General features: G+C 49.4%; 214 protein-coding genes, 7 tRNA genes, 2 rRNA genes, 1 other RNA gene, 2 pseudogenes and 1 riboswitch. Of the genes and pseudogenes, 126 read left to right on the top strand and 100 right to left on the bottom strand.

Going from position 1 to position 230,686, the window contains the following annotated elements; all coding sequences use genetic code 11:
* Nucleotides 1-186 precede the first annotated feature (186 nt).
* Together SIB74_RS08075 and rrf are read left to right on the top strand one after the other, a co-directional pair.
* Nucleotides 187-3,063, top strand: a 23S ribosomal RNA gene (locus SIB74_RS08075).
* 107 nt (nucleotides 3,064-3,170) lie between these two features.
* Nucleotides 3,171-3,287: ribosomal RNA gene (gene rrf / locus SIB74_RS08070) — 5S ribosomal RNA — on the top strand.
* A 107-nt stretch (nucleotides 3,288-3,394) separates the two neighbouring features.
* On the opposite strand, the gene mtnC is transcribed toward rrf, so the two are convergent.
* The 4 genes from mtnC to SIB74_RS08050 are packed head-to-tail and all read right to left on the bottom strand — an operon-like array spanning nucleotide 3,395 to nucleotide 5,852.
* The gene (gene mtnC, locus SIB74_RS08065) at nucleotides 3,395-4,132 is read right to left on the bottom strand and encodes an acireductone synthase (protein WP_063395622.1); all 738 of its coding nucleotides are present in this window, start codon (nucleotides 4,130-4,132) and stop codon (nucleotides 3,395-3,397) included.
* Nucleotides 4,129-4,752: a methylthioribulose 1-phosphate dehydratase gene (gene mtnB / locus SIB74_RS08060; RefSeq protein ID WP_063395621.1), complete on the bottom strand. Its 624-nt coding sequence runs from the start codon at nucleotides 4,750-4,752 to the stop codon at nucleotides 4,129-4,131. Before mtnB ends, mtnC begins: the two co-directional genes overlap by 4 nt.
* A 12-nt stretch (nucleotides 4,753-4,764) precedes the next feature.
* Nucleotides 4,765-5,640 carry a DNA-formamidopyrimidine glycosylase gene (locus tag SIB74_RS08055; RefSeq protein WP_063395620.1) on the bottom strand — a complete coding sequence of 292 codons (876 nt, stop codon included), beginning with the start codon at nucleotides 5,638-5,640 and terminating at the stop codon, nucleotides 4,765-4,767.
* A 5-nt stretch (nucleotides 5,641-5,645) separates the two neighbouring features.
* Nucleotides 5,646-5,852 (bottom strand): photosystem I reaction center subunit IV, encoded by a 207-nt coding sequence (locus SIB74_RS08050; RefSeq protein WP_011129566.1) that lies wholly within the window; start codon nucleotides 5,850-5,852, stop codon nucleotides 5,646-5,648.
* A 130-nt stretch (nucleotides 5,853-5,982) separates the two neighbouring features.
* Here SIB74_RS08050 and SIB74_RS08045 point away from each other — a divergent pair, with 130 nt between their 5' ends.
* Together SIB74_RS08045 and SIB74_RS08040 are read left to right on the top strand one after the other, a co-directional pair.
* Entirely contained in the window at nucleotides 5,983-7,023 is a 1,041-nt protein-coding gene (locus SIB74_RS08045; protein ID WP_063395665.1) for a hypothetical protein, read from the top strand.
* A 62-nt stretch (nucleotides 7,024-7,085) separates the two neighbouring features.
* Nucleotides 7,086-8,579 carry a RecQ family ATP-dependent DNA helicase gene (locus SIB74_RS08040; RefSeq protein WP_063395619.1) on the top strand — a complete coding sequence of 498 codons (1,494 nt, stop codon included), beginning with the start codon at nucleotides 7,086-7,088 and terminating at the stop codon, nucleotides 8,577-8,579.
* Nucleotides 8,580-8,597: 18 nt separating this feature from the next.
* Here SIB74_RS08040 and SIB74_RS08035 read toward each other — a convergent pair whose 3' ends face one another.
* The 3 genes from SIB74_RS08035 to SIB74_RS08025 form a co-directional block, all read right to left on the bottom strand.
* Nucleotides 8,598-10,043: a LysM peptidoglycan-binding domain-containing protein gene (locus SIB74_RS08035; RefSeq protein ID WP_063395618.1), complete on the bottom strand. Its 1,446-nt coding sequence runs from the start codon at nucleotides 10,041-10,043 to the stop codon at nucleotides 8,598-8,600.
* A gap of 100 nt (nucleotides 10,044-10,143) precedes the next feature.
* Nucleotides 10,144-11,523, bottom strand: a complete 1,380-nt coding sequence (locus tag SIB74_RS08030; RefSeq protein ID WP_063395617.1) for an aldehyde dehydrogenase family protein — start codon at nucleotides 11,521-11,523, stop codon at nucleotides 10,144-10,146.
* Nucleotides 11,524-11,548: 25 nt separating this feature from the next.
* Nucleotides 11,549-11,689 (bottom strand): hypothetical protein, encoded by a 141-nt coding sequence (locus tag SIB74_RS08025; RefSeq protein WP_155724835.1) that lies wholly within the window; start codon nucleotides 11,687-11,689, stop codon nucleotides 11,549-11,551.
* A 40-nt stretch (nucleotides 11,690-11,729) separates the two neighbouring features.
* Here SIB74_RS08025 and SIB74_RS08020 point away from each other — a divergent pair, with 40 nt between their 5' ends.
* Nucleotides 11,730-13,181: a glycoside hydrolase family 13 protein gene (locus SIB74_RS08020; protein WP_074159124.1), complete on the top strand. Its 1,452-nt coding sequence runs from the start codon at nucleotides 11,730-11,732 to the stop codon at nucleotides 13,179-13,181.
* A gap of 18 nt (nucleotides 13,182-13,199) precedes the next feature.
* On the opposite strand, the gene SIB74_RS08015 is transcribed toward SIB74_RS08020, so the two are convergent.
* From SIB74_RS08015 to SIB74_RS08005, 3 genes are all read right to left on the bottom strand, one after another.
* Nucleotides 13,200-14,594, bottom strand: coding sequence for an alanine/glycine:cation symporter family protein (locus SIB74_RS08015; protein WP_082818462.1), 1,395 nt, complete (start codon nucleotides 14,592-14,594; stop codon nucleotides 13,200-13,202).
* 102 nt (nucleotides 14,595-14,696) lie between these two features.
* Nucleotides 14,697-15,011 (bottom strand): hypothetical protein, encoded by a 315-nt coding sequence (locus tag SIB74_RS08010; protein ID WP_063395616.1) that lies wholly within the window; start codon nucleotides 15,009-15,011, stop codon nucleotides 14,697-14,699.
* Nucleotides 14,974-15,159 (bottom strand): hypothetical protein, encoded by a 186-nt coding sequence (locus SIB74_RS08005; protein WP_156486099.1) that lies wholly within the window; start codon nucleotides 15,157-15,159, stop codon nucleotides 14,974-14,976. Before SIB74_RS08005 ends, SIB74_RS08010 begins: the two co-directional genes overlap by 38 nt.
* 956 nt (nucleotides 15,160-16,115) lie before the next feature.
* Here SIB74_RS08005 and SIB74_RS08000 point away from each other — a divergent pair.
* Together SIB74_RS08000 and SIB74_RS07995 are read left to right on the top strand one after the other, a co-directional pair.
* Nucleotides 16,116-16,295 (top strand): hypothetical protein, encoded by a 180-nt coding sequence (locus tag SIB74_RS08000; RefSeq protein ID WP_041374894.1) that lies wholly within the window; start codon nucleotides 16,116-16,118, stop codon nucleotides 16,293-16,295.
* A gap of 48 nt (nucleotides 16,296-16,343) precedes the next feature.
* Complete coding sequence (locus SIB74_RS07995) at nucleotides 16,344-16,613, top strand: DUF1651 domain-containing protein (protein WP_011129573.1); 270 nt, start codon at nucleotides 16,344-16,346, stop codon at nucleotides 16,611-16,613.
* Between the two features lie 169 nt (nucleotides 16,614-16,782).
* Here SIB74_RS07995 and SIB74_RS07990 read toward each other — a convergent pair.
* The 3 genes from SIB74_RS07990 to SIB74_RS07980 all read right to left on the bottom strand — a co-directional run bounded on the left by SIB74_RS07990 (nucleotide 16,783) and on the right by SIB74_RS07980 (nucleotide 17,031).
* Nucleotides 16,783-16,854, bottom strand: a tRNA-Thr gene (locus tag SIB74_RS07990).
* 10 nt (nucleotides 16,855-16,864) lie between these two features.
* Nucleotides 16,865-16,946, bottom strand: a tRNA-Tyr gene (locus SIB74_RS07985).
* Nucleotides 16,909-17,031 (bottom strand): hypothetical protein, encoded by a 123-nt coding sequence (locus SIB74_RS07980; protein WP_255327626.1) that lies wholly within the window; start codon nucleotides 17,029-17,031, stop codon nucleotides 16,909-16,911. The genes SIB74_RS07985 and SIB74_RS07980 overlap by 38 nt, the downstream gene beginning before the upstream one ends.
* Nucleotides 17,032-17,055: 24 nt before the next feature.
* Between SIB74_RS07980 and aroQ the strand changes: the two genes are divergently transcribed.
* Nucleotides 17,056-17,505, top strand: coding sequence for a type II 3-dehydroquinate dehydratase (aroQ, locus tag SIB74_RS07975; RefSeq protein ID WP_063395662.1), 450 nt, complete (start codon nucleotides 17,056-17,058; stop codon nucleotides 17,503-17,505).
* Nucleotides 17,502-18,116, top strand: a complete 615-nt coding sequence (locus SIB74_RS07970) for a tRNA-(ms[2]io[6]A)-hydroxylase (protein ID WP_063395615.1) — start codon at nucleotides 17,502-17,504, stop codon at nucleotides 18,114-18,116. Before aroQ ends, SIB74_RS07970 begins: the two co-directional genes overlap by 4 nt.
* A gap of 14 nt (nucleotides 18,117-18,130) precedes the next feature.
* Here SIB74_RS07970 and SIB74_RS07965 read toward each other — a convergent pair whose 3' ends face one another.
* Nucleotides 18,131-18,688: a 1,2-dihydroxy-3-keto-5-methylthiopentene dioxygenase gene (locus tag SIB74_RS07965; RefSeq protein ID WP_063395614.1), complete on the bottom strand. Its 558-nt coding sequence runs from the start codon at nucleotides 18,686-18,688 to the stop codon at nucleotides 18,131-18,133.
* 62 nt (nucleotides 18,689-18,750) lie between these two features.
* On the opposite strand from SIB74_RS07965, the gene cobI reads away from it, so the two are divergent.
* A complete protein-coding gene (gene cobI, locus SIB74_RS07960; protein ID WP_063395613.1) occupies nucleotides 18,751-19,515 on the top strand; it encodes a precorrin-2 C(20)-methyltransferase in 765 nt (254 codons plus the stop codon).
* The gene (locus SIB74_RS07955) at nucleotides 19,515-20,165 is read left to right on the top strand and encodes a DUF4079 domain-containing protein (protein ID WP_063395612.1); all 651 of its coding nucleotides are present in this window, start codon (nucleotides 19,515-19,517) and stop codon (nucleotides 20,163-20,165) included. Before cobI ends, SIB74_RS07955 begins: the two co-directional genes overlap by 1 nt.
* A 141-nt stretch (nucleotides 20,166-20,306) precedes the next feature.
* On the opposite strand, the gene dusB is transcribed toward SIB74_RS07955, so the two are convergent.
* Entirely contained in the window at nucleotides 20,307-21,296 is a 990-nt protein-coding gene (gene dusB, locus SIB74_RS07950) for a tRNA dihydrouridine synthase DusB (RefSeq protein WP_063395611.1), read from the bottom strand.
* A 302-nt stretch (nucleotides 21,297-21,598) separates the two neighbouring features.
* Here dusB and SIB74_RS07945 point away from each other — a divergent pair, with 302 nt between their 5' ends.
* A complete protein-coding gene (locus SIB74_RS07945) occupies nucleotides 21,599-22,003 on the top strand; it encodes a DUF1824 family protein (RefSeq protein WP_063395610.1) in 405 nt (134 codons plus the stop codon).
* 297 nt (nucleotides 22,004-22,300) lie between these two features.
* Here the strand turns inward: SIB74_RS07945 and SIB74_RS07940 are convergent, their stop codons facing one another.
* Complete coding sequence (locus tag SIB74_RS07940) at nucleotides 22,301-22,531, bottom strand: Nif11-like leader peptide family natural product precursor (RefSeq protein WP_063395609.1); 231 nt, start codon at nucleotides 22,529-22,531, stop codon at nucleotides 22,301-22,303.
* 360 nt (nucleotides 22,532-22,891) lie between these two features.
* Here SIB74_RS07940 and SIB74_RS07935 point away from each other — a divergent pair, with 360 nt between their 5' ends.
* The 8 genes from SIB74_RS07935 to proC all read left to right on the top strand — a co-directional run bounded on the left by SIB74_RS07935 (nucleotide 22,892) and on the right by proC (nucleotide 28,553).
* Nucleotides 22,892-23,107 (top strand): hypothetical protein, encoded by a 216-nt coding sequence (locus SIB74_RS07935; protein WP_063395607.1) that lies wholly within the window; start codon nucleotides 22,892-22,894, stop codon nucleotides 23,105-23,107.
* A 96-nt stretch (nucleotides 23,108-23,203) separates the two neighbouring features.
* Nucleotides 23,204-23,674 (top strand): DUF1823 family protein, encoded by a 471-nt coding sequence (locus SIB74_RS07930; protein ID WP_082818468.1) that lies wholly within the window; start codon nucleotides 23,204-23,206, stop codon nucleotides 23,672-23,674.
* An 80-nt stretch (nucleotides 23,675-23,754) separates the two neighbouring features.
* Nucleotides 23,755-25,122 (top strand): ribosome biogenesis GTPase Der, encoded by a 1,368-nt coding sequence (gene der, locus SIB74_RS07925; RefSeq protein WP_063395660.1) that lies wholly within the window; start codon nucleotides 23,755-23,757, stop codon nucleotides 25,120-25,122.
* A gap of 3 nt (nucleotides 25,123-25,125) precedes the next feature.
* Complete coding sequence (locus tag SIB74_RS07920) at nucleotides 25,126-26,040, top strand: energy-coupling factor transporter transmembrane component T family protein (RefSeq protein WP_063395606.1); 915 nt, start codon at nucleotides 25,126-25,128, stop codon at nucleotides 26,038-26,040.
* 17 nt (nucleotides 26,041-26,057) lie between these two features.
* Nucleotides 26,058-26,324, top strand: a complete 267-nt coding sequence (locus SIB74_RS07915) for a PipX family protein (protein ID WP_063395659.1) — start codon at nucleotides 26,058-26,060, stop codon at nucleotides 26,322-26,324.
* Between the two features lie 7 nt (nucleotides 26,325-26,331).
* Nucleotides 26,332-27,009: a YggS family pyridoxal phosphate-dependent enzyme gene (locus SIB74_RS07910; RefSeq protein ID WP_063395658.1), complete on the top strand. Its 678-nt coding sequence runs from the start codon at nucleotides 26,332-26,334 to the stop codon at nucleotides 27,007-27,009.
* 127 nt (nucleotides 27,010-27,136) lie between these two features.
* Nucleotides 27,137-27,721: a cell division protein SepF gene (locus SIB74_RS07905; RefSeq protein ID WP_063395605.1), complete on the top strand. Its 585-nt coding sequence runs from the start codon at nucleotides 27,137-27,139 to the stop codon at nucleotides 27,719-27,721.
* Nucleotides 27,711-28,553, top strand: coding sequence for a pyrroline-5-carboxylate reductase (proC, locus tag SIB74_RS07900; protein WP_063395604.1), 843 nt, complete (start codon nucleotides 27,711-27,713; stop codon nucleotides 28,551-28,553). Before SIB74_RS07905 ends, proC begins: the two co-directional genes overlap by 11 nt.
* Nucleotide 28,554: 1 nt before the next feature.
* Here the strand turns inward: proC and SIB74_RS07895 are convergent, their stop codons facing one another.
* Genes SIB74_RS07895 through hpf form a run of 5 tightly spaced genes read right to left on the bottom strand, consistent with a single transcriptional unit; the run spans nucleotide 28,555 to nucleotide 33,252 of the window.
* Entirely contained in the window at nucleotides 28,555-29,733 is a 1,179-nt protein-coding gene (locus tag SIB74_RS07895) for a glycosyltransferase family 4 protein (RefSeq protein WP_063395657.1), read from the bottom strand.
* A gap of 30 nt (nucleotides 29,734-29,763) precedes the next feature.
* Nucleotides 29,764-31,179, bottom strand: a complete 1,416-nt coding sequence (locus SIB74_RS07890) for an MFS transporter (protein WP_063395603.1) — start codon at nucleotides 31,177-31,179, stop codon at nucleotides 29,764-29,766.
* Nucleotides 31,166-31,969, bottom strand: a complete 804-nt coding sequence (gene recO, locus SIB74_RS07885; protein WP_063395602.1) for a DNA repair protein RecO — start codon at nucleotides 31,967-31,969, stop codon at nucleotides 31,166-31,168. Before recO ends, SIB74_RS07890 begins: the two co-directional genes overlap by 14 nt.
* Nucleotides 31,966-32,649 carry a deoxyribose-phosphate aldolase gene (gene deoC / locus SIB74_RS07880; RefSeq protein ID WP_063395601.1) on the bottom strand — a complete coding sequence of 228 codons (684 nt, stop codon included), beginning with the start codon at nucleotides 32,647-32,649 and terminating at the stop codon, nucleotides 31,966-31,968. The genes recO and deoC overlap by 4 nt, the downstream gene beginning before the upstream one ends.
* A gap of 15 nt (nucleotides 32,650-32,664) precedes the next feature.
* A complete protein-coding gene (gene hpf / locus SIB74_RS07875) occupies nucleotides 32,665-33,252 on the bottom strand; it encodes a ribosome hibernation-promoting factor, HPF/YfiA family (RefSeq protein ID WP_011826750.1) in 588 nt (195 codons plus the stop codon).
* A gap of 12 nt (nucleotides 33,253-33,264) precedes the next feature.
* On the opposite strand from hpf, the gene lipB reads away from it, so the two are divergent.
* From lipB to SIB74_RS07860, 3 genes are all read left to right on the top strand, one after another.
* Nucleotides 33,265-33,996, top strand: a complete 732-nt coding sequence (gene lipB, locus SIB74_RS07870) for a lipoyl(octanoyl) transferase LipB (protein WP_063395656.1) — start codon at nucleotides 33,265-33,267, stop codon at nucleotides 33,994-33,996.
* Between the two features lie 26 nt (nucleotides 33,997-34,022).
* Entirely contained in the window at nucleotides 34,023-36,017 is a 1,995-nt protein-coding gene (locus SIB74_RS07865) for an AMP-binding protein (RefSeq protein ID WP_063395600.1), read from the top strand.
* 69 nt (nucleotides 36,018-36,086) lie between these two features.
* Nucleotides 36,087-36,530 carry a YlqD family protein gene (locus SIB74_RS07860; RefSeq protein WP_011826747.1) on the top strand — a complete coding sequence of 148 codons (444 nt, stop codon included), beginning with the start codon at nucleotides 36,087-36,089 and terminating at the stop codon, nucleotides 36,528-36,530.
* A gap of 319 nt (nucleotides 36,531-36,849) precedes the next feature.
* On the opposite strand, the gene SIB74_RS07855 is transcribed toward SIB74_RS07860, so the two are convergent.
* Entirely contained in the window at nucleotides 36,850-37,083 is a 234-nt protein-coding gene (locus SIB74_RS07855) for a hypothetical protein (protein ID WP_063395599.1), read from the bottom strand.
* Between the two features lie 378 nt (nucleotides 37,084-37,461).
* Here SIB74_RS07855 and SIB74_RS07850 point away from each other — a divergent pair, with 378 nt between their 5' ends.
* Nucleotides 37,462-38,631: an ABC transporter substrate-binding protein gene (locus tag SIB74_RS07850; protein ID WP_197463272.1), complete on the top strand. Its 1,170-nt coding sequence runs from the start codon at nucleotides 37,462-37,464 to the stop codon at nucleotides 38,629-38,631.
* Nucleotides 38,632-38,644: 13 nt separating this feature from the next.
* On the opposite strand, the gene SIB74_RS07845 is transcribed toward SIB74_RS07850, so the two are convergent.
* Nucleotides 38,645-39,886 (bottom strand): hypothetical protein, encoded by a 1,242-nt coding sequence (locus tag SIB74_RS07845; protein ID WP_413681633.1) that lies wholly within the window; start codon nucleotides 39,884-39,886, stop codon nucleotides 38,645-38,647.
* Between the two features lie 539 nt (nucleotides 39,887-40,425).
* Nucleotides 40,426-40,785 carry a hypothetical protein gene (locus tag SIB74_RS07840; RefSeq protein WP_063395596.1) on the bottom strand — a complete coding sequence of 120 codons (360 nt, stop codon included), beginning with the start codon at nucleotides 40,783-40,785 and terminating at the stop codon, nucleotides 40,426-40,428.
* Nucleotides 40,786-41,002: 217 nt separating this feature from the next.
* Here SIB74_RS07840 and SIB74_RS07835 point away from each other — a divergent pair, with 217 nt between their 5' ends.
* On the top strand, nucleotides 41,003-42,322 hold the full coding sequence (locus SIB74_RS07835) for a dihydrolipoamide acetyltransferase family protein (protein WP_063395595.1): 1,320 nt from the start codon (nucleotides 41,003-41,005) through the stop codon (nucleotides 42,320-42,322).
* Between the two features lie 69 nt (nucleotides 42,323-42,391).
* On the opposite strand, the gene SIB74_RS07830 is transcribed toward SIB74_RS07835, so the two are convergent.
* Nucleotides 42,392-44,071: a hypothetical protein gene (locus tag SIB74_RS07830; protein ID WP_231906035.1), complete on the bottom strand. Its 1,680-nt coding sequence runs from the start codon at nucleotides 44,069-44,071 to the stop codon at nucleotides 42,392-42,394.
* Between the two features lie 121 nt (nucleotides 44,072-44,192).
* Here SIB74_RS07830 and SIB74_RS07825 point away from each other — a divergent pair, with 121 nt between their 5' ends.
* The 3 genes from SIB74_RS07825 (at nucleotide 44,193) to queA (ending at nucleotide 48,916) form a co-directional block, all read left to right on the top strand.
* Entirely contained in the window at nucleotides 44,193-44,435 is a 243-nt protein-coding gene (locus tag SIB74_RS07825) for a hypothetical protein (protein ID WP_231906034.1), read from the top strand.
* A 99-nt stretch (nucleotides 44,436-44,534) separates the two neighbouring features.
* Nucleotides 44,535-46,382, top strand: coding sequence for an APC family permease (locus tag SIB74_RS07820; RefSeq protein ID WP_063395593.1), 1,848 nt, complete (start codon nucleotides 44,535-44,537; stop codon nucleotides 46,380-46,382).
* 1,418 nt (nucleotides 46,383-47,800) lie between these two features.
* Nucleotides 47,801-48,916: a tRNA preQ1(34) S-adenosylmethionine ribosyltransferase-isomerase QueA gene (queA, locus tag SIB74_RS07815; protein ID WP_063395590.1), complete on the top strand. Its 1,116-nt coding sequence runs from the start codon at nucleotides 47,801-47,803 to the stop codon at nucleotides 48,914-48,916.
* 21 nt (nucleotides 48,917-48,937) lie between these two features.
* Here queA and cysK read toward each other — a convergent pair whose 3' ends face one another.
* From cysK to rpsD, 4 genes are all read right to left on the bottom strand, one after another.
* Nucleotides 48,938-49,924 (bottom strand): cysteine synthase A, encoded by a 987-nt coding sequence (gene cysK, locus SIB74_RS07810; RefSeq protein WP_063395589.1) that lies wholly within the window; start codon nucleotides 49,922-49,924, stop codon nucleotides 48,938-48,940.
* A 96-nt stretch (nucleotides 49,925-50,020) separates the two neighbouring features.
* Entirely contained in the window at nucleotides 50,021-51,490 is a 1,470-nt protein-coding gene (locus SIB74_RS07805) for a PLP-dependent transferase (RefSeq protein ID WP_063395588.1), read from the bottom strand.
* A complete protein-coding gene (locus tag SIB74_RS07800) occupies nucleotides 51,490-52,656 on the bottom strand; it encodes a trans-sulfuration enzyme family protein (RefSeq protein WP_063395587.1) in 1,167 nt (388 codons plus the stop codon). The genes SIB74_RS07805 and SIB74_RS07800 overlap by 1 nt, the downstream gene beginning before the upstream one ends.
* Before the next feature lie 92 nt (nucleotides 52,657-52,748).
* Nucleotides 52,749-53,357 carry a 30S ribosomal protein S4 gene (gene rpsD / locus SIB74_RS07795; RefSeq protein ID WP_011129606.1) on the bottom strand — a complete coding sequence of 203 codons (609 nt, stop codon included), beginning with the start codon at nucleotides 53,355-53,357 and terminating at the stop codon, nucleotides 52,749-52,751.
* 79 nt (nucleotides 53,358-53,436) lie between these two features.
* Between rpsD and yidD the strand changes: the two genes are divergently transcribed.
* Genes yidD through SIB74_RS07780 form a run of 3 tightly spaced genes read left to right on the top strand, consistent with a single transcriptional unit; the run spans nucleotide 53,437 to nucleotide 55,566 of the window.
* Nucleotides 53,437-53,703 (top strand): membrane protein insertion efficiency factor YidD, encoded by a 267-nt coding sequence (gene yidD / locus SIB74_RS07790; RefSeq protein ID WP_011129607.1) that lies wholly within the window; start codon nucleotides 53,437-53,439, stop codon nucleotides 53,701-53,703.
* Nucleotides 53,703-54,014, top strand: a complete 312-nt coding sequence (locus SIB74_RS07785; RefSeq protein WP_063395586.1) for a glutaredoxin family protein — start codon at nucleotides 53,703-53,705, stop codon at nucleotides 54,012-54,014. Before yidD ends, SIB74_RS07785 begins: the two co-directional genes overlap by 1 nt.
* Before the next feature lie 28 nt (nucleotides 54,015-54,042).
* Nucleotides 54,043-55,566: a UDP-N-acetylmuramoyl-L-alanyl-D-glutamate--2,6-diaminopimelate ligase gene (locus SIB74_RS07780; RefSeq protein ID WP_063395655.1), complete on the top strand. Its 1,524-nt coding sequence runs from the start codon at nucleotides 54,043-54,045 to the stop codon at nucleotides 55,564-55,566.
* A 217-nt stretch (nucleotides 55,567-55,783) separates the two neighbouring features.
* On the opposite strand, the gene SIB74_RS07775 is transcribed toward SIB74_RS07780, so the two are convergent.
* Together SIB74_RS07775 and SIB74_RS07770 are read right to left on the bottom strand one after the other, a co-directional pair.
* Nucleotides 55,784-56,347: a HupE/UreJ family protein gene (locus tag SIB74_RS07775; protein WP_082818467.1), complete on the bottom strand. Its 564-nt coding sequence runs from the start codon at nucleotides 56,345-56,347 to the stop codon at nucleotides 55,784-55,786.
* A 104-nt stretch (nucleotides 56,348-56,451) separates the two neighbouring features.
* Nucleotides 56,452-56,610: riboswitch (cobalamin riboswitch) on the bottom strand.
* Nucleotides 56,611-56,889: 279 nt separating this feature from the next.
* A complete protein-coding gene (locus SIB74_RS07770) occupies nucleotides 56,890-58,092 on the bottom strand; it encodes an aminotransferase class V-fold PLP-dependent enzyme (protein ID WP_063395585.1) in 1,203 nt (400 codons plus the stop codon).
* A gap of 425 nt (nucleotides 58,093-58,517) precedes the next feature.
* On the opposite strand from SIB74_RS07770, the gene SIB74_RS07765 reads away from it, so the two are divergent.
* Together SIB74_RS07765 and SIB74_RS07760 are read left to right on the top strand one after the other, a co-directional pair.
* Nucleotides 58,518-59,702 (top strand): fatty acid desaturase, encoded by a 1,185-nt coding sequence (locus SIB74_RS07765; RefSeq protein WP_231906033.1) that lies wholly within the window; start codon nucleotides 58,518-58,520, stop codon nucleotides 59,700-59,702.
* Nucleotides 59,703-59,969: 267 nt separating this feature from the next.
* A pseudogene (locus SIB74_RS07760) lies at nucleotides 59,970-60,065 on the top strand (hypothetical protein); the annotation flags it as partial.
* A gap of 28 nt (nucleotides 60,066-60,093) precedes the next feature.
* Here SIB74_RS07760 and SIB74_RS07755 read toward each other — a convergent pair.
* Together SIB74_RS07755 and SIB74_RS07750 are read right to left on the bottom strand one after the other, a co-directional pair.
* Nucleotides 60,094-60,498 (bottom strand): hypothetical protein, encoded by a 405-nt coding sequence (locus tag SIB74_RS07755; protein WP_063395584.1) that lies wholly within the window; start codon nucleotides 60,496-60,498, stop codon nucleotides 60,094-60,096.
* A 293-nt stretch (nucleotides 60,499-60,791) separates the two neighbouring features.
* Entirely contained in the window at nucleotides 60,792-61,025 is a 234-nt protein-coding gene (locus SIB74_RS07750; RefSeq protein WP_156486097.1) for a hypothetical protein, read from the bottom strand.
* 510 nt (nucleotides 61,026-61,535) lie between these two features.
* On the opposite strand from SIB74_RS07750, the gene SIB74_RS07745 reads away from it, so the two are divergent.
* Nucleotides 61,536-62,108 carry a LemA family protein gene (locus tag SIB74_RS07745; RefSeq protein ID WP_413681630.1) on the top strand — a complete coding sequence of 191 codons (573 nt, stop codon included), beginning with the start codon at nucleotides 61,536-61,538 and terminating at the stop codon, nucleotides 62,106-62,108.
* Nucleotides 62,108-63,097 carry a DUF3137 domain-containing protein gene (locus SIB74_RS07740; RefSeq protein ID WP_063395583.1) on the top strand — a complete coding sequence of 330 codons (990 nt, stop codon included), beginning with the start codon at nucleotides 62,108-62,110 and terminating at the stop codon, nucleotides 63,095-63,097. The genes SIB74_RS07745 and SIB74_RS07740 overlap by 1 nt, the downstream gene beginning before the upstream one ends.
* 52 nt (nucleotides 63,098-63,149) lie before the next feature.
* On the opposite strand, the gene SIB74_RS07735 is transcribed toward SIB74_RS07740, so the two are convergent.
* Complete coding sequence (locus SIB74_RS07735; RefSeq protein ID WP_011129633.1) at nucleotides 63,150-63,395, bottom strand: NifU family protein; 246 nt, start codon at nucleotides 63,393-63,395, stop codon at nucleotides 63,150-63,152.
* Nucleotides 63,396-63,471: 76 nt separating this feature from the next.
* On the opposite strand from SIB74_RS07735, the gene SIB74_RS07730 reads away from it, so the two are divergent.
* On the top strand, nucleotides 63,472-64,962 hold the full coding sequence (locus tag SIB74_RS07730) for a malate:quinone oxidoreductase (RefSeq protein WP_063395582.1): 1,491 nt from the start codon (nucleotides 63,472-63,474) through the stop codon (nucleotides 64,960-64,962).
* A 779-nt stretch (nucleotides 64,963-65,741) separates the two neighbouring features.
* Entirely contained in the window at nucleotides 65,742-67,556 is a 1,815-nt protein-coding gene (gene lepA / locus SIB74_RS07725) for a translation elongation factor 4 (protein WP_063395581.1), read from the top strand.
* Nucleotides 67,557-67,566: 10 nt separating this feature from the next.
* Here lepA and SIB74_RS07720 read toward each other — a convergent pair whose 3' ends face one another.
* The 6 genes from SIB74_RS07720 to SIB74_RS07695 all read right to left on the bottom strand — a co-directional run bounded on the left by SIB74_RS07720 (nucleotide 67,567) and on the right by SIB74_RS07695 (nucleotide 73,807).
* Entirely contained in the window at nucleotides 67,567-69,078 is a 1,512-nt protein-coding gene (locus tag SIB74_RS07720; RefSeq protein WP_231906031.1) for a hypothetical protein, read from the bottom strand.
* A gap of 174 nt (nucleotides 69,079-69,252) precedes the next feature.
* The gene (locus tag SIB74_RS07715; protein ID WP_063395579.1) at nucleotides 69,253-69,885 is read right to left on the bottom strand and encodes a Tfp pilus assembly protein FimT/FimU; all 633 of its coding nucleotides are present in this window, start codon (nucleotides 69,883-69,885) and stop codon (nucleotides 69,253-69,255) included.
* Complete coding sequence (locus tag SIB74_RS07710) at nucleotides 69,882-70,535, bottom strand: type II secretion system protein (RefSeq protein WP_156486096.1); 654 nt, start codon at nucleotides 70,533-70,535, stop codon at nucleotides 69,882-69,884. The genes SIB74_RS07715 and SIB74_RS07710 overlap by 4 nt, the downstream gene beginning before the upstream one ends.
* A gap of 98 nt (nucleotides 70,536-70,633) precedes the next feature.
* The gene (locus SIB74_RS07705) at nucleotides 70,634-72,385 is read right to left on the bottom strand and encodes a hypothetical protein (RefSeq protein ID WP_231906030.1); all 1,752 of its coding nucleotides are present in this window, start codon (nucleotides 72,383-72,385) and stop codon (nucleotides 70,634-70,636) included.
* Nucleotides 72,386-72,540: 155 nt separating this feature from the next.
* A complete protein-coding gene (locus tag SIB74_RS07700) occupies nucleotides 72,541-73,065 on the bottom strand; it encodes a type IV pilin protein (protein WP_063395576.1) in 525 nt (174 codons plus the stop codon).
* Between the two features lie 277 nt (nucleotides 73,066-73,342).
* Nucleotides 73,343-73,807 carry a pilin gene (locus tag SIB74_RS07695; RefSeq protein ID WP_063395575.1) on the bottom strand — a complete coding sequence of 155 codons (465 nt, stop codon included), beginning with the start codon at nucleotides 73,805-73,807 and terminating at the stop codon, nucleotides 73,343-73,345.
* A gap of 368 nt (nucleotides 73,808-74,175) precedes the next feature.
* Here SIB74_RS07695 and SIB74_RS07690 point away from each other — a divergent pair, with 368 nt between their 5' ends.
* The 7 genes from SIB74_RS07690 to SIB74_RS07660 all read left to right on the top strand — a co-directional run bounded on the left by SIB74_RS07690 (nucleotide 74,176) and on the right by SIB74_RS07660 (nucleotide 79,326).
* On the top strand, nucleotides 74,176-74,673 hold the full coding sequence (locus SIB74_RS07690; protein ID WP_231906029.1) for a hypothetical protein: 498 nt from the start codon (nucleotides 74,176-74,178) through the stop codon (nucleotides 74,671-74,673).
* Entirely contained in the window at nucleotides 74,670-75,098 is a 429-nt protein-coding gene (locus tag SIB74_RS07685) for a hypothetical protein (RefSeq protein WP_063395574.1), read from the top strand. Before SIB74_RS07690 ends, SIB74_RS07685 begins: the two co-directional genes overlap by 4 nt.
* Entirely contained in the window at nucleotides 75,095-75,637 is a 543-nt protein-coding gene (locus tag SIB74_RS07680) for a GspH/FimT family protein (RefSeq protein WP_063395573.1), read from the top strand. The genes SIB74_RS07685 and SIB74_RS07680 overlap by 4 nt, the downstream gene beginning before the upstream one ends.
* The gene (locus SIB74_RS07675) at nucleotides 75,567-76,229 is read left to right on the top strand and encodes a type II secretion system protein J (protein WP_231906028.1); all 663 of its coding nucleotides are present in this window, start codon (nucleotides 75,567-75,569) and stop codon (nucleotides 76,227-76,229) included. Before SIB74_RS07680 ends, SIB74_RS07675 begins: the two co-directional genes overlap by 71 nt.
* Before the next feature lie 402 nt (nucleotides 76,230-76,631).
* Nucleotides 76,632-78,131, top strand: a complete 1,500-nt coding sequence (locus SIB74_RS07670) for a sensor histidine kinase (protein ID WP_063395650.1) — start codon at nucleotides 76,632-76,634, stop codon at nucleotides 78,129-78,131.
* A gap of 91 nt (nucleotides 78,132-78,222) precedes the next feature.
* Nucleotides 78,223-79,038, top strand: a complete 816-nt coding sequence (locus SIB74_RS07665) for an ABC transporter permease (RefSeq protein ID WP_074159127.1) — start codon at nucleotides 78,223-78,225, stop codon at nucleotides 79,036-79,038.
* Nucleotides 79,039-79,101: 63 nt separating this feature from the next.
* Nucleotides 79,102-79,326, top strand: a complete 225-nt coding sequence (locus SIB74_RS07660) for a hypothetical protein (protein ID WP_063395571.1) — start codon at nucleotides 79,102-79,104, stop codon at nucleotides 79,324-79,326.
* Nucleotides 79,327-79,377: 51 nt separating this feature from the next.
* Here the strand turns inward: SIB74_RS07660 and trmH are convergent, their stop codons facing one another.
* Nucleotides 79,378-80,067 carry a tRNA (guanosine(18)-2'-O)-methyltransferase TrmH gene (gene trmH / locus SIB74_RS07655; RefSeq protein WP_063395570.1) on the bottom strand — a complete coding sequence of 230 codons (690 nt, stop codon included), beginning with the start codon at nucleotides 80,065-80,067 and terminating at the stop codon, nucleotides 79,378-79,380.
* On the opposite strand from trmH, the gene SIB74_RS07650 reads away from it, so the two are divergent.
* Both SIB74_RS07650 and SIB74_RS07645 read left to right on the top strand, forming a co-directional pair.
* Entirely contained in the window at nucleotides 80,066-80,467 is a 402-nt protein-coding gene (locus SIB74_RS07650) for an MGMT family protein (protein WP_063395569.1), read from the top strand. The two genes, trmH and SIB74_RS07650, sit on opposite strands and share 2 nt — an antisense overlap.
* The gene (locus tag SIB74_RS07645) at nucleotides 80,464-81,819 is read left to right on the top strand and encodes a 16S rRNA (cytosine(967)-C(5))-methyltransferase (RefSeq protein WP_156486095.1); all 1,356 of its coding nucleotides are present in this window, start codon (nucleotides 80,464-80,466) and stop codon (nucleotides 81,817-81,819) included. The genes SIB74_RS07650 and SIB74_RS07645 overlap by 4 nt, the downstream gene beginning before the upstream one ends.
* A 6-nt stretch (nucleotides 81,820-81,825) precedes the next feature.
* Here SIB74_RS07645 and SIB74_RS07640 read toward each other — a convergent pair whose 3' ends face one another.
* Genes SIB74_RS07640 through SIB74_RS07630 form a run of 3 tightly spaced genes read right to left on the bottom strand, consistent with a single transcriptional unit; the run spans nucleotide 81,826 to nucleotide 84,981 of the window.
* Nucleotides 81,826-83,802: a transglycosylase domain-containing protein gene (locus SIB74_RS07640; RefSeq protein ID WP_063395567.1), complete on the bottom strand. Its 1,977-nt coding sequence runs from the start codon at nucleotides 83,800-83,802 to the stop codon at nucleotides 81,826-81,828.
* Nucleotides 83,799-84,752 (bottom strand): chlorophyll synthase ChlG, encoded by a 954-nt coding sequence (chlG, locus tag SIB74_RS07635; protein ID WP_063395566.1) that lies wholly within the window; start codon nucleotides 84,750-84,752, stop codon nucleotides 83,799-83,801. The genes SIB74_RS07640 and chlG overlap by 4 nt, the downstream gene beginning before the upstream one ends.
* Before the next feature lie 10 nt (nucleotides 84,753-84,762).
* Nucleotides 84,763-84,981, bottom strand: coding sequence for a DUF2862 domain-containing protein (locus SIB74_RS07630; RefSeq protein ID WP_063395565.1), 219 nt, complete (start codon nucleotides 84,979-84,981; stop codon nucleotides 84,763-84,765).
* A 56-nt stretch (nucleotides 84,982-85,037) separates the two neighbouring features.
* Between SIB74_RS07630 and hisF the strand changes: the two genes are divergently transcribed.
* The 3 genes from hisF (at nucleotide 85,038) to SIB74_RS07615 (ending at nucleotide 87,085) form a co-directional block, all read left to right on the top strand.
* A complete protein-coding gene (hisF, locus tag SIB74_RS07625; protein ID WP_011826678.1) occupies nucleotides 85,038-85,808 on the top strand; it encodes an imidazole glycerol phosphate synthase subunit HisF in 771 nt (256 codons plus the stop codon).
* Nucleotides 85,809-85,954: 146 nt separating this feature from the next.
* Nucleotides 85,955-86,656 (top strand): bifunctional demethylmenaquinone methyltransferase/2-methoxy-6-polyprenyl-1,4-benzoquinol methylase UbiE, encoded by a 702-nt coding sequence (gene ubiE / locus SIB74_RS07620; RefSeq protein WP_063395564.1) that lies wholly within the window; start codon nucleotides 85,955-85,957, stop codon nucleotides 86,654-86,656.
* A gap of 78 nt (nucleotides 86,657-86,734) precedes the next feature.
* Nucleotides 86,735-87,085 (top strand): hypothetical protein, encoded by a 351-nt coding sequence (locus SIB74_RS07615; protein ID WP_063395648.1) that lies wholly within the window; start codon nucleotides 86,735-86,737, stop codon nucleotides 87,083-87,085.
* A 963-nt stretch (nucleotides 87,086-88,048) separates the two neighbouring features.
* Here SIB74_RS07615 and SIB74_RS07610 read toward each other — a convergent pair.
* Both SIB74_RS07610 and SIB74_RS07605 read right to left on the bottom strand, forming a co-directional pair.
* Nucleotides 88,049-88,489 carry a hypothetical protein gene (locus SIB74_RS07610; RefSeq protein ID WP_063395563.1) on the bottom strand — a complete coding sequence of 147 codons (441 nt, stop codon included), beginning with the start codon at nucleotides 88,487-88,489 and terminating at the stop codon, nucleotides 88,049-88,051.
* A 270-nt stretch (nucleotides 88,490-88,759) separates the two neighbouring features.
* Nucleotides 88,760-89,110, bottom strand: a complete 351-nt coding sequence (locus SIB74_RS07605) for a DUF1311 domain-containing protein (RefSeq protein WP_231906027.1) — start codon at nucleotides 89,108-89,110, stop codon at nucleotides 88,760-88,762.
* Between the two features lie 234 nt (nucleotides 89,111-89,344).
* Between SIB74_RS07605 and SIB74_RS07600 the strand changes: the two genes are divergently transcribed.
* Nucleotides 89,345-91,669 carry a class I SAM-dependent methyltransferase gene (locus SIB74_RS07600; protein ID WP_063395562.1) on the top strand — a complete coding sequence of 775 codons (2,325 nt, stop codon included), beginning with the start codon at nucleotides 89,345-89,347 and terminating at the stop codon, nucleotides 91,667-91,669.
* A gap of 126 nt (nucleotides 91,670-91,795) precedes the next feature.
* Nucleotides 91,796-92,056 (top strand): hypothetical protein, encoded by a 261-nt coding sequence (locus tag SIB74_RS07595; protein WP_156486094.1) that lies wholly within the window; start codon nucleotides 91,796-91,798, stop codon nucleotides 92,054-92,056.
* Nucleotides 92,057-92,437: 381 nt separating this feature from the next.
* On the opposite strand, the gene SIB74_RS07590 is transcribed toward SIB74_RS07595, so the two are convergent.
* The gene (locus SIB74_RS07590) at nucleotides 92,438-93,115 is read right to left on the bottom strand and encodes a TVP38/TMEM64 family protein (RefSeq protein WP_063395560.1); all 678 of its coding nucleotides are present in this window, start codon (nucleotides 93,113-93,115) and stop codon (nucleotides 92,438-92,440) included.
* Nucleotides 93,116-93,330: 215 nt separating this feature from the next.
* Between SIB74_RS07590 and SIB74_RS07585 the strand changes: the two genes are divergently transcribed.
* Nucleotides 93,331-93,471: a hypothetical protein gene (locus SIB74_RS07585; protein WP_413681626.1), complete on the top strand. Its 141-nt coding sequence runs from the start codon at nucleotides 93,331-93,333 to the stop codon at nucleotides 93,469-93,471.
* A 360-nt stretch (nucleotides 93,472-93,831) separates the two neighbouring features.
* On the opposite strand, the gene SIB74_RS07580 is transcribed toward SIB74_RS07585, so the two are convergent.
* Entirely contained in the window at nucleotides 93,832-94,473 is a 642-nt protein-coding gene (locus SIB74_RS07580; RefSeq protein WP_063395559.1) for a putative 2OG-Fe(II) oxygenase, read from the bottom strand.
* Between the two features lie 547 nt (nucleotides 94,474-95,020).
* On the opposite strand from SIB74_RS07580, the gene SIB74_RS07575 reads away from it, so the two are divergent.
* Complete coding sequence (locus SIB74_RS07575; protein WP_063395558.1) at nucleotides 95,021-96,673, top strand: hypothetical protein; 1,653 nt, start codon at nucleotides 95,021-95,023, stop codon at nucleotides 96,671-96,673.
* Nucleotides 96,674-96,905: 232 nt separating this feature from the next.
* On the opposite strand, the gene SIB74_RS07570 is transcribed toward SIB74_RS07575, so the two are convergent.
* Nucleotides 96,906-97,139, bottom strand: a complete 234-nt coding sequence (locus SIB74_RS07570) for an AlpA family phage regulatory protein (protein ID WP_063395557.1) — start codon at nucleotides 97,137-97,139, stop codon at nucleotides 96,906-96,908.
* Nucleotides 97,140-97,699: 560 nt separating this feature from the next.
* Between SIB74_RS07570 and glyQ the strand changes: the two genes are divergently transcribed.
* Both glyQ and SIB74_RS07560 read left to right on the top strand, forming a co-directional pair.
* On the top strand, nucleotides 97,700-98,581 hold the full coding sequence (gene glyQ, locus SIB74_RS07565) for a glycine--tRNA ligase subunit alpha (RefSeq protein ID WP_063395556.1): 882 nt from the start codon (nucleotides 97,700-97,702) through the stop codon (nucleotides 98,579-98,581).
* 188 nt (nucleotides 98,582-98,769) lie between these two features.
* Nucleotides 98,770-100,380 (top strand): iron uptake porin, encoded by a 1,611-nt coding sequence (locus tag SIB74_RS07560; RefSeq protein ID WP_063395646.1) that lies wholly within the window; start codon nucleotides 98,770-98,772, stop codon nucleotides 100,378-100,380.
* A gap of 656 nt (nucleotides 100,381-101,036) precedes the next feature.
* On the opposite strand, the gene SIB74_RS07555 is transcribed toward SIB74_RS07560, so the two are convergent.
* The 4 genes from SIB74_RS07555 to SIB74_RS07540 form a co-directional block, all read right to left on the bottom strand.
* Entirely contained in the window at nucleotides 101,037-102,377 is a 1,341-nt protein-coding gene (locus tag SIB74_RS07555) for a putative sugar O-methyltransferase (protein WP_063395554.1), read from the bottom strand.
* A gap of 8 nt (nucleotides 102,378-102,385) precedes the next feature.
* Nucleotides 102,386-103,201 (bottom strand): hypothetical protein, encoded by an 816-nt coding sequence (locus SIB74_RS07550; RefSeq protein WP_063395553.1) that lies wholly within the window; start codon nucleotides 103,199-103,201, stop codon nucleotides 102,386-102,388.
* A 705-nt stretch (nucleotides 103,202-103,906) separates the two neighbouring features.
* Nucleotides 103,907-104,155, bottom strand: a complete 249-nt coding sequence (locus SIB74_RS07545) for a hypothetical protein (protein WP_011826666.1) — start codon at nucleotides 104,153-104,155, stop codon at nucleotides 103,907-103,909.
* A gap of 93 nt (nucleotides 104,156-104,248) precedes the next feature.
* The gene (locus tag SIB74_RS07540) at nucleotides 104,249-104,914 is read right to left on the bottom strand and encodes a Fe2+-dependent dioxygenase (RefSeq protein WP_063395552.1); all 666 of its coding nucleotides are present in this window, start codon (nucleotides 104,912-104,914) and stop codon (nucleotides 104,249-104,251) included.
* 149 nt (nucleotides 104,915-105,063) lie between these two features.
* Between SIB74_RS07540 and SIB74_RS07535 the strand changes: the two genes are divergently transcribed.
* From SIB74_RS07535 to SIB74_RS07515, 5 genes are all read left to right on the top strand, one after another.
* Nucleotides 105,064-106,092 carry a Fe(3+) ABC transporter substrate-binding protein gene (locus SIB74_RS07535; protein ID WP_063395551.1) on the top strand — a complete coding sequence of 343 codons (1,029 nt, stop codon included), beginning with the start codon at nucleotides 105,064-105,066 and terminating at the stop codon, nucleotides 106,090-106,092.
* Between the two features lie 147 nt (nucleotides 106,093-106,239).
* Nucleotides 106,240-108,375: a ComEC/Rec2 family competence protein gene (locus SIB74_RS07530; RefSeq protein ID WP_063395645.1), complete on the top strand. Its 2,136-nt coding sequence runs from the start codon at nucleotides 106,240-106,242 to the stop codon at nucleotides 108,373-108,375.
* Nucleotides 108,376-108,402: 27 nt separating this feature from the next.
* Nucleotides 108,403-108,487, top strand: a tRNA-Ser gene (locus tag SIB74_RS07525).
* A gap of 577 nt (nucleotides 108,488-109,064) precedes the next feature.
* Entirely contained in the window at nucleotides 109,065-110,354 is a 1,290-nt protein-coding gene (locus SIB74_RS07520; RefSeq protein ID WP_156486090.1) for a hypothetical protein, read from the top strand.
* Between the two features lie 822 nt (nucleotides 110,355-111,176).
* Nucleotides 111,177-111,509 (top strand): galactose oxidase, encoded by a 333-nt coding sequence (locus tag SIB74_RS07515; RefSeq protein ID WP_231906024.1) that lies wholly within the window; start codon nucleotides 111,177-111,179, stop codon nucleotides 111,507-111,509.
* A gap of 131 nt (nucleotides 111,510-111,640) precedes the next feature.
* Here the strand turns inward: SIB74_RS07515 and SIB74_RS07510 are convergent, their stop codons facing one another.
* The gene (locus SIB74_RS07510; RefSeq protein ID WP_231906038.1) at nucleotides 111,641-111,703 is read right to left on the bottom strand and encodes an AlpA family phage regulatory protein; all 63 of its coding nucleotides are present in this window, start codon (nucleotides 111,701-111,703) and stop codon (nucleotides 111,641-111,643) included.
* Nucleotides 111,704-112,205: 502 nt separating this feature from the next.
* Here SIB74_RS07510 and SIB74_RS07505 point away from each other — a divergent pair.
* The 9 genes from SIB74_RS07505 to SIB74_RS07465 all read left to right on the top strand — a co-directional run bounded on the left by SIB74_RS07505 (nucleotide 112,206) and on the right by SIB74_RS07465 (nucleotide 120,595).
* Entirely contained in the window at nucleotides 112,206-112,841 is a 636-nt protein-coding gene (locus SIB74_RS07505) for a TVP38/TMEM64 family protein (protein WP_063395547.1), read from the top strand.
* Between the two features lie 265 nt (nucleotides 112,842-113,106).
* Nucleotides 113,107-113,421: a hypothetical protein gene (locus SIB74_RS07500; RefSeq protein ID WP_413681623.1), complete on the top strand. Its 315-nt coding sequence runs from the start codon at nucleotides 113,107-113,109 to the stop codon at nucleotides 113,419-113,421.
* Nucleotides 113,422-113,460: 39 nt separating this feature from the next.
* Nucleotides 113,461-113,613, top strand: coding sequence for a hypothetical protein (locus SIB74_RS07495; protein WP_369818012.1), 153 nt, complete (start codon nucleotides 113,461-113,463; stop codon nucleotides 113,611-113,613).
* 430 nt (nucleotides 113,614-114,043) lie between these two features.
* On the top strand, nucleotides 114,044-114,892 hold the full coding sequence (locus SIB74_RS07490; protein ID WP_063395528.1) for a DUF4912 domain-containing protein: 849 nt from the start codon (nucleotides 114,044-114,046) through the stop codon (nucleotides 114,890-114,892).
* A gap of 925 nt (nucleotides 114,893-115,817) precedes the next feature.
* Nucleotides 115,818-116,633 (top strand): hypothetical protein, encoded by an 816-nt coding sequence (locus SIB74_RS07485; RefSeq protein ID WP_063395546.1) that lies wholly within the window; start codon nucleotides 115,818-115,820, stop codon nucleotides 116,631-116,633.
* Nucleotides 116,634-117,510: 877 nt separating this feature from the next.
* Nucleotides 117,511-118,350: a phytanoyl-CoA dioxygenase family protein gene (locus tag SIB74_RS07480; protein ID WP_082818458.1), complete on the top strand. Its 840-nt coding sequence runs from the start codon at nucleotides 117,511-117,513 to the stop codon at nucleotides 118,348-118,350.
* Between the two features lie 29 nt (nucleotides 118,351-118,379).
* A complete protein-coding gene (locus tag SIB74_RS07475; protein ID WP_197463270.1) occupies nucleotides 118,380-119,441 on the top strand; it encodes a polysaccharide pyruvyl transferase family protein in 1,062 nt (353 codons plus the stop codon).
* A 23-nt stretch (nucleotides 119,442-119,464) separates the two neighbouring features.
* A complete protein-coding gene (locus SIB74_RS07470) occupies nucleotides 119,465-119,749 on the top strand; it encodes an acyl carrier protein (RefSeq protein ID WP_413681621.1) in 285 nt (94 codons plus the stop codon).
* A 6-nt stretch (nucleotides 119,750-119,755) separates the two neighbouring features.
* The gene (locus SIB74_RS07465) at nucleotides 119,756-120,595 is read left to right on the top strand and encodes a glycosyltransferase family 2 protein (protein ID WP_063395542.1); all 840 of its coding nucleotides are present in this window, start codon (nucleotides 119,756-119,758) and stop codon (nucleotides 120,593-120,595) included.
* Here the strand turns inward: SIB74_RS07465 and SIB74_RS07460 are convergent.
* Nucleotides 120,573-122,807: a polysaccharide pyruvyl transferase family protein gene (locus SIB74_RS07460; RefSeq protein ID WP_074159123.1), complete on the bottom strand. Its 2,235-nt coding sequence runs from the start codon at nucleotides 122,805-122,807 to the stop codon at nucleotides 120,573-120,575. The genes SIB74_RS07465 and SIB74_RS07460 overlap by 23 nt on opposite strands.
* Nucleotides 122,808-123,401: 594 nt before the next feature.
* Here SIB74_RS07460 and SIB74_RS07455 point away from each other — a divergent pair.
* Together SIB74_RS07455 and SIB74_RS07450 are read left to right on the top strand one after the other, a co-directional pair.
* A complete protein-coding gene (locus tag SIB74_RS07455; protein WP_063395540.1) occupies nucleotides 123,402-124,874 on the top strand; it encodes a radical SAM protein in 1,473 nt (490 codons plus the stop codon).
* Between the two features lie 252 nt (nucleotides 124,875-125,126).
* A complete protein-coding gene (locus tag SIB74_RS07450; RefSeq protein WP_063395539.1) occupies nucleotides 125,127-126,710 on the top strand; it encodes a Nif11-like leader peptide family natural product precursor in 1,584 nt (527 codons plus the stop codon).
* Between the two features lie 23 nt (nucleotides 126,711-126,733).
* Here the strand turns inward: SIB74_RS07450 and SIB74_RS07445 are convergent, their stop codons facing one another.
* The gene (locus tag SIB74_RS07445; protein WP_156486087.1) at nucleotides 126,734-128,491 is read right to left on the bottom strand and encodes a TolC family protein; all 1,758 of its coding nucleotides are present in this window, start codon (nucleotides 128,489-128,491) and stop codon (nucleotides 126,734-126,736) included.
* A 97-nt stretch (nucleotides 128,492-128,588) separates the two neighbouring features.
* Between SIB74_RS07445 and SIB74_RS07440 the strand changes: the two genes are divergently transcribed.
* From SIB74_RS07440 to SIB74_RS07425, 4 genes are all read left to right on the top strand, one after another.
* On the top strand, nucleotides 128,589-129,800 hold the full coding sequence (locus SIB74_RS07440; RefSeq protein ID WP_074159121.1) for an HlyD family secretion protein: 1,212 nt from the start codon (nucleotides 128,589-128,591) through the stop codon (nucleotides 129,798-129,800).
* Nucleotides 129,800-131,938: a cysteine peptidase family C39 domain-containing protein gene (locus SIB74_RS07435; protein ID WP_063395535.1), complete on the top strand. Its 2,139-nt coding sequence runs from the start codon at nucleotides 129,800-129,802 to the stop codon at nucleotides 131,936-131,938. The genes SIB74_RS07440 and SIB74_RS07435 overlap by 1 nt, the downstream gene beginning before the upstream one ends.
* The gene (locus SIB74_RS07430; protein WP_063395534.1) at nucleotides 131,935-133,977 is read left to right on the top strand and encodes an ATP-binding cassette domain-containing protein; all 2,043 of its coding nucleotides are present in this window, start codon (nucleotides 131,935-131,937) and stop codon (nucleotides 133,975-133,977) included. Before SIB74_RS07435 ends, SIB74_RS07430 begins: the two co-directional genes overlap by 4 nt.
* Before the next feature lie 192 nt (nucleotides 133,978-134,169).
* Nucleotides 134,170-134,430, top strand: coding sequence for a PqqD family protein (locus SIB74_RS07425; protein WP_074159120.1), 261 nt, complete (start codon nucleotides 134,170-134,172; stop codon nucleotides 134,428-134,430).
* A gap of 17 nt (nucleotides 134,431-134,447) precedes the next feature.
* On the opposite strand, the gene SIB74_RS07420 is transcribed toward SIB74_RS07425, so the two are convergent.
* From SIB74_RS07420 to SIB74_RS07400, 5 genes are all read right to left on the bottom strand, one after another.
* The gene (locus tag SIB74_RS07420; protein WP_156486086.1) at nucleotides 134,448-135,506 is read right to left on the bottom strand and encodes a hypothetical protein; all 1,059 of its coding nucleotides are present in this window, start codon (nucleotides 135,504-135,506) and stop codon (nucleotides 134,448-134,450) included.
* Nucleotides 135,507-135,513: 7 nt separating this feature from the next.
* Entirely contained in the window at nucleotides 135,514-136,248 is a 735-nt protein-coding gene (locus tag SIB74_RS07415) for a hypothetical protein (protein ID WP_063395532.1), read from the bottom strand.
* Nucleotides 136,249-136,365: 117 nt separating this feature from the next.
* The gene (locus tag SIB74_RS07410; RefSeq protein ID WP_197463269.1) at nucleotides 136,366-137,469 is read right to left on the bottom strand and encodes a radical SAM protein; all 1,104 of its coding nucleotides are present in this window, start codon (nucleotides 137,467-137,469) and stop codon (nucleotides 136,366-136,368) included.
* 45 nt (nucleotides 137,470-137,514) lie between these two features.
* Complete coding sequence (locus tag SIB74_RS07405) at nucleotides 137,515-139,158, bottom strand: hypothetical protein (RefSeq protein ID WP_063395530.1); 1,644 nt, start codon at nucleotides 139,156-139,158, stop codon at nucleotides 137,515-137,517.
* A gap of 63 nt (nucleotides 139,159-139,221) precedes the next feature.
* Nucleotides 139,222-142,026 (bottom strand): hypothetical protein, encoded by a 2,805-nt coding sequence (locus SIB74_RS07400; protein WP_413681618.1) that lies wholly within the window; start codon nucleotides 142,024-142,026, stop codon nucleotides 139,222-139,224.
* Nucleotides 142,027-142,717: 691 nt separating this feature from the next.
* On the opposite strand from SIB74_RS07400, the gene SIB74_RS07395 reads away from it, so the two are divergent.
* Entirely contained in the window at nucleotides 142,718-143,566 is an 849-nt protein-coding gene (locus SIB74_RS07395; RefSeq protein ID WP_063395528.1) for a DUF4912 domain-containing protein, read from the top strand.
* Between the two features lie 109 nt (nucleotides 143,567-143,675).
* Here the strand turns inward: SIB74_RS07395 and SIB74_RS07390 are convergent, their stop codons facing one another.
* Nucleotides 143,676-147,350, bottom strand: coding sequence for a hydantoinase B/oxoprolinase family protein (locus SIB74_RS07390; RefSeq protein WP_063395527.1), 3,675 nt, complete (start codon nucleotides 147,348-147,350; stop codon nucleotides 143,676-143,678).
* A 78-nt stretch (nucleotides 147,351-147,428) separates the two neighbouring features.
* Entirely contained in the window at nucleotides 147,429-147,671 is a 243-nt protein-coding gene (locus SIB74_RS07385) for a hypothetical protein (protein WP_011826631.1), read from the bottom strand.
* A 90-nt stretch (nucleotides 147,672-147,761) separates the two neighbouring features.
* Here SIB74_RS07385 and SIB74_RS07380 point away from each other — a divergent pair, with 90 nt between their 5' ends.
* A complete protein-coding gene (locus SIB74_RS07380; protein ID WP_063395526.1) occupies nucleotides 147,762-148,994 on the top strand; it encodes a glycosyltransferase in 1,233 nt (410 codons plus the stop codon).
* Nucleotides 148,995-149,024: 30 nt separating this feature from the next.
* Nucleotides 149,025-149,783 carry a sugar transferase gene (locus tag SIB74_RS07375; RefSeq protein ID WP_063395525.1) on the top strand — a complete coding sequence of 253 codons (759 nt, stop codon included), beginning with the start codon at nucleotides 149,025-149,027 and terminating at the stop codon, nucleotides 149,781-149,783.
* Nucleotides 149,784-149,793: 10 nt separating this feature from the next.
* Here the strand turns inward: SIB74_RS07375 and SIB74_RS07370 are convergent, their stop codons facing one another.
* The 7 genes from SIB74_RS07370 to SIB74_RS07340 form a co-directional block, all read right to left on the bottom strand.
* Complete coding sequence (locus SIB74_RS07370) at nucleotides 149,794-149,991, bottom strand: hypothetical protein (RefSeq protein ID WP_063395524.1); 198 nt, start codon at nucleotides 149,989-149,991, stop codon at nucleotides 149,794-149,796.
* A gap of 8 nt (nucleotides 149,992-149,999) precedes the next feature.
* Nucleotides 150,000-150,980: an adenosylcobinamide-phosphate synthase CbiB gene (cbiB, locus tag SIB74_RS07365; protein ID WP_063395523.1), complete on the bottom strand. Its 981-nt coding sequence runs from the start codon at nucleotides 150,978-150,980 to the stop codon at nucleotides 150,000-150,002.
* Between the two features lie 14 nt (nucleotides 150,981-150,994).
* Nucleotides 150,995-151,990 carry a ketol-acid reductoisomerase gene (gene ilvC / locus SIB74_RS07360; protein WP_063395522.1) on the bottom strand — a complete coding sequence of 332 codons (996 nt, stop codon included), beginning with the start codon at nucleotides 151,988-151,990 and terminating at the stop codon, nucleotides 150,995-150,997.
* 98 nt (nucleotides 151,991-152,088) lie between these two features.
* A complete protein-coding gene (locus SIB74_RS07355) occupies nucleotides 152,089-154,830 on the bottom strand; it encodes a DUF1254 domain-containing protein (protein ID WP_063395521.1) in 2,742 nt (913 codons plus the stop codon).
* Between the two features lie 48 nt (nucleotides 154,831-154,878).
* Nucleotides 154,879-155,481: an ATP-dependent Clp protease proteolytic subunit gene (locus SIB74_RS07350; RefSeq protein ID WP_011826624.1), complete on the bottom strand. Its 603-nt coding sequence runs from the start codon at nucleotides 155,479-155,481 to the stop codon at nucleotides 154,879-154,881.
* Nucleotides 155,482-155,572: 91 nt separating this feature from the next.
* Nucleotides 155,573-156,244 carry an ATP-dependent Clp protease proteolytic subunit gene (locus SIB74_RS07345; protein WP_063395644.1) on the bottom strand — a complete coding sequence of 224 codons (672 nt, stop codon included), beginning with the start codon at nucleotides 156,242-156,244 and terminating at the stop codon, nucleotides 155,573-155,575.
* A 30-nt stretch (nucleotides 156,245-156,274) separates the two neighbouring features.
* Nucleotides 156,275-157,444 carry a PIN/TRAM domain-containing protein gene (locus tag SIB74_RS07340; RefSeq protein ID WP_063395520.1) on the bottom strand — a complete coding sequence of 390 codons (1,170 nt, stop codon included), beginning with the start codon at nucleotides 157,442-157,444 and terminating at the stop codon, nucleotides 156,275-156,277.
* 49 nt (nucleotides 157,445-157,493) lie between these two features.
* Here SIB74_RS07340 and hemW point away from each other — a divergent pair.
* Nucleotides 157,494-158,606 (top strand): annotated as a pseudogene (gene hemW / locus SIB74_RS07335) (radical SAM family heme chaperone HemW); the annotation flags it as partial.
* 73 nt (nucleotides 158,607-158,679) lie between these two features.
* Here the strand turns inward: hemW and panB are convergent.
* Nucleotides 158,680-159,498, bottom strand: coding sequence for a 3-methyl-2-oxobutanoate hydroxymethyltransferase (gene panB / locus SIB74_RS07330; RefSeq protein WP_074159119.1), 819 nt, complete (start codon nucleotides 159,496-159,498; stop codon nucleotides 158,680-158,682).
* Nucleotides 159,499-159,541: 43 nt separating this feature from the next.
* Between panB and ffs the strand changes: the two genes are divergently transcribed.
* Nucleotides 159,542-159,638, top strand: an RNA gene (gene ffs, locus SIB74_RS07325) — signal recognition particle sRNA small type.
* A 14-nt stretch (nucleotides 159,639-159,652) separates the two neighbouring features.
* Here the strand turns inward: ffs and ftsZ are convergent.
* The 6 genes from ftsZ to SIB74_RS07295 form a co-directional block, all read right to left on the bottom strand.
* Complete coding sequence (gene ftsZ / locus SIB74_RS07320) at nucleotides 159,653-160,762, bottom strand: cell division protein FtsZ (protein ID WP_231906023.1); 1,110 nt, start codon at nucleotides 160,760-160,762, stop codon at nucleotides 159,653-159,655.
* Nucleotides 160,763-160,950: 188 nt separating this feature from the next.
* Nucleotides 160,951-161,760, bottom strand: coding sequence for a cell division protein FtsQ/DivIB (locus SIB74_RS07315; protein WP_063395517.1), 810 nt, complete (start codon nucleotides 161,758-161,760; stop codon nucleotides 160,951-160,953).
* Nucleotides 161,757-162,167, bottom strand: coding sequence for a hypothetical protein (locus SIB74_RS07310; RefSeq protein ID WP_063395643.1), 411 nt, complete (start codon nucleotides 162,165-162,167; stop codon nucleotides 161,757-161,759). Before SIB74_RS07310 ends, SIB74_RS07315 begins: the two co-directional genes overlap by 4 nt.
* A 48-nt stretch (nucleotides 162,168-162,215) precedes the next feature.
* The gene (locus SIB74_RS07305) at nucleotides 162,216-163,277 is read right to left on the bottom strand and encodes a D-alanine--D-alanine ligase family protein (protein ID WP_063395516.1); all 1,062 of its coding nucleotides are present in this window, start codon (nucleotides 163,275-163,277) and stop codon (nucleotides 162,216-162,218) included.
* Nucleotides 163,278-163,317: 40 nt separating this feature from the next.
* The gene (gene miaB / locus SIB74_RS07300; RefSeq protein WP_063395642.1) at nucleotides 163,318-164,760 is read right to left on the bottom strand and encodes a tRNA (N6-isopentenyl adenosine(37)-C2)-methylthiotransferase MiaB; all 1,443 of its coding nucleotides are present in this window, start codon (nucleotides 164,758-164,760) and stop codon (nucleotides 163,318-163,320) included.
* Nucleotides 164,761-165,063: 303 nt separating this feature from the next.
* A tRNA-His gene (locus SIB74_RS07295) sits at nucleotides 165,064-165,136 on the bottom strand.
* Between the two features lie 144 nt (nucleotides 165,137-165,280).
* Between SIB74_RS07295 and SIB74_RS07290 the strand changes: the two genes are divergently transcribed.
* The 3 genes from SIB74_RS07290 (at nucleotide 165,281) to SIB74_RS07280 (ending at nucleotide 168,695) form a co-directional block, all read left to right on the top strand.
* Nucleotides 165,281-165,610, top strand: coding sequence for a DUF4359 domain-containing protein (locus SIB74_RS07290; protein WP_413681616.1), 330 nt, complete (start codon nucleotides 165,281-165,283; stop codon nucleotides 165,608-165,610).
* On the top strand, nucleotides 165,607-166,860 hold the full coding sequence (locus SIB74_RS07285) for an amidohydrolase family protein (RefSeq protein WP_063395514.1): 1,254 nt from the start codon (nucleotides 165,607-165,609) through the stop codon (nucleotides 166,858-166,860). The genes SIB74_RS07290 and SIB74_RS07285 overlap by 4 nt, the downstream gene beginning before the upstream one ends.
* A gap of 494 nt (nucleotides 166,861-167,354) precedes the next feature.
* Complete coding sequence (locus tag SIB74_RS07280; protein WP_063395641.1) at nucleotides 167,355-168,695, top strand: FAD-binding oxidoreductase; 1,341 nt, start codon at nucleotides 167,355-167,357, stop codon at nucleotides 168,693-168,695.
* Between the two features lie 11 nt (nucleotides 168,696-168,706).
* Here the strand turns inward: SIB74_RS07280 and SIB74_RS07275 are convergent, their stop codons facing one another.
* From SIB74_RS07275 to murA, 5 genes are all read right to left on the bottom strand, one after another.
* Nucleotides 168,707-169,246 carry a pentapeptide repeat-containing protein gene (locus SIB74_RS07275; RefSeq protein ID WP_011826609.1) on the bottom strand — a complete coding sequence of 180 codons (540 nt, stop codon included), beginning with the start codon at nucleotides 169,244-169,246 and terminating at the stop codon, nucleotides 168,707-168,709.
* Nucleotides 169,247-169,266: 20 nt separating this feature from the next.
* Nucleotides 169,267-170,508 (bottom strand): bifunctional folylpolyglutamate synthase/dihydrofolate synthase, encoded by a 1,242-nt coding sequence (locus SIB74_RS07270; RefSeq protein WP_063395513.1) that lies wholly within the window; start codon nucleotides 170,506-170,508, stop codon nucleotides 169,267-169,269.
* Nucleotides 170,509-171,690, bottom strand: coding sequence for an aspartate aminotransferase family protein (locus SIB74_RS07265; protein ID WP_063395640.1), 1,182 nt, complete (start codon nucleotides 171,688-171,690; stop codon nucleotides 170,509-170,511).
* Nucleotides 171,691-171,698: 8 nt separating this feature from the next.
* Nucleotides 171,699-171,780 (bottom strand) — tRNA-Leu (locus tag SIB74_RS07260).
* A gap of 23 nt (nucleotides 171,781-171,803) precedes the next feature.
* Nucleotides 171,804-173,108: a UDP-N-acetylglucosamine 1-carboxyvinyltransferase gene (gene murA / locus SIB74_RS07255; RefSeq protein ID WP_063395512.1), complete on the bottom strand. Its 1,305-nt coding sequence runs from the start codon at nucleotides 173,106-173,108 to the stop codon at nucleotides 171,804-171,806.
* Nucleotides 173,109-173,266: 158 nt separating this feature from the next.
* On the opposite strand from murA, the gene SIB74_RS07250 reads away from it, so the two are divergent.
* The 5 genes from SIB74_RS07250 (at nucleotide 173,267) to trpC (ending at nucleotide 176,939) form a co-directional block, all read left to right on the top strand.
* Nucleotides 173,267-173,350 (top strand) — tRNA-Leu (locus SIB74_RS07250).
* A gap of 36 nt (nucleotides 173,351-173,386) precedes the next feature.
* Nucleotides 173,387-173,635 (top strand): hypothetical protein, encoded by a 249-nt coding sequence (locus SIB74_RS07245; protein WP_063395511.1) that lies wholly within the window; start codon nucleotides 173,387-173,389, stop codon nucleotides 173,633-173,635.
* A 31-nt stretch (nucleotides 173,636-173,666) separates the two neighbouring features.
* Nucleotides 173,667-174,494, top strand: coding sequence for a TrmH family RNA methyltransferase (locus SIB74_RS07240; RefSeq protein WP_063395510.1), 828 nt, complete (start codon nucleotides 173,667-173,669; stop codon nucleotides 174,492-174,494).
* 5 nt (nucleotides 174,495-174,499) lie between these two features.
* Complete coding sequence (gene lpdA, locus SIB74_RS07235) at nucleotides 174,500-175,969, top strand: dihydrolipoyl dehydrogenase (RefSeq protein ID WP_063395509.1); 1,470 nt, start codon at nucleotides 174,500-174,502, stop codon at nucleotides 175,967-175,969.
* 64 nt (nucleotides 175,970-176,033) lie between these two features.
* Entirely contained in the window at nucleotides 176,034-176,939 is a 906-nt protein-coding gene (gene trpC / locus SIB74_RS07230) for an indole-3-glycerol phosphate synthase TrpC (protein ID WP_063395639.1), read from the top strand.
* Here trpC and SIB74_RS07225 read toward each other — a convergent pair whose 3' ends face one another.
* Nucleotides 176,940-177,233, bottom strand: coding sequence for a hypothetical protein (locus SIB74_RS07225; protein WP_063395508.1), 294 nt, complete (start codon nucleotides 177,231-177,233; stop codon nucleotides 176,940-176,942). It abuts the gene before it with no gap.
* Between the two features lie 26 nt (nucleotides 177,234-177,259).
* On the opposite strand from SIB74_RS07225, the gene SIB74_RS07220 reads away from it, so the two are divergent.
* Together SIB74_RS07220 and SIB74_RS07215 are read left to right on the top strand one after the other, a co-directional pair.
* The gene (locus SIB74_RS07220; protein ID WP_231906022.1) at nucleotides 177,260-177,439 is read left to right on the top strand and encodes a hypothetical protein; all 180 of its coding nucleotides are present in this window, start codon (nucleotides 177,260-177,262) and stop codon (nucleotides 177,437-177,439) included.
* 150 nt (nucleotides 177,440-177,589) lie between these two features.
* Nucleotides 177,590-178,270: a hypothetical protein gene (locus SIB74_RS07215; RefSeq protein WP_063395507.1), complete on the top strand. Its 681-nt coding sequence runs from the start codon at nucleotides 177,590-177,592 to the stop codon at nucleotides 178,268-178,270.
* Between the two features lie 20 nt (nucleotides 178,271-178,290).
* Here SIB74_RS07215 and sodX read toward each other — a convergent pair whose 3' ends face one another.
* The 5 genes from sodX to SIB74_RS07190 all read right to left on the bottom strand — a co-directional run bounded on the left by sodX (nucleotide 178,291) and on the right by SIB74_RS07190 (nucleotide 181,338).
* The gene (sodX, locus tag SIB74_RS07210; RefSeq protein WP_074159118.1) at nucleotides 178,291-178,644 is read right to left on the bottom strand and encodes a nickel-type superoxide dismutase maturation protease; all 354 of its coding nucleotides are present in this window, start codon (nucleotides 178,642-178,644) and stop codon (nucleotides 178,291-178,293) included.
* Between the two features lie 13 nt (nucleotides 178,645-178,657).
* A complete protein-coding gene (sodN, locus tag SIB74_RS07205) occupies nucleotides 178,658-179,131 on the bottom strand; it encodes a superoxide dismutase, Ni (RefSeq protein ID WP_063395506.1) in 474 nt (157 codons plus the stop codon).
* Between the two features lie 89 nt (nucleotides 179,132-179,220).
* Nucleotides 179,221-179,853, bottom strand: a complete 633-nt coding sequence (locus SIB74_RS07200; protein ID WP_063395505.1) for an FKBP-type peptidyl-prolyl cis-trans isomerase — start codon at nucleotides 179,851-179,853, stop codon at nucleotides 179,221-179,223.
* A 590-nt stretch (nucleotides 179,854-180,443) separates the two neighbouring features.
* Entirely contained in the window at nucleotides 180,444-180,911 is a 468-nt protein-coding gene (locus SIB74_RS07195; protein ID WP_063395503.1) for a class I SAM-dependent methyltransferase, read from the bottom strand.
* 286 nt (nucleotides 180,912-181,197) lie between these two features.
* Nucleotides 181,198-181,338, bottom strand: a complete 141-nt coding sequence (locus SIB74_RS07190) for a hypothetical protein (RefSeq protein WP_413681613.1) — start codon at nucleotides 181,336-181,338, stop codon at nucleotides 181,198-181,200.
* A 65-nt stretch (nucleotides 181,339-181,403) separates the two neighbouring features.
* Here SIB74_RS07190 and SIB74_RS07185 point away from each other — a divergent pair, with 65 nt between their 5' ends.
* Entirely contained in the window at nucleotides 181,404-182,879 is a 1,476-nt protein-coding gene (locus SIB74_RS07185; protein ID WP_063395637.1) for an apolipoprotein N-acyltransferase, read from the top strand.
* A gap of 4 nt (nucleotides 182,880-182,883) precedes the next feature.
* On the opposite strand, the gene mnmA is transcribed toward SIB74_RS07185, so the two are convergent.
* Nucleotides 182,884-184,113 carry a tRNA 2-thiouridine(34) synthase MnmA gene (gene mnmA / locus SIB74_RS07180; RefSeq protein WP_231906037.1) on the bottom strand — a complete coding sequence of 410 codons (1,230 nt, stop codon included), beginning with the start codon at nucleotides 184,111-184,113 and terminating at the stop codon, nucleotides 182,884-182,886.
* Nucleotides 184,114-184,163: 50 nt separating this feature from the next.
* On the opposite strand from mnmA, the gene SIB74_RS07175 reads away from it, so the two are divergent.
* The gene (locus SIB74_RS07175; RefSeq protein ID WP_063395502.1) at nucleotides 184,164-185,765 is read left to right on the top strand and encodes a bifunctional ADP-dependent NAD(P)H-hydrate dehydratase/NAD(P)H-hydrate epimerase; all 1,602 of its coding nucleotides are present in this window, start codon (nucleotides 184,164-184,166) and stop codon (nucleotides 185,763-185,765) included.
* A 112-nt stretch (nucleotides 185,766-185,877) separates the two neighbouring features.
* The gene (locus SIB74_RS07170) at nucleotides 185,878-186,819 is read left to right on the top strand and encodes an RpoD/SigA family RNA polymerase sigma factor (protein ID WP_011826583.1); all 942 of its coding nucleotides are present in this window, start codon (nucleotides 185,878-185,880) and stop codon (nucleotides 186,817-186,819) included.
* A 61-nt stretch (nucleotides 186,820-186,880) separates the two neighbouring features.
* Here the strand turns inward: SIB74_RS07170 and pdhA are convergent, their stop codons facing one another.
* On the bottom strand, nucleotides 186,881-187,972 hold the full coding sequence (gene pdhA / locus SIB74_RS07165) for a pyruvate dehydrogenase (acetyl-transferring) E1 component subunit alpha (RefSeq protein ID WP_011826582.1): 1,092 nt from the start codon (nucleotides 187,970-187,972) through the stop codon (nucleotides 186,881-186,883).
* A gap of 83 nt (nucleotides 187,973-188,055) precedes the next feature.
* Between pdhA and SIB74_RS07160 the strand changes: the two genes are divergently transcribed.
* The 9 genes from SIB74_RS07160 (at nucleotide 188,056) to SIB74_RS07120 (ending at nucleotide 197,930) form a co-directional block, all read left to right on the top strand.
* Nucleotides 188,056-190,062 carry an ARC6/PARC6 family protein gene (locus SIB74_RS07160; protein WP_063395501.1) on the top strand — a complete coding sequence of 669 codons (2,007 nt, stop codon included), beginning with the start codon at nucleotides 188,056-188,058 and terminating at the stop codon, nucleotides 190,060-190,062.
* 69 nt (nucleotides 190,063-190,131) lie between these two features.
* On the top strand, nucleotides 190,132-191,616 hold the full coding sequence (gene ffh / locus SIB74_RS07155; RefSeq protein WP_011826579.1) for a signal recognition particle protein: 1,485 nt from the start codon (nucleotides 190,132-190,134) through the stop codon (nucleotides 191,614-191,616).
* Between the two features lie 81 nt (nucleotides 191,617-191,697).
* Nucleotides 191,698-192,066: a 30S ribosomal protein S16 gene (gene rpsP, locus SIB74_RS07150; RefSeq protein ID WP_011826578.1), complete on the top strand. Its 369-nt coding sequence runs from the start codon at nucleotides 191,698-191,700 to the stop codon at nucleotides 192,064-192,066.
* Between the two features lie 8 nt (nucleotides 192,067-192,074).
* Nucleotides 192,075-193,046: a PhoH family protein gene (locus SIB74_RS07145; RefSeq protein ID WP_063395500.1), complete on the top strand. Its 972-nt coding sequence runs from the start codon at nucleotides 192,075-192,077 to the stop codon at nucleotides 193,044-193,046.
* 76 nt (nucleotides 193,047-193,122) lie between these two features.
* Nucleotides 193,123-193,863: a Bax inhibitor-1 family protein gene (locus SIB74_RS07140; RefSeq protein ID WP_011826576.1), complete on the top strand. Its 741-nt coding sequence runs from the start codon at nucleotides 193,123-193,125 to the stop codon at nucleotides 193,861-193,863.
* 109 nt (nucleotides 193,864-193,972) lie between these two features.
* The gene (locus tag SIB74_RS07135) at nucleotides 193,973-195,415 is read left to right on the top strand and encodes a sugar porter family MFS transporter (protein ID WP_231906021.1); all 1,443 of its coding nucleotides are present in this window, start codon (nucleotides 193,973-193,975) and stop codon (nucleotides 195,413-195,415) included.
* A 65-nt stretch (nucleotides 195,416-195,480) separates the two neighbouring features.
* Nucleotides 195,481-196,836, top strand: coding sequence for a carbohydrate porin (locus tag SIB74_RS07130; protein WP_413681805.1), 1,356 nt, complete (start codon nucleotides 195,481-195,483; stop codon nucleotides 196,834-196,836).
* Between the two features lie 21 nt (nucleotides 196,837-196,857).
* Nucleotides 196,858-197,022 (top strand): hypothetical protein, encoded by a 165-nt coding sequence (locus SIB74_RS07125; RefSeq protein WP_156486085.1) that lies wholly within the window; start codon nucleotides 196,858-196,860, stop codon nucleotides 197,020-197,022.
* Between the two features lie 53 nt (nucleotides 197,023-197,075).
* A complete protein-coding gene (locus tag SIB74_RS07120) occupies nucleotides 197,076-197,930 on the top strand; it encodes a bile acid:sodium symporter (RefSeq protein WP_063395498.1) in 855 nt (284 codons plus the stop codon).
* A 145-nt stretch (nucleotides 197,931-198,075) separates the two neighbouring features.
* On the opposite strand, the gene SIB74_RS07115 is transcribed toward SIB74_RS07120, so the two are convergent.
* Entirely contained in the window at nucleotides 198,076-198,597 is a 522-nt protein-coding gene (locus tag SIB74_RS07115) for a hypothetical protein (RefSeq protein ID WP_011826571.1), read from the bottom strand.
* On the opposite strand from SIB74_RS07115, the gene era reads away from it, so the two are divergent.
* The 4 genes from era to larB all read left to right on the top strand — a co-directional run bounded on the left by era (nucleotide 198,568) and on the right by larB (nucleotide 202,162).
* Nucleotides 198,568-199,599, top strand: coding sequence for a GTPase Era (gene era / locus SIB74_RS07110; protein WP_011826570.1), 1,032 nt, complete (start codon nucleotides 198,568-198,570; stop codon nucleotides 199,597-199,599). The two genes, SIB74_RS07115 and era, sit on opposite strands and share 30 nt — an antisense overlap.
* 177 nt (nucleotides 199,600-199,776) lie before the next feature.
* Nucleotides 199,777-201,009 carry a tRNA (guanosine(37)-N1)-methyltransferase TrmD gene (gene trmD / locus SIB74_RS07105; protein ID WP_074159126.1) on the top strand — a complete coding sequence of 411 codons (1,233 nt, stop codon included), beginning with the start codon at nucleotides 199,777-199,779 and terminating at the stop codon, nucleotides 201,007-201,009.
* Nucleotides 201,006-201,440, top strand: coding sequence for a TIGR03792 family protein (locus tag SIB74_RS07100; RefSeq protein WP_011129736.1), 435 nt, complete (start codon nucleotides 201,006-201,008; stop codon nucleotides 201,438-201,440). Before trmD ends, SIB74_RS07100 begins: the two co-directional genes overlap by 4 nt.
* Nucleotides 201,437-202,162 carry a nickel pincer cofactor biosynthesis protein LarB gene (gene larB / locus SIB74_RS07095; RefSeq protein ID WP_063395497.1) on the top strand — a complete coding sequence of 242 codons (726 nt, stop codon included), beginning with the start codon at nucleotides 201,437-201,439 and terminating at the stop codon, nucleotides 202,160-202,162. The genes SIB74_RS07100 and larB overlap by 4 nt, the downstream gene beginning before the upstream one ends.
* Nucleotides 202,163-202,345: 183 nt before the next feature.
* Here larB and SIB74_RS07090 read toward each other — a convergent pair whose 3' ends face one another.
* The 5 genes from SIB74_RS07090 to SIB74_RS07070 all read right to left on the bottom strand — a co-directional run bounded on the left by SIB74_RS07090 (nucleotide 202,346) and on the right by SIB74_RS07070 (nucleotide 206,023).
* Nucleotides 202,346-202,513 (bottom strand): hypothetical protein, encoded by a 168-nt coding sequence (locus tag SIB74_RS07090; RefSeq protein ID WP_011129739.1) that lies wholly within the window; start codon nucleotides 202,511-202,513, stop codon nucleotides 202,346-202,348.
* A 128-nt stretch (nucleotides 202,514-202,641) separates the two neighbouring features.
* Entirely contained in the window at nucleotides 202,642-203,619 is a 978-nt protein-coding gene (locus SIB74_RS07085; protein ID WP_063395496.1) for a DUF1517 domain-containing protein, read from the bottom strand.
* 25 nt (nucleotides 203,620-203,644) lie between these two features.
* Nucleotides 203,645-203,857: a sulfur carrier protein ThiS gene (gene thiS / locus SIB74_RS07080; RefSeq protein ID WP_063395495.1), complete on the bottom strand. Its 213-nt coding sequence runs from the start codon at nucleotides 203,855-203,857 to the stop codon at nucleotides 203,645-203,647.
* Nucleotides 203,854-204,915 carry a thiamine phosphate synthase gene (locus tag SIB74_RS07075; protein WP_063395494.1) on the bottom strand — a complete coding sequence of 354 codons (1,062 nt, stop codon included), beginning with the start codon at nucleotides 204,913-204,915 and terminating at the stop codon, nucleotides 203,854-203,856. The genes thiS and SIB74_RS07075 overlap by 4 nt, the downstream gene beginning before the upstream one ends.
* A 175-nt stretch (nucleotides 204,916-205,090) precedes the next feature.
* The gene (locus tag SIB74_RS07070) at nucleotides 205,091-206,023 is read right to left on the bottom strand and encodes a bifunctional riboflavin kinase/FAD synthetase (protein ID WP_074159117.1); all 933 of its coding nucleotides are present in this window, start codon (nucleotides 206,021-206,023) and stop codon (nucleotides 205,091-205,093) included.
* A gap of 45 nt (nucleotides 206,024-206,068) precedes the next feature.
* On the opposite strand from SIB74_RS07070, the gene SIB74_RS07065 reads away from it, so the two are divergent.
* The 3 genes from SIB74_RS07065 (at nucleotide 206,069) to SIB74_RS07055 (ending at nucleotide 209,215) form a co-directional block, all read left to right on the top strand.
* Nucleotides 206,069-206,632 carry a DUF3611 family protein gene (locus SIB74_RS07065; protein WP_063395493.1) on the top strand — a complete coding sequence of 188 codons (564 nt, stop codon included), beginning with the start codon at nucleotides 206,069-206,071 and terminating at the stop codon, nucleotides 206,630-206,632.
* 74 nt (nucleotides 206,633-206,706) lie between these two features.
* On the top strand, nucleotides 206,707-208,869 hold the full coding sequence (locus SIB74_RS07060; protein WP_074159116.1) for a sulfatase-like hydrolase/transferase: 2,163 nt from the start codon (nucleotides 206,707-206,709) through the stop codon (nucleotides 208,867-208,869).
* 31 nt (nucleotides 208,870-208,900) lie between these two features.
* The gene (locus tag SIB74_RS07055) at nucleotides 208,901-209,215 is read left to right on the top strand and encodes a Nif11-like leader peptide family natural product precursor (protein WP_063395491.1); all 315 of its coding nucleotides are present in this window, start codon (nucleotides 208,901-208,903) and stop codon (nucleotides 209,213-209,215) included.
* 127 nt (nucleotides 209,216-209,342) lie between these two features.
* Here the strand turns inward: SIB74_RS07055 and surE are convergent, their stop codons facing one another.
* Nucleotides 209,343-210,152: a 5'/3'-nucleotidase SurE gene (gene surE / locus SIB74_RS07050; RefSeq protein WP_063395490.1), complete on the bottom strand. Its 810-nt coding sequence runs from the start codon at nucleotides 210,150-210,152 to the stop codon at nucleotides 209,343-209,345.
* 88 nt (nucleotides 210,153-210,240) lie between these two features.
* Here surE and pheS point away from each other — a divergent pair, with 88 nt between their 5' ends.
* The 3 genes from pheS (at nucleotide 210,241) to SIB74_RS07035 (ending at nucleotide 212,783) form a co-directional block, all read left to right on the top strand.
* Nucleotides 210,241-211,248, top strand: a complete 1,008-nt coding sequence (gene pheS, locus SIB74_RS07045; RefSeq protein WP_011826559.1) for a phenylalanine--tRNA ligase subunit alpha — start codon at nucleotides 210,241-210,243, stop codon at nucleotides 211,246-211,248.
* Between the two features lie 102 nt (nucleotides 211,249-211,350).
* Nucleotides 211,351-212,259, top strand: a complete 909-nt coding sequence (locus SIB74_RS07040) for an NAD(+) kinase (RefSeq protein WP_063395489.1) — start codon at nucleotides 211,351-211,353, stop codon at nucleotides 212,257-212,259.
* A complete protein-coding gene (locus tag SIB74_RS07035; RefSeq protein ID WP_231906017.1) occupies nucleotides 212,256-212,783 on the top strand; it encodes a DUF192 domain-containing protein in 528 nt (175 codons plus the stop codon). Before SIB74_RS07040 ends, SIB74_RS07035 begins: the two co-directional genes overlap by 4 nt.
* On the opposite strand, the gene SIB74_RS07030 is transcribed toward SIB74_RS07035, so the two are convergent.
* Nucleotides 212,780-214,075 (bottom strand): bifunctional cobalt-precorrin-7 (C(5))-methyltransferase/cobalt-precorrin-6B (C(15))-methyltransferase, encoded by a 1,296-nt coding sequence (locus SIB74_RS07030; protein WP_063395488.1) that lies wholly within the window; start codon nucleotides 214,073-214,075, stop codon nucleotides 212,780-212,782. The two genes, SIB74_RS07035 and SIB74_RS07030, sit on opposite strands and share 4 nt — an antisense overlap.
* 89 nt (nucleotides 214,076-214,164) lie before the next feature.
* Between SIB74_RS07030 and SIB74_RS07025 the strand changes: the two genes are divergently transcribed.
* The 6 genes from SIB74_RS07025 (at nucleotide 214,165) to ribD (ending at nucleotide 220,277) form a co-directional block, all read left to right on the top strand.
* Complete coding sequence (locus SIB74_RS07025) at nucleotides 214,165-214,437, top strand: hypothetical protein (protein ID WP_063395631.1); 273 nt, start codon at nucleotides 214,165-214,167, stop codon at nucleotides 214,435-214,437.
* Between the two features lie 190 nt (nucleotides 214,438-214,627).
* Complete coding sequence (locus SIB74_RS07020; protein WP_063395487.1) at nucleotides 214,628-215,242, top strand: hypothetical protein; 615 nt, start codon at nucleotides 214,628-214,630, stop codon at nucleotides 215,240-215,242.
* 102 nt (nucleotides 215,243-215,344) lie between these two features.
* Entirely contained in the window at nucleotides 215,345-215,932 is a 588-nt protein-coding gene (locus SIB74_RS07015; protein ID WP_063395486.1) for a calcium-binding protein, read from the top strand.
* Between the two features lie 103 nt (nucleotides 215,933-216,035).
* Nucleotides 216,036-218,549, top strand: coding sequence for a GH116 family glycosyl hydrolase (locus SIB74_RS07010; RefSeq protein ID WP_063395485.1), 2,514 nt, complete (start codon nucleotides 216,036-216,038; stop codon nucleotides 218,547-218,549).
* Between the two features lie 81 nt (nucleotides 218,550-218,630).
* Nucleotides 218,631-219,167 (top strand): DUF3122 domain-containing protein, encoded by a 537-nt coding sequence (locus tag SIB74_RS07005; protein ID WP_369818011.1) that lies wholly within the window; start codon nucleotides 218,631-218,633, stop codon nucleotides 219,165-219,167.
* A gap of 3 nt (nucleotides 219,168-219,170) precedes the next feature.
* Nucleotides 219,171-220,277, top strand: a complete 1,107-nt coding sequence (gene ribD, locus SIB74_RS07000; protein ID WP_063395629.1) for a bifunctional diaminohydroxyphosphoribosylaminopyrimidine deaminase/5-amino-6-(5-phosphoribosylamino)uracil reductase RibD — start codon at nucleotides 219,171-219,173, stop codon at nucleotides 220,275-220,277.
* A gap of 896 nt (nucleotides 220,278-221,173) precedes the next feature.
* Here ribD and SIB74_RS06995 read toward each other — a convergent pair.
* Nucleotides 221,174-221,968: a potassium channel family protein gene (locus SIB74_RS06995; RefSeq protein ID WP_063395628.1), complete on the bottom strand. Its 795-nt coding sequence runs from the start codon at nucleotides 221,966-221,968 to the stop codon at nucleotides 221,174-221,176.
* A gap of 93 nt (nucleotides 221,969-222,061) precedes the next feature.
* Here SIB74_RS06995 and SIB74_RS06990 point away from each other — a divergent pair, with 93 nt between their 5' ends.
* Nucleotides 222,062-222,229 carry a hypothetical protein gene (locus SIB74_RS06990; RefSeq protein ID WP_197463266.1) on the top strand — a complete coding sequence of 56 codons (168 nt, stop codon included), beginning with the start codon at nucleotides 222,062-222,064 and terminating at the stop codon, nucleotides 222,227-222,229.
* A 108-nt stretch (nucleotides 222,230-222,337) separates the two neighbouring features.
* A complete protein-coding gene (locus SIB74_RS06985; RefSeq protein ID WP_063395483.1) occupies nucleotides 222,338-224,200 on the top strand; it encodes a hypothetical protein in 1,863 nt (620 codons plus the stop codon).
* Nucleotides 224,201-224,419: 219 nt separating this feature from the next.
* On the opposite strand, the gene SIB74_RS06980 is transcribed toward SIB74_RS06985, so the two are convergent.
* Nucleotides 224,420-225,076, bottom strand: coding sequence for an SOS response-associated peptidase (locus SIB74_RS06980; protein WP_063395482.1), 657 nt, complete (start codon nucleotides 225,074-225,076; stop codon nucleotides 224,420-224,422).
* Nucleotides 225,077-225,375: 299 nt separating this feature from the next.
* Here SIB74_RS06980 and SIB74_RS06975 point away from each other — a divergent pair, with 299 nt between their 5' ends.
* The 6 genes from SIB74_RS06975 (at nucleotide 225,376) to SIB74_RS06950 (ending at nucleotide 230,270) form a co-directional block, all read left to right on the top strand.
* A complete protein-coding gene (locus tag SIB74_RS06975; protein ID WP_156486084.1) occupies nucleotides 225,376-225,639 on the top strand; it encodes a hypothetical protein in 264 nt (87 codons plus the stop codon).
* Between the two features lie 221 nt (nucleotides 225,640-225,860).
* Nucleotides 225,861-226,040 carry a hypothetical protein gene (locus tag SIB74_RS06970; protein ID WP_156486083.1) on the top strand — a complete coding sequence of 60 codons (180 nt, stop codon included), beginning with the start codon at nucleotides 225,861-225,863 and terminating at the stop codon, nucleotides 226,038-226,040.
* Nucleotides 226,041-226,488: 448 nt separating this feature from the next.
* Complete coding sequence (gene ftsH, locus SIB74_RS06965) at nucleotides 226,489-228,366, top strand: ATP-dependent zinc metalloprotease FtsH (protein WP_063395479.1); 1,878 nt, start codon at nucleotides 226,489-226,491, stop codon at nucleotides 228,364-228,366.
* Nucleotides 228,367-228,420: 54 nt separating this feature from the next.
* The gene (gene argF / locus SIB74_RS06960) at nucleotides 228,421-229,377 is read left to right on the top strand and encodes an ornithine carbamoyltransferase (protein WP_063395478.1); all 957 of its coding nucleotides are present in this window, start codon (nucleotides 228,421-228,423) and stop codon (nucleotides 229,375-229,377) included.
* Nucleotides 229,378-229,512: 135 nt separating this feature from the next.
* On the top strand, nucleotides 229,513-230,136 hold the full coding sequence (gene lexA / locus SIB74_RS06955) for a transcriptional repressor LexA (RefSeq protein ID WP_063395477.1): 624 nt from the start codon (nucleotides 229,513-229,515) through the stop codon (nucleotides 230,134-230,136).
* 61 nt (nucleotides 230,137-230,197) lie between these two features.
* Nucleotides 230,198-230,270, top strand: a tRNA-Ala gene (locus SIB74_RS06950).
* Nucleotides 230,271-230,686 lie beyond the last annotated feature (416 nt).

The following is a 230,686-nucleotide window of genomic DNA, read 5'->3' as shown; positions in this document are numbered from 1 at the left end:
TCTTGAGTCAAGAGCCGAGACTCTATAGCGTTCTTTCGATGTCATCGAGGCATCGAGAGTTTGATTGGTCATTCAAACCATCTTCAATGACAAACAATTCAGTTTAACTGGAGAAGTTTGAGATTGCAGCCAGGTGAATTGCTAAGAATACGTATTCAACTACGTGAAGCGTTATAGAGATTAATTGGTCAAGCTACAAAGGGCTCATGGTGGATACCTTGGCACACAGAGGCGATGAAGGACGTAGTTACCTGCGATAAGTCTCGGGGAGCTGGACACACGCTTTGATCCGGGAATTTCCGAATGGGGCAACCCCTAGTACGGCCAGCTGAATCCATAGGCTGGTGCGAGCCAACCCAGCGAACTGAAACATCTTAGTAGCTGGAGGAAAGGAAAGTAAAAACGACTCCCTAAGTAGCGGCGAGCGAACGGGGAAGAGCCTAAACCGATGGTTTCGACCATCGGGGTTGTGGGACAGCAATGTGTATCAGGGATGTTAGGAGAAGTGTTTGAATGGCACACCACAGAGGGTGAAAGTCCCGTAACCGAAAACTGAACTGAACTAGCTGTATCCCGAGTAGCACGGAGCACGTGAAATTCCGTGTGAATCCGCGAGGACCACCTCGTAAGGCTAAGTACTACTGTGTGACCGATAGCGCAACAGTACCGCGAGGGAAAGGTGAAAAGAACCCCGGGAGGGGAGTGAAATAGAACATGAAACCATGAGCCTACAAGCAATGGGAGCCCGACTAAATCGGGTGACCGTGTGCCTGTTGAAGAATGAGCCGGCGACTTATAGGCACTGGCAGGTTAAACCGGAAATGGTGGAGCCATAGCGAAAGCGAGTCTGAATAGGGCGATCGTCAGTGTTTATAGACCCGAACCCGGGTGATCTAACCATGGCCAGGATGAAGCTTGGGTGATACCAAGTGGAGGTCCGAACCGACTGATGTTGAAAAATCAGCGGATGAGCTGTGGTTAGGGGTGAAATGCCAATCGAACCCGGAGCTAGCTGGTTCTCCCCGAAATACGTTGAGGCGTAGCGTCTAGTGCTCCAGCAGGGGGGTAAAGCCACCATTTCGGTGCGGGCTGCGAGAGCGGTACCTAATCGAGATGAACTCTGAATACCCTGTGTGTAACTAGGCAGTCAGACTGTGGGGGATAAGCTCCATGGTCGAAAGGGAAACAGCCCAGACCGCCAGCTAAGGTCCCCAAATCAACACTAAGTGATAAAGGAGGTGGGATTGCCCAGACAACCAGGAGGTTTGCCTAGAAGCAGCCATCCTCAAAGGAGTGCGTAATAGCTCACTGGTCGAGCGATCCTGCGCCGAAAATGAACGGGGCTAAGTGTTGTACCGAAGCTGCGGATTTAACTTGTTAAATGGTAGGGGAGCGTTCTATGTGGGGCGAAGCGTTAGCGTAAGCGGGCGTGGACTGCATAGAAGTGAGAATGTCGGCTTGAGTAGCGAAAACATGGGTGAGAATCCCATGCCCCGAAACCCTAAGGGTTCCTCCGGCAGGCTCGTCCGCGGAGGGTTAGTCTGGACCTAAGGCGAGGCCGAAAGGCGTAGTCGATGGATAACAGGTCAACATTCCTGTACCGGTTATGTTTTGGGAAGGGGGACGGAGAAGGCTAGCCAAGCCAGATGTTGGTTACTGGTTTAAGCGTTCGAGGCGTTGAGGAGCGGAGAAAACGTTCTGAGCTAAGGCGTGAATACGAGCTGCTACGGCAGCGAAGTTGGTGATGTCATGCTTCCAAGAAAAGCCCTATACCCGTTAAGGCATAACTGCCAGTACCCGAAACCGACACAGGTAGGGTGGTAGAGAATACTGAGGGGCGCGAGATAACTCTCTCTAAGGAACTCGGCAAAATGGCCCCGTAACTTCGGGAGAAGGGGTGCCAGCGAGAGCTGGTCGCAGTGAAGAGGCCCAGGCGACTGTTTACCAAAAACACAGGTCTCCGCTAAGTCGCAAGACGATGTATGGGGGCTGACGCCTGCCCAGTGCCGGAAGGTTAAGGAAGCCGGTCAGCGTAAGCGAAGCTGGCGACTGAAGCCCCGGTGAACGGCGGCCGTAACTATAACGGTCCTAAGGTAGCGAAATTCCTTGTCGGGTAAGTTCCGACCCGCACGAAAGGCGTAACGATCTGGGCGCTGTCTCGGAGAGAGGCTCGGCGAAATAGAATTGTCTGTGAAGATGCGGACTACGTACACCCGGACAGAAAGACCCTATGAAGCTTTACTGTAGCTTGGTATTGTGCCCGGGCTCTGAATGCGCAGGATAGGTGGGAGACGTTGAAGTAGTGCTCGTGGGTGCTACTGAGTCAATGGTGAGATACCACTCTTTCAGAGCTAGGGTTCTAACGTTCACCCGTTATCCGGGGAGCGGACAGTATCAGGTGGGCAGTTTGACTGGGGCGGTCGCCTCCTAAAAGGTAACGGAGGCGCGCAAAGGTTCCCTCAGGCTGGTTGGAAATCAGTCGACGAGTGCAAAGGCAGAAGGGAGCTTGACTGTGAGACCTACAAGTCGAACAGGGACGAAAGTCGGCCTTAGTGATCCGACGGTTCTGAGTGGAAGGGCCGTCGCTCAACGGATAAAAGTTACTCTAGGGATAACAGGCTGATCTCCCCCAAGAGTTCACATCGACGGGGAGGTTTGGCACCTCGATGTCGGCTCATCGCAACCTGGGGCTGAAGTCGGTCCCAAGGGTTGGGCTGTTCGCCCATTAAAGCGGTACGCGAGCTGGGTTCAGAACGTCGTGAGACAGTTCGGTCCATATCCGGTGTACGCGCAGGAACATTGAGAGGATTTCTCCCTAGTACGAGAGGACCGGGAGGAACGCACCTCTGGTGTACCAGTTATCGTGCCAACGGTAAACGCTGGGTAGCCATGTGCGGAGTGGATAACCGCTGAAAGCATCTAAGTGGGAAGCCCACCTCAAGATGAGTGTTCCCATGGCATAAGCCAGTAAGGTCACGGGAAGAACACCCGTTGATAGGCTCTACGTGGAAGTCCAGTAATGGATGCAGCGGAGGAGTACTAATAGACCGAGGGCTTGACCATCCATTTGGTTCTTGCCCGAGAAACAAGTTTTATTCAATTCAGAGCATCATTCGCAAGGATGATGACCTATGCAGTTCTCAAGGTTCACTCCTTGGGAATGATTTTATCCTGGTGTTCATGGCGATGTGGAACCACTCCGATCCATCTCGAACTCGGTTGTGAAACGCATCAGCGGCGACGATATTTTGGGGGTAGCCCTCTGAGAAAATAGCTCAATGCCAGGTAAAACATTTCCTTATGTAGATCATCAATCTTGCGAAAGAGTTGTTGATTTACCAAGAAAAAGCCACCCGCAGGGGTGGCTTTTTTGATGTGCAAGTCAGTGTGATTTTTAAAGAAGATAATCAAATAGACACCAGAGGTCTTTGATTGCTTTGTGATCCTGTTGATCTTGCTCTGGATTGCCTTCCCTAAGACTGAATAAAACACTCATGCCTGCTTTTTCTGCGGCATTACATTCTTCGTGGCTATCACTGACAAAAAGCACCTTTTCTACGGGAATGTTCATTGCTATGGAGATATCGCTATAGCTTTTGCTCTCTTTTTTGTTGCCAGTACGAGTATCAAACCAGTGGCTAAATAGTGCTGTTTGATCTCCGTTGTCCGTGTGCTTGTAGAGGAGCTTTTGAGCTGATATGCTGCCTGATGAATATACGGCAAGTGCATAATCTTGTTGTTTTAGTTTGCTTAGCGCCTCGATCGTTTCTGGGTAGAGCGAAGAGCAGAGATCACCTCTCTCATAACCCTCTCGCCAGATTCTGCCTTGCAGATCTTTTAAAGCACTAGACTTGCGATCAATTGTTATTAGATGCTGAAGGTAGCCGCAGATGTTCTCGATTTCGCTGCTGTTCTCCCTTATTGCTTTGCTTAGGAGATCTTTGCTGCTCTGATCATTATCAGCTTTCCATTCATCCCAAGCTTCATCTATAAGAGATTGAATCTCATTGTTTTCTCTGTGTTCATTTAGGAATCCTTCTAGATGGCTATCAGCGTAAGGAAAGAGAGTATCGCTAACAAAACTTGTAGGGCATGTGGTGCCTTCAATATCCAGCAAGATGTGAGTGATCACGATTTTTGGCTGACTATAAGTTGTTCACGCCAGCAGAGCTCTAGTAGGAACTCCAAGATTTCTACGTGACGTTTTGCTTCGTTGAGGCTCCCCCCCCACGCATATAAACCGTGCCCTGCGACCAGTAGTCCATAGGGTGCATCATTGACCATTTCGCCTGCTGCTTGGCTTAATTTGGCTAGGTTTTGGTTGTTCAATAGGATTGGCAGAGTGATTGATGTGGAATGGCTATTAATCCCTTGCAGGCCTTTCAGCATTTCCCAGCCCTCAATTGTTAGTTTCCCAGTATTTTTATAGTGGTTGGATAGCCATGTTGCTGTAATCGAGTGTGTGTGCAGTACGGCCTTGGCGTTGGTCTGCTCGATGATTTTTAAATGCATATCTGTTTCAGCACTAGCTCTACCTTCTCCTTGAATCACGTTACCCGAGCTGTTGACTTCAATGAGTTCGTCTGCCTCGATATTTCTTTTCTCAATGCCGCTCGGTGCCATCAATAATCTCAATGGCGTTTTTTGTAGCACTATGCTGAAATTACCTCCAGTCCCATCACACCAACCGCGTTGATGGAAATCGCGAATGGTGTCGCTTAGAGCGTGCCGCTGTTGCTGTGAATCGAACAATTTACCCAGGATTCATCTTTGGCAATTGGGGCACCAGTGTGTGCCACGACCGCAGAGGCTTTCACGGCGGATGGGCGTGCTGCATATCCGGCAGGCCTGGCCTCCTCTGCGATACACCCAGGCTTGACCACCGTAGTTGCCGTTAATGCCTTCAAGATCTCTGAAGTCGCTGAAGGTTGTTCCTCCAGCACCGATGCTCACTCTGAGGACTTCCGTGAGGCAGTCGCATAAGCGTTCAAGTTCGACCTTCTTTAATTGACCTGATGGAGTGTGGGGACGGATTCTCGCGGCAAAAAGGCTTTCATCGGTATAGATGTTGCCTGCCCCTGCCACGATGGATTGATCCAAAAGTGCTGACTTGATTGGTCGTTTCGAACCCTTCAAGCGTTTGCTTAGGTAAGAGGAATTGAAGGCGCTGCTGAATGGCTCTGGCCCAAGTTTTTGCAGCCCTGTGATGATTGTTTCCGGGGCGTTGCCAGGTGGAACCCACCACATTTGTCCGAAGCTGCGGGTGTCAACGAAGCGCAGTTCCTCATCTTTTTTGTTCCAGATGCGTACGCGTGTATGCGGGCAGGGTGAACTGATGGCTTCATGCCATTGAAATTGCCCTGTCATGCGCAGGTGAACGCCCCACCATCCACCATCAGGATCTGGTTCTGAATCAGCTGATGGCTGGGCAACATCATGATGTAATGACGCCATCAAGTACTTGCCGCGTCTTAACCATGAGCCCACGTGCATGCCGCAGAGCATCTTGATGAATAGGGCAGAACCGCCAGGGCTTGCTATTGCTCGTTCTCGGCAAACCTCAACCTGGCCGATCTGAAAATCAATAAGACGGTCTGCCAATCCGCGGCGGACCGTCTCAACTTCAGGTAATTCCGGCAAGCGCCTTAGGCGCGATCGAGTTCTGATTCAGCAAAGCTGTTGGTGAGGTTGCCGTTATCGGTACCTTGCATGCCGAAGTAGTTCGTTTTCTCGAAGCGAACCAGTACCCCATATTTGCCGGTGGTGTCGACAGAGGCCACTGTGCCCACTTCATTGTGCCAGTAACTCTCCTCGCGCCTGATGCGAACTTTGTCGCCTTTTGAGATCGCCATCGCTGCGCAGGTATTGAATTCACCCACAAGAATATCGCCGTGAGTGTGTGAGTTGACTCATGCGTCACAGAATGTCGCCCCTTGGGGTGTAGGCCATGGCAGCATCCAGCCTTAAGTCAGGTGTGTTTTGGTGAGTTCGTCCGTTGCGCTTGATCCTCCTGCTATTGAGCTGGATCTGCCCGATCCGGAGCAGGACGACATCAGCACCATGGAGTTTCTTGCTCGACTTGAGCAAGCCTGGTCTTTGTGCGATCGCTTTGACTTGCAAACTGAGATTTGGCGGGGGCGAATCCTTAGGGCAGTACGGGATCGTGAGAAGCGTGGTGGTGAGGGGCGTGGTGCTGGCTTTTTGCAGTGGTTGCGGGAAAGGGAGATCAGTAAGACCCGTGCTTATGCCCTGATTCAGCTGGCTGATTCGGCTGAGAACTTGCTGGCAGAAGGAATGCTGGAGGAGAGCAGCGTGAATCAATTCTCTAAAAGGGCCTTCATGGAAACGACGCAGGCTGTTCCAGAAGTGCAGATGATGATTTCCGAGGCGGCCAATGAAGGTCAAGAGATCACTCGCAAGCAGGTTCGCCGACTGACGGATGAGTTCACGTCTGCCACAAGCCCCCTGTTGCCGGAGGAGATCCGCCAGCGCACGCAGGAGAACCTTTTGCCTCCCAAGGTTGTGGCTCCTCTGGTAAGGGAGCTGGCAAAACTGCCGGAGCTTCAGCAGGAAGACCTCAGGCGAGCTTTGCGGGAGGAGCCAGAACTGGATTGCATTAAGGATGTAACCAGCACAGCACGCTGGATCAGTAAGACCACAGAGGCCAGCGAGGCGGTGAGGGCTTTCCAGCAAGGTGAACTCAACCTGGAGAAGGCCATGCATGAGGCTCAGCGTCTCGATGCTTTGGGTTTGCTGGCTGATGCTGTCTCTCAGGCTCAGTCTTTAGAAGCCTCCGTTCTGAAGCTGCATACGGCCTGGCGACGATTGGGGGGGTTGCAGGAACGCCTTTGGGTGGAAAGTGGCAGCAGTACCCCTTATCTCCGTGATGTTTTGGGTGCTTTGCAGAGCCTTAGCGGGGCAACCTTGAGGGTGTCGCTTGGGGAGTTGGCGGGAGGGAAACGGGTTCGCTTGCAGCTGGTGGAGGAGGCTCCTGATCAGCTAGAGCCGCCGCCGCTGACTTGAGTTCGAGATCGTGCCATCAGGCTTGGCGCTCGTTATCTTGAGGGCGCTATTGGTGGTGTGAAGTGGATCCACTGATCGAGGCCCTGCACCATCACTATGGCTGGGATGGTTTCAGGTCTGGTCAACGTCCTGTGGTGGAAGCGATTCTTGCGGGTCAGGATGTGCTGGCGGTGCTGCCCACCGGTGGTGGTAAATCGCTTTGTTATCAGCTGCCAGCGCTGTTGCGTGATGGTCTGGTGGTGGTGATCTCTCCCTTGGTGGCTTTGATGGAGGATCAGGTCATGCAGCTGCAACGGCGGGGGATTGCCGCCGCTTGTTTGCATGCTGGCCTGGATCCGTCGCGCCGTCGCGATGCGCTGGTTCGCCTGCGAGAAGAGCGCTTGCGTTTGCTTTATCTGGCTCCCGAGCGCTTGCAGGGTGAGGCCACGCGGCAATTGATCGAGGACACAGCTGCGCAGGGAAAGTTGGTGGCACTAGCTGTTGATGAGGCCCATTGCATCAGTGCTTGGGGCCATGATTTCCGGCCTGATTACCGTCGCCTGGGGCAGGTGCGACGCCTCTGCCCAGGTGTGCCTGTGGTTGCTCTTAGTGCTACTGCGGCTCCAAGGGTGCGTGCCGACATCATCCGCCTGTTGGCTCTTCGCCGGCCGCAGGTGCACGTTTGCTCGGCCCGGCGAAATAATTTGCGCTACGCCATGCGGCGGCGTTCGAAAGATCCTTTGCCCGATGTGCTTGAGGCGTTAGGGAAATCAAGAGGGGCGAGTTTGATCTATGCCCGAACGCGTCGCTCCGTGGAGCAATGGGCAGAGCGGTTGCAGGCGGCGGATATTGCTGCTACTTCTTATCACGCCGGGCTTGACCCGGAGGTGCGCCAGCAGGCGCTGGCTGATTTCCTAGATCAAGACCAGCCTGTGCTGGTGGCCACGGTGGCCTTTGGCATGGGTGTAGATCGCAGCGATGTGGGATTGGTTCTGCATTTGAATCTGCCTGCCACGCCGGAGGGCTATTTGCAGGAGTCTGGCCGGGCCGGGCGTGATGGACTGCCGGCCGATTGCTTGGTGTTGTTTTCTCCTGGTGATCGCACCAGCCTTGGTTGGGCGATGCATGCTTCAGCTCGCCGTTGTGCTGATGAGAACGCTACGCAGGAGATTCAGATGCGGTTAGAGCTGGCGCAGCAACAGTTGCGGCGTATCGAGGCGGTAGCAGAAGGGGAGTTTTGCCTGGAGCAAGGGCTTTTGCTTGCCGTTGGTGAATTGGTGCCGCCTTGTGGTCGCTGCGATCGCTGTCAGCAGACTGCCCGCCGCCGTGATTGGTCTGAGCAAGCCTTTGCTGTGCTTGAGGTGCTCGAAGATCGCAAGGGCATGAATCTTCGCAGTCTCAGTGAAAGCCTGTCGTCCACTACAGGCAGCAAGCAAGAGCGTTGGGGTTGGTTGGCTCGCCGGTTGGTGCAGGAAGAGCTGATTACGGAGAGCAATGATGGTGTCCAGCGGCTCTATTTACGTGAGAGCGGTCGGCGCTTTTTACGCCAACCCTGGCCGCTGCACTATGCGGCCTGAGTGCAGCCCTCGATGGCCTTAGCCGCCTTTGGCTTTGCAGAGATCCTTGACGAGATCATGCTCAAAGCGCTGCTGTGGAGCACCCCAAGTTTTCCAAGATCCATTCGTGCCGGTGGTATTGATCTTGCGCGCTGGGCAGTTCACAGCCAGATAAAGGGCTTTGCCATCTTTGTTGAGGGTTGGGGCCACGTAGCTTCCTCCCATGAACTTCCAATTGGCCCAGTCCACTTGAAGTGAACCGTAAGTGCGCCATTGCGTTTGCGAAGGCTTGACAGCAACTTGCTGGGTGGATTTGGGCTTGGTTTGTGGTTTTGCAGCAGGTTTGATCGTGGACTTAACAGTTGGTTTAACGGTGGTTTTTGCAGTCGGTTTGATGGCAACTGTCGTGGTGGACTTGGGCTTGGGTTGTGGTTTTGCCGCAGGCTTGGTGGTGGACTTAACAGTTGGTTTAACGGTTGGTTTAACGGTGGTTTTTGTAGTCGGTTTGATGGCAACTGCCGTGGTGGATTTTGGCTTGGTTGTTGTTGATGGTTTGACCCGTAGAGACAGTTTGCTGCCGACTAACAACTTGTTGGGGTTGTTGATGCCATTGATCTTGATCAGGGTTGCTACAGGGATTTGATAAGCCCCAGCGATTTGGTTCAATGTTTGCCCTTGAGCCACGGTATGGGAGGTGGCATTTGGATTTGCCTGAATGGCTACAGGTTTGCGCTTTGCTGCTGCTTTGGGTTTGGGAACAAAAGCCCCTTGGGGCAGTTTCAGGGTTTGGCCACGTTCGACATAGTTGGCATTGGCAAGGCCATTGAGGGCGACGAGATCCTGTTGGCGAACTCGGTAGCGGGCCGCAATGGTGCTGAGGGTTTCGCCACTGCGTACCGTGTGGCGATTGGCGCCAGCTCTGACTGTGCCTGATGAGCTGCCTGGCAGTTTGAGGGTCTGGCCGATGAATAAGGTATCGGCATTGGCAAGGCCATTGAGGGCGACGAGATCCTGTTGGCGAACTCGGTAGCGGGCAGCAATGATGCTGAGGGTTTCGCCACTGCGAACCTTGTGACGACTGGCGCCAGCTCTGATTGCTCCGGAAGCACCTCCCGGTAATTTCAACGTTTGGCCGATATATAAATTGTCGGCATTGCTCAGACCATTGAGGGCGATGAGATCCTGCTGGCGCACTCGGTAGCGAACAGCAATGGTGCTGAGGGTCTCGCCACTTCGTACCGTGTGACGGCTTGCTCCAGCCGTGACTGTGCCTGATGCGCTACCTGGCAGTTTGAGGGTCTGGCCGATGAAGAGGTTGTCTGCATTGGCTAGGCCGTTCAGCCGCATCAAGGCCCGAAGGGATACCTGATATCGCGCTGCGATTTCCGAAAGGGTGTCACCGGGTTTCACTGTGACGCTGGCACCCCAGGATGGCAGCGGTAGAAGTGTTGTCAGGGCTAGAGCGCTAACAATGATCCGGCGCATCAATCTCTCTCTACAGTTTGGTGAAAGATAAGCTGCCTCCACAGATGCGCTAGCCCTTTTCAAGCATCCCGAAATGATGCCCTTGCAAAAAGCGGCTTGATTATCCCAGCACCTTTTTGAGCAACGCCAGATTGGCCTTGTAGGGGGGGTAGCGCAATTTGAGATCTAGCCAGAAGGTGCGACGTAAGACAGACTTTTGATGGGAAAAGGTTTCGAAACCAGCCAGGCCGTGATAACGCCCCATGCCACTGGCCCCGACTCCACCAAAGGGCAGCTCAGGAATGCCTACATGCATCACCACATCGTTGAAACACACTCCGCCTGAACTGGTTGTGTTGAGGAGCTGTTGTTGGTCGGCATGTGTTCCGCCAAAGAGATAGAGGGCCAGGGGCTTTGGTTGTTGTCGGACCTCAGCGAGAGCCTCATTAAGGCTGTGCACGCTGATGACAGGCAGCAGTGGGCCGAAGAGCTCTTCCTCCATCAGCGGATCGTCGCGCTTGTCTACGTCAATCAGAGTGGGAGCGATGCGTCTTTGATCGTGGTCAATTTGTCCGCCTGAGAGCACCTTGCCGCGCTGCTTTGCTTGATCAAGCAAGTGTTGTAGTCGCTGGAAATGACGATTGTTGATGATCTTGGCGAGGTGGGGTGATCGCAGCGGATCGCCTCCATAGAGCTCAGTAATGGCTCCTTTCATCGCCTGCAGTAGAGGCTGTTTGAGTTGTTCTTGGATAAGTAGATGGTCTGGGGCGATGCAGGTTTGACCAGCATTGAGACCCTTCCCCCATACCAATCGCCTAGCCGTGACCGAGAGATTGGCGCCATCAATCACGATGGCTGGGCTTTTCCCTCCTAGCTCCAGGGTCACCGGAGTGAGATGTTCGGCGGCAGCAGCCATCACCTTCTGGCCGATGGCGCCGCTGCCGGTAAAGAAGATGTGATCAAAGGGTTGCTTGATCAGTGCCGCTGCAATGGCCCCATCCCCCTCGATCACCTGTACGACCTCGCTGGAGAAATGTTGAGGGATCAAATGGGCGATCAGTCGAGAGGTGGCAGGGGCATGCTCGGAAGGTTTGAGCACTGCTGTATTGCCTGCTGCCAGAGCACTAATCAGTGGTTGGAGGGTTAGAGAGAAGGGGTAATTCCAGGGGCCGATGATCAGAACGCAACCCAGGGGGTCGAGGATCACCTCGGCTTGACCTGGCTGATGGGCTAAAGGCACTTGTACGTGCCTGGGTTGCATCCAGCGGCTGAGCTGCCGTTGAGCCAGTTTGAGCTCCCCACGCAGAGCGATCAGCTCAAACAATGCCTCGGTTGGTGGTTTGCCTAGATCCGTTGCCAGGGCATCAAGCACCTCGTCTTGGTGCTTTTCGATGAGGACCTCAATTTGCTTGAGTTGCTTTCTGCGCCAGGCTTCTGGTCTTGTGAGGCCCGAAATGACTGGCTTGCGCAGTTCACTCAGCAGAAAGTTCTCAGGAAGCAAGGTCTGACACCATTGTTACTCGTGTCTAGGTGTCTAGCAGTGGTGCCGGCGCTGTTGGCGGATGGGCACAAGCGTTGGCGATCAGTTGACCTGCTGGGTTGAAGACGGCGGCCCTGGAGCTACTGGTGCCCTGAGCGAGAGCCAGGCTTAGGAGCTGATCATCCATGGCTGTTCTTTTGTTCAAGTGCTAGCGGTGGGATCTTGGTATGCAATGGGGCATGCAGCAGATCGATGGGCTGACCAACACTCCCCGCTGGGTGGCCCAGGCGGTGGTGTATCAGATCTTCCCTGATCGTTTTCGTTGTAGTGGCCGTGTCTTAGCTCATCAGCATTTGGCTTTGCGCTGCTGGGGCAGTGACCCTTCTGAGCAGGGTTTTCAGGGGGGAGATCTCTACGGGGTGATCGAGGCCCTTGATCATCTCCAGGCGCTTGGTATCAGCTGCCTTTACTTGACACCCGTCTTTAGCTCTGCCGCTAATCATCGCTATCACGCTTATGACTACTTGCAGGTGGATCCGCTCCTCGGTGGCAATGCAGCGCTAGAGGCTTTGATTGAGGCGGTGCATCGCCGCGGGATGCGCATCATTTTGGATGGCGTGTTTAATCACTGTGGTCGCGGGTTCTGGGCTTTTCATCATCTTTTGGAAAATGGTGAGGCTTCGCCCTATCGCGATTGGTTTGAGGTGCGGCAATGGCCGCTTCATCCCTATCCACGGCGTGGGCAGGATTGTGGTTACAGCTGCTGGTGGAACGATCCAGCCTTGCCAAAGTTCAATCATGCTCATGCCCCTGTGCGTGAGTATTTGATTGCCGTAGCCCGCTATTGGCTCGAGCAGGGAATCGATGGTTGGCGACTTGACGTTGCTGATGAGGTGCCTGCTGAGTTTTGGCTGGAGTTTCGGCACATGGTTAAGGCAGTGAATCCAGACGCTTGGATTTTGGCTGAGATCTGGGGTGATGCGAGACCGTGGCTACAGGGGCAGCACTTTGATGGGGTGATGAATTATCGGATGGGTTGGAGCAGCCTTTGCTGGGTTGCTGGTAAGCGATTACGCCGTCGGTATCGCAATCCTGCCTATCCCCTTGACCCTCTGAGTGGGGAGGCTTTTGTTGAGCTATTGGCAACAACGCTGGGTTGGTATCGACCTGAGGTGAACCGCAGCCAGTTGAACCTGCTTGATAGCCACGATGTGCCGAGAGCTTTGCACACACTTCAGGGTGATCTTGCGGCGTTGAAGTTGGCCTTGCTGTTGCTGTTTTTGCAACCAGGGGCGCCTTGCATCTACTACGGCACAGAGGCGGGTTTGCAGGGTGGCCCTGAACCAGGTTGCCGCGAAGGGTTCCCTTGGCATACGCCTTGGCCTGCAGACCTGCGCGATTTCATTCAGTCGTTGAGTGATCTGCGCCAACGTTGCCCAGCTTTGGCTGATGGCGGTTTGCAATGGCAACCTCTTGGAGCTGATGCACTTCATGCTTGGTGGATGCAGCCCGAGCCAGCCACAACGCAAAGGGAGACGTCGATTCAGGTGTGGGTCAATCGCAGCCGCAGGTCATGGCTGCCGACGAAAGGCTCATCGACAGACCCTCTTTGGCTGGAAGGAGCATTTGAATGCAATGGCCGGGGATTAGGCCCTCAATCAGCCGTGTTGTTGAGCTGATCAAGATCACCTCTACGTTTAGCCCTCTTCAAATCGGTAGTTTTTGGAGAGGCGGAAGACAGTGCCTGAGAGCAGCACCAGTGCGATCAAGTTAGGAATCGCCATCAGACCATTAAGTGTGTCAGCTACGTCCCACACCACGCCGCGATTGCCTGCAACAGCACCGATGACAACCACAGCGACCCACGCCAGGCGGAAGGGAAGAATGGCTTGCACCCCAAAGAGATATTCAGTGCAGCGTTCGCTGTAAAAGCCCCAGCCAAGAACTGTTGTTAGCGCAAACACCACGAGGCCAGCCGTCACGACCCAACCTGAGCCTGCAAGGCCACTGTTGAAGGCAGCGATTGATAGATCAGATCCTGACTCACCACTCTGATAGGCACCGGTGGTGATGATCACCAGAGCGGTCATTGTGCAGATGACCAAAGTATCGATGAAGGTTCCAAGCATGGCGATAGTGCCCTGACGGACTGGGTCATTGGTGTTGGCAGCAGCGTGAGCGATAGGCGCACTACCGAGACCAGCTTCATTGGAGAAGATGCCGCGCTTGAAGCCCATCAGGATCACTTGGGTCAACGTGCCGCTGGCAGCGGCTTCGCCTGTGAAGGCATTAGAGAAGATCGTTGAGAACGCTGCTGGCACTTCGCTGATGTTGCTGAGAATGATCACCAGGCAAGCAATCACATAAAACAACGACATCAAAGGAACGATGGCGGATGCAGCCTGGGCGATGCGTTTGATGCCGCCAATGATGACCCCAAAGACAAGCACTCCAAGCACGACACCTGTTAAAAGCCGAGGGATGCCGATCGTGGCTAAGGCACTGGAGACTTCAAACGATTGCACTCCATTGCCAATGCCAAAGCCCGCCAGCATTCCAAACAGGGCAAAGAATCCGCCCAGCCAGGCCCAGTTTGGACCTAGGCCATTGCGGATGTAGTACATCGGACCACCGACATGATTGCCGAGGGGGTCCACTTCGCGGAAGTGAACTGCAAGTAAGGCTTCGGCGTACTTGGTGGCAATACCAAAAATGGCAATTAGCCACATCCAGAACACCGCCCCAGGGCCGCCCATGGCGATCGCAACAGCGACACCGGCGATGTTGCCCGTGCCGATCGTGGCCGCCATCGAGGTCATCAGTGCCTGGAATGGACTGATTTCGCCCTCGCTAGAGGAGGTTGGATTGCGAAGCAGCATGCGCACGCCATAGGGGATGCGCAGTAAGGGCATAAAGCCCAGCCCAACCATCAGCAAGATGCCGGTGCCTGCAATCAGGATGACTGTGGGCCAACCCCAGGCAAAGCCGTTGATCGGATTATTGATGGCCTCGACTGCGTCTTCCAGTCCGCTTGGGAACTGTCCGAGTTGTAAGGATAAATTCGTCAAGAGCGACGCTGGCAACACATCCATTTTTGCAAAGGCGCTCAAAGATGTTGTCAGAGGCGCCTACTGACGGCAATGTTCGTATCAGGCTGCCTTTGAGGTTGTTACATCAGCAGTAGAAAGTGTTGTTTAAAGGTTGGTCCTTTTCGTCTTGCTTTGGAGGGTGGTGGTGAGCACAGTATTTAGTTGTGGTCCATCCCAGGTTCTTTCTGTTTGTCGTTTCAGCGTTGAGAGCGACTTAGATCCTTTCTCATCCCTATTGAAGGACAGAGCAGTGCTTGACGGTTGATACACACTGTTCCCGCTATCGGTTGCGGCGATGTCGAAGGAGCTTGTATCGGTAATGGAGTCATAACTGTCGCTGCTGTCTGAATCTTGCTCAAGACTGTTTGCAGCAGAGTTATTCTCAATAGAGCGACTTGTCAGCAGAGCTGGAGCCAGCAAGGCTTAACTCTGAAGAGGTTGCTGCGATAGACGCTGCTGCTGCTGAAGGTGTTGTTGTCGTTGCAGGACTGTCTAGTGGTATTGCAGTAGACGTTGTTGCGACTTCCAGCCTTTCTAGATCGGCGTAGTGGTGTGATTGAATCTTCAAAGAAATGATCAATGCCTACTTACTTGGTTACGATAATTAAATTAAGGTCGACGTTTATTGAGGAGACGGCGATCGAGAAGGGTCTGATCGCTAGAGGCGTGAATGCATCATGGCTGTGCATGAAATGTTGCTTGTAGCTGATGGATTCAATGTTTGGCAGATGTGACATCTTGCGCAAACTTTGCTCTTGAAAGTTAGTTAAGGCTTTGCTAGGGGCGTCCTCTGGTAGCTGTTGTGATCGGGGCCTTCTCTTGTCTTGTTTGCTTCTTCTATGACCGTCCGCTCAGATGAGTTTGAGCAATCGAACAATGGAACAATGAAAAAAAGGAACCATTGAACAATGTGACAACGTTTGCATATTGATCACGTTCCATAGGGTTGGCACCGCCTTAAAAAAGACCTCCTCGGTTTCTTAAGCTGGCATTGACTTCCCAGGAGCCAATGACATGGAGACACTGAAAAGCGTTGTGCTTCCTGTGGTTACGGCAGCTGCTCTGCTAATAGCTGCTTTGTCTCTCGCTTTCATTGCCTTCAGTTTGGCGCCTGTCGCTCACTGGGCAAATAATCAAAACATCTGTGTTGAACAAGAAATCACGAAGTCGAAGGCTCCTATCTCCTGGGGCGTGAGGAAGTGCAATGGGCGCTCAAAGGTTTATCAAGTGCAGCCAACTTGATTTCGCGGGGGCCTGTTGGAAGGCCCCCTGAGCCACAACGGGTCTCCATCGTGCCCGCATCCCATTTGTGCAAGAAGAGATCTAGTGGCTTTCCCTAGCAATAACCCAAGGCTTTTGGGATGTCATTGGGGTGAACCAGACAGTGCTTTGACTTGACTTGGTTGATTGTCAAAAGTCTTTTGAGCGAACTAGCAAGGCTGGGCTCGCTTGTTGATTGCTGCCCTTGAGGTTGCATCGCAAGAGGTATTGGGTAGAAACAGGTCAGCATGCAGTCCAGCCACCATGTCTTTGATCGAGCGTTGGGATGCGATGAGCGACGAAACAAAGACAATTGTCAAGAAATTCGGTGCGTTCTCTCTGCTTCTCTTTGTTGCTCTCTCGGTTCTTAGAGCCCTTGTGCCTTTGGCGATCATTGCCGCGGGTGGCTATTGGGCTTACAAGGAGTTGGCGAAGAGGGCTTGACGCACCCCCCATCCCTGCAGTAATACATATTTACTACTGAGGGGCGTTATGGGTGGCAGTTCAGCATGTGAGCCAGAAGGTTGGTTGATTGATCCAAACAAGCACTGGTCCCTTCGCTTCCATCGCGATCAAAAGTCTTGGAGCAGCGATCTGTTTGTGTTTATGGATAAAGGGCGAGCAATGCCTGACGGGTCTCCTGCCTTGCTCAAAAGCAGGAGGCACTTGCCGAAGCGTGATGCCGTTGAAATCTGGAACAAGTTGAGGGCAGATGGATGGCACCGTGTGGAGCCGCAATGGGGGCTTGGCTTAGACCCTTGACACACCAAAAAACAAACCTGAACATCTCGACCTAAAAATCTGCTGTTTGGTTGAAAGATCCCGAAAACAGGAGATGGGTTTGATTTCTCTCAATCGCCTCATCGGTACACCAAAAGAAACTTTTGCTGTCTCTTGATGGCCCTTGGATTTTCGGAGGTCCCGGGTTCAATGCCCTCGCCGGGATTTGAACCCGGGACCTCTCCCTTACCAAGGGAGTGCTCTACCACTGAGCTACAAGGGCATGTGGAAGGTGGGCCGGGTTGGATTTGAACCAACGTAGGCAGAGCCAGCGGATTTACAGTCCGCCCCCATTAACCACTCGGGCACCGACCCGAACCACACCTGCAGACATTACCAGCAGATCGCACCTTTGTGGCTGAATGTCTGGGAAGGTCTTGTGGGGATCGATACGATCCATCCAACCCCTTCATGCTTCAGGGCCATGCGACTGCTGCTGCTCAACGGCCCCAATCTCAACCTTCTCGGTCAACGAGAGCCTGGTTTTTATGGCGCAATGACGTTGAAAGCGATTGAGGCAGACCTGCTCGCTCAGGCGGAGGCAGAAGCGGTTCAGCTTGAGTGTTTCCAGAGCAATTTTGAAGGTGCTTTGGTGGATCGCATCCATCAAGCCATCGGCCAGGTGCAAGGAATCCTGATCAATGCTGGGGCCTATACCCATACCTCGATTGCTTTGCGGGATGCTCTGCTGGGAGCAGCGATTCCATACGTGGAGTTGCATCTCAGCAATACCCATGCCCGTGAAAGCTTCCGGCATCACTCTTATCTCGCTGATCGCGCTGTGGGTGTGGTGAGCGGTTTTGGTGCATTGAGCTATCGCCTTGCTTTGGAAGGGCTGCTGGCTCATTTGCGTCAGCCGCAGCAGGTTCTATGAGTGCTCTTGCTGCTGCTAAGACGTCAAACGCCACGATCAAATGGCTGGCGGCTCCCACCAGTGATGCTTGGTTGGAGCAGGCGATTGCTCATCCGCTCGAGCTGCTGATTGATCACGCTCATTGCGAGCGCAAGGCGGCGGGTGCCGTCGTGCAATTGATGTTCCGCTACTTGTGTGAGCCTGGGCTCGCAGAAGTTCTCAGCCCCTTGGCCCGTGAGGAGCTCGAGCATTTTGAGCGAGTGCTCACGTTGCTTAAGGCCAGAGGGCGTTACCTGGAGCCTCTGGCTGCACCCCCTTATGGCGCAGTTTTGGCCAAACAGATCCGTAGGGATGAACCGCAGCGCATGCTCGATAGCTTTCTGGTGGCAGGCCTGATCGAAGCCCGTAGCCATGAACGCATGTGGTTGCTTGCCACCCACCTAGCTGATCTGGAGTTGCGTCAGCTCTATGCAGATCTGCTGGCGAGTGAGGCGCGTCATTTCGGCCTCTATTGGAGGCTCTGTGAGCAGCGTTTTCAGCGTGAGCTGATCATTGCTCGTTTGCAGGAGTTGGCAGAGGTGGAGGCAGGGATCCTCGCCAATTTGCATCCTCAGCCACGCATGCATAGCTGAAGCCAACTTCAGCCTCATGGCAGCTTGGCGAATCTCTCGGCGATCGCATCCCCTGTGAAGTTTGCAATCCAGCCTTCTGGGTTATCGAAGAAGCGCACAGCACAAAACTGTGGCTTGCTGCCCATATCGAACCAATGGCGAGTTCCGGCAGGCACGTTGATGCAGTCGTTTTGTTCGCAGAGCACTTGCAGCACTTCCGCGCCGATGTGTAAGCAGAACAAGCCACACCCTTCTACAAAGAAGCGAACTTCGTCTTCGACATGGGTGTGTTCGGCTAAGAATTTTTGGCGCAGCGCTTCACGATCGGGGTGGTCTGGCGTGATTCGGATTGCATCCACCGTGGGGTAACGGCCATCTGCCTGCACTCGGGCGATCTCGACGGCGTAGGCCGCAAGGATGTCGGACTCGCTTGAGTTCTGATTGAGCTTGACTTTGGCTGGCCAACGCTGGAATGCAATGCCCCGTTTGGCCAGCTCGGCTTTGATCACTGCAGGATCATCGCCCTCCAATAAGGGTTCCGCCGGGCTTGTGGCGTTGGTGCTGCCTTCGGGGTGGATGCTGAGGCGACTCATTCCCAGAGGTTGAAGGGGTCTTTGCAGCCATCTTGATCGTGGCGTCTTAGAACGACGGCTGAATGTTTCGTTCGGCTTTGTCGAGCCCTGCTGTTTCAACCACAGCTCTCATCCTGGTAGGGGTGGGCCCTGGTGATCCTGCCCTTTTGACCCTTGCTGCCATTGAGGCGATTGAAGCGGCCACTGTTGTGGCCTATCCCGTGGCACAGCAAGGGGGCAAAGGGATGGCGGCGAGCATTGCCTCGCGATGGATTCGTGCTGAGCAACGCCAACTGCCATTGCTTTTTCCCATGGTGGCTGCAGCTGAACCGCGCCAGCAGGCTTGGCGAGAGGCCAGTGATCAACTGGCAACTGCCGTTGCTGCAGGAGAGCGAGTGGTGGTGCTTTGTCAGGGTGATGTGTCTCTGTTTGCCACAAGCTCTTACATCTTGCTGGCTCTCAAGAAGCATCATCCTGATTGCCAGGTTCGGCTGATCCCAGGAGTCACGGCCGTTGCCGCCGCCGCTGCTGCAGGTAAGTGGCCCTTGGCGATGCAGCAGGAACAACTTTTGCTGTTGCCGACCCCAGATCAATCCAGCGAGCTCGAGGTTCTACTAGAGGATGCTGCTGGTGCTGGGCGTGTGCTGGCGTTGCTCAAGTTGGCGCACCGCTGGGCCTGGGTGAGGCCCATGCTCGAAGAGCGGAATTTATTGCAATCAGCACTGTTTGCCCAGCATTTGGGCTGGCCCGATCAGCAGGTGTTGCAGGCCAGCGAGGTGCCCGCAACAGCTAAGCCCTATTTTTCGTTGTTGTTGGTGCGCCAAGGCTGGCCGGAGGTGATGCCCTGATGTCGAGTGCTCTCTCTTTGACCGCCATGCAGTGGTTTGGCTTGTTGCACCCCGTGCTGATCATTTTGTTTGTCTATCCCGTGGTGGGTGCCACGATTCGGCTTGGCACTTTGGCTCGCGAGCGGCGCTTGCAGATCAATCCGCTGCCTGCCTCGGTGCCTGTTGAACATGCCGAGCATGGCCGCTGGGTTGCCGGAGGGGTGTTGGTGGCAGTGTTAATCGCCTTTTTTCATAGCTATTTGGCCGCTTGGTTCGAGGCGTCGCCCGGGGGTTTGGCTGGGGTTGGTCGGCTCGTGGCCTTGGCCTTTGCAGAGTTGGGCACTGTGGTGATCTACCTCCGTCTTCTCAAGGTGAGGCGCCCTGCTGCGCGTGCGCTGTTGGGCCTCGCTTGCTGGTTGGCATTGCTGCTGCTGGGAGCACAACCTGAGATCAATCGCCTCACAGACAACCCTTTCGATGCAGATTTTTGGCGCTCCCACTACTGGAGTGGTGTGTTACTGAGCGGGTTGTTAATTGCATCGGTGGCAGCCAAGCCTGAGATTGCTCGTCATCTCTCGATGCGACGACTGCATGTCTACGCCAACGTGTTGGTTGCTGTATTGCTCGCAGTGCAGGCGATTACAGGCACACGTAATCTCTTAGCAGCTTGAGCAGGCCATTGATCGCAACTGGATGATGAGCTGTTGAGTTGATGACGTCGATTGATTAGTGATATTGGCTGGGTGATTGGATGTGGCTTGGTAGCGGATTGATCGCAACTTGAGGCTGGATTAGGCGTTGGTCGCTTCAGGCTATGCCGTTATGAGTTCTGCGCTGGCTTGCTCTAACAGTGATATGGCATCCGTTGGCGTTGGTGCACGCATCAGGGCATGGCGCAGTTTCGATGCGCCGGGGAAGCCGCTACAAGTCCATCCCATGTGTTTACGGGCAATCAAGAGGCCATGTTCCCCCTTTGCTTGGACCAGCGCTTCAAGTTGTTCACGAGCAATGGTGAGTCTCTCTGCCGCTCCAGGCGTTGCAGGCACTGGGCGGCCGGATAGTGCTGCATCGATTTGGCCCACAAGCCATGGCGCTCCCAGCGAGCCTCTGCCCACCATCACGCCATCGGCTCCAGTGATCGCCAGGCAGCGCTTGGCATCCATGTCGCGCTTGACATCGCCATTGGCAATCACGGGGATTTGCAGTGCGCTTTTGACGGCAGCGATGGCGTGCCAATCAGCTGAGCCTTTGAAGCCTTGCTCTCGAGTTCGAGCATGCAATGTCAACATCTGGGCGCCGGCCTGCTCGAGTGATTGGCACCATTCAATTGGTTTTGCATCGCTGCCACACCAGCCCAGCCTTGTCTTCACGGTGACTGGGATTTTGACCGCTGCAGCAACAGTGCTCACGATTTTTGCCGCCAGTTGTGGGTCACGGATCAGACCAGAGCCACCGCCCTTGCGTGCAATCTTGCGCACAGGACAGCCCATGTTGATGTCGATCAGGAAGGCACCAGCAGCTTCTGCTCGTTGTGCAGCATCGGCCATCGCTTCTGGGCGGTGATCGAACAATTGCACGCCAATGGGCCCGGCTTCATTGGCGAGTTCGTCGATTTTCTGTAGGCCGTGGCCCAGCTCCAGGCTGGTGGCATTGACCATTTCCGTGAATAACAATGCATCTGGCGCCCAGCGCCGAACCAGGCTTCGGAAGATCTGATCACTCACGCCTGCAAGAGGCGATTGCAGCACTCTGCAGCGCAGTGCCCTTGTTGTTCCCCTGCCGGGCAGGCTGAGTTCAGGCACAATGTTGATGATCAGAGTGATCGGATCAATATCCTAGAGAGAATGGCCTCTCTTCATTCAAGGGAGCGTTCTCTAAAAATAAGAATTTTTGGTTTTCGTATCATTGATGGTGGGCTAAATGAGGTGTGAGAATGAGTTAGTTGGAGAAGCTTTCGCTTGTTATCGTGGGACAAAAATTGGATTGCAAGTATAACTTTGGCTTTTTGGGAAGTCATTTTTGCTTGTCAAAGACCATCATGTCTCTACATCCTTGATGGCGGGGCTATGCTATAATGATTACAAGAATATGTAGCCTTTGTGACATGTCTGAGCTGGTGATTAAGTCATTAAAGGATCTCGATGGTCTCCGTTCGGCTCCTGATCTTGATGCGACACAATCGAAGCATTTGCTTGATCAGCTTTGTGTCTCTATGGGCGACGCTGATTGGTTCACAGTGGGAATCATGGCCCCTTCTTCTAGCTTGGCAATTTTTGTTTTAAGAGAGATGGAATCTCGTTTTAATTGGTCTGCCATGAATGTCGTTGATAAGCCTGCTGGCGAAGGACCTGTCTTTCTTAAGGCAAATCAAAAGACCGGTGACATCCATGTACGCATCGAGCATGGCTTAGGTGAAGGTGTCTTACTTAGTTGCCAACATAACAATGAAGAAAAAGAAGCAGATACCCTAGGCCCTTTCCCATTAGACTTTTTTAAGGTTAAGGATTGAACTTGCTCTGATGTTGAATTAAATTCCTTCGGTTTCATGATCAACAGAAGGGATGCACGATTAGCAAATTAGAGAAATGAGCCATTATAATTTGTCTAAACGTTTTTTGTAATGCCTCTTCCCTTCTTTTTCGATGTGCCCGTTTCGTATTTTTACTATCTATTGGCGGCTACGCTGCTGGGCTTTGTCTTGTTAATTGCTTTTATCTTCTTTAAAATCAAGCAAACTCGTTCCTGAACGCTGTATTTGTGATTACTGCCCTTTTCTCTTTGCTGCTGCTAAAACTTGATTTGGCATTCATCCGTTCATTTCTTTTCTATAGCCACTGCTGAAATATCCACGCTCATCATGTGAAAGCTCTGTGCCTGAGTATTCAAAGATGCCTTTTTCTAAATCTTCCATCGTGACTGTATAGCCAGCAGCTTTGGCAAGCATCAATACATCCGTTCCTTCGGCTTTTAGCTTCTGCTCTAAAGATGGGCACGCACGCAGCATGGTCATGAATGCTTTGAGATGTGCTTCAGACATACCGTCTTTTGGTAGTTAAGCTGCATCATCGTATCGACGAATTTAAATTGATCAAGTGCTAATTGTGGAGTGTTTGGCTTTACTGATGTTGGCTGTGGCCAGCGATTGATTGGGTTAATGAGCCCTTATTTCTCGCGTAGGTTTTCCCGATTTTGCCGATGGCTTGCCTCTCGCTCTCGATTACTCTTGACAGTAAACCTAAAATAAAATTTATGCTTAGTTCTCTTAACGCTTCTACCCTGCTTGTCGTTGGTGGGATGGCAACCTTGATGTTGCTTTATGGCGGTTTTATCCTGTTTAAGATACGCCAGCGCACTCCTTAGCAAGCATCTCTAGCTTTGATTTGAGGCAATAAGGGTCTTGGCTGTTTGGCTTCGATTTTGTGAAGGCGATGATGCGACCATCGGCTTTGTATTCGCTGAATACGATCGCATCTCTGTAGCAGATGGAGTGGACCACCTTTTCTTTAGGCAAGTCGGAGATGATTTATCGCTCACAGCAGATGGCATTCACACCACCTTGCTGGATGTTGATAAGGGTGAGTTTCTCGCTGCTGATGTGATTGACTACATCTGATTTTAAGAAACCTTGGCCTGGTTCCACATACAATGATTGTGACCGGTGAAATTGGCTTTGCTTCTCATTTAAGTCTTGAATTGCTCTGAAATTTCTTTGCAGTATCCCTCTCTAACTTGGCCTCTTAGTCGGGCTCTATTAATCCAGATTCTCGAAGATCGTCTGAGCGATCGGTTTGTTGCCGAATTGATCTGGGAGCGGCTTGGCTATCAACCCAGTGCTGATTCAACGACTGCTTGGTCTGCCGGGCCCCAAACACCGCAGCCCTGGCGTGATGCCTTCCCCACTGCCCCGCCTGTGATTGCGCAGCGGCCGGCAGCTGTACAGCTCACCCGCTCGATCGCAAAAGAGCACAAACAGCTTTTAAAGCAGCAGCTTGCTTTCGCTGGCTATCGCATTGATGAGCTCTACCCTCGTCGCACCCGTCGTGCCGCGGCTGTGAACTGGCTGCTGGCCTGGTTGGCGCAACGGGGAGACGCTCTTCCCGCCGAAGGCCCCTTGCCGCAACGTCTTGACCCTCCCCTTGACCCCGTTAAAGGGCATCCTGGCGATCCGATTGTTGAGTGAATCCTGATTGCAGAGCTGCATCACCCCGTCTCGGTTTGATGCCTCTGTAGGGTCTAGAAGGATTGCAAGGATTCAGCCAAGTGGCGCGTCCGATTGTCGCCATCATCGGTCGCCCCAACGTCGGCAAGTCCACGCTGGTGAATCGACTTTGTCGCAGTCGCGAGGCGATCGTTGATGACAAGCCTGGCGTCACCCGCGATCGCACCTATCAGGATGGTTTTTGGGGAGATCGTGAGTTCAAGGTGGTCGACACCGGTGGCTTGGTCTTCGATGACGACAGTGAGTTTTTGCCCGAGATTCGCGAACAGGCCAACTTGGCTCTGGCGGAAGCCTCTGTAGCACTGGTGATTGTTGATGGCCAGCAGGGTGTTACGGCTGCAGATGAGTCGATCGCTGAATGGTTACGCACGCAACCATGTCCCACTCTGGTGGCAGTAAATAAGTGCGAATCGCCAGATCAGGGTTTGGCGATGGCGGCCGAGTTTTGGCGTCTTGGCCTGGGAGAGCCTTTCCCGATTTCTGCAATCCATGGAGCTGGCACAGGTGATCTGCTCGATCGTGTGCTCTCTCTTCTGCCGCCAAAGCATGAGGAGGCAGAAGAGGATGAACCGATTCAGATGGCCATTATTGGCAGGCCCAATGTGGGTAAATCAAGCCTGCTAAATGCCATTTGTGGCGAGCCACGCGCGATTGTTAGCCCGATTCGTGGCACCACCCGCGACACCATCGATACACGTCTTGAACGTGAAGGCCATCCTTGGAGACTGATCGATACAGCTGGCATCAGGCGTCGGCGCAGTGTGAATTACGGCCCTGAGTTTTTTGGCATCAACCGGAGTTTTAAGGCGATTGAGCGCAGCGATGTGTGTGTGTTGGTGATTGATGCCCTTGATGGGGTCACAGAGCAGGATCAGCGTTTGGCCGGCAGGATTGAAGATGATGGCCGCGCATGCGTGCTGGTGGTGAACAAATGGGATGCGGTTGAGAAAGATAGTCACACCATGCCGATGGTTGAAAAAGAGCTGCGCGCCAAGCTTTACTTTCTCGATTGGGCCACGATGTTGTTCACTTCTGCACTCACTGGGCAGCGGGTGGAAAGTATCTTTGCTTTGGCCGCCTTGGCAGTTGAGCAGCACCGTCGTCGGGTGAGCACCTCGGTGGTGAATGAGGTGTTGAAGGAAGCCTTGAGTTGGCGCAGTCCACCCACGTCCCGTGGTGGTCGCCAGGGACGCCTTTATTACGGCACTCAAGTGGCGAGCAGGCCGCCTAGTTTCACCTTGTTTGTCAATGACCCGAAGTTGTTTGGCGATACCTACCGCCGCTATGTGGAACGGCAGTTACGAGAAGGGCTTGGTTTTGATGGCACTCCATTGAAGCTTTTTTGGCGTGGTAAGCAGCAACGGGCTGCCGAACGCGAGCTGGCTCGTCAGCAGAACCGTTTGGGATAAGTCATGGACTGGTTGCGTCAGCTTCCGATCGGGCAGTACGTGGCTGGCAACTCCGGTTGGTTGCGTCGTCTCGATCCCCGTTTGAAGCTGGCTTGGGTGTTGATGTTCCTGCTCACGCCAGTACTGGCTGGCTCGTTGTGGCGTATTGGTTTGGTTGTTGCGCTTCTCTTGATCACCTTGGCCAGTGGTTTGCCGGTGCGGATCTGGTGGCGATCGTTGCTGCTGCTGCTGTTTCTGGGCGCTCTTGTGGGGCTGTTCGCCATGATGTTGCCGACGGGGGAAACCGCTGCCACCCTTGCTGTGCGCTCGCCGCAGGAAGTGCCGGGGGCGAGTGTGACCAGCCTGTCTTGGGAGTTGCTGCGGCTTGGTCCCCTGCGCCTTGGTCCTTTGGCCTTGGGGCCCTTTGTGGTTAGTCGTCGTTCTGCTGAGTTGGGATTAAACACCGCCACTCTCATCTTCACTGTGGTGCATAGCGTCAACTTGATGTTGCTCACCACCCAGCCGGAAGATTTGGTTTGGGCTCTGAGCTGGTGCCTGGCACCGCTGGCCTTGATTGGTGTACCTGTCGATCGGCTTAGCTTTCAGTTACTGCTTGCCTTGCGCTTTCTACCCCTGGTGCAGGAGGAGTTGCAGAACCTCTTACGGTCTCTCGCTAGCCGAGCCGTGAACTTGCGGCAGTTGGGTTTCAAGGCCTCTTTTGCTTTGATCCTTTCAGTGGGCGAACGCCTCTTGGCCAACATCCTCTTGCGAGCTGAGCAAGGAGCAAACGCTTTGCTTGCTCGTGGAGGTCTTTGGTTGCCGCCCGATCAGTTCCGCCCTCAGGTGTTATTGACTGGAGCGTCCCTTTGGCTCAACATCGCTTCGGCAATGTTGCTGCTGTTTGTGCTTGGCTTGCGTGGGAAGTACGGTGCTTTGTAGATGATGAACTGTTGCAGGTGAGCGCCGAGCGCTATCTCAATCACCCCACGTTCGGAATGCTCTATCTCGTGGCCCCCGCCGGCGATGGTCGAGACGTTTACGCCACGCTCTATGCCCAGAGAATGTTTTTTCTCGTCACGCTGCAACCTCGAGGGGCGCAGTTTGAGGTGATTCCCTATCAAGACGCTCGCCATTACGCCGAACTTCATCTGAACCATTGTCGGCGTGATCGCTCCCCTGAGTACGAGAGTTGGCAGCAGTTGTTTGCTCAGACCTTTATCTGAGGTTGATGTGACGTTGTCTGCTCGTTGGCACGATCTGGTTGATCGGCTTGCTGATGGAGTTCATCTTTTGGCTGTGAGTAAGGGGCATCCCGCAAACTTGATCCGTCAACTTGCCGAGCTTGGTCAGCAGGATTTTGGCGAGAGTCGCTTGCAGGAGGCTTTGCCCAAGTTGGAGGCATTGGCTGATCTCAAAAGTCTGCGTTGGCATTTCATTGGACGTCTACAGGCGAACAAGGTGCGGGGAGTGGTGAGATCCTTTGCCGTGATCCATTCAGTGGATTCTCTGGCTTTGGCAGAACGCATTTCAAGAATTGCTGCTGAAGAGCAGTGCTGCCCGCAGGTGATGTTGCAGGTCAAATTTCGGGATGATCCCTCTAAGGGTGGTTTCTCTCAAGAGCAGCTCAAGCAGGCCTGGCCCGATCTGATCCAGTTGTCTCATTTGCAGTTGATTGGTCTGATGACCATGGCTCCTATAGAGCTTTCACTCGAGCAACGCCAGGAGCTTTTTCGGCAGTGCCGTGAACTTGCTGATCAGCTTGGTTTGCCTGATTGCTCGATGGGAATGAGCGGTGACTGGCTTGAAGCTATGCATGCAGGGGCTACCTGGTTACGGCTGGGGTCAATTCTCTTTGGCGCGCGTTCAATGGCTAAGTCTTCTTCCGTAGATGACATTAATGCTGTCTAAACCCTTGCCCCGGCCTGCTTAGAGCGCTATTTAGGTGTCAGGTTAAGCAGTCTTCCTCTAAGGGGAACTTACCTTCAGTCGGTTTTAAGCCGATTTACGTTCACATCATCGCGAGAGGATCCCAACGGTGTCGCTTATTTCCCGTCTTCGTGCTGTCGTCGCTGGTGATGACTATCTCGACAGCGATTACGACGACCTCGATTACGACACCGATGACGATATGGGTGCAGATCACAGAAGTGATCATGCCAGTGGCGGTGCTTTGGCGACGCCATCAGACTCCAGCCCTTTTGATCTTGGTGGGGGGTTCTCCGGTTCCAATGTGATTGGTATGCCAGGGGTTGGTTCGACTTCTGCTGAGGTGAACCTGATGGAACCAAGGAGTTTTGATGAAATGCCTCGTGCCATTCAGGCCCTGCGAGAACGCAAGACTGTGATCCTCAATCTCACGATGATGGAACCTGATCAGGCGCAGCGTGCGGTGGATTTTGTTGCTGGTGGCACCTTTGCCATTGATGGTCACCAGGAGCGGGTAGGAGAGAGCATTTTTCTCTTTGCTCCTAGTTGTGTCACGGTTTCCAATACCAGTTATGACGAGGCTTCTGCACCACCGATGGTGAGTCAGGATCACGATTCAGTACCGTCATCGTCTCAACAAACTGGTGCGGCACCTGTTCCGGCCTGGGAGGTCACCAGCGCTGGTGGCCTCTAATCACTCCATGCCCTGCTCTTTGGGGGTAATCGGCCTGGGTCGAATGGCTCAGGCTCTTGTTTTGCCGCTGTTGAAGCAGGGAGAGCTTGCTCCGCAACAGGTTGTTGCGCTAGTGGGCCGTGGCGCAAGTGTTGAACGTCTCGCAGACCAGCTGCCAATCGGTCTGCGTTTGAAAGCTGCAGATGATCCCACTGCGGCAGAGGCATGGATGGCGCCCATTCAATTGCTAGCGGTGAAACCGCAGCAGCTTGAACAGATAGCAGCTTCCGCAGCTCGTCTTAAGCAAACTGCAGAGAGGCCGCAGCTGTTGATTTCTGTGCTTGCTGGCGTGAGCTTGGCTCGTTTGCAGCAGGCTTTTCCCGCTCATTCCTGTGTGCGTGCCGTTCCAAATACCCCTGCCTTGGTAGGAGCTGGGCTCACTGGATTGTCGTGGGGAGAGGGAGTCACGGCAGAGCAACGCCTAGCGGTTGAGCGATTGTTTTTGCCGGTGAGCGAGGTGCTGGAATTGCCGGAGTCGCAGCTGGATGCTTTTTTGGCGTTGACGTCATCCGGCCCTGCCTATGTGGCACTGGTGGCTGAGGCGATGGCTGATGGTGCGGTAGCGGCAGGCCTGCCGAGGTCCTTGGCCCATCATCTTGCCCATCGCACCCTTGCTGGCACAGCAGCCTTGCTTAAGGATCAGAAACTGCATCCTGCGGAACTTAAGGACATGGTGACCTCTCCGGGTGGCACCACGATTGCCGCACTGCGCAAGCTTGAGCGGGCCGGGGTTCGTTCTGCTTTGATTGAGGCGGTTGTTGCAGCTGCTCAACGTAGCCGTGAACTGGCTTGAGTTAGGCCGCCATCTTTGTCGCTCCTAATAAGCCGCGGTAGAGCGTTTCCAGGTCATCGATGTTGCGGGTGATGGTGTATCGCTCCAGCACGCGCATACGGGCGCGGCGACCCAGTTCGGCTGTTAGTACGGGTTGATCGCGTAGCACCGGCAGCAGGGTGCGTAATTGGCTGGTGACACCCTGTGTGCTTAATACGATGCCCGCACCGCTATCTAACACTTCCCCATCAGCCCCGGCGTCAGTAGCCACGCAGGCTGTACCTGTTGCCATGGCCTCTAGCAGTGCCAGAGACAGACCTTCGACCAGGCTTGGCAGGAGGAAGACTTCAGCGCATTGCAGTAGGGCCACCTTGGTATTGAGATCTGACTCATAGCCCCACCAGAGAACGTCGTTTTCTTTTGTTGGGGTTGAGTTGTTTTGCAGGGTCGAACGCAGAGGGCCATCGCCAACGATGACCAGTCGGCAGCCCTTGGTCTCTACCAGCCGCCAAGCGCGCAGCAGTGCCTCCACATTTTTTTCTGCTGCGATGCGTCCCATGTAGAGGAAAATTCGTTCATTTCCCAGACGTCCAAGCACTTCTTGCTGCATTGGGTTGGTGCATTGGGGACTTGTTGGTGCCCAACATTCAGGATCGACGCCATTGGGGATCACGGCGAGTCGTTGTTCCTGTACTCCAAGTTTGGTAAGAACCTCAGCTTGCAGCTCGGAGAAGACGATCACCTTGTCATAGCGAGCCAGGGCAGGAGCGTAGAGCTGATACGTGAGCTGTTGTGTGCCAGCCGTGAGGTGGCGCATGCCGCTATCAAATGGTGGGTGGAAAGTTGCCACCAATGGCACACCGATTTGCTCGCAGAGTTCTGGCAGCCGGAAGTCGAGGGGGGAAAGGGTGAGGCTGGCGTGAACGAGATCGGGTTGCAGTCTTTCTAATGATTCCCTGAGTTCTCGCTGCGCTCCTGGGAAGGGAATGGTGTAAACCTGTGACTTCACCAGGTATGGCAGGCTCACTTCTGGGTCATTGGCCAACAGTGCGCTCTCGCCGTTGCTAAGGCCGCCTGGATTGTCGAAGTGAATAAAACTGGTCTGATGGCCGCGTTGTCTTAGGGCCTCAGTCGTGTTGAGACCGTAGGTGACGTTGCCGCAGAACGGTGTTTTTTTGCCTAGCCAGGCAATGTGAGCCACCTGCTGCAATCCTCCTGCCGAATGTGAAAGCTAGCAGCGCTGCCAAGGGCGCTCTAATAAAGCTGCTACTAGGGCAAGTGCAGCAAGCAACCACAGCACTGGCACGAGCCCATAGCTGCTCACCAGAGCGCCAGCCAGCACAAGAGGCAGACTCAGGGTGATGTTGATGAGGTTGTTTTGTAGACCAAACACCTTGCCGCGCTGTGCTTCTGGCGTGTCTTCTTGAATGGTGGTCTGGGCTGGAATCGCTACAAGGGCTGCTCCCACGCCCAGCAAACCGCATAGCAAAAGAGTTGGTCCCAGAGAACCAAGCACTCCCCCAAGCAGCACAAGGGTGCAGGCGATTGTGCCCAGGCCGGTTGCGCACAAGTTGCGGCGGTTGAAGCGGTGGCCGGTTTGGGCCATCACCACAGCCCCCAGGGCCATCCCAATCCCACTCATCGCCAAGATCATGCCGAAACCAGTTGGCCCCAAACCTTTGATCGAACCTGCCAAGGTGATGGCCAGCACGTACATGGCGGCTAGCAGGCTATAGATCACAACAAGGTGGAGCATGGCCCCTCGCACAGCAGCCTGTTGACGAAGCACCTGCAGACCATCGCCGATTTCCTGCCAGACACTTTCTCTAGAGCTGTCGCGAGGTTGCTCCTGCATCTGGATCGTGCTCAGGCTGATCGCTGCCATGCCGTAGCAGAACGGTAGGAGCAGAAATTCCCCTCCATTAAGTCCTAGGGAGAGGAAGGCTTGTTTGAGTAGACGCAGGATTGGATCACCAAGGGCAAAGCCCACAATCGTGGCGCCCATGCTGGTTGCTTGATACAGGGAATTGGCAGCCAGGAGATGTTCCTTTGGCACCAGTTGAGGGATGGTTGCTTGCTCGGCTGGCGCGAAGAATTGGGTGAGAACTGACTCCAGAAAGGTCATCACCAGCAGTGCCCAGTACCCCCAGCTGAGACCCAGCCAATGGGGACCTGGCAAGAGACAAACTGGGGCCAAGAGCACCAGCAGAGCACGCAGCGCGTTGGAGGCCACCATCACGCGACGTTTCGGCCAGCGATCAGCCCATACACCCGCCACGGTTCCCAGCAACATTGCTGGAATGGTGTTGGCTACATAAATGCCTGTGGCAAGCAGGGTGATCTTTTGTGCGCGGGTTTCGAAATCCATCCGAATCGCCGCCGCCACCTCTGCAAGCGCCTCATTGCTTTGAGGGGTACTGCTCACCCAGTACTGGGCAATCAGGTACACCATCAAAACGATGTAGAACTTGTCGGCCAGTTGGGAGAAGATCTGACCGATCCACAGCCGGCGAAAGCCATCCAGCTTGATCACCGCTGCCAATCCGCGGCGTCCTTCTGGATTCGAGCCGGTCGGTAGGGCCGGTTCGGGACTGTTTAGAGTTGGACCGCTCAAGATGCTTGTGGTGCCGCGGTTATGTTCGCCCATCGCCTGAGCTGATGATGGCCTCGCGCAACATCCCTAGAGATCGCATGTGATGTGGCAGATGGGTGCGGATCCAGCACTCCACTACCGCGAGCAACCGCAGCCACACCTCTGGCGGACCCATTAACTCGCCATCGCTTCGCATGGGCAGGGCAGGGCGAAGCAGCCGCTGCAATAGGGCTAGCTCTGAGGGATTCAGTTGCAGTGCTGCGCCGGGTAGGGCGCCGATTGCAAAACCCTCTTCTGGCATCAAACTGCAGCGCCATTCCCATTGGCCCAGGGGTGGCTCCAGCGCTGTGCCGTTGCGACAGCATTCCTGTACTGGCAGGCCATAGCCGCCTAGAGCAAGCAAATGCACGCAAGCCTGCACGCTGCAGGCCAGGGTTGTGTTTGGCTGCGCTGGCTGGGCTTCGCTGAGGGCCTCGAGTCGTTCGAGATGCATCAGCAGTGTGTTGAGCAGGCCAGGGAGAGGATCGTTGCCTGCTACCAACATCAGGCTGAGTTCTGCAAGGGCCTGGGCAGCTGCCAGTGTCTCTAGCTGTTTCCCCACACTGTTAAAGCTGCGCAATACCTTGAGTTGCCGCACCCTTGCTAGGCCTCGGCGTCCTGCGACTTGTAGCTCCAGCAAGCTGAGTGGCACTGCTGCCGCAAGGCTGCTGCGTGGTCGTCGCGCCCCAGGTACGGCAAGGCGAGTCACTCCTTCTTGATCGCTGAGCAGAGTGAGAAGTCGATCATGTTCCCCGAGCGGTCCCACCTTCAAAGAGAGGCCGTTGAGGCGTCGTTCTCCACTCACGTTTGGCCACGGCGTAGTGCCTGCATGAGGGCTGGGCCTTGACTGGTGCCAAGACGGGTTGCGCCTGCTTCCACTATGTCGAGGGCTTGCTCGAGAGTGTTTAACCCCCCGGCGGCTTTGATTCCGCAACGACCCCGAGCCAGGTTTGCCAACAGACGTATATCAGCTGCCGTTACTGCTGGGCCGAAACCATTCCCACTTTGCAGCCCGCTGACGTCAGCATCGATGGCGGCGTCGACTGCCAAGCTCAGGCGATCCGCCGGCAGGCGGGCCATGTTGAGGATCACGTGTACAGGTAGCCCTAGTGCACAGATCTCGGCAAGTTCTTCGGCAAAGAGTTCTGCTTTGCCTTGGCTGAGGGCCCAGAAGTCTGGAACCACATCGAGCTCTTCAGCTCCATGATCGGCGGCCCATTCCGCTTCGGCTTGTTTGAGCGTGCTTGGTATGGCACCGAAGGGAAAAGCGATCACGGCAATCAGCCGCGTTGGACCTGGAGGACCGAGTCGTTCGCGCGCCGCCTGCAGGCGATTGAGGTTGGTGCATACACCTGCAAAGCCGAAGTGACGTGCTGCATCACAGGTCTGCTGCAGGACCTCTGGATCAAGGTGGGGATCGAGCAGTGCCTGATTGATCAGTGGTGCTAGATCCGGTAATTCACGCTGCTGGGAGGGTCCAGGCATCAAGATTGCTCACGCTTAATCTCGAGCCTGTATAACCCCGTAGCCGCCATGGTTACGTCGGTAGATCACCTGCAATTGGCCACTTTCTTGTTCGCGGAACAGGTAGAAGTCATGGTCGATCAGGTCTAGTTGATGCCGGGCTTGTTCGACGCTCATTGGCGGCATGGCGAAGTATTTGCGCCTAACGCCTGGGCTGGGGAGGTGGGCCTCCTTGCCATCGAGTAGTGAACCGTCGATCGGGGCTTCATCGATCACCGCTTCGGTGGTCGGCGTTGAAGAGGCTCGATGCCCGGGGCTGTGATGGTGATCGCTGTGGCGTTCCTTGTAGCGGCGTAGTTGACGGCAGAGCTTGCTGGCTACCAGATCAATGCTGGCGTAAAGGTTTTCACTGCGTTCTTGAGCGCGGATCACGGTGCCGTTAGCAAAAACGGTGACCTCGGCAGTCTGTTGAGGCACGCTCGGGTTTCGGGCGACTGAAAGGTGCACATCAGCTTCCTTCACCATGTCTTCAAAGTGTTGAATCGCCCGCTCCAGTTTTGATTGTGTGTATTCGCGTAGGGCAGGTGTTAGTTCAAGATTGCGTCCATGGATCAGCAGCTTCATGGCATCCCTCCGGTGCCGATTGATATCGGCAAGTTAGGTACTACCTCTACATCGGCACAATCCCGATCGACTTTTCTGTATGAGTGCAGTGAGCCAGTGCCCTTCGAGATGGCTTGGCTTTGGCAGCAGCAGTGGCAGCAACATTTGTTTGCCAAACCCCTTGCTCCGCAGGCAGTTTGGCTGTTGCAGCATCAGGCTTGCTACACCCTCGGTCGCGGTGCAAGCGAGGCCAATCTGCTTTTTGATGCCAACAATCCGCCTGCTGCGTTGCATCGCATTGATCGGGGTGGTGAGGTGACCCACCATTTGCCTGGGCAGTTGGTGGTCTATCCCGTGTTGGATCTGCGGCGCTATCAAACTGATCTGCATTGGTATCTGCGTCAGCTTGAGCAGGTATTGATTGATGTTTTGGCTGTTTTGGGATTAGCAGGTGAGCGCTTGCAGGGACTCACCGGGCTATGGCTGGAAGGTCGCAAGGTGGCTGCGATTGGCGTGGGGTGTCGTCGCTGGATTACTCAACATGGATTGGCTCTCAACGTGGATTGTGATCTTGAGAGCTTTTCCGCCGTTGTCCCCTGCGGCCTGGTGGGTCACCCGGTGGGTCGGCTGAATCAATGGATCCCTGGGCTCACGGTGGCGGAGGTGCAGCCTCTGATGCGTCAGAGCCTGAGTGACCGTTTCGGTTTGGTTTGGCAGATCCCAGAGTCTCTGGCCAAGCCAGGGGCATTTGCGTCCGATGCTTAGCGCTCTTAGCCCTGTTTGCATTGAAGATGTCAGATGAGGTAGCAGCAGGTAGCAGGTTGAAAGACGACAACCATGAGGGTTCTCTAGCCAAGGCGGTTTGGCGCCCTTCTCCACATGAAGAAGATGGATTAGCGCATCAGGGTCATGTCGCCCAGATGGGCCGCGTTGATCAGATCTGGCTTTGGTTGGCGCAGAAGCATGGCCAAATCCTGGCGGTTGATGCTCCTCATGCGACTCATCCTGAACGCTTTCGCTATGGAGAGCTTGCTGAGCAGATCGCTTTGGCTGCTGCTGCGTTCAGCCATCTCGGCATCGGCGCTGGAGATGTGGTGGCGTTTTTTGCTGAAAACAGCCCCCGCTGGTTGATTGCGGATCAGGGTTTGATGCGTACTGGTGCTGCTAATGCGGTGCGAGGAGCGACTGCTCCACTGGAAGAGCTGCGCTACATCCTCGCGGATTCAAGCGCTGTTGCCTTGGTGGTACAGAACGCCGAGTTGTGGCACAAGCTTGCCCTTACCGATGAGCAGCGCAGGCCTTTGCGCTTGGTTTTACAGCTTGAAGGTGAGCCCGCTGATGGCGTGCTGGGGTGGCAGGAACTGCTTGCTGCAGGAGCGGGTCAGCCTGCACCAGATCCCTTGAAGGATCGCGACTCCGGCTCAGCGGCAACTGTGACGGCCACGATTCTCTACACCTCTGGAACAACAGGGCAGCCAAAGGGTGTGCCCCTTAGCCACGCCAACCTCCTACATCAGATGAGGTGCTTGGCTTGTGTAGCTTTCCCCTCTCCGGGTGCGCCGGTGTTGAGTGTGCTGCCGATTTGGCATGCCTACGAACGCAGCGCGGAGTATTACTTCTTTTCGTGTGCATGTACTCAGAGCTACACCACGATCAAGCAATTGAAGCGGGATCTACCGAGGGTTAGACCGATTGTGATGGCGACGGTGCCGCGGCTTTGGGAGGCGATTCAGGCGGGCTTTGATGAAGCGGTTAAGGGCATGCCAACAGGACGGCAACGCTTGCTGCGGATGGCCCTTGCCAACAGTGGCTCGCAACGAAAGGCTTGGCGTAGGTCTCGAAATCTTTTGCTGGAGCCGGTGCCTTTGACCACCCGGACGCTGGCTTTGCTGGAGGCAACGCTGCGCTGGCCTTTGCATGGTCTGGCGGGTGCTCTGCTCTGGCCCAAGGTGCTGAATCAGCTCTGTGGGGGGCGGCTACGTTTTCCCATTAATGGTGGTGGAGCGATTGCACCCCATGTGGATGCCTTCTTTGAGGCGGTTGGGCTGGAGCTGCTGGTGGGCTACGGCCTCACTGAGACAAGCCCAGTCGTCAGTTGCCGAAGGCCTTGGCGCAACATTCGTGGCAGTTCAGGACCGCCTCTCCCTGATACTGAGTTTCGGATCGTGGACCCTGAAAGCGGCGCGGCGTTGATGTTCCGTCAACGTGGCCGTGTGTTGGTGCGGGGGCCTCAAGTGATGGCTGGTTACTTGAGGAAACCAGATGCCACAGCCAAGGTGCTTGATGGGCAGGGTTGGTTCGATACCGGTGATTTGGGAATGCTTTTGCCCGATGGCTCCTTGGTGCTGACTGGTCGCGCTAAAGACACGATCGTGCTTAGTAGTGGCGAGAACATCGAGCCTGGTCCGTTGGAGGCGGCATTGGTTGCGAGTCCACTGTTGGAACAGGTGATGCTTGTGGGCCAGGACGAGCGGCAGCTTGCTGCACTGGTGGTGCCCAGGGAGGAGGAAATGCTGGCTTGGGCAGAGGATCAGGGATTGTCGATGCAGACTGGCCTGATTGGATCTCCTGGAGATGAGGCGTTGCGGCGCTTGCTGCGCGGCGAACTCAATCGATTGCTGGCTCAGCGCTCAGGGTCGCGGGCGGATGAACGGTTGGCGGGTGTCGCTCTGGTCGAGGCGTTCACGATCGAGAACGGTTTGCTGACTCAGACTCTCAAGCAGCGGCGCGATCGGATCACGCTCCGAGATGGGGCATTGATTGCGGCCCTTTATGGTCGCTGTTGATTTTGTTTTCAGCCGGCAGTTGACCCCATGGTCACAGGCTGAGACCCTTAGCCATTACTCATCACTTTCATGTCCGAAGGCACGACCCTGTCGATTAAGCGCTCGATTACTGTTCGCGCGGTAGTTACACCAGATTGGAAGGAGGAGGCTGAGCGTGAGCTCAGCAACGCCATTGCAACCACCGATCAGCAGTTGGCCCAGTTGGAGCAGGAAGGTCAGCAGGTGGTTGATGAGGTCCGTCGCCAGAGTGCCAATCCCCTCGACCCACGCGTGCAGGAGCAGGTGGCCCAGGTGCAGCAACAGGTGGCTGGCAAGCGCAGTGAGTTGGAGGAACAGAAGCGCAACCTGCTTCAGCAGCAGGCGCAGGTGCGCGAACTAGAGATGGAGCAGATTGTTGAGCAGGGTCAGATTGAAAGCTTTTGTGACTTGAGTGTGGGTGACAATCTGGTGAAGAAGATGCAGGTGTCTGTGGTTGTACGCGACGGTGTTGTGATGGAGATAGAGGGGGCCTGACCTCCTTTGAAACGGGGCTTAAATGTTGAAAATAATGTTGGATACAAACTTTGGAGTTAACTAAAGCCCTCTTTGCCCTTTGCCCTAGGCCATAGGACTTTGGATTGGATTTTGCATACGTCTTGTCTGAATTTTGATGATTTAATGCTTAAGACCTACTTTAAGGAACTGCCTCTGAATTGTGAGGCGTGTCTTAATTACTTATGCGCATATGCAATATAGTTATCTAAGGATTAAAAACCTGACAGTATTATTGATACCGTCGAGCATGTCTGATGTTGGATGGATGTTGTTTTTGCCAAGTGTTTTTTTGATAAACTCATTGCACTTCACTCCTTGCGGCTTTTAATACCTTATGTTTTTGGTCAATGCTCGCAACACTATTAGATTTGTTGTGAAAACAAGCTCGTTTTGGCTTGTAGAGATTGACAGCTTGCTTGTCCTTGGTAGGGCATTTAGAGCCCGCTAATTTTGTTGCTAAGCGAACAACCATGATGGCGACAAAAGGAGATTCACGAAGAAGATACTTGTCTTCAAGGTTGAAAATAAACAAGCTTGGGAAAGTTTGTAACTATACAGCTAATAACATGCATATTTACGATGCAGCTATAATATTTGGCTTCCACAATGAAGCATTTTGTACTCCTCGAGCCCAGCAGATGCATGATAAGGGTCTTTTTTGAACGTCCGTATTTTAAATGTACTTTATGATCAAAGTCCAAGCTTCCTTTTAGGAAAGGTCACTGCCGCTTAAGTATTGGCTTTAGAGGTTCTTTTTTGTTTGTCTTAATCAAGTCTCTTTTCTTAAATAGGAGAGCTTATATTGAGTAGGCTTGGTCTTGCCAGGAAACTGATGCTCCTGAAAAATCGGAAGGCGACTATTCTTTACTTGCTATTTTTATGCTGCGTATTTGTTTCAGCTCCATGGGTGATGAATAGAACAAATAGCCTCGAAGAAGGCCGCAGCTGGAGACTGTCTAGAAAATATCAATTAAAAGAAGACCGTGCATCAGAGATAGACAGTGTCTTAAACGGAGAAGTCTCAAATAGTAATATCCATAAGTTGCTTAGAATGGATCCGACACCTTTGATCTTTGCCCAATCACTTGTTCTTAGTGGCCCTGCACGTGAGCTGGGCAGGAATTTTATAAAAGGCATTGATCTTTATCTTAAAAAGGTCAATGATCAAGGTGGTATAGATGGTCGCCCGATCATGATATGGAGATTAGACGATGGCTATGAACCAGATAATGCTTATAATAACACTACTCAATTTATTAGTTACTCGCAACTTCTTGGATTATTTGGTTATATCGGCACACCAACGACAAAAGCTTCACTCCCACTAGCTAAGTCTGCTGGAATTGATATTATCTCACCATTCACTGGAGCAAGTGTATTGCGTGGTGGAAATAATGCCTACACAATTCATCATCGCGCTAGTTATGCGGATGAAGCGAAAAGGATTGTTGATTATTTGGTTAATGATGGATTTGTTCGCATCGCCATAGGATATCAAAATGATTCCTATGGCAAAGATGTATTAAATAGTCTTATAGAGGAATTAGCTGACCCTCATCGGCTATCGCCAGTGATAAGTGTTCCTCTCGTAAGAAATTCAAGAGATACGGGTAATGCAGCAAAAGAAATTAAAGCTCATAATCCCGATGCTCTTATTGCGATTTCAACTTACCAGACAGTTGCCAGTCTTATTCAGAATCTAAATTCACAAGGAAGCTACCCTCAAGTTATGACGATTTCATTCACAGGTACTAAATCACTAATCAAAGAGTTGCCCCGTCATGCTTCATTTGGAATAGGCGTTACACAAGTCGTTCCTTTCCCATGGGACCTTCGCAATCCCATAGTGAGAGACTATCAACATGATCTACTTCATGTTGATTCAGATGCTGAATTTGATTTTGTGAGCTTGGAAGGCTATCTGATCGCGAGGAAGCTTGTATCGGCCTTACGAAAAGCTTCGCCGGCTATCAATCGATCAAGCCTGAGAGAAGCATTGCTGGAGGAAAATGATGGTCTTATTTCTGGGGGTGTAGAAGTAGACTTGGTATTTCTTGGCACCGATCCATGGCAACCATGATCAACCGCTAGATTTAGTTATTGATGGCAATCCAACAAATAGCCATGGATATTAATAGCACTAATAGAGAGACTGGAGGCCAGCTTTTTTCTAGTAATGTGAGTCTTTTTGCAATCTTTAGCCTAGTCTCCTGGTTTGATTCCTTCATTCTAACTCTGCAATCTTGTGTATATAGAACAAGTGCAAAGCTAAGAAGTGAAGCGATATAGCAGAGTACAAAGATCTGATCTAAGTAAGTTAAATAAGGAAGTTCAGGTAGTCCAGAACGATAACCTTCCTGCATAAAAACAAGAGTTAGTAGCACCGCCAGGGGGATTTCCAGGTTGTATTCTGATTTGACACGAGTAATTAAAATAATTGATGCCATAACAACTAGCAATGGCTGTATTAATTTCCAGAAGGATGACCAGGGTGATTTCCCATAGGTAACATCAAAAATTAATTGGCTATATTCAGCGCTACTTTTGTTGTTGCTTCCGAAGCTCGTAGCTAAATGATGTCGGTATTTTCCAATTGACCATCCATCTAAATGCCAGCCTATTAAATTCGAATATCCTCCGATTCCACTGTCTCTTATGTCAGGGATTAGACGTAAGCTATCATAAGTAAGTCTTCCATCTGGGTCATCAGTCTCAAGTACTATTGGCAAGCTTAGGGCGTCAAAAGGGTAGCGGGAAATATTAAAGTTATCGATATAGAATTCTCCTGTGTAAGCAAAAGTTTGGCCGTAGTTTCCATCTTCAAGCCTAGTCGGAGCGGCATCTCCTTTTGGGGCGATATCAGTAATCTCTGGATTGATATCATTTTTGAATTTGATTATATTTAAGATTGACATGTCCTCCGATTCTAAATACTGCTGCAGTGGCTTGTTCCAATTCATAAAGATATAGCCCTTGCTTGAGAAGCCTGGAGTTGTTAAATCGAGGTCGTAATTATTAACTACGTATACCCCTGCCTTGATTTGATATTTAGTTTTGGCCAGTAATTCAGCGTCATTAATCACTTCTAAACCACTAAGAGGTTTGCCACGATTCAAGGATGGCTTTGATAAGTTGACGATATGTGGTGAACTTGTAAGCCTGAGTACCTCACGAGTGGATACGGCTTGTTCTTCTGAATTTAAAAATAAAGTAACTAATATTGCGGCAATGAGAAAGCCTGAGATGAGAACTGAGTTCCAGCTATATTTGTTCTCCCATAAGCGAAGTGCCCAGGGGTGTCTTCTGGTTAAGTGGCGAATCAGTCTTATCAGCATTTAAGCTTTCGCAAGAATGGCCAATTGTTTTTGAGCTTAGCAAGCTAGACTCTCAAGATCCTCACCGTTATACTTTAGCATTTCTAGCATGCTGTGCATTAACGACTTATTCTTGCATCTAATCTAACTGTACAAACAGCTTTTAGATCTTTTAAAAAATAACTAGTAGCATAAAAAAGTAGATTTATGTCAGCTCTCATATGGCCGCGAATTGAACATCTGAGTGCATGGACTCTTGCACGATTGGCTTGAGATGATGATTGTTGGCTATCTCCAGCAGGCCAACTTATGCAGTACATCTCCGGCGATCCAGGAGCATAATTCTCTTCGCTTACTTCATAACACTCATGCGACTTTGATTGAAATGTTCAGCAATGGCTTGTTGGTTGTGTAGCAATCTATTTGATTGGCCTTTGGATTATTCGTTTGACCAATAAATATTTCGAACCCCCAGCGTTGACGCTGAAACATTGCATTGATTTAATACTATAAATCGCTTCAGCCTTTCTGAATCAGTCAGCTTTTGGAGAATGATGTGTTCATGCTTGCATGGCTTTTGAGTATTTGCCTATCCCTAATACTCGTTCGCAATCCATGATTCTGTCGAATGCATCACCGATAGCGTAATCAGTTTTCTCTCCCTGCTCTTCCAGTTTCTTGATTTTTTTCTCTAGTTCAAGTAGAGGGTTTTGCGCCTTGATGCTTTCAGTTGTGCCATGACTTTTGGCTTCAGGCTCTAAGACAGCCTGATTAATAAGGATCGATCCCTCTGATTGCAGATATAACGTTGCCAATTGTTCCAGGACCTTTGTGTATTTTTCACCCTTCTGCTTACAGCGTGATCTGAATGCATCCAGCAAATCGGGATGAAAGTTTGCCGAGAATTGCCCTGCTCTCACGATCGACTGACTGTGTATGGGCAAATTTAACAGGCTTGCCTATGGATAGCGGTTCTTTTGTATAGGCGAGGCTGCCGCGAGGGATCCTTCGCTTTAAAATTTTGATTGATCAACCTCAGCCAACTCCTGATATTTGCCTTGGGAACGTTGCAACGAGGTTTGAGCACCCCTCAAAATTCAAGCCGAGGACAGGACTATCGCAACTCACGACATTTTCATGCCTGCTCTGAGCTCAACGATGACGGAGGGCAAGATCGTTGAGTGGCTTAAGCAACCTGGCGACAAGGTTGGGCGTGGTGAGTCGGTGCTTGTGGTGGAGTCAGATAAAGCGGATATGGATGTGGAGTCATTTCAAGATGGCTACTTGGCCGCGGTCTTGATGCCTGCTGGTCGTTCGGCTCCAGTGGGCGAAACGATTGGTTTGATCGTTGAAAGTGAGGCCGAAATCGCGGCAGTTCAGGCCAATGCCCCTGCTGAGCCAGCGTCTGATCCTGCCCCTCTCAAGACTGCTGCAAAAGTTGTCGATGACCCTGCCCCAGCATCTACTCCAGCGCCCGTCGTGGAGAGTCCCCCTGTTGCTGCTCCTCCGCCTGTTGCCAGCCAAGCAGTAGACACTGACAAACGCATCGTTGCTTCCCCGCGGGCTAAAAAACTTGCTGCGCAGATGGGTGTTGATCTGGCCAAGTTGAGGGGTAGCGGACCCCATGGCCGTATCCAGGCTGAAGACGTGCAGCTGGCTGCAGGTCAGCCGATCAGTGTGCCTCAGGTTGCTGAAGGAAACGCTTCTTTCGCAACGACGCATGCAACTTCTGCAGGCGTTGCTCATGCAGTGTCATCTCCTGTAGGTCAGAGCTTTGGGGCCCCGGGAGAAACCGCAGCCTTCAACAACCTCCAACAAGCGGTCAACCGCAATATGGAGGCCAGTTTGGCCTTCCCCTGCTTCAGGGTTGGCTACACGATCACGACTGAACAGTTGGATGCTTTTTACAAGCAGGTGAAGCCTAAGGGCGTCACGATGACAGCCCTTCTGGCCAAAGCCGTGGCCTTGACGCTAGTGCGTCATCCCCAGGTGAATGCTGCTTACAGCACCGCTGGGATGATGTATCCAGAGCAGGTGAATGTTGCTGTTGCAGTGGCGATGGACGATGGCGGTCTGATTACACCGGTTTTGCAGAATGCTGATCGCACCGATCTCTATGAGATGTCGCGGCAGTGGGCAGATCTTGTGAAGCGGTCACGCAGCAAGCAGTTGCAACCCGAGGAATACAGCACTGGTACTTTCACACTCTCCAATCTGGGCATGTTTGGCGTGGATCGCTTTGATGCAATCTTGCCCCCTGGCACTGGCGCAATTTTGGCGGTAGCTGCATCGCGGCCTGCTGTGGTGGCAGGAAAGGATGGCTCGATTGCGGTCAAGCGCCAGATGCAGGTGAACCTCACTGCCGACCATCGCGTGATCTATGGCGCCGATGGGGCCGCCTTCCTCAAGGATCTGGCAGAGCTGATTGAGACGCGGGTAGAGAGTTTGGCGCTCTAAACAGGATTCAGATCCAGGTTTGACAATCTTTTGCCGCGCGCTAAAAAGTGATAGTGAGCGGCCTTGATTTCATTCAGGAGGCCTAACCACACCAAGTAGAGGGTTCTTGACCGGACCGGCGACTCCGTAGGTCACCACGAATCCTTGCCCACCAGCAAACGTCGACGTTCGACCTAAATAGCTCTTGTTGATGACGGCATTTTCGTCGTACCAGTTGTTCGCACTCCAGATATTGCCGGCATCATCGACAATTACATCGGTGTTCATTTGAATAACACCACTCTGATAATCATGAATCACATCACCTGTCGTTTTCCCCTCAGGGCAATTTGATGTATTGGTTCCACAGATATGCATCAAACTGCTACCAAAAAGATTTGCAACCCATACATTGTCATTGCCATCGATGCTTACACCCCAGGGAATATAGACATCTCCTTTTGCAATGTCTGATTTAATCATCTTCAAATCAGGTGAGATCAGTGCAATCATTCCAGAGCTTGTTTGCTGCGGATTTGCTTTTGCATATTCAAGCCCTTGCATGAATTCCTGCATGATTGTTGTTGGGCGAGGAGGTGCCTTGCTGACCCCAGGAGGTAAAACTAGCGTTGCTGAATCAGTTTGCTGGGCGACCCAAGCATTGCCTTTGGAATCGATTGCCACACCTCTTGCCCCTAAAGCGATATCAATTGTTTTCACTGCCTCAGGGTTTTCTCCAGGGAAGATGGTGAGTTTATTGTTGTAGCTGCTGGTTACCCAGACTCTATTTTGCTGGTCAACAGCAATACCGAAAGGAGCTTGTAATCCTTTGATTGTTAATCGCTCGCCATTCTTATAGTCACCATCTGGGAAACGAATCATGTGATCCTTGGTGTTATCTGCAATCCATACATCTCCATTCGCGGCGGTTGTTACTGCTTGCAGTTGGCCGATCTCGCCATCAACAGTCGCCGGTCCAAGTGGTTTGCCATCTTCAAGATCAAAGACCCCGATCTTGTTGTTAAAAGTGCCTACCCAGGCATAATTTTTCGAGACTCCTGTTCCCCAGCCCACGCCATTCAGCCCTTGTCCGTTATATCCCTGAGGTGATGGGGAGAGCGCTTCTCCGCTGGCGTTGAACCTGGTGAGCCCTCCGCCAATGGAGTTGATGACACCAGATTGGGAACCAGGCATCCAGTTGGCACCACTCCACATATTGGCGTTGTCGTCAAACATCATTTTCCCGAGTGCCATTGCGCCGCCACCCTCTAGACGGATCGAGAGTGAAAAACTCTCCGGTTCAAATAACAGGTAGGGAAGGGTTGCGCCTTCTCGAATTTGTTCTGCCTTGTTGAGTGGATATTGTTGAGTGAACAGTTTGTAGAGCTCACTAGCTTTTGCCCACGGCTCTTTGGCGATAGAAATCAGTGCGTTGAGGCTGTTATCTGAATTGGTTAGATTGAGGAACTGACTACAGCCATCGGCTGTATTGCTATTGCCACAAAGGGCCAATAGGTTGGAAAGAACGTTGAGACGAACCATCGTCTCGGAATTGGGTAGGTTTAAGCCATTCAGAAGTGTTTCGCCATATTTGCCATTGCTTGTATTGACTAGGTGCCTTACATGCCCCGAACCAATGGCTAAAGCTGTTTTGCTGCCACTGATCTTATTTCCGTTGATTAGTTGAGCATTGGGCCACACTGATCCCACGGATGTCAGTTCGTTGATGACGACAGACTTGTTGGAATTGGAGTCAAGAACACTGAGCATTTTCAAGTTGCCAGTATCTTGCCCATCGATACTTCCTCCTTCGGAAATTAAATAACTAACCTTATCCTTATTGCGGGGTATGGACAATTTGAACGCCCCATCTTTAGAGGTCTTGGTCTCAATGATTTTCTTCGCTCCATCCTTGGCGGAAGACTGCCAGAGCAAAACCTTGGCTTCACTAACGGGCTTCCCTAATACGGAAACCCTCCCTGAGAAGCTTGACGCATTACCCGTGATGCTGGAGACCTCGCAGGAGGCAAGCAAGACCGACAGCGAGCCCAGCAATGCACCTCCAAGGATGGGAACGGAAATGGGTTTCATCGCTACAGATTGTTCTGTTGGTTCTTCTAGTTGTAGTACGTAAGTAGTGCAAGCTCTTCAGTTCTCGGTGTTACGTCATAGACCTGTGAAAGTGCCGTTTGCTGCCTTGCGTGCATCCTGAAGAAAACGATTCCAAGACGACTTGAGCTTTTTCCAGAAACTTCTTGGGCATCCACTCCTCCGCAAAAAGGTTGACGATGAGCGGCTGCCCAGTGTTCAGGCTTTGCCGATTCTCTCGTCGGATGCCTTGTCGTCAGTGGCTTATGCCACTGAAGCTGCACTTGGTGTTCTGATTCTTGGCGGCAGCGGTGCCCTTGGCCTTTCTGTGCCGATCACCCTGGCGATTATTGCTCTGGTTGCCATCGTTGTGCTCTCCTACCGCCAGGCGATTGAGGCTTATCCGAAAGGGGGCGGCTCCTACGTCGTGGCACGCGACAACCTTGGCCGCAACGTTGGTTTGATTGCAGCGGCGGCATTGCTGATCGATTACACCCTTACCGCGGGGGTGAGCCTGATGGCTGGCACTCAGGCACTCTCCTCCCTTGTGCCATCGATGCTCGATCACGAGGTTTCGCTTGCCTTGCTTTTGTTGGCTTTGATTGGCTGGGCCAATCTGCGGGGCCTCAAAGAGACTGGACGGCTGTTTTCTTTGCCCACCTATGCCTTTGTGGTGATGGTGGCTTTGTTGATCCTTGCCGGTTTGAAGGATCTGATTTTTGAGCATGGCTTCGTGCCGGACATGCCACCAGCTGTGCAAGCCGTTCAGCCGTTGGGGTGGTTTTTGATCCTGCGGGCCTTCAGCTCAGGTTGTTCAGCGATGACTGGTATTGAGTCGATTGCCAATGGAGTGAAAGTTTTTCAGGAACCTGCGGTGGTCAATGCCCGACGCACGTTGTTGGTGATGGGTGTGTTGCTAGCCGCCATGTTTTTGGCGGTTAGTGGGCTGGGTTACATGTATGGCATCGCTCCGAATGATCGGGTCACTGTGTTGGCTCAAATCGGTTCGCGGGCTTTTGGTTCGGGCAGTGTTCTGCTTTGGGCTCTGCAGCTTTCCACGCTCTTGATCCTTGTTTTGGCGGCCAACACCGCCTTTGCAGGTTTCCCTCGTTTAGCGGCGATGTTGGCAGAAGATCATTGCCTGCCAAGGCAGTTGAGCTGGATTGGTGATCGCTTGGTCTACCAGAACGGTATTGGCGTTCTTTTGCTGGTCACGGCGCTGATCATCGTGATCTGCAAAGGCGATACCACTGTTGCCGTGAACCTTTATGCCCTGGGGGTCTTCACTGCCTTCACCCTTTCTCAGCTGGGATTGGTTCTTCGTTGGTGGCGGTTGCGGGGGAATGGTTGGCAGGGTCGGCTGTTGATGAATGCTCTTGGTGCAGTCACCACTTTTGTGGTGCTTGTGGTGATCGTGGTGAGCAAATTCCAGGAGGGTGCCTGGACTGTGGTGATTGCCATCCCTGCATTGGTATGGGGTCTGGCGCAGATTCGACGCCGCTATCGAAAGGCTTATGCAGCGCTCGCTTTGGAGCCTGACTTTGGCCCATTGCAGGTGGAGCCTCGCCAACCTCCTTTGGGTAATCACTGCATCGTTTGGATCCCGGGTTTGTGGCGTGCCTCCATGGAAGCGTTGCGTTATGGATGTTCCATTGCTGATTCCGTGACGGCTGTCTTTGTGCTCGGCGATGATGATGATCCAGACGCAATTCGTACCGCCTGGGACAGACTTGTTGGCGATCATCCCGGTGAACTCGAGCTCCGCCTTTTGGAGAGTCGCTTTAGTTCGGTGATTGATCCTTTTTGTGATTATGTCGTAGAGCAGGAAGAGCTTCATCCGGAGCGCACGACCACTGTGGTGATGGCGCTAGTGATCACTCGCGATTGGCTCGATCAGACGCTTCTCAATCAGCGGGCTGTCTATTTGTTTAAGGCCCTGTCTGGCGACTACAGCCGAGTCTTTTGTGTGGTGCGTTATTACCTAGCGGGATAGTCGATCAGCGACGTCGTTTGGGTTGACAACCTTTCTCTACACACTTTGGCGTTTCAGCTTGAGAGAGGGCGTAGGGGGCTTTTCTTTTGGCAAAACATCCTCGTATTGCTGCTATCTATTCGCTCCTGTAGTAGGCCTGAGGCTCAAATGAGGGCGCCATAATTGCACTTGCTATCCATGGATCATGAGAAGGGAACTAGAGATTGGATGGGCGATTGAGGTGTTCTAAATGTCAGAATTGAGTTGACGTAGAACAACACACTCAAGCAAGCATTACAGATCTCCCATTCCACATCTCTCTTGCGTACAAATCTTCTTCACCCATCCCTCTTTTGTGCAACTGAATAGGCCATTGGTTGATGTTTCTCTCTTGAGAGATTCATTCCTGCAGAAAAAAGTTCCCTTTGGTGTTTGCATGACTTCATCACTAATCCGTTGCCACTTGCCAAGATTGATGTAGGGTTTCTTCTCGCAATCTTCAGGAAATCTTGACAGGCAGGGATCAAATGCATAGCCATCCTTGTCAACATAAACCCCAGCATCCCCAGGGCTCCATGGAGAGTAGTAATCATAGTTATTGGTGATACCTTTACTGGGCTGTGATTTAATTGATTGAGGCAAGGATGCAGCGAGAATGAAAAGAAAACAAGCAGCGAAGAGATTTATGCCTTTAGTCATTTTCAATCGTGTGCGATTAAAGAAATCCTAGATTAGTAGGCTAGCCTGGTTAGGCGATGCAATTGATCCTGTTAATGCCCATGTCTATACAGACATTTTTAACTCTGTATTGCCGCCCACAATTCTATTGCCTATCAATAGTGAGCGTAGATGGGAAAGAGTCGACTGTAAAATATGCAACTTGTCAGTTTGTTCCTGCAAGGGATCTGATGCAGGAAATGATAAGACATTATTTCTTCTAAGAGTGATAGGTAAGGATCAATTTCATTAACATCATGATTTTGAATTGATATTCAGATGTAGTCCTTCGGAAATAGTTGAATGCACCCATGAATTGCATCTTGGGTCACACAAGTTTTTGCTTAATCCCAGCAGAGGCAGGCTTTTGCATGATTTTTGTGAGAGAAATTTTTGAACTGCAAATCAACAGTTTTCGCCCTATTCACTTTGATCTGAGCAACATCAAGTGCATGGTGCCGCAATGTGCGATGAGGATGATGCTGAGTGCTCTTAGCAGGGCAGATTGAAAACCTGTAGTGATTTCCAGGAGATTTGCTTTGCTTTGCTCCGACCCCTTTTGCAAGGGCTGCTGATCTGACGCTCTGCTCTGGTGGATGCTCTTCCCTGCTAGAGCATTAAAATAGATAGGGATAACCAGCGGACTAAAAACTTGCTGGTTTGTGAACCCAGAACTTTTTGAACGGTTTTCTGAACGTCACTCATAAAGCAAGACTTCACGAATGGTTCTAGATCCAAGAGATTCTCTGCTCAGTTCTTATGACTATCCGCTTGATCCTGAGCGCATAGCTCAGCTGCCTGTGGAGCCAAGGCATGCGGCGCGGCTTTTGATAGTTCAGCCATTGGGGATGAAGCCTCCCATCGCTCGACATGCAGAGGTTTGGGATTGGCAGGAGGAATTGCGCGCTGGTGATCTGCTTGTCATCAATGACACTCGCGTTCTTAAGGCTCGGCTGCGGGTGCGGCGATCAGGTGGTGGCTTGGCTGAGTTGTTGGTGCTTGAGCCGCGTGGTGAGGGATGCTGGCTGTGTTTGGGCCGGCCTGCTAAACGTTTGCGCCCAGGTGATCAGCTTTGGCTTGAGGCTCTAGGAGAGGACCCCATTGCTTTGCAGGTGATTAGCAAAGACAGCGCTAGTGGCGGACGGGTTGTGCAGTTCCCGAGCCATTACGCCAATGCCGAGCAGCTTGAGTTGCTGCTTGAGCGCTACGGCGAAGTGCCCTTACCGCCTTATATCAAATGTCATGATCCAAGTGATAGCGACCGTTATCAGACCCGTTATGCATCCCGCCCCGGCGCCGTTGCGGCACCAACGGCTGGGCTTCATCTCAGTGATGAGTTATTGGAGGCTCTTAAGCAGCGGGGAGTGATACTGACCAGTGTCACCTTGCATGTGGGCTTAGGCACGTTTCGACCTGTTGAAACTGAGGACCTGAGGCATTTGCAGCTTCACAGCGAGTGGGTGGAGGTGCGCGACGAAGTTGTTGAGGCGGTGATGGCTTGTCGAGCACGAGCAGGCCGGGTGATTGCTGTGGGAACCACCAGCGTCAGGGCCCTTGAAGGTGCTGCTTTGGCAGGTGGCGGATTCCTGCAGTCGTTTTGTGGACCAGTGGATTTGGTGATTCAGCCGGGTTACCGCTTTGCCGTGGTGGATGGACTGCTCACCAACTTCCATTTGCCCAAAAGCTCTCTATTGCTGTTGGTGAGTGCCATGGTTGGTCGTGAACGGCTGCTGGCGCTCTATGCCGAGGCCATTGAGCACCAATATCGCTTTTTCTCTTATGGCGATGCGATGTGGATTGATCCAGGGGCGGTGTTGCCGGCGGCCCGCCCCTGTTGATCAGTTCTAGCTGGAGGCGATTTAGGCAGCTACAGGGTCCTGAATGATGCCTGTGGGCACACTCTCAAACATCACTGAGGAGAGATAACGCTCGGCCATGTCTGGCAGCACTACCACGATGGTTTTGCCCGCAAATTCGGGTTGTTCTGCCAGACGAATAGCCGCTGCAACTGCCGCACCACTGGAGATGCCCACCAGTAGACCTTCTTCATTTGCCAAGCGCAGGGCCATGGCGATGGATTCATCATTGCTGACCTGCTCAACACGATCCACTAACGAAAGATCGAGGTTTTTGGGAATAAAGCCGGCTCCAATGCCCTGGATTTTGTGAGGACCAGGCTTGATCTCTTCCCCGTTGAGGGTTTGGCTGATGACCGGGCTATGGGTTGGTTCGACGGCTACAGAAACGATGGATTTGCCTTTCTCCTGCTTGATGTAGCGGGACACACCGGTGATCGTGCCGCCGGTGCCTACGCCAGACACGAACACATCAATGGCGCCATCACAGTCGTTCCAGATTTCTGGACCGGTTGTTTTGCTGTGGATGTCGGGATTGGCCGGATTCTCAAACTGACCGGGCATGAAGTATTTCTGGGGATCGCTTTCGGCGATCTCTTTTGCCTTGGCAATGGCGCCTGGCATCCCCTTGGCGGCTTCTGTGAGAATGAGCTCTGCACCAAGCACTGCCATCACCCGCCGCCGTTCTAGCGACATTGATTCGGGCATGGTGAGGATCAGTTTGTAGCCCCGGGCTGCTGCTGTGAAGGCCAGAGCGATGCCTGTGTTGCCAGAGGTGGGCTCAATGATCGTGCGCTCTTTGTTCAGTAAGCCGCGCTTTTCGGCATCCCAGATCATGTTGGCGCCAATGCGGCATTTCACGCTGTAGGCGGGATTGCGGCCTTCAATCTTTGCGAGAACAGTTGCCTTGGCGTTTTTGCTGACGGCGTGCAGTTTGACCAGCGGAGTGTTGCCGATTGCCTGGCTGTTGTCTTCGTAAATGCGGGACATGCGTGCATATGAATCGATCACATCATTAGCTGGAATTTGGCTCTATTGGTGAGGACGATGATCTGTTGTGACGACCATGTGATGGGTTGCTTACGGTTAGGCCTTGAACGCCATCTCAAAGCGTTGCCAAAGGGTATCGGGATCTTCAAGCCCTACAGATACACGCAGCAGATGGCTCGGTACTCCACAGGATTCTGCCCAGCTCAGTTCGTTGTAATGGGCGAGCAGTACATAGGGGCACACCAGCGTGAAGCTTGTGCCGAGGCTTGGACCTTTGCAGACCTGCAGGGCGTCATACGCCCGCTTGGCTTGCGCTACCCCCCCCGATAGCTCAAAAGAGAGCAGGCAGCCGTGGCCGGCGCCAGGGCGCATCAGGGCTTGGAAGTTGGCGCATTGGCCTGGATGGTGGACGCGAGTAACGGCGGGATGGCTTGCCAGTTTGTCTGCCAATCTTTGGCAGGCGTTGTTGAGCTGCGGCAGCCGCTGGTCCACATCTCGGCTGGCTTGTTCTAGGGCGATGGCATCAGCATCCCCGAGGGGAGCAAGGGCAGTCGAGAGCTCTCTGGACAGCTCCTCTCGCCAGCGGGAGTTGGGGCTTACAACGAGAGAACCGGCCAGGATGTCACCACGGCCGGCGAAGCTTTTGGTGAGGGAGCTAAACACCAGGTCTGCATGGGGCAGGGCATCAAGATTGAGTGGTGATCCGATGGTGTCATCAGCGATCACGGGGATACCACGAGCCTGTGCTAGGCGGGCTACCGCTGGCAGGTCGACACACTGCAGCATGGGGTTGCTGGGTAGCTCAACGATCACAGCGGCTGGTTGTCTGCGATCGAACTCCAGGGCCAATCGGTTCAGCTCTGTTGTCAGTAGAAGGTCGCAACCTTCAAACACCACCTCAGGCAGCTTGAGCACATCCACATAGGGAAAGCCAAGCTGCAAGCAGGGTTTGCCTGGGCGTAGAGCCGTAATCGCTTCCAGGGCTTTGGTGAGAGCAGCCATCCCAGAGGGATGCAGCTGCACGAGCTCTGGGTCGCAGCCATAGATCTCTGCGAGTCGTTGTCTTAGCAACGTTTGGGCGTCCGCGCTGGCTTGCAGTGAGGGGAATGGTTCGTGCCCAAGTGCGCTAGCAGCCTGACGTGAGGAAGCACCAAGGCCGCTGTGTTGCCAGAAGGCCTTGGCAGCGCTGCAGCCTTTTGCGTCGGTGAGCAAACATGGCAGGCCCAGTATGGTTTTGATGGTTGTTTTTGCCATCGGCTCACTGCGCTGGCAATGAAACCTGGCTCGCTCAGCGGCTGCAGCAGTGGGATAGGGCCAGGCACTGCCATCTGCACAGCCATGCTCTTCTCGTGCTTTTTGGGCGATCTCTGCTACCAGTGGATGGAAGCCGAAACGGGGGTAGATGGCCTGCAGGGCCTTGAGACAAGCAGGGTCTTTCTCCTCATAGGCGACCACGTCTTGCCAGCGGGGTAGGGCTACCGAAACGGCATGGAGACTATCTGGTAGAGCTTTGCCGAGGTCATCAGCGTGCCAGCAGGGATCCTGCAGTAGGTCGCGTGGGCTCACTACAGCTGTTTGAGGGCTTGATCTAAATCTGTGCTGAGATCAGCGAGGTCTTCGCAGCCCACGGAGAAGCGCACCAGACCATCATCGATGCCAAGTTTTCGCTTGACATCTGGATCGACTGAGGCATGGGTCATGGTGGCGGGATGACAAACGAGGCTTTCAACACCGCCAAGGCTTTCGGCCATCGTGAAATAGCGCAGGCTCTTGCAGAAGGCGTAAGTCTGGCTTTGGTCAGCGTCGAGACTGACCGTGACAATTGCACCACCCGCGCTCATCTGCTTGCGGGCTAACGCCTGCTGGGGATGGTCTGAACGGAATGGATAGCGCACCCAGTGCATGCGTGGATGGCTGGCCAGTTGATCGGCGATGGCGGCAGCATTAGTGATTTGGCGTTCGAGCCTGAGTGGCAGGGTTTTGATGCCGCGAGTAATCAACCAGGCGTCAAATGGGGCGGGTTGTAATCCCAAGGCCTTTTGTGCAAACACCATCTTTTGCTGCCATTGCGTGTCGTCGCTGCAGACCACACCGCCAAGGGCATCGGAATGGCCGTTGATGTATTTGGTGGTGCTGGTGAGTGAGAGGGTGGCGCCTAGCTGCAGTGGTTGTTGCAGTAGGGCTGTGGCAAACGTGTTGTCGACGACGACTGGGATTTTCTTTGCTGCAGCGGCATCACAGACGGCCGCCAGATCGATCACTTTGAGCAGGGGATTGGTTGGACTCTCCAGCCAGATCATTGCGGGTTTTTGAACTGCAATGGCATCAAGAGCTGATGGATTGGTGAAATCCAGCCAGGCTGTTTGTACACCAAAACGACTAAAAACCTGCTCGAATAAGCGCACGGTGCAGCCGTAGAGATTTTCCTCACAGAGCACCAGATCTCCGGCTTGCAGTGTGGAGGCGATGGCTGTGATGGCGCTCACCCCTGAAGCGAAGACAGTGGCGAATTGAGAGCTTTCCACTGCTGCCAACACTGATTCGAGGATGCGGAAATTGGGATTGCCTGAACGGGTGTAGTCGAAGCCCTGAGGATTGCCGTGGGCAAAGGTTGAACTGGTAAAGATCGGTGGCATCACGGCACCGGTCTCTGCTGCAAAGCTCTCGCCGTGGTGGATGGCGCGGGTGCTGATCCCTGCAACCTGCTGTTGATCGCTTTGAGCTGGGGCCACGATCTAGAGAGGGCTTTGAGCAGGGTAGGCAACAGCAACAAAAAACCCCTGCAAAGCAGGGGCCTGTTGAAGAACGCTTGGCTGATTTTGATTCAAACCTTTCTGGAGTAGTACTCCACCACCAGCAGTTCGTTGATCTCAAGTGCGACCCATTCGCGTTCGCACTTGCTAATGATCTTGGCGCTCATTTTTGCTTTATCGAGCTCAATGTGTGGAGGCACATTTGCTAATCCGGGGAACTCTAGGTTCGCTTCGGCCAGCTTTTTGCTGCCTTTGCGCTCTCTAATGGCAACCACATCACCGGCTTTGCATTGGTAGCTAGCAATGTCGAGAACACGGCCGTTCACGGTCACATGGCCATGGTTCACCAGTTGGCGAGCACCGGGAACAGTGGGTCCAAAACCGAGGCGGAAGCAGACGTTATCGAGTCTGTTCTCCAACAGCTTGAGCAGGTTGGTTCCTGTAGAGCCATCTTGTGCACGAGCTTTCTTCACGTAGCGCACAAGCTGCCGTTCGGAAATTCCGTAGTTGAAGCGGAGCTTCTGTTTCTCTTCGAGGCGGATCGCGTATTCGGAGCGCTTGCGACGGGCTTGGCCGTGCTGACCGGGGGGATGGGACCGCTTAGCGGCCTTCCGGGTGAGACCTGGTAGATCTCCCAAGCGCCGCGTGATCCTCAGTCGAGGGCCGCGGTATCGAGACATGAGTTAAGGCAGGTTGGATAGAATAATTCGCGCTCCCGATACGTCATGCTGGACCTCAAGGCCCAGCCTTCGGCTCGCTATGCGCGAATCCAATACTCTATCTGGCGGCATCTTTGCACTGCTCAATCGAGCCATTGGTTCAGTGCTGCTTGCCTTGATTGGCTTTTATCGAACCTGGCTTTCCCCTTTACTTGGGCCCCATTGCCGCTTCATCCCAAGTTGCAGTGCTTACGGGCTTGAAGCGATCCAGCGTCATGGACCATGGCGAGGTGGTTGGCTCACCCTGCGGCGCCTGTCTCGTTGCCATCCTTTTACCCCCTGTGGTTGCGACCCGGTGCCTGATTAATGCAGGCCTTGAGGTTGTTGCTTTACAGCCGCAATGGTTGTTGTCTCTGTGAGGGGCTTGAACAACGCCTGCGCGAGCTGGCTTTGGATCAACTCCAGCCTCCTTTAACGCTGTGTGTGATCGATATCGATGATGGTGCGACACCCGCCAGTATCAGCGACCATTACGACTTGCAGGTTCCTGTTTTGGTGTTGGTTGAACTGGAGCAACAGTTTTCGCTAGAGCTGCCGCGGGTGTCGCCGCGGCTTGGGGGGGAAGGACTGTTCAGGTGGTTGCAACAGGCCTGCACCAAGGCGCTTGGATCGGACTAGAACGGCTCCATTCATGGTTGGGCCTGGAATGACCCAGATGCTCCATTCATTGTTGCGGGCTGTAGGACTACCTGTGCCGGAGGGATTGGCGAATCCCTGTCTTGCAATGGTTAGCTGTGATTCCCGTGCGGTTGCTCGAGGCTGTTTATTCCTTGGCTTACCTGGTGAACAGGTTGATGGCGGCAGCTTTTGGTCTCAGGCTTTGGCCGCTGGTGCAGAGGCGGCGGTGATTGGTCCGGCAGCAGCAGCCTTGCGGCCGCCTGGGCCTACAGATGCAGTAGTGGTGGTACCGGAGCCGGTTGCAGCATGGGTTGGACAGCTGGCAGCGGCCTTTTGGCAGCAGCCCTCCTCGAGGCTTGCTCTGATCGGGGTAACGGGGACGAATGGCAAAACCACCACCACCCATTTGATTGAGCATCTCAGTGTGGCTGTGGGCAGATCAACTGCCTTGTTCGGTACCCTCGTGAATCGCTGGCCTAATTACAGCGTTCCCGCAACGCATACCACGGCCTTTGCTGATCGCCTTCAGGCTCAGTTAGCGCAAGCGGTTGAGGCCGGTGCTGAGTTGGGAGCGATGGAGGTGAGCTCTCATGCCCTTGAACAACAACGGGTGGCGGGATGTCGTTTTGCTGGTGCCGTGTTTACCAACCTCACTCAAGATCATCTTGACTATCACTCTTCGATGGAGGCTTACTTCGAGGCCAAGGCGCAGCTGTTTGCACCACCGTTGCTGGAATCTGGATCAGCCAAGGCGGTGGTGAATATTGATGGCCCCTGGGGCGCACGATTGGCGCAGCGTCTCGGCGATACCTGTTGGCGCAGTTCTCTTGCCGAGGGTGTTTTGCAGCGAGCTGATGCTGAACTGACAATGACGGAGCTGACGATGAGCTCCGCTGGGGTTCAAGGTCGCCTGATCAGCCCTTGTGGTGAGGGCTGGTTTGACTCTCCATTACTGGGTCGCTTCAACTTGATGAACCTGCTTCAGGCGGTTGGGGTCTTGTTGCAACAGGGCTTGCCCTTGCCGTTGTTGTTGAAAGCGATCGCAGACTTCCGCGGCGTACCTGGGCGTATGGAGCGCGTGTTGATCCCTGCAGCTGATGCCAGTCAAGTGCCCACTGTGTTGGTGGATTACGCCCACACCCCGGATGGTCTGGAGAATGCCTTGACGGCTTCCAGGCCGTTCACCAGTAAAAACTTGTGTTGCGTGTTTGGTTGTGGAGGAGACAGAGATCGTGGCAAGCGCTCTCAGATGGCTGCAATTGCAGCGCGGTTGGCCGATCGCGTGGTGGTGACCTCAGACAATCCCCGCACAGAAGATCCCCAGCAAATACTGGTTGATGTGGTGGCTGGAATCCCTCAAGGCACAGCCTTAACTGTGGAGGTTGACCGGGCGGTGGCGATTGCGCTTGCGATTGCCGAGGCAGCTCCTGGTGACGTGGTGTTGGTGGCAGGCAAGGGCCATGAGGATTATCAGATCCTCGGAACAAGCAAGGTGCATTTTGATGATCGCGAGGAATCTGAACGGGCGCTCAGATTGCGACTGAAAAGTTGATGCACCCTCTATCGAACAGAGGGTGCTTGATGAGGCTTTGTTCTTAGTGTTAACAAAGAGTTCACACTAAGAACAAAATAAGGCCTTGAAGTTGTTGATCTTATTGTGGCTCTTAAAGGGTCTAGTGATCGTTGGCTGAAGTCTTATATTTTGCATCGTATGGCCAACTGTTTATTTTGTTTAAAATGGAAGACTTAGTTTACAAGTAGATTGTCTTTTAAGGAATTAATAGTGACCAGGTAAAAGCGGCTCCAATGCCGATCCAAATGCCTGCGGCAATGTGTTGCCCGCCGTTGCCGATGCTATCAAGCAGACGCTTTGAATATGTTGTGACAAGCAAAAGAATACTTCCCTGACTAATGAACAATCCTAGGAAATAAGCTGTTAGTGGAGTTGGTTCTGCTCCTATGATTGCTCCACCTAATAGATATCCATGTAGGGAAATTAAAGGGACCAAAAGCAAAGGAGATGCTTTGCCTAAGGCCACAAGGCCAGAAACGGCAAGGCTCAGTGAGACAAGTGCTTCTGCATAAACAGAGAGAGTTTCTGGCAGGGGGATGAGTAGGGAGATCGCACTACCGAGAAGACCAGCTGCTAGTAATGGTGTCAGCCATTGGCGTGGTCTTTTCAAGCCCACGAAACCAATCGCCAACAGAAACAAGAGGTGGTCTGGCCCCAGTAGTGGATGGCCAACTCCACTGATTAAACCCTGCAGGGCATTGAGATTTCCCGCCTCTGGCATTGCGAAGGGGTGATGGGCGAAAGCTGGCTTAACCAGCATCGCTAGTAATGCTGGAGTGGCCAGGATGGCTGCAATGAGCCAGCTGTAGCTGCGCAATAGTGTGGAAGGGTGCCGATGGGCAAGCTTGGTAGGAATGATTCGATCCTCGTCGATAGAAATTCGGCGGGTATTCTGACTCGCGCAAGTGCCCTAATAAGGGCGGTTGCGCTTTACAGCTGCGGGACAGCGCCGGACTTTCACCGAACTTTCCCCCTTTCATTCAGCAGCTGATCCCTGCTGAAACCGATTTGACGATTCAATCATAGTCATTTTGTGAGATCATTGCAGATGTAGCACTTTACCGGCTTGGGTAAGTGCTAATTAAATGCTGAATAAATCCACCTCTCTTGTCTAAGTATTGGCTGTTTTTCCTTTTAAATTTATTTAATTAATGGCTTTATGATTTGATGCACATCAGGCATGCTTTTAGAGTCTGGATTTGACTTTGCTTCTGATTCATAGGCTTATTTTGTTGTCGATAATGGAACTTTTGAGATCGATTATTGAGCTGCTTTTGGCAAAGAAGATAACGTAGCTAACGGTTAATTGCTTGGCTCTCCTTTGCTAGCTAGCTGCTTGAGTGCGGTTGTAAGTGTGTTGAGTTCTTGCTCTTCAGTGGTGATGTGCACGCATGCACGTAGGCAGATTGGATCTTCTAGATGCCGAATCCAGAGCTGATCGTTTCCTAATTGTTGAACCACATCAGGAGCTGGGGGGCCTTGGGGTAACTCAAAGCTGACAAGACCAGCTGCTGGGGCACTGTTGAGCAGTGCTTCAACGCCTTCGAGCTGTTGTAGTTGATTCCATAAGTGTCGGCTGCCTTGGCGAATCTGGCTCAGTCGTTCCTGCTGAGAGCCTGCGGTTTCGAGCAGCTCCAACGAACAGCGCAGGCCCGCCATCAGCGGCACGCAGGAGGTTGCTACCTCAAAGCGTCGACTGTCGTGATGGAAGAGTTCGTCCAGGTTGCTTTGAAGATTGCCTTCGTTCTGCAAACTGCGCCAGCCAATCAGGGTGGGATTCGCTTCGGCGAGCACCCGTTCTGAGAGGGCGACTCCACCAAGCCCTTCAGGCCCGCAGGCCCATTTGTGCCCCGTAAAGGCATAGATGTCTGAAGCGGCAGCGGCTTCCTGTATAGGCATTTGGGCGAAGCTTTGTGCCGCATCCACGAGCAAGAAAGGCTGTTGTGGATGATGGCTGAGGGCTGTTGAAACAGCCGAGATCGGCATCACCTGGCCTGTATTCCATAGCAGGTGGGAGAGCACTACCAGCCTTGTGCTTGGTTTGAGGTGCTGCTCAAGTCTTTCCAGTACAAGGCTGTCGCTAGTCGTTTGATCGTCAGCACCATTACGCAAGTTTTTTACAGGCAGCGTGTCTATTTCCAGGTGTTGTCGGCGGGCAAGTTCGATGCATGCAGCAACGATTCCCGGATGTTCACAGTCGCTAATGAGCAAGCGATCACCTTCTGAGAAAGGCAGGCCCCAGAGCGGCAAGACACAGCCACTGGTGACATTTTCAGTGAGCGCGATGCGATGGGGGGCAACGCCGCAGAGCTTGGCTAAGTGTGAACGAGTGGCTTGGACTTCTTTGGCCACATAGGGCCACACGCTGTTGGTGAAGGGACCCAGTTCTTGAATGTTCTGCCAGCTTGCAGTAATCGCTTCAAGGGAAGGCGTGGGTAAGGGGCCCTGGCCGCCGTAGTTGAAGTAGGTCTTGTTAGTGATTGCTGGGCAGAGATCTCTAAGCATTATTGGATTGGTGTTGATATTGCTGTTGACCTAGGTGTCGCACAGGAAGGTTCTGCACTCCATCACTAATGCCCGTCAAAGCTACATGCTGCAACGTGCGATGTGAGGGGCCACAATCGGAGAAACATCGTGTAAAGGGCCAATAGGGAAGTCTTTCCAGGTAGAGATAGTCATTGAATCTCTTCGATCTCTATAGGCAATCTCACATTATCTACTGATATCCTATTACTTTAGATTAAAGAAATTAACTTAGATCTAGATAGCTGATGGTTAGGCGAAGCAAGGAGCATACTGGCTCATAAGCTAAGTAAGATGATTTGCCTTCATCTTGAGTTGCCCATAAAGCGGCAATCAGGGATTATATCAATTACCCTATTCACTGAGCCCTTGCAAACCATAGTCATTGAGTGATCATTCATAAAGCCATGAAAAAAACATTTTTCAGACAAAAAGCTGCTAAAGAGATCATGATTTCTGGCCTCAATGGAAAGGCGCTTCAGGTTTCCCAAGCCGATATACCTGATCTGGCTGCAATTAAGGCTGTTTTGCCTGATCAATGCTTGAATTGCAGCACCAATACTTCGCTTGCTTATCTAGCGCAATCTCTGATAATACAGGCCATTGTAATTTTTATAGGGATCTCCATGCCTCTTCGCATGGAAATATTGCCTGTTTGGGTTCTCTACTGGCTTGCATCTGGCACAACAGCAATGGGCTTATGGGTCATCGCCCATGAATGCGGACATGGTGCATTTTCGAAAAATAGGAAATTAGAAACATTCGTTGGATATGTGTTGCATTCGATGCTTCTTGTTCCATATTTCTCATGGCAGCGTTCACATTTAGTTCACCATACTTATACAAACCATATCGCCAATGGTGAGACCCACGTCCCTTTGGTTATTCGTGGCAATGGAATTGATGAGCAAGCTGGTGGAGAAAAAGATATTGCCATAGCAGGCAAATTAGGAAAAGTTCAATATGGTGTATTTCAGCTTGTGCTTCATCTGATTTTTGGCTGGCCAGCCTATTTGCTTACTGGGAAGACCGGAGGCCCAAAATATGGTCTATCGAATCACTTCTGGCCGATCGCACCTTTCTCTAAAAAATTGTGGACAAAAAAATGGATAAATAAAGTATGGCTTTCCGATTGGGGGATAGGCCTGACTTTGTTTGCTTTGATTGCCTGGAGCCTGCATGATGGCTTTGTTACTGTTTTCGCAATTTATATAGCTCCTCTGTTAGTAGTTAATATCTGGCTAGTGACCTACACTTGGCTGCATCATACTGATACTGATGTTCCCCACCTTGGCCGTTCAGAATTTTCCCAATTGCGAGGTGCATTCCTATCGATCGATAGGCCATATGGAAAAGTAATTGATTTCCTCCATCACAAGATAGGCTCTACTCATGCCATTCATCACATCGCACCTTGGATGCCTCATTACCATGCGGGCAAAGCTACTGTTGCCCTGAAAAATGCTTTCCCAAAGGTATACCTTTACAATCCCACGCCAATTCTTCAGGCTCTTTGGCTTATTTCTACTAACTGCATAGCTGTTACTCGGGAAGAGAGCAGTGGGCGCTATGTATGGAAAAATCCTTGGTGAGAGGACGAGGATCGAATAAGATCCATTTACTGGCTTAATATATATCCAGTCAGTTTTTTACTGATTATCTATAGCCAATATATACTCATACTCCATGACTTTTTTTATAGGGATTACTCCTGACATCTGTGGATAATGTTTGTAAAGCTGTTTGTATGGGTTGATATTCTATTTCTGAAAAGGATTGCATTGTAAGAGATTTCTTAGGCTGCTGGAGTAAAGCCCGCTCGTTAGATTAGATCTTGTTAGCGAGTTCGGGGCAGACGTCTCTATGAATCACATCAAGTCCATGCATTGGTTTGTAGTGCATGTCATTCAATAGAATTCGATATCATATCTGAACATAAGATTCTCCCTAGTTAGGGATATGATTATTCAAATGGAGTGGTAATCAATCATCTACGGAGACGTAACGTGTCCATTCCTCCTTTCTATGTTGTTGATGGTAGAAAACAACAAAGGGAAAGTTGAACTTATAGTGGGTGTCGTTAAGGATTTTGTCCACCCAGTAACAACCTATTTGATAATTATTCCTAAACATCTCATCATTATCTGAATAAATGTCTACGATTGAAGTGTCACCATTCAGGTGTTCCTCTATGAAGGACTGTTTGTCTTCGAAGACGTCGATCAGAAAAATCTCATAGGTATTTTTGGTTATACCAACCCTCATTAATTCTTCGATAACCTCATCATCCATATAGTCAAATCTCCAGCTACCATCATCCTCATCAGGAGGTTTAATGTCTTCATCCTTAGACAAAAGGATTGCTAAGTCAGTTTTGTCCTTAGTCATGACTCTCTAAGCGGGAGAATAAAAAATGGTTGTTTTAAGGAGCTTCTCACGATGTCAACCTGTTGACCATAATAACCAACACCTTCTAGGACATCATCAGGTAATGATTCATCCAAGTGTAGCTGAGTGGGATTCGTCTTAGGGGTGGGGTGGTTGTTACCACTAGCAATAGTCTCCAAGCCGCCATCTTCGATACATTGCTTTTCGTTAGTTTCTTTATCGTTAGTTATCAGTCTAAAGCTAATCGAAAGGTAGCCTCATCGGGCTACACGCTTCCATCCAGGGATATAGACCTAGTTGACCTCACAGCACTTTTCATAATCCTTTTTCGTTAAACCAGAACCTGACCCTTGAGGGTTTTTATTCTTTAAATTATGTTGTGTTGATTGTGGGGGTGATTTAAATTCATCTCTCAGGTGATGTAGCTCATCACCTTTTAGATATTCATAACCACCATCACATTTCACTTTTACCCAAGATTCACAATCCAAGGAAATGACCTTGCTTCTTGATTGATCCTTGCTCATAGTTGCTGGCACTTCGAAGATATTCTAGTGCTTCGCACGTATTTTCTGGGGAAACAGAAAGATGCTTGAAGGCAAGCATCTTGTTTAGAAGTTCCCATTTACCCTTTAGCAGGTCTTCTGATAATAGATATACTGGTCAAAAGCTGAATAGCAACAATTTCTCTTTAGAGCGAAAGCTTCTCCGCTTGCTTTATAAACCGAATTTGGGCACTATTCCTCCCATGCCAATTAGATAGGATAATGCGGCCAAAATTATAAAAGAAACTACGATTTGCAGAGGAAGCTGCAGCAGCTCTTTCGAGGTAGGTAGAGGAGAGAGGTTTGGCATTTGATCACGGGGATCCTCTTCTTCGCTGGGCATGGAATGTTTTTCTCTGACCTTTAACAATCTATTCTAGCCAATCCAAGCTTTAGCTCGATGACTTCTTACAATTCTTTTAACTTCCCACTTCTTTTTCTTGCCCTCCTGGGCTAAGTATGTTAATACAAAAAAACAGTTGTCTTTTTCTTTTGTCTTTACCTAGTACTGTCTTCTTTCTATTCGCAATCCTCCTGATATTTGTTGCATTTGTAGTGGTATTTAATTCGTTAGTTGCAAAAAAGAACCGAGTTAAAAATGCTTTTGCATCAGTTGATGTTCAGCTCAAGAAGCGTTATGACCTCGTACCAAACCTGATTGCGACGGTTAACCAGTATATGCAGCATGAGCAAGGAACCCTCGCCAAGCTAACCGAGCTTCGAGGTATGGCCCAGAGTGGCAGGCTGGGCACGCGTGGCAGGGTTGAGCTGGAGAATCAATTCTCTCAAGCGATGGAGTCAATCATGGTTGCAGTTGAGAATTATCCAGATCTTAAGGCTAGCCAAAATTTTCTTGCTCTTCAGGGATCCTTGAATGAGATCGAGGAGCAGCTTTCTGCTGCTAGACGTACCTTTAATGCCGTAACCACTGACTACAACGACGCCATTGAAATGTTTCCTAGTAATCTTTTGGCTGGGCTGATCGGCTATCGACTCCGCCCTCTTTTCGAAATGCCTGCTATCGAAAGAGAGAACCCTAATGCGGCTAAACTATTTGCTGGCTAATGGTGAATCAACGATCCTTTTTTGCTGGTCACCCTTCTTATTTCCGCCAGGAGATCATGCCAGTTTTACGGATATTTGAAGACAGACGAAAGCTCATTCTGCAGAAAATATTGAAGATTATATTCTTAATCAATTTGTTGATAATTGTTGTTGTCATTCTGTTAACTTTTCAGCTAATCTCGCAGATCGCAGCTTTTGTTTTACTTCCCGTAGTGGTGGTTGTCTTTGCCATCTTCTACAGGCAACTGACCAAGCAATATAAAACGCAGTTCAAGCTGCAGGTTATAACAGCGATCGTTAACTTCTTTGATTCAACTCTTCAATATGATCCGCACGGTCGGGTGTCTAAGTCTCAGTTTGTGCAAAGTGGGTTATTTAATGCTTCTCCTGATCGTTACCTTGGCGAGGATCGGGTTTTTGGTACTTTGGGAAAGACCCGTATCGAGTTCAGCGAGGTTCATGCGGAATATCAGTCTCAGAGCACCGATTCTGATGGAGCTACGCACACCTCATGGCACACGATTTTCAAGGGTTTGTTTTTCGTAGCAGACTTCAATAAGCAAATTAAAGGCACCACGGTTGTGCTTCCAGATATAGCCGAACGTCTTTTTGGAGGTGTTGGTAAATTCTTTCAAAATATTCAAAAGATTGGCCGACATCCCGAACTGATCACTCTGGAAGATCCTGTTTTCGAGAAGTATTTTGTGGTTTACGGGGATGATCAAAATGAAGCGAGATATATCCTCACCCCGAACCTTATGGAGCGGATTGTTTCATTTCGGCAGCGAACCGGACAAAAACTTCGTCTTTCTTTTTGTGGAGAGAACGTTTATGTGGCCATCCCGAGCGACCATGACATGTTCGAGGCCAGAGTTTTTCGCACCCTTTGGAGCAAGACACTGATCAAGAGCTATGTGGACGACATGGCGATGGCGATAGGTGTGGTTGAAGAGCTCAATCTCAACCGTCGTGTTTGGACGAAGCCATGAATTTTAAAATGCTAAAAATTCTCAAGCGGAAGAGTTGTTCTGGTTACAGCCTTTAAAGCACCTGCACCACTTCACTGACTTCGGGGATCATTTCGCGCAACTTGCGTTCGATACCCATTTTTAGGGTCATGGTGCTACTAGGGCAGCTGCCACAGGCTCCTTGAAGACGCACTTTCACCACAGGACCATCAATTTCGACGATTTCTACATTGCCGCCGTCTGCCATAAGAAAGGGCCTTAGTTCATCGAGAACGGTTTCCACGTTCTCGTTGGTGAGGGCCATGGCTTCTGTACTCATGGATGCTCTGCACGTTTGTATCTATCCAGCCTAGGGGGTTCGCTCATAACCTTGCCAGCAGGGGTGCTTTCAAGTTGTGGCCGTCTCTGATGTTGCTGGATCCCAATCTCGCTACGACGCGGTGCTTGTCGGGGCTGGAATTATGAGTGCCACTTTGGCGGCCCTGCTGCATGAGCTCGATCCTGAGCTGAGTTTGTTGATGGTCGAGCGTTTGCAGGCGCCGGGCCTTGAGAGCAGTGCGGCAGAAAACAATGCAGGCACTGGTCATGCGGCTAATTGCGAACTGAATTACACACCGCTTCAGCCAGATGGCAGCGTGGCTACTGCTAAGGCGTTGGCCATTAATACCGCCTTTGAGCGCTCTTTGGAGTTCTGGGCTTCGTTGACGGAAAAGGGCAAGTTGCTACCGCAGCAATTTCTACATCTGGTCCCTCATATCAGTGTGGTTTTTGGCGATGCTGATTTGGCTTTCTTGCATCAGCGCTTTCAGCAATTGAGTGCGCTGCCTGCCTTTGCCTCCATGCAATGGAGTACTGATGCCGCTGAGCTTGCCGAATGGATGCCATTGGTGATGGAAGGGCGAGCCAATGCAGAGTCTGTTGCTGCAACCTGCATTAAGCGGGGTACGGATGTGGATTTCGGATTGCTGACAGGGGCCTATGTGAAGTCATTACAAGCCAGCGGAGCTTTGGAATTGAGTTGCGGCTGCGAAGTCGTTCATTTGCACCGGCTCGGCAAGCACCAGTGGAATCTTGATCTCAAGCATTCATCTGGAAGTCGCTCTGTGCAGACACCTTTTGTGTTTCTCGGTGCAGGGGGGGGGGCATTGCCTTTGTTGCAGCGATCTGGCATTCCAGAGGCAGCTGCCTATGCAGGCTTTCCAGTGAGCGGACAGTGGTTGGTCTGCTCTGAGCCAGGTTTAACGGCAAGGCATCACGCCAAGGTGTATGGCAAGGCGAAGGTGGGTGCTCCGCCAATGTCTGTGCCACATCTTGATAGCCGTTGGATTGATGGATGCCGCTCGTTACTTTTCGGGCCTTATGCGGGTTTCAGTAGCAAATTCCTCAAGCAAGGCTCCCGATTGGATCTCTTGCATTCGGTACGGCGCAGCAATTTTCGCTCCATGTTGGAGGTGGGTTTTAAAAACTTTGATTTAGTCACTTATCTCCTCTCAGAGCTACAGCAGAGTGAGAAAGATCGCTTTGAAACCTTAAAGCAATTTCTTCCCAATGCGCAGTTGAATGATTGGAAGCTTTCAGTTGCTGGACAGAGAGTACAAATCATCAAACGCACAGCCGAGGGGGGGCGGTTGCAGATGGGTACAGAGGTGGTATCCGCTGAAGATGGCTCCCTCGCTGCCTTATTAGGAGCTTCGCCTGGGGCTAGTACAGCGGTGACGGTGATGCTGGAAGTTTTGCAGCGTTGCTGGAGCGAGCGTATGGCAAGTGAATCTTGGCAACAACGATTGCAAAAATTGTTGCCGAGTTATGGCCATGATCCTAATTCTGATCCCTTACTGCTGATGCAGATGCGTATACGCAGCAATAAATTACTCAGTTTCACTTGATCAAAATATGATCTAATTTTGATGTTTGATAATCAGCTTTTGATGAGACTGTGGATGCTGACCTTGAAAGCCTTGCTTTGAGATTTGCTTTCGCAATGGTTCTTATGCGAATAAGTCATGATTTACCAGTCAGTACTTAGTCGCATTTGAGTATTAAAATTCTCCCTTGAGAACGGGGCTCCCAGGCTTGGAAATGAGTGAGTATCCGCTGATTTATTAGTTATTTCTTCCTTAGGATTGAATGAAAGTGTTCTCTTAGTAGAGATGGGCTTTGCCTGGCTTTTGCTCATCAATTTGAGGTCATTGATCTTCAAGATCTGTTTACTACTTGACCATTGTCTTTACCAGTTGATTGCTATGATTCCTGTTCTCTGAGCATCTCTGGCTTGCGTGATTAGTGCAAGACCGTTCTTGATTTGTTCGTGTTGATTTCTGTCGCTATGAATCTTATTATTAAGATCTTGTTTGGAAGACCAGTCGCTATTTCTGTGTTTAATTTTTCTTATTTAGAGAGAGCTTCTGTCTTCATTTGGTTTTGACACTATTGAGATTATTAATGATACGAATGCCTAAGTTTTAATCATCAGGATCCCGGCGAAGAATATCTGATGCTTTTGAGTAAATCTAGGCTGTAGATGCTGCAAAATCCCTCCATACACTCATAGGGCAATGGGCCTGATGAGATGGCTGCGAGCATTCTTCACGGCTGGTCAGATCAGCAGCATCCTTAGAATCTGGACTCTGACTCCAAAGCGCCCGAGAGGGGAATTCGCCAACGCATGACCGACGTTCCCGTTTCTCGCTTGAGGAACTTCTGCATCATTGCCCATATCGATCACGGCAAGTCGACTTTGGCTGACAGGCTTTTGCAGGACACTGGCACGGTGGCTGGTCGGGATATGCAGGAGCAGTTTCTCGACAACATGGATTTGGAAAGGGAGCGGGGCATCACGATCAAGCTCCAGGCTGCTCGGATGAACTACACGGCTGCCGATGGCGAAAGCTATGTGCTCAACCTGATCGATACCCCTGGCCATGTGGATTTCTCCTATGAGGTGAGCCGCTCCTTGCAGGCCTGTGAGGGGGCTCTGTTGGTGGTGGATGCCAGTCAGGGTGTTGAAGCCCAGACCCTGGCAAATGTCTATCTAGCGCTGGAAAACGATCTAGAGATTATTCCAGTGCTCAACAAGATTGATCTGCCGGGTTCTGATCCAGAACGGATTAAAGAGGAGATCGAGGCGATCATTGGTCTTGACACCTCAACAGCAATTGCCTGTTCGGCCAAAACAGGCTTAGGCGTACCAGAGATTATGCAGGCGGTGGTGGATCGTATCCCGCCCCCTGCAGATTCCCTTGATGAGCCAACGAAGGCACTCATCTTCGATTCTTACTACGACTCCTACCGAGGCGTGATTGTGTATTTCCGGGTGATCAGTGGCCGAATTAGCACTAAGGACAAAGTGTTGCTGATGGCCAGCAAGAAGAGCTATGAGCTTGATGAGATCGGTGTGATGTCACCAGATCAGTGTGAGGTTAATGAACTTCATGCCGGGGAGGTGGGTTATCTGGCGGCCTCGATCAAGGCGGTTGCTGATGCAAGAGTTGGAGACACGATTACGCTCCTCAATGCCCCAGCAGATGAGCCGCTGCCTGGTTACACCGAGGCAAAGCCGATGGTGTTTTGTGGTTTGTTCCCTACGGATGCAGATCAATATCCAGATCTAAGGGAAGCGCTTGACAAGCTGCAGCTTTCAGATGCGGCATTGAAGTATGAACCTGAAACCAGCAGTGCGATGGGTTTTGGCTTTCGTTGTGGTTTTCTAGGACTCCTGCATATGGAGATTGTGCAGGAGCGGCTTGAGCGTGAATATGACTTGGATTTGATCGTTACTGCTCCTTCAGTGATCTACAAGGTGAATATGATTGATGGGGACATGTTGATGGTGGACAACCCTGCAACATTGCCAGATCCGCAGAAGCGGGAATCGATTGAGGAGCCTTATGTACGGATGGAGATCTATGCCCCCAATGAGTACAACGGCACTCTGATGGGTTTGTGCCAGGAAAGGCGTGGTGAATACATTGATATGAAGTACATCACCACTGAGAGAGTTACCTTAATTTATGAGCTGCCCTTGGCTGAGGTGGTGACGGATTTCTTTGATCAGATGAAGAGTCGTACCAAGGGTTATGCCTCAATGGAATATCATTTGATTGGTTATCGCCGCAATGATCTGGTGCGCTTGGATGTGTTGATCAATGCAGAAAAGGCTGATCCACTTACCACGATTGCGCACCGTGATAAGGCTTATAATATTGGGAAGTGTTTGGTGGAGAAGCTCAAGGAGCTGATCCCAAGACAGCAGTTTAAAATTCCCTTACAGGCTTCAATTGGTAGTCGTATTATTGCCAGCGAGAGCATCAGTGCCATGCGCAAGGATGTGCTTGCTAAGTGTTATGGCGGAGACATCTCAAGGAAAAAGAAGTTGCTGAAGAAGCAGGCTAAGGGTAAAAAACGGATGAAGGCAATGGGCAAAGTAGATGTGCCTCAGGAAGCATTCATGGCTGTGTTGAAGCTGAATCAGGAAAGTTAAGCATGGCTTTTTATTGACTGGAATTTGTTGTTACGTAATCCTTGTCAATTTGTAGATGATCCCCTGTGGTGTTAGTTGATAATTTCTCCATCCAAGGTGATTCTAATCCAAGGGCTATGGTGTTTGTTTTGAGTACCTGTTCTCGTGTGTTGTTGAAGTTTGAATAGTGAGTAACTGTAGGGTCATAATCATTGGCTTGCCAGCTACCGCCCATACGATCGGCATTAGGCTCTCCGTCTGAGAGGAAGTAAAGTGTGTCCGTTTCGTTATCTTTGAAAGAGGCATCTAATCCTTCCCATGGATAGGTCCCTCCCCACTTTGTGGGACGACCATTATCCAGTGAATTAACGAATGCGATTGCGGACTCGCGCATACCATCATTTCCAATTTTAACCAAGCCATTGCTTGATTGTTCCCAAACTTTGTGGTTTTTTCGACCTGGTGAGCTGAAGGATTGGATGCTGATTTTTGTATCTGGAGAAAGTGCTGTAATTAAGCTAGTGAGTTCAGTTTGGAGTGATTCTATTCTGGTTAAGGCGCAGTTCTGACGTGACCAGAAATAGTAACTTCCACTCCAATATATTTTCCAGTCGCCATAGGTACTCCCCCAAAGGATGCAAGCACTCATGGAGCCTGAGCCATCAACAAGGAAGCGGATGTGCTTGCTTTTTACATTACGAAAGTAGGCCCCATTAAGCACACCATTGCTATCATCTCCATAGTGCTCGATTCGTTTGTCTGCTCTGGCGAATGCCGCAAGATAAAGTGGATATCTGGTAATTGTGCGTGCAGCACTGATGGTTTCAAGATAACTCTCAGTCTCAAATTTCTCTGCGTCGTTGTTGGGGTTCGGATCAGTGAATTTTACCAACTTGCGTTTTTTATCAGTCATCACGCCAAGAGCTGGTTCCATAAAGGTGCGTACTGGTGTGATGTCATCTGTAAAGTTGACATCAAGGTCTTCAATGACTTCTCTGAGGCTTTTAATCTCACCCTCATTATTTGTTAAGTGTTCGCAATCACCTTCTTGTTTTGTGCATTTCATCACTCCGATATCTTCAATTGCTTTTGCAATAAATGCATCTTCTGTTTCGCTATAGCGTCCATCAAGGCTGAGAGGAGCACCACATCGCATCAGGGCATAACCTGCTTTATTTGAATTAACACTGAGCCCATAAAGAACTGGTGTGTTCAGTTCAGCCATCTTGATGCCGAAGACTGGCTTGAACACTTGATGTCGAGCTTCTGCGAGCAGGCCACATTGCTGGAGAGTTTCTTGATAGTTCTCATTTGCCATATCGGTATGTTCCATTCCAGCTGGTACAGCGTCGCTATTATTGACCAGGATATGGATGCTCCGTTCGATTTCTGATCGCAGCAGGCGAAGGCCATTGGTTGTGTTTTGCCGCAGGGTTGCCTTGCTTTCAGCCCTATCAATCAATGTCTGCGTTGAGCGCAGCGCTAATGAGGATGCTCCGATCAGCAGAATTCCTGCCCCCGCGGCGACGATGGCTTCAGACATCCCAAAGCCATTGGTAGGCAAAGGATGAGATCGGCGCTGATAAAGGTTCTTTAGCAGTTTCATGGATCAAGTGCCATAGAACTATGGCTTTTGATGGTTTAACGATGACAGGATTGAGATCTTTTTTTCTCAATCGGCTGTGAATGTTTCCTGAAGATTGTCTGAAGACAACGATTAACTGCTGTCGCAGAAATCAGTGTCATCATTCCAGGTTCCGCTTTGGATATGGCCATTGCCTGAGAGCTCCACGCATCGGGTTCTCAGCAGAGGCTCTTGGGCACTATGTCGAGATCTCACTAGGATAGTGAGATTGTCATGTTGTGAGCTTGTTCCCGGCGGTGATAATTCATAGCTGGCTTGTGACGCAGACACCTCGACCTCTTTTGACTCTCTGGTTCCTTCAATACTGAGAAAGCGATAACGTGATTTGCCTTTTAGCAATTCGGGTGTGCAGTTAACAAGCTCACCATCTTGATTCCAGCAACACTTCAGACGTTGAGTATTACTTTGAGAGCCATTAGGTTGTTGAAATTCCAGGAGAAGCCAAGGTGATCCAAATGATTTTTCGGTTAGATCCTGATCAAGGCTGAGGCTGCAGCTTGATTTTGACTGCCCCAATCTTGCGCGCAAGCTGAACAAGCCAGATTCGACAAATTGTGTGTAGCGATCCACCTGACCTTGAGCTACATTTCGGCGGAATTTTGGTACCCCATACGCAGATAAAATACTTACAATTGTGATGACAATCAAAAGTTCCAGCAGGCTGTAACCCTGCGAGGTGTGTTTCTGAGAACGTACGTGTTTCATTTATAGCACCTTGCCTGGAAATTTGGATTGAGTTCCAGGACTCTTTGTTCAGTATGATTTTGCATCTCAGTGTCATGTAGCAGCTTAGCAGAATTGTTGTTAGCAACTTTTGCTACTCCTGGCCCTTCAAAGCTGTAGATGATAATCGCAATCTCTTCTGCAGCGGTGGTATTAACTGTTCTATTGATCAGTTTTTTGTTTGATTCGTTCTTGAGCGTCGGAGCTGGGACATATTGTCGACCCGATCTCTCAATGATTTGCTCCTTCAGGTAATTAGGAGGGTCATTACAGGCATACTGCTGCTCATCTTCGCTTGGGATTGAGTCAAAAGTAAGTAGAGAGTCAGCTTGCTGTAAGAGCTGAATGTTATCATTAATTGCTGCCTCAATACGAGTTCGTTCGAGTTGATTCCTGCTGTTGACCAGTGCTGAAAGGGAAAACCTACTTACTGCAGTCATCACCATGGCCAGCAAGACACCAGCAATCAGAACTTCCACGATGGTGAAGCCCGGATCCCATTTTGGGTGATCTGTTTGATTGCCATTGCTGCTGGTACTGAAAATCTTTAGCTGATCTGTAATGAGTCGTCTATTGTTTTTTCTAGGTGAGAGTGAGTCTTGCTTTTGTTGGCTAATTCTTACCCAACTCATTTGTTTGAGCTTTGCTTGAAGTAGGTGAATGGTTAGGTTCCTCTCAATGGCTTGATTCCATCGAGATCTTTGTAGGTTCTCGGCAGATCGCGTGTGTTTCACCATCGCCGGAACGTATCTAGGCCTGTTCCTCGAATACCGCGGGCTACGGTGCGGCCATAGCCTTTGAAGCCATAAGTGCTCCACTGCCAGAGTTCTTCGGCTGCACGAGTTACAGATCCTTCGCCGCCATCGGCGCGATCGGTGATCAGATTTAGTGAATGATCTTTTGAGCAGAAGCTATTCGCCCAAATCACACCACGCATCTCTGCATCACTGCTTAGCGTGAACGTTCCTTTGCCAAGAGCGACCCATGCAGCAGGCAAACTGTTGCCGGCAACACTCAAAACGTATGGGTCATCTAAAACTCTATTAGTGGCACAGTCGCTTGGGGCATCACCTTTTGAAGACGTAATCACAAAGCTTTCGGGACGGTTGTTACACGTTGTTTGCCCAGAGTTAACCCCACAGAGAAGGCTGCTCTCTGATAGCTCTATACGCCCACTTAGATTCGTCGGGGTAGAACCTGAGATAGGTAATTCAAGGTGTAAAACTATCGGTTTATTGTCATTCTCAATCAATAATCTCGTGTTTTTTATATTGATGTGCTCCACGTAAATATGACATTCCCCATTTTGATTGGAGCAAATATCATTCTGCCTGATTCTTACCTCCCACTCCTTCTGCGCTTGTGTTGTCCAGGATTTCCAAGTATTATAATAGATTGAAGATTTGTACCAGCTGTAGCCATCTCTAAGAGTTGGTTTGCCTGTATAACACCAGTTGTATATACATGCCAGAGTTGCATCCCAGGTGAATCCATTAGAAGCTTGTTGAGAGGTTTGACCAGTAGAGCTGACTTTGCTTGTGATCTGTATTCCTGGTGGTGCAGATGTGGTCTGGCTGTTGTTCGCTCTTGTACAGACAATTTGGTCGGTACCGCAATTAAAATTGGGATTGTTTCCTGTGTCATCAATACTCCATACACGCGTAGCTCCTGAATGGCTTGGCATCGTGTCGATGACTTTGTTCTTGTCGTACAGAGCTGTACTTGGTAGCCCTCTGTTGAGCACTGGCCAGATTCGATCTGCAACAGCGCTTGATTGGCCTTGAATGCCAGCTTTGAGAGTGTTGTCATCACATCCACCTTTTCTCTGGAAACTGTTTGGAGATTCCACGTCCCATAGGATTAAGCCTGCTCCGCTGATGTTTGCAGGGCCAAGATCAATATGTTGTGCAGCAAGTACACCCCAGTCTTCAGGCCTTACAACACTTGAGCTAACGTATAATGAACGTGTTAAAAGTGTTCGAGCTAAATAGTCTTCGTCAGAAGAACCGACTCTTTTTGCGATACCTTCAATTTGGAAGACGCCTTCGCCAAGACCATTCTTTCCTGGGCTTAAGTAATCACGAAGGCGGTAAAATGTTTGAATGCTGCCTTTCCCATCCTGACGCTGGGTTCTTGTTTCGTCATCAATAAATGGTACTGAGATGATTGTTTCTGTATTTCCTCTACCCACGTGGCCTGTAGGCCATTTGGCTGTCTCGCTGGATGGATGAATGGGTAACCCCATTGAGGTGTCAGTGCATAGTTCTTCAAGAGGTTTGGCTTCTGTCGTATTGATGAGTTCCCAGGAGAATCCGTGATTGGGATTATTAGTATTCTTTTGATTATTGAGTGTGAAAAGAAAGCCTCTATAGTTCTCAGGATCATTTTGGTTGAGCTTGCTCAGGATTCGGTTGAAGCCATTGACTGCAGCAGCTTCGGCCATCTGTTGATAGCTTTCGGATGCCCCAAGCTTCCTGGCCATCAGTTGACGGATGAGCAACCCGGTGGCGCCAGTCAGTAAAGTTAAACCTGTTAGCAATGCTAACAATAAGGCTAAACCTTCTTCTCCACTAGGCGCTTTTCTCTGCCGAGAATACCAGAGGTTATGATGTAGTAATGATCTTTTAATCTTAGGCATCAGCCACCTCCTTTGCAGACAAGATCAGCGTCGCTAATTGCGTTTTTGCTGTCTTTTCTTCCTTGTTTTATATCGCTAGCGCCCGTTGCAAGGTCAATGCAAGCCATTACATTTAACTTGGCGATTTCTGTATTTTCACTAGTTGGCTTTGCAGTGAATTCGAAGTAGCTATTGTTGTCTCCATTGTCTGTGCGGCTTACTGTGTAATTGTCTCCAGGCAGATTGATTGAACCGAAAGTGGAAAGACTTGCCGGCCCGTTGGTTGTCATGATCGCTGCGATATCATTGAGTTCTGCCCAACCAGTGGGGATTTTATTGAACTCATCGATATAAGCTGCCAGAGTATTTTGTATCTGAGCAAGAGTTGAGACCGCCTCGTTCTGCTTCGCTCTTTGCACTTGATTGAAGTAATTTGGTAACGCAATGGCGCTAAGGATCCCTATGATTACTAGCGTCATAAGCACCTCAATTAGCGTAAAGGCCTTGCTCTCCTTGTTGTTTATTTGGCTTGGAAGAAGCTTCATGTGAAGTTTTCTCTACCTGTCTCACCTTATTAGTCTTTTTTTACACAAGACTTAGAAAAATCTGAGAAGTGATTGAGAGTTTTATGCAGAAAATGCTTTACGCATAAAGCTCGTATTTATTATCTCTTGGCCATGTTGACCTTTTGCCAGCACTTTTCGACCTAAACCTTTAGAGAAAGATTTAGGTCTTCGCTAAATATGTAATTGTGCTAATTGGATTGACTGCTTTTATTGATGGCTTATGTGTAACTACTCCTTGTAGTTGTTATGGTTAGATTCAGCTTGCTGCTTGGGTGATTTGCCCGCTGTCTTTGTCTACAGTGATCGTGCATTTTTGACCCGCCGTTAATGCTTTGCCGTTGCATTTTGCTCTACCACCAACAGCATCAGACTCGGTTACGTAAGTGATATTTTTTGTAGGTGCTTTTGTTGTATCTCCGCCATTGCAATTATCTGCGATTGTTAGGCCTGTTGATGTGGGGGGGTAATTAGCTGGATATGGCCCATCGGTGATGATCGCTGCGGCACATTCCTTGGCAAGTCCAGCTCCTTCACCTAGTTGTGTGTTGAGCTCAGCTTTTTCTTTAATCCCGGTGAATTGCGGTAGGGCAACCGCACTCAGGATGCCAACGATCACAATCACGATCATCAGCTCCACCAGGGTGAAGCCTTGCTGAAAAGCGCTAGCTTCCTTCTGGCGTCTCAACAGCGCAAGCTTTAGCTGTTGGTTGAGGATGCTCATGGTGATATGCGATTTCAATACTGGTCTCATCATATTGCCTTGATATGGCGATTTTGTGGTGAAGGATCGTCTAAGGCTTCTCTGAGAGTTCTCTTTGAGCTGTCTTAGAGGCTCGTTAACTGTTGGCCCAAGATGCTTCTTTTCATGCTTTTGCCCCTGAGCTGATCTGCTCTCGCCTCTGGCCCTCAGGTTTTATCAATTCGAAGCTTGTTTGCCGATTGCTCATGTTGTTGATTGATTTCAACGCCTTGTTGAGCAGGCTGTTGCAGGATTGATCTGCTGGCCTCTTGCTGATCAAGGTCTTCATCGTCTGTGATTGCCGCTTGCCTACGGCGGCGGGGAATCCTTGTCGTAGTTGTTGTTTTGAGATGACTTCCTATCGCCAGCGGGGCTGTTGTCAAAGCACCACTGCTGGCTTGGTGTTGCCCCTGGCGCTTTCGGCTGCCTTGGTGATTTTACTTGGCAGCACTTCGCTATTTTCGCTTGCGCTCCTGAGCCGTAGTCACACGCGCATCAGCACGGCTGAGCGGATGCGCGCCGATCAGCTTCGCTCCGCTGCGCAGCACTTCGCACAGCTGGCTACAGATTCCCACGCCTGCCTTCTCACTTGGCCTTCCAGCAGTTGGAAGGATTTGGGCTCCCAATGCGCTGATGCTGATCCCGGCCATCTGCAACAAGGCTTGATCGGCGAAGACGTTTGGTTCTTGGTCGATTGGGTTCCCAGTGGTGACAAAGGTCGCTTGAGGCTGCGTCTTTCCGCTGGTGCTCGAGCTGCGTTTCTGCTCGCATTAGACCCTGATGGCCCTGTTGTGCGTGAGGTTGGTGCGATGCGACCTCTGGTCACCCTTGAGCAGGAAAGGCCATGAGTTTGTCCGAGCTGATGGTGGCTTCACTCTTGTTGGCTGGCACGGCAACGAGCGGACTGCACGTTTGGGGGCAGGCCAGCCTGGTTGCTCATGTTGGTTGGCTCAAAGAGGAGCAGCTTGAGTCTGTTGAGTTGCAGTTGTTGGCCGGCCAGCGCTGGTTGTCAGCTGTTGGCCATGGTTCTGAGCTGCTTACTGCTAACGGCAGTTGCCGTTTTGATCTTGCCGCCGTGTCTCGTTCAGCAGATATGGCTTTGCTTTTGCCGGATGGGCTTGAGCGGCATTGGCAAGCTTATGGGGCTGGACTTTGGCTTGAGATTGAGGCTCATCCGCCTAAGGGGTCGCTTGTTGAGCCGCTTCGACGTCGCCAGTTGCTTACGCCCGCGGGGACTGGTTGGTGCAGGCCCAGTCTGACGGCGCAGCCATGAGCCGTTTGTCCTATGCAGTCCCTGCTGAGCAGGGATTCAGCTTGTTGGAGCTGTTGCTGATTCTCTCGATCCTGGCAGTTCTGGCTGGCTTCAGCCTGGTGAATGCTGGTGAGTACCGCCATCGTTTGCAGGTGGATGTTGCTGCTCGACGACTGCAGCTTGGCTTGGAGCGCGCTCGACTGTTTGCTTTAAGTCAGCGGCAGCCTTGTGGGTTGCGTGTTTCTGCTGAGGTTTGGCAGAAGCCGCTTGTTAGTGAGTTGCCAGCGTGTGTGTCCTCTCGATTGAGCCTGCAGGAACCATTCGCTGCAGTGCCACTGACTTGGCAGAGCAACTTGCCTCAGCTGATGCGCTTTGCGGCGAATGGTTTGACGTTGGATGGTGGAACCGTTGTTTTGGGCAGCCTTCACAGCCCTTACCGACGCTGTTTGGTGATCAGCCTGCCCTTGGGCGTGAGCCGTGTTGGCCGTTATGACGGCGATCCCCTCGATCCAGCAATTGGTCTTAGCAGTTCACGTTGTTTACCTGATGAAGCGCTCTAAAGGCAATGACGGTTTTGATGGCTTCACCTTGGTGGAGCTGATGCTGGTGATCAGTGTGGGGATGGTGTTTATTGCGATGGCCCTTGGCGTGATCATTAGAGATCTTTCCCTTGGTCAGGCAATGGCCCAGCGCCTGCGTGAGCGGAGCCTTCAGCAACGCACCCTGATGTTGATCAAGGCTGACTTGGCGCGCGGCTATGGCTGGCTGGCTGATCCGCCAATCTCCAACCTTTGGCCTTGTTCCTTGGCCGGTCGTCAGCCTGTGTTGGCAATCGCTACAGCACAAGATGATCCCGAAGCCCGTCGACGGGCCATCATCTACTCGGTTGGCTCTGCTCCATCGCCGATCTGGCGCAGCCAGGTGTTGATGCGCTGTGGCCCGGCGTTTGACATCAACGGCGAGCCTAACCTCGCAGGCGGCTTCCAGAACCGTGTGCTGATCGATGGCTTGCCTGCCTCGCTCAGTCATGGGGAGCTTGGTTTTGTGGCTCGTCCGGATCCTCTTCTGTCGGTGTTGCGCCTTGAACTGGAGCAGCAGTTTCAGGCTCCTAACGGGAAGATGCAGCGCATCCGTTCAGCGGCCTCTGCTTGATGCCCTGCACGTTGCTGATTGATTGGCGTATGCAAAAAGCATGTCAGGCTCAGTCAACTTTGCTTGTATCGATGTTGTATTCGGATCAGATGTAAATTGTTGAGACGCAAATATTCGATATTAATGATGCTTAAATTGCTCTCAGCATGACTTGCCCGCAATACTCTTTGTGCGGAATTTGGGATGCCAGTAACACCCTTCATTTGAAGGGTTGCGTCAAGGGGGAAAGGAATTTAGGGTTGAATGATCACAGTATTAGGAAAAACAATTTGGCAAACTTTTTAAGCTTAGATCCTTCCCCTCTATGGGAGTGTGAGCTAAATCACAGGGATGAATGATCCCGGTCACTACTGTAGTCGTTGAGAACGGCAAAGCTATCTAGTACCCAGGGATGAGTTCTTGGTGGACATTAACCGTCTTGGCAAATCATTAAGAGTAAGAGGGGCCTGGGTCAACCTTAGGAGTCCGCCCTATTCGATCCGCCGCGTTCTAGAGCGCACCAGCCTGATGGCTGTGTTGCTGGGATATGGGCTATTGCTGTTATTTAACGTTCAGCTCCCCGCTGAACAGCGCCGGCAGAGTCAACTAGAAGCTCTTGAATATGCCAAGGCTGTGCTTAGAAAGTCGAAGGATTCCATCCTTCGCTCCGACCCCGCATCAGCCTCTGGGGCAAGTATTGATCCATTGTTGCTGAAGCGATTGCTCAGCAATTTCTCATCTTTTCGTCTTGTGCTTTGGATGCATCCCAAGGGATTTGAGGCTGGCTTGGTGAAGCCTGATGTGAATAGTAATGTGAGCCTTGGCAGGGTTCTAGCGCTTCGCTATTTGCAGAATCAAGATGGTGATTCGCAATATGGACCCATCCTTGTCGATGGTGATTCAGGTCACTATTCAATCGCCAAAGATGAAATTAAGTTGCATGGTAATACATGGAATATTTATCTGCTAGAAGATGTTACTCGGCAGATTCGTCAGCAAGAAATTCTAACCTTGATTATTATTCTGGCTGCTTCGATTGCTTCGATGGTGACCTTGTTCCTCACGCGCGCAGGCATTCGAACAGGATTGGAGCCTCTGCAGCGCTTTGGCGGCGTAATTGAATCAGTATCATCAGGATCTCTGGATGATCATCGTTGCGAGCTAGAACATGAACCTCTTGAGCTTAAGCCTCTTGCCAGTTCATTTAATTCGCTCTTGGATCGTTTAGCTGAGTCTTGGAATCGTCAGCGCAAGTTTGCTAATGCCCTCAGCCATGAGCTACGTACACCGATTACTTTGATTACTGGCTACAGCTCCAGGGTTTTGCGCCGATCAGGAAACCTTAGTGAAGATCAGCGGCATCAATTGACGATCATTGATGATGAGACTCGTCGTCTCGGAAGGTTAATCACTGATCTATTAGATGTTGCACGTGATGAGTCTGGCACTCTGGTGATGACATCAGAGCCTTTTTCCGCATGTGAGACCTTAGAGCAGGTGCTTTTGCTGAACCAAGGTGATCATGAGGCTCGCTTGAAAATGCAATCGAGTTCACACGGTATTGATCAGATCTGGGCTCTTGGTGATCACGACAGGGTCGTTCAGTGTCTTGGCAATTTGATTGAGAACGCTTTCAAGTACAGCCCAGAAGACAAGCGAGTCGAATTGAGCTGCATTAGCACGCATGAGCATGTGAGATTGCAAGTTCGAGATCATGGCCCCGGGGTACCAGAGGCTGATCAGGAGCTGATTTTTGAGCAGTTTCAGCGCGGCAGTAACACGGCACAACAACCTGGCAGTGGCGTTGGCCTGGCCCTTGTGCGCTCGTTGGTGAAGCGGATGGGAGGCCGCGTTTGGGTTGAGAATGCTGCTGATGGTGGAGCGATCTTTGTGATTGAGTTGCAACGTTGTCAGACGCCTTAGCAACAATGCAGAGACTGTTCTGTCTCCTTCCTCAGCAGTGAGCTTTGACCTTTCGTCTTTGCGGCTGTCACGAATGACCTTGTCGACTCGCATGGCGCGCTGGGGGATGGTGATTGTTGCCATCTATCTGTTGGTGGCCTTAATCACCCCCTTGTTGGTGATGGTGGGTGTTTTGCCTGAGGCCAACGCTGGTCTTGATAATCTCATTTATGCGCCTCCTTCATGGGGGCATTGGTGCGGAACTGATCGTCTCGGACGAGACGTATGTGTTCGCACCATGGAGGGCAGTGGCGTGGCTTTGCAGGTTGTTCTTCTTGCGGTGACCTTGGCTGTGTTGGTGGGGGTGCCCTTAGGGATGATGAGTGGCTACCTCGGAGGTGCTTTTGATCGCATGTTGGTGTTGGTGATGGACACCCTCTACACCTTGCCGGTGCTCTTGCTTTCTGTGGTCTTGGCTTTTTTGCTTGGACGGGGTATTCCCAATGCGGCCGCAGCCCTTTGTGTTGTTTATGTGCCCCAGTACTTCCGCGTGGTTCGTAACCAAACAGCCCAGGTAAAAGCAGAACTGTTTGTAGAGGCTGCCCGTTCCCTCGGTGCTGGCCCCATTTGGATCTTGCGCAAATACCTGCTTCGCAATGTGATCACATCCGTGCCAGTCCTGCTGACCATGAATGCTGCTGATGCGGTTTTGGTGCTTGGTGGCCTTGGTTTTCTCGGCCTGGGACTGCCGGAAACCGTGCCTGAATGGGGGAGTGATCTGAATATGGCTCTGGCAGCAGTGCCAACTGGGATTTGGTGGACTGCTCTCTATCCAGGCCTAGCTATGTTCGTATTGGTGCTGGGACTCTCATTCCTTGGTGAGGGGCTGGAGGCATGGGTGAGTGGTCTCGATGAGTCGACTGCCTGATGACAGATCACTCCCATTGCATCCTTTGGAGGGCCACACTGGGGGAAGTCTTTGCTTCAAGCCATGCCCTGGTGGATCACATTGATCTTGCTGGCGCTGATGATCTTCCTTTGGGTCTCCGGGCGCCGAAATCCTGATGATGTGATCGGTCTGCTTGAGCAGATGCTAGCGATCGGCTTGGCCATGGTTGTGCTGTTTATAGGCCAAAACATTTTGCTGGAAAGCATTGTCTTGCTGATTGGCTTGCGTCTTCCCGCGGCACGTCAAAACCAACTTGGGATCAATTGATCGCATGCAAGCAAAGATGTTCAGATGCCATTTTGAGTGTTAGCTGGTTGCTTAACAGCGCAATCTCACGTTGCGGGGGAGGCTTCCTTGGATTTCGCCTTGATCGTTAAGGGCAGGATATGACCTGCCTTCCTGCTGGCACCATGCTGCAACTTCTGGATAGGCCCACTCAAATAGGCGTTGTTGATAAAGCGCTGGTTCTAGGCCTTCGCCGGCTTGAGGTGCGATACCAGCCAGCCGTCGTTGACGTAGGGCCTCAAATAGCAAGGTTGCTGCTGCTACCGAAACATTCAACGACTGCACCATGCCGCACATTGGGATGAAGATTCCTTCATCCATCAATGGTTTCGCAAGCTCACTAAGGCCCCATTTCTCAGCTCCCAGGACGAAGGCTGTAGGTTCGCAGAAGTCGCAGTCGCGGTAGTCGCGTGCACTTCCACCTAGATGGGTTCCATAAAGCCGAAAGCCACTTTCCTTAATCGCCTTGACGGCCACTTCGATGCTGCTGTGTTCCTTGAGCGGTATCCACTTTTGGCTTCCCTGGGCGGTACTGTTGAAGGTGGGCAGACGTCCTGAATAGTTCACTGCATGGGCTTCCAGGACACCCACCGCATCGCAGCTGCGCAGAATGGCTGAGAGGTTGTGGGGCTTTTCCACGTGCTCAAGTAGAACCGTCAGATCTGCCATTCGGCAATCCAGAACAGCCTTGAGACGATCAAATCGGCGAGGCAGCAGAGGCATGGGCCAAGCGTCTTTTGACTTGAGGGTATGGGATGCCGTGTCCCTCATCCCTTTCGGTCAGTTAGCGACCTATGGTCAGATTGCTGAGTTGATCGGTGCCTACGGATGTGCCCGTCAGGTGGGTTGGGCTATGCGTCGATTACCTTTGCCATCCAAGGTTCCTTGGCATCGAGTGGTGAATGCGAAAGGGATGATTTCGATGAGTTTGAGCCGCGAAGGATCTGACTGGATGCAGCGGCAGATGTTGATCGCTGAAGGAATCCTCGTGGATGCCGAGGGTCATTTGCCCTTAAGACAGCATCTTTGGCGGCCGCAGTTGATTGATGAGGGCCTTGTGTTGGCAACGGCTCAGGAAGGCGTTAGCTCTGGAAGGTTCGTCTCAGCCCAGGACAACCATTGACGTTGTCTTCTTCCGTTGCTGCCGCTGATGGATCTTTACCTGTACCGGGACTGCTGCCGCGGCGGGTGGCATGGGAGCTTTTGCAGGCAGTGGCGGCAGGAGCCTATGCAGATGTCGCTCTCGAACGAGCTCTTCGTCAGAACCCCATGAGCGGTGCCGACCGTGGCCTGGTCATGGAATTGGCTTATGGCGCAATCCGTCAACGGCAATGGCTCGATGCTTGGTTGGATCGTCTCGGCAAGGTGCCTGCTTGCAAGCAGCCACCAGTGCTGCGTTGGTTGCTGCATTTGGGGCTCTATCAGATTTTGCGTATGCAGCGGATTCCAGCCGCAGCGGCAGTGAACACCAGCGTTGAACTTGCTAAGACCGGCAAGCTTGCCAAATTAGCTCCGGTGGTGAATGGCATTTTGCGGGCGGCATTGCGTGCACGCGATGCCGGTATGGTGCTCAACGAGCCAGAGGACACTGCAGCGCGGTTGGCTCAAGCGGAATCTCTACCGTTGTGGTTGGTGGAGCAGCTACTTGTTTGGCGTGGCGAGGTGGGAGCTGAGCTGTTTGCTCGCGCCAGCAACCAGGTGCCAACACTTGATCTGCGCATCAATCGACGTCGTACAAGCCGTGAGAAGGTAAGGCTGGCGCTTGAGGCTATTGGAGTGGAGAGCACTCCGATCGAGAGCTGCCCTGATGGTTTGATGGTGACTGGTAGTGCTGTTGACCTAAGCCAGTGGCCTGGCTATCAGCAAGGACATTGGTGTGTGCAGGATCGCTCTGCACAGTTGGTCGCACCGCTGTTGGGGCCACAGCCTGGGGAGCGGATTCTTGATGCCTGCGCAGCACCAGGGGGTAAGGTCACTCATCTTGTTGAGCTGATGGGTGGTTCGGGAGAGGTGTGGGCTGTGGATCGTTCCGCTGGTCGACTCAAGCGCTTGGCGGATAATGCTGCTCGCTTGGGGGGTGACTGCCTCAATGCTCTAGTCGCAGATGCCACGAATCTGTTGGCGGTGAAGCCAAGCTGGCGAGGATCCTTCCAGCGCATTCTTGTAGATGCGCCATGTTCTGGTTTAGGTACTTTGGCCCGTCATGCGGACGCACGTTGGCGAGTCACTCCGTTGCAGGTTGAGGGGCTGGTGATCTTGCAGTCCAAGCTGCTTGAAGGCCTTCTGCCTCTGCTTAGCTCTGGAGGCCGGTTGGTTTATGCCACTTGCACCATCCATCCGGCCGAGAACTTTGATCAGATCGAGGCCTTCCTTGGTCGGCATCCTGAATTGAGCTTGTCTCAGGAACAGCAACTATGGCCTGATCCTGAGCATGGTGGTGATGGTTTTTATTCAGCTGTGTTGGATCTCAGCTGAGCCTGATCAGGGAAAAGGCATTGGCTCGAAGTTTTCATTGAGCGGTGGTCCCCCTGGCGGTGCGATGTATCTGGGTGGAGGTCCCTGGGTTTGATCTTGGTCTTTGGCAGCATCCTCGCTGCCGTTCTTTGGTTTGCTTCTCGTTTTGCCTGGTGGCCTAAAGGTGCGGTTCATAACTGGCTTTGGTGGGAAGGGTTGCACCTCAAAATTGTCTTGGATCTTGGTCATGAACTGCTTCCAGGCCCATGCAGCATCACCACTGCCGCCAGATGTCTTTCGGTTGTTGTCGTAGCCAAACCATACGGCGGTTGTTAGTTGTGGTATTGAGCCAATGAACCAGAGGTCACGGGCACCTTCCGATGTGCCGGTTTTGCCCGCCACCGGCCGGTCACCGAGGGATGCCGCAACTCCCGTTCCACTGCTGACAACGCGCTGGAGCATCCAGTTCATGGTGTCTGCTACGTCGCTGTCGAGGGCTCGACGACCTTTGTAGCCTTCGAATCGATGGTTCCAGATCACCTCGTCGTCTGGGCCTCGGATCTCTTCAAATGGCGTGGGCTTCATGTAAATGCCCCGGTTGGCTACTGCGGCATAGGCTGCCGTCATGTCGAGCACTGTTTGCTCGTAGGCCCCAATAGCGAGCGGATAGTACTTGCCCAATGGGCGAGTGGTGCCGATGCCAAGATTATTGGCCATGCTGATCACGGCATCAAAGCCCACCTTGTCTAGTAGTTGGACTGCAACAGTGTTTAGGGAGTATCTCAGGGCATCAGCGAGTGCCACTGATCCCAGGTATTTGTTGCCGAAGTTCTTTGGGCAATATCCTCTCCAGCAGCGTTTCGCGTCCACAACCTTGTCCTCTGGCTTGATGCCGGCGTTGATGGCTGCTGCATAGGGAAAAAGCTTGAAGGTGGAGCCAGGTGAACGCAGAGCCTGTGTTGCTCGATTGAATTGGCTGGCATTGAAGTTTTTGCCTCCTACCATCACCCGCACTTCACCTGTGCTTGGTTCGATAGACACCATGGAACCCTCTGTGTTCCCGGGGGCGTATTTGCGGATCACCTCTTGGGCTTGCTTTTGCCAAGCTAGATTGAGGCTGGTGTGAATCTTGAGTCCACCCACTTCTAGTTGCTCTGGGGTGAGCAGATTGGGGAGTTGCTGGGCTACCCAGCTTGTGAAAAATGGTGCGCTGCTGTTGAAGTACTTCGGGATCGCTGGCTTGAGATTGAGGGGGCTGTTGCGAGCTGCATCGGCTTCTTTGGCAGAGATAAATCCGGCCTGCTGCATTCGTTTAAGGACAATTGCGCGGCGTTCTAGGGCGATTTTCTGGTTGACCAGTGGTGAATACACTGAGGGAGCAGGGGGCATGCCAGCGATTAGAGCGGCTTCCGGCAGTGTGAGTTGATTGGGGGATTTAGAGAAGTACACCCAGGCTGCATCGGCTACGCCGTAAGCACCTGAGCCCAAGTAGACGTAATTCAGATACTGCTCAAGGATTTGCTGTTTGCTGAGCTGTCGCTCCAGCTTGTAGGCCAGAGCAGCTTCTTTGAGTTTGCGCGGCAGGGTTCGTTCCTGACTCAGGAATACGGTTCGAGCAAGTTGCTGAGTGATGGTGCTGGCACCTTCCCTCACGGAACCCTGGCGGAGGTTTGTCACCAGGGCTCGGCTGACACCCCAGATATCCAAGCCATTGTGGTAGTAAAAGCGGCGGTCTTCTGCCGCGACGAAGGCTTGCTCCACAAGCAGAGGCATCTTGTCTTGCTCAACCTTCTCGCGGGTCGCGGGACCAAGCTTTTGGATCACCTGCCCATCAGTGGAGAGCAGCGTGATGGTGCCTGGCCGGTTGAAGTTGGAAATCCGCCGGGCATCGGGCAGAACCGAATCCAAGGCATCAGTGAGAGTCCTTTCAGCCAAGGCTGCGACACACCCGATGGCGACAGCACTACCTGCAATAACAATCCAGTGACGGCGCTTGCGAGTCACATCCCCTGTGTTAATGGGCTATGGCCTATGGCTAGAGCAGTAACCAACATGCCAAGGATTAGGAATGGTTGAGCACTGGTCTGATATCTCACATCAAAGGCCAGGGGATCACGCAGTAACCAGATGTCTTGGAATGTGATCTGGGGAATGATCAATAAGATCAAAACGACTGAGGCAAAATGCTGGCCAATGGCGATCAGAACAACAACCATCGCGAGCTGGAAGATGTCGATCATTCCTGCACTGATCCAGCTGGCCTTTTTGATTCCAAAGACAACTGGCAGGGATTGAAGACCGAGGGCTCGATCTCCCTCTACACTCTTGAAATCGTTGATGACGGCAATACCAAGACCAGCCAAGCTATAGGCAAGTGTTAGCAGTGCTGTGGTCCAAGTCAGTTGTCCGAACAGCGCCTGACCAGCCCACCATGGCAGGGCGATGTAGCTGGCACCAAGCGCGTAGTTTCCTATCCAACCGTTTTGTTTCAGCTTGAGAGGTGGGGCTGAATAAATGAAGCTCACAAATGAGCCGCCTAGGGCAAGAAACAGCACAACGGGAGTGGTGTGTTCAGCCCAACGATCTAAGCCATAGGCAACTGCAAGACCACCGAGAAGCAGCATCCAGATCTGAAGCTTGACTTGTGTCAGCGGGATGGCCCCGGAGGGAATCGGCCTATAGGGCTCATTGATTGCATCGATCTCGCGATCGTAGTAGTCGTTGATGGTTTGGGTGTAACCGGTTAGAAGCGGGCCACTCATGACCATGCAGGCCGCGGCTGCAAGCACATCTGGTAGGCGCCATTGGTATTGACCACTGGCAGCTGCTCCACAAATCACCCCCCAGAGCAGTGGGATCCAGGTGACAGGCTTCATGAGCTGCAGACGCAGCTTCCAGATGTTGGTGGTGCCAGAGGCACCTTTGATGCCAAGGAGTTGGCGAGCGTCGCTCACGGCAGGCGTCTCAGGCGGAGGTAACTTCGTCGTCAAAGAACCAGCTGACAGTGCCATCGCTAAGTTCCACGACCAAGCCAATGCCCATGCCGTCAGTCATTTTGTAGCCGGTGACCCTGCCAACGTCAGATTTCTTGAGCAGCTCGACCATTTTGGCTGGAATGCGATCGCGAACGCGAGAGACTCGGACCTTGGAGCCGATTCTGTAGGAAGTGGCAGCCTGGGACATGGCCTGCAAGGCTTAGAAGGTGGCGCAACCTTAACAGTCGTCACTGCTTTATCCCAATGGTCGCGCTTCGTTTGATTCCTTGCCTTGACGTGGCTGATGGTCGCGTTGTGAAGGGCGTGAACTTTGTGGGCCTTCGTGATGCGGGTGATCCCGTGGAGCTTGCCTGCCGCTATAGCCAGGCTGGAGCTGATGAGTTGGTGTTTCTTGATATCGCTGCCAGCCATGAAGGTCGGGCCACGCTGGTGGCATTAGTTCGACGTACTGCTGAGGCCGTGACCATTCCATTCACAGTTGGAGGGGGAATCAGCTCTTTGGATGGCATCACAGAGTTGCTTCGGGCCGGAGCCGACAAGGTGAGTCTTAATTCCTCTGCTGTGCGGGATCCAGATCTCGTAGCGCAGGGAGCCGACCGTTTTGGCTGTCAGTGCATTGTGGTGGCCATCGATGCTCGACGTCGTCCTGAGGGCTCGGGGTGGGATGTTTTTGTCAAGGGAGGGCGCCAAAACACAGGTTTGGATGTTGTGAGCTGGGCTCGGCAGGCAGCGGAACTTGGTGCTGGTGAAATCCTGTTGACCTCAATGGATGGAGATGGAACTCAGGCTGGTTATGACTTGGAGCTCACGCGAGCAGTCGTGGAAGCGGTGCCGGTGCCTGTAATCGCTTCGGGAGGTGCAGGTTGCCTGGATCACATCGCAGAAGCCTTCACGATTGGCAAGGCCTCAGCTGCATTGTTGGCCTCTCTGCTTCACGATGGCGTGCTGAGTGTGGAGCAAATTAAGACTGATCTGCTGATGCGAGGTTTGTCGATTCGGCCTCTTGAGGCCTGAGGCTTTGTCTTTGTGTTCAGCAACACACTCCTAAATTTGGCAGAAGTTCTGTTGGCGAGAGTGCTTTTTGATTTGTTGCTGATCGATCACCCTTGGGCGCAGCAGTTGCTCCAAGCAGTGTTCACGCCCCTGGATGGAATCTTCTGATGAGGCCTGGTGACCCCCAGGCGGTGGAGCAGTTGTTTGATGCGGTCGCTCCTAATTACGACCGGCTTAACGACTTGTTGAGTCTTGGCTTGCACCGCATCTGGAAACGCCAGTTATTGGCATGGTTGTCTCCGCTTCCAGGTGAACATTGGCTTGACCTTTGCTGCGGTACTGGTGATCTGGCACTGGCATTGGCCCGCAGGTTGCGACCTGGAGGGTCTGTGTTGGGGCTAGATGCGGCTGCGGCACCTCTTGCCGTGGCAAGGCGCCGCGCCGCGGTTGAGCCTTGGCTGCCCCTCTCCTGGTTGCAGGGAGACGCTCTGGATACTGGCTTGCCTTCCCATCGTTTTGACGGTGCTGTGATGGCTTACGGCCTGCGCAATTTGGCGGATCCAGGCGCTGGGTTAATAGAGCTTCGACGCCTTTTGCGGCCTGGTGCTCGGGCAGGAATCCTTGATTTCAATCGCATGGGCGAGGGGTCCTTGGCAGCACGTTTTCAGCGGTTTTATCTGAGAAGGTTGGTGGTGCCAGTGGCTGCCCAGGTGGGTTTGCGCGAGCATTACGCCTATTTGGAGGCCAGTTTGGAGCAGTTCCCAAAGGGAGAGGTTCAGGAGCGACTGGCTCGGGAGGCGGGATTTGCCGCAGCGAGCCATCGGCCTCTGGCTGCGGGACAGATGGGCGCCTTGCTGCTTACCGCTTGATGAGCTGATCGAGCAAAAAGACTCTTGCGAAAAGACGGATCGATGACTTATGAAGAAAACATTAAGACGCAGTTCGCTGTGGCCTTCCCTCTCCCTTCTCTTCTCTCCTCAATTAAGGACTTGCTTTTGGAGGTGCAGTGGCTTGATGGCTTGATCTTGGTGACTGATTCTCAGCAGGCCACCTTTGTGCCCTTTTCGCAGGTGGATTCTTTGTTGCGCAGGGTGCGGGCACGCCCCAATGGTCAGATTGTGGTTGAACGGTTGTGCATGGCACTCCTTGATGACCATGATGGTGGGGGAGCCAAGCCTGTGCTGGTGTTTCAGGGTGATGACAGGTTCTGGCTGGGAATGATGGGTTTGAACGGCAGTTACTCGAACCGTGATGGCGCTGTTGCACACCTCGATCGCTGTTTTGCTCTTAGCAGTTGAGTTTTTCACGCCATCAAGGAAGGTCTTGATGAGTGAAGTGCCTCTTCTGAGCATGAGCATGTCTGCTAGTTGGCTTAACCAGCAGTTGACTTTTTGGCAGAGAGATCAGGCTTTTTGTCTCGTTTCAAATCAGCTTTCACCCTCAGGTGTTTTACATTCTTCAATCAGGTGAAGAAAACCTCTACTAGGTTAAAAAAATCGGATTATCTTCGCAACTTAAAATTGTCGCTTACCCAAAGTAAGCGTCCAAACTAAATTGGCAAAATCTTCCTGTTTCGAGGAGCGAAAGCAAGCTTTATATCTGGCATGAATAGGCTGATTGCCGTAAAGATAACAAGACTTCATTTTCCACGCCTGTTGATATCCACAAGATCATTTGAGATCACTAATAATAACCATCATAAAAGCTATCAATCACTTCTGCTTGCAGGATTTGGCCATTTAGCAGGCTAAATTAATTGGTGCTTGTGATGGTAATAACAAGCTCCTGGAGTGACCTCGCTGCGCCATTCAGCTTGATTTGCATCGATTGCTGCTGGTGTGAATAGAATGGTTGTGAATAGCAACACAAGATGTCTTATTGGCTTTTTCGTTAGACAATAACAAACCTTATTGTAGTGAATGAATTGTGCCAAAAATAGCCTCGGTTCATTATTGAAGCAGCACACCTTGCCAGAAGGCGTTGAAGTTATGCTCTGATCTTGAATGTGTTGGCGGCATGGGACAAATTAATCTCTATATCCCTAACATTATTGCCATCATCTTTTATCGGTAAAATATGCGATGACTGTTAGGAATGTTTAATGATTAATACAGGATCAACCATTCCAAAGTATGGTCAATGTTGAGGAGAGATGTTTGTTGTTTGCATATTCACTCTTGTTCAGAATAAAGGGTTCTGTTGCACTTATGAGCTGATCGAATGATGAAGAGAAAGAATTCCAATGATATTAATAACTTACCCTAATCGATAACTTCTATAATTCCTTCGGCAACATACACTGCTAAATCCTCCATATTCTCTGCTAGCTCTTCTCTTGATATGTCCCATTTGTCACACATTTTTGTTGATAACTCATGTTGTTTAGCATGTTCTATCATTGTTTCTACCATATGTTGAGTTAAGCTCATTCCCATTCTTACTTCCAGATAATCCCATACAGATGTCTCTAAGCGACTAATAAATTGAATATCATCACTACCAGCGTAGTCATATAGACCCATCACCCCTATATGGCAAAAAACCTGCCCTAATTCGTCGTAAGCACTTTCAGAGCCTTCGGCATGTTCATATTCTGCCAAGATCCACTCTAATTTCTCTCTCCCCTTTTTGTTGCCATTCTTTGCTGCCTTGAGAAGCTCGTAGAATTCTTTGAACTCTATGGGTTTTGGCATGAGGGTCATCGAATTCCAGCAAACATCCTACTCGTAGCACTAGAGCTGATCACCAAAAGCTGGTGTGATGAGTAGAGGAATCATTTCAATCCTATCAAGCCCTTGTCAATAGAAATATCAAATGGTTTTTGAACTTATCATTTATGTTAGAAGCTAACTCACGGATTTAGGCAGCTCATAGTCTTCCTCCTCCCTGCCTAATACTCTTGAATAGAGCTTGATAAGCCTAAATAAAAGCGGGCGATATATACCCTGCATAATTTTATACTTTTCTTTTCTCTATTGACGTTCACCAAGTCCCTTCATTTCTTCAAGAAGTGTTTGATTTAAGTTCTCATCACATCTCATGAGCATTAACGGATAGATCTTACCTTGGATGTATGGAGCATATGCTTCGGCGCAAACTTCACCGATCGCACTCTTCCAGGCCTCAAAGGTTGAAGCTTTTAGTTGAGACTCTAAACTGCTATTTGAACGTTTAAGGGCTTGGGAGGCGCAATAGCTCAGCTCATAGTTGTTGCCTCCTGGGCACTTGAACTCATTTGCCTTGGATGGGACAAGTACTGTCCATATAATTAAGGGGAGTAAGGGGAACACTTGCTTCATTGCCTTGCCTGTTGCTTTTGGCAATTATGTCATGCCATTGAAGCAATCATGTCAATGAATTTGCAGACTTTACTTGTCGATGATCTCCTTAAAACAACCAGAATATGACATACTCGGTTCTTCTAAGGTCGAAGGATTCTTGCCCCTTTTTTTGATGATTTCTTGCCCATCAAAAAAGTCCATCGTTTCATGCTATTACCTTCAAGGTTCAAGAATTACTTTGGCGATTAGATTAAAGAAGAATATCTCGTTGTGAACATGAAAGGATTTGGACAAAAGAAGAAAATAAAAAATAAACAAACCTCCAAGAAGTTTTCCCGAATACCACCTGACCAACTCAAGGCTATCGCTTTTAAATATCACCAACAAGGCAATATAAATGAGGCACAAAAAGCCTATCAGGAATTTATTAATAGTGGTTTAAGTGATCCAGATATATTCTCTAACTTCGCATTAATCTGTCAATCCCAAGGAGAGATTGATAAGGCAATAAACATCTATAAGAAAAGCATCAAACTATTCCCTGGCCATGCTTTTTCACATGCAAACTTGGGATATCTTTTCTTTCAGATAGGAATGTTAGATGATGCTGAAGTGGCGATACGCCAGGCGATTGTTATACAGCCTAACCTCGCCAATGCTTATTCATACCTGGGTTTAGTCTTACGAGAAAAAGGAAGACTAACCGATGCAGAAGATATAACCCGAAAGGCCATTGAACTTCAGCCAGATTTGGCTGATGCATACGTAAACCTTGGTCAGATCCTACAGAATCAAGGCAAACTAGATGAAGCAGAACATACAACACGCAAGGCTATTGAATTGCAAGATGATTCAGCAAGTATATATCTCAATCTAGGTGGTATCTTGCAAGAACAAGGTAATCTAACTGATGCAGAAGCGAACACAAGAAAGGCAATGAAGTTGCAGGCCGATCTGCCTGATGTCAATTTAAACCTTTCTATAATTTTAAAGGACCTTGGCAGAATTGAGGAGGCTGTATTTCATGTAACAAGAGAAATTGAGCTTTACCCACAAAAGCAATCATCATATTTGCTTCTTAACTCTCTGCTTGAGGAATCTGATCTTTCATTCTTACCTGAACGACAGTCTAGAGTTTTGCTTCGTGGCCTATTAAAGAGAAATGATATTGCACATAAAAATCTATTCTCAGCAATTAATCGCTTGATCCCAGAACAAACACTAGACAAAATTTCAGGCATTCATCATGATTTATTTGATCACCCCTCTTTTCAACATATTCTTGCTGATGATGAGATCATCAGTGCTCTTGGTTTGATGTTATTCACCACAATGGCCTGGGATAAGGCGTTGACTAATATACGCAAGCAAATATGCATTTCAATCCAAAATAATGCTTTTAATAAAAGTATTGTCGACTTAACTATTGCACTTGCGGAGCAGTGTTTCCTAAATGAATATATTTTTACATGTACCAAGCAAGAATTGGAAGCAATCGAACAGTTTAAACTTTCTTGCTTGAGAAGTGACTTTGATCTGAAAACTCTTTCCATCTTAGCTTGTTATATACCCATTACTCATCTTTGTGAACAGTTCCCTTCATTAAGAGAATTCATCGATGCGAATGAGAAATTAAATAATTTAAAAATAATGCAACTCGTTGAACCAGAACGCGAACATGAGCTTGCAGCATCTATTCCTAAATATGGATCTATAGATGATGGTACTTCTATTCAGGTTAAAAAGCAGTATGAAGAGCATCCTTATCCGCGTTGGAGATATGCTTCTTATTCACGTGAAAATATTCAAACCATATCTTCAGCGATTAACAATGAAATAAACCCTAATCGGGTCTCAATCATTTTGCCCAAGCAGAGATCTCGAGTTTTAATAGCTGGCTGTGGCACCGGACAGCAGATATTCGATGCCCTCTCTTATTCTAACTCTGATTTAACTGCTATCGATCTCAGCTCTTCTAGTATCGCTTATGCAAAGCGTAAGGCTCATGAATATGGAATTGAGCATATAAGATTTATAGAGATGGACATTCTTGATCTTCCAAAACTAAATGAAGAGTTTGATCTTATAGAATGTACGGGTGTTCTCCATCATATGAAGGATCCATCTGAAGGTCTGCAATCTCTACTTAAAATACTCGCAGCCGATGGAATGCTCAAATTAGGATTTTATAGTGAGCTAGCACGTCAAGATATTGTTGAGGCTAGGAAAATTATTAAATCTGAATCTTTTGAGGCTAGTAATGAAGGCATTCGTCTATTTAGGAATAAACTAATTAATGGTGAATATCCGAACATTAGTTCAATCTCAAAATGGCCAGACTTTTACACAACTTCTATGTGTAGAGATCTTTGTTTTCATATTATGGAACATCGTTATTCACTAGAGATGATAGCATTGCTGCTTGACCAATTTGAACTTAGATTCTTAGGTTTTGTGTTGCCCAGTATTGTTAAAAAAGATTATGGCAGAGCTTATCCATCTGATTCAATGCAGACTGACCTCGGCTATTGGCAACAGTATGAACAAGCCAATCCCAACACCTTTCGACAAATGTACCAATTTTGGACGAATCAAAGATAATGGCTTATGCCTAAATATTCTGCATAAATATTGATCATTTTGGTGTTGAACACCATGCTTATATGAGTGGATTGCCTGGCAACCAGTCCAATGGTATAATGTTGGCTCATAATCAATACAATGATCATGGAAGATTCTGAGAGCAATGCAACTTCGAGTAACGATCAAACGGAAGCATTCGAGCCGCCAAAAAATAGATTTGGAATACCATATTTGCTCGCAACTGATAAAGAAGAAAAAGATATGCCTAAAAAAGAGGTGCTTAATGTGTTAGGCCTACAATTATCGGCACCAGCGGGAATGCAGAACCCGTTGTTGATCTTCTTTGGATTAATTGGTGTTAATATTGCAATTATTGGATACTTTACATACATGCTAAATAAATAGTCTTGTATTAATCTTGATATTTGCTTTCAATGCTTATTGTTTGTTCGCTCGTTTTAATGTATTCACCAAGACTCCTTGAATCAGCTAGTGTAAATACTGCTCACTAGAACTTCCTTGAATTTTTTACTGTTTTATATCTTGAAAATTCTATAGGCTTATAGCTCTAATCTCTTTAGGTGTTTGCCACCCTTTGATTGAGTTACTACCAGCAGATATACTCTGGAGAATAGAATAATGACTTTCTGCGATTCGCATTTTTCTAATCTAATAGGACTATGACATCAAAAGGCTATAAACGAGCCTTAACCTTTTTCTGATTTGATGATCTCAAAATGAGATGCTGAAAGAAATAATTTCAAAGATCCTCTCTTTAAGAGATAATCATTGACTGGTTGTTCTTTTGATATTATCTTGTCTTTTTTGTAGGACTATATTGATTATTGCTAGAGAAAAAACTCCCGTGACCGAGGCAATAAATATTACTAGAGGTGCTCCTTGGAGTGCCTTTATATTCCCATTAATAATTTCTTGGATTTCAATACCTCCGAGGCGTTTTAGTGCATATCCACTCGCAACAAATGGGGCATCCGATATTATGATGCTAAACAGTAATGCAGGTAGAAACCTTTTCCATGTAACTTTCGTAAGCCCTAAGCCATAACAAACAAAATCAAATAAATTCGACATTAAAAAACTTGTCATTAAAAAAAAGTTTTGCTCTAGATGTTTTTTGCTAAAATCCTCAACACGATTCATCAGATTCTTGCCTACGAGTTTCTCAATTACGGCTCTGCCAAATTTCCTTGAAAGGGTGAAGCAAGAACAACATGCGACCAGATCTGCTATGAAAACAACCAACAACCCTTGTTGGAATCCAAAGAAATAACCAGAGAGAACAGAGCAGTATGTGCCAGGAAGTATTGGGATTATTATACTTATTGACCTTAGGGCAAAAATAATCCCAATTGCCCATAGCCCTATCGATTCAACTCCACCATCAATAGCTTTTAGCCAACTTCCTATCGTTGACACATCTAGAACTCGAGAAATATAAATCATTAGAGCTACTAGGAGTATGCTGATTATTAAATAAGAGTATTTCGTCCGATTGAGCTGTATTCTGATCACTTTTTAGTGGATTTAACTAACTGACTATAGCATTTACATGTTTTCGAGTCTATTCGAATTACTCAAGCTTTTGCTTAGGTAATGGATAAGTAGGAATACAATACAATTACGATCAAAGCCCCTCAGAACAACGCTAGTGCACTTCCATGACACACGTAGCAGGGTTTTTAGTTATTGACTGTGATCTGCGCGACGAGTCAGGGTACTTCAAGCGACAGGTTGCGGATCTTGAGATTCGTAAGATCAAGGTGCCACGCACCGTGCCTTTCGGTTTTCTGACTACCTGATTCGCTGGCGGGACTTCTCTGTTGAGTCGAGCGAATAGTATGGATATCCGTCACTCAAACCATCAGAACTCTTTGTCGTCAATCTAATGACTGACTTGCCCTATGCCAGCACGATTTTGCCTTGTTGTGGCAGGACATAAGAGATGAGTTCTTCAAGGATTACTCCGATACTATACCTTTTACTCCAGAAGAATACGTTCCTTACCAATCTCCTTTAGTAATGGAGAGGAGTAGAGATGATGTCTGCAAACTCTCAGTTCAAACATAACTAGCAAGTCATGACTAGGCACGATGACAGCTTGAATGTGAGGGTCCGAATTTGTGAACTGCTGGTGCTGAACTACTGCATTAGATAATGTTCTATAAATCGACAATTGTTACATTTCCAGACACACTAATTCGGACATCCTCTGAAGTGTAAAAAGGATAAACCATATGTTTGAGAGTGGCAGGAAATAAACACATAACACCTTCATAAGTCTTGTCTACAGGAATAACACAGGTATTACCAGTAGAATCAACAAACCCAAATGAACTTGCTACTTTCTCATTCGCATTAGACGTAAAGGGAAGAGATTGTTCTTCTTTAAGGTCATAAGGAATTTGCACCCATATAACAAAGCTGAAAAGTCCATTGTGACTATGAATTGGATTAAACTCATACCTTTTCTGAAAATTTACCCAAAAATCTTTAAGCGAATACCTCAGAGGCTTAGACTGGATAGAAGGAAAAGTTGCCAACTTGTAATTTGTGGTATTCTGAAGTACAGGCGATACTTGAGGATCCTTTAAAAAATCTCCAAAAAATTTATTTATTACGTAATCTGTAGGATCTTTTAAAAGAAGTGATTGAGAAATATTTCCAGCCAAATTTTGCGAGTAATCAACTTTATCTTCGCGTGCTTGATCAATCAATATCTTGAGATGCTGAAGATAATCAGAAGGCAACTTATTAAAAGCAAACCAATCCTGGGCATTCAGCCGAGTAAATTGAATCGCCATGACGCATTTATTTTAACATGTTAACTTTACCATACCTATAAAATAGTGTACAATCCTATTTTATAGTGCAATGAACTGATTGCACTGTTTTAAATAGACAAGTTAACTCGAAACGGTCCGAATCATCAAAAATGGAAAACTTGTTTACTGGCTATGGATGCAGCAAGCAGCCATCTAAACAAAAATAAGCTAAATAAATAAATTTTCGTGGTATAAAAACTTTTCTCAGGGCCAATAAATCGCTGATACTTTTAACTTCAGAGGTAAACCTCGGTGATGTGATTTTAAATCAACCCCAGATCAAACCCCTCTCAGATTTTCTACAGAATGAAGAGCTACTTTTGAGACTAGCTTATAAATTTCTTATTTATTTTACGCAAGGTTCTCCCCATCAAAGCCTACAGAGTGAATGTGTTTACTGCGAACAAACAAGCGGCAAGATATAAGAAAACAACACATTAACCGACGTATTGACTTTAGCCAATGTTCCCATGAATCATGTTAAGCTTATTTGATATGTGACGATTAATCAAAATAGCACCAAGCAATGGAAACACAGCAAGAGCTACGAGTATTGATCGAATGGGAAAACCCAATACTAATCTATTCGTATATTATTAAGGGTCAAAAAAAATCTCAATCGCTAAAAATACAGAAGGATTGCCAAGAAAAATACTATATCTTTTATTGGCTATTATTGGCTTCTAAAGACTTTTTTTTTACACTCAAAAGCAAGAAGCTTCTGTTTGGCCTCTCCAAGTTCGATGAAGCGCCTTCTGAAATAAAGATAGCGATAGAGGCATGTATTAACAGAATTAATAATACCCAAAAAATAATTCGTTCCCTGCCTAAGAACGGATTTAAAAAACACGACGGCTTAAACACTGATAATATATTGTGGCTTGGAGCAAAAGATCTACGATCTTTGAATTATATAGATATGATCAAGAAAAGTGGAAAAAAAATATATTATACTCCTGATACTAATGATTTTGATCAAGAGTCAAGGAATGTTGTCGATGAGACTTCAAATTATTTACCAATCAATCAGCTTTTGCAATTGATACTATCAAAAAGCATAGGCATGGTGATTTCAATTAACTGGGACTATATACAGCTTTCATCGACAAGGAGCAATGCTGAGGTTTACCTTATACTTAAGGAATTGGGAGTTAAATTTATATGTATTTACAATGATCCTCAATGCGTCGCATCTTATGGACCACTATTGAGAAAACTTTACCAGCCTGAGCAAAATTTTATCAATCTCGGCATCTTGCATGAATATTGTGACGACACATTGAAAGAGAAGAATTTGAGATTTGTTCCCTTAATAGGAGACTATAAGTCACATTCTAAAGATATCACACTTGAAGATACATACGAAATAATAATCGCTACAAACAGTAGAATAAATGATGTCAGGGCATGGCGAAAACCTATTATTCATTTATTCGAATATCTTCACGAACCCTACTCAGAATTACCAATTTGGTATCTTTCAAGTCTCAATATCTTAAATCAATGTTCGATGGATAAATATCATAAATCGATCATTCATCGAAATCTTTGGTCAGTCTTTTACGGCGCCAATCAATATATAAAACATCAGTTGGTTCGTAACATTGAGACAATTAGGAAAGTTACCCTTTTTGGAGATCAAGGCTGGAAAGAAATCGCGCCAATAATATATAAAGGCAGTCTTGATCAAACTCAGCTTCGTTTTGTTATGCAAAGCAGTAAGCATTTAATAGTTCTAATGAATTCCGGTTTTTCTTATCTAGACCATACAGGTGCAATATATGATGCAATGCAATTGGGATCCGCATGGATAAATTTGCCTACAATATCCAATACTAAGTCTATTTCAGGACTGAGTGATCTTGAATATCGGAATAATAAGTCTTTTAATTATTTGCTAAATAATGCCCACATAATTTACAGAAAGTCTTCTCTTAGATCAGCAATCAAACAGCTCAAGAATATATACAGATCTGGCATAATGGCGCCATTTGATTACATCGTAAACCCAGCACTAGGCGGATCAAATGATAATAATAATTCGAGCGAATTATTATACGATTCAGAGTACATAAGCCATAGGGAGCTCATTTCTGAAAAAGTAGGTCTATATACTATTCATAATCGTCCCCAGTTAGAAGAGTTTTTGACTTATATAAACTCAATCAAAGTCGCCTGACGACGATCCATTCTGCAACTGATAAACGAACTCTCGCGACTTTTTTCTACCTCCTCTCTTTTGCCTGATAGTCCCAAATTTCTGAATCAGAGGGATATCTCGGGTTTCCACTCACAGAACCACAAATTCCACTGGTAGAAAGTCCATGACATCCTGAGAGCTACCCTGAACAGTGGACCTCACGAAGGAAGTTGGTTTGGAGCATTACGAGTCGTACTCAATCAGAAAGTTTCTAAAATGTACATAAAAGGTCAGAACATTTGGCTGCAATGCTTAAGGAGAGTTCTATTGATATTAGTTCCCAATCTTTCTGGTGCATCGGTTTGCATCTGACCTTCACCCACTTAGTGATCTCGGGTTCGTTCCAGGCCGCTGATGGTGGACCCAGTTTGATCTGCACAGGTAAGGTCCCTTCGTTCATGCGGGCATAGATAAAGGTCTGGCCCATTCCCGTTATCTCAATCACTTCTGGAGATTTGGGAAGCGGGGAGCAGAGATTTGCTTTGGCATCACTTGTACCTCTTCCCCGTTAGGAGGTTCAGCATGGCTTTTGGGATCGCGAAGAAATTTATTCAGTGTGCTTTAACCCAATTTTTGCGGTCCCTCTAGATGTTGAGGAGGAAAACGCATGACACGCACACGCGCCCCTGAGCGTTCCCTTCGACTTTCGGAGGTGAGATGAATAAAGTACTTTCGATGGCGGGCATATCCTCCACTCAGGTTGATATGGAATTCCATATGGAGAGTCACCTTGGGCAATCAGCCAAGGTATGGTTAAAATCACATATCAACACGTCGATCGAAGCCAGAGGCGGGTAATGAACCCGCTTATTTGTGCCAAGACCCTTTGAGATATCAATAACTGTGCCTGTCTTCGCAGTCAACTTGTGGAGAAGTCCTCCCTTTATACTCTGTCAACGCGTTCAAACGCCCAACGAAAATCTAATCATTTTCGGGCATTAACCAACGATGTTAAACGCCCTCCGTTCCCCTAAAACCCCTATCAGCACAGGAAAGTTATAGGACATGCATTTCCAGGACATCATCACGACCCTGAATTCCTTTTGGGCTGATCAGGGCTGTGTGTTGTTGCAGCCTTATGACACCGAAAAGGGCGCAGGCACGATGAGTCCCCATACAGTACTGCGCGCTATTGGACCAGAGCCTTGGGCTGTGGCTTATCCAGAGCCCTGTCGTCGCCCCACCGATGGTCGCTACGGCGACAACCCAAATCGCGCTCAACACTATTTTCAATATCAGGTATTGATCAAGCCCTCTCCAGTTGGTATTCAGGAGACGTATCTTGCATCGCTTGAAGCTTTAGGAGTTTGTACGGCGGAACATGATATTCGCTTTGTAGAAGACAACTGGGAATCACCCACCCTTGGAGCCTGGGGGGTTGGTTGGGAAGTGTGGCTTGATGGTATGGAGGTTACACAGTTCACTTATTTTCAGCAATGTGGTGGTATTGATTGCAGCCCTGTGCCGATCGAGATCACCTATGGCATTGAGAGACTGGCCATGTATTTACAGAATGTCGAGAATATTTGGGATCTCAGCTGGAATAACAAACGAAGCTATGGCGATATATGGCTTTCTCTAGAAAAGGGTCAGTGCGACTTTAATTTTGAATCATCGGATCCAATTCGCCTCAAGCAGTTGTTCGATCTTTATGAAGCGGAAGCGTCAGACCTGATCGCCAAGCAGCTTCCAGCACCGGCACTTGATTTCGTTCTTAAATGCAGCCATACTTTCAATCTCCTGGAGGCTCGTGGCGTGATTTCGGTTACGGAGCGAACAGCCACGATTGGCAGGATTCGCAGTTTGGCTCGCGGGGTGGCAGAGGCTTGGTTAACAGAAAGGGAGGCAATGGGATTCCCATTGCTTAATAACAAGGCACTTGCTTAAGACCAGCCATTGCAATCTTAAATAGCTCAATTTTAAATGGCTCAATAATTTCAAGGGCCTGATTCCAAGCACCTGACTTTGCCTGTATCAAAAGATACTTAGAACTGTTAGTTGTGTTCGTTGTGAACACGCATCTTTTTACTAACCTTTGCTTGCCCATGTTTTGGGCTTTTTGTGTGAGGAACCAAATGAAACTCTTCCAGCAATTGCTGGTGGCACCTGCTGCTTTGGGCCTGATGGCCCCTATGGCAGCTAATGCCGCAGACCTCGACATCAAAGGTGTGTCCGATTATTCGGCCTCCAGCGAGCAGGTCACCAGCATCTCCCAATTCCAAGATGTTTACCCAACCGACTGGGCTTATCAGGCTCTAAGCAACCTGATTGAGCGCTACGGCTGTGTAGCTGGCTATCCAAGCGGTAGCTACCTGGGCAACAGAGCAATGACCCGCTTTGAAGCGGCTGCTCTATTGAATGCCTGCCTCGATCGCATCACTGAAGTCACCGACGAACTGCGTCGCCTTCTCAACGAATTCGAGCAGGAGCTCGCCATCCTCAAGGGCCGTGTTGATGGCCTAGAAGCCCGCGTTGGTGAACTGGAAGCAACTCAGTTCTCCACCACCACCAAGCTGAAAGGTAAGGCTCATATGGTTCTTGGCGGAACCAGCTATACAGGCGATGAGACCGATGACCTTACGGATGATGGGGACTATCTTGGAACTGATGCACTTACTTTTAACTACACCCTTCAGCTTGATCTAAATACCAGTTTCACGGGTAAAGATCTTCTCTATGCTCGCCTGAAAACTGGCAACTTTAAAGACAGTGCATTTGGTGGCAAGGGTTACGTTCCGCAGGCGTACTTGAGTGTTGCCAATAGCAACCAGGACGTCGTTAAAGTTGATAAGCTCTGGTACACCTTCCCAATTGGTGACAGCTTTACTGCTTGGATTGGCGCCAAGATTGAAAACTACTACATGCTTGGTAGTGCTCCATCGGTTTACCAGCAGATCTTGAAAGCATTCAAGTTAGGTGGTAATTATGGTGTCTACGGTGCGAGTACAGGTCAAGGCTTAGGTTTGGCATGGAAGTCGCAAGTCGACGATCCGATGGATGCCAGGTTTGGCATTAGTGCCAACTATGTTGCCAAAAACGGCTACAACGGTGATCCCTCAGAGGGTGGAGTTGGCAACGGCAATTCCAAAGGTAAGTTTCTTACCAAGATTGATTACGGCAATCCTCAGTGGCAAGTCTCTGCTGCTTATGCCTACACCCAGCAAGGTATGACTCAAGGCTTTGGCACAACCAATGGTGGTGCCAGTGTCTACAGCAAATGCATGGGTACAGATTCTTGCGGTGCTGATTCCAATGGGGTCGCCTTTAGAGCTTTTTGGCAGCCAGATGAGCCAGGCATTGTTCCTTCCTTCAGCGTTGGTTACGACTTCACTTCTTACAACCTGCCAGATGAGGCAGCAGATGGCACACGCGACCAAAGTATGGCTTGGTTCGCAGGCATGGTGTGGAAGGATGCCTTCATAGAGGGCAATGCCCTTGGCGCTGCAGTCTCTGAGCTTCAGTGGGTGACCCAGCAGAAGGGCGATGACACTCCTGATGACGGCAACATGGCGTTCGAGCTGTGGTACAAGTTCCAGGTCACAGACAACATCTCTGTGACACCAGCTGTTTTCTATCTGAGCCGTCCGTTCGGAGAGAAGACAGGTTCAGCTACTAAGTACGGTGGCGACGGAGCTGATACTTTCGGCACCTTCGGTGGTCTAGTTCTAACCACATTCAAGTTCTGATCTTAGCGAGGCAGGAGATTTTCTGCCCTGGTTCGTCAGACCATCAAGGCGCCCTTCAAGCGGGCGCCTTTTTTTGTCTTTAGAAATTACTCAAAAGCTGAAGAGAGCAATGCAGAACACTTCAACGAGGAAATATGCATTGGTTCTTTTATCAATTAATCTACGATCACAGTAAAGGGGAGCTACTGATCTACTCTCTCTTCAAGACTAGCATGTTTACTTTTATGAGCAAATTAATGTTTTAAGCATTGAATGAAAAATGCTTGTTACTAATAATATGCCTTGTGATGACCACTTTGCATTTATTGAGGTAGTCATTTTGAAAACCATTTCAGAATTCATTTACCATTAGTTGCTGGATGCTTATCTGGCGTGAGGTTCGACAAAGTAACCCAAACTAATGAAACTAATGACGCGGCAGGTCTAGCGAACTAATTGGTTGATCAGATGATACCAGAATTAGTTGCTGAGATCCCTATTAAGCAACTCTTCTTGGATTCCAAGGTGTGAGAATACAGACTATTAGTTCGTGATGGCGGCAAATCAGAGGATCACAGTATGTTGCAGGAGATCTCAATGTTGTCAATCTGGATTTTATCCAGAATAGATTTTGAAAGTGATAATTATAGCCTTACTATTCCCAGGCCGAGTTAAATTTATCTCATGCTTAGCAGACCTTGCTTCTCGAGAATTGAGCGCAGATAATACTCTTCACCATATGCAGGAAAGTAAGACTTTTGTGGGCTTATATTTGTAAATTTGCATCCTTTCAGTAATGAGGCCTTTTTGTTTATTGGGAGATTATTCTTGTTGCATTCACCCCTCTTGAACTTGTCGATTCCCAAGAGAAGAATCCTAATAGGCTCAATATCGAGAGGGTCGCTAAAGTGACGTCTCCAGTGATATTCAAACCACTTATCTGATCCAATTGAATCTTGATCTTTAAAGGATTTTTCATGACTTAGCGTTTTCGAATTAGGATCATCATGATCATCTATTCTTAATTCAACTACTAATTCAAGCCAATTTCTCAACTCAACGTCTTCGCACAAGACTTTAGGGTTGATCGCAAATTTTTTGATATTCCATTCTTTCTCAAGCCGCAGGCACCCTTTGTTCATTATTCCTTTAGGTCCATAGGTATGAAGCCTGTTGTCATTAAGGAAGTAATTGAAACTGTAAAAAAAGCCATCTCCAACAACATTCTTGATTAAATTCATCCAATAAGATATTGCCTTGTCAGGCATTTCTTGCAAGCTTCCTGTGTTGATGACGGCATCAAATTTGTGGCCCAACAAGGATTCTGAAAATTGAATTGGCACCAGGTTAACATCCCATTCTTTGAGATCAATTTCTTCATGGGAAGAAGTTATCTTTACTGACTTTTCGGGAAAATTTGCGCGTATAAATGAATACGAAAAGAACAACATCTCGGGGAGATCAGTTAATATATATTTTGTGTCATTGGTTGCTTCTAGGAAAATACGAGCTAAACCACCGTAGCCACCGCCAACTTCTAGCAAGACTTTTGATTTTTTAGGCATATATTGATTTTTGATTGAATTTTTCTCTAACCACTCTGAAACTGTAAGATAGATATATAAGTGGTATAGGAATACATTGCTATATTGCTTCCCTTCTACTGAGGCAATGCTTTCTATTCTACTAAAGTCGGATTCTTCTGGAAGAAGATCTAGATTAACCTTGGGAAACTCTTTTGCTATAAGCCAATACCTTTCTTCTATTATGGATAAAATACTGCGACCCCTGGTGGTGACAAAGTCTCTCTCTCGTCTGTGGTCAAAGCCAGATGTTGGCAATTGTGCGTAACAGACTATTTCACTAAAAGTGGTTTTTTTTCTTCCGAACTCCAAAGCTGATTGCTGTAGATTCTTCCACCATTGTGAAACCTCAAGATTTGGAGGAGGGGGTAAAGAGGAGACATGTTTTAAGATTGAATATGCGTCTTTTATTTCTTTAAGTTCAGTGTTGATCATTTGAAAGCCTAGTAATGAGTATTGAAGCAAAACAAGTGTACTTGACCATTGTAACTAAACGATGTTTTGAACATTTTTAGGATCCTCTGAGAGTTGATGTCACAGTCAGAATGATAGGATGGAACAATAGCTTCAATAATATTTTCATTACTCTCTAGATTAATGGAGGCGCTTATGTATCCATAGTAAGGGTACTGGGATAATGGTATTAAAGTGTATCCTAGATTGATCTGTACGAATTTGGATCGTTTTTCATCAGATTCTTTGGGTAATATACATGATCTGACTTTCCCAAATATTCTTGCAGTACCAGGGCCGGATTTGATTTCAATCACAGCATAAAAATTGGAAAAATTGATCAACATTTTGTCTTTTGAAAGCAATCTAATGGGATCAATCCAGAGGCATTCTCTCGATTGGCAGTTGACTATTGATTGAGAGAATGGCCCGTTTGGAATTTGTATCTCTGGGATTAGTACATTGTCACGTAGCTCTACAAGTCCTAAGTTATTGAAATCTCCTCTAGTTGCACCGGCTCCTATTTCGTCTGGGCAGGTTAAGTGACCACAGCTACCAGAATCATCGCTTATCAAAATTAATTCCTTTGGCCCTTTTTCATTTAGCATGCTTCCAAAAAAAGTCCCTCCTTTATTTTGTTCAGCGTGTGGTATGTTTAAGTATCTTGTTGCGGTGGAGAGATAAAAACTGGAATTGGCGGCATCACTTAATTCATATTCGCAACAGCTTTGGATTTCTGAAATAAAATTAGCTCCAAGCTCGTTGAAATGAATTATATTTCCTGTGGCCAGATCTGGAGCATGCATATTATCCAAAGTGAATCTTAACTCAGACTATCATCTGACTCTTATAACAGCAAAATCAAATTGCTGTGATATGCGATCTCTGAAGCATTAATGCAGCCCTATGTATGTCGTTAAGGCAGGGTGTTCCCGCGTTTCTAAATGAATATAAAAAGCTCAATCAAAGCTTTCTTCTAACAGGAAAGAAGCCTTTTTGTTCATTTTAATATATCTCGATTATTTTTTATATTTTGCAGCAAGGGGAAGAGTCAAGCAAAGTAGGGAATGGAAGTTGGTTTCACCTCTAATAAGTTTCGATATGATGCTCTGAGAATCGTTTTCCAAATTAGCGGGAAATTAACTAACACAGAGAATGTCGTTGGAAGAGACCTCCTTACCCCCCCCCTCTGACACAACAGTCAGCACAGGCGAACTGACAGAAAAAGACCACTGGTGTCCCTCTCCCTCATGATTTGTTCGGATCCATTAGAGTCTTACGGGAACTGGTTTTCTGGATGGGGGGCTACCTTCATCACAGGTACGGTTCACCTTTTCGTCTATCTCACTAAGGAATCTGCCCAGGTACATTTCTTATCATTGTCGATTCCAGTGTTCCTTTAGGCTTTATGCGGTTCCTGAATACCCAGGTCGCTTTGACAACCCACCCCTAAGTCCTACGAGTAGGCACAAATAAGCGGGCATGTTTGTGAAAACTAGTTCAGAATAGGTTTACCAGCAGTTTTCTCCTTCGCCGATCGGGACGCAAATATTTGATTTCTTTGCCTTTTTGGCAGCTTTCTTAGCATCTTCATCAGGCTTGCTTTCAGCATCGATGTCTTGATCAGTGGTCCACTCTTTCAGTCCTCCCATATCTCCTTCACCGCCTTCGCCAGCGTGACTCAGGTTTGGCTGAAGTGCGTTTGCCGCCAGCAGTGCAGAAGCTGCAAGAAATATTGCTACAGGAGACTTTTTGCTCATGCTGAGAGGCTCATTTTTAAATCCATTTTGGCTCCTCCACGCCACCATTGTTTGGCGATTCGTTACTTGACTTGGTATCAAATGACTCTGGCTTCAGCTGCCGAGGCGCCTGAGCAGGTTGGTGTAGGCCTGAAAGATCAAGTCCAGTTCTGGTGAACGGCCATGCTCGGCAAGAAGGGCACGGGCACCAGCATTGAGGCCAAACAGAATAGTGCGGTCTTCATTGCTGCTGATATAGCTCTGGATCCAGCCAACACAAACCAGCCGTTCACCAGCAGTGACTGTTTCCACGGCATGCAGGCTTGTGCTGGGATAAATGATCACCTGGCCAGCTGGCAGCTTCACTTGTTTGCTGTCTTGCAAGGTTTGAATGCAGAGAGCTCCTCCCTCGTAACTTTCTGGCTCGTTGAGAAACAGCGTGAAGGAGAGGTCGCTACGCCCTGAGCTCATGTAGGCATTGTCGACATGCATTCCATAGCCCTGGCCAATGCCGGATCGACTGAACATCACCCCGTGGATGTGCCTTGGCAAGGCAAAGCTCTTCACAAGCGGATCCGATTCAAGCTGCTTAATTACCAGCTGGCTGTTTTCTTTGGCGGTTTTTGAGTTGCGATCCAGCTGGAGGTTGTTCTTGACTTCGGCTGCTTGATATCCCGCTGTTTTACGTCCGTCCTGCCATGAGCTTTCGTCAGCCAAGAGAGTTGCACGCAATTGGCTCACAGTTGCCTCATCAAGCAATGGATGGGTCAGGGGCTCCATAGAGATTGCTGAGGAAATCCCATCATCAGAGCGTTGAGCCTCTTGGGTCGTGAGCGCATCATTTGTTACAGCAGCTGGTATGGAATGCGCAAGGAGGCTTTGAGTGCGCTCAATAGGGTGAGGCTTACAACGTTAATGGTTTGCTGGCAATGGGTTTGAAGGCGCGTCTTACGTATTCAGGCTTGGCGGCCGTTCTCGCCCTTGGCACTGGATTCAGCCAAAACGGTGTTGCGAATGCTCGAGAAGTACGTGTTTATTCAGGTCGGCACTACAACACTGATCGTCAAATATATAAGAAATTTTCTGAGCAAACAGGGATCAAGGTTCGGCTGATCGAATCTTCTGGGATTTCATTGTTAGAGCGTCTTAAAAGAGAGGGGGCAAACTCTCAGGCCGATGTGATCATCCTTGTTGATGCGGCACGGATTAGTAATGCAGCAAAAGAGGGTCTTTTGCAACCTTCGCGCTCAGCAAAATTGGATAGCGAAGTCCCTAGTGCCTATCGCGATCCGCGAGGTCGTTGGTATGGCCTGACCCGTCGTGTGCGGGTGATTGTTGCCAATCCATCGAAGGTGAACGTTGGCAGTATTCGCACGTATGCCGATCTGGCTAGCCCCTCACTTAAAGGGAAGGTGTGTCTACGCAAGCGCAACAACGTCTACAACCAATCTTTAGTCGCTGATCAGCTTGTGTTGCGCGGTGAGGCGGCAACCAAGAGTTGGTTACAGGGAATGATCTCTAACGTTTCCCAGCCTTACTTTGGAGGAGATGTCTCCCTCGCTCGTGCTGTGTCACAAGGCATCTGCGGTGTTGGCATCGTTAATCACTACTATGTTGCGCGGATGCGTGCTGGTGTGAGCGGATCGAAAGACAAGGCTCTTGCTAATAAGCTCACGGTTATCACACCTGATCCCGCCCACGTCAATGTCAGTGCTGGTGGGTTGGCTAGGTATGCAAAGAATAAGAAGGAGGCGATTGAGCTGCTTGAATTTCTTGCTTCACCCGATGGCAGTCAAGGCATGGCTGGCCCCACCTATGAGCATCCGTTGAATGGCTATGGCACGTCGTTGGAACTCAAAAAGTTCGGCACTTTTCGCCCCGATCGGGTCACGATTAGCCAGCTCGGAGCGAATAATGCCAAGGCGATTCAGTTGATGGCTCAATCCGGTTGGAAATAGGGTTTTAGGCTTGTGGGTTCAGGGCTAGAGCCCTTCTTAGGGAGATCCTTTGCCAGGCTCTTCCTCGAACCCCGCAGACAGCGAAGTGCAGAGAGGGGAATTCTCGAGATAGTCGTTTGAGTTTGTTTGCGAGGGTTTTCTTCGCCTTTGCTTGTTGCAGGCTTGGCCCTGACAGCACTAGTGCTTGGTGCCCAGCCCTTTCCTTCTCAAGCAATGGTTGTCGTTGCTGTGCTGTTGCTGATTACGGCTCGTTTCTGCTTGATTCGTCTCGGCATGACCCAAAGCAGGGCTACAGCATTGGCGTTGATGTTGCCATTGTTGTTGGCATGGGCTTGCTGGTGGGGGCAGCCGAGGCCTGGACCTTTGGAACCTGTGCGTTTGTTGGCGAGTGCCGGTTCTTTTGATCGTTCCTCGCGCCTACCGCTTCGCAGCAGCCTCGAAGGCCGGCTGCTGAGTGATAGCCGATTGCTTGGGGCTAGCGAGTTTGGGGCTGATAGTTGTCGTGCCTTGTTGGCGGTGAACCGGATCAATGGCCTGCCGAGGCATGGCCGTAGTGAAGTTCAGCTAAGACCTTGCCCTCAGCTTTTGCAGCAGGGTTGGCGAATCCGTGTGCATGGTCAGTTGCGCGCTCCGGCTCTAGGGCCTCATTCGCTTCTGCCTGGGCCAGCGGAGCGGCTTCAGCAGCAGGGAAGTTGGAGCCAATTCTGGGGTGATCAGGTTGAGGTGTTGCAACGTCCCTGGACGCCCATCGCCGATGCTCGTCGCCAGGTCGCCATGCGCTTACAGCAACTGGCAGGTCCACGTTCGGGAGGATTGCTGGCGGCTTTGGTGTTGGGTCGTGCCCAAGTTGATCTGCCGCTTGATTTGGTTAAGGCGTTCCGCGTTGCTGGCCTTTCCCATGCCTTGGCGGCTTCGGGCTTTCATCTTTCTGTGCTGTTGGGAGCGTCGCTGGGGATTGCTCGGTTGCTGCCAAGGTCCTTCCGTTTGACGTTTGCTGCAACGGCACTGATCAGCTTTTTGATGCTGGCCGGTCCACAACCGTCGGTTGTGAGAGCTGTGTTGATGGGTGGCACGGTGTTATTGATTAATGAGGGCGGAGGCCGCAGTCGTCCTCTAGGGGTGTTGCTAGCGACTTTGGTGCTGATGCTGTTGGTGAATCCCGCCTGGGCGCGTTCGATTGGTTTTCAATTGAGTGCGGCAGCTACTGCCGGATTGGTCGTCACAGCAGGGCCCCTAGAGCAGGCTCTCTCCAATCGTCTACCTACATGGCTTCGAGGGTTGGCACCGGCGCTGGCTGTTCCTTTGGCCGCAATCGTCTGGACTCTGCCACTACAGATTGTCCATTTTGGATCCACTCCTGTCTATGCCCTATTGGCGAATCTGCTGGCTGCTCCTTTGTTGGCGCTGCTCACCCTCTCAGCGATGGCGTTGGTCTGGTTGTGTTTGCTCTTGCCTGCTGGCTTGCTGACTCCATTGCTGAATTGGATAAGTTGGCCGATCCAGCAGTTGGCTGGCTTATTGATTGCTCTGGTGCGTTGGATCTGCACTTGGCCAATGGCGCAGTTGTTCACCGGTCATCCCCAGCCTTGGTTGGTGCTGTTGTTGGTGTTGGGATTGCTGCCATGGTTGGTAACGGGATTGCGTCACTGGCGTCACTGGGGAGTGGTTGCGTTGTTGGTTTGTTCGTTATCGCAGGCTGTTGTACAGATGGGCGATGGACTCGTGGTGGTGCATCAGCGCAGTCGTCAATGGTTACTAGCTAGGCATCGTGGGCGGGCGGTTTTGATTAGTACGCATGGAGATGGTCGTAGCTGTTGGCAGGCTCGTCGGCTGAGTGAAGCGTTTGGCCATGCCCGTCTTGATTGGGCGATGGTCTTGGATCCGGTTGCCAGTGAGGCGGCGTCCTGTTGGCGAAATCTGGCCCATACCGTGCTGGCTGAGCATCAGGGTGTGATGCCTTTGCAGGTTGGACAGCGGTTAGTCAGTCCTGGCCTGGAGGTGAGACCAATTGCTGCAGCAGAGCAGAGTTTGCAGTTGCGAGCTGGTCGTTTGCGTTGGCATCTGCTGCCAACGCGTCAGGCCTATTGGAGTTGGCGTGATCGTCAGGGTTTGGATGACGTGGAGCGTCAACCTTTAGTCAAATCAGAGGGTTTGACAGGGGTATGGCTTGGCTTTGTACCAACTTCTCTTGAGCGGCGATGGTTGGTAGAACACACTGCAGGGCGGCTTTGGGTCAGTGGTAGAGCCAGCGGCTCCTTCAGCATGGTGGCCTCAGCGTTTTAAAGTTGCCTTGCGTCTTTACTGGCGTCTGGAGAGGTGGCTGAGTGGTCGAAAGCGAACGACTCGAAATCGTTTGACGGGCAACCGTCCGTGGGTTCGAATCCCACCCTCTCCGTTTTTGACTGTCTCAACTGGTGCTGACTGTGGGCTCAACCAGGCTCCTGTTTTGTGAAAAAGCTCTGGTTTCAATCTTTTTCAATAATGAATGGAATAATTTATAGATTAAAGAATTTGAAAAAAATAATAGACTGATTAATTAAAATCAAGCCCTAGAAAGGATTCTTGCTGTAAAAATCTACTGCATAGATGCTATGCATGTCTTCCCTGTGGCTAAGGAAATTTGATGCTAATGAACCAAAATAATAAAACCTTGATGCTCAAAAATTGAGTGAATACTAATCATTCCATCCGCTCAGTAGGGAGGCATGGTCATCAAGCAGTGACCATGCTTAAATATTTATATCTTGCACATATCACTAAAAGCAAGTTAATGCTCACTAGGTTTATGTATTGCCGTGATAAATTATGCGTTGCTTCTTTGGCTGTCATGAGTAATTGGGTAATGGGAAAATTATTCAAAATCATAGCTTAAAGTAAAAAAATATGGGCTTATCGCTCATGGGTAGAGTAGGCTTCTTGGTAAATTAATTGAACGCACTATGGAAATAGCTAATGAATTCCAAAGGATGCGAATGGCATATGATTTGTACGGATTTGTAAAGATATCAAATTCCTTGGAACAATGGCAAGTGGATGGCATGGAAAAGGCCTTCGATAATTATTACTTAAAAGTACAAGGCCATACAGCCGAAAGTTCTCCAGAAAGATTACCTTTCTTGGGAAACCCCATAGAAACAGAACCCGATTTTTTAGATCTTTTTGCCTCATCAAAATATGTTCTTTCGTGCCTTGATGTAATAGCAGGTGATGACTGCCAATATTTAGGATCTGACATCCTTGCTGTTTATGATGACTCTATTGGAAGTCATAGAGATACATTATATTCAATAGATGTACCAAAAGTCCTCATTTGCTTGTCAGACTGTTCTGGCTCTTCAAATTCATTCCCTAAGGAAATTTATAATAAAAATTTAGCAGGATCTTTTGCTGTAATGTCTGGAAGTCATTATCCAGGTCTTCCATTCAATGCATTTTCTGCCCAATTAAGTGATTGGCCTGGTCTAACAGAATCTCTTAGAGTCGAGCTCTCTCCACATTTTCTTAGGGGTGACCAAAGAAACAATGGAGATTTTCTATATCCTCATATAGATTGTGATTCTCGTTATCAAGGATATTCAAAGATACCTTTTAAGCGAGGTGATGTAATTATCTTTTCAACAAGAGCATTGCATGCATTAATCCCTACATTTAGTAATCACGTTACTAAATTATTTGGTGTTTTATTTATAGAAGGATTCTCGAAAAAATTTGGAAAGTCCTTGCCAAGCAATATTCAAAATATGTCAGAGAATGAGCTTTCATATATAACGCTGCCATATAATTTGAGGTTGGCTGATGCAATCACAAAGGATTGTAGCTATGAAAAAGCTCTAAGAACACTAACCGATTGCCCAATGGGGCTAGGAGGTGTTCTTGAAGGAAGTAACGATTTCGTTAAAAGTATTTTTAAGCCTAAGACTAAAATCTACGACATGGTAGAAGAGTCTATTGATATGATTAAAGAAAGGGTCTTTTCTAATGATAGGAATGTAATAGAGCATTTCCATGCAAACTTCAATATTCAACGTCAATATTTGAACTCCTATTTGCCACGTACATACCCCCAAAGTTTATTGAAGGCTGGCCTTCCGAATTCAGAAAATGATCAAGCTATCTCTGAGTATCGAGATAGATTAACGACTAAGGATGCAAAAGGATTTAGCTTGAGGAAGCTCTTCCGTGACTTCAGGCAAGATCCTGGCCGCTTAAAGTCAAGATTAAAGAAAAGGTTGATAGAATCTTTCCTTGGAAGGATTAATTGATGCATTTATATTAAACTCTTATATAAGAATCCCTTTTGCCATTAAGGATTTTCAGTCACTATTCTGCTTTGCAGAAAAGCATGTTTGAGCTCCAGTGACAAATTTGATAATTAGACCAGAAAATAAGGAGTCACTTTTTACATTTTTTGGGGTACAGTTTCTCTCTTAGTTAATCATAGGCCCCTTCGACTTATTGTTGGATGGAGTATTGCTGCTTATCACCAAACCTCTATATTGGAAGTGACTATGTTTTTTTAGTAGTGTTTCGAAATCAAAAGAGAAATAAATGTCTAGAGGAAATCAATAGGCGTAGATTCAGCAATTAAGATTATTTTATTCTTAGAGGGAATACGAAGAAAAAACTTTGTGATCTAGATGGCGCATTGGGGTTGGCAGCGCTTCCGCCGTTCCATGCCGCAAAACCAGAGATCAGTCTTAGACATTCCATCTCTGAATGTTCTTACAGTTCAATTGTCTTCTTGATAACGCCTTTTGTTGCCCTTCTGTTCTCTGCTACTTTTTTGTTAATGAACTCTGAGATCAGCAGTGATTCCCCCTTCAGCAGGCGTTTAACTTCTTCTTCTGATGGGATAAGTGTTGCACAGTTTGTCAGCTGAACATTAATCAGGTCATTGCGCCCTGAAAGATCGATCCGTTCATCTCCCTATTGTCGATAGCGCTGCTCAAGACACATGGACGCCCCAATCTAAATCCAAGATATTCCTGCTAAGTGGACTGATCCGTTTTGCTCAAACCCATAGTGAAAACTGTATTACCGGATCCTTCTGAGCACGGGAGATCAGAGCAGTCACCTTCAACCACTTGACCCCACCAGCCCTCTTCGGTCAGTACAGACGTCTTGACCATGAAGGGTCCGATGGCACATTTCTCATGCATGCATCTGTCCCCCCCTTTTTTTTCGACCCAGAGGAGATGCAATGCATGGACCGCCGCCACTCTCAAATCCTCACGATCAGGAGGTTTTACATGGTCTTTAATCACTTACGCTATGCCGTCGGCAAGCAGTGCCAGTCCTTGTGGGCCAGGCCTATCCATCAACGCCTGATTCCTCAAGGACAACACCTCAACAGCAAATGCCATCAATGGATCATCAGAAGGGAGCTGGGGGGCGGATGGGTGCCTGAGGTTGCTTAGATCGCCCAAGAACGATTGAGAGGGGCAAATAGCGCCTTGTTTACCCCAAGCGCTGCCCCTTGAATTTTCTGATTGATGCAGTCCTGCACGGCATCCTTTGTCCAAGCAACCTGTTGAGGTCCAGTCTGGATTCATCTTGGGAAATTCTTTTCGGCGATCATCTTGTAAATCGTCGACTTAGAGAGTGATGTCATCTCTTTTACTTGATTGGATCCCAGGGAGATTGCTTCACAGGCTCTTAGACAGATGCCCTAGTCTTGCTTGCAATTATATGCTTTGATGATGAATTTAGCAGCTTTCGCTATAGACAAATGTATAGTGAAAATGTTTGTAGATATTGCTTGTTGATCTTACTTAGTGGTCCTGATTGGTTTGCTGCAGTGTATATTTCCTTCAGATCGATGGACGCCCTCTACATTTTATTAAATAATCAGGAGTTGTCTTGATTTGCCACTTTCACGTGGATACGTTGCAATGACTGTTGTTTTAAGCGTGAGGAATAGGTCCCAAGTGTTCATGGTAGTTCAACTTTAGACAAAATGTGTTGGGGATGTTAGGAGGTTTGATTAGGCTTTAGATTGTTGTGGATTAGCTACTCTAAACTGCTAGCGTAATCTACGCTAAATTAAAAGCTCTACCAATCCTGTCCTTAAACCTTTTGGTACTCAATATGAAAATTCATCGAGATATTCGAAAATGAAGAAGTTCCAGAAGTTCCTTCTGATTTCCCTTTGCGTACTAGCAGCTGTTCTCTTTTATTACTTTATTGTAGTCGAATGGAAAGAACAGATTAATCAGATTGTTTTGGATATGGGGATATGGGCGCCTTTAGGAATATTTGTCCTTAGAGGTATTAGTACTATTTTCCCTATTATATCAAATCTCCCATATGCAATTCTTGCTGGAAGTGTACTGGATTTCAAAACTGCTTACATAACAATTTTTTTGGCTGACTTTATCTCTTGCCAGGTGGCATTTTTGATAGCTAGAAATTTAGGACGTGAACCTGTTCGCCGCTTGGTTGGAATAAAAGCAATGAAGAGAATTGAAAGTTTCAATCAAAATCAACTAGAAGGAAATTTTTTCCTAATGACTGGAGTACTAATGACCGGGCTTTTTGATTTCCTCAGTTACGGCTTAGGATTAGGAGGGACGCAGTGGCGACTCTTTACATCTGCTTTATTCCTTTGTCTTGTGATTTTTGACGCTGTAGCCGTTGCTATAGGTGCTGGATTGGCTGATTCTGTATATATAGTAATTGCAATGGTTGGTATGTTTGGGCTTGCTATTATTACTGGTTTGATTAAAAAGAAGGTCTCTATCTCTAATTAATAGCAGCAAGAATAATTTTTAGCTCCTTGACTAATTTGAGATTAACTTTATTTTAAATGACTTTGGAAGCGTTAAATTTGTTGGGGAATATTTCCTCGCTTTTCTTGAAAGACTTATTTAGGTGTGTTCAGGTCTGCTCTCTAGCGACCTGCTTAACGAGCACCCTCTCCTTTGCTTGATACTTCTTCAATGGTGAAAAATATGAAAATTGCTCGAGGCATATCAAAATGAATAAAATGCGTATGTTTTCCTCATTGCATTTTGGGTGGAAGTATTTGTTGTTCTGGTTTACCTCATACAGACATATGGCATTGAGCCGCTTCGTAATGCGGTGGAAAGTCTGGGCATCTGGGCTCCTTTGGGGATAATGCTACTTCGTGGGATTAGCATCATTTTGCCTGACTTACTTAGTTCTGTATATTCACTTGTAGAAGGTTCTCTATTGGGGTTTAAAACAGGATGCGTAACAATTATTTTAGCTGATCTTATCTTTTGCCAAGCAGCATTTTTTATAGCTGGAAACTATGGCAAAGAGCCTGTTCGCCGCTTGGTTGGAGTGAAAGCAATGAAGAGAATCTAAGGCTTCAATCAAAATTAACTGGATGGAAACTTTTTCCTGATGACCGGACTCTTAATGACTGGACTTTTCGACTTCCTCCGCTACGCCATTGGCATAGGAGGAACAAGTTGGCGTTTGATTACTCCAGCATTAATTGTAAGTCTCTTGATTAGTGATTTCATCATTGTCGCTGTCGTTGCTGGAGTAAGTTAGGGGGCGGTTTTGATGCTTGGAGCTGCTCTACTTTGTATGTTTGTACTTGTTAGTGTCGCTTGCCTTAAGAAGAAGATGATCTCTAGTACTAATAAACAGGATTCAAAATTGTCTTGCTTCCACCATTTTTTCTGAAATCAGTCTTTAGTGAAATGGGCTTAGCAGAGATGGTTCAGTGTGCATGGATTTTTCAACCACTTTGAGCCAATTCTTACCATAGATGACCTTTTGTTTTCTCCTCTCCCTAAGTGCGAGGACGCTCTCTCAACTTTTTGGCCGTTCAGCAGTGTTTGCTAGAGATCGGCACGTCCAAAAGGTTTTGATTGCTGCTGGACTCTTAGCTTTTGTTCTAGCCTAGGTTTGTTCTGCGTATGTCAGGAGATTCTGGCAAAAGCTTTTATCAAGCCAAAAATGGCCTAAATGATTTGACTTGAATTCTACTGACCTTCCTGTGACAGGCAAAGAAAAGTCCACTAATAAAGGGGTTTCTAGCCTGGTTCAGGGAATCCAGCAACGCTTTCAAGCCTTTGTCACTAAACCAAGGGGTGCGTCCAAGGCCACGCCACAGCCTTCTGCTAAGCAGCCCAGCCGGACCGACAGTAGGGTCCAGGATTTCAGCCATGTTTCACTGCAGCCCAAAGACTCAAAGTGGGCACGCTGCAGCTGGAGCATCAGCAAAGTCGATCAGCAACGGGCAAAAAAATCAAAGGCAAAAGCCCTATGTCTGCGGCTGGTCGATCTGTACAGCCACGCCGATGCCTTGATCAGTAGGCATGCCATCAAAGAAATTCTTGTCGACAGCGAGGCTCATGAGTGGTTCCTTCCTGTGCCGATGGGTGGCCGTGACTATCTCCTTGAGCTGGGCTATCAGCTTCCTAAGGGAGGTTGGCTTTCACTAGCGTTTTCAGAACCCGTATATGTGCCGCAGAGCGATCCTTCTGAGCAGAGTTCTGATAGCTCATATAGCTCTTTCCGCCAGGAGCAAGACTTCGCCTCCCAACCTTTTTCTCCGACTTCCTCTGTTGCTGAAGTTGCTGATTTTGGTGATGACGGAATGCACGAGCAGATGTATCAGCGTGCAATTTCAAATCATCCCAACCCCAGCTTTGGCATTGGCTCGGAGACTCTTCAGGGGGATGGTCGTTCCGATCGCACCAGGCGGTTGAGTAATGATTCTGGCTCTGGATGGTTGGACAGTGGTCGTGGACAGTTTTTACGCCGACGCCGTGAATCTCAGCAGAATGATCCCGATAATGCTTCTGATTCTGATTGGTTCTGACCGGTTGGTGATCATTTCGCTCATTGTTTGCTTCTGATCTGTATTGGTTCAATAGTTGGTTCATACAGACCAGCGATCGGTGTATGAGTTGATCAATCGCTAATGAGGGTTAGTCACGCGGTGTGGTGTCCCAAGGAAGTCTCATGAAGTCCCAGAGCGCCCGCGCTCAATAAGACGAAATGGGTCCCTTTTGTCATAGTTATAAGCTGAAAAAATAGAGTATAAGTTTATTACAATAATTGAGCCTTCATCAATTCACAATGTGTTTGGAAAAGGGCAAACAAAATACGGTTTTCATCGCAACTCAAAGCAAGATAAAACCATGATCTTCTTACACATGTACAAGATTTGGTAAGGTTCTACTTCGGTTTTCTGCGCCGCTGGGTAATGTCTTAATCATTTGATGCTCTGAGGAGAACATTATTTTTGGTAGGGTAAGATTCAATTACTTTCTCTATATTTGGCTTTGCTTTTGATTGTTGTGATTGTTGACTTATTGTCAACAAGTGCCACCCGAGTACGAACAGACTTTGAAACCTGAGCTCATCCAGATAAAGAAAACAGCATCTTCATCTGGAGAAGGGTGTGATCAAGAGATTGGCATCTGCGAAGACTGCAATTCATTTGAGGGTGAAGTTCTTCTCTCTGAAGGTTGGTCTTGCGATGACGATGAGTGCCATGTCGTCATTTGATTTCTTTACGACCTCAGACAGCCAATAGTTTCTTCAGGGTATAGGGATACTGCTTGAATTTATCTTCATTACTTCTTACTGAATATTATAAAGTACTGTCTCCAGCAATCCTTCTGAAGTCTTTCTTTCTCTTAGATGCATCGAGGTGTATTATTTAACCAATCGGCTAAGTGTGTAATCATGACAAATAGCTGAAAAGTTTAAACTTTTGCTGTAAAATAAAATAAAAAATTATGGATCCACGTAAAGAGAAATATCGCAAAATATTTAAAGGAGTTCAGGATGAAATGTCTTTATTACTTCTAAAGGAAACGAAAAAGCTTGAACCACTTGACGTTTCTATTAAGGCTTCAAGTTCAAGGGCTTCAGCCATTAATAAGCTTAGGATTGACATGTGTGAACCCTTACAACTGCAGCAACATAAAAAGAAACTTCTTTGTGTTGAATTAGCAGGTAGTAGATCTGGTAGAGAGATTATAGAGGCTTTGATTGCGGAGGAAAGTAATAATCAATCCAGACTTCTTTTTGTAGAATTTGGCAGTTTTATGGGAGCTTCATCTAAAAGGTGGAGTCAGGTTGTAGATCATATTGATGTCATCACTGTTGATCCATGGATTGATGATTTAAGTGAATATCTATCTGAAATTAGAGTCTGTCCTATACGTAACTCGATGGTTAAAGGTTTCTCCCATGACGAGTATTCCCAAATGATCGAAGACCTAAAGGCCATGGGTATATTTTATTATGTAAAAACATTACTCAATGACTATAAAAATATATTGCCAATACGTGGTCGATCGCCATATTTGTTGTTTCAGCTTCATCTCAGAGGTATTTATCCAGACATTATTTATTACGATGCAAATAAGAGTGGCGTGGATTTGAGAATTGCCCTCGAGTTGTTTCCTTTCAGCATTCTATGTGGTGATGATTTTATGTGGAAGGATGAGAATGGTCAAATCCCTTTGCAAGCTGCTTTGGAAGAGATTCAACAGATCTACGGGGGCAAGGTAGATTTTCTTGGCCAGTCCTGGATTCTTCGTCGATAAAGACCATGTGTTGACTTGAACCAGTGTTTGTGATGGCTACTTATAACTATAAATTGAGGAGTATTTACTATAATTTGAGTAGTTGCTATTTCATATTGAGAACATAATGGCCTTCCTTATGCGTATAATTTGATATCAGCACGCAATGTTTGCTTTCTTTATATGATTGGCTTATGCTTGTTTCAAGCACTAAATTATGACGAGCGAATTTATCTCAATCCATTGGACTTTATTTCCCCAGTCTTTTTTATTTGGTGTTATTGTCTTGACCTAAAAGTTGCAATAGATCTCTATTGGTACCCTTATTATTCGAGTTTAGATTTGCCAGATCAGCATTAGGCCCGTGTTAATTTGCCACTTAGTATAAGTTATAATAACATGAATCTATCTGTCAAAAAACAACTAATAAATATTTTTTCTTGTAGAAGAAGTTGTTAGTACGGTAAAACTATTTTTCACCGCTCATCATGAATAAGAACCAAGAAACATCTCTTGTGATTAACGTGTCTAAATTCATCCGAGGATCTTGGAAGTACTTATGATGAAATATTGGTTGAGGGTAACGAGTAATAAATTAGCATTTTTCCATATATATGCATACGTCACTTGAATTGGATATAGTGAAGTATTGGATTAAGAGGACGAGGGTTGCTTAAAATTGGTCTCAATAGACAAGACTATATTTCTTTAGAACTATTATAGCCGAGGTTTTTAGGTGAGATCTCAAGTAAATTGAGAATAGTTTTCATGGTAAAGGAGTTAGAGATAATCAATTTTATACGCTGAATTCATTCGTCCTTAATAAAGGCAACAAAAAATAATTGAATATGGCGAAACTAAAAAAAAAGAACTATATTGAATTAACTTAACTAGAACCATGAAGCCCAGCAATATTAATCAAAGTATGACTAGAGATGGATTCATATTGATTAAAGATAGACTTGAAGTGGCACCAATATTAGAAATTTATCAAGAACACATAATGGTTAATAAAAAACGAACCCCAGCGACACAGACCGTTTTCAATAAATACGGTTTCTATAGCAAGGAGATGAATCCACATCTACAGAGCGATAAGGTATGGAACTTAATACACTCACCTAAAATAGAAGAATGCCTTATGGAATTACTTAAAGGCCCGATAGTTTGCATTAACAGCATCTTTGTGGCTAAGGAACCTAAAAGTAATAGCTTCTTAACACCACATCAGGATAATATCTACTGGGGACTAAGGACAAACGGAGCTGTAAGCGTCTGGATAGCCATTACAGGTACGAACGAAGAGAATGGATGTATGCAAGTACTTCCTGGAAGCCATAAAAGTCCTCGATACCATAAACAGGAAAAACACATTGATAATATTCTGCAGATGGGAGAGAAATGTCCTTTAGATGACGAAGAAGAAAAAATGATGCCTATCGAACTTAACCCTGGCGAGTTTAGCATTCACCATTGCCAAACAGTTCATATGTCAAATAGAAATCGGAGTAACAATTGGAGAATAGGATTAGTAGGAAGATATGCTGAATTAGATGCGCTATCAGAAGAGCATTCTGCAAGTAAATGCTATACATATATGAACATAGATAATCAACATAGCATCTACAAGCCTGATGGAGACTTTGTTCTAGGTGCAGAGCAGAAAAGAAAAGTATTCGAATTTAATAGAAAATATTATAGGGTGCTTAATAATAGTGCAGCAAGAATATTGCGTTAATACCTATGACTAATGTATGGGTATATGGAATGTTTGATTTGGATAATTATGGTGATTGCTTGTTCCCACTCATAATAAAAAGTCGTCTCGATGGCTTATATAATAATCTTCATTTTGTCAGTTTAACAGGTCACAAGACCCAATTCGAAGATTCTGTAAGTTCAATTAGTTTCGAAAATGCAGAATCCCTGGTGAATCATGGTGATATCGTAATCATTGGTGGCGGAAATGTTATAGGGGATTTTCCTTTGACTTTTTTTGAAGACCAAAATAACCCCTATGGAAAAAAATTTAGTGGAGAAGATCTTTGGCTAACTGCAATAGAAAATGCATTTTTTAGACAAGCAAAAGTTGTTATAAGTGCCGCAGGTGCGTTTGCACCCTTAAAAAAATCAACTCTTAGAAGATGGGAAGCAGTCAGAGAACAAATTTGTTATATTAGTTGGCGAGATCATAGTACTTGGAGGATTTGTGGCCGACGAAATGGTGAATATATTGTTCCAGATATAGCGATGGATCATAAATTGATTCAGATAATTACTGGCTGTAAACATATTAAGAAGGTTGACGAGGTACTCGTGAATGCACGTCCAAGATCAATTAGAAACGATGAGTTTCAACAAATGTGCAAAACTATATCTAGAATTGGCGAGAAACTAGACTTGAAAGTTAGATTAATCGCCATATCCAAATCTCATGCTGATGACAGAGTGGCTCAAGAAATGAGTAGACATATCAATGGAAGTGTATATTCTGGAAGAGAGACTTCATTATGCCTCGCTACTTTGAAAATAGCTAGATCACGCTTAGTTATTACTTCATCTCTTCATGTATATATTGCTGCAATTGCTGCTAATTGTAATTCGGTTGTTGTTGAAAGGCCTCGATATAATAAGTTCAAGGGTTGCAGGTCTCATATCTCTAAATCTGGTATATCAGTTGGTGATTGGTCTTCTTTAGATGGCTTGATTATGAGCTTAGATCAAGCAGAAGGCTGTATTGATGACTGCCAAAAGAAACTAGACAAGCATTGGAATAGAATAACTTCAATATTGATTGGCAATCATGAGCAACAACGCCTATATTATTAATAGTGCCTTTGACGGTGATGGAAGTGCCTCTCTCATCCAATCAACAAACTTCAAATATCGATGGGCTAAGCATTGGATATAATGATTTCAGATCATGGCTACTAAAATATGTCGACGATGTCTGGGGCTTACCCGATGGTTTTGATATGGATAATGGTGATATATGTTTTGAAGAGATAGGATTGGACTCTTTAGAAGCTCATATGATGGCCTCATTGATTGAGGATGATTTTAATATTACTTTTGATCCTGGCATCCTACTCGAACACAGCACTCTTAATAAATTGGCAAGTCATTTTACTAAGTGATATATTATGAATCTATCAATTATAATTGGATGTTATGAATTAACTACTCAAATAGAAAGAACAATTGTCTCAATACATAAGGCTCTTCAAAGAGTTCCCAATATTACAAGTGAAATCATAATTGCTGATAATTCTCTTAAAGCTATAATAGATACTAGCAAAAGCAAGGAATTAAATTTTGTCTTGCGAGAATATGGTCATTTACGCCAGCCAATTCACCACATTATTAATGACTCTGTCAAATACTCGAAAGGAAATCTTTTATGTGTAATGATTGATGGAGCACGATTATGCTCCAAAGGAGTCTTTCGTAAAAGTCTAATACTCTTTCAACATGATCCGAACTGTTTGATACATATTCCTAATTTTCAAATAGGACCAGTACATCAGATGTATGCCTCTGAAGTGGATTTCGGCTTAAAAGATGAAGAAAGATTACTCATTGATTTGGGTTGGCCAAATGTACATAGTGTTGATTTGATACGTGCATCAACCCTGGAAGAACATGCAGGGCTAGGACCAACAATATTTGAAAGTAACTGCTTACTCGTAAGTAGAAGGATTTGGGACAAAGTAGGGGGTTATGATGAAAGGTTTCTCAGAATGGATGGTGGTTTTGCCTCTGCTGACTTGCTATACCGATTGTCAAAAGTATGTAGTGCATTATTAATTTTGAAAAATGAAGGCTCTTTTCACCAGTTACATGGTGGAAGTACAACAATTAGTCCAAAACAGACCGAAATTGGATTAAAGGATATGACCACTGAATATAGACAAATAAAGGGATTTCCAGTTAGAAGATCTTTCGGAAAGCCCGTAGAAGTTATAGGTCAACAAATTCTATAGATTCAAGAAGAGTTGTTAGTTCTTTTACTTCGTTGTATGTTTTATTTGCCTCTTGAAAAAAGCTATTGGCAATAATAAGAGCAAGCTCAGGATTTTTGTTGTTTATCTGAAATCTAATATTACGTAGTTGCAAGAACTTATTATCAGGATGTTTTGAAACAAGAAATTCAAGTAATTTCTCAAGGTCCTCTTTTTTTTTCAGAATATGTAATAGATCAATTTCTAAAAGATTCACACGAAGTTCGTCTGGGAATGAAATTTTAAGCTCCTCAAGACATCTCAATGCTCTAGTAATGCGATAGGTCTTGATTAGATGTTTTAAATGCCATAACCTTTGCTCAAGTACAGGCTTAGTATTATGGTTTGAAGAATCGTATGGTATAGACAAGCTAAGTCTGAAATTATTTGAGAGGTGTAATTTTGAGTCTGACTTATGGCAGAGGTATAGATAATCAGGCGTCAACGTAACAGGGTCAAAAATTTGCAACTCTAGTACTGTAAAACCATTCAGAGATGTACACAGCAGTTGATAGAATTCTCTCCCATAGTTTCTGTAGTGATTATGGGCATTAGGATCTGGGTAACCCCAATCGTCTGTTTTAGGGAAGATTGCTGGGCTTGGTACAGTTATAGAGATATAACCTTGAATACGAAGAATTCGAGATAGTTCCTTCAGTGCTTTCTTGTCATCTCTTGTATGCTCAAGTACATGATTTAATGCAATAAAGTCATAACTTTCATTAGGTCGAGCTATGTCACAAAGATCCAAATGGTTATCTCCATTATAAATACTATATTCAAACGTTTTAAACCAAGAAGGTGAGATAGATTGATCTTTGCTAAACATAATCCCTGCATCTAGAGCAGAATCTGGAATTCCAAAATTAACGAGAGCAGAGAATACTGCTCGATGTCTTGGCAAAGATCCACATTTATTACACAAGCGCTTTAGACGGAAATGTGAAGCTCCACCAGGACTAAAACTTTTTGTTTTACAAATTGGACAGATATTCCGATTGTTATTAAATTCAGGCTTACTAGTCAGTGAATTAAATATGTATTGACGTGTAATAGGTAATTGATTAGGATGACGTTCTGGAAGTCTTTCTATTCGTTTTGAAAAAGGAGAGTAGCTAGAAATCAGTTTATTTATATAGGTCCAGTGACCCTCGAGTTTCTCTTCAAGCATTTTAGATTTTTTCTGTATAGAGTACGAATCCTCCGGCACACTATTCTCTGACTCTAGGAACTGTAACCAAGAGGTATAACGCTTGAAACCTAATTCAATTTGTAAATCATCGAATTTATGTAAATTTCTGGGAGCCACAAGAATAAGGGGTGTTTTATAACAAGCAGCAGAAATTGCTCCATGGTATGAACAACCAATATATAAAGAAGCATAGGCTATTAAAGATAGACTTTCTATCAGACAGAAATCAGTATTCACTAGGGTATGTTTGTGCTTCAAGAAAAAGGATAATTTTGTAAGGACTAACAAATCTCCATGACATAAGCCTAAAGGTAGAAGAACTAAATGATAATTATTTTGTTCGCAATATGAATCTAGGTATTTAGCAAGCGATTCGATGCTAATATCAAGATATTCAGGCTTAATATTTACCACGAGTAAGTTTGAAGTTGAGATCTTATTTTTTTCTCTAAATCTATCAAAGTGCCCATATAAATCTGCCTTTTTGTATATTGATCTTATGCTAAAAGAACTATCGGGCATGTATTCAATAGGACCATCGTAAAACTGTCTAAATATATCCACTGAAGTCTTGTCACGCAAATAAACTGGTGAGAATGAAGTTTGTGAAATCCACCGAGAAATTGTTTTTTGAAATGATCCAGTAAATAATGTTTTATCCAGACAACCAGGCATATTCCAAACGATAGGAACATTATATCTAATTGATTGTATGAGAGGACCTACCCAAATAGAAAGTGCTGCCAGATCGATGTCATCCGACCACGACATGTGTTCAGCTAGTGGTTTTAATGATCGAGTTATGATGTTGCCTCCACCTATTAAAATTAGACAAGGTCTACCAGATACTGTTATCGGAGTTGAAGGTAATGAGTCATGAAATAGAGTAGGTTGGCCCTCTGGAGATATTGGTAAGAGTCTATAGTCACTTGTTATTTTTTTCTGTGCTATAATAGGCATAAGTAAATCTCCATAATTATCTACATCAAAAGTTCCATACATCCATACATCATGAGATCGATAGTTCATTTTAAAGAGTTCCTTTTAATTTACTCAGGCTAATTCATATTCACAAATAGGCGAGCGTATTATGATAATATATATCAATATTTTAAAAATTCTGGTCAACAATAGGTCATAGTGAGGATTAGTCATTCCAATATCTATAGGATTCATTAACCATTACAATAGAGCCTGTCACTAATAGAAACTCTTTGATCGTTTTCAAAACAACTCCCTTCAGCTCCTATTCAGCACTAACAACCAACTGTTAATTCCAAACCACTCATGATGATAGTTGCTTATGTTCTTTTGGAAAGTATAAATAAACAACCTGGCAAACTTGAATAGTTTCCACACAAAAAACACTATTTATTTTGAACATACCATCTATCGTTTGTCAATTTCCTGGTTTGTATATATTCTGAATAGATTTATTTAGACTTGATCCTTACAGCTAGCAGATCATTTTTTCGTAAATCATAATTTTTCAACTCATTTCTGCCTACACACACCTGACTGGAAAAGATCATAAAGAAGATTTAATTGTGTTTCCTTTTAACTATAATTAAAAAAACTTAATTAGACATGAACTTATTGGATCAACTTGAGACTGCAAGCCAAAAAGGAAGCAAAGAGTTTAGGCGAATCCTAGATATGCAGTTCGCGAATTCACCACCAGTACTAACACACCATAGAGTTACCAAAGATGTTTATTTTTGGGTTATTGATTGGATCAATACGACCCAGCAAATATTTGACCCATTTGTTCTTTTTCAAGATATTCGTGAATTTGGCGAATCGCAATTCTATGGTTTAGTCGCAGAGGCAAAATGGGCGATTAATGATGAGCAATCAGCTCGAGTAGCAGCACAACAAGCCTTAGACTTTGACCCTTTCTATGCTCCAGCTCACAATTTGATGAATATTATGGATGGCGTGGACGTTGAAAACGTTGGTAACAAATTTATCTGTTGTCAACCCTTTACTCAAATGGAATTAAAGACCATAGCAGGACGTGACCAATTTACATTTTGCTGTTTGCAATGGAGCCCCTATTTAATAACCGGATTAGACTTACATAAAGATGAAGATATTTGGAATAGCGAGGGAGCTCGCGAATTCAGAAAAAGCATATTAGATGGAAATTATAAATATTGTAACAAACGAATATGCACTTTGTATAACAACCCTATTCACAACATGGTAACAAGAGAAGAAACTAGGGCAACATCAACATTAACATCAACATCAATTAAACCTACTAAACTTTCTCCAAAAAGACTTATTCAATCAGACTTTATGCGCAAACAGACTCAAAAAGTAGATCCATACTTCGTTGATCGACCTAGACATATATTTATAGCTTATGATGAAAGTTGTAACTTAGCATGTCCTTCTTGCCGTAAAGGCATTAAAAGGGTCAGCGAGAAAAAAAGAATAGAAATGGATGATCTTTTTGAGAGCCATGTCAGACCACTCTTAATTAATGGCAAAACTCATCTAACAGCATCAGGTCACGGCGATCCTATTGGAAGCCCACACCTTAGGAATAAGCTTAAATCAATAGTTGGGATCGAATATTCAGGAGTAAAAATTAATCTTCAAACAAATGGCCAATTACTTGATGAATACGGTTGGAATGAACTAAGTAATATACTCACTAAGATAGCAGATATTCGAATCTCTATAGATGCAGCCACAAAAGAAACGTATGAAGTTGTCAGGTTCCCAGGTAACTGGGAAAAGCTTTTAGCCAATTTAGACTTGACTAAACAGTACAAGAAGAAACATGGATTTAGGTTTATAATCAACTTCTGCATCCAGTCCTTTAACTTTAATGAGATTATGCAATTTGCAGAACTTGGACAACAATATGGAGTAGACAAAGTAAATTTTCAACAACTTATTAATTGGGGCACCTATTCTTCTGAAGACTATAAAAATCGCAATATTGCTGATGTTAATCATGTTCGTCATGATGATTTTAAGCAACTATTAACTCATACTTTTTATAAATATCCTAATATTCAACTCTCATCAGGTCTACGGAGATTTCTAAACAGATAGTCTTTTTTTCAATCTCTTTACGCAGATCACGATTGTGTCTTTATGATTTAATTTGCAACTGTACGTTTCTTTAGAAAACTCAGTATCATTGGAGATGTTTACTTCTAAATGATCGGTTTTTATTTTTTCGAATACAATCAGCAATATATAGATCAATCCCCGCATATTTTCTCAAGCTGATACGAATCATATCTATATTTATCATAACCCCCATTTTACCTATAATGGGCATATTAACTATCAATCACTAGTATGGCAGACGAAGCAATCCAAGAGCTTTATTCATTCTTTAGAGCATTAGAGCAAGATAAGCACTTGAAAGAACTTTATTTTAACTCGGATAACCGTGAAGAACGTCGTCAGATCATTGAGAGACAAGGCTTTGATTCAGCGTTGATACTGAACGCTGTTAATAATATTGAGATTAACATCGATGATAGGAACACTACGATCAAGGATTGGCTAGATAGTAAAAATGTAGACAGAAGCAAGACTTCTCCTGTACGAATTATTCTTTCAGCGATACAACAAATTGATACTAGTAACAGTTTAGCTCAGATTACATCATCGTATCAACAATATAACTCTAGTCTAGAATCCCAGGCCGGAGGCGCTGGTAAACCGTATAAAATGCCAGAAGCCAAAGAGAGTGGTTATGCTAAAAACGTAGAATCTGAAGTGTCTGGCGATGTAGATAACCCGGGTGACGTAACCAAAGATATAAATGAGATTCGAAGTGCATATGATGATGTACAAAATGCCGGTGAATTAGAAAGTAAAGCAAAAGATATAGAGTCTGGATTTGATCAAGTGTCTGAACAGAATGTAGACAAAACAGTAAATGAATTTCGTAAAGATATTTATAACGATGCCGAGCGTGAGCTAGATCTTCAAGCACGTAACATTGAGAATGATCTAAAAGATAAGGCTAGTAATGCTCTATATAATCAACTAACATCAGATGCTAAGGTTTTACAAGATGAGCTTGGAGGAAACGCAAGTGTAACGGTTCAAAAGGAAGCAGATGGATATTCCTTGGATATCGAAAAATCTGCGAGTGGATCCCTTGAATCTGGTGGATCAACTACAGTAACTGATGGAGCAACAATAGATGCAACATTAAATATAACAGCCAATGATCTCGAAGGCCCTGCTGAATTAAATATTAAAGGAACTGTTTCAGTCGATGGAAATGTAAACGCTGACGAAACCAATAGCAAAGGAAGTATCACTGGAGATGCAAAATTCACAGATGCAGGCTCCGTAGATATGACAATTGACCCACTTAATTCAACAGATGATTCTGTTAAAACTACTACATCAGGGCCTAAGATTGATTTAACAGCAACTGTAGATGAAGCAGAAAAAGAGTCTTATAACAGCAAAAATGTAACTCTTGATGGCACTACCACAATTAAGGGAAATATTGAAGAACAAATAGACGTAGATGTTCGTGACCCTTCTGATACTACCGTGAAAAATGTTGGCAATGACCTTGATATCAACCAAAGCCTAAAAGCTTCAGCTGATATAAAAGCTACTGTTGGCGATCTAGAACTATCTACCAATCTAAAGGGTAGTATTGATGCTAACTTAGATGTAAGTAGTTCTGGAGCAAAACCTAGTATTACGCTTGGAGAGATCTCTGCTGATGTTGGTGTTTCTGATGACAAACCTATTGATTTAGGTACCTATGATGCTGGAGAAGATGAAGTCACTGTATATGCGAAACCATCAGGTTCTCTAGATTTAGATATTGACCCTAATGATCAAAGTGTTACGGTTACTGATGCAAGCGTAAATCCAAATATATCAGTTGATGCTGTTCCATCATAATTCTAATCTTTTAGATTCACAATCTATTCCGTTACATCTTCAATCTGAGTTCCCGTAATATCATTCAGAGTATAATATGAGTCTAGAATCAATCCGTAAGTATCTGCGAAATTAGAAACGATTTGAGCAGCCTCAATTTCAGCACGGTAAACTATTGTGGGATCAACATAACCTATAGCAAACCTTTTTCTTTGAGACTTTAATGCTCTGATTGCATCAGTGTAACTTCTAACAAGTGGTTCAATTAGCATTCTTTGGTAGTTTAGTGTATTTATTGCTGAAACTGCAGTCTCAACAAGTTGTTGTTTTAATGCTACAGATCTCTGATTATATGAATTGGATTGGCTTTCATAACTTTTCGCCTCTTGAAAACTCGAAAAACCATCAAAGATGTTCCATGTTGCGTTCATTCCAATATAACTTGATAGTTGTTGACTCCATGCTCCAGATGGCTGAGTAGGCGGTGAATATGACATGCTTCCTTGTGTCCCAACAAATGTCATATATCCAAGCACTGACAACTTTGGTACGTATTCTTTAAGGGATGCTTTTGCAAGACTCTTATACTTAGATGCAATGCTACTAGATGACTTTACCTTCGGATAGTTGTCTATTATTTTCTCTGTCTCACTTATTGATAGAGGCCACTTAGACGGTAGTTGTATTTCTGGAGGTAATATTAATGTGTTTGACTGTTTTATCCTCACTATTAATTTTAATTCAGAACTATTGTTCTCGTAATTCAGGATCGCAGAATTCAGCTTATGAAGTATTTCATTGGCCTGAGAGCTCAATGTTAATATCTCAGTGCTTGGCAGATAGCCTGATTCAAACTGGCTTTTATAAACACTTAGAATCTTTTGGTATGATTTAAATTGATCAAGATAGCTAGCTATCTCATATTCTAATTTAACTAGGCTTGTCAACAATTTTGTAGTTCTTGAAGCAATCTGATGTGCTGAATACAGAGAGTCTTGACGAGCTGACTCGTATGAATGCTTTGCAGCATTGATTGTATCTGCACGTGACGGATCAAAAATGGTCCAATTTAGTGTGACTACTGGATACGCTTGTGTGTAAGAACTTGTCGTTGTATACGGGTCCACCAGACCTACAGATGAACTTCCCCCACTTGATGTCGATATTGGATCACTAGGTTGAAATGCAGTTCCTGATACAGACGGATTCGATGAATCTGATGGTGAACCATAATTTTGCGTATTTGAGACAAATGTTTTTAAGACTGATCCTGAACTTAGGCTCAAGTTTGGATACCATGTGGCAAATGCTTTCCTTACTAGCCACCTTCTTTGATCAATATCATCTATCTTTGATTTTAAAGATGGGCTATATATTAGAGATCGTATTAGCAGAGAAGGTGAAGATAAAACAACAGCCATATTTTCAGTTTTTATTGGCCTGCACCTTTTTTTGAAAATTGATACATTTGAATCATTGTTTGCTATACAGAGTAAATATATACTGTCAACTGTAAATAGCTTCTGTTGGTCTATTCGATATTGTGAGGGCTTTATTGTCTTCTTTATTAATTCTAATTGTTTCCCTGAAAGAGTCTCTATCGCAATATCTTTGAACAGAGAATTATCATTGCTCTCATTGACTGAGCCTTTACTTACATCATTTTGGCTCACTATTTTCAAATTGTTTTGATTACTATACACAGGATTGATTGTAGTAATTAATAAGGTTGCCAGCAATAAACTTGGTTTACGATATAACCTTGTTCTTATTTTCCACCATAACCAAAAATTGTTTTCCACGGAATGGCTTCATGTGCTTTTAGTCTAACAACATTGTACGGAATATATTCACTCTGGTCTGAGTGTGTTAGATTAATTCTATATTGGATTTATCATTGTGCTTTGGAACAAGTCCAACAAGCAATGGCTGCAAGCAATATCTTCAAGTCCTCTTTATATAGTAATTATTATTGTCTCAGGTTTAACAACTATAGTCTTAGCATGGGCAATTTTATATCGAATCAAACCTACTTCTTCTGGTGTTGGTCTTACAGTCAAGAGAGGAATAGTCAATAGAGTCTACACTCCGATTGAAGGACGTGTTCAGTCTGTCTTGGTTGATTTAGGCCAAGAAGTACGTAAAGGCCAAGTTATTGCATTAATTGACAATACACGAGAGAAAATTGATTTTAACAATAAGGAGCAAATCGCTAATGTCTCAGGTGACTTAACGCCTTCTCAAATACTTTCTCAATCATTATCTACAAAAAAACAAATTAAAGCAATCAATGATTCCATGACTACTTTGATCAATCAGATCTCCGTTAATAATGACCTTCTCAATCGAATGCAAACATTACTAAATACAGGTGATATTAGCGACGCAGAGTACTTGCAACAACTCAAAGCAGTTGATGATTTAAAGATTCAATTATTAAGCCTTAGAGGAAAAAAAAGTTCTTTGCAGTCATCCCTTTATCGATTAACAATTTCCGCACGCAGTGACCAGATAAATGATATACAGAATTCTCAGCTGGCTAACTATAACTTAGAATTATCGAAGAAGATAGTCGCAACAATAGACGGTATCGTTACATTGATAGATGTCACAGAAGGAGATTTTTTAAAGGAAGGTGATACCGTCGCCCAGATTAGTTACAAAACTGGTGCAGTTAAAGGAGTATTTGTAATGTCAGGCGATATGGCAAAAAGAGTTAAACCAGGCGATCAATGCCTTGTCAGTCCCGCTGAGTCGCCTCCTGAACGTTATGGTTATATCAAAGGTACAGCTGATAGTATAGGTATATTACCTACAAACCCAGATGAATATAGAAGAAGAATAGGCTTAGACTATACAACAAAGCAATTATTTCAGGAATTAACTAACAATGGAAAAGGAGAATCTCTTTTCAAGGCTTTCCCTTACATTGTCATAGTTAATATTAATATGAAGGATGGGAAACCCTCTTGGACTACAGGGAAGAATCCACCCTGGGGCTTTATGCCAGGTGCCGCTGCACAAGTACAATGTGTGTATAACCAATGGTCACCAATTCAATATATAATCCCTTTCTTACGACGTGAAGCTGGATATGTGAGGGTTAGCTGATGAAATTAAAAAATATTTTCCAATCCCATAAACACTCTGTCCCCGAGATCTATCAAGCGGAGGAATCTGAATGTGGTCTAGCTTGTCTCGCAATGTTATTTCAATTTCATAATGGAGACTATGATTTAAATCTTCTTAGACAACTTTATGGATCAACAAGGGGAGGTATTAATGTTCCAGACCTTATAACATTTTCCAGCAGATTAGGTTTGAGGCTTGTACCAGAAAAAGTTTCCACATTGACATCAATACAGATTCAACACCTACCATGCATTGCCTTATGGAACCATAGTCATTTTGTTGTTATTTCAGACATTACAAAAGACTATATCTTGGTTAACGACCCCTCTTATGGTATTGATAAATACGATATAAACGTAGCGACAGATGATTTCAGTGGTCTATATTTTAAATCACGAATTATTAATAATATTTTTAGAATAAAGTCTAAAAATAGTTTTCGTTTTTCTAGTTATCTTCCCCAGGGCTTAAATTCTCGCGATATCGGCGTAGTTTTTCTGGTTTTATCTTTATCTCTGGTCTTAGTGGCTTCACTATTTCAGGTAGGAAACGCCCAAGTACAGGATGTTTTCTTCAATTGGATAGTAGAGATGCAAATGAAACAATGGTCTACACCCCTAGGATATGTGCAGATAGCTACAGCACTTATTTCATCAGTCACTCTTTTATGTATTGGATTATATGTGGCAAAAAAATATACTGATCTTTCTCTTAAGTGGAATTCTTTCATTTACAAACGCTTACTACGTCTTCCAGAGGAATACTTTTTGAATAGACGTACTGGAGATACAATTTCTCGTTTTAACTACGCTGACAATATTCTAAAGAGTAGTCAAGCTTCAATAGTCACGCTTGTCGTTGCCTTTGTTAATCTTTCTGTCCTTTTTATGATCTTGTCTACGACAGATGGATTGTTATTAATTATTAGTATGGTTGCAGCAATATTAGCTATTGGAATTGCAATCGCTTTAAATCCTACTCAACGCTCTCAACAGCAACAAGTCCAACAGTCTGCTGGAATTGTGGAGAAGAATTTATATGATATGATTACAGACATTGATCAAATTAGACTAGAAGGACGTGAAGCATATTACCTTAAAAATATTGCAAAAGCAGAGGCACAAAAAACAACCTTTGAGAACAGGTTATCCTTTAGTTATGCCAAGGAACAATTCATATTAAAGTGTTTAGACAATACAACTTCAACACTCTTGTTAATCGCAGCAGGAATGGTGATTATAAGTGGTAGGATTACATTAGGCCAATATGCTGCAATTGATGTGCTTATTAGCACTTCACTTTCACCACTTATGAATTTATCTGGAGTTGTCCGTACCTTACAGGAAACAAATGTAGCCTTTCAACGACTTGGAGATATTACTAAATACCCTTTAGATCCAAGATTCAGTGAAACTGCTATTGTTCCTAACCTTGATGATAACAAATTTCCAACTTATATTATACAATTAAGCGACGTTTCTTTTTCTTACTCTGCATATTCTACCAAAATACTTGATAATGTCACTATTGCTTATACTTCAAATGATTTTCCTTTAGTTATCAAAGGAAGAAGTGGATCAGGAAAAAGTACATTAGCTAAAATTATAGCCGGAAGACTATTAGCAAAAACAGGTAATGTACAGATTCTAGATCATGATATAACTAATATAGATATCAGTTCAGCCAACCGACTTATACAGTTGGTTGACGGCAATCCATATTTACGCAATACAACAATTTATGATAACTTACAAGTAGGCAAAACTATATCTATAGAACAATTGAAAATATTAACAGATCAGCTTGGTGTTTCTAACCTCCAACTATTTACAGCTCTAAATCGTAGAGTAAGTTCCTCCTATCGTGATTTAAGTGGTGGAGAAATGATGTTGGTCCAGTTAATCAGAGCTTTAGCTAGAAAACCTAAGGTATTAATACTAGATGAAATCCTTTCGGTTATTTCTCCAGAGTACCGTTCAGGCTTAGTTAGAGGTATTACTTCAATAGTCAAGTATTCCGTGTTTATTACTCATGAAAATTTAGATGTTCTTGCTAATTCACCGACAACCATATTCAAATCAGCCAAATTGTCTATTGGTAACGGAATTAGTCAATGAACAATAGACCATACTTTTTGTCAGATTTAAGATATGTCCTCGAAGATATTATTAATGATCATGTTCTGCGACAAAATGCAAATCCTTCAACCATTGAATTCTATACTGGATTAATTGCAGACCAGAATAATAAATTTAAAATTGAAGATATTTTTTTAATATTAGAGGATTTACAGATCATAGCAATAGAGGATAAAAAAATTATTGAACATTATCTTTCTGGTGCTTTTTTAGGTAAGGTTCTAATTTTAAACCTTAATCAAGGTAAAGGACATTTATGTGATCAATCTATGATTAAAAATGCAAACCTATACAAGTCACTTTTGCAAGATAGTAAATCATACTCGCTCTTTTCTCGCTTACCTCAGAAACCTATTACCAAGTATAGTTTTGCTTGGAAGCAGTTTTTCCCACTCTGGACTAGTTATCTTATAGCGTTACTGTGTTTGTTAATTGGATCCATAATATCCGTACTACCAATTATAGCTATAGAACCAATCTTTAATACTATTGTCCCGAGTGGTCAAATACCATCTCTTTTAATACTAGGTATTGCTCTTATCCTTGCACAATTATTTGGTACTTTCAGTGAAGCGCTAGCCACAGTATTTTCAAGCTTATTTGAGAATGATATCCGTTTTCGTAGTTTTCTTTCTATCGTTGATAGATTCTTGATGGCAAGACCTCTCACTCTTCCTAAAAGAGGAGCAGGCCTATGGAGTCAGACATTTAAAACAGCAATGGCATTTACATCATCAATTCGAACTATTGTTGTTCGTATACCTTTAGCCTTATTTGGGATAGCACTTAATTGTTTCGTTTTTGGTATTACTCTTTCAAGACCATTTGTAGTAGCACTACTAATATTCATGAGTAGTATCCCAGCCATTATCAATATTTTCTTTGGTTGGAGAGTTGGCAAAATAGCGTTTGGACTTGTTTCAATAAATTCCAGAATAGATCAACATCTGTTTGATAGCTTTAGATCAATTGGAGATGCACGTTCCTTACAGGTTGAATCAAGTCTAGATCGAACTTTTACTAGTCTACGTAATTCTCTTAACAAGATTACCCTACGAATGAATCTCTGGTCTCAGATCGGTATCTTTCTTAATTCATTACTTGGCGCATTGTTAATAGCTGTAATCTTATTTCTCTATACAGAAAGCAGTGGCATTTCTCAAGGAGGTTATCTAGTTATATTCGTTGCATTCTCGTCCGTTTCAGGCTCATTTGCCGAACTCGCAGAATCTCTTTCTACAATACTTGCTTCAGCACCAACCTATTTTAGTAAAAATGCTTTAAGAGATATAAGTAGTTATTGTTATTATTCATCATCCAAACTTGCTTCTGCTTCTGAGTTTAGGCAAAAGCCTGCTCCATTAAGTATCCTAAGATTATATAAGATTTCTTTCTCTTATGACTTAAGAGAACCCTTGCTAAATGATATTACACTTGATTTTAACTCCGGTAGTTCTTACGCTTTAGTAGGAGTTCCTGGTTCAGGAAAATCAACACTATTAAAAGTCATTGGCGGTTTGTATCAGCCACATCAAGGTTCTGTTCTTATCAATGGCATGCCAAATGCCCAATCAACAAATGGTCTTAATGATTACAATGTAATCTATATCCCTCAGACAGGAAGGATGCTTGGCAACAATATTCGTGAATTTCTTGACCCATTCAATGTCATGGATGATACTAATATACTATCTGCATTGAAGTTGGCTGGTCTTTCTACATTGCTAGAGGATATGCATATGGGTTTAGCAACAATTATTTCCGAATTAACATCGGATATATCTTCTGGCCAAATACAACTCTTCCATGTAGCTCGAGTGATCCTACATAAGCCTGACTTGCTTCTCTCTGATGAACCTACTTCTCACCTTCAAGAGGAGACTCATAAAAATGCGATTCTTTTACTAAATAAATATTCCACACTACATATCTCAACACTCCACAGGTTAACGGCTTTAGAGTATTTTGATAAAAGCTACACACTAAGTAATATCAACCCTACTAATGTTGATACTTAATCTCTAGTGTTATACTTAATATCAAAAGTAGCTTCATGGATTCACCAATTCTTCATTCTATGAAGGCTAATAATAAGCCCTCTATTAGTGTCATTACCTCACCCAGTTTAATTAATAAGATAAATCGCATCTACATCCTGGTCCGTTATAGGATTGGTCCCTATAAACTTTTTGTTTCTAACATCACAGACAATGACTAGATTCTATTCTCGAGTAGACGATATTTTCTATAGCCATAAGGATGGTCAATATTTTCTTCTAGACCTTAATAATTCACGCTACTTCGAACTCAATGAAATTGCAGCTATGATTTGGGAACAATTAGATAAAAATCCTACCATTCATGATATTAGTGCAATTGTATCCACATACTCATCAAATGAACTGTCCATAGAGGAACTATCAAACTTTTTAAATGTACTCAAGAATCACTCTTTAATAATCGTATCCTAAACTCTTCATCTTTTTATCTATTTCCTCTCTGCGATAATAATATGACTGTAGCCAGATGTAACTCCTTCATAAATTACTCTATGACTTCTATTTATCATTGTTTTTATTCTTGAGTAATTTAGACTTAGATTTAAATCAATCATACCTTGACTACCACTTAACTCCTCATTACTCTTTTCTAAGATACACCGAAAACATATAATGATCCATCGTAGTTGCGAGATAATCATCAAGTCTCGTTTGAACTCATTATACTTAGGCGCCAGATCTATGCTTATATAAACACCCCCCTTAGAGACTTCGCTATTCTTCTTGCTATCTAAAATGTAGATACTTTTTTTATTTTTCACTAACTCCAATACACTATCCAAGCATTCATGTGTATATATATTTGTTTTAGGTATAATTTCTATTGTTTCTCTAAGTTGGCCAATATGTAATTGATAATGAGCGCGAGTCCATTCTCTTTTTGATCTACAGATAAGACTAGAGTGATCTATTTTTAATACTCTTCTAATCTTTTCACATCTTCGTTTATTAGAAGCCCCTTTTGGTGATAATATATATAATATGCATCCAGTAGGACAAATACTTTCTTCTTCGATATCAAAATATGGGTAAATTAATGCTAGGAACTGTGATATTGTTAATAGATTTTTTAACCTAGGGCTAAACTTAGTTTCAGTAAGACTGAATCTTGATAGTATCTCACCATAGGGCGATAACGTTGTTACCCAATATTTACACTTATTTGATATTTGTCTAATTAGATCCCCTGGACTTTTTATATATTGCATTAAGCCTATTGTACTTATCATTGTATACTCTCCATCTGGTATTTGGTCTTTGTTTATATCTAATACAATACAGTCATCTGATCGACTTACTATGTCAAGAGGGATATAGTTAGTTATTTCACAGTTTAGTTGTGTTTTTATATACTGGTTCCCACAACCAATATCTAATAAATTCCTTGGACAATATTCTTTAATAAACCTCCCAATATATCTTGCTCGTTCAGGATTACGCGATCCAAAGAACTCTGTTTCATCAGACCAGAACGAATCTTCACTCATCTTCTTTTTACTTGATCCCCATGAGTCCTTCAAAAGCTAGTTTCTTATATATTATTTCAATATTATTTATTCCTAATTTATTTAGCATTGATATGTTCTTAGCGGAAGTATTAGGTACTAGTTTCCCAACTAGTGAAAACATCTTGCTGACTATTTCTTCAGAAGAGAAGTCTTGCTCTATCTTATAGTCAGTATATATCCTTGACAGAATCTCTTCATTTCTTGAATTCTGAGCATACGTTTTTTCAAAGATAAATATTACACCTCCTGGTCTTAATGCACTGATTGATTTTTCTAGTACTGTAGACCGTATATGCAGTGGTATGAATTGAAGTGTATAATAAAATATTACGATGTCACATGGAATTAATTTTATTTTTTGGCAGAAGTCTCCAATAAATTCAATCTTATGCGATAGTTGGCTAAATCTTTCGTTGTAATAAAATTCAGGATATTCTCTAATGTATGGATCAACACCTATTAGACGTATACTTGGTTTCTCAATATGTTCAAACGATAGTGATTTCAGTAAATCACCAGGCCCACACCCCATGTCATAAACACGAGAATCTGCCTGGATGAAGTAATTACTCAGTTTAGTTATCAATCTATGCCCTTCTTTATATCCAGGTATAGATCGTTCCATATGTGACTGCAGTTCTTTTGGTGCTAATGCTTTAAAATTCCAATTCCCTAAACTCGCACTCTTACTATCACAACTGTCATTTCTATAGTAGTTCACGTAAATAATAAATCCCTTCTTTTCAACATAGCATAGTCAATATGCTTTCTTCATCGATGATAATTTTATCTAACTCTTTGATAAGGAACTTAATAACGTATGTATGTTTTGTTTTGACTATGTAATGTCTGACTGTTGTACTGGTGATTCCATACTTGATGATAGAAACCAACATTTTAAATTTTGTTTGTCGCAAGAGCAAAATTTTCTACAAACTGATGGTGTTTGAGTACCAACAATAGAATTATAAAGTTCATCCCACACTATTTCATCAGCTAATATCTCAGACAAATTTCGATTGTATATATTCAGATGCTTTTTGTTGAAATGTCTGAGAGCATATAAGTCTGATTGTTTTGGCTTAAAAGGCAGTGAATTGTAGAGATAGGACCTCACCCAGTTACATGGGTATACAAACCCATTACAATCAATATAAAATTCCGACTTTCTCTTAGCATAGCAATCAACAACATTTTCCTGCTCATGTGACCTATTATGTGTGTGCCCATTGGGATAGTCTCTCGTCTTTATTTTTTGACCCTTACACTCACTAATTGTTGTTGATTTTCCATCTCTAGTATATGTGATACTTGACTTATTTTCCTTCTCAAAATAATTTGTGTATTTAACCATAAAATTGCTAAAGCCATATTCATTGGCTAACTTCCTTGCCTCTTCAATCTGATGCCTATTGTGCTCAAATACCAGAAATTGCCAAACTGCGTTGCCCCCTGATTCCATTAATTTTCTTGCATTTTCGATAATACTTTTGTAGTCTGTGTTTACTCGATATAACGAATGTGTATCTTTTAATCCGTCAATCCCAAATATTACTTCGTGATGTGAGCAATCTTTTGCTAACCTATTGCCAAAATCTCCCCACCATTCTTTACAGTGTGTAGATCCATTTGTTGAGACTCTTATCGAAAGTGGTTTTTGTTTTTTTGTGAGGTATGAAATGATTTCCGTGATATTAGGGTTAAGTGTAGGTTCCGATAGTGTTCCACAAAGTGTTACCCGTTTCAGGCTATGATATTTAAAAAATACATCACTAAAAGCATCCTTTATTTTCTCTAAGGACATATTACCATTTTTTGCATCACTCTTTACTCCTAAATTCCCCTCTGTGTCTATATTAATTCTGTCATAACACATTGGACATAGTGCATTACACGTGCTGGAAATTTCAAGATGTGCACTTAATCTATACGGCCAGAACATTTTGATCTCAACAGAATCTTTTATAGGAAACTAATCATTCTTCAATCATAAATCAACTGTTTGGATTACGTGATTTACTAAACGTTTAAAAATCCCCATCCCAATACAATAGCTACTTATCGAGTGTGTGTCTACTCCTTTAAGTGGTATAAGTTGCGTACATCCATATTGTGATAGATTCTCAGCGGTTGCCCTATCGATTATATTCTCACTTCCATACACATAATACAGTGGTATGTTTTTAGCTGACATGTCTACAAGTGCTTCTTCACTACTGCCATAAAGATTGTCCATCTTCTTATTTCTTATGAAACTCCTTTGTCCTTTTCTCTTATACCTACTTGTCAACTCCAATAGTTGCTCTCCTTTTTTTATTTCAGATGATGGCATTATTCCTGCAAAGGATATCACTGCTTTTGGTTCTACATAACTAGCATAGTGCAAAGCAGCTAATCCAGTTACAGAAGAGCCAATAAATATTACTCTTGAACTTTCTAAATTATCTACCAGTTTCTTAAGACCATTAGCACAGCTCTGAACATCCTTTCCCAATGGCGAAATTCCTCCTGAAAACCAATTTAGAGTTGGATCCGTCAGGTATATACTGCCTATTCTTTTACCACTAACAATCTGATTTATGTAGTCTGCAGAGTAGTAACCGATCGCACCAGACCAACCGCAGAAAATTACTAGAACCGTCTCATCACTATCCGCTATGTAGCTACTTATCGTCTGCATTCTGTTTCTATTAGTTACTTTTTGATTCTTAACGACCAGATTATTAGTTATAAATGATTTTAGTATAGGCTTGGTTAAATGCCTTAATGTCGGATGATTTCTATTTACATAGTTGAGTATATTATTTGATTCTTTATACATTCCTTTACGCAATAATATTAAACTGTATTGGAATAGCCATCTACAATCTTTAACATTATTTTCTTTGTAATATTTTTCGACAGCCCTTTCAAACTCTTTATCAACTTCAATTTTCAATGGGATACGATTAAACCACATTAGATATTCCCAACTATTCAGCAGACTTGTAAATGGATACTTGAATATTTCCTCTGTTTTGTTAGGCTGTCCTGCAACCACACTAAGAATTAGAATATTATTTAAGAGCCTTCTATTAGGTTTCTTCTTGTGTTCGTTAATAAATAACTCTATGTAGTTGCTATAATCTTTTACCTCAGCAAATACAGCAGCTTGACACCAAATTGCAATACTTGATATAGGTAACTCTTGCCTGCTAAATGCTTCTTTGAAAAGATAAAGTGATAACGAATTTGATCTTTTAGTAAATTTTAACTGTGCTTCCTTTGCTAGAGCCAACCCTTTTAAAGACTCTATATCTTTTATCTTCTCTACTAGTATATATTTCTCCTTCTCTCCACTAACTACTCCTATTATCTTAGAAATAAGTGCATAATATACAGAGCTATTCAGGATTTCTTTGCTTGGACAATTTTCTTCCAGAAACTTTATTGCATTATCTATATCTTTATAGTCTATTAAAATTTCAATTATTCTTTTTAATATCCATTGATTTTTTGGTCTTTCTACCAATGCATCCTTGGCTTCATCTATAAATCTTATTGCCTTCCCTTCTTTCACAAGAGATCTCCATTTTACCTCCAACTCATCCAACCAGGCACTGTTTTTATCTTTTAATGTTTTAGCTACCATAATTCAAACCTAGTACCTCTCTAAATCACTAGTAATTTTTATTTGGTTCAATCTACCAGCTCCTCATATTCTAAAAACTTTCTCTTCTATAGCATTCATCATGCTACTTACTCTCGTTGACCATGAATGATTTTCGTAGAAATCTTCAGGAGGGTAGAATGATTCATTTGATTCGTTAAATGAGATTATCTTTTCAATTGCAGATATAATCCCATTTGCATCACTTGCATAATAAATGTGGTCTAAATCCGGCATGTTGAATGAAGAGGTTGTCACGACGGGAATTCCAAGACTTCTATACTCATAATATTTTATCAAGTTCATATATTTCGTTTTGTTGTTGTCAAGGTGTGGAATAAATGCGATAGCTCCTTCACTAAACAGTCCAGGAAGCTCTGCAGCATTGATATTTTCATGCACATTCATATTATTTCTCCCATTTGAATAGTAATTTGTATTAATATATGAGTCTCCATAGAGATGTACTTCCCATTCCGGTCTCTTACTACATATTGAACGTATTATAGACCAGTCAATTCGTTTATTCATATTACCTGTATATATTAAATTTATCTTTTTTGGATTCAATCTATATTTCTCAAGACCTTTAAAATTACGTAATGGGAATGCATTTGGTACTAGTCGCACGTCTTTTGCACCGTATGATTCAATCAATCTTTTCATTGGCTTGCAGTTGACAAAACACAATTCACTTTCTTTTGCAAAATACTGATACTGTGACAAAATATATTTGCGTTGTGCAGGGTTTAGTTCTTCTTCTAATACATTATCTACATAATCACTGATAATTACCTTCCCATTGAATTGCTCTATTAACATCCCAATATTAGGAAAAGGAGGGTATACCCAAGCGATATCATATTGTGATCCACACTTACCAATTATCTTCTCATTTACGAAACTACCAAATTTTGACAATTCACCGTAATCATTCTTGAACTCAGTACCCAGCCTATTGCGCGTATAGATATATGTGCTATAGGTTATCTTGCCCGAATCCTCTTTCCCTCTATATCTATTTAATGCATGCTGTTTTTTTTCATTATTTGATTCAAGCGTTTGTATACTTACTGGAGGCTCCCAGTGAAAAAGATGTTTCACTTCTTTTCTTTGTGCAATCCTTTTAGCTATAGCGTGATGTCTACGTGGAAAAGTGCCGGTGTCTGATTGACGCCAAAACATTGAAATTACAAATGGTTTCTTTAATATCAATCTTTCCTTCTTTATCGCCAATACTGGAATGTCTAAGTCTACAGAATAATTTACATTGAACCACTTGTTTATTTTAGCATAATCCTTTTTCTTATCAATATAAGGACCTTCCTTTTTTTTTGAAAACAATTTTTCAAGAGTAACCATATTCTCTTTGTAATCAAAGATCTCAATCTTGCCATTTTTCGTTTTATGCTTCTTTTTGCTCAGACATGCAAATATTGCATCTTTAATATTCTTGTAGTCTTCCATAAATATTATATCTACTCCTAGTCTAGATAACTCCAAAATAGGTTCTGTTTTTGTCGCAAGTAATATACTTCCCGCTATCGCTGCATCTGAGATTTTTGCAGGAGTTTGATAAATGCTTATTAAGCTATCTACTTCTTGCAACGTACAGATTATGTCTACTTCTTTGCAAATCTGAGTATTCTCTGACATTTTAATATTCTCCAATATTGTTAAATTCATATGTTTGCAATTTTGCAAGATCGTCTCTATTGTCTCGATATTCTTTTGCCTGTATATTATTAATTCAATCTTTCGGCCTATCGACCTTTCTTTTTTTAGCTCTATTATAAAATTTTCGATCCCTTTGTGTGGTCTAATTGTTCCATTGAAGAGTATTCTTATACATTCTTCTTCCATTCTTTTCTTTAAAGTTGTTCCTTCTGAGTCTGTTTCTATCTTTTTAGTAGTATTCCTCATGTGCCTAATCACATGTCCTTTGTTGTTGTAGCATTCAGATATCTTTTTGTTTGCAAACGAATAGCCATCCATCAAGCTTGCTATATATTCAGCAAATCTGAGCCAATCAATTCCCGCTATATTCTGCCCAGTAATAGATTCCAATTCCTCCAGAATATTATTGGTCGTCTTGCTCCATTCTTCCATGTTAAATACTTCACCATGAAATGCTGCTTCGTAATCATCAATGTCTACAACTACTTTAGAATTCCATATTTGCTTGTACAGATATCCAATCAGAACAGATTGTGGCCTTACCTTCGAAACCCATACATATTCATATTTATTTTTTCTGATAAAATCTATACAAGTATCAATAAAGTCTTGATCTGAATAATATGGTAGTAACTTCATGCTAAATATTCTTTCTCTTTCTAATATTGGCTCCCATATGCTCATTTCCGTTGAGACCCTTATAGGGCTTAGTAGTGTTGGTATTCTTCCAATTGCATCTAATCCATTTGCCATTACATATGCTCGACCCATTGCATTACTTGCTCCTTCCCAGCACACTACAAGTGCATTGCCTGTATCTTCATAGTTTTTAGGCCATGATGGATTGTTTTGTTTTTTCTTGTAGTGCCAATCGAACTTCAAAATGCTTTTGCTTGAGTTGTCTGGCAACATTATTATTTTTCTTTCTAGGTCATTGCCGATCGTTGAGGAATGCCCTTTTGTAAAAATCTCAATATAGACACTATTCCATGGCCTCGGCAGTATTTTAGAGCAAATCAAAGATGTATACTTTTCGAATAAGTCTTTATCTATAATCTTTTTTAGGATTGATATTAATTTTGCTTCCTTTTTCGTTAAGGCGCAACAATAAGCAATTTGGTGGTATGTACGAGAATTATTGTCGAACTCATCTGTTCTGCCTGCAAACGACACAACATCCGCATAGAGGCCTTCTTGGTATAGCGCCTCAATTTGTAAAATGAGTATTTCGGATGAGTTCACTATGAAGTTGGAGTCCTTTTCATACTACCAAAAGCCGTTCATGTATAAATTTTATTCTCTTTCTGTTAACTTGTTTTTATAATATTCTCTTTCTTCAGACATTATATTGCATTATACGCTCCTCCTTCCCCCTTCTTTTGTATCCAGTTTTAATTTTATAACTCTCCTTTACCTCTACTTTTTCCTACTTTTTCACTCTCTTGTGTTTTGCATTCATTCCTTTAACGATTTCTCTTTTGTTTTGGCCAGGTACCATTTATGTTAATTATTCTTGTCGGAGCTTTTTCTTGATTATATTTATTTCATAGTATATTCGATTCCTTGCTTCATTCTTGTCCTACTCTTCGTTTTAGTTTTTAATCTTGCCTCTACTTGCTGTCTGGTTCTTGTTCAACACTTGACGTATTATACGTAATCATGCTGTATCCTGAATTGGGAAGAAATTAACTCTAATCAATTTATTATAGTTGTCTCAGCCACGCTATTCTTGCAATTTAATCCCCCCCCACACTCTCTCTTGATCGGCTAAACGCTTGTAGCAGCTGTTTCTTGTCTTCGTTGCTTTGTCAGGAGATTCTGGCAAAAGCTTTTATCAAGCCAAAAATGGCCTAAATGATTTGACTTGAATTCTACTGACCTTCCTGTGACAGGCAAAGAAAAGTCCACTAATAAAGGGGTTTCTAGCCTGGTTCAGGGAATCCAGCAACGCTTTCAAGCCTTTGTCACTAAACCAAGGGGTGCGTCCAAGGCCACGCCACAGCCTTCTGCTAAGCAGCCCAGCCGGACCGACAGTAGGGTCCAGGATTTCAGCCATGTTTCACTGCAGCCCAAAGACTCAAAGTGGGCACGCTGCAGCTGGAGCATCAGCAAAGTCGATCAGCAACGGGCAAAAAAATCAAAGGCAAAAGCCCTATGTCTGCGGCTGGTCGATCTGTACAGCCACGCCGATGCCTTGATCAGTAGGCATGCCATCAAAGAAATTCTTGTCGACAGCGAGGCTCATGAGTGGTTCCTTCCTGTGCCGATGGGTGGCCGTGACTATCTCCTTGAGCTGGGCTATCAGCTTCCTAAGGGAGGTTGGCTTTCACTAGCGTTTTCAGAACCCGTATATGTGCCGCAGAGCGATCCTTCTGAGCAGAGTTCTGATAGCTCATATAGCTCTTTCCGCCAGGAGCAAGACTTCGCCTCCCAACCTTTTTCTCCGACTTCCTCTGTTGCTGAAGTTGCTGATTTTGGTGATGACGGAATGCACGAGCAGATGTATCAGCGTGCAATTTCAAATCATCCCAACCCCAGCTTTGGCATTGGCTCGGAGACTCTTCAGGGGGATGGTCGTTCCGATCGCACCAGGCGGTTGAGTAATGATTCTGGCTCTGGATGGTTGGACAGTGGTCGTGGACAGTTTTTACGCCGACGCCGTGAATCTCAGCAGAATGATCCCGATAATGCTTCTGATTCTGATTGGTTCTGACCGGTTGGTGATCATTTCGCTCATTGTTTGCTTCTGATCTGTATTGGTTCAATAGTTGGTTCATACAGACCAGCGATCGGTGTATGAGTTGATCAATCGCTAATGAGGGTTAGTCACGCGGTGTGCCGTAACCTCCACCGCCTGGGGTGCAGATCAGCAACGCCTCTCCGGCTTCGATATTGATCGTTGCGCATCCTTTCAGTGGCTCTCTTTTTCCATTGACGTGTTCAAGTTGGTTTGCTCCTAACGCCCCCGGCAGGCCGCCTGATAGACCGAATGGTGCAATCCGTCTGGATCCAGAGAGAATCGACGCTGTCATTGGCGCTAGGAAGCGAAATTGTCGCAACAGCCCATCACCACCATGCCATCGCCCAAGGCCGCCACTACCATGCCTTAACGCAAAGAGCTCCAGCCGTACTGGATAGCGCTGCTCAAGGATCTCTGGATCCGTGAGGCGTGAATTGGTCATATGCGTCTGTATGCCATCAGCACCATCAAACCCTTTGCCAGCACCGCTGCCGCCGCCAACCGTTTCGTAATACTGATGGTCGCTGTCGCCGAAGCTGAGATTATTCATCGTGCCCTGGCTTGCTGCCATAACCCCTAGGGCCGCGAACAATAGATTGCAGAGTGCTTGGGAGGTTTCCACATTTCCTGCTACGACTGCTGCAGGTGGGTGCGGGTTGAGCAAGCAGCCATTAGGAACGATCAGTTCAAGCGGTTCAAAGCAACCGGCGTTGAGTGGGATCGTCTCCTTCACTAAACAGCGGAAGACATAAAGCACTGCTGCTTTTGTTACGGCCAGCGGAGCTTGGAAATTGTCAGAGCCCTGGGCTGAGGTGCCAGTGAAATCAACCTTTGCTGTGCGCTGATGCTTATCAATTGAGATCTTCAGGCAAAGCTTTGCGCCATTGTCGAGCTCTACTGAGAAGGCGCGATTGTTCAATGTTTGGATCACCTTGCGCACCGCTTCGGCCGCATTGGCCTGTACATAGGCCATGTATCTGTTGACTTGTCGATCACCTGTGCTGGCGACAAGAGCCGTCAGCTCTTGAACGCCTAACTGGTTGGCGGCGACTTGCGCTTGTAGATCGGCGAGCAATTCGGCTGGGTTTCGTGGCGGCATGTTGCCGCTGTGAAGCCTTTGCTCCCAGCTCTTGTGCTCGTGGTGACCATCGATCACAAAAGACACGTTACGGAGGAGGAGTCCTTCGTCTTTGATGCTGCGACTAAAGGGCGGCATCGAACCGGGCGTGAGTCCACCCACATCGGCATGATGCGCACGACAGGCGACGAAATAGCTTGGTTTGTCGCTTGTGGTGAACACAGGTGTGATCGCTGTGATGTCTGGAAGATGGGTGCCGCCGTGGAAGGGATCGTTGCTGAGTACTGTCTCGCCTGGGCGCAGTGGTCCGCGTTCGCCAGCGTTAATTTGTGCCAGAAGATCGGCGACTGATTCACCCATCGAGCCAAGGTGAACCGGAATGTGAGGGGCATTGGCGACGAGTGCACCCTGATGATCGAATAAGGCGCAAGAGAAATCCAGTCGTTCGCGGATGTTCACTGAACGACTGGTTTGACGTAGTCGCTCCCCCATCTGTTCGGCGATGGCCATGAAGCGATGATGGAATAACTCCAGCAACACTGGATCGGGCGTTTGCTTGACGAGTGCTACAGGGTGTTTGGTAATCACTGAACCTGCAGCGATGGCGTCGAGTACAAGAGCTCCTTGTTGATCCACGCTTGTTCGCCAACCGGGCTCTAGCACGATGCACCCTGTAGCCTCCAAGATCAGCGCTGGCCCTTCTAGTACAGACCCTGCTATCAGACGGTCGCGATGATGGAGGGGCACCTGCTGCCAGCCAAGATCTGGCCAATGCACCTCAGCATGTTGATGTTCGCCCCGTGGTGGAGGTGTATGCAGTTGGACGTCACCTCGTCTTGATCGACTTTGATCGCTTGGGGATGCGGGGGCTACTACTGCGACTTCGAGCCTTTCCACCACTAAAGGCTGATTGTGAGGAGGGATATAGCTAAAGCGCTGTTGGTGGGCGACCGCGAATGCTTTTTGTATATCCGTGATGCAAGTTGTTGGCTTCAGGGAGAGCGTCAAGCCTTGTTCGCTGGATGCGTAGCGCAGTTCGATGCGGGCCCAACGCTTTGGTGGAGCTGAATCAACAGCACTTGCAAGGTCTCCTGATTCCTGTAGGAGTTGTTCTGCTTGCGTCTGTTCCAGCTTGATGAGCTGCTGAAGTTTGTCCAATAAGTCTTCGTTAAGGGGTTCACGCACAGACCTTTCGCGTAATTGACGTTGACGGGCATGGCCCATTCCATGGGCTGAGAGCACACCCGCTAAGGGGTGAAACAGCACTCGCTTCAGTCCTAGCTGAGCTGCTAGCCGGCAGGCATGTTGCCCACTGGCCCCTCCGAAGGCCACAAGCACGCCTCCACGGATGTCATGACCGCGTAGTAACGAGACCTGTCGGATTGCATCAGCCATGCGTTCGATAGCGATTGCTAAGGCACCTTCTGCACTGTCTTCTGGTGTGCTGCCGATCGTCTCCGCTAGTTGCCTAAAGCGCTTTTGCACAACTGATAAGTCTGGGGGCTGGTTAGCCGATGGGCCGAATAGTGCTGGAAATTCGTTCACCTGTAGGCGACCGAGCAAGAGATTGGCGTCCGTGATCGTCAGTGGACCGCCACGGCGGTAACAGGCTGGTCCGGGGTCAGCACCAGCTGAGCGAGGCCCAACCTGTAGCCGTTCGCCATCACTGCTGATGATTGATCCACCCCCTGCTGCCACGGTGTGGATTGGTAACCTCTGCGCCATTAAGCGCTGGCCAGCTACCTCTGTTTCAGGGCTGCGTTGCCAGTCTTCCTCCTGTTGCCCGGCAGGAACATGAAACACATCGGTGGAGGTTCCGCCCATGTCGAAGCCCAGTAGAGGTTGGTGGGCGAGGCCTGATGCTCGTGCTGCGGCGACAGCACCAACCATCCCCCCTGCCGGTCCGGAGAGAATTGTGTCTTTAGCGAGTAACCATTTAGGTGTCAGCAATGCACCGCTTGAGCCCATCATGCGGAGACGTGTTGAAGGTCCGAGCTCCTTGCGGACTTGGTTTAGATACTTGAAAAGTACTGGTGAAACAGTCGCTTCCACCAGGGTGGTTTGTCCTCTGGGCACCAGGCGTGGCAGGGGGCAAACCTGATGGGAGCAAACCACGGAGTTAAATCCCAGCTGATTTAACCAGTCCTGCAAGTGCAGTTCGTGTTCGGGGTTGCGGTAGGCATGTAGGAGAGCAATGGCGCAGCTTTTCAAGCCTGCCTTGGCATGTCGCCGCACTTCATCTTCGAGGGCTGCATCGAAGCTGATCGGTTCGATTTCTTGCCCCTTGGCATTGAGGCGGCCTGGCACCTCGATCACGGCTCGTGCCAGGAAGGGCGTGCGGCGGATCTGTAGAGCAAATAATTCAGGCCGATGCTGATCGCCGATGCGGAGCAGATCTCTGAAACCACGATTGCAGAAGAGAAGAACCGCTTCTCCTGCATTTTCAAGCAAGGCATTGGTGGCCACGGTGGTGCCGAGGCGCACTTCTTCAATCAAGCCGATGGGAATTGGTTGTCCTGCTTTGAGCTCCAACACCTCCCGGATCGCTCGGACGGCTGGATCACCAGGTTTGTCTGGCTGTTCCGAGAGCACCTTGCGGACAATGCATTCTCCAGCGGGATTGATTCCGACAAGATCTGTGAAGGTTCCGCCGCGATCAATCCAGAACTGCCAAGGCATGCAATTGAGCCAGTGGCTTGGCGGAGAATCGTGCCTCTATTATCGAGCCTTGCGGGAGTTGCTTACTAGGCCTGGCGTTCAGGAGTGAAACAGAAGCACAAGGCCTTGGCTGACTTGGTGGAATTCTCTCTCTTCGCGACTTAGGTCCAAACCGACTTGAAGAGCTTCTTTTAGTGCATCTTCAAAGGGGGGGGTGAGTGGGGCATTTTGTTGTCTACATAAAGCTGCAATGCCCACGGGAGTGGCATGCCAGCGAAAGCGCCCAGTTTCACCAATCGCAGGTTGATTGAGGGCATCTTCAAGGAGGGAATTGATCGGCATGCTTCAAGTGGGCTTAACCCAGCTTCGGAACGCAGCACTCTTGCTGCAATCGGCTGAGAGACTTCGTGATGAACTGAGGATCAATCCGCTATGGCTGGCAAGGCCCCAGAAGACTTGCCCAAACGGATTGCTTTGGTGCATGAGTGGTTCACGCCCCGTGCCGTGGGGGGGGCTGAGCAGGTCGTGCAATCTATCGATGCTCTGTTGCTCAGATTGGGCTGTCAACCAGACTTGGCAGCTCTGGTTGATGGAGAAAGCCTTAGGCCAGGAAGCTGGCTGGAAGGTCGCGCCATTCAGACCAGTCCGATTCAACATCTCCCCTGGGGAGTGAGCCATGTGCAGCAATACCTGCCCTTATTGCCCCTTGCGATTGAGCAGTTAGATGTGGGTGATTACCCCTTGGTCATCAGCAGCAGCCATCTTGTGGCCAAGGGGGTACTCACCTCTCCTGAGCAGCTCCATGTGAGCTACGTGCACACTCCCGTTCGTTATGCATGGGATCAGATGCATGCCTATTTGCGTCGCTCGGCCTTGGCACAAAGCGGTTTAGGGCCGTTGATCCGTTGGCAATTGCATGTTCTCAGGCAGTGGGATCAGCTCAGTGGTGCGCGCGTGAATCATCTGTTGGCCAATTCCCGCTTTACAGCGCGGCGGATTGCTTGCTTCTGGGGGCGTGAAGCGGAGGTGGTGCATCCACCGGTGAAGGTGGATCGCTTCCGTTGGGATCAGCCTCGCAATGATGTGTACCTCTGTGTTTGTCGCCTTGTTCCTTACAAGCGAGTGGATCTTGTGATTGAGGCCTTCAATCGATTGCGCTTGCCACTGTTGGTGGTTGGCGATGGACCGGAGCGGACATTCCTAGAAGAGTTGGCAGGCCCCACAGTGCAGTTGCTAGGCCGTCAAACCCAGGCGCAGGTTGAGGCCTTGATGGCAAGTTGCCGAGCCTTCGTTTATGCCGCTTTGGAGGACTTTGGAATTGCACCAGTGGAAGCCATGGCAGCGGGTGCCCCAGTGATTGGCTTGGGGAGGGGTGGCTTGCTCGATACCGTGCGTTGTGCGGCGGCGGGAAGGCCTTACCCAACAGGGGTTTTGTTCCCTGAACAGACAGTTGCATCAGTCGCGCAGGCGGTTGCCTGGTTTGAGGAACGTCAGCTTTGGCAGCAATTGACCCCTGAAGTCGTACGTCTTTGCGCAGAACAATTCCGTCCGGAAGCTTTTGCGTCGCGTTTTGAGACTGCACTGCGTCAGGCCTGGCAACAACATCAGCAGGCCTGTGCCGTTGCTGCGAGTGACCCTGTGGAGCTTTTAGAGTTTCGATCCTGATCTTGAGTAGGCGAGCCGCTTGGAGAGATCATGAGATTGGCGTCCAGGCGCTTTGTGTTTCATGGGGGTAGTAGAGCCCTGGGCCGAGGGGCTTCTCGTCGTCATCTTGAGGTGCTTGCAGCCCCAGCCTCAACGTTGCCTGCGAATGCCTTGATTGGTCAGCAGAGTCGCTTGGGGAGATCGATTAAACGATCTGGAGATGTGGTGTTTTCTCTTACTGTGATCAGCCTCGGCTTTCCTGTCTTTCTCCTTTTGGCGTTGCTGGTCAAACTCAGCTCACCTGGGCCTGTTTTTTATGTGCAGCGACGGGTAGGTCGTGATTATCGACACTTTGGCTGTATCAAGTTCCGCACGATGAGAGCAGATGCCGACGACATCCTTGCAAATTTGCTTGTTAAATCTGCTTCGATGAGGACTGAATTTGAGCGTGATTTTAAGCTTCGTAAGGATCCTAGGATCACACCAATTGGTCGATTTTTGCGTCGTTCCAGCCTTGATGAACTGCCTCAGTTTTTGAATGTGCTGCGGGGTGAAATGAGTTTGGTTGGTCCTAGACCAATCGTTGATAAAGAACTTGAACGCTATGGGGAGTTTATGCATGAAGTTGCTTCTGTACGCCCTGGGCTGACTGGTCTTTGGCAGGTGAGTGGTCGCAACAATCTCAGCTATGCCAAGCGGGTTCGCCTTGACCTTGCTTATGCCCGGGGGCGCTCATTCATGTTGGACTTAGCGATCATTCTGCGCACCTTTGGTGTGCTGTTGCTGCCTATGGATCGCGGTGCCTACTGAGGCGAAGGGTTCAGTCTCGTGACCAGCGCTGGTTGCAACGAGCTGAACACTTCATCTCGCTTTCCGGATAGCTGTAACCAGCCTTACGAGCGTTCTTCTCCACTTCGGCGGGATTGGAACCGCTGAAGGTTCTGGTGGTTTTTGCCTGAGCAGGGATCTGCACCGACAGCAGCAGCAGAGCTGTGGCTGTGATGGTGATCATTCGCATTGGCTTGGTTAGAGCAGAACCAGCGCAATCATGATCCAGACCAGTTCAAGCCAACTTGTGAGTGCCAGGATGCGCTGCAGAGCATTTTGGTCTGCCGGCGGTTGATCGATTGCCAGCAAGGGTTTGTCCACCCATCGGTTGCCGTATCGGTTGCGTCCACCCATTCGCACCCCGGCACAGTGGGCATAGATCGCTTCGGACCGTCCGGCGTTGGGGGAGTGATCCAATGCTCCGTCCTGTTCCGCTGCCATCACCAGAGCCGGCAGCTGGCGCCAAGGCTTGCTGATTAAAGGAAGGGTGAGCATTACCAGGCGGCAGGGGAGCCAGGTGAGTAGATCATCGAGTCGTGCTCCGGCAGTGCCCAGCCATTGCAGTTTTCCCTGCCGATAGCCCAGCATCGAATCAAGGGTGCTGGAGGCCTTGAAGCTCCAGGCCAGAGCTAGAGGGCCTGGCCATGCATTGGAGACATGCCAGAGGCCAGCACCGATCAGCATCCAGAACAGCGGTGCAAACACGCCATCCACGGCGTTTTCGGCTGCGCTTTCAGCGGTAGCCCGCAGAATCTCCTGCTTATTCAACTGGGATACATCGCGTCCCACGATCCAGCTCAGCTCCAAACGGGCGATAGACAGGTCTCCTCCCGCGTCTGTGGGTAGCGCCTTCAACACCTTCAAGATGCTGTGGCGGAGGCTGCCGGCGGCGAGGGCACTGGCCAGGGCGATCACCAGCAGGGGGATTCCGAGCCAGGCTGGGGCGATGCCCTCCTGCAGGGCGAGGCGTTCGATTGCCCAACCCAGTGCACCGCTGCCGCTGATCAGCACAGCGGTGATCAGAACGCCGCCAACACGCAGCAGCACGGGTCGATTCCCGGCGATCGCTTCAGCAACATGGCGCAGCTGTTTGATCACAGCTCCCATCAACTCAACGGGATGTGGACACCAGCGCGGATCACCGATCAGCAGGTCGAGACCTGCTGCAGTGATGATCATCAGAATCGCCAGGTTCAGGCTGTTTTCAGCCAGCTGAACATGGCGCGGAGACCTTTGCCGACCTGCTCAATTGGATGGGCGGCATCGCGATCGCGAATCTTCTTCATCTCAGGTTTGCCTGATTCGCATTCTGCGACAAAGTTTTTAGCGAAGGTGCCGTCTTGGATGTCAGCCAGGATGCGCTTCATCTCAGCTTTGGTTTCAGCGTTGATCAGTCTTGGCCCACTCACGTAGTCGCCGTATTCGGCCGTGTTGGAGATCGAATCACGCATGGCAGTGAGGCCACCTTTCACCATCAGATCCACGATCAACTTCACCTCGTGAAGGCATTCGAAGTAGGCCAGCTCAGGCTGGTAGCCAGCTTCTACAAGGGTTTCAAAGCCTGCTTTGACGAGCTCTGAGAGCCCGCCGCAGAGTACGGCTTGTTCGCCGAACAAGTCGGTTTCGGTTTCTTCTTTGAAGTTGGTCTCGAGGATGCCCGCTCGGGTGCCACCGATGCCCTTGGCGTAGGCCATGGCCAGTGCACGGGCTTGGCCGGAGGCATCCTGTTCAATTGCGAATAGGGCTGGGACGCCCTGCCCGTTCTGATATTCCCAGCGCACGGTATGGCCGGGCCCCTTAGGAGCGATCATCACCACGTCGACATCAGCTGGTGGCTGAATCAGCTCAAAGCGGATGTTGAAGCCGTGAGCGAAGCTCAATACTTTGCCCGAGCTCAGATGAGGGGCAATCTCCTTGGCATAAACGTCTTTCTGGAATTCATCTGGTAGCAGCACCATGATCCAGTCCGCTTTGGCGGCGGCCTCAGCGACGCTGAGCACTTCCAGCCCATCGGTGCGGGCTTTCTCGGCGGAGCGGCTGCCTTCATATAGGCCCACTACCACATCTACGCCGCTGTCCTTGAGGTTGAGGGCATGGGCATGGCCCTGGGAGCCATAGCCGACAATTGCCACGGTCTTTCCGTTCAGCAGACTGAGATCGGCATCGGAGTCGTAGAAAAGCTGAGCCATCCTGGCGTGATCGTTGATCTGGGTATCTCTTCACCTTACGTAATTGGCCTTGGTCGTAAGTTTCCGGTCCATCTGGATGCCTCCAGACCGCCTCTGACTCAGGCCACTGGGGTGAGTCCTGTCACCCTGAACAGTCCGTCATTGTTGTGTTGATCGCCGCTGCTGAGCTGATCATCGAAGGCGAAGGCATCGCTTCCTACGAGGGAGAACAGCGAGACGTTCCCGGTGCTGCGGGCATTGGGCAGGAGTAGTTCTCCGGCATCCGTGAGCACCAGCGGCATGTAGATCGCCCCGCCCTCGAGTCGCAGCGTGCCTGAATAGGTGCTGTTGTTCGTTGCATTGTTGATCGGCTGATCGGCATTCACCCGTCGGGCCAGGGCGGCGGCCTTGTAGCCGGAATCACCTGGGCGAAGATCATTCACCAGGCCGGTGACATCGTCGACGCGGTAGAAGAACAGTTCGTTGATGTAGTCCGCATTGCGGCTGTAGTCGTAGCGGATGTCCCAGTTGCTGCCTTCGAGGGCGCCATTCGCCCAGCGCAGATCGAGTATGGCGCCCACCGCGTCTGCATCGAAGCGATCAGTGCCGCTCAAAGGATCAACCGTGTTGTTGCCGGTGCGCTGCTGGAGCAGGGTTCGTCCTGCGTCATCCAACTGTTCCCAGATGCTGAGTCGGCGCAGGGATTTGCGCTCCACAGGAGGTGGGATATAGGGTATGGATCCGTCGATATCGTCGCGACCGAGATGCTTCACGGCCGCCAGGATTGTGGGGTTGTCCGCCGTGGGCTCGTAGTAGCGTGCCATCACTTGAAAGTCGTGGGCGGCGCGGCCCCACCCGCTATTTGGGGTCGGCAGCCAGTTAGTCCGCGCGCTGCTGGGCTGGTCGGCGCGAAGCTCAAGCACGATCTTGCCATCTTCATCAACCTCCAGCCTGTCCTGTTGCGGGGATCCCAGCTGTGCCACCGGTTGAATCCATCCGAACGACAGGCTGCTGCCTTCTGCTGTAGCCGAAAGGTCGATCGCTGGCCCAGGCGAACCTTGGCCCCCGATAGGCACGCCAGGGGTTCCTTTGACCACGTTGTAGGAGGGCTCATAGCTGGCTGAAAGTTTGATCAGCAGGTTGTTCTCATCGCTGTGATCCCTGCGGGTGGCCTGCACGTAGTAGGTGGTTTCGGCGTCAAGGCCCTCGATGTTCCCGTCGACGCCGGTGCGTAGGGCTGTGCCTTTTGCGGTGGAGTTGTTCCAATTGTCGGGCTTGGCGGTGCGCAGCCAGCCATTGGCGGTGAGCGTCGCCCTGGCATCGATGCTGGTGTAGGCCAGGTTGTTGATGGCGTTCTCGACAAGGAACGGCTGGTAAGCGCTGCCAGCATTGGGTTGATAGATCGTGAACGACCAGAACCCATTGGCTGGGCCGTAGGTGGTGCCTCCTAGTTCTTCGCTCAGGGGCGGCAGGGTAATTGAGTAGTTGTAGCGGGAGCTCAGTTTGTAGCCGTTATGGTCCCGCTGGGTGGTGGGATAGACGCCGTCATTGGGAATGTTGGCGGCCCCGCCATCGATCGCCACACCACAGCGCACCAGCCAGTTGTGCCAGGTGTTGGGATAAACGCCCATGTTGTAGTTGCCGATGTGCCAGTAGTTAGTTGCTTTTGCACCGGAGGCAATCGTTGTTGTGGCCTTGCTCAGCAGCTTGTTGCTAAATAGATAGGACTCCTCGAAGATTTCTCGGTCGCGGCTGTTCCAGTCGCTGGGCATGGTGAAACCCCTGCTCAGGTTTAGGCCGATCGTGCTGAAGCGCTTATTCAGTGCTTTGGTTTGGCTGTTGGAAAGGGCGGAACTCGGTTGATAGCTGCTGGTTGGTAGATAGTGGTCGCCGCCCAGTGCGTTCTGCACCTTGTTCTGATTACCCAGCCAGATGGCCTCGTCCGGGATGTTGGTGAATGTTCCAGGCTTGATCTGGGCCGGCACAGGGCTGTCTTGCAGGGCTGTTCCCAGTTGATCGAAGAAGCCCTTGGCGGTGCTCGGAATCGATCCCCACTTCTTTTGAGCTTTTTCAGCTTTTTGATTGGTGCTGCTCTGGCTGATCGGTTCTTGATAGGGCACCGAGCCTGTGCGCTGGAAGTGGTCGATGGAGGTGATCTGAAAGCCGCTGCCGGCAATGTCTTCAGCACCGTTGATGAAGTCGTGGGTGTTGGCTAGTGCGGATTCACTGAGGGTGTCGCTGCCGAATCTCGCGGTAACCCAGGCGTAGGGCGTGTCGACCCTGATGATCCTGACAGTGCGGTTACCCTGCATTGTTCTCAGGGTCGTGAGCCAGTCGTTGCCGCTGTAGTAAGGGCTCGAGGGGCCGGCTAGCAGGTAGTAGTTGGGGGAATCCTGAGTCGCGTTGGACTTGGATTGGGTCCGCGGGCCGATCGATCCGACGGTGTTGATGTAGCTATCGAGGATCGCCCAGATGTAGTAATTCTCGTCGGTGTTGGCTGGTGTCTGGAGGATGCGATCCCCTTTGTTGAGATTCAGCCAGCTTGTGACGTAGAGCACCGAGGCGTTGGGGGCCGGGGCTGAATTCTTGTTCAGCCAGCTCGCTACGGAACTGGGCTTGAACAGCATGTTCTCCTTAGCCTGCACTTTGGTGCCGAGCTGCCGGTAGCGGTAGGTCTCGGCTAGGGGATATCCCCAGAGCACGGCATGGAGGCAGGCATCGACGATGCGCTCTTCATTGCGGCTAAGTCCCTTGAGGCTGCTTCCGGCCAGGTCGGAAAATTCATCGAGAAGCGCGCTCGTGTTCAGTCCGTTTTGATCCGAAAGCAGGTAGGGCTTAAACCAATCAGTGAAGTTCTGCATGCCTGATTGTTATGGCGGCTTGGTTTTTGGCTTCGGTTGGCAGGACTTTCAGGCTTCGTTCGGGTGGGCAATCACACGATCGATGAGGCCATAGTCTTTGGCCTCGGCTGCACTTAAGAAGTAGTCGCGGTCGGTGTCTTTTTCGATTTTTTCAAAGGTCTGACCTGTCAGCTCTGCCATGGAGTGGTTGAGCATGTCTTTGATGCGCAGGATTTCACGCGCTTCGATTTCGATGTCGCTGGCTTGTCGTTGGTTGGTTCCACCCAGAGGTTGGTGGATCATGATTCGGCTGTGGGGCAGGGCGAGTCTTTTCCCTTTGGTTCCTGCAGTGAGAAGGAAGGCGCCCATCGAAGCTGCCAAGCCAACGCAGATTGTTACGACATCACTTTTGACGTATTTCATCGTGTCGTAGATCGCCAGGCCAGCAGTGACTGATCCACCTGGGGAGTTGATGTACAGATAGATCGGTTTTGTGCTGTCTTCAGAATCGAGGTAGAGCATCTGGGCAACCAAGCTGTTGGCAACACCATCACTGACTTCCTGGCCAAGGAACAGGATCCTTTCCACCCCCAGGCGGGTATAGATGTCGACCCAGCGCTCCATCTGGCTGCCGGGAAGACGGTAGGGAACGCTTGGGGTACCGATCGGCATGGTGAAAAAAGAAAGGAGGAAATCAGAACTGGATTAGGAATGATCTGAGATAGAGCCTGGAAGGGTTGAGTCCAGGGTTGCAGTGGATCGATCAGTTCAGTGACTCTGAACTGGGTAGCTCTTTACGGCTGCTGAGAATCCGATCGATGATGCCGTATTCGACAGCGTCTCCAGGGGTGAGATAACTCATCCGATCAGAATCCTTTGATAACTGCTCAATGCTGCGGCCTGTATTGCTGGCAAGAATTTTGAGCATGGCTTGCTTGTTGTGCAGTACTTCCTTGGCACGGATCTGAATGTCGGTGGCTTGACCTTGGGCCCCACTGCGAGGTTGGTGCAGCACGATTGAGGCGTGGGGAAGGGCAGCCCTGTGGCCTTTGGTGCCTGCCGAGAGAATCACCGCTGCCGTGCCCATTGCTTGGCCGATGCAGATGGTGTGGACAGGGGGTTTGACGTAACGCAGGGTGTCACAGATCGCAAAAGCTTCGGTTTCAAAGCCGACGGCATCACCCGTATACCAGCTGGTACCAGTGGAGTTGATATAGAAGTAGATGGGCTTTTCTGGGTTGTCGAACTCCAGATAGAGAAGTTGGGCAATGATCAGTTCGGTCACATCCATGCCCAGCTGCCGCTTGGCATCGTCGTCGGAGAACAGGGGCAGTCCTAGGTAGACAATGCGTTCCTTGAGAAGTAGCGATGGCAAATCCGGAGGCGGTGTACGCATCACGCTTGATTCGCCGTAGTAGGGAGCGGACACCGTCATCTGCAGCACATCTTTGGCGGAGTTTGGAGACTAGCGAGGGTTAGCCGGTGGGCGCTCGCTGGTCTTACTTGATTTGCGGGTTGGCTGATTTTTCTCGAACCGACCAAAGACCATCCTGCCGGTAGGGGTTTGCAGCGCTCCAGTGATCACAACGGGTAGCCGCTGTCCAATGGCCTCTCTGCCGCCCTCCACCACTACCATCGTCCCGTCTTCTAGATAGCCCACCCCCTGGTTGTCTTCCTTGCCCTGTTTGACGATCTTGAGCTTCAGCTCGTCGCCGGGTTGTACTTCAGGTCGCAGGGCGATCACGATTTCGCTGAGGTTGATTGCTTTGAGGTCTTTGACCTTGGCGACTTGGGCGAGGTTGTAATCGGCAGTGATCAAGATTCCGCCTGTATCGGCGGTGAGTTTGAGCAGTCGCTCGTCAGTGCCGGATCCCTCGTATCGGGTGCTGTTTAAAACCAGCCGTCTGCCATAGCTTTCGCGTAATTCAGTGAGCAACTTCAAACCGCGTCGACCTTTGGCTCGTTTTTCGGCATTGCTTGAATCGGCCAGCTGTTGCAGTTCATCAATCACGGTTTGGGCCACGATTGCCTGACCTTCCACTAGTCCGCATGCCATTAGTCCACGAATGCGGCCATCGATGATCACGCTGGTGTCGAGAATCTTTGCAGTGGCAGGTGTTAGAACCCCATCGGCGACTAGTAACGCCTCGGTGCTGTTGGGATTGAACAGGCGTAGCAGGGTGCGGCCGTGGACCTCCGCCAGGTTGTATCCAAGGACGCCAAAGAAGACATTGCTCAGTACTGCGGCCAGAGGCTTCACCAACACCACCTCAAATGGGAGGGGCAAAAGCAGGATTGGTGCCAGCAGCAAATTGGCAACCAGTAGGCCAAGAATGAGGCCTACAGCTCGACTGACCAAGAGGTCGGTGGGCATGGTGCGCACCTGCTGCATCAGCCTTTGCCGCAGTCGCTGGAAGAAGAATCCAGCCAAAAGTCCAAAGCCGGCGCTCAACCCACTCAGGACCAACCTCAGTCGATCGATGTTGATCGTTTGCTCCAGCAGCCGTTCAGGCAACAGCTCAACTCCTAGCCAGCCAGTGGCCGCGCCAGAGATCAGAAACAGCACCAGGATGAGCAGGTCAACCATGGGGTCAGATCGTGTCTGCTCGCTCCGGATGCAGGCAGCATGCACCATCCTCTGGTGCTTGGCCCGGGCAGATGTCCGCACCTTTGCGGATTGATTGATGAGAGACAGTCCTGCTGTGTTGCCACCTCGCAGTGCCTATCTGCACATTCCTTTCTGCCATCGGCGTTGCTTTTATTGCGATTTCGCTGTCGTGCCTCTTGGCGATCATGCCAATGGGGCTAAGGGCTCTGGCAGCGCCTCGATTCAGTCTTATCTGCAGCTATTGCAACGGGAGATTGCGCTTGTCAAGCCTGGGCCAACGCTGGCCACGGTTTACATCGGCGGCGGAACACCATCTCTGCTCAGCTCAGCTCAGATTGGTGCCCTGTTGGATCAGCTACGGCAACGGTTTGGCGTTCAGCTTGGTGCAGAAATCACACTGGAAATGGATCCAGCTAGTTTCGATCAGCCTTACCTAGAGGCCGTACTAGCGGCTGGTGTCAACAGGGTGAGCTTGGGGGGGCAGAGTTTCGATGATGCAGTGCTCGAGACGCTTGGGCGCCGTCATCGTCGCCACCATTTACTGGAGGCGTGCGGATGGTTGCATCAGGCTCATCAGTGCGGAGAGCTGAAAAGTTGGAGTTTGGATCTCATCCAGAACCTGCCTGGACAGGAGTTGGTGGCATGGAAGCAACAGCTTGTTGAGGCCATTGATACTGGTTCACCTCATCTTTCGATCTACGAGTTATCTGTTGAACCAGGCACAGTATTTGCTTGGCGTCAGCGGCGGGGGGAGTTGGATTTGCCCGATGATGATTTGGCCGCTGAGCAGATGCAGACCACCAGTGTCTTGCTTCGTCAGGCAGGATTTGGCCGTTATGAAATCTCCAATTACGCCTTGCCAGGGCACGCCTCACGCCACAACCGCGTGTATTGGAGTGGGGCAGGGTGGTGGGGGTTTGGTCAGGGTGCGACCAGTGCGCCCTGGGGCCAGAGGCTGGCTCGTCCGCGCACAAGGGATGGTTACTGCAACTGGATTGAGGTTCAGGAGGCAGAAGGACTGGATTCCTCTCTAGTTGCGGCTCAGGCAAGACCCTTACCTCTGGATGAACAGTTGTTGGTGGGTTTGCGTTGCCGTGAGGGAGTTGATCTTGAGGCCCTCAGTAGGGCTTGGGGCTGGACTCATGAGCAGTGCAAAGCTCTATTGCCGTCGTTGCAGGTGCGCTGGCAGGCGGCGTTGGATCGGGGCTGGTTAGAGCTGCATGGACGACGTTGGCAGCTCAGTGATCCCGAGGGGATGGCCATCAGCAATCAGGTTCTGGTGGAGATGTTGTTGTGGTGGCAGTCTCTGCCTGCTGATGCAATTGCTTCACCCAACCTTGAAGGGCTTCTACGCACAGCTGGCGACCTTGGATCAATGGCGGACTGAAGGGGGGTTGGCTGGGAGTCAGTCCCAATAGGTCAGCGGTGACCCTTACCTGTCCATCGCAATCTTCGCCAGCGCCGATACCGATCACGGGGATGGTGAGTTGTTGACTCAGGCAACGAGCGATGGAACTCGGCACATGTTCGACCACCAGGGCGAAACAGCCCGCTTGCTCAAGTTGTTTTGCTTGTTGCAGCATTTGCGCTTGGCTGCGAGGGTCCTCCGCCTGACGGCGGTAGCCGAGTCGATGTACTGCTTGTGGAGTGAGGCCCAAATGCCCCATGACTGGGATCCCCATCCGCACCAGACGCTCAATGACTGCTAGGACCTCTGGCTCGGCTCCTTCTAGCTTCACAGCGGCGGCACAGGAGTGCTTGAGCAGGCTTCCAGCTGCAGCTACAGCCTTGTCTTCTCCGCATTGGTAGCTCAGGAATGGGAGGTCGCAGACGACGAGGGGCTGTTGTGGCAGAGGGCGAGTGAAACCCCGACCCACCGCTTGGGTGTGGTGGAGCATCTGCTCCACTGTCACAGGCAGGGTGGTTGCATGGCACAGTGCCACCATCGCTAGCGAGTCTCCTACTAGAACCACATCGGCTCCAGCGGCCTCAACCAAGGCCGCGCTTAAACCATCCCAGGCTGTGAGGATGCTGATCGCTCGCCCGGCCTGCTTGAGTTGAGTTAATTCGCTGGGGCGCATCTGCTTTTCCAGGCCCTCGAGGGTCCATTGCTAGCATCGTGTTGACTCGGACCCATGCGGCCGCGACGCCTAAATCTGGTCAGGACCGGAAGGTAGCAGCCACACGGGATGCTCGTGACAGGCGTGGACTCCGGGTCACCCACATGGACGAAGGTTAGATCTCGTTATCGTTGCGAGGTTGACGCTTGCGCAGGAATTCGGGAATTCGTGCACCAGATTCGTTTGCTTCAGGCTGGCTATAGATCGATTGAGAGGCAATCTTGTTGATTGAGCGTTCGCTCCGGTAGGGCTGGTTGCCTTCAAATCCTGTGGCGATCACGGTGACGTGAACTTCCCCTTCGAGTTTCTCGTCTACCACAGCTCCAACAATGATGTTGGCTTCTGGATCGACCACGTCGTAGATCACTTCCGATGCGGAGGTCATGTCCTCAAGGGTCATGTCGCGACCGCCGCTGATGTTGATGACACAACCTTTGGCTCCGTCGATTCGGGCCGCCTCCAGTAGCGGACTACTGATGGCTGCCTGGGCTGCTTCTATCGCCCTGGAACGTCCTGAACCTTCACCAATCCCCAGCAGGGCCGTGCCGGCTTCGGTCATCACCGAACGCACGTCGGCGAAGTCCACATTGACAAGACCAGGGCAGGTGATGATGTCGCTGATGCCTTTAACACCCATACGCAGGATGTCATCTGCACTTCGGAAAGCTTCTTGAAGCGGAGCTTCGGAGATGACGTCTTTAATGCGGTCGTTGGGGATCACAATCAAGGTATCCACATGATCGGCTAGGCGGCCAATGCCTTCAGCGGCCTGTCGCATGCGACGACGTCCCTCAAAGCTAAAGGGTTTGGTGACGATGCCCACAGTGAGCGCGCCGCTTTCCTTGGCAACTTCGGCAACCACTGGAGCGGCACCAGTGCCGGTCCCGCCACCCATGCCAACGGCGATGAAGACGAGATCGACGCCTTGCAGAGCTTGTTGCAGTTCTGCTCGAGATTCCTCCGCCGCCTTCTGACCGATGCTGGGATTACCGCCAGCTCCTAACCCCCGCGTAAGGGTCTGACCCAGCTGCACGCGGTTACTGGCTGCAGACTGAAGCAGGGCCTGAGCGTCTGTATTCATGACCCGATAGTTCACACCATCGAGGTCACTGAGAATCATGCGGTTGACGGCATTGCTGCCGCCTCCGCCGACGCCAATTACTTCAATGCGAGCTGATTGGCTGGGAAGGATCCCTGCGGTCTCCATTGAGGTGGACACGGACATGTTTTTGATCGCCATCTCCATTGTCGATGTCGAACCATTGAGGTGTTGATGCATTATGTCCGTGTTGGAGCTTTTCGCTGAAAGTTTCAACACAGTTGATTTTTTGCGCCATCTCTGAAACGGACAGTTGGCGATTTCAGGTCATCTGGCATTGCTTTTGCTTGACATGCCTTGCAGGACGATTGACCTCACTTAGAAGGTTGGGGCATCTGCAGTTCCGGTTTGGAGGGATCGCTCATGTCGATGGTTGTGCCTGTTTTATGGCGAAAACTTGACGGCAGGGTTTTGCTCAATTGGGCCACAGTTTCTAGTTGCTCCTTCAGCAGGGTGCTATTGCTGCCTAGCTGGATCAGGCCAAGGGTCTTGGTTTGCAGGCTGAGCTCTCCATCAGGAGCTACGAGGATTCGCTCTAGGGGGCTACCAAGCTGATTTCGTTGCTCAAGTATCTGGGAAATGGCTTGCCGTTTGCTGGCTGTCCAGCCTTCCACAGTCAAGTTTGTAGAGGGTCGCTCGCCTTGTTTTGCCACGTTGAGTGGAATCCACATCGCAGTGCTGTCGACCATGCCCTGCTCTTGGCCATAGGCGCGTTTTCTTAGTGCATAAGCAACGGGTTTTCGTTCTTGAACAGCCACATCTATTCCTGGAGGGAGTAGGCGCCTTTGCACAACGACCGAGTTGAGCGGCAGTTTGCGCAGCAGGGTCTGCTCTAGTTCTTTGGGATTGAAACCAAGAAGTGGCTGGGGGAAGTGGAGCTCACCGGCCTTGATCACGGTGTTTGTTTGGATGTTGCGGCTGCCTTGCACATGGATTTGCTTGGCGTTGTTGAGGCTCCATCCTTGGCTGAGTAGTACCCATCCCAGGCCTGCGGTAATAGAGATGAATGTCAACATTCGCCAGAGGTAGATCAGTTGCTCTCGGCGGCGTTGTTGGCGCAACCGGCGCCGCCTCTCTACCCCTGGGCCGTTTGCAGGCCGTCGATCAGGGGTGGATGAGCTCACAGGTCACAGCGTGCCCGGGCCATCAGCTGATCCACCCAACGGCGAGCCTGTTCTGCATCGGCAAAGGGCACATCCATTTCTTGGCCATTGCCGATCAGCCGAAGTCGACAACGGCCCTGAGATTCTTGGGTGAGAGGGGCTTCCCCTGAGGTCAGGGCCATCAGTTCCAGCATCTCCAACTTGGTGACTTCAAAGTTGCCCTGCTCTTGAAAACGGCCTGCTTCAAAGCTGCTCCAGCTGAGCATGCCTTGTCTCAGTCGAGCAGCTCCTGAGCCGTCAAGCTTAGATAGCTCAGAGTCCTCAGCCCAGACGCGGAAGAGGTTTTGCCGCCGCCTCTCTAGCCACCCGAGAGCAGTGAGAAGCACAAATACCAGGAGCAGGGGGAACCAGAGCAGACCGTGAATCATTGGCAGGTCAAAGATGGAAGTCCGGAATGCCATCAAGTTGGAACTTGTTTATTCTCCCGCTGTGATCACAAGTTGGCTCACGAGCTCTTCGAGCGTTACACCAGAAGCCTCCCAGAGCATTGGATACATGCTCTGAGATGTGAAGCCTGGCAGGGTGTTGATCTCATTGAGCCAAATTTCATTGCGTGCAGCGTTGTAAAAAAAGTCGACCCTGGCCATGCCATGGGCGGCTACGCAGCGACAGGCTTGTAACGCCAGTGTGCGGATTTGTGCTTCCACTCCCTCTGGTAGAGGCGCTGGAATGAGCGTATGGCTGCAATTTTCGCTGTATTTGGTGTCGTAGTCGTACCAGTCCGCATCAAAGCAAATCTCCCCTACGACAGAGGTTTGCAGCTCACGCTTGCCTAGGACAGCGCATTCAAGCTCTCTTGCGCTCACTCCCTGCTCCACCACAATGCGCCGATCAAGGCTGGCAGCCTTATCGAGACCGATAAGCAGCTCGTTGCGGTTTTGAGCTTTGCTGATACCGACAGAAGAACCCAGGTTGGCGGGTTTGACAAAACATGGGTATTTGAGTTTGGCCTCCAAGTGTTTGGCGACGCCTTGACGCGATTCAGTGTCAAGGAGATCTGCGGCATCAACGGCGACGTAAGGCACCTGGGGTAACCCTGCTGCAGCGAAGGCTGCTTTCATGGCCAACTTGTCCATGCTGAGGGCAGAGCCGAGTACGCCTGAACCCACAAAAGGTTGTCCCATCAGGGTGAACAGGCCTTGCACGGTGCCGTCTTCGCCATTGGGACCATGCAGAACTGGATACCAGACCTGTACCCTTTCGCTCCCTTCAGGCAGTTTGGTAAAGCCCTGCGGGGCAAGGGGTGTCGACAGTTGTTCCGGTTTGGCGGGTTGTCCTTGCTTCAGCACTGCTTCGGAAACGCCAGCTGGCCACCAGCGGCCTTGTTGGTCGATGTAAATCGCAATGACCTCGAAGCGATTGTTGTTCACTCCGCTGCGTAGGGCACCGACCACGGTGATAGCTGATCGGATTGAAACGGCATGTTCCTCGGACGCGCCGCCGAACACCACGCCTACACAGGTGCGGGAGGAAGGCATGGAGATGCTGCAAGGCCGTGGGGGTTAGCGACCAAAGGTATCAGTGCCGACTTCTGGTTTGATCACAAGGGGTTCCGCTCAGGGAGAAAGCACGCACGCTGTTGATCTGAACGTCGACGAGATCGCCTGGGCTATAGCGGCAACCTTGGGGTCCTTCGGCCGCAAAGAATGTGAGCCGGTTGGTGCGGGTGCGTCCCATCAGCTGTTGTGGTTTTTTTGGATTGATCCCTTCAGCTAGCACCTGCTCTACCTTGCCGGAGTAGCGGCTATTGCGCTGCAGGGCTACGCCTTCCACCAGCGCATTGAGTTGTTTGAGTCGCTCCACTTTCACCGCTTCGGGGAGTTGGTTGCTCCAGGTGGCTGCAGGCGTATTTGGACGGGGGGAGTAAGCCGCGGTGTTCACCTGGTCGAAACCCACTTCCTCGACGAGGTTCAAGGTGTTTTGGAACTGGGCGTCGGTTTCGCCTGGGAAGGCCACGATCACATCAGTACTGATAGCGGCATCGGGCATAAGCTCCCGGATTCGGTTCACGATGCGTCGATAACGCTCCACTGTGTAACCCCTAGCCATGGCCTTAAGCACATCGTTATCACCGCTTTGGAAGGGGATGTGGAAGTGTTCGCACAATTTGGGTAGATCAAAGCAAGCTTCGATCAATCGTTCCGTGAAGTAGCGCGGATGGCTTGTCGCAAAGCGGATGCGCTCGATTCCTTCCACGTCATGAATGTGATGGAGAAGATCGGTGAGTGTGTTTTGGCGGCGGCCTTCAGGGGTGATCCCGGGCAGATCGCGTCCATAAGCATCAATGTTCTGGCCAAGCAGTGTGATCTCCCGAAATCCACGGGCGGCCAGGCCCTCGATCTCTAGTCGGATCGCCTCTGGCGATCTTGATTGCTCCTTCCCCCGAACGGAGGGCACCACGCAATAGGTACAACGCTCGTTACAGCCGTAGATCACATTGACCCAGGCGCAGATTGTGCTGTCCCGTCGAGCTGTGGTGAGGTCCTCGAGAATGTGGTTGTCATCTGTGGCGACAACCTGCTGACCATTGTCCACCTGTGTGAGTAGGGCTTCAAGGCGGTTGGCGTGTTGGGGCCCCATCACAAGGTCGAGTTCAGGGATTCGTCGCAGTAGCGCTTCTCCTTCCTGTTGCGCTACGCAACCAGCAACGACCAGCTTCAGATGGGGGTGTGTTCGTTTGCGGCGGGCCTGGCGTCCTAAGTAGCTGTAAACCTTCTGCTCGGCGTTATCGCGAATTGTGCAGGTGTTGTAGAGCACGAGATCTGCTTCTAGTTCTGCTGGCGCCTCGTGGTATCCCATCGCCTCAAGAATTCCGGCCATGCGCTCTGAATCGGCTTTGTTCATCTGGCAACCGAAGGTTTGAATCCAGAAACTGCCTTGATGCTGTGCGGTTGTTGCCGGATTAGTTGCGAGGGCGGAGGTGGCGACCACTGCAAGAGGCGAAGCGAACGATCGAAACAATCTCATCAACTCCTTCAGTGTGTCGAGCCCTGATGGATTGTGTTGATTTGGAGATGAGGTCTGTGAGCGCTATTTATTTAGTTGAGTTGCTCAGCCGTTGGAGTGTCTTCAGCATTGCTGGTAGATGCTGTTTGCCACCCGTATGCAGCTTGATTTGGCTGCACCGAGGCCTTGATGATCAGCTGGCTTCCTGAAGGCGGCCATCACACCGCTTAGCAGGCTTCGAAGAGCTTCTAGGCGTTGCAGCTGGGGCTTGCTCGTTGTGGAGGCTTTGACTCTTGTGAAGTCATGGGAAGAGTTGAGGGCGAGCGAGGGGATTCGAACCCCCGAATAGCGGCGCCACAAGCCGCTGCCTTAACCACTTGGCGACGCCCGCCGCGTCGGTAAGAATTTACCAATTCGCCTTGAAGCCATCCTGCTGAACCCATTTGATCAACGTTGCTGGCCATCCGGGCCATGGCTGGCTGGTGTTTTAGTCCTTGCAGGTTGTGGTGCGGTGTTGGTTTGGACCAACCCTTCCATGGAGGATTACAGAGATTATGCAGGTGATCAGTTGGTGGAACTTGCGACTGAGGAGTTATGTGAGCAGAAGGGGCTGCCGATGGTGTTGAGGCTTTGGATTAGAAATTGTCCAGAGCTGATCGCAGCGCAACAGCCGGTGCTGGCATCCGTTGCAGGAGAGTTCACCACAAGACTCAATTTTGGTTTGGGCAGTCTTTACACGACCAAGTTGGATGGTCGGAATTTGCTCCCGAAGATGCGTCTGCCCTCCTATACCGTGACAACCATTGCGGGCGCTGGGCGTTTCCTGACCATTCAGACTCGGACGGATCCGGGCAATGTGGAGTGAGCCAGGAGCGCAAGGGATGCCTCGAGGCTTGGGTGCCGCGGGGTTTGTTGACAAGGGAAGTGGATGTCTTATCAGCAAGGGGCACCGCCGAGGGTCTATGTCCTCTTCGCATTTGTTGGCAGGACGGGCGCCTCTGCTCTTTTGAGCTGATTGATGCTGATGTTTTATCGCCGAAGCGGCTGCTCTTGCCGAGGTTGGCAGAGCCCCATGCTCATCTCGACAAGGCATTCGCCTGGCTTGAGTTTCCCAACCTGCAGGGCACCTATGGCGGTGCCATGGTTGCGAATTTTAAGGAGCGTCAAAGCCGCACGTTGATTGGGGTGAGGCAGCGTGCTGAGAGATCTCTCAAGCTTGCCTTGAGGTATGGCTTGAGAGCCATGCGCAGTCATGTCGACAGCCTTGGTCCAGCTACCGATAGCAGCTGGGAGGCTTTGCTGGATCTACAGCGTCAGTGGCAAGAGTGGATGGAGTTGCAATGGGTTGCTCTGGTGCCGATTGAGCACTGGAGCACCCGCGAAGGCGATCAGCTAGCGGGTCGGGTTGCAGAGGTAGGAGGTCTGCTGGGTGGTGTGGTTTTGCCCCCTTTTGATCCGGGGAAGACGCGAGATTCATTGCGGCAGATGCTGCAACTTGCCGATCGCTTGGGCTGTGGCATTGACCTTCACATTGATGAGTCGCAAAGCCACCCTGCGGCTGGCTTAAAGCAACTGCTGCTGGTGCTTGATCGCATGTCAATCACAGTGCCGATCACTTGTAGTCATGCCAGCAGCATGGGGTTGCTGCCGCCGGGAGCAGTGCGACGTTTGGCTGATCGGATGGCGCATCATCGACTCAATGTGGTGTCTCTGCCGCTGACCAATGGCTGGTTGTTGTCGAAGCAACCTCGTCGCACTCCTGTGGAGCGACCTCTGGCACCCATCCATCAACTCCAGCTGGCAGGTGTAACTGTGGCTGTGGGAGGCGACAACGTTCAAGACCCCTGGTTCCCGGCTGGCAACTTTGACCCTTTGGCATTGATGGCTTTTGCGTTGCCTTTGGCTCATCTGGCACCTTGGCAGCGCTTAGGGCTTGCTCCTTTCACCACAGCTGCGGCCAGGGTGATGAACCTGTCGTGGGACGGAACATTGCAGCCAGGCAGCCCAGCTAACCTGCTCCTTTTGGAGGCTGGCAGCTGGGCTGAGGCCCTAGCTACTCCACCCCGCCGGGAGGTGATTGTTGATGGAAACTGGCTGCAAGACCTAGACCAATAAGCGTCTTTCCTCAATCAAGAAAGAGTAGGTATTTTATTGTTTGAATGTTGAAGTCTTTTGAGTTGGGATTCACATTATTGTTTTTTTGATCCTTGGCTTGAGCGATTGAAGAATTAATTAGGCGATATTTATTTGTAATGCTGAAGGGAGCATGGCTTCGTAGCAATGACGGAATTCAAGGCATTAAGCCTTCTGAAAGAGAAGATTTAGCCCTAAAATTGTGAGCCTATTAAGGCTGATGGGCTTTAACGGAGAAACTGGTATTGATTATGGAACTTGCAGATGCAACTATGATTCTACGGGTAGAGATATTATTTAGATCTAGTCACTAATAGTGGCTTTGGAGATCTGGGTAGGGGCTAGTTTTCTTATATTTTTAAAGTTGAATTAGCTGCTAGGTCTAGAGATTTAGCCGCTTTGGAGGCTTGCTTGGCTGCTTAACGTTTGCTCTGTCGATGGATTGCCGCTATCAATTTGTCTTAGCGGTTTGGCCGATGACCAGCACCAGACTCCTTGCCGATTGTTGTGCCGAGCTGACGGCCGTTGCTGATTTGGAGCTCATTGATGCGCCGGTTGAGTTGAAGCGCTTTTCAAGGGATGCCTATGACTTCTCTCCTGTATTGCGAGAGCAGCTGGAGGGCTGTTGCGCCGATGTTGTTGTCCGCCCCCATACGGTGGCGGCGGTGGCGGTTGTGGCTGGTGCTTGCACGAGGAATGGCATCCCGTTAACCCTGCGAGGTTCAGGAACAGGGAACTACGGCCAGTGCGTTCCTCTCCAGGGGGGGGTGGTCATGCTGATGGGTGCACTGTCTAAGGTTCGGCATCTCGATCCCGACACGGGAGTAGTGACGGTGGAGTCGGGCTGTTTGCTGCGCGATCTAGATCAACATCTTTCTCGCCATGGTCGGCAGCTGCGTTTGCTGCCATCTAGCTGGCGAAGTGCTTCGGTGGGTGGATTCGTGGCTGGCGGCTCGGGTGGGATTGGTTCTGTGCGCTGGGGTTTCTTGCGGGATCCAGGCCATCTGTTGGCTTTGGAGGTCGTGACCGCTGAGGATTCGCCCCAACAGTTGCAGTTGGATGCGGCTGGATCGGAGGCCCTCAATCATGCTTACGGCAGCAATGGCATCATCACGGCCTTGAGCTTGGCAACCGCTCCGGCTGTGCCCTGGCAGGAAGTGATGATCGATTGTGATGATTGGTCAGAGGCCGTGGCCCTTGCGCTCCGCTGTACTCGTGCAGCGGTTGATCTGCATCTTTGTAGCTTGCATGAGCGACCAATCGTCGATCAGCTGCCTCACTGGTGTGGTGCTTCTAATGGTCAGCATCGCCTGCTGCTACTCGTGGCTCCCGATGGTGTTAGCACCCTGAAGCGTCTGGCAGCAGCGGCAGGAGCTCATTGCAAGGTATGGGGCCCAGAGACTGATCGGGGTGGCACAGGGTTGCGTGAGCTCACCTGGAACCACACCACGATGCACATGCGTGCTGTAGATCCCGACTGGACCTACTTGCAGATGCTTTTGCCACAGCCTGAGTTGGCTGCGATGCAGGTTCTCAAGCAGCAATGGGGCGATGATCTTCTTTGGCATCTGGAGGCGGTGCGCCAGCAGGGTGTTCAACGCCTGGCTGCGTTACCCATCGTCCGCTGGCGTGGTCGGCAGTCGTTGGAGCAGCTGATGAACGATTGTCGGCAGCTTGGGGCTGTTGTGTTCAACCCGCATGTGATCACTGTTGAGGATGGCGGGCTTGGGGTTGTTGATGCCGATCAGGTGGCGGCTAAGCGTCGTTATGACCCCAAGGGTCTTCTCAATCCAGGCAAGTTGAGGGGCTGCTTGTAGCAGCCATTCGTTCAGCAATTCAAACTCTCGAAGGTTGCGATGCCGGTGATTTGGTTGATGCCGTCGGCATCAAGGCAAAGGCGGCGCTGGTCATCAAGATCGAGTAGCGCATCGCTGAAGTCGGCACCATCAATCTGCGCTCCTGCGAAGCTGCTGCCTGAGGCAATCACCCCTTTGAGGACACTATTGCGCAGATCCGTATCGACGAAGTCGACACGATCCATCAGTGCATCAGAGAGGTCAGCGCCGCTGAAGTTTGATTGGGTAAAGGTTCCTTGGGTGAGGATCGCGCCACGCAGATTGCTGTTGCTGAAGTCGGCAGCTCTTGCAACGGCACCAGCGAAGGATGTGTTGGAGAGGTCTTGTGCGTGGAAGTCTTTCCCGTTTTGGTTGGTGAGGGTGTAGTCCAGTCGTTCTTGGAATAGAGCTTGATCCTGTAGCCCAACCCCTGAACTGGTGTCGAGAGCCTGCGCAGGGATAGCGATCAGCAGGCATAGCATCCAGCCCAGAAACGTCATCAGGCTTTGACGTTGCGACAACGAGCTCGGCATCGGCTTTACGGCAGCACCTCTCACTCTGCCTTGATGGTTTGCTTTGCGAGAAGATCACCTAATAAATAGAGGGAACCAGCTACAACTGGAGGAGGATTTGGCCATCGATTCTGTTTGAGCAGGATGGAGAAGACCTGTTCAACATTGTCAGCAGATTGGAGTTGGCTTGATAGGTCCGGGCAGTGTGCTGCGAGTTGGTGCTGCGTCCAGCTGCAGTGTTCCGGCACCGGCACGATCCAAGCCAGATCGCTTGGCTTGAGTAAATGGCGAAGCATGGCTGGTGCTTGCTTGTGGGCCTGTAGACCAAGCACCCAGCAAACCCCAAATTCTTGATTGCTCCACTGCTGCCGCTCGTGGGCCAACCGTTCGGCTGCTGGTGGGTTATGGGCACCATCAATCAGCACGGGCTGGCTTTGCCAACGGATGTTTTGTAGTCGTGCAGGCCAGTAGGCGTGGGCCAGACCTGTGCGAATGACGTCTTCATTAAGCCGCCAGCCAAGTGGGGCCAGGGATTCAAGAGCACCCTTGGCTACCGCCGCGTTCTGCCGTTGCAGGACTCCTGGCAAGCCCAAGGTCCAGTCATCTGGGAGGGGTGAAACCCATTGCAAGCGGGCCTGTTGATGTTTTGCCTTGTCTTCAAGAATGCTCGCCACTTCAGCTTGTTGACGAGCACTGATGACAGCAGCCCCAGGACTGATGACGGCGCTTTTTTCTGCTGTTATCTCTTTAAGGCTGTAACCAAGGTGTTCGCAGTGGTCGAGGCCGATGTTGGCCATGGCAATGATTGGTCTGTATGGATGAGCTGTGGTGGCATCGAGGCGTCCTCCGAGGCCCACCTCAAGCACAAGCAGCTCTACCTCGCGGGATCTGAAGTAGTCAAAAGCCGTGGCCATCAACAGCTCGAAGGGGGTGAGTCGGTGGGTTTGGGCAAGGGGTTGAAGGGCGGTGAGTCGTTGGCGTAGCTCAACGATTGAGATCAGCTCACCATCGCTGCTGATCCGTTCACACCAGCTCACGAGGTGAGGAGAGGTGGTCAGCCCCACGCGAATGCCAGCAGCCTTAAGGCTGCTGGCAATGAAGCTGGCGATAGACCCTTTGCCATTGGTCCCTACGACCTGAATGGCTGGAATAGAGGCACAGGGGTTTCCCATGGCCTGCAGTGCTTGTTGCATGCGCTCAAGGCCAAGATCCATCCCCCGCTGATCAAAACGAGGAATCAGATCGCTTAAATCTTCCTTGCTTGGACTTGTGGGTTTGGCCACTTAGCGGAAGTGCGCCAGGGTGGCCTCCAGACGTTGGAGCAGTTGGCGGATTTCGCTTGGTTTGATGATCAGCGGCGGCACCATCCGCACAACCTTTGGGCCTGCTGCTATCACCAGTAGCTTCTCTTCAAGGGCGGCTTGGGCGACATTTGGTGCTGTGAATGTGCTTTCGTCTTGGAGCACCAATCCCTGCAGTAGCCCCCAGCCTCTTACCCCTTTGAGTTGCCTCGGGAAACGTTGCACCAGGTCAGTGAGGCCTTCGCGAAGCTGAGCACCTCGTTGCTGGACCTTTGCGATCAAACCCCGTCGTTCTATCTCCTTGGCAACTGTGAGAGCTGCCTTGCAGGCAAAGGGATTGCCGCCAAAAGTACTGGCGTGGTCACCTGGTTCGAAAAGATCAGCATGCTGTTTGACAAGCAACGCTCCGATGGCATGGCCTCCCCCGAGTCCTTTGGCCAAGCTGAAGGCATCTGGTTCGACCTCAAGCTGCTGATACCCCCACCAGTGACCGCAACGGCCCATCCCGACCTGAACTTCATCAAAGATCAGCAGGATCTGATGCTGGCTACAGAGTTCTCTAAGGCGCCGGAAGAAGCTTGCTTCGCCTGGATTGACGCCACCCTCACCTTGCAGTGGTTCGATTAGCACGGCGGCAACGGAGGGCCCCTGAGCTTCGAGGCGATTTAGCTGCTGCTCAAAGGCTTGGAGGTCATTGAACGGGAAAAATTCAAAGCCCTCAACCATGGGTTCGAAACCTTTGTGGTAGTTGGGCTGACCTGTGGCACTTATGGCGGCAAGTGTGCGGCCGTGGAAACTGGAATTGGCGGTGAGAATGATTGGCCGATCAATGCCGCGACGGCGATGACCGTGTTTGCGAGCCAGCTTGATGGCGGCTTCGTTGGCTTCTGCACCGGAATTGCAGAAGAACACGCTGTCTGCGCAGCTGTTTTCTACTAACCAATGGGCAAGAGCCTCTTGTTCAGGAATCCGATACAGATTGGAAACATGCTGAAGTTGTTTCAGCTGCTGGCCAAGAGAGCGACGCAGGGCCCGGTCACTGTGACCGAGTGCGCAGGTCGCGATACCGGCAACAGCGTCAAGGTATTGATGACCATGGTCATCCCATACCCAGCATCCTTTCCCGCGTAACAGAGTGACGGGAAAACGTTTGTAGGTGCCCATCACAGCAGTGGGAGCGGTGGGACTTGAACCCACATGCCCGAAGGCGCTGGATTTTGAATCCAGTGCGTCTACCAATTCCGCCACGCTCCCTTGGAGGTGATGTTATGCCAGGGTCATCCTGAGGGCTGATGCCGAAGGATATGGGCTCCAGATGCATTCAATTTGGTTTCAATCCCGTCATAACCGCGATCGAGGTGGTTGAGGCCATCAACTTGACTGATGCCGCGTGCGGCAAGACCTGCTAAAACGAGCGCCGCTGCGGCTCTTAAGTCGTTACCACTGACTGGTGCAGCACTGAGCTGGGGAATGCCTTCGACCACAGCTGTGTTTCCTTGAAGACGAATCGAAGCGCCCATTCGTTGCAGCTCAGCGACATGCTGCATGCGGTTTTCGTAGATCTTTTCTGTCACCACGCTTGTGCCTTTGGCTGTGGTTAACAGGGCCATAAAGGGGGCCTGCAAGTCCGTTGGGAAGCCTGGGAAAGGTTGGGTGATGATGTCAACACCATGAAGATCTCCCGGGATAAGCGTGATTCCTTGCTTGTCAATCTCAAGGGTGCAGCCGCAATCTCTCAGTTTCTGGAGCACGGCATTGAGATGCTCAGGGATGACTGGAGACACTCGAACAATCGAGCGGGTGATTGCCGCTGCTATCAGGAAGGTCCCTGCTTCAATGCGATCAGGGATCACCGAATAGTTGCAGCCGTGTAAACGTTCAACTCCTTCGATGGTGATGATTGGACCACCAGCACCGCTTACACGAGCACCCATGGCATTGAGCATTTTGGCCAGGTCTTGAACCTCAGGTTCCTGGGCAGCGTTTTCGATGGTGCTAGTGCCTTCCGCCAACACAGATGCCATGAGAATGGTCTCGGTTGCACCGACACTTGGGCAGTCGAGCACGATTGCAGCACCTTTAAGTCGTCGTGACGTTCCTGGTACTGAAGCTGTGACAACGCCATGCTCAACTTTCACCATGGCACCAAGAGCTTTAAGCCCTCTGATGTGCTCAACAACAGGCCGGGCTCCGATGCGGCAACCACCCGGCAGGGGGACTTTGGCGTGACCGAGTCGTCCTAGCAGTGGGCCGATGCAGAAAAAGCTAGCTCTCAGTCCATTGACTAGATCGTAGGGAGGTTCGGCGTGATGAAGGTCATCAGCCTGTAGCCAAACGGTCTCCTGACTCCGTTTTACACGTACCCCCAAGGAGGAAAGGATGTCTGCCATCCCCTGGATATCAGTGAGCTGGGGAACATTGTGCAGCTCAAGAGGGCCTTCGCTGAGAAGGGCTGAGGTCATCAGAACGAGAGCAGAATTCTTAGCTCCGCTGACTTTCAGCTCTCTGGAAAGAGTATGTCCGCCTTGAATCTCCAGATGAGGCTTGAGAATCTCCTGAGATATGGATAACGCTGCGGGCATGTCCCGTTAATTATTCTTGAACGAAGACATATTGACAATTACACCTGAGACAGTCTAGACGTCCAGACCTCAAACTGGTTCAAAACTGTCAGGTTGATATAAAGCTGGCAGGCAGTCGATGTCTTATCGTCATGATGTCGCTTGCGCGACGCACACCAGCGGATGTGGCGGAATTGGTAGACGCGCTAGTTTCAGGTACTAGTACTAGCAATAGTGTGGGAGTTCAAGTCTCCCCATCCGCATTATCTTGAATGAGTAATCGACCTCAAGCTGCATCCATGATTGTGCTCAAGATTACCAATGCTTCGGAGTTGGTGGCTTCAAAAGTGGGTCGCTTCCTTGAGCGTCTAACTCCTGATGATTTAGACAGTTCCACTGTGGAAGATCAAGTCATCAAAAAGATGATTGAAAGTCTTGCTGCTGAAGGCTTGAAGGGTGAAATCGCAGCAGTCAATGGGCTTGATATTGATGGCGAACAGCTTGTCCTGAATGAAGGTTTGAAAGTGCGTCAGCAAGCAACATTCTGAGGTTCTGTAGATCGGAGCTAATACCTCGCTATTGATTTCAAGTCGCCGCAATCCTCTGGTGCGGAGATTGAAATTCCTCGCTAGCAGCGAAGGCCGTCAAGAGCAGGCTTTGCTGCTGCTTGAGGGAACCCACCTGCTTCAGGAAGTGTTGCGAACCACACACCGTCCTAAAGAGATTGTGGCGACAAATTTTTGGCTGGAGCGTCATGGGGATCTTGTGCAGGCTTTGCCTGCAGAAACCTTGATTCATCAGGTCACCCCAAGTGTTTTGGAGGCTTCGTTGACGACAGTTAGTCCAGATGGTGTCGCGAGCCTTGTACCCCTTGACTCTCTTCCTCAGGCTGTTAATCAAGCCAAGTTTGTGTTGGCTTTGGATCGGTTGCAGGATCCTGGCAACCTTGGCACCTTGCTGCGAACAGCCTTGGCGGCAGAGGTGGAGGCGATTTGGCTTGCGTCCGGGGCGGATCCCCTTAGCCCAAAAGTGCTGAGGGCTTCGGCGGGGGCCATCCTTCAGTTGCCCTATCAGCGCTTCGGGTCATCAGGGCAGGAGGCCGTGGAGCAGTTGGCTGAGCAGCTTGAATGTGCTGCTAGTCGCGGTTTACAGGTCGTGGCCACCATGGTGCCGGGCTCTTCTGCAGCCCATTCTTGTTTGCCTTATTGGCAGCTGGACTGGAGAAAACCGACTGTGTTGGTGCTAGGCAATGAGGGATCCGGCCTGCATCCGCGTCTGCAGGCGTGTTGTACTGATTGCGTGACCTTGCCGCATAGCGCAGCAGTTGAGTCGCTCAACGTGGCGGCGGTGGCTGTGCCACTACTGTTTGAGCGGCGACGAGCCACAATGACCTTCTCCACGCAGTAGTTCGGGTGAGCGAAGCCAGTTTCGACTTCGATGTGATCGTGATCGGTGCGGGTTACGGCGGTTTTGATGCCGCCAAGCATGCCGCTGATGATGGACTCAAGGTGGCGATTGTGGAATCAGGTGATATGGGCGGCACTTGCGTGAATCGAGGCTGTGTGCCCTCTAAGGCATTGCTTGCTGCCAGTGGAAGGGTGCGTGAGCTGGCTGATGCTGAACATCTATCTGGTTTCGGCATCCATGCTGCACCGGTGCGTTTTGAACGCCAGAAGATTGCTGACCATGCCAACCAGTTGGTGGCCACGATTCGTACCAACCTCACCAAAACGCTGCAGCGGGCTGGTGTCACGATCCTGCGTGGCCATGGACGATTGGAGGGGAGCCAGCGAATTGGCTTAAGAGAGAAAAGTGGAGTGGATCGGCTGCTCACTGCCAGGGATGTGATCCTTGCCACAGGCTCTGATCCATTCGTGCCCCCTGGGATTGAAACGGATGGACGCACGGTTTTTACCAGTGATGAAGCCGTGAACTTGGAATGGCTGCCGCGTTGGATTGCAATTATCGGCAGTGGTTATATCGGCCTTGAATTTGCCGATGTTTATACGGCTCTCGGCTGTGAAGTCACGATGATTGAGGCGTTGGATCGTGTCATGCCAACCTTTGATCCCGACATCACCAAGATGGCAGCTCGGCATTTGATTGAAGGACGTGACATCGATGCACGTGCTGGTGTGCTGGCTAGCAAGGTGATCCCTGGCTGCCCGGTAAGGATCGAACTGGCGGAGATGAAAAGCCGTGAGCTGGTGGACAGTTTGGAGGTGGATGCGGTGCTCGTCGCTACTGGTCGGGTGCCAAGTAGCAAGGGGCTCAATCTTGAGTCGGTTGGGGTGGAGACCAATCGCGGCTTTGTGCCGATCGACGACAGCATGAGGGTCTTGGTCAACGGAAAGCCGCTACCTCATCTTTGGGCCGTGGGGGATGTCACTGGCAAGCTGATGTTGGCCCATACAGCCGCAGCACAGGGCACGCTTGCTGTCGACAACATTCAGGGGCACTCCCGCACGATTGATTACCGCAGCATTCCAGCGGCGACCTTCACTCATCCGGAGATCAGCTCCGTGGGGTTGAGTGAAGCCGATGCCAAAGAGCTTGCTGCCAAGGATGGGTTTGAGTTGGGGAGTGTGCGCAGCTACTTCAAGGCCAATTCCAAAGCACTAGCAGAGCTGGAGAGTGATGGATTGATGAAGTTGTTGTTCCGCAAGGACAGCGGTGAAGTTCTTGGTGCTCATATCTATGGATTGCACGCCGCCGATTTGATTCAGGAGGTGGCCAATGCGGTGGCACGTCGTCAGAGCGTGGCTCAATTGGCCACTGAAGTGCATACCCATCCCACCCTGAGTGAAGTGGTGGAAGTGGCCTATAAACAGGCGGCCAAACAGCTGGCCAAGGCGGTTGTTGCATCGGCCAGTGCTTCCTAGGCCGCTGTTCTTCAAGCAGGTCTTAGCCCCTGCGGTTCACTGTTTTTAATTGCACTATCACCCTATGGAGATCCGTAGACGTCCGCCCAATCCAAGCGTCAAGGTGGCGCATTTGCAGTACGCCATTCCCCACGCCGATGCTGAGCCGCGCCACATTCTTGAGAAGATTGTTTGGGAGAAGGACCGTGAGGTTGAGACGGCAAGACAGCGCGTACCTCTAGAGACGCTTAAATCTCAGATCGCAGACTTGCCCATCCCTCGAGATTTCATTGCTGCCTTGCGTCAGGCTTCGGTGGTTCCGGCAGTGATTGCTGAAGTGAAGAAGGCCAGCCCAAGTCAAGGTGTAATCCGTGCGGACTTTGACCCTGTTTTGATCGCCAATGCCTATGCGGAAGGTGGTGCTAGTTGCTTGTCTGTGCTGACCGACAAGAGCTTCTTTCAGGGTGGATTTGAGGTGCTTGTTGAGGTGCGGCAGACGGTTGGACTACCACTGCTATGTAAGGACTTCATCCTGACGCCATATCAGCTTTATCAGGCGCGTGCTGCAGGTGCAGATGCTGCCTTGTTGATTGTGGCGATCCTCTCTGATCAGGATCTGACGTATTTGAGCAAGGTTGCCAACAGTCTTGGACTCACTGTCTTAGTGGAAGTGCATGATGCTGAGGAACTTGAACGGGTTCTCAACCTTGGTGGTTTCCCACTGATTGGCATCAATAATCGTGATCTCACCACCTTTGAGACAGACCTTGAAACCACTGAAACACTGAGCAAGCAATTCGCTACTCGATTGCAGCAGCAGGGTGTCTTGTTGGTGAGTGAATCGGGCTTGTTTAACCGTGCTGATTTGGACAGGGTTCAGGCAGTAGGCGCTGAAGCTGTGTTGGTAGGAGAAGCCCTGATGCGTCAGTCGGATGTTTGTGCTGGCTTACAGCAGCTGATGATTGGAGACGAAGGAACAAGCAACAGCTGATCATTTTTTCTCTTTTATTTGAGCAATCGTTGCGATGAATTGCCACTCCAAGAGGTTGATGTGAGCTTGCTGTGAGTGAAGGATGAGCCGTTGCTCTTTGAGCTCAAGACGCGCTTGGTTGAGGTCTGGGTGAGTTTCTTTAAGGTCCTTGTTTTGGTTGGCGGTTTCTCGAGCTCTGTCGCCGCTTCCTTGATGCGTTAATTCTGTTTGTTGCTCATATGTGTCATCCTTCTGTTTTTGATTGTCTACATATTTCAGGCATTTTCCAGGGGTTGTCCTGTTGTTTCGATTCAACAGCCTTCATCTGATGACGACACAAGTTGGCGATGCTCGAGGTTCGTGAGTTGCCTGAGCTGATTGCCTCTTTGCCTGCAGATCATGTTGAGAAATCAGTGCGCTTGCTTGCAGACGACGACTTCGCTACTCAGATGCGAGCTCTGATCAACGAGCGCTCTCAACGCTTGTTTGCTGAGCAAGAGGTAAGCCGATCGTTTTGTTGATTTTCTTGCTTCTCTGCGCGACGAACTGCTCAAGGCCCATTCATGAGCAGAGTCTGCCCACAATGCTTATAGCGTCTGATCTGTTCAGCAGTGGCATCAGCGCAATTCCACCCTCAATCCGTCAGACTTGTTCGTGACTGTTTCGATTTCATGCTGATCAGCATCCTCACGGGCTTCGCTGCTGGAGCCCTTCATGTGGTGGGTGGTGCTGATCATCTTGTTGCCATCGCGCCGAGCGCATTGCGTAAGCCGGCTACGGCATTACGCAGTGGCCTTGCGTGGGGGATTGGCCATTCAACAGGTGTTCTGGTTCTTTCAACCATTGCCATTGTTTTGAAAGACCTCGTCCATATCGAGCGCATGTCCTCCTGGGCCGAATTCTGCGTGGGAGTGGCGTTGCTTGTGGTTGGAGCGATGGCGATTCGTACTGCTCTTGGCCTGGATATCCACACCCATCAGCACACGCATCAGCAAAACTATGGTCACGCCCATGACCATCAACATGTGCACCTGCATCTGCGTGGGCGACACAAGCACGGGCGACATGCTCATGCAGCGAGCAGTCTTGGTCTCCTTCATGGCTTGGCTGGGGCCAGCCATCTACTTGCAGTCATTCCCGCACTGGCCTTGCCTCCTCTCGGGGCTTTGATCTATATGGCGGCTTATCTGTTGGGTTCCATCGCAGCGATGGTCGCGGTTGTTGGTGCGATTTCCTTAGCCACATTGCGTGTGGGGCGTCGTGCCTTGCCCTTGCTGGTGGGATCAACCGGTGGGCTATCGATCATCACGGGCTTCTTTTGGTTGCAGAAAACATCCCCTCAGCTTCTTTGATTGCCTAATCTGCTGGCCTCTTATGCGCTGAAGGGAACACGCAATACGCATTCAGCGATGCCAAGGAGGTTGTCGCGATTCACCAAACCGAAATGCCTGCTGTCTGTGCTTGCTTGCTCGTTGTCACCACGTAGTTCCAGCCCGGCATTGTTGATTGCAATCAGGCGTTTGATCAGCAGGGTTGCTGGTTGCAACGGATGACGGACAACCACAACACAGCCTGCCTTGAGCCGCCTGTCATCGCTGGTGATCGGTTGAAAGATCACCAGGTCGCCAGGGGCAAGGCTGGGGCTCATTGAGTGTCCATCGACACGAGCGTGGCGACGAAGACCTGAAAGCAGCAGGAACAGCGAACGCCAGTTCGCTGTTGGCACCGTGCTTGTTGGCTTAACTGGCTCTCACCCAGGCGTCATTGCGACCCTTGGATTTCCAGAACATCGTGTGAATGGCTTCCACAGCTTTGATCAGTTCATCTGCCTTGGATTGATCGATGTTGACCTTGCAAGCGCTGCAGAGCTTGGCCGCTTTCCAGAAGATGTCATGCAGATTCGGGAAAGTTGCCAGATGCTCTGGCTTGAAATAATCCGTCCAGAGGATCAGCAGCTCGTTCTTGGTTTGCTGAGCTTGTTCTTCCTTGATGGCGACGAAGCGGGAGAAGGTGTTGTTGTAAGCCGCCCAAGCAGCCGGATCGTTGCCTGAGGGAGGCTGCAGTTCGAGCAGCTTTTTGGTCATCGATACGACGGCTTCAGCTGAGACTCTTGCCGAGGCGGGATCGTAAACGCCGCAAGGGCCATCACAGTGAGCCTGGACCGAACGGGCCGGCAGGCTGCTGAGAAGTGTGGAAAGTGCCGAGCGCAACATCTGGCAGGTAGAGAAAGCCAATCTGAGCCTACCCAGGCTGATTGCTAATTGGGTTTGCTTTTGATTTGATTTTCTATTCAGCGTTTAGATCATTTGATGCCAAGTAGTTCGACTTCGAAAATCAATGTGGCGTTGCCAGGGATGACACGGCCTGCGCCGCGGCTTCCATAGCCCAGCTCTGGGGGGATGACCAGCTTGCGCTTGCCGCCCACCTTCATGCCAGCAACGCCTTCATCCCAGCCTTTGATCACTCGTCCAGCACCGAGGGGGAACTCGAACGGCCCACGTTTGTAGCTGCTGTCGAATTCCTGGCCGTTTTCCAGTGTGCCGCGGTAGTTCACGGAAACGGTTTGGCCTGCTGTGGCCTCCGGGCCATCGCCGATCTTGATCTCAGTGATGCTTAGACCACTGGCTGTTAGTTGGGATGGTTCTGCTTCGATTGGGCCGCCAAGGGCTGAGGCATTGGCTTGCGTGGCATCGATTTCAGCGGCATCTGCCTTGGAGCCGTTGATTGCCATCTTGAACAGTGTTGGGTTGGGATCGTCGGGGTCGAGTTCAAGCACTGCCATGCTCAAAGCAGCTGGCTCGCCAGTTCGCACCTCCGCCTGCACGGCGTTCAGATTGCTGTCGGCGACCACAACTGAGGGTGACACGATCTGGCTGACAAAGGCCACAACCACGCACATCACAAAGACGGCTGCACTGATGAAGATGTCGCGCACTGAATCTCAATGATTAATCAACATGATTCTGGCAGGAGATGCAGCTTTCGCCTGTGCTTGGGTTATTTCTGCTGTTTCAGTTGCCTTTGCTGTTGTTCCAGCCAGTCGATCGTGCCGTGCAGCTCATTGGTGTCTTTCTGGTTGGCTAAGCCGAGAGCAAGGAGAAGGGTTGCGATTTTTCGCTGCTGTTTTGCTTTGAATGAGAGAAAGTTGGGTCGGGTGGGGGTTAGTGCTGTTCTGCCTCTGAGCTAGATGTCCGTGGTCTTGTCGTTGATCCAATTTGATAGTTAAGGCCATAACCACTCACACCACAAAGACGGAAGCACTCTCTGCTTAATCACCTGTTGATGCTCGTATCCATAGCCACATCCGAATTAAGCCTACTTGCATGATTTGTAACGGAACTCCCAAATCTTTGATCTTAGGGTTACTTGGTAGATTAATGGGGTCAAAAGAAAATACTGATTGATTCCGAGCTGAAAGAATCATTTTGATTTGTTCCTCATTAAGCCCTCGAATGCGTAGACGTTCTGTAGCGATGGAAACGATTAGATCATTACTAAGCTTGTTCTGGTCTTCGCTGTAGCTGCTTAGCAACATTGCTCCCCCTGGTCGACAAGGGAACTGAGTTGATCAAATGCTTCTATCTGTTCCGCTGGCGGGAAAAGATGCATGAGGTTGAGAGCGATGAAGGCATCGAATGATTTCGCTGTTAACCCCTCCCTAGCTTTGGCCAAGGTGCTTGGTATCCAAGAACAACGTGTAGCCGCATTGATTTTTTCTAGTTCTTTCATGCAGAACGAACGCATCTGTTCACTGGGCTCCACTAAAGTAAATTGAGCTTTTGGAAGTACTTGCAGTAAAAGCGTTAGTTCTTCTCCAGCACCTGGACCAATTACAAGACATTGCCTCGCTTTTTGGCATTGCGATTTTATGGTGCTTGCTGCTAACTCCAAAAATGTTTCGTAACCAGCAATTGAGCCACGAATGGAAGATCGATATTGAAGGCCATAGTCACCGTCAAAGTCCAGACTCGAAATGCTGGTCTGTTGATTCATTTGGATTAATCATATGCAGGAGTTGATTATGAGCTTAAAGGGCTAACTGCTAATTGATTGTTGGCAGGTAAAAAAATACTTAATGTGGGCACCAAGAACAACATCTTCGAAAGGCATATCGAAACCAGCGGTACCAATCAAATAAGTTAGGGTGTGATTCTATTGTTCATCTGCCGTCAACCTGCTGTAGTGCCTAAAGTGGCTGAATAGATCAAAGAACAATTTGCGTGATCCTGTTGCTCACGAATGTCCAAGATGTTTTTCTTTCCTGCCTCATTCTATCCAACTAACGGAGTGACTTGCACAAGCTGAATGTCACTTGAACTTCATTCCATCTCTTCACGGCATGACTGAGGCGATCAATAACAAAGCTCGTGTTGCCAAGGCCCGCTAGCAACAGCTGCTGGAAAGGTTTGGCTGAATCCATCGCAACCTGTGGATGTTCTCCGATCGCGTCAAGATGGCTTTGGTGTTTGGTGTTTGGTGTTGACCATGGGCAATGACCGATCCCTAGCGCTGGTGCAGGGGGCGGTTGGTGGTGTCTTGGCAGGGATTGCTCTTGCCCAGGGGGGGCTGCTTTGGATGGCACCGGCTCTGGCCTTGCTTTGGTCGGCGTGTCGCTTTCCAGTTGCAGCCTCTCTTTGGGGTTTGGTGGCCGTGCTGCTCAGCCATCGCTGGTTGTTGGCGTTGCATCCACTCACTTGGGTTGGCGTGCCTGCACCTCTAAGTTTTCCTGTCGCTGCTTCGATTTGGTTGTTTTGCGGTGCAGCAGCAGCGGTGCTTGTGGGGCTTTGGGCTTGGCTGGCAATCTGGATTGCTCATCTGGCAACGCGAGAAGCAGGCATCCGCGCTCAGGTGTTTCATGCCCTGCTGATGGCATTGATCTGGGGGCTTGCGGAAGTGCTGTTGGCCCGTTCACCCTTGTTCTGGATTGGCGTCGGCGGCAGCCTTTTGCCCGGTGATCGAGCCTTGGCTGGTTTGGCCCGCTGGCTTGGGGCTGGAGGTTTAGCCACGCTCCAGCTGCTGATCGGTTGGTGGTTATGGCGTACGGCGCTGGCCTGGCGTCGTGGAGTTGGTTGGCGTCGTTCTTTGCTCGTGGGGCTTCTGTGTTTGCTCTTGGCCCATGGTTTTGGCTGGAGTTTGTTGCGTTCATCAGATGCATCCGCACCCATTTCGGTTGCGGCTTGGCAGCCCGCTATCCCTACGCGCAGCAAGTTTTCTGAGGAGCAGCAACGTCGCCTTCCCGAGGCTCTTCAAAACGCTCTCGATCGAGCTGAGGAGCTTGATGCAGCCTGGTTGGTCGCTCCAGAAGGCCTTCTTCCCCCTGGTGAGGAGTTGCTCAGGCCTGCACCGCTTCCCCTGCTCAGCGGTGGTTTTCGCTGGCTGCGCGGTCAGCAACGCAGTGCTTTGTTGGTGGTAGATCGCGGCGAAAGGCTGGCTTCAGCATTCATTGACAAACACCGTTTGGTGCCCCTGGGGGAATGGCTACCTGCTTTGCCTGGTGGTGTTTTTCGTGGCTTATCAGCTGTTGGTGGTCTTCAACCTGGTGCTGCTTCGCGCTTGTTGCAGTGGCCAGGTCCTACCGCTGCCGTGGCCATTTGTTACGAGCTCAGTGATGGGGCTGCTTTAGCCCAGGCTGTCGCTGATGGAGCGCAATGGTTGTTGGCGGTAGCCAATCTTGATCCCTATCCCTTGGCCTTGCAGCGGCAGTTCATTGCTTTGGCACAGCTGCGCAGCATCGAAACCGCCCGTGATCTACTCAGCGTTGCGAACACAGGCCCCTCTGCTTTGGTTTTGGCGACAGGCAAGCAGCAGCAACTGCTGGCTCCTTTTACGGAGGGGGTTGGCTTGGCGGATCTGCATCTCCATCAAGGCATCAGCGGTTACACCCGCTGGCGTGAGGCACCTTTAATTGGCTTGATGCTCTTTGCAGTGGTTGGGCTGGGCTGGTCGCGTGTTCGCTCCTAGCTGATCAGCTTGATGCTGTGTTGATCTGCTGGATCAGGCCACCGCCGAGGACTGCGTCAGTGGCATAAAACACTGCAGCCTGGCCAGGTGTGATTGAGAATTGCTCTTCGTTAAAGGTCAGTCGGCAGCGGTGAGGACGGTCGGCGGCAATGTCCTCTGCTGTGGCTTCGATAGGGGTGAGCTGGGCGGCAACGGGTCCGCTTCTGTAACGCACTTGCACCTCCACATCGATGGCACTGCTTGGCGGTGCCATCGAAATCCAGTTCACTGCGCCCACAACGCAGCTGTCACGCCCCGCCTCTGCTCGAGGGGCAACGATGACGCGATTTGCTGCCGCGTCTAGTTGCACCACGTGCAGAGGCTCTCGCCAGGCCACACCAAGGCCTTTGCGTTGGCCAATGGTGAAATGTTCGATTCCATCGTGTTCACCCACCACTTTGCCGTCTTGCAGCACAATCTCGCCTTGTCTGGCAGGTAGGTAATTGTCAAGGAAGGCTTTCATTGAGCCGTAGTGATCAGCAAGGCAAAGGTCCTGACTCTCTGCTTTCTTGGCTGTTCGTAGGCCGTAACGCTCTGCTTCCTGTCTGGTCTCTGCTTTGGTGAGCTCCCCTAGGGGAAAGATCACCTTTGCCAAGACATCTTGAGGAAGGTCATAGAGGAAGTAACTCTGATCTTTGTTCTGATCGAGACCACGTAAAAGCTGGTGCCGTCCGCTGGAATCCCCAGGTAAGGCTTGTTGAGGTTCTGGATCCTCGCGATGGCGAATACGGGCATAGTGCCCCGTGGCAACGCGGTGTAACTGGCGTTCTTTTTCAGCCCAGCTGAGCATTGCCGCAAATTTCACCGAGCGATTGCAGCGTGAGCAGGGTAAGGGTGTGACCCCTTGTTGATAGCCCTGCACGAGTTGGTCGACGATTTCTGCTTGGAATGTGGCGCGCGAATCCACCACATGATGAGGGATTTTGAGTTGCTCACAGATGCCGGCGGCATCGATAAGTCCATCGCTGCAGCATGCGCCCTTGCCACTCATCAGCCAGAGAGTGAGACCTTCCACCTGCCAGCCCGCCTCCACGAGTAGGGCGGCGCTGAGGGAACTATCAACACCGCCGGAGAGCCCTACCGCGACACGCTGCTCGCCTGGCCAACACTGCAAACGTGTCAGAGCTTTTGCAACAGCTGGGGTGGCTGGTGTTCTAGACAAATCCTTAAGGGGGGCTGGGATTGGCGGCTGCATAGGCGTTACCGCAATGATGTCTTCATAGTGAGGTCTCATGCGCTCCAGTCTTGTCCTGGCCCCCATCGAACGCTGATCATCTTTTGGTTACTGCTGCGCAGATGGCAGCTCTCGAGAAGGAGATGTTTTCCAGCGGCTTGCCGGTGGCTGCTTTGATGGAAAAAGTAGGCCAGGCGATGGCGGCTTGGTTTCGCCAACAGTCTGAGTTGTTGGCAGAGGGTGTGGTGGTGTTGGTGGGCCCTGGCCATAACGGTGGTGATGGATTGGTGGTGGCCAGGGAGTTGCACCTTGCAGGGGTGAAGGTCCAGCTCTGGGCGCCCTTGCCGATCCGTCAACCATTAACGGCCCAGCATTGGACTTACGTTAAATCCCTTGGCATTCAGCAACTAGATCACGCTCCTGATGTTGCTGGTGAGCCTGTTTGGATCGAGGCTCTGTTTGGGCTTGGACAATCACGCCCACTCCCTGAAACGCTGGCAACGTTGTTGCAGGCGCGTCAGCGCTGCCAGCCAGGCAAGTTGGTGAGTTTGGATGTGCCTGCTGGGCTGTGTTCAGATTCCGGCATCCCTTTCCCAGGTGGGGCTGCCGTGGCGATGACGACGCTCACTGTGGGGTTGCTCAAACAAGGCCTTATTCAGGATGCGGCGATCGATCATGTTGGCCGCCTGGTGCGGGTTGATATGGGCGTGCCGAAGACCTTGTTAAAGCAGTTGCCACAGTCGCAACCTCGGCGGCTCTGTTCTGCGGATGTGGCCACCCTTCCCTGGCAGCATCCAGCAGCAGGCGCGATGAAATACGAACGAGGGCGGGTGTTGGTGATTGCTGGTAGTGATGATTACCCTGGGGCGGCTTTTCTGGCCATTCAGGGTGCTATCGCTAGTGGTGCAGGCAGCATTCAAGCCGCTGTGCCTGCTGCAGTAGCCGATCAGCTTTGGCAAGTGGCGCCTGAAGTTGTTTTGGCGGCCGCACTTGAGAGTTCTGCGGCAGGTGGCATGGCCTTAGCTACTTGGTTGGCGAGTCATGATCTCAGCCGGTTCGATGCCGTCTTGATTGGGCCAGGCTTAGGTCGAGGTGGAGAACCTTGGTCAGTGTTGGCAGAACCGTTGCAGCGCTTTGCAGGCTTGTTGGTTTTGGATGCTGATGGTCTGAATCGATTGGCGCTGGCTACTGATGGATGGCAATGGTTACAGCAGCGCCAAGGGCATACCTGGCTTACTCCCCATGCCGGTGAGTTCAGGAGATTGTTTCCGCAGCTCAAAGCTCGGCAACCTCTCGATTCGGCTCTGGAAGCATCCCGGCTTTGTGGAGCAGCTGTGCTGCTCAAGGGAGCACACAGTGTGGTTGCGGATCCGTCTGGTGCCGCCTGGCAGCTAGGAGAGACAGCAAGTTGGGTTGCTCGTACTGGGCTCGGGGATCTGTTGGCTGGTTATGCAGCTGGCTTGGGATCTATGGATGCTGCTAAGGCTCAGGCTTGCCATTGCCAGGGTGAGTCTTTGGCCGTAGTGGCGTTGCTTCATGCCGAGGCTGCACGTCGATGCCGTCAAGGCAGTTCAGCAAGGTCTATCGCTCAATCCCTTGCAGAACTCACGATTAGCTTGCAATCAAATGAATGTGATCAAGGGCACGTCAAAGGGTATGAATGCAAACGATAAATACCTAATTATCTCGATTCCCCTGCATGAATCCGAAAGCTTTTTTAAAGCCGCAGGGTTTTGCTGAAATTTGTAGGAAAATTTCCTTCCAAATAAATCAGGAGCCGTTGAAATGGTTTCAGCAGCGCCTAAATCAGCAGAAACACAGAGGCGTAGAAGTTCTGATCCTGTCAGCTGGTATCTCACAACGATTGGGCGTATACCTCTTCTTACCCCTGCTGAAGAGATTGAACTTGGCAATCAAGTTCAGACGATGATGAGTCTCACTCAAGACGGCTCAGTTGCGCCTGATGATAAGGAGTTTACGACACATCAGCGTCGCATGATTCGCATTGGCCGTCGTGCCAAAGAACGCATGATGAAGGCCAATCTTCGTCTTGTTGTGAGTGTTGCCAAGAAATATCAAGGCAAAGGACTGGAACTCCTCGATCTCATCCAGGAGGGTTCACTTGGTTTAGAGCGTGCTGTTGAAAAGTTTGATCCAACCCGTGGCTACAAGTTTTCGACCTATGCGTTTTGGTGGATTCGTCAGAGCATGACACGTGCGATTGCGTGCCAGTCGCGCACGATTCGCCTTCCTGTACATCTCAGTGAAAGGCTGACCACAATTCGAAAGGTTTCTCTGGATTTGGCTCACAAGCTTGGAGCAATGCCCAGTCGCTCCGAGATCGCTGAAGCGATGGATATCCCTGTTGATGAACTCGACTCTTTATTGCGTCAGGCGCTAACAACCAGCAGTTTGGATGCGCCAGTGAATGGCGAAGAAGGACGAAGTTTTCTTGGTGATCTGATCGCTGATTCCTCTCTTGGGGAACCTCTCGACAAGGTGGAGCAGCGTATTCATCATGAGCAGCTCGGGCGTTGGCTCAGCCATCTCAGTGAGCAGGAGCAGCATGTTCTTAAGCTCCGTTTTGGTTTGGAAACCCATGATCGACACACCTTGGCTGAGATTGGTCGCTTGATGGAAGTCTCGCGTGAGCGTGTTCGTCAAGTGGAACTAAAGGCCTTGCGCAAGCTGCGTAACCTCACGCGTAGGGTGCCCAACGGGATCTGAAACTGCCTTACTTATCTTGTTGTCTCTGCTTGCTTCCAGTATTTAGTGATCAAGAGGGCTGTCAATCTTCAGCCCAGATGTAGCGAGTGAGTTCGTTGGCATTTGGTTCGGCTGCGGCAAGGGCAAACTCCACGCAGTCATTTACTTCTGCATCGATCTCTTTTTCAATAGCGCGTAGTTCATCAGCACGCACCAAAGATTCAGAGGTGAGATCCTTCTCAAGAGCCTTTAGGGGATCTCGTTTTGCCCAGAATTGCTTTTCCTCTTCGGCGCGTAGTTCATCTGGATCAGCAAGAGAATGGCCACGGAATCGATAGGTGAGGCACTCCAGCAGGGTGGGACCTTCACCAGCCCTGGCTCTTTTTATTGCTCTCTGAGTGGCAGCTCTTACGGCGAGAACATCCATGCCGTCAACCTCTTCGCCAGCCATTCCGAAGGCAGCAGCTTTTTGCCAGATTTCCGGTTCACTGGTGGCTCGCTCATGGGCCATGCCAATGGCCCATTTGTTGTTCTCGACAACGAACAGGATCGGCAGTTGCCAAAGCTGCGCCATGTTGAGGCACTCAAAGAATTGGCCGTTGTTGCAGGTGCCGTCACCGAAAAAAGCTGCTGTTACAGCATTGCTGCTGGCATCACCCAGGGCATCCCGCTTATAGCGACTGGTGAAGGCTGCCCCCAGGGCGATGGGAATCCCTTCGCCGATGAAGGCAAATCCTCCTAGGAGGTGATGCTCTTGCGAAAAGAGGTGCATGGAGCCCCCACGACCTTTGCTACAGCCGGTTTCCTTGCCGAAGAGCTCACTCATTACTTCGCGGGCGGGTACACCGGCGCTAAGAGCATGAACGTGATCGCGATAGGTACTGCAAAACCAATCGTGCTGGCGTTTCATTGCACCGATCACACCAGTGCTAACGGCTTCTTGGCCGTTGTAGAGGTGAACGAAGCCAAACATTTTTCCCCGGTAGTACATCTCGGCACATTTGTCCTCGAAGCGTCGCCCAAGGGTCATGTCTCGGAAGAGTTCTAGGCCGATCTGACGATCAACCTTGGCGCGTTTGGAGCTGATTAGCGTGGAGATTCTCTCGCCATGGCGGCCTGCTGCCAGGGGTTTTGCCGTGGTTTGGCCTGAGCTCACGGAGGTTTTCTGGCTCATGACAGACGACCGTCATTCGAGTGACGACTGTAATGGTCCGTTGATTAGCAATGGGCAAAATCCCTTCCAATGTCTAGAGTTTTATGCCAATCGCTGCGCAGCTGGTGGACCTGCCAATTGATCATTTCCGCTTGCTGGGTGTCAGTCCTTCGGCAGACAGTGAGGCGATTTTGCGGGCCTTGGAGTTGAGGTTGGATCGCTGCCCTGACCAAGGTTTCACCCATGAGGTCTTAATTCAGCGGGCAGAATTGTTGCGGCTTTCAGCAGATTTGCTGACCGATCCGCCACGGCGTCAGGCCTATGAGACTGCCTTGTTGGAGCTCAGTCGTGATCACCCAGGCGAGACCGCCGGTCTTGATGTGTCACCTAGTAGGGAGGTGGCAGGGCTGATCTTGTTGTTTGAGGCGAACTCTCCTCATGAGGTCTTTCATCTCGCCTCTCAGGGATTGCAGCCGCCCCAGTCCCCGACGCTAGGTAGCGAACGAGAAGCTGACCTCGCTTTGTTGTTAGCGCTGGCCTGCCGGGCTGCAGCCGCTGAGGAACAGGAACAACGGCGTTATGAAGCAGCAGCGTCTCTTTTGCATGACGGGATCCAGTTGTTGCAGCGGATGGGCAAGCTCTCCGAAGAGTGCCTCAAGCTTGAGAACGATTTAGATGTCCTTCTGCCCTATCGCATTCTCGACTTATTGAGTCGGGATCTTGGTGATCAGGTCTCTCACCAGGAAGGACTGCGCCTACTTGACAACTTTGTGAGCCAGAGAGGAGGCCTTGAGGGAAAGGCCCCATCGCCTGCACCTGGGGGTCTTGATCAATCCGAATTTGACAACTTCTTCAAGCAGATCAGAAAGTTTTTGACTGTTCAGGAACAGGTTGATCTTTTCCTGCGCTGGCAGCAAGCCGGATCAGCAGATGCGGGTTTCCTTGGTGGGTTGGCTCTTGCTGCGGTTGGATTTTCGCGTCGCAAGCCTGAACGGGTGCAGGAAGCTCGGCAGCACTTAGAGAGTCTTGAACTGGATGGATTCGATCCGTTGCCGATGTTGGGTTGCTTGGACCTCTTGCTCGGAGATGTAGGCCGCGCTCAGGAGCGCTTTCTGCGCAGTACAGATCCTCGAGTGAAGGATTGTCTTAACAGCCACCCTGGCGATGAATTGGCTGCTTTTTGCGAGTACTGCCGCTCTTGGCTGGGAGGGGACGTGCTTCCCGGTTATAGGGATGTGGATGCTGAGGCCGTTGATCTGGAGGCTTGGTTTGCTGATCGGGATGTTCAGGCCTATGTGGAACGCCTGGAAGGCAGCGAAAATCGTGCTTCGTCTTTAGGTAAGGCCTTCGCCGGATCGTCTTTGAAGCAACCCTTCCCTTGGGCTCCTCTTGATCCCGATGGGATTTTGCCTCTCTCTCTTGGTGGGCCTGAGGTTGGTCAACCTGCAGCTGACCCAAGCTCTGATGAGTTTGCCAGCGATGGCATTGCATGGATTGATCGTTTAGCAGATCTGCCACGGCCGACGCGGCCGGTGCTGACCGGTTCTGTTGTCTTTGCGGCCCTGATTGCAGCCTTTGCAGGCTTCAGCTTGTTTGGCCAACGTCCTCGTCCTTCAGTCAGCACGGCTGCTGATCAGCCTCAAGTCACAGCACCTCCTACCGCCACACTGCAAGAGGAGGTCCTCATGCCTCAAGTCCCTGTCAGCGCTGTGGTTGAGCCGCTTACTTTGGAGCAGCCGAATCAGGCACAGCTCAAAGACCTGCTTCAGGCCTGGCTCAGCAACAAGGCAGTCGTGCTTGCCGGTGGCAAGAGTGATGCTCTGCCTGAGGTCGCAAGAGATCCATTAGTGCAGCGCGTGGCGCAAGAGCGTGCCAGGGATGCTGCTTTAGCTGAGACCCAGAAGGTTGTGGCCAGCATCAGCTCTGTAGAGGTGGTGAGTCGAACGCCGCAGCGTATTGAGCTGAATGCAGTTGTGACCTATCGCGATCAACGCGTTGATGCTGCCGGCAAGGTTGTTGACCAAACGCCGCAAAAGGATCTCTCGGTGACTTACATCCTTGGTCGTGATCCCGATCGTTGGCGCCTGCATGAATACATCAGCGGCAAATAATCACTGTTTTGCCTAAGGGCTAGCCATCGCTTTTTACGATGAGCTCAAAGCCCTTGGCACGTAGGCACCATGTTTGAAGAACTTTCAGCCCGCTTTGAAGATGCAGTTAAGGGGCTGAGAGGCCAGGCAAAGATCAGCGACACCAATGTTGAGGATGCTCTTAAGCAGGTGCGACGTGCCCTTTTAGGGGCTGATGTGAGTCTTGAGGTCGTGCGCGAGTTTGTCGATGAGGTGCGGCAGAAGGCAGTTGGTGCCGAAGTGGTGCGAGGTGTCACTCCTGATCAGAAGTTTGTTCAGGTGGTGCATCAGCAGCTGGTGGAGGTGATGGGTGGTGATAACGCTCCCATGGCTGAGGCTAAAGATTCACCAACGGTGGTGCTGATGGCTGGATTGCAGGGGGCTGGCAAAACCACTGCAACAGCGAAGCTTGGACTTCACCTTAAAGATCAGGGCCAGCGGCCACTGATGGTGGCTGCTGATGTCTATCGGCCGGCTGCCATTGATCAGCTCCGCACCCTTGGTGAGCAGATCGGAGTTGATGTATTCAGCCTCGGAGACGATGTCAAGCCTGAGGAGATCGCGGCAGCAGGACTTGCCAAGGCTCGTGAGGAAGGTTTTGACACCTTGCTAGTGGATACGGCAGGTCGGCTGCAGATCGATACCGAGATGATGGAGGAAATGGTGCGGATTCGTTCTGCCGTAGAGCCCGATGAAGTGCTCTTGGTGGTGGATTCGATGATCGGTCAGGAGGCGGCTGAACTCACGCGGGCGTTTCACGACAAGGTTGGTATCACTGGATCTGTTCTCACCAAGCTGGATGGTGATTCCCGCGGTGGGGCTGCGCTTTCGATTCGCAAGGTGAGTGGTCAGCCGATCAAGTTCATCGGTACTGGAGAAAAAGTTGAGGCTTTACAGCCTTTTCATCCGGAACGCATGGCCAGCCGCATCCTCGGGATGGGCGATGTGCTCACCCTGGTGGAGAAAGCTCAGAAGGAGGTAGAGCTCGCTGATGTTGAGAAGATGCAGAAGAAGCTGCAGGAAGCCTCGTTTGATTTCTCCGATTTCCTGCAACAGACGCGACTGATCAAACGGATGGGTTCCCTCGGAGGTTTGATCAAGATGATGCCGGGCATGAACAAGCTGGATGACGGCATGCTCAAACAGGGAGAGCAGCAGCTCAAGCGCATCGAGGCCATGATTGGCTCGATGACTGCTGATGAGCGCAAGCAGCCTGAATTGCTTGCTTCACAGCCTTCTCGTCGTCGTCGTATCGCTGGTGGGAGTGGCCATAGCCCCGCTGACGTGGACAAAGTTTTGGCTGATTTTCAGAAAATGCGTGGCTTCATGCAGCAGATGAGTAAGGGCGGTGGCATGCCTGGAATGCCAGGAATGCCTGGCATGGGTGGAGGGTTGCCCGGTATGGGGGGGGCTGGTGGTGGCATGCCTGGCATGGGAGGAGCAGGCATGCCAGAGCCAGCTTCAGGTGGTCGCGGTGGTGGATCCCCCAGGCGTCAGCGACCGGTGAAAAAGAAGAAGGGGTTTGGAGAGTTGTAATTGGCCGCAGGCTATGGTTGTTGTTTGGCGTGTGTTTAAAACACCGCTGAACCATCCACCTTTTACGAACTTAGGGCCACGATGATCAAGCTCCGCCTGAAGCGGTTTGGCAAGAAGCGGGAAGCGAGTTTCCGCCTTGTGGCCTGTAACAGCACCTCTCGTCGTGACGGTCGTCCTTTACAGGAGCTTGGCTTTTACAACCCTCGCACGAAGGAAACGCGGCTCGACACTGAGGCACTGCGTTTGCGTCTTAGTCAGGGAGCTCAACCCACTGATGCCGTTCGATCTTTGTTGGAGAAAGGCGGGCTGATCGAAAAGACCGTTCGTCCTGCTGAGGTTGTTGGTAAGGCCAAGCAGGCTGAAGCCCGTAAGGCTGGTGCAAAGAATGTGGCCAAACAAGCTGCAGAAGCAAAGGCTGAGGAAACTCCTGCTGACAACACAGAAGCCTGAGTTGATGCATGGCCGGAGTTACCTCAGAGGGTCGCTTCGTTCTGGATCTTCCCGATACTGACGCTGCGCTGGCTCTTGCAGGAAACGCTGAACAGACCTTGCATCACCTTCAGGCCTTAACCGGGGCTTCTTTGGTGATTAGGGGTCTTCAGCTTGTGATCGGCGGCCGCCCTGCTCAATTGGAACGTGCCGCAGCAGTGGTTGAGTTGATCAGACCTCTGTGGCAAGAAGGTCAGGCTGTTTCAGCTGTTGATTTACAAGCGGCGCTCACGGCTCTTGATACTGGCCGTAGGGATGCTCATGCTGAATTGGCTGATCAGGTGTTGGCCCGCAGTCAGCGAGGCAACCTGCTGCGGCCGAGGACATTGCGCCAGAAGGCTTATGTCGAGGCGATGGAGCGCCACGATCTCACCTTCGCTCTTGGGCCTGCAGGAACTGGTAAAACTTTTTTGGCCACAGTGTTGGCAGTGCGCATGCTCAGTGAGCGAAAGGTTGAGCGCCTGGTGTTAACTCGGCCAGCGGTTGAGGCCGGTGAAAGATTGGGCTTTCTGCCTGGAGACCTACAGCAGAAAGTGGATCCTTATCTGCGTCCTCTTTATGACGCTCTTCACGCCCTACTAGGAGCTGAGAAAACCACCACATTGCTGGAGAAGGGGGTAATTGAAGTGGCCCCCCTCGCTTATATGCGAGGACGCACCTTGGAAGAGGCTTTTGTGATCCTCGATGAGGCTCAGAACACAACGCCGGCTCAGATGCGCATGGTGCTCACTCGGCTTGGGGAGCGTTCGCGCATGGTTGTCACGGGTGACACCACCCAGGTGGATCTGCCACCGGGCCAGCTCAGCGGACTTGTGGATGCTGCTGAGGTACTCGCTGATATCAACGGTGTCGCTGTCTGTCGCCTCACCTCTGCAGATGTGGTGCGTCATCCGCTTGTGCAAAGGGTTGTGGATGCTTATGCGCGCCGAGATCAACGATAGGGAGACCCGCACTCAAAAAATCAGCAAAACCCCTTTTTTACTGGCAAAGTAACGGTGTTAAATGATCTGGTGAGCCATGCCGGCAAGCAGCAATTTCCAGGAGGCCATTCGCGAGGCGCAATCCAGCGCCTTGGTTGGCCCCAATGTCGTTAACAAGGCCCTGCCCTATGTGGGCGGTGGCATGGTGCTCACCGCCGGTGGCGTGTTGGGAGGGATCGCCACTGTTCAATCCATGGGTTGGCAAGCTTTCCAACCCTTGTCGCTGATTGCGATCATCCCCTGGTTCATCCTTTTCTTTGTTGCCCAGAATGCAGCAAAAAAAGGCAATAACGCCACCGCTCTTCCCTTACTGGCCACCTTCAGCCTGTTGACGGGTTTCACCCTCACTGGTTTGGTTCTTCAGGCTGTTGCCGTTGCTGGTGCGGCCTCTATCGGTATCGCTGCTTTGGCGACTGGTCTCACCTTTGGGATTGCCTCGGTTGTTGGTAGGCGCATGAGCGACAGCGTCGGTCAGGCCCTCTCTGGTGTGGTTGGTCTTGGTCTGATCGGCCTGATCATCGCCATGGTTGTGCAACTGATTGGCAGCATTTTTGCTCCGCAGGTTTTCGCGATCGGCACCTTCGAATTGATGATCGCCGGCTTTGGCACGGTGCTCTTTGTAGGCATGGCCTTCGTGGACTTTTACACCATGCCTCGCACCTACACGGATGATCAGTACCTTTCAGGTGCTTTAGGCATGTATCTCACCTACATCAATTTGTTCATCTTCATTTTGCGTCTAATCATTGCCATTCAAGGTGGCGGTCGACGTAACTGAACTCAGCAAGAACATTGCTTCAGCCCCGCCTAAGCGGGGCTTTTTTTGTTGCTTGATTCAGTTGAGATCTGTTGCGGCACTGGTTGCAAGCTCTTAAATCAGGGTTGCATTGCAGTTAGCAAATAAGCAGCTTTTGGACCCCTCTAATCAGCTTTCTGATCAGAGAAATAAGAGACGACGTTTACGTTTCATTCTTCAGATCGCAATTTCAGCAGCCTTAGGAGGGTTTCTCTTTGGCTACGACACGGCAGTGATCAATGGAGCTGTCGGTGCGATCGGTACCGCCTTCACCGTCTCCAAGGAAACCCTCGGCTTTGCTGTGGCCTCAGCTTTGCTGGGTTCCGCATTGGGAGCGTTCACCGCTGGCTGGCTGTCTGATCGAATCGGTCGTCGCAACAGCATGCTGGTTGCTGCACTGATGTTTCTTGTTGGTTCCCTCGGTTCTGCTCTTGCTCCAACGATCACCACCCTGATCCTCTGGCGGGTCGTTGGTGGTCTGGCCGTCGGTTTCGCCAGTGTGTTGGCGCCCGCTTATATCGCCGAGATCTCTCCTGCATCAATGCGCGGACAGCTTGGCTCACTACAGCAGCTGGCGATTGTTAGCGGTATTTTCCTGGCGTTGCTGTTCGATTACGTCATCGTTCTTTTGACTGCTGATCAGAATCCCGTTTCATTGATCGGTCCTCTAGCGGCCTGGCGCTGGATGTTCATGTCTGAAATCATCCCTGCAGCTCTTTACGCAGTACTTGTGATCGGCATTCCAGAGAGTCCTCGCTATCTCGTGCAGAAAGGTTTGACGCAGCGTGCCAAGGCGGTGATTGAAAAAACGCTGCATGAACCTGCAGATCAGGTGATCGCCAGGATCCAGAGCAGCCTGGTTAACACCCATCAAGGCAAGTTAAGTGAACTGTTCGATCGCCACACCATCCTGCTGCCGATCATCTGGACTGGCGTGATGCTGGCGATCTTCCAGCAGTTTGTGGGCATCAATGTGATCTTCTATTACTCCAGTGTCCTGTGGCAGGCCGTTGGTTTCAGCGCCAAGGACAGTCTGATTGTCACGGTGATCACCTCGATTACAAATGTCGTCACCACCTTCATTGCGATTGCATTTATTGATCGTCTCGGCCGCAAACCCCTGCTTTTGGCTGGTTCGCTTGTGATGGCGGTGAACCTCGGTGTGATGAGCTGGGCCTTTGCCGGTGCCCCTCTCGTCAACGGTGCGCCCCACCTTGCCGGGGCAGGAGCCATTGTGGCTTTGATTGCCGCCAATCTGTTCGTGTTCGCCTTCGGTTTCTCCTGGGGACCGGTGATGTGGGTGATGCTCGGAGAAATGTTCAACAACCGCATCCGTGCGGTGGCAATCGGGCTGTGCGCCATGGTCAATTGGATTGCCAATTTCTTAATTTCCGATACCTTCCCTGGCTTGCTGGAACACTGGGGGCCTGCACTCGCCTACGGCTTGTACGCCACGGCTGCTGCGATCTCGTTCTTCCTCGTGCTGTTTTTCGTCAGGGAGACCAAAGGCATGGAGCTCGAGGAGATGGCCTGATGCTCTGATCAGCAAGGCTCTTCCCAAGGGTGTATTCGCCTCAAGCCTATTTCTCCCTGTTCGTGATGCGTTCTTTTTGCGTTGGACTCCTAAGGGCTATGGCCTGCCTGAGCCTGGTGGCATCGTCATTGAATGCTGTTCGTGCTGAACCGCGCGAAGACCGCGGCGAGCTATCCCCTGATGTCGAACGGCTCGAAGTGATTGCGCAGCCCTGGTTGCATGACTGGCTCTGGCTTCCAGAGTGGATCCGCCTGTCGTTCAACTACACCAACGAGATTGACGCCAACCCGAGTGGAGGCAATCAGCAGACAGGAACCTATACCCACAACGTTGCCGTTAATTCGGCCTTCTCAAGCGGCTTCGGCAAAGAGGCGAGCGAATGGCAGGAGATCGACCACTGGACGTTGAATATCACGGCGTCCCAGCGATCAGGCACCAGCCTCTCGCAGAAGATTCCCAATGAGCTCGCCGTTCAGCAGATCTACGGTTATGGGCAGACGTTCCGGTTGGCGGGACTCTGGCTGGAGCGCAATCAAGCTGAGGATGGCCTGCTGAAGATGAAGTTCGGCAAATTCGCCACCTTCGATGACTTCGCCTCATCGCCACTTTATTGCTTTTACACCAACAACGGTTTTTGCGGGCAGAACTGGGGGATTCCCAATTCCCTGCCGGTGATGGCCTATCCGGCGAACCAATATGGGTTCGTGTTTTATCTCGGTGAGGTGGACGGACCTCATGTCCGTTCAGGGACCTACCAAATCAACCCCGATGGGGCGGAACCGGCCTTTCATGGCGCTGATTTTCAGATACGCGATAGCGATGGTCTGGCCCAGTTCGTGCAGTTAAATGTGCCATTCGGTTCCGGGAAGCCTCAGGCGGCCAGACGTCTCGAGGATGGTTCCGTGCTGCTCGTTCCAGAGGATGAGCTGGAGGTTTACTACGTGTCAGGTCTTCCCCAACCGGGGTTGCAGCTGGGTGGATGGATTGGCAACTGGCAGTTCCCACTGGTGAATGGCAATGGCAAGACCTCTGAGAGCAACGAAGGTGTCTATGGCCTCCTCTCAGTGCCTTGGGACTTCGGGGGGCTGGTGCTCGATGGCCGGTTGTGGGCCAATGCAACTTATGGTTTGGCTCAGAGCGTCCAGGATGTTCCCAACACTTATGCCGGGGGCTGGGTCGGCAAGGGTTTGTTCCGCAATCGCCCTCACGATGCCGTTGTGATCGGACTGGCCAATGCCAACTGGAGCCGAGACATCCCTGACGGACCGATTTGGGAATCAGTCCTGGAATTGGGTTATCAGTTCATGCTCGGCAGCAATGTCTCGATTCAGCCGGGGGTTCAATACATCTTCAATCCGATGGGCAAGGGCGATGTGGATGATCCTTTGCTGCTCGGTCTGCAGATGAGCTTCTCCTTTTGATTGGTGAATTGGCCATCGGCGATGGCGGCTTCAACACGTCAGCATCGCCTTAATTTGCGCCAGATCAAACGGGATGACTATTTCTATACCGAGCAATTTTTGATCACGATGGCTACGGCGACTGCCCTGATCATGATCGAAGCAGTTGCCTTGGTGTTGCTCATTCAAGGCTCTCAGACCGGCTGAATTTGTTCGTTCTTATGGCTTCTCTTTTGTCCCTTTAAGACACAACTGTATTGATGAACGTACTGATTCCTGGAGCACTATTCCTGATCATGTTCGCGCTAGGGCTCAACCTGCGCGACAACCACTTTGATTTGATCCGAAACCGCTCAGCCTTGTTGCTGCGCGTCTTGCTGGGCACCTGCCTGCTGGTGCCGTTGGTAGCGATGATCATTCTCTGGCTTCCGCTCAGCTTTGAGTTATCTCAGCCTGCGAGATTGTCGATTGCTCTGATGGCGGTTTGCCCAAGTGCTCCGCTCACACTGCGCAAAGCGGGAAAAACAGGCGGCAATGCTCAGATGGCTGGCTACTTGCAGATGGCTGCGGCGATTGCGGCGATTATTTCAATTCCTCTGATGGCTGAGTTGTTCACGACTGTCTTTAAAGGGCAAGGTTGGGACATCAGACCTATGCAGGTGGCGATGAATGTGGGCCAGGTTCAGATCCTGCCGTTGTTGTTAGGTCTGTTGCTACGCCGCTGGTTACCAGCTTGGGCCGAAAGTACTGAGCCGTTCTTCAACAAGCTTGCCAATTTGCTGCTGCTGCTGCTCCTGGTGGTGATTCTTGTTAAGGCCTTTCCCTTACTCATTCCTTTTGCCAGCAAGAACCTGCTGGCGTTGGCATTGATGGCCGTCATGGTGATTGCATCGTTGCTGATCGGTTATCTGCTATCGGGGCCGGACCTCAAAGAGCGAACCACTGTTTCACTGGTGACCTCCATGCGAAATCCAGGCTTGGCACTCTTGTTTGCCCAGATCAATGCTCCGCAGATGCTTGAACTCAAACTATCGATCCTGACCTATTTAGTGCTCATAATTATTTTTTCGATTCCTTTCTTGAATTGGCGCAAGCGGTTGGCGATGGGAACTTGAGCTGTTTCTGTTATTTCCACTTTTCACTTCCACTTTTCACTTCCACTGTTTTATTTCCACTGTTTGTTATCAAGCTGAGCCCAACCTGATCACTAGATCAATAGACAAATCAATAGGCCAGTCAATCAGCCATTGCTAAAGCCATTCATGTTTCTGCGATGGCCTCGATTGAGGCTGTAATGGCTTGCTTCTGCTCGTCGTCATAACCCCAGCGATTGAGGAAGGCGACATCTTCCCCACGGGTGTGCTCAACAGCTTCAAGCAGTTGTTCCAGTCTTGTTTTGACGGACTTCGGTTCGAGCAGACGCAGTAGTTCAGTGCAGCGGGATGTCACTCTCTTCGATCCAGCCTGCTGTGTCATATCGCCTGCGCGTTGATGGTGCATGGCCATCGCCGTGCTCATCGCTAGGTTGCGGACGGTCAGGTCAACGACACCGTCTCCAGCAGCCCTTAATTGCATCACCAGGGCTTCGGGGAGGCGATCCATCAGTGGGGAATCCCCTGCCAGGCTCACAACAAAGAATCCACGGGCGCCATCACGGCTGGCCACCAATTCCGAGACCCGGTCGGCGAGGACTTCATCACTGAGTTCGCCCTCTTCCCATAACCTCAGCCACTGAGCGGTGATTTCAATCGCTTGTTCAAAGCTTGGCGCTGGGGTGCTCATGGATGTTATGCATGCTTTCAGTCAGGCTATGGGGCCACATTGAGCCAGGTCATGTCGCCTGAGGCCATGGAGTCTCTCCCTGAGGGATATCGTTCCGGTTTTGTCGCTTTAATTGGCAGGCCCAATGTGGGCAAATCCACCTTGGTGAATCAGTTGGTGGGAGAGAAGGTGGCGATTACTTCTCCTGTGGCGCAGACCACGCGTAATCGGCTGCGGGCTATCGTCACCACCCCCGAGGCTCAGATGGTGCTAGTGGACACCCCTGGGATTCATAAACCTCACCATCTGCTTGGTGAACGGCTGGTGCAAAGCGCCCGTGCAGCCATTGGTGAGGTTGACCTGGTGTTGCTTCTGCTTGAGGGCTGTGAACCACCCGGCCGTGGTGATGCTTTTATCGTGGAACTGCTACGCCAGCAGGATCTGCCGGTGTTAGTTGCTCTTAACAAGTGGGATCGTGTTGCTGAGCAGCAACACGATCCGGCGGAGGAGGCTTATCGGCAGCTGTTGGCAGACTCTGCTTGGCCGCTCATACGTTGCAGTGCGATTAGTGGTGAGGGATGCAATGGGCTTGTAGAAGCTTTAGTGGGGCAGCTGCCACTAGGCCCCCAGCTCTATCCAGCTGAGATGGTGTGTGATCAGCCGGAGCGGGTGCTGCTGGCTGAACTGATTCGCGAGCAGGTGCTGATGCATACCCGTGAGGAGGTGCCCCATAGCGTGGCGGTGAGCATTGATCGGGTTGAAGAGATGCCTGTTGCCAATGGACGTCCTGGCAAACAGGGGAGGACGGCTGTGTTGGCCACCGTGCTGGTGGAACGCAAGAGCCAGAAGGGGATCCTGATCGGCAAGGGAGGCTCGATGTTGAAGACGATTGGTCAGGGAGCGCGCTTGCAGATGCAGACCTTGATCGATGGTCCTGTTTACCTAGAATTATTTGTGAAGGTGGTGCCTGATTGGCGCTCTAAGCCAGCGCGATTGGCGGAGCTTGGTTTTGAGGGCAAGTGATTATTGCCCGTTTCAAATGGGCGACTGAGAGGATTGATGAATGATTGATCTTCCAAACCTTTTTTTAAAGTCTTTTCGGCTGAGGTTATTTCTTCAGGGGTGCTCTGATCAGCGGATGAGCTTGCCTAGTGTCTGTGCGCAGATCCGTTGGTTCTCCCATTTAGCAGCCTGAAGGAGATGGCGCCTTTTCGCCTCGATGTAGTGACTTTGGTGCCGCAGGCGTTTACTCCTCTTGGTGAACTCGGGGTGATTGGTCGTGCGTTTGCCTCTGGTATCGCTGCCTTGCACACCCATAATCCCCGCGATTACACCACGGATCGCTACCACAAGGTTGATGATCAGCCTTATGGCGGTGGTGCTGGCATGGTGCTTAAGCCAGAACCAGTCTTTGCTGCTTTTGAGGCGATTCCTGTTCAGTCGCGACGGCGGGTGCTGCTTCTGACCCCTCAGGGAAAACCGCTATGCCAGAAGGATTTGCATCGTTGGGTAGTGGACCACGATCAGCTTGTGCTGATCTGCGGGCATTACGAAGGTTTTGATGAGCGGATCAGAGGTTTGGCAGATGAGGAGGTGTCTGTAGGGGATTTTGTGCTCACCGGTGGTGAGCTACCAGCAATGACGGTGATCAATGGGGTGGTGAGGTTGTTGCCGGGAACTGTTGGAACGGCAGAGTCGCTGCAGGATGAGAGTCATAGTGATGTCCTCCTCGAGCATCCTCACTACACAAGGCCAGCGAATTTTCGCGGCATGGTTGTTCCAGATGTGTTGCGCAGTGGTGATCATGGTGCGATTGCTCTGTGGCGACAGCAACAGCGGCAGCTGCGTACGCAGCTGCGTCGTCCGGATCTCTATGCTCGCTGGTCTGATCAGCAACAATCGTCAACACTGACAATGGAGTCCCATGGTTCTGCCTCCATGCAGTTTCGTATCGGCAACGGCTATGACATTCATCGCTTAGTGCCCGGTCGCCCCTTGATTCTTGGTGGCGTGACACTTGATCATCCCGATGGGTTGGGGCTCGATGGTCACAGCGATGCTGATGTTCTTGTTCATGCGCTGATGGATGCCTTGCTTGGGGCTCTTGCTTTAGGCGATATCGGTAAATATTTTCCGCCGGATGATCCCCGCTGGAAAGGGGCCGATAGCTTGATGCTGCTTGAGCAGGTTGTCGCTCTGGTACGAGATCGCGGCTGGCAGATTTTGAATGTGGATGCTGTGGTGGTGGCTGAGCGTCCCAAGCTCAAGCCTCACATCAATGCGATGCGCAGCAACCTGGCACAACGGTTGGGGGTGGAATTGGATGCCGTGGGTGTGAAGGCCACCACCAATGAAGGGCTTGGACCGGAAGGTCGAGAGGAGGGGATGAGTAGTCAGGCAGTTGCACTGTTGCAGCAGATAGGCCTGACATGAATTGCAGAAGCTTGTCTAGGTTGATTTCCTTTGTTCTTAGCTTTTTAGTGATGTTGTCCGGTCATCCTGATGTCGCGATTGCCGCTCGTCATGATCCTGATGGCGGCGATGACGTTGCTGTCGTCGAGCATCTGCGCATCAAGGTGCCGGCGCATGCACGGGAGGCTTGGCTCAAAGCTGAGCAGGGCAGTTGGGAACCCTGGCTCGCGAAGCAGAGTGGCTATCTGGGGCGGGATATTTTTTGGGACGCTGAACAGGAGGAGGGCATCTTGCTGATTCGTTGGGCCAGCAGAGAACAGTGGAAATCGATTCCACAGGCTGAGGTGGATGTGGTGCAGGCACGCTTTGAACAGCTGGCCCGTGAGGCCACAGGTCAGGCCAGTAGTCATCCTTTCTTGCTGCAATTTGAAGGCGAATTGGTGCCTCAGTGACTGAGCCGCAGGTACGGCTGGATTTACAGCGGCGGCAGCGGCTTGGCATGGTGGAGGCGATCTTTGGTGAACACAAGACCAGTGAACAGATCGCAGCATGTCTGAGTCGTCTTGAGGCTGCGGGTGAACTGGCTTTGGTTACGCGGGTTGATCAAGCCAAGGCGGCGGCCGTGGCAGATCTGCTTAGCAATGTGCAGTTTCATGCTCAGGCTCGTTGCCTCACACTCGGAGATCCGGCGATCTTGCTGCCGGCACTTGGTGAGGTCGTGGTGCTTAGTGGTGGTACCAGTGATTTGCCTATAGCGGCGGAAGCTGCTTTGGCGTTGCGTTGGCATGGCATCCAGAGTGAACTCTTGCTGGATGTGGGTGTTGCTGGTTTGCAAAGGCTTCTCGATCAGTTGGTACGGCTGCAACGAGCCAAGGTACTGATTGCCTGCGCAGGCATGGAGGGTTCACTGCCGACTGTGTTGACAGGGCTTGTGCCACAGCCTGTGATTGGTGTTCCCGTGTCAGTGGGTTATGGGGTCAGTGCAGGAGGCCGTACAGCCCTTGAGGGCATGCTCGCCAGTTGTGCACCTGGTCTGGTGGTGGTGAATATTGATAATGGCTATGGAGCTGCTATGGCGGCACTGCGCATTCTCAAGCCAGTTGCCTCAACCGAAGAGCTGTCAATCAATAATCAGGATCGTGAGACAGCAACTGGTGAGAATCCTGGGGGCTGAGTTCAAGTAGCTGTTCAACCCAGAGCTTCATTGATCGTGGCAAGCGATTCTGTTCGTAGCGCATTAGGGCTTCCGCCAAAACGGTTGTATTCACCCAATGCAACGAACGTGAACCCATGCATTTCTCTTGATTGAGCGAACGATGGGGTACCTAATTGAATCGCGCAAGGGGAGTGCAGGGATTCACTCTGTTTCTTCGTATTTGGCACCAAGTCGCCAGAGTTCATTGCTGTGACTTGGCAATTCAACATCACGCAAACGGCGAACTAGTTCAAATAGATCACCACGAGCCAATTCACCATTGGTTTGCCATTCCATTGCACGGGGGTCAGGTCGGGACGCGGCAGACAAGGTGGGTGCGGGAATGTGTTCGAATCAAGGTATCAATACTTAGGCCTTGTGTTTGGTTCATGACGATCATTCTTTGTGGAAGATTTTGTGAAGACCTGTCTTTGGACCTTCTTGGTCGGGGTATGCAATCAGAGGTGCTGCAGGTTGGGGTAGGACGTCACAACCTCTTCTGCGCTCAGAACATCACCTCGACCTTCGGGTTGCCAGATCACCTCCAGGGCCATCAAATCAGTTGAAGAGGTGGATCCAAGGATGCGAAGGCTTTCTCGTAGCTGCTCGCTGCTGATTGATTCACTCAGTTTTATGCGGCTGCTGGATGCAACCAAAATCGTGACGACGATGTATTCATTTGCTGCATCGGCCTCGCCGGCGCTCTTTTCTGAAAGCTCATCAGTTCGTCGTTCTCCGGCAACGTTGGATGTCACCTCCGCTCGCAATTTGCTGCGTTCGGTCATCGAAAGACGGTTAAATGTGGATTCTGCGGAAGCAAATGGCACGCTGCCGCTTTCTACATTGGCGTAAACCCAGAGCTCTGGCTGACGCAGAAGGGCAAGGGTGGTTTCCTGCAGAACCCGTTGCAGCCCGCTTGAACTGCCTGTTTGCGCTGAGGCTGCAAGCTCACGCAGGTCTTCCTGCAGAGCCTTGGCGCTGGCCAGAAGCCCTACTTGCAATTGCAGCATGGTGACGGGTCCAGCCGCAGTGGGCCGTTGAGCGAGTTCGCCTGAACTATTGAGGGCGGCATTTCCCCTGCCACCACCCCGTACGGCATTGACCAGAACGCCCACAATGGACATCAGAATTAGGAAGCCAAAAAGGCCGCCGCCACCGAAACCAAATATGGGAATGAGGAAGGGAAAACCGATGCCACCTCCGCGGTAGCCCCCGCCGTATCCTCCATAACCTCCTCCATAGCCGCCGCGCATACCACCGCTGCTGCGTGGCATTGAGGGTGCACGGAAGCTTCCTCCTCCGATGCGTCCACCACGAGCGGCATGGCTTGGCTCGGGTTGAACCAGAATCAAGCCTGCTACCAGGAGCGGCAGCAATAGAGCAGTCAGCCAGCGGCTGAACGTGCGTCTGGAGGGAAGGTTTGGCAAGCGGGCCAAAACGTTGCGGCGGTTGGTCTGAACTCTAGGAACCTCCGCCGACGATAGTGACGATTTCCAGTTGGTCCATCTCCTGCACCAGCTGCTCCTGCCAGTGATTTGGTGTCAGGATCGTGCCGTTGAACTCCACGACGACAAGGCGAGGGTGGTAGCCCAGCTGTTCGATCACGGCCGCCAGCGAGGTTGGCACCGGTTCTGGCTCGATGTCCCTGATTTCACCATTCACCATCAGTTTCATCTCAGAGCCTCCAGTAGTTGAAGGCTGCTAGCGGCTGGATCTTGGGAATTCATGATCGCTCCGACTACAGCGATTCGTTTTGCTCCGGCTTGAAGTACTGCTTCTAGGTTTGAGATGTTGATGCCACCAATGGCAAACCAAGGTAGCTGGGTGGCTTTGGATGCCTCCTTGATATAGGCAAGCCCAATTGGTTGTCGTTCCGGTTTGGTGGCTGTGCTGTTGACAGGCCCTACTCCTAGATAGTCGCAACCTTCTGCTTCAGCTTTTTGAAGCTGGGCAAGGAACTGTGTGCTTCGACCCAGTAGCCGCTCGCTGCCGATGAGTCCCCTTGCTACGTCTGTGGGGAGGTCGTCCTGGCCGAGATGAACACCATCGGCGTCCACTGCAAGGGCTAAGTCGATTCTGTCATTAACGATGAATAGCGCCCCATGCTTTTTGCATAGGTTGGCCAGCTCTTTTGCCTGAGTCAGTCGTTGCAAGTCGCTAGCTTCTTTATTGCGGTATTGCACCATGTCGATGCCAGCGACTAGTGCTGCACTCACTGTTCTGAATAGATCGTTGTTGGCTAGATCGGATTGTGATGTCGTAATCAGGCAAAGATGGCAGGCCTGCAGTTGTTGGCGTCTCTTTTTGCCTGCGTTGGCCTGCAGCACGGTCACCTCTAGGTCGTAGAGGCCATAGCGGATTGCAGCAGCGCTGGCAGCCAGCTGGGGATCTGGCTGACGGGCGAACTCTTCCAGCACGCGTAGAGCTTCTTGAACGCGTGCGCAGTTGGCTGCCACAACATGCCATGGTTCGTGTCGCTCTTGCTGAGCAGGATGAGTGAGGCCGATCCCTTGATCTGTAGCAGTGGAGCGTGCCTGTTTGTAGCTGTCGTGATGATGGCGACCCAGTCGCTGACGCCAGTCTTTGAGAGTCACCACAAGGTCTTCACGATCTAGGCCGAAGCGGCACCAGTCTTCGACGACTCGCAGTCCTTCCCGAGCTCGATCGAGGTTGGCATCGATCAGCTGAGCAACACGTAGATCTGCGATCGGGGCGACAGGCATCGATTTCATGGCAGTCTTGGCACAATTGCATCCCCATTCCGATCATGGACAACAGTGGTTCAGATAGCACCATGAACGTTCTGATCTGGGGGGTTGTTCTTTTAGGTGGGATTGGGGTGTTCATTGTTTGGGGTTTGACGAATGCTTATCCCACCCCTGCTTGATCTTGCCTTTTAACGCTGGCTTATCGGACCTTCAATTTGCTGCGTGCTAGGTCGGCATCGCGGCCAATCTGGGTGCTGAGTTCTTCAAGGTTTGCGAAGCGTTGCTGGCCTCGAAGTCTCTGGATCGGTTCAACCAATACTTCGCATCCTTCCAGGTCCATTTGCTGATCCAGCAAATGGACCTCTACGGCGGAGGGCGATGTTGGATCCACTGTGGGTTGGGGACCCAAATTCATCACGGCAGCAAGGGGTTCGCATTCATCTTTGACTGATGCCCAGGCGGCATAGACCCCAAGACCTGGCAGGAATTTGCGACCATCAACTTGCAAGTTGGCTGTAGGCCAGCCCAGTTTTCGCCCAAGGCCGCGGCCGCTGACGACACGGCCGCGGAAGCGATAGGGCCGGCCCATCAGGGTCGTTGCTGCCTGTAGATCGCCTTCGCTGAGAGCGGAGCGGATGCGGCTGCTGCTCATCCGCCCCTCTGTGTCTTCCAGGATCGGCAACACCATCACTTCCACTCCGGCGGCTGTGGCGAGCTGCTGCAAGGTGGTTGTGTCGCCCTCACGATTCCGTCCGAAGCGGAAGTTGGCCCCAACGGCAATGCGCTGCGCTTTGAGGGTGTGGATCAGCATTTGCTTCACAAAGGTTTCGGCACTGAGGGATGCCAGAGCACGATCGAAGGGCACCAGCACAAGTTGTTCGACACCAAGCGGAGCGAGGAGGCAGGCTTTTTCGGTAGGCAGGTCCAGTCGTAATCGCGGTTCGCCATAGAGCACTTCGCGGGGATGGGGCCAGAAACTCACCACCGTTGGCACGCCAGGCGCATTGTTTACAACAGCCTCAATAACGCGGCGATGGCCAGCATGAAGGCCATCGAAACTACCGAGGGCAAGCGCTGTCGGGGTGCTTGCCTGCTGAGGGGGGTAGAGAGGAATCAAGGTGGCCGTGCACATGGCGCGCGTAGATGGCAAGTTTGAACGACCGCCGCAAGAACTTGGATGGCTGACCCTCTCGATCTTCAAATGGTTTCGCTCGGGTTGCGTCGCATGGGATGGATTCGTTTTTGGATACAGACAGTGCTTGGGGTTGTTGTTGTTGGCGTGCTGTTGTTCAACAACATCGGCAGCAGCTTGGCCCGCAACTCGGAGCGAGCACTCGGGCTTGGTCCTGGCTTGTCGCTGACAAGCTTGGCGTTCTTGTTTTTGCTGTACAGCCTTTGGCAGGGTTGGCTGATCGTTCGCCTCGGCAGGGCCCTCAACAGTGCTGTTCGCCCCAGCCGTGGTGAGACCAGTCGTCTGCTCAAACGGGGGGTGATTGTTGATCTGCTCGGGTTGGTGTTCTCCTCCGTTGGGTATCAGTCGTTGGCTGGAAGTTTGTTTGTACAGGCGTCGATGCAAGCGCCGGGAATCTCGATTGGTGCAGGGCGATCCGCATTAGATAATTACCCGATCACCTCCTTGGAGATGCTTTCGGTTCTGAGCAACACCCAGGTGTTATTTGCGCATTTGGTTGGTCTGATCTTTTCGCTTTGGTTGTTGCAGAGGATTTATCGCACAGGATGAAGAACAAATTTCTTTTTTCTTAAGATCAAGGAGAAAAATTCTACTTAATATGAAAAATATATTGAAGATTTTTAGTGTCTGCTAAGTCCAAATCTCCTAAGAATCTTGTCGTTTTTATTCGTGATCAAGTTCAAACTCAGTGGTTCCCAGAGCAGTGGAAAGCTGACTTCTTGCCTACGACGAATTGGCTGAAAGATAATGGATTGTCATTCTCAAATGCTTATGCCAGTACTTCGATGTGCACGTCCTCGAGGTCTACTTTTTTTACTGGAAAATTCCCTTCTCAACATCAAGTTAAAAATGTTTTAGACGAAAATCATCTTGATAACGAAATCATTCAGAATCAGATTCAGTTAGATCCGCAGCTTCCTAACCTTGGGAGCCTCTTTAGCCAGGCTGGTTATGACACAGTTTATTTTGGAAAGCAAGATCTCCAAAAATCCTTAGCCCTTAATGAGATTATCGGCACTGATGGAGAGGTTGTTAGGCCTTCCTCGATTGCTTACACAAATTTAGATGAATATGGTTTTGGGGACGGTACGCCTGCTGTTCCTGATTGGGAAGGAAAAGATGCGGGTGGTGATTCCAGTGACAGGAATTATGGTGGTGGATCTGCTGATTGGGATTCTAAATACATTGAGCGAGCTAAGAATTGGCTTAATCAAAGGATTAATGATGGAGATGAAAAACCATTTGTCATGGTTGTTTCGTTAGTCAATCCTCATGATGTTCTTGCTTATAACTCTGAAAGTTGGATTGACAATCCAGATCATGGTGGTTACGCCAGTGAAACATGGCTAGATGCGGGGATTACAGCTTTGCCACCAACAGTCAATGAAGTTAAGAGTCAGAACAATAAACCGCCGATTCAGACTACATTTGAAGCTGCCGCAAATAAAGGACAGCAAAATCTAGATAGTGAAGAGTTGCAGTTAAATTATCTGAATTTCCTGGCTAACCTTACCCGTAAAGCTGATGAGCAGCTTGGAGAGGTTTTGAGCTTGCTTCAGGAAGACGATGACTTGTTAGAAGATACATTGATTGTAAATACGACTGACCATGGAGATATGTCGATGGCCCATGGTGGGATGACGCAGAAAATGTTTAATGCGTATGAAGAGACGAATAATGTTTTGTTGACTTATTCCAATCCCAAGCTTTTTGGGAGAAATGCTAAGTCTTCTGATGCACTAGTTTCCCATGTTGATTTTTTGCAAACCATTGCTTCTTACATGGGGGTTTCTCAAGAGTTTATCGATGATGCTGATTTAAGAGGAGTTGATTATTCCTCAATCCTTAGTGCGGCTGAAAAAGGTGCTGGGAATCGATATAAAGGTCTTAATGTTCAGGATAATGTCCTGTTTACATTTGATGATATTTGGTTTGGTAATGACCCTGACTCAGGACTGCCGAATAGTTCCATTCATGGATCTTTGCCAGGACGCAATCGAATCCAATCAATTTTTACAAAAGATTATAAGTATAATCGTTATTACAGTCAAGATTATGATTTAATAAATAGGGTTTCGGATACGTGGAACGCAGATACAGTTTGGTTTTCTGAATATTACGATATAGCTCCTGATGGTAATGATTATTTCGATGGTGGAGCTCCTAATGTATTCAATTCTTTTGAATCGTTTTCGCCAACACCACTTGAGATGAAAAATCTTGATCCTGTCTATGGAGGCTATCAGCCTAGTCCAAAGCAATTAATTGATCTTAAAAAATTATCCAATACTTTGGAGGATTCTGTAGATGAGCGCCTTCAGCCGCTTAGAAGGTTTGATCCCGTTACGGGCGAAGAAGTGATCGTGACTAGTCTTGATGATCCATCTGCTCCGGAGATCTATTTTTATAATGGAGGCATCAAGTATCGATCGGATAATGATCTAAAGGGTGAACCTGCTTATGCCTATGGGTTTGGTGACCCATTGATTCAGTTCTTTGATCTGGAAGGCGATAAAAAGCTTCTGGAAATTGCTTTCACCACGCGCTTTGGTAATGAATATGCCGTTGTAGGGCGTTCTGCTGATGGAGAAAGTGTGGAAATTTTAGAGCTTTTCGTTAGCGATACCAACGTTAATTACCAAGAGACCCCAGTTGTTCTAGGAACCAATGGCCCCACTATCCAGTATCGACTTGTTCCTGATGATTATCAGATCGGTGATATCGGGATCGCTTGGGATGGTGGAGATGTGGTGTGGGTTGCAGACCAGCTTGCTTCCTCTATTTAGTTTCGATGGATGACCTGATTTTGTTTTGGCGATGACTTCATCTCCGGTTGAGGCTTTTATTGCTAAGGCCCGAAAAGATCCTGAGCTGCTTGAGCAGTTAGAGGGCTGCTCGATTGAACAATGGGGTGATCAGCACACTCCTTTAGATGTAGACTTGGATCGGGTTGTTGAAGTTGCTCAAAAGGCAGGATTCCAGATTTGCCGAGCTGATTTAATCGCTGCTCAGTGCAAGCAGTTGGATGGTTTCTGGTCGTTTGAAATGAACAATTCTTTTGTGGCACGTCGTTGTTTGGAGACGTTGCAGTGTCAGGTTTCAGATCCCGCCTGGAGAGTCCGCTATTACTGAGTGACAGCCAGACCTCAATGAGTTAAATAGATCGCACTGAAGTTAGTTGACTCTGTATAGTTCTGGCCTGAAGTTTTCCCATGGCTTGTCTTGATTGGGCGCAGTAATTATTTTCATTGTTTTCTAATTAGTTAATCAGTTGTCCATTCATACTGAAACTCGGAAGAGCAGAAAGATCACCACGCCAAAACAGATCGGGTTGGATGGGTGTCAAGGAGGGGGAATTTGTTTCGATTTGGGCCACGTCGCTGGGCCAGTCGCGTGGACCATCGCCGGCGGTCTCAAGATCTTTCACCACTTCTCCTGCTAACCAGAAGTAGGTGCGGCTGTGCGGATCGACACGTCGACTGAACTGTTCCTCGTAGTGGCGTATTGAAAGGCGAGTCCAGCGCAGTGATCCCATCTGCTCTGGATGGCAGGGGGGAATGTTGAGATTAAGCAGCAGGTTGTTGGGCCAGTTGTCTGCCAATGCATTCTCTGCAACATCCATCGCTAACTCGGCAGCAGCCTGGAAATCCCTCCATTGGAAGCAGGCGACGCTAACCGCAAGCGCCGGCAATCCCTCAAGGGTGCCTTCCATTGCTGCGGCCACCGTGCCTGAACAGAACACATCAGTTCCTAAGTTGGGGCCATGGTTGATCCCGGAGAGCACCAGATCGGGCTTCTCTGCCAAGAGTTCAGATAGGGCCAGTTTGACGCAATCTGCCGGCGTGCCGCTGCAGGACCAAGCCGTCACACCTGGCCCGTAGAGCTCATCGACGCGTTCGGCTCGGATGGGGGTATGGATGGTGAGGCCATGGCCGGTAGCAGAGCGCTCATGGTCGGGACAGACCACTGTGACCTTATGGCCGCGGCTGGCGGCGGCAGCGGCGAGGCAGCGGACGCCTTCAGCTAAAACTCCGTCATCATTGCTAATCAGAATTCGCAACGGAGTCATCTCCTTGTATCCACTGCGGGGAACTTAATCATGATGACTGCCTAAAGCATGATGACTGCCTAAAGTCAGTGGCTGCGATCTTTTTTCAGTGAGCGCCACTATCTCCTTGCAGCAGCTCACCGACCAGCTTGATGCCCTTGAGGCTGAGGCGGTGTCTGCTATCGCTGCTGCCGCAGATGCGGATGCCTTGGAGCAATTGCGGGTGAGCCTGTTGGGCAAGAAAGGTCGCTTGTCTGGTGTTCTCGGGGCGATGGGCAAGCTCCCTAGTGAAGAGCGACCGCTTGTTGGTCAGCGCGCCAATGTGCTTAAAACACAGGTGCAAAACCTGCTAGGGGAACGGTTGCAGGTGGTGAAAGCGGCAGCTTTGGCTGATCGGCTGCTGCGGGAAACGATTGATGTCACTGCGCCTTCCAGTGGCATTCCTGTGGGCCATCGCCACCCTTTGATTACAACAACTGAGCAGATCGTGGATCTGTTTTGTGGTTTGGGCTATCGGGTGGCTGAAGGCCCGGAGGTAGAGACCGATCACTACAACTTTTCCGCCTTGAATATTCCCGAGGACCATCCCGCTCGAGACATGCAGGACACGTTCTATCTGGGCGGCAATCTGCTCCTGCGAACCCACACCTCGCCTGTGCAGATTCGTTATCTAGAAGAGAATCCGCCGCCGGTAAGGATTGTGGCGCCAGGCCGGGTGTATCGGCGTGATGCAGTGGATGCGACCCATTCGCCTGTCTTTCATCAGGTTGAGGTGTTGGCCATTGATGAAGGCCTTGATTTCAGCCATCTGCGCGGCACGGTGATGGCCTTCCTGAAGGCATTCTTTGGCGATATGCCGGTGAGATTTCGGGCTAGTTATTTCCCCTTTACCGAACCATCGGCTGAGGTGGATGTGCAGTGGCGTGGGCGTTGGCTGGAGGTGATGGGTTGCGGCATGGTGGATCCAGCAGTCTTAGAGGGCCTGGGGCTTGATCCAGAGCGCTGGAGTGGGTTTGCGGCAGGCCTTGGTGTGGAACGCTTCTGCATGGTCCGTCATGGCATCGACGACATTCGCAGGCTTTATACGAGTGATCTGCGCTTCCTTGAGCAGTTTTGAGTCGATAGCCGATCGTGCACTGGATGAAGCATCGCCGCGTTGCTGCATCCAAAAACAGCTGAATCCCCATAAAGTGAGGTCGTTGTTTGCTTCATTCGATCGGTGCCCTGTGTCGGACTGATCGTTAATGACGGCAAAGAGTTGGCGGTAGAGACCGCATTGACCCTTCAGGCGCGGCTTGAACAGGCTGGTATCGAAGTGGTCAGAGCAAGTAGTTCTGGCGGAATGGTTGGCTTTGCCAATCCAGATCAGCATTTGCGCCTGCTTGGTTACAACGCGTGCGTACCTGAGGGATTCGATGCCTCGATGGCACTGGCGATTGTTCTGGGTGGTGATGGCACCGTGCTTTCGGCGGCACGGCAGACAGCTCCTGTGCAGGTGCCAATTCTCACCATCAACACCGGACACCTTGGCTTCCTGGCGGAGGCCTATTTGGCTGATCTCGATCGGGTGCTTGAGCAGGTGCTTAATAAGCAGTGGACGATTGAGGAGCGTTGCACCCTGGTGGTGAGTGTGTTGCGCGGTGATCAGCGCCGCTGGGAGGCACTCTCTTTGAATGAAATGGCCTTGCATCGTGAACCGCTCACGAGCATGTGTCATTTCGAAGTCGCGATCGGTCGCCATGCGCCAGTGGATATCTCTGCTGATGGCGTGATCCTTTCAACTCCTACGGGATCAACGGCTTATGCACTCAGTGCAGGAGGCCCGGTGATTACACCTGAGTGCCCGGTGCTGCAGCTTGCACCGATTGCCCCTCATTCGCTGGCGTCAAGAGCGCTGGTTTTCAGCGACCAGGAGCCAGTGACTGTGTTTCCAGCGACGGCTGATCGCTTGATGATGGTGGTTGATGGCAGTGCGGGTTGTTATGTGTGGCCGGAAGACCGAGTACTGATTCGTCGTAGTGATCATCCTGTGAGATTTGTGCGCTTGGCAGATCACGAGTTCTTCCAGGTGTTGCGCAACAAGTTGGGATGGGGTTTGCCGCATGTTGCTAAACCTGATCGAGTATGAGCCGCAGGGCCCTCTGCTTGCAGTGGGGGAAGAGATTGCGGTTTCCTCTGCTCTGGGCAGGGCTGGCGGTAGGTCTCAGCGCTCTTTCATCTATTGGGGTGCGAGCAGAACCACCGCCTCAGTATTTGCCCCTCGAGGCTCAGTGGTGCCTTGAAAGCGGCTCCTGTTTGTTATTGGAGGTAGCGGATAAGGCAGAGGAACAGCGCTTGGGATTGATGCAGCGCCATGCCTTGCCATCAGGCCAGGGCATGTGGTTTCCGTTTCAGCCTGCAAGGCGATTGCGTTTTTGGATGCACAACACCTTGGCCGCGCTTGACATGGTGTTTGTTGATCAGGGCCGCGTGATTGCGATTGAGGCGGCTGTGCCTGTTTGCCCGCATTTGCCCTGCCCGAGTTATGGCCCGAAGCTGCCGGCGGATGGAGTGGTGGAGTTGGCGGCCGGGGAGGCAGCACGGCTATCCATCAAGGTTGGTGATGTTGTGCAGATTCAACCTTTGCCGAAGCCTGTTGATTGGCAGCCTTAAGGCCGCGTGCCTTTGAGGATCATCACCGGGTTCATCGGCGCCATGCGTGTGCCGTCTGCCAGCGGCAGGCCCCTCCAGGCTTGGTGTTGACTCACTTTCACTGTGAAACCTAAGGCTTCAAGTAGAGGCCTGAGTTCTGCCATGGCCTCGACTGTGGCCAGTGGAATCACGACGACTCCATGTGGTTGAAGTTTTTGCAATACGGCCTTGAGCAGAGCAGCTCGCTGGCGGCCGCCACCCCCTAGCAGCACCCGATCGGGGTTGCTGAGTTTTGCTGGCAAATCTGTTCCATTCAGCAGGCTGAGGGCCTCAACTTCGAGCACTGCAGCAGGCTGAACGGCAAGCCTGGCAGCATTGGCCTTGATCAGCGCTGCGCCGCCACCACGCTTTTCAACAGCAAGCAATTGCAGTTGTGGGCGTAGGCGTAGGGCCTCTAAGCCAACGCTGCCAACTCCAGCGCCTAAATCCCAGAGCACGCCCTGTTTTGGCAGCTCTAACTCTGCGAGGAGCTGAACACGAAGCTCCCGTTTGCTCATCAGGCCAGGGCGATCGTCGTGCTGCAGGAACAAGCCATCGTCAAGACCGAACAATGGAAGTTCGCCTGGATCTCCTGGTGGAGCAGCTTGTTCGGCAAGCAGCACAACCATGTGTAGGGGATGAAGATCCGATGGCAAGGCATCCTGTGGTGTCAGCCGTTGCACCCGTTCATTGGCGTGTCCGAGCTGTTCGCAAAGCCACACTGCATAGGCAGCTTCAAGGCCAGAAGCGCGCAAAATCGTACGCACCTCTTCGGCTCCACCGCGGCTGGGATCGGTGAGTACAGCTAGAGCTGCGGGGCGTTGTTGCAGCTTTTGAGCCAAGGGGGCCGGGTCACGGCCATGCAGGCTGATCCAGGCGGCATCCTGCCAAGGGCGTCCAAGCCGGGCAAAGGCTAGTTGCAGTGAAGAAGGTGCTGGGTGGAAATGCAGTTGATCAGCAGGACATGCCTCGAGTAGTCGCCTGCCGATGCCGAACCAGAGCGGGTCGCCGCTAGCGAGCACGACGGCGGTGCCCTGCCGCTGGCGCAACCAGGCGATTAGTTCATCTGGTTGATCGCTGGCCATCAGTTCTGGCAAAGGCTGATCCGTTTGCTGCTGCTGCCACCAGCTCGGCAGTTGCGGCAACAGGCGACGGGGTGCGGCCAGCCCTTGGGCTGAGAGCACCAGCTCTTGCAATGGCGAAGCAAGGTGATCTAAGCCTGCGGCATCGGTGCCGATGACGTGGATCGCTGCGGAGCTGATTGAGGCGGGCATGTTGTCATTCTCGGCTGAAAGGTTGTATGGCTGACTTGTCGTTGCCTTGAATGGTGAACAGCATGGAGGCGGGCAAGATGGCGGACGAGATGGCGGGCAAGGTGCGAAAAACTGAACAGGAACAGGATGCTTTTGTGCTTGATCGCCGTCGGCGTTTGCATGAGTTGGTGGTTGCCTTGATTCAACAGCAGGGCGAGCTGGAATTGCTTGATGGCGAAGCCCCACGCCTTGATGTTGCTGCAAGTTCAGCTCAAGCTCATGATCCAGCGCGCTGGTTGGATCGCAATCGCCGTGTGCTGCAGCGCTACCAGGCCTTGGTTCGTTCTGCCGTCACCATCGATGCTTTGTTAGATGCTGAATAGGGCGTAAGAGTTCGGCAGTATGTTTGGTCTAGGGGCGCATTAAGAACTGACGGATCAATCAATTGAATGATGATTAGCGCGTGGTCGAAATAAGATTTGCAAATGTAAGCGTTGACATAAAGAAATCTTTAAGAAGAGTGCAAATAGTAAAAGAAGATTTGATGATCGCATTAATTATTTCTTTCCGATTATGGGTCAGTTGCTTCCAAGTCCGAATGAAGAGTGGAGCACGCTCTCTACAGAGGAGGCTACTTCTAATAGTGTCACTTATAACAATTATGGGGAATTAATTAATATATATACGCTAACAAATAACAACATAATTGATAGCAACGGTCAGCTGATTAATTCAACAAGTTCCTCGGCACAGCCAGGCCCTTTGCATAAAGGCATTCTGCTTAACGTTGCGGGCGCGATAATTAACAACAATGAAAATGCAGTGCTTGTGAATGCCTCTATAATTAATAACATTGGTGTTCTGAATTACAATCTTGGCAGTACACTAATTAATCGAGGTTCTGGAATACTGACGAATGAATCCGCTAGCAGCGGCAACAGCGGTGGATACCTGTTGAACATGGGAACGATTGACAATTCGGACAATTCACTAGGAGCAAAGGGTTTTATTAATAACGGTACCTATCAAGGAACTGGACAAATTAAAGGCAGTTGGACAGACCATGGAACTGTCAAGCCAGGCAGTTCTGCAGGCGGAATGCTCATTGATGGTCACTACTACAAGAAAGATGGCTCAAAAGAAATAGAGCTAGGCGGTACATACCACGGAGATGGCGACCGCACTTGAACTGAACACGATTGGATTGAGATTAATGGTGATCTAGAACTCGCAGGAAACCTCGATGTTTCACTGATTGATGGCTTTAAGCTTTCTGCTGGTGATTCATTTGTGATCACAAAAGTCGATGGAGATCTCTCTGGTCAATATGAAGGTCTTGATGAAGGAGATTCAGTAGGCAGATTTAAAAGCGATAACGGAGGCACTCTTGATCTGTTTGTGACCTACCAAGGTGGTGATGGAAATGATATTGAGCTCTACACCCAATCATTCTTAGGTGTTCGTCCTGAGAGCTTGAGTGATTCAAGAATTATTGGTTCTGATGCTGATGATTCCTTAACTGGAACCTCTGCAGATGAAGTGATCTTTGGAGCTAGTGGTGATGATGTTTTGTTAGGGCGCAGTGGAGATGATCAAGTCACAGGAGGCAATGGTGATGATTGGCTTGATGGTGGGTCTGGAGATGACAAGCTTAAAGGTGATCGTGGTGCAGATACCTACACCCTGAGTCGTGGTGATGATGTGATTATCGGCTTTTCATTCGCTGAAAACGATCGCATCTCTGTTGGCGATGGAGTTGAGCTTTCCTTGACGCAAGTTGGAGATGATCTGTTGCTTACATCAGATGGGATTCACACCACATTGCTGGATGTGGATAGGGGTGAATTCTTTGTGGCTGATGTTATTGACTTTATCTGAGCTATAGAAACCTTTGTTTTGCTATCAAGGTTCAAACGATGCCTTGATGGCTCTGGCTGAGCGCTTGATCTGCTGACAAGCTGGGCACATCATTTTTTGCCCCATGGCCCTTTTTGGCTTGTCAGCTTTCAGGTCCTTGTTTAAGCGTGGATCGAGCTTGAAGCCTCGGAGTGTGCCTGCCGCCAGCTGGAGCCGTGCTTTCGGATTGGCTTGGCAACAGCCTTACACGGTGCGTTATGCCAGCAATCTCGACGATGGGCCCTGGCATGGCATGCCCCTGGGAGGCTTCGGGGCCGGTTGTATCGGGCGTAGCCCTCGCGGTGATTTCAATCTCTGGAATCTTGATGGTGGTGAGCATTGGCAGGGCAGCATTCCTGATTGCCAGTTCGCTTTGTTTGAGCGGCAGGGGGATCAGGTGCGTGCTCATGCGCTGGCTACAGCGCCACAAACCGATGACTCTCAGCCTGAACTAAACAAGCCTCTCTCCTCTTGGAGCTGGTATCCAGCCAGTACAGAGCAACGCACGACTGGTAGCTATTCAGCTCGCTATCCGCTCAGTTGGACCCATTACAAAGGAGTCTTCGCTGCTGAACTGGTTTGCGAGGCGTTCAGTCCAATCCTTCCTGGTGATTACCGACGCACCAGCTACCCCCTGGCCGTGTTTCGTTGGCAGCTTCAGAACCCAACATCGCAATCTCTGGAATTGTCGCTGCTGCTGAGTTGGCGCAATACATGTGGCTGGTTTACGAACACTGATCCCTCCGCCAGCGTTCATTTCCGCGATGACGGCAGCCCTGAACACAGTTATGTGCCTGCCATCGGACGTGGCGAGGGGCAGTGCAATCGTTGGATTGATCAGCCAGGGCTGATTGGTGTCTTGATGGATGGTGAGCGAGCTGACCCCTTGGCTGAGGGGCAAGGGCAGTGGTGTTTGGCTGTCCCTGATCATCTGCCTGGTGTGGAGGTGATGCGTTGTAGCCGTTGGGATCCCAGCGGAGATGGCAGCGAACTGTGGAGATCCTTCGCTAGTGAAGGAACCATTGCAAACAGCAATGACAAGCACAAGAGCTTGGCGGGCGAGCAGACCAGCGCTGCTTTAGCGGTGAAGGTCACCCTGGCGCCTGGCGAAAGTCTTGAGATCCCTGTGGTGATCAGTTGGGATCTACCGGTGACGGCTTTCGCTTCAGGCGTTCGCGATTTACGCCGTTATACCGACTTTCACGGCAGCGATGGTCAGGCCGCCGCCGCTCTTGCTGCCGAGGCCTTGCGTGATTGGCCTGATTGGCGTGAGCAGATTGATGCCTGGCAGGCGCCGGTGCTGGCGCGTGAGGATCTGCCTGAGCGTTTGCGAATGGCTTTGTTCAATGAGCTCTACGACTTGGCTAGCGGTGGCAGCCTTTGGACGGCAGCCCGTCCAGGAGATCCGGTGGGTCGCTTTGGGGTTCTTGAGTGCTTCGACTACGCCTGGTACGAAAGTCTTGATGTGCGCCTCTATGGCTCCTTGGCTCTGCTGCAGTTGTGGCCTGAGCTCGATAAGGCTGTCTTGCGTAGTTTTGCTCGAGCCATTCCAGCGGCAGATGCCACACCACGACCAATCGGCTGGTATTTCACCCAGGGGCGTGGCCGGGTCGAGGCCCCCCGCAAGAGGGCGGCGGCTACTCCCCATGATCTGGGAGCACCGAATGAGTCGCCGTTTGATGCCACCAACTACACCGCTTATCAGGATTGCAATCTCTGGAAAGATCTGGCCAGTGATTATGTGCTGCAGGTATGGCGAACGTTTCTTCTCTCACCGAATGGCGAAGATCTGAGCTTCTTGGCTGAATGCTGGCCGGCGGCAGTGCAGGCCCTCAGTTATCTCAAGCGCTTTGATGTCAATCACGATGGTCTGCCTGATAACGGTGGCGCTCCGGATCAGACCTTTGACGATTGGCCTTTGCAAGGCGTGAGCGCCTATTGCGGGGCTCTCTGGATTGCAGCTCTTGAGGCTGCTCTAGCAATGGCACAGCGCTTGCATTTGGACTTAGGATTGAATACGGCAGAGGAGCAACATCAGTTCAGCGGTTGGCTTGAGCAATCACGTGCCAACTTCGATCGGCTGCTTTGGAATGGGGAGTACTACAAGATCGATGCTGAGAGTGGTACGCCGGTAGTGATGGCTGATCAACTCTGCGGTGATTTTTATGCTCGCTTGCTGGGGCTGCCGTCTGTTGTTGCTGATGAACGCAGTCGCAGCAGTTTGAATGCAGTCAAGGAGGCCTGCTTTGAAGGTTTTGAAGGCGGCCGTTTGGGAGTCGCCAATGGTTTGTGCCGTGATGGCATGCCACTTGATCCCAAGGGAACCCATCCCTTGGAGGTATGGACTGGCATCAACTTCGGTCTAGCGGCCTACTACCGACTGATGGGCGATGCCCCGACGGCCACAGCCATCTGTTCAGCGGTGGTCAATCAGGTGTATGGCGGTGGTTTGCAGTTCCGCACCCCAGAAGCGATTACTGCAGCGAAGACCTACAGGGCATGCCACTATTTGCGAGCAATGGCTATCTGGGCCCTGTGGGCAACGCATACCGATTGGCAGTTGATTCCAGGTGCTGAACGGGCAGGGTCTGAGGGGTGAATGAGTGACGCCAATCTGTGCGGGATGTCCTATCGGCATCGATAGTTTTTTGCATACGCTGTGAAGACCTTCTTTGAGGTCATGGCCAGCGCAGGGAGTTCTGCATCGCATCGATGGCCTGGCCTTTTCATGCTGAAGAGGGCTTTGGCTTGCTTCTTTGTGGCTGTTGTGCTGTTGCTGCTCAGCCCATCTCTTGTCCAGGCGCAGGTGTTGACCAATGAAAGTGATGAAAGTTCTTTATTTGTACGCAGCTTTGAGACCCTGCGTGATCTCGAGTATCACAGTTGGCAGGTGGTGGCTTACCGCCAGGGCCCGCCAGGTGAGCCAGTGGTGTTGAGGATTGTTGGTTATCCCGGCAAGGTTCGTCTCAATCATCCAACCGCACTGCTCGTGCATGCCGGTCGCCGAGACTGGGCCTTGGATGACATCACAATGGCCAGTCCGCAATTGGCGAAGGATGGCCGTGAAGCAGCAGCAGAATTCGATCTCAACCCTTTGCTGGATGATTTAACCAACAATCGCCCGCTGCGTTTGCAGCTCGCCGGTGTGTTTACTGAACTGCCTGTGCCTCCTTATGTCGTCAGCGAGTGGCGTTCATTGCCGCAGGCTGCTCAATAGTTGATGAACGTCAACCCCTCTGCCAGTGCTGTTTGGCTGCCATGGATGCGGCGGGCGTTGCACTTGGCTGCTCTCGCAGATGGTCGCACCAGTCCCAACCCTCTTGTTGGGGCAGTTGTTCTAGACAAGGCTGGCAAGCTTGTCGGAGAGGGTTTTCATGCCCGCGCTGGGCAACCTCATGCTGAGGTAGGCGCTCTCACACAAGCTGGTGAACAGGCCAGCGGTGGAACCCTGGTGGTCACTTTGGAACCCTGTTGCCATCAAGGCCGCACGCCTCCCTGCACGGAGGCCGTCATCGCTGCCGGACTTCGCCGAGTTGTGGTGGCAATGCAGGACCCAGACCCACGCGTTGCTGGGGCCGGCATCACTCGTTTGCGTGATGCCGGACTGGAGGTGATCACTGCTGTGTTGGAGCCGGAAGCAGCACATCAGAACCGGGCTTTTGTGCATCGTGTTTGTACTGGGCGCCCCTGGGGGATTCTCAAATGGGCGATGAGCCTCGATGGACGCACCGCTCTGCCCAATGGCGCCAGTCAGTGGATCAGTGGTGGTGAAGCGCGTCGCTGGGTGCATCGCTTACGTGGCCAATGTGATGCTGTGATCGTTGGCGGCGGCACTGTGCGTGCGGACGATCCGTTGTTGACCAGTCGTGGGCACTCTGACCCCGAACCAAAGCGGGTGGTGCTGAGTCGCAGTCTTGATTTGCCTCAACAAGCTCAGCTTTGGAACACTGCAGTGGCTCACACCCTTGTTGCACATGGCCTAGAGCCTGGCCATGAACAGTTGGCTCATTTGCCTGAGGGGCCTGAGCTACTTGCTTTGCCTGCCTCTGAACCGCTTGAGTTGCTTCAGGCCTTAGCTCAACAAGACTGCAACCGTGTGCTGTGGGAATGCGGGCCAGGCTTAGCAGCCGCAGCACTGCAGCAAGGCTGTGTTCAAGAATTGGCGGTGGTGGTAGCTCCCAAGCTGTTGGGTGGCCTGCCGGCCAGAACATCACTTGATGATCTTGGCCTCACAAGCATGAAAGATGTTGTTGGGCTCGCGTCTGGCTCATTGCAGTCGTTAGGGGCTGACTGGCTCTTGCAATATGAGCTTTTTAAGCATTGCTGAGATCTACGCAATACCTATCGTTTGAATATTGTTGGAGTAAGTTGTATTTATGTATTGGATTGGTAAATATTTTCAGAGGCTGACTACAGAAAGTCATCTCAACAATGTTGAAAGCATCAATAGATGATTGTTGTTGTGCATTTAGCAATTGACAAGACTCCGAAGTCTTTATAGGTCTTTTTGATTTTAATGGCAATGCTAGTCAAGTCATCTGTTAGTCGAGCTGAAACCACCACAAGGCTGATTAACAGGAGAGAGATATGAGATTTATGCTTGCGAAAGCTATTTGATGATTGATTTGATGCAAGATAAATTCCATCAATAATTTAATACCCTCAAAAAAATTGTTTGACCTAGGCAATCTTCCAAGGCTTAAAACTTAAAGGAGAGGTGCTAACATATTAAGACAATTTGTAGCATAGGGAGATGATCATTGGCATGAGGCAGGGTGCCTGATCAGAGAGATGGCTTGCAATTGCTCATGCGATTCCAGTCGTTACTCTCAATCGCTAGAGCTTGCTTCGATAAGCTCGCACTTAATCCAGCAATGTTTATCTTCAACTAGAAATCGAGATCAAGCAGGACTGGCAATGAGTGTAACGACTAAATCATTAACCTATTGCGACAGACTACCTGTCCAGAAGTCTATGCCTGTTTAAATAATACTTTATAACAGTATTAGCAGTGTAGCCATTGACGAACTAGCCTGCATTATGTTTCTAGCATCTTAGAATTTTAAATAGATATTATCTTGCTGTATGCTTGCCGATGGGATTGAGAAGGCTTGGGATGAAGACACCCATTAATTGGTCTCATTCTTCTTAGGAATTCGATGCTCGCCTCTATAGCATAGAGTTTATGCTTTGATCTTGATGTTTTTAAGTTAGACGCAAGATTCATCGATCTTTTTGATCAGTAGTGACCTCCTGCTGTGAAGGCTGAATGTCTTTTGGAGTCGATTCTTTGTTAAGCCACTTGCTGTTGGTATTGCCGGAGAATCTGCTGATCAGCGCACCCATCATCAGAGTTAGATAAAGGGGGCCAACAATGCTGGTGGCCACGCTCACCATCCTTGCTGCTGGCAAAATCGGCTTGATCCCCCCGAAGCCAACGGTGGTTAGGCACACGAAGGCAAAGTAGTTGATCTCGGCAAATCGATGAGGCGTATTCAGCACGCTGTGATTGGTGCTGTTGATGGCCTGGTTGGGTAAATCCAGGAGCGCAAAGCTGTTGGGTTCAACCGTATACAACGCATTCATCACCAGGCCGGCGCTGATTCCTAAGAGTAAGTATCCAGCGGCTGCTCCCATCAAAACCATTTCGCTGACTTGGCGCTCACGACTCAGCTGTTTCACCAGTCGAATTAAGCTCCAGCCCACGAACAAAATCCAGCTCCATATCAGGGGAATACCGCTGTAGGTCCAGTGACTTGGTGTGAGCAGCCAGAACCATAGGCTCAGCAATGCTGCCCATCCCAGCCATTGATAGAGCCGTTCTCTCCAGACATGATGTTTGACTTTTCTCGCCAGCAACCTGGTGATCAGAATTGCGATGACTGAATAGCAAATTGGAGCAGGCCAATAAACTTGCGGTATGGCAAAGCTTGCCAATAGCAACAGGGTAAAAGCGAGCAAGAGGCGATAAAGCCTGTCTCGATATTGATGTTTTCGTTGCCGTGGTGTAGTAGTCACCCGAAACAATCAGCTCATAAAATTCTTAGTGTAGCGATGCGTTTGTCAAGCACCTGCTTGCTGAGAAGAAACGGTTTCGATGATTCCTTCTTGATGTTGAGTCGTGGTGATCTTAATTCTCAGGCAATTGATGCTTTAGAAAGTTTCTTTGCCTGTGATCGTGCCTTTGACAGGCACAAGAAACATCGGGATCATGGACCATTTGAAGATGATTTCACACGATTTAACTTTGCTGCTGTTCTTCTGGGCTCAAGAATTTAGTTGTTTTGCATGGTTTGCCGCTTTGCCAGGTCAAAGTAAAACATAATAATGACTCGTCTTAATCACCTACACTGTAGACAATGATGTTGACCGAGGAGAGCAACGGCCATGTCTAACAAGCAAGCTAATTTGTCAGCGACAAGCCAGAAGCCGGGAAAGCAAAAAAAGAATTTCCCCTTGAGCCTTTGGTTGGGAATTCCAGCTGCAATGCTTTCGATAAGTCTTTTGGCATATTTCGTCGGCAATCTGAAAACTCTGCTTGAAACTTTACCGGAGAGAGCTTCAAAAGAGGGCAAACAGTTTTTGTCAAATTATGAAATCATTGGCCATGACATATTTTTGATTATTCTAGCATTGGTGCTTTTGGTATTAGTTTATAATTTAGTGAAAAGTTGTTCCGATCTTAAGCTCGTTATTGATAAAGGAAATATCAAGAAAGTGATCTCTAATGTCATCAGACACCCTTTCGTTTACGGAATATTCATCATTTATTTGATTATGATTGTGAATAATGCAAGCTGGCATTATCCAGAGTTAGTTGGATGGTATTCCGATATATTTGAATATGATCTGTTAGAGAATTTTCGCTTTCTTGATGGTTTTGTTGGTGAGACGATGCGCCGCAATGACTTTAGATTTTTCCCCTTGGCTCATCAAGACATACATCTTTTGAGTTGGCTAACTCCTTATCCAAAAGTCTGGGCGATACTCAATGCTATTGAACTAGCCGTTGTCGTTATTTTTATCACAAAGTTTATCAGAAAGCTTACTAATAATTTCCTCCCTTCGCTTTTATTGCTGACGACAGTTCTTGTTCTAATCAATCCCGTAACAGCAGTTGTTTTCTTTCAGTTTGTTTATTCGGAACGACTACTTGCAACTTTTTTGGTTGTTTTTATTTACAGTTACCTTTGCTATCAGCAAACGCAAGAAGATAAATATTTCTACTTGACATTAATAACTGCTCTTCTTGGTATCTTTCTCAAGGACATAGCTTTTATATTCTTTATTGGACCAGCTGTAATGACCTTGTGCTTAGGTTTTGCAGGGCGAATGGCCAATCATTCCTATCTGCCCAGATTGGGCTACGAATCATCCCCAGGATCATTTCGCTTGGAGCGCTGTCTGATCTTCTTGATGGCTGCCTATCTCGTCTCCTATTTCTTCCTGAGCTTCTTGCCTAGCAACTATTTGCAAAGGGGAATATATAGTGAAGGCAATCAATTCTCCCTGGTATTTGATGGCAGAATCTTGATGATATGTTTTGTATTTGCAGTTCGTTTGTGTTTAGTTTTCCTTCGCAAAATTCAGGTTAATCTTGTTGATGCACTAAATGCATCTGCGATTATATATATTCTGGCCACTTCTTACTTTGTCGATTTTTCAATGGGCAATCACTTGTCCTTTCCTGTTCAGATCGTTTTTGCAATAGACATTACATATTTTGTTGCCTTGCTGACTCAGAGTTATTCTTTTAAAAAGTACTTTGGTAAGATGATGGCGACAGCATTTGTCTTTGTTGTTGCTTCTTTTACGGCATTGCTCGAATGGCCTAGTTTTTTAAGTCGTCTCACGTCGACGAAAAACCGTCAGGATGACTGGGCCTCTACGTATTATGCGATTAAGAAGATATCAAAGCAAATGAAGAGAAACGGGAAAGAGGTCAATATCATCTTTGCCAAAGGTTGGTACAACGAACATAGGCATTTAAATCGTTTAACCTATGATCGTCTTATTAAGATTGATCCTGCTACAGGAAAATACATTGTCAAGGAAGGAATGGGAAGGAGAGATAAGAGCTACAATTACATGCCAAAAGATGGCGATCTTCTCTTGAACATTGACCGCCAGCAATTCAAGGAACGCTTGCCAATGATAGATTTTAGTTGTTTCCAGTTGCTTTATGATGCAAACCCTAGTGTGGGTTATGGCAAAATCTATCGTTATATGCAGAGTCAGTGTTCATCCTAAGTCGTTGGCTCTATTCGATTCTCAAAGTTGTTCCAAGCTGTTGTTGCTATGATTCTAATCAATATTTATCTAACTCAGTCATGATGCTTTCTACGCTTTGTTTCCATTGATGCTATTGACTCTCTTTGATTGTTTGTCCTAGCAGTTTGTTGAACTGATTAAAGTTAATGCTTATGCGTCGGTTTATATGGTTGATTCCTATCAGTTTTCTCTGATCGATCAGAACAGCTGTAATTGATTTGGGTTGGTCCTTGAAGCCATTCTGGGGGCTTGGCTTACACACCAATCATGTGGATCCCAAGGGTTAAGCAAGCTTTCAAGTGCATGCAAGTGGGTGGCATCCCCTTCTTCCAGCCAGGCCTCTTCTAAGCCATTTGGCACGATGACAGGCATCCGCGTGTGCAGTGGACGCACTAAGGCATTAGCGCGCGTGGTGATGACGCAGCAGGTTTCTACTTCGCTGCCATCGGGCCCGATCCAGTGATCCCATAGCCCCGCCAGCCAGAACGGTTCACCATTGCACCGATGAATCCGTTGCCCTTTTTCATAAAAACCATCGCTAGGTAATAGACAGCGGTGATGACGCCAAGCTGAGCGAAAAGATGGCTTCTCCGCAATGGTTTCGGCACGAGCGTTGATTGGCCTTGGGCCTCGCCAGGGATCTTTCACCCAGCTGGCCAAAAAGCCCCAAAGAAAATGGGTTACATCCGTATGTCTTTGATGCTCTCTTAGCGCGAGCACAGGCTCGCCTGGGTGGATTTCAGCGCGAGGGGCGTAGTGGCTTAGCCATGTTGACGAAGAGCTGTTGGCCAGCCAAGGCGCCAGGTCCTTTCGCAGAGTGTCCCTTGGGGTGGTGAGGCTATAGCAGCCACACATGGTTCCTCTCTCTCCCAGGGCTTGATTGTCTCTGATAAGACCTTTCTGTTGATCTGCTTTGTGTGTTTGCCTTGATAGATGGTCGAGATTGTAATTTGCTTACTCGTCAGCCTCTCTTAGCTGCTCAACACAGCTGGTGAGACATTCGCCGTCATCAAGTGAGCAGGTTGAAATGCATTCAAAGTAAGTCTCAACAGCATCCCAAGTCTGCTCTGATTCTAACGAAAACTCATGATTTGACTTCGTGTTTTCAGTGATACCCCAAGCGCTGGCAGAGTCGTTCTCCATTAAGACGTTTGTTGCCGTATCCATCAGCAGAGCAAGTGGTGGATATGGCCATAGCTCATCTGGCTGAAGAGGAGAACATGGAGGCAGCAACATGGCAGGAAGACCTTTGGAACTCTCTAAATAGTCAAGATGTGATTTTGCTGAGTGCAGTCCTTCGCAATAAAGGCATTGAGATCTTGAGCAAACTCGAAATAGGCGACCTCTATCGCTCTCGAAATACTGGATTGTCCCGCCTTTTGCGCTTAAGTAAAATGGATGGTACTTCATGGCGGTGAGTTTTTTTCGTTGCTTAGATCAGTAGACTTCAGGGCCGACCTGTTGATGCTTCAACGCCTGAAGTTTGTATCGGTACTGGTCTTTCTAAGAAGTCAAGATGACTTGTATTTTAGACATTTATGAATAGAGATATCAGCATTTATTTGATCTTGACACGCCCGTGAGAAATTACCTTGTTGGGGTTGCCTTGCCACTGCAGTTGAAGGATATGGATTTGTGAATGCCTGCAGGAGAATGCAGCCGATTGGTTGCGGTAACAGTCAAGTGCGGTTTAGGTTTTAACGATGAAGCGAATGCCTCCCTTTTATTTAATGAATCCTATCCCACTTTCTTGGTGGTTGAATGTTTGATTAATAATAATAAAGCACCTAAGTTGCATCGCTTAGGCGCAATTGCTTGAGAGTAAATACCTTCATGGCATTGGTTTGCTCTCATGGCCAAAGAAAATGTCTTGCTTCTACAGAAGTTAAATTTATTGTTCAGGCAGAGCTTTTCAGAAGAGGGCTGACATCAAGACTTGTGGTGCCAATGCACTACAAGATTCTCTTTTTGCCCTAGGGGTGTCGTTGGTTGCCTTGAAACTGCCTTTGCAGCATCGGTTTCACAAGTATTCAGATGGCAGTTAATGGCTTGGTTTGGGGAAAATAAGTGCCTTTGATTGGCAGTGAACTCCTAAAAACCCTTAGCGAAAAGGCTTTGTCTTAGCGGCCACTGACAACGATGCATTGATGTCTCCAAGGCAGCCAGCAGCGCTTCGTTTGTGGTGACGTTCGGTTCTCACACCAGTAAAGGCAAGCGCTTACAGATTGATCGTCTTAGCGTGACAGCCCGGAAATCAATTTTTTTCGATGGCGATCCGTGAGGATGACAACAAACCGAATCGACGCTTTGGCATCGTCAATTTGGTGTTGATCGGTTTCGGTGTTTTGTTGCTTTTCAGCAGCTTCTTACCCAATCCTGCTGCACAGGTGCCGAGGGTTCCCTACTCACTATTTATTGATCAGGTTGACGATGGCGCCGTGAAGCGGGCCTTCATCACTCAGGATCAGATCCGTTACGAACTGGCCAATCCTGAGGAGGGAGCACCGTCGTTGCTGGCCACGACGCCGATCTTCGATATGGATCTGCCCCAACGGTTGGAAAGCAAAGGAGTTGAATTTGCAGCAGCGCCGCCTAAGAAGCCCAATGTTTTCTCCACCATCCTCAGCTGGGTTGTGCCCCCGCTGATCTTCATCCTTGTACTGCAGTTTTTTGCCAGGCGTTCCATGGGTGGTGGTGGTGCCCAGGGAGCTCTTAGTTTCACTAAGAGCAAGGCTAAGGTTTATGTGCCTGATGAAGAGTCCAGAGTCACCTTTGCCGATGTGGCAGGGGTAGATGAGGCAAAGGATGAGCTCACTGAGATCGTTGATTTTCTCAAAACACCTGAGCGATATACAGAAATAGGCGCGCGCATTCCTAAGGGTGTGCTGCTTGTGGGCCCACCTGGTACAGGTAAGACCTTGCTCTCTAAGGCCGTTGCTGGGGAGGCAGAGGTTCCCTTTTTCATTATTTCTGGTTCGGAGTTTGTCGAGCTGTTTGTCGGCGCTGGTGCGGCCCGCGTGAGGGACCTGTTTGAGCAGGCCAAGAAGAAGGCTCCTTGCATCATCTTCATCGATGAACTTGATGCCATCGGTAAAAGTCGTTCTGGCTCAATGGGTGTCGTGGGAGGCAATGATGAGCGGGAGCAGACCCTTAACCAGCTGCTCACGGAAATGGATGGCTTCTCGTCCACCGATAAGCCCGTCATCGTGTTGGCCGCGACCAACCAGCCCGAGGTCCTTGATGCAGCCCTGCTCAGGCCTGGTCGTTTTGACCGACAGGTTCTTGTGGACCGCCCAGACCTCTCTGGCCGCAAGACGATTCTCGAGATCTATGTCAAGAAAGTGAAATTGGCCGAAGGGGTTGATTTAGACCGCATCGCTCAGGCAACCAGCGGTTTTGCTGGAGCTGATCTGGCCAATGTGGTGAACGAAGCGGCCTTGTTAGCGGCTCGTGGCAAACGAAAAGAGGTAGAGCTGAAGGATCTCAACGAAGCGATCGAGCGTGTTGTGGCAGGCCTTGAGAAGAAGAGCCGAGTGCTCCAGGATGATGAGAAGAAGGTTGTGGCCTATCACGAAGTGGGGCACGCCATCGTTGGACACCTGATGCCTGGCGGTAGCAAGGTTGCCAAGATTTCAATCGTGCCAAGGGGGATGAGTGCTCTTGGCTACACCTTGCAGTTGCCTACTGAGGAGCGTTTCCTCAATTCCAAGCAAGACCTTGAAGGTCAGATTGCCACCTTGTTAGGAGGGCGTTCTGCAGAAGAAATCGTGTTTGGCAAGATCACCACTGGTGCTGCTAATGATCTACAGCGCGCTACTGACCTTGCTGAGCAGATGGTGGGGACTTATGGGATGAGCGATATTTTGGGCCCTCTGGCTTATGACAAGCAAGGTGGGGGGCGTTTCCTTGGTGGTAACAACAATCCACGCCGAGTTGTGAGTGATGCCACTGCTCAGGCCATTGATAAGGAGGTGAGGAGTTTGGTGGATCAAGGTCATGAGAGTGCCCTTTCGATTCTTCGGCATAACCTCGCCTTGCTGGAGACCATCGCCCAGAAGATCCTTGAAAAGGAAGTTATCGAAGGCGATGAGCTGATCGAGATGCTCGATTCCAGCGCTCTCCCTAGAGGTGTTGTTGTTGCCTAAAGGCTTGACGTCAGGGGGGCTGGTCTCCGATAAAGACTCTTTGAAGCTTCCCTAATGGCTGTCAATCCCCAAGGTGTTGCAGCCGTCCTTGCTGACCTCAAGGGTCGAGACTTTCTTTCCTGCGCTGATTTCACTGCGGAGCAGACGGTTGCCTTGCTTGAGCTTTCCCGTCAGCTCAAGAGCGGTGATCGTCGCATTGATTTGGGAAATCGAGTTCTCGGATTGATTTTTACGAAGGCATCGACGCGCACACGAGTGAGCTTTCAGGTCGCGATGGCACGCCTTGGCGGGCAAACGGTGGATCTCAATCCTCAGGTGACCCAATTGGGCCGGGGCGAACCGCTTGAAGACACGGCGAGAGTGTTGAGTCGTTTCTGTGATGTGATCGCGGTGCGGACCTTTGCTCAGCAGGAACTGCTGGATTACGCCCATTGGGCTTCGATTCCGGTGCTCAATGCTTTGACTGATTTGGAGCATCCCTGTCAGGCAATGGCTGATTTCCTAACGATTCAAGAGGCTCTCGGGTCATTAACGGGCCAGACCTTGGCCTATGTGGGTGATGGTAATAACGTCTCACATTCTTTGATGCTCTGCGGCGCTCTCTTGGGGGTCAACGTTCGGATTGGCTGCCCGCAGGGATTTGAACCTCTGCCAGAAGTGATTGATCAGGCCCGCAACTTGGCAGTGGCTGATGCTCGTATTGAAGTGATGACAGATCCAGTTGATGCAGTGCGAGGTGCGCAGGCGTTGTACACCGATGTTTGGGCCTCGATGGGACAGGAACAGGAACAGTCGCAGCGGGAAGAGGCCTTTCGTGGTTTCTGCCTCAATGAGGATTTGCTTGCTCAGGCAGATCCCAACGCGATCGTGTTGCACTGCCTACCGGCTCATCGAGGGGAGGAGATCAGTTCAGCTGTGATGGAATGTGAGGCCAGTCGAATCTTCGATCAAGCTGAAAATCGTTTGCATGTTCAGCAAGCTTTGCTTGCGGCCGTGCTTGGTGGTCTCTAGTTCCAGGCTGGATGGGTGCTTTCGGTTTTGAGCACTCTGGTCAACTCAGGATCGTCTTGCGGCTGCACTGTTTGGTGTTTAAACCCTTGCCAGATTCAGTGTCTATAGGTACACATGTATTGACGAATCAATGCATTGCCGTTGGCTGCCTCTTCTCCTGAGTTGCTTACTTCTGCCCAGCAGGAGCTTTATGACTGGTTGGCCGATTACATCGGCAGCCATCACCACAGCCCTTCGATTCGACAGATGATGCAGGCCATGGGTCTGCGCTCACCAGCTCCGGTGCAGAGCCGGCTTCGACATTTGCAGCAGAAGGGATGGATCACTTGGCAGGAAGGGCAGGCGCGTACCTTGCAGCTGCTTGGTGGGTTGGTGTCCGGTATCCCCGTATTGGGGGCAGTCGCCGCTGGTGGTTTGGTGGAGACGTTTGATGATGTTCAGGAGCGGTTAGATCTTGCACCAGTTTTGGAGACCCGTGGCCTGTTTGCGCTCACCGTGAATGGAGATTCGATGGTGGATGCCTACATTGCAGATGGCGATGTGGTTTTGATGGAGCCAGTGCCTGAGCCTTCGCGGCTGCGAGATGGAACGGTGGTGAGTGCACTTGTGCCAGGAAGTGGCACCACGCTGAAGCACTTTCACCGCAACGGCGCTTCGGTGCGGCTTGAGGCCGCCAATACTGCTTATGAGCCGATTGAGCTACCAGCCGATCAGGTACAGGTGCAGGGAAAGCTCGTGGCTGTTTGGCGTCAGGTTTGAGGCCTTGCCGTTGTAAGCTCTGTTTTGACGGCGGTACGAGCCCAGTGTTACCGGCGTTTATGGGGCCATAGCTCAGCTGGTAGAGCACCTGCATGGCATGCAGGGGGTCAGGAGTTCGAGTCTCCTTGGCTCCATTCAATTTCCCAGGTAGAGCCTGGGCTTTCTTGTCTCTAGGATGATTCACGCCACCCACTGCTAGAGCAAGTTATTGCACTTTTTTATACTACTTTTTGCACTTGGGATGACCTCTTGCTTAAACGGCTAGTGAGCAGTGCAAGAACTAGAAGCAAGAAGAAGAGGGTTTCACCAGGTCAACAACGATTGTCATGGGATTGGGATCTAAGGCTCAATAAAATTCCTGAGGATTGTTCTCAAGTTGCAGTCAAGTTTAGTGGCACAAATGGAATCAGAGATAGTTGTATTTCGTTCAGCTTCTGATGATTAGTTGAGGAGAAAAAGGTATTAGTTAGAGGCGAGAGGTCGCTAGCCAGTTTTGTGGTGTCAAGTCAATAACATCAGAGTTGGCTGCGACCAACTGCACGCCAGTCTA

This window comes from Prochlorococcus sp. MIT 1306 (assembly GCF_047304515.1).
Taxonomy (GTDB): Bacteria; Cyanobacteriota; Cyanobacteriia; order PCC-6307; family Cyanobiaceae; genus Prochlorococcus; species Prochlorococcus marinus_D.
The sequence above is the reverse complement of the archived record's forward strand: the minus strand, read 5'-3'. Positions and strand labels throughout refer to the sequence as shown.

Bases quoted from the DNA above. Each gene is read 5' to 3' on its own strand.
- SIB74_RS08050 (WP_011129566.1), bottom strand. From the start codon at position 5,852: ATGGCGATCTCAAAAGGCGACAAAGTTCGCATCAGGCGCGAGGAGAGT.
- SIB74_RS08035 (WP_063395618.1), bottom strand. From the start codon at position 10,043: ATGCGCCGGATCATTGTTAGCGCTCTAGCCCTGACAACACTTCTACCG.
- SIB74_RS08025 (WP_155724835.1), bottom strand. From the start codon at position 11,689: ATGGATGATCAGCTCCTAAGCCTGGCTCTCGCTCAGGGCACCAGTAGC.
- SIB74_RS08020 (WP_074159124.1), top strand. From the start codon at position 11,730: ATGCAATGGGGCATGCAGCAGATCGATGGGCTGACCAACACTCCCCGC.
- SIB74_RS08015 (WP_082818462.1), bottom strand. From the start codon at position 14,594: ATGGATGTGTTGCCAGCGTCGCTCTTGACGAATTTATCCTTACAACTC.
- SIB74_RS08000 (WP_041374894.1), top strand. From the start codon at position 16,116: ATGTCTTTGATCGAGCGTTGGGATGCGATGAGCGACGAAACAAAGACA.
- SIB74_RS07995 (WP_011129573.1), top strand. From the start codon at position 16,344: ATGGGTGGCAGTTCAGCATGTGAGCCAGAAGGTTGGTTGATTGATCCA.
- SIB74_RS07980 (WP_255327626.1), bottom strand. From the start codon at position 17,031: ATGGATCGTATCGATCCCCACAAGACCTTCCCAGACATTCAGCCACAA.
- aroQ (WP_063395662.1), top strand. From the start codon at position 17,056: ATGCGACTGCTGCTGCTCAACGGCCCCAATCTCAACCTTCTCGGTCAA.
- SIB74_RS07970 (WP_063395615.1), top strand. From the start codon at position 17,502: ATGAGTGCTCTTGCTGCTGCTAAGACGTCAAACGCCACGATCAAATGG.
- SIB74_RS07965 (WP_063395614.1), bottom strand. From the start codon at position 18,688: ATGAGTCGCCTCAGCATCCACCCCGAAGGCAGCACCAACGCCACAAGC.
- cobI (WP_063395613.1), top strand. From the start codon at position 18,751: ATGTTTCGTTCGGCTTTGTCGAGCCCTGCTGTTTCAACCACAGCTCTC.
- SIB74_RS07955 (WP_063395612.1), top strand. From the start codon at position 19,515: ATGTCGAGTGCTCTCTCTTTGACCGCCATGCAGTGGTTTGGCTTGTTG.
- SIB74_RS07945 (WP_063395610.1), top strand. From the start codon at position 21,599: ATGTCTGAGCTGGTGATTAAGTCATTAAAGGATCTCGATGGTCTCCGT.
- SIB74_RS07940 (WP_063395609.1), bottom strand. From the start codon at position 22,531: ATGTCTGAAGCACATCTCAAAGCATTCATGACCATGCTGCGTGCGTGC.
- SIB74_RS07920 (WP_063395606.1), top strand. From the start codon at position 25,126: ATGGACTGGTTGCGTCAGCTTCCGATCGGGCAGTACGTGGCTGGCAAC.
- SIB74_RS07890 (WP_063395603.1), bottom strand. From the start codon at position 31,179: ATGGGCGAACATAACCGCGGCACCACAAGCATCTTGAGCGGTCCAACT.
- deoC (WP_063395601.1), bottom strand. From the start codon at position 32,649: ATGCCTGGACCCTCCCAGCAGCGTGAATTACCGGATCTAGCACCACTG.
- hpf (WP_011826750.1), bottom strand. From the start codon at position 33,252: ATGAAGCTGCTGATCCATGGACGCAATCTTGAACTAACACCTGCCCTA.
- SIB74_RS07865 (WP_063395600.1), top strand. From the start codon at position 34,023: ATGTCAGATGAGGTAGCAGCAGGTAGCAGGTTGAAAGACGACAACCAT.
- SIB74_RS07860 (WP_011826747.1), top strand. From the start codon at position 36,087: ATGTCCGAAGGCACGACCCTGTCGATTAAGCGCTCGATTACTGTTCGC.
- SIB74_RS07850 (WP_197463272.1), top strand. From the start codon at position 37,462: ATGAATAGAACAAATAGCCTCGAAGAAGGCCGCAGCTGGAGACTGTCT.
- SIB74_RS07845 (WP_413681633.1), bottom strand. From the start codon at position 39,886: ATGCTGATAAGACTGATTCGCCACTTAACCAGAAGACACCCCTGGGCA.
- SIB74_RS07835 (WP_063395595.1), top strand. From the start codon at position 41,003: ATGCCTGCTCTGAGCTCAACGATGACGGAGGGCAAGATCGTTGAGTGG.
- SIB74_RS07830 (WP_231906035.1), bottom strand. From the start codon at position 44,071: ATGCTCAGTGTTCTTGACTCCAATTCCAACAAGTCTGTCGTCATCAAC.
- SIB74_RS07825 (WP_231906034.1), top strand. From the start codon at position 44,193: ATGATTTTCTTCGCTCCATCCTTGGCGGAAGACTGCCAGAGCAAAACC.
- queA (WP_063395590.1), top strand. From the start codon at position 47,801: ATGGTTCTAGATCCAAGAGATTCTCTGCTCAGTTCTTATGACTATCCG.
- cysK (WP_063395589.1), bottom strand. From the start codon at position 49,924: ATGTCCCGCATTTACGAAGACAACAGCCAGGCAATCGGCAACACTCCG.
- rpsD (WP_011129606.1), bottom strand. From the start codon at position 53,357: ATGTCTCGATACCGCGGCCCTCGACTGAGGATCACGCGGCGCTTGGGA.
- yidD (WP_011129607.1), top strand. From the start codon at position 53,437: ATGCGCGAATCCAATACTCTATCTGGCGGCATCTTTGCACTGCTCAAT.
- SIB74_RS07785 (WP_063395586.1), top strand. From the start codon at position 53,703: ATGCAGGCCTTGAGGTTGTTGCTTTACAGCCGCAATGGTTGTTGTCTC.
- SIB74_RS07780 (WP_063395655.1), top strand. From the start codon at position 54,043: ATGACCCAGATGCTCCATTCATTGTTGCGGGCTGTAGGACTACCTGTG.
- SIB74_RS07775 (WP_082818467.1), bottom strand. From the start codon at position 56,347: ATGCTGGTTAAGCCAGCTTTCGCCCATCACCCCTTCGCAATGCCAGAG.
- SIB74_RS07770 (WP_063395585.1), bottom strand. From the start codon at position 58,092: ATGCTTAGAGATCTCTGCCCAGCAATCACTAACAAGACCTACTTCAAC.
- SIB74_RS07765 (WP_231906033.1), top strand. From the start codon at position 58,518: ATGAAAAAAACATTTTTCAGACAAAAAGCTGCTAAAGAGATCATGATT.
- SIB74_RS07755 (WP_063395584.1), bottom strand. From the start codon at position 60,498: ATGACTAAGGACAAAACTGACTTAGCAATCCTTTTGTCTAAGGATGAA.
- SIB74_RS07750 (WP_156486097.1), bottom strand. From the start codon at position 61,025: ATGAGCAAGGATCAATCAAGAAGCAAGGTCATTTCCTTGGATTGTGAA.
- SIB74_RS07740 (WP_063395583.1), top strand. From the start codon at position 62,108: ATGGTGAATCAACGATCCTTTTTTGCTGGTCACCCTTCTTATTTCCGC.
- SIB74_RS07735 (WP_011129633.1), bottom strand. From the start codon at position 63,395: ATGAGTACAGAAGCCATGGCCCTCACCAACGAGAACGTGGAAACCGTT.
- lepA (WP_063395581.1), top strand. From the start codon at position 65,742: ATGACCGACGTTCCCGTTTCTCGCTTGAGGAACTTCTGCATCATTGCC.
- SIB74_RS07720 (WP_231906031.1), bottom strand. From the start codon at position 69,078: ATGTCTGAAGCCATCGTCGCCGCGGGGGCAGGAATTCTGCTGATCGGA.
- SIB74_RS07715 (WP_063395579.1), bottom strand. From the start codon at position 69,885: ATGAAACACGTACGTTCTCAGAAACACACCTCGCAGGGTTACAGCCTG.
- SIB74_RS07710 (WP_156486096.1), bottom strand. From the start codon at position 70,535: ATGAGTTGGGTAAGAATTAGCCAACAAAAGCAAGACTCACTCTCACCT.
- SIB74_RS07705 (WP_231906030.1), bottom strand. From the start codon at position 72,385: ATGGCCAGGAAGCTTGGGGCATCCGAAAGCTATCAACAGATGGCCGAA.
- SIB74_RS07700 (WP_063395576.1), bottom strand. From the start codon at position 73,065: ATGAAGCTTCTTCCAAGCCAAATAAACAACAAGGAGAGCAAGGCCTTT.
- SIB74_RS07695 (WP_063395575.1), bottom strand. From the start codon at position 73,807: ATGAGCATCCTCAACCAACAGCTAAAGCTTGCGCTGTTGAGACGCCAG.
- SIB74_RS07690 (WP_231906029.1), top strand. From the start codon at position 74,176: ATGACTTCCTATCGCCAGCGGGGCTGTTGTCAAAGCACCACTGCTGGC.
- SIB74_RS07685 (WP_063395574.1), top strand. From the start codon at position 74,670: ATGAGTTTGTCCGAGCTGATGGTGGCTTCACTCTTGTTGGCTGGCACG.
- SIB74_RS07680 (WP_063395573.1), top strand. From the start codon at position 75,095: ATGAGCCGTTTGTCCTATGCAGTCCCTGCTGAGCAGGGATTCAGCTTG.
- SIB74_RS07675 (WP_231906028.1), top strand. From the start codon at position 75,567: ATGACGGCGATCCCCTCGATCCAGCAATTGGTCTTAGCAGTTCACGTT.
- SIB74_RS07665 (WP_074159127.1), top strand. From the start codon at position 78,223: ATGGCGCGCTGGGGGATGGTGATTGTTGCCATCTATCTGTTGGTGGCC.
- SIB74_RS07660 (WP_063395571.1), top strand. From the start codon at position 79,102: ATGCCCTGGTGGATCACATTGATCTTGCTGGCGCTGATGATCTTCCTT.
- SIB74_RS07650 (WP_063395569.1), top strand. From the start codon at position 80,066: ATGGGCCAAGCGTCTTTTGACTTGAGGGTATGGGATGCCGTGTCCCTC.
- trmH (WP_063395570.1), bottom strand. From the start codon at position 80,067: ATGCCTCTGCTGCCTCGCCGATTTGATCGTCTCAAGGCTGTTCTGGAT.
- SIB74_RS07630 (WP_063395565.1), bottom strand. From the start codon at position 84,981: ATGTCCCAGGCTGCCACTTCCTACAGAATCGGCTCCAAGGTCCGAGTC.
- hisF (WP_011826678.1), top strand. From the start codon at position 85,038: ATGGTCGCGCTTCGTTTGATTCCTTGCCTTGACGTGGCTGATGGTCGC.
- ubiE (WP_063395564.1), top strand. From the start codon at position 85,955: ATGAGGCCTGGTGACCCCCAGGCGGTGGAGCAGTTGTTTGATGCGGTC.
- SIB74_RS07610 (WP_063395563.1), bottom strand. From the start codon at position 88,489: ATGACCCTCATGCCAAAACCCATAGAGTTCAAAGAATTCTACGAGCTT.
- SIB74_RS07600 (WP_063395562.1), top strand. From the start codon at position 89,345: ATGAAAGGATTTGGACAAAAGAAGAAAATAAAAAATAAACAAACCTCC.
- SIB74_RS07595 (WP_156486094.1), top strand. From the start codon at position 91,796: ATGGAAGATTCTGAGAGCAATGCAACTTCGAGTAACGATCAAACGGAA.
- SIB74_RS07590 (WP_063395560.1), bottom strand. From the start codon at position 93,115: ATGATTTATATTTCTCGAGTTCTAGATGTGTCAACGATAGGAAGTTGG.
- SIB74_RS07585 (WP_413681626.1), top strand. From the start codon at position 93,331: ATGACACACGTAGCAGGGTTTTTAGTTATTGACTGTGATCTGCGCGAC.
- SIB74_RS07580 (WP_063395559.1), bottom strand. From the start codon at position 94,473: ATGGCGATTCAATTTACTCGGCTGAATGCCCAGGATTGGTTTGCTTTT.
- SIB74_RS07575 (WP_063395558.1), top strand. From the start codon at position 95,021: ATGGAAACACAGCAAGAGCTACGAGTATTGATCGAATGGGAAAACCCA.
- glyQ (WP_063395556.1), top strand. From the start codon at position 97,700: ATGCATTTCCAGGACATCATCACGACCCTGAATTCCTTTTGGGCTGAT.
- SIB74_RS07560 (WP_063395646.1), top strand. From the start codon at position 98,770: ATGAAACTCTTCCAGCAATTGCTGGTGGCACCTGCTGCTTTGGGCCTG.
- SIB74_RS07555 (WP_063395554.1), bottom strand. From the start codon at position 102,377: ATGATCAACACTGAACTTAAAGAAATAAAAGACGCATATTCAATCTTA.
- SIB74_RS07550 (WP_063395553.1), bottom strand. From the start codon at position 103,201: ATGCATGCTCCAGATCTGGCCACAGGAAATATAATTCATTTCAACGAG.
- SIB74_RS07545 (WP_011826666.1), bottom strand. From the start codon at position 104,155: ATGAGCAAAAAGTCTCCTGTAGCAATATTTCTTGCAGCTTCTGCACTG.
- SIB74_RS07540 (WP_063395552.1), bottom strand. From the start codon at position 104,914: ATGGAGCCCCTGACCCATCCATTGCTTGATGAGGCAACTGTGAGCCAA.
- SIB74_RS07535 (WP_063395551.1), top strand. From the start codon at position 105,064: ATGGGTTTGAAGGCGCGTCTTACGTATTCAGGCTTGGCGGCCGTTCTC.
- SIB74_RS07520 (WP_156486090.1), top strand. From the start codon at position 109,065: ATGGCATATGATTTGTACGGATTTGTAAAGATATCAAATTCCTTGGAA.
- SIB74_RS07505 (WP_063395547.1), top strand. From the start codon at position 112,206: ATGAAGAAGTTCCAGAAGTTCCTTCTGATTTCCCTTTGCGTACTAGCA.
- SIB74_RS07495 (WP_369818012.1), top strand. From the start codon at position 113,461: ATGACCGGACTCTTAATGACTGGACTTTTCGACTTCCTCCGCTACGCC.
- SIB74_RS07485 (WP_063395546.1), top strand. From the start codon at position 115,818: ATGGATCCACGTAAAGAGAAATATCGCAAAATATTTAAAGGAGTTCAG.
- SIB74_RS07480 (WP_082818458.1), top strand. From the start codon at position 117,511: ATGAAGCCCAGCAATATTAATCAAAGTATGACTAGAGATGGATTCATA.
- SIB74_RS07475 (WP_197463270.1), top strand. From the start codon at position 118,380: ATGTTTGATTTGGATAATTATGGTGATTGCTTGTTCCCACTCATAATA.
- SIB74_RS07465 (WP_063395542.1), top strand. From the start codon at position 119,756: ATGAATCTATCAATTATAATTGGATGTTATGAATTAACTACTCAAATA.
- SIB74_RS07460 (WP_074159123.1), bottom strand. From the start codon at position 122,807: ATGTATGGAACTTTTGATGTAGATAATTATGGAGATTTACTTATGCCT.
- SIB74_RS07450 (WP_063395539.1), top strand. From the start codon at position 125,127: ATGGCAGACGAAGCAATCCAAGAGCTTTATTCATTCTTTAGAGCATTA.
- SIB74_RS07435 (WP_063395535.1), top strand. From the start codon at position 129,800: ATGAAATTAAAAAATATTTTCCAATCCCATAAACACTCTGTCCCCGAG.
- SIB74_RS07430 (WP_063395534.1), top strand. From the start codon at position 131,935: ATGAACAATAGACCATACTTTTTGTCAGATTTAAGATATGTCCTCGAA.
- SIB74_RS07425 (WP_074159120.1), top strand. From the start codon at position 134,170: ATGACTAGATTCTATTCTCGAGTAGACGATATTTTCTATAGCCATAAG.
- SIB74_RS07420 (WP_156486086.1), bottom strand. From the start codon at position 135,506: ATGAGTGAAGATTCGTTCTGGTCTGATGAAACAGAGTTCTTTGGATCG.
- SIB74_RS07410 (WP_197463269.1), bottom strand. From the start codon at position 137,469: ATGTTCTGGCCGTATAGATTAAGTGCACATCTTGAAATTTCCAGCACG.
- SIB74_RS07405 (WP_063395530.1), bottom strand. From the start codon at position 139,158: ATGGTAGCTAAAACATTAAAAGATAAAAACAGTGCCTGGTTGGATGAG.
- SIB74_RS07390 (WP_063395527.1), bottom strand. From the start codon at position 147,350: ATGCCTTGGCAGTTCTGGATTGATCGCGGCGGAACCTTCACAGATCTT.
- SIB74_RS07385 (WP_011826631.1), bottom strand. From the start codon at position 147,671: ATGCCGATCAATTCCCTCCTTGAAGATGCCCTCAATCAACCTGCGATT.
- SIB74_RS07380 (WP_063395526.1), top strand. From the start codon at position 147,762: ATGGCTGGCAAGGCCCCAGAAGACTTGCCCAAACGGATTGCTTTGGTG.
- SIB74_RS07375 (WP_063395525.1), top strand. From the start codon at position 149,025: ATGAGATTGGCGTCCAGGCGCTTTGTGTTTCATGGGGGTAGTAGAGCC.
- SIB74_RS07370 (WP_063395524.1), bottom strand. From the start codon at position 149,991: ATGCGAATGATCACCATCACAGCCACAGCTCTGCTGCTGCTGTCGGTG.
- cbiB (WP_063395523.1), bottom strand. From the start codon at position 150,980: ATGATCATCACTGCAGCAGGTCTCGACCTGCTGATCGGTGATCCGCGC.
- ilvC (WP_063395522.1), bottom strand. From the start codon at position 151,990: ATGGCTCAGCTTTTCTACGACTCCGATGCCGATCTCAGTCTGCTGAAC.
- SIB74_RS07355 (WP_063395521.1), bottom strand. From the start codon at position 154,830: ATGCAGAACTTCACTGATTGGTTTAAGCCCTACCTGCTTTCGGATCAA.
- SIB74_RS07350 (WP_011826624.1), bottom strand. From the start codon at position 155,481: ATGCCGATCGGTACCCCAAGCGTTCCCTACCGTCTTCCCGGCAGCCAG.
- SIB74_RS07345 (WP_063395644.1), bottom strand. From the start codon at position 156,244: ATGACGGTGTCCGCTCCCTACTACGGCGAATCAAGCGTGATGCGTACA.
- SIB74_RS07340 (WP_063395520.1), bottom strand. From the start codon at position 157,444: ATGGTGCATGCTGCCTGCATCCGGAGCGAGCAGACACGATCTGACCCC.
- panB (WP_074159119.1), bottom strand. From the start codon at position 159,498: ATGCGCCCCAGCGAATTAACTCAACTCAAGCAGGCCGGGCGAGCGATC.
- ftsZ (WP_231906023.1), bottom strand. From the start codon at position 160,762: ATGTCCGTGTCCACCTCAATGGAGACCGCAGGGATCCTTCCCAGCCAA.
- SIB74_RS07310 (WP_063395643.1), bottom strand. From the start codon at position 162,167: ATGATTCACGGTCTGCTCTGGTTCCCCCTGCTCCTGGTATTTGTGCTT.
- SIB74_RS07305 (WP_063395516.1), bottom strand. From the start codon at position 163,277: ATGCCTTCCTCCCGCACCTGTGTAGGCGTGGTGTTCGGCGGCGCGTCC.
- SIB74_RS07290 (WP_413681616.1), top strand. From the start codon at position 165,281: ATGGAGGATTACAGAGATTATGCAGGTGATCAGTTGGTGGAACTTGCG.
- SIB74_RS07280 (WP_063395641.1), top strand. From the start codon at position 167,355: ATGACCAGCACCAGACTCCTTGCCGATTGTTGTGCCGAGCTGACGGCC.
- SIB74_RS07275 (WP_011826609.1), bottom strand. From the start codon at position 169,246: ATGCCGAGCTCGTTGTCGCAACGTCAAAGCCTGATGACGTTTCTGGGC.
- SIB74_RS07265 (WP_063395640.1), bottom strand. From the start codon at position 171,690: ATGGGCACCTACAAACGTTTTCCCGTCACTCTGTTACGCGGGAAAGGA.
- murA (WP_063395512.1), bottom strand. From the start codon at position 173,108: ATGCCCGCAGCGTTATCCATATCTCAGGAGATTCTCAAGCCTCATCTG.
- SIB74_RS07245 (WP_063395511.1), top strand. From the start codon at position 173,387: ATGATTGTGCTCAAGATTACCAATGCTTCGGAGTTGGTGGCTTCAAAA.
- trpC (WP_063395639.1), top strand. From the start codon at position 176,034: ATGGAGATCCGTAGACGTCCGCCCAATCCAAGCGTCAAGGTGGCGCAT.
- SIB74_RS07215 (WP_063395507.1), top strand. From the start codon at position 177,590: ATGCTGATCAGCATCCTCACGGGCTTCGCTGCTGGAGCCCTTCATGTG.
- sodN (WP_063395506.1), bottom strand. From the start codon at position 179,131: ATGTTGCGCTCGGCACTTTCCACACTTCTCAGCAGCCTGCCGGCCCGT.
- SIB74_RS07195 (WP_063395503.1), bottom strand. From the start codon at position 180,911: ATGAATCAACAGACCAGCATTTCGAGTCTGGACTTTGACGGTGACTAT.
- SIB74_RS07190 (WP_413681613.1), bottom strand. From the start codon at position 181,338: ATGGATTCAGCCAAACCTTTCCAGCAGCTGTTGCTAGCGGGCCTTGGC.
- SIB74_RS07185 (WP_063395637.1), top strand. From the start codon at position 181,404: ATGGGCAATGACCGATCCCTAGCGCTGGTGCAGGGGGCGGTTGGTGGT.
- mnmA (WP_231906037.1), bottom strand. From the start codon at position 184,113: ATGCAGCCGCCAATCCCAGCCCCCCTTAAGGATTTGTCTAGAACACCA.
- SIB74_RS07170 (WP_011826583.1), top strand. From the start codon at position 185,878: ATGGTTTCAGCAGCGCCTAAATCAGCAGAAACACAGAGGCGTAGAAGT.
- pdhA (WP_011826582.1), bottom strand. From the start codon at position 187,972: ATGAGCCAGAAAACCTCCGTGAGCTCAGGCCAAACCACGGCAAAACCC.
- SIB74_RS07160 (WP_063395501.1), top strand. From the start codon at position 188,056: ATGCCAATCGCTGCGCAGCTGGTGGACCTGCCAATTGATCATTTCCGC.
- ffh (WP_011826579.1), top strand. From the start codon at position 190,132: ATGTTTGAAGAACTTTCAGCCCGCTTTGAAGATGCAGTTAAGGGGCTG.
- rpsP (WP_011826578.1), top strand. From the start codon at position 191,698: ATGATCAAGCTCCGCCTGAAGCGGTTTGGCAAGAAGCGGGAAGCGAGT.
- SIB74_RS07145 (WP_063395500.1), top strand. From the start codon at position 192,075: ATGGCCGGAGTTACCTCAGAGGGTCGCTTCGTTCTGGATCTTCCCGAT.
- SIB74_RS07140 (WP_011826576.1), top strand. From the start codon at position 193,123: ATGCCGGCAAGCAGCAATTTCCAGGAGGCCATTCGCGAGGCGCAATCC.
- SIB74_RS07130 (WP_413681805.1), top strand. From the start codon at position 195,481: ATGCGTTCTTTTTGCGTTGGACTCCTAAGGGCTATGGCCTGCCTGAGC.
- SIB74_RS07125 (WP_156486085.1), top strand. From the start codon at position 196,858: ATGGCGGCTTCAACACGTCAGCATCGCCTTAATTTGCGCCAGATCAAA.
- SIB74_RS07120 (WP_063395498.1), top strand. From the start codon at position 197,076: ATGAACGTACTGATTCCTGGAGCACTATTCCTGATCATGTTCGCGCTA.
- SIB74_RS07115 (WP_011826571.1), bottom strand. From the start codon at position 198,597: ATGAGCACCCCAGCGCCAAGCTTTGAACAAGCGATTGAAATCACCGCT.
- trmD (WP_074159126.1), top strand. From the start codon at position 199,777: ATGGCGCCTTTTCGCCTCGATGTAGTGACTTTGGTGCCGCAGGCGTTT.
- SIB74_RS07100 (WP_011129736.1), top strand. From the start codon at position 201,006: ATGAATTGCAGAAGCTTGTCTAGGTTGATTTCCTTTGTTCTTAGCTTT.
- thiS (WP_063395495.1), bottom strand. From the start codon at position 203,857: ATGAAACTGATGGTGAATGGTGAAATCAGGGACATCGAGCCAGAACCG.
- SIB74_RS07075 (WP_063395494.1), bottom strand. From the start codon at position 204,915: ATGAAATCGATGCCTGTCGCCCCGATCGCAGATCTACGTGTTGCTCAG.
- SIB74_RS07070 (WP_074159117.1), bottom strand. From the start codon at position 206,023: ATGTGCACGGCCACCTTGATTCCTCTCTACCCCCCTCAGCAGGCAAGC.
- SIB74_RS07065 (WP_063395493.1), top strand. From the start codon at position 206,069: ATGGCTGACCCTCTCGATCTTCAAATGGTTTCGCTCGGGTTGCGTCGC.
- SIB74_RS07055 (WP_063395491.1), top strand. From the start codon at position 208,901: ATGACTTCATCTCCGGTTGAGGCTTTTATTGCTAAGGCCCGAAAAGAT.
- surE (WP_063395490.1), bottom strand. From the start codon at position 210,152: ATGACTCCGTTGCGAATTCTGATTAGCAATGATGACGGAGTTTTAGCT.
- SIB74_RS07035 (WP_231906017.1), top strand. From the start codon at position 212,256: ATGAGCCGCAGGGCCCTCTGCTTGCAGTGGGGGAAGAGATTGCGGTTT.
- SIB74_RS07030 (WP_063395488.1), bottom strand. From the start codon at position 214,075: ATGCCCGCCTCAATCAGCTCCGCAGCGATCCACGTCATCGGCACCGAT.
- SIB74_RS07025 (WP_063395631.1), top strand. From the start codon at position 214,165: ATGGCGGGCAAGGTGCGAAAAACTGAACAGGAACAGGATGCTTTTGTG.
- SIB74_RS07020 (WP_063395487.1), top strand. From the start codon at position 214,628: ATGGGTCAGTTGCTTCCAAGTCCGAATGAAGAGTGGAGCACGCTCTCT.
- SIB74_RS07010 (WP_063395485.1), top strand. From the start codon at position 216,036: ATGGCCCTTTTTGGCTTGTCAGCTTTCAGGTCCTTGTTTAAGCGTGGA.
- SIB74_RS07005 (WP_369818011.1), top strand. From the start codon at position 218,631: ATGGCCAGCGCAGGGAGTTCTGCATCGCATCGATGGCCTGGCCTTTTC.
- ribD (WP_063395629.1), top strand. From the start codon at position 219,171: ATGAACGTCAACCCCTCTGCCAGTGCTGTTTGGCTGCCATGGATGCGG.
- SIB74_RS06990 (WP_197463266.1), top strand. From the start codon at position 222,062: ATGTTGAGTCGTGGTGATCTTAATTCTCAGGCAATTGATGCTTTAGAA.
- SIB74_RS06985 (WP_063395483.1), top strand. From the start codon at position 222,338: ATGTCTAACAAGCAAGCTAATTTGTCAGCGACAAGCCAGAAGCCGGGA.
- SIB74_RS06980 (WP_063395482.1), bottom strand. From the start codon at position 225,076: ATGTGTGGCTGCTATAGCCTCACCACCCCAAGGGACACTCTGCGAAAG.
- SIB74_RS06970 (WP_156486083.1), top strand. From the start codon at position 225,861: ATGCCTGCAGGAGAATGCAGCCGATTGGTTGCGGTAACAGTCAAGTGC.
- ftsH (WP_063395479.1), top strand. From the start codon at position 226,489: ATGGCGATCCGTGAGGATGACAACAAACCGAATCGACGCTTTGGCATC.
- argF (WP_063395478.1), top strand. From the start codon at position 228,421: ATGGCTGTCAATCCCCAAGGTGTTGCAGCCGTCCTTGCTGACCTCAAG.